Source organism: Paraburkholderia caledonica NBRC 102488 (assembly GCF_000685095.1).
Classification (GTDB): Bacteria; Pseudomonadota; Gammaproteobacteria; order Burkholderiales; family Burkholderiaceae; genus Paraburkholderia; species Paraburkholderia caledonica.
In genome coordinates this window covers 1-230,686 of record NZ_BAYE01000005.1, presented here as the reverse complement: position 1 = coordinate 230,686, position 230,686 = coordinate 1, and the positions used below count along the sequence as shown (strand labels likewise).

General features: G+C 62.9%; 197 protein-coding genes and 3 pseudogenes (1 of these 200 cut by a window edge). 117 read left to right on the top strand and 83 right to left on the bottom strand.

Features of this window, described 5'->3' with window-relative positions:
* The 7 genes from BCA01S_RS12825 to BCA01S_RS12795 all read left to right on the top strand — a co-directional run.
* A protein-coding gene (locus BCA01S_RS12825; protein WP_027777230.1) for a GntR family transcriptional regulator crosses the window boundary here: on the top strand, positions 1-24 show its final stretch. 780 nt of this gene lie to the left of the window's left edge; only the last 24 of its 804 coding nucleotides appear in the window; its start codon lies off the left edge, out of view; the stop codon is at positions 22-24.
* 355 nt (positions 25-379) lie between these two features.
* Positions 380-1,861 carry an NCS1 family nucleobase:cation symporter-1 gene (locus BCA01S_RS12820; RefSeq protein WP_027777229.1) on the top strand — a complete coding sequence of 494 codons (1,482 nt, stop codon included), beginning with the start codon at positions 380-382 and terminating at the stop codon, positions 1,859-1,861.
* A 91-nt stretch (positions 1,862-1,952) separates the two neighbouring features.
* Positions 1,953-2,780 (top strand): aspartate/glutamate racemase family protein, encoded by an 828-nt coding sequence (locus BCA01S_RS12815; protein ID WP_027777228.1) that lies wholly within the window; start codon positions 1,953-1,955, stop codon positions 2,778-2,780.
* Positions 2,781-2,971: 191 nt separating this feature from the next.
* Positions 2,972-3,922 (top strand): allantoinase PuuE, encoded by a 951-nt coding sequence (gene puuE, locus BCA01S_RS12810; RefSeq protein WP_027777227.1) that lies wholly within the window; start codon positions 2,972-2,974, stop codon positions 3,920-3,922.
* Positions 3,919-4,440: a 2-oxo-4-hydroxy-4-carboxy-5-ureidoimidazoline decarboxylase gene (uraD, locus tag BCA01S_RS12805; RefSeq protein WP_027777226.1), complete on the top strand. Its 522-nt coding sequence runs from the start codon at positions 3,919-3,921 to the stop codon at positions 4,438-4,440. The genes puuE and uraD overlap by 4 nt, the downstream gene beginning before the upstream one ends.
* A 130-nt stretch (positions 4,441-4,570) precedes the next feature.
* Positions 4,571-5,584, top strand: coding sequence for an allantoicase (alc, locus tag BCA01S_RS12800; RefSeq protein WP_027777225.1), 1,014 nt, complete (start codon positions 4,571-4,573; stop codon positions 5,582-5,584).
* Complete coding sequence (locus BCA01S_RS12795) at positions 5,581-6,093, top strand: ureidoglycolate lyase (protein ID WP_027777224.1); 513 nt, start codon at positions 5,581-5,583, stop codon at positions 6,091-6,093. The genes alc and BCA01S_RS12795 overlap by 4 nt, the downstream gene beginning before the upstream one ends.
* A gap of 289 nt (positions 6,094-6,382) precedes the next feature.
* Here BCA01S_RS12795 and BCA01S_RS12790 read toward each other — a convergent pair whose 3' ends face one another.
* Positions 6,383-7,576, bottom strand: coding sequence for a urate hydroxylase PuuD (locus tag BCA01S_RS12790; RefSeq protein ID WP_027777223.1), 1,194 nt, complete (start codon positions 7,574-7,576; stop codon positions 6,383-6,385).
* A 184-nt stretch (positions 7,577-7,760) separates the two neighbouring features.
* Positions 7,761-8,114 (bottom strand): hydroxyisourate hydrolase, encoded by a 354-nt coding sequence (gene uraH / locus BCA01S_RS12785; protein WP_020070174.1) that lies wholly within the window; start codon positions 8,112-8,114, stop codon positions 7,761-7,763.
* A gap of 537 nt (positions 8,115-8,651) precedes the next feature.
* On the opposite strand from uraH, the gene BCA01S_RS12775 reads away from it, so the two are divergent.
* Positions 8,652-10,049 (top strand): 8-oxoguanine deaminase, encoded by a 1,398-nt coding sequence (locus BCA01S_RS12775; protein WP_027777222.1) that lies wholly within the window; start codon positions 8,652-8,654, stop codon positions 10,047-10,049.
* A 69-nt stretch (positions 10,050-10,118) separates the two neighbouring features.
* Here the strand turns inward: BCA01S_RS12775 and BCA01S_RS12770 are convergent, their stop codons facing one another.
* Positions 10,119-11,051, bottom strand: a complete 933-nt coding sequence (locus BCA01S_RS12770) for a LysR substrate-binding domain-containing protein (RefSeq protein ID WP_012433318.1) — start codon at positions 11,049-11,051, stop codon at positions 10,119-10,121.
* Positions 11,052-11,300: 249 nt separating this feature from the next.
* On the opposite strand from BCA01S_RS12770, the gene BCA01S_RS12765 reads away from it, so the two are divergent.
* The 4 genes from BCA01S_RS12765 to BCA01S_RS12750 all read left to right on the top strand — a co-directional run bounded on the left by BCA01S_RS12765 (position 11,301) and on the right by BCA01S_RS12750 (position 16,213).
* On the top strand, positions 11,301-12,902 hold the full coding sequence (locus tag BCA01S_RS12765; protein ID WP_027777221.1) for an ABC transporter ATP-binding protein: 1,602 nt from the start codon (positions 11,301-11,303) through the stop codon (positions 12,900-12,902).
* A gap of 81 nt (positions 12,903-12,983) precedes the next feature.
* A complete protein-coding gene (locus BCA01S_RS12760) occupies positions 12,984-14,090 on the top strand; it encodes an ABC transporter permease (protein WP_027777220.1) in 1,107 nt (368 codons plus the stop codon).
* Between the two features lie 28 nt (positions 14,091-14,118).
* Positions 14,119-15,048, top strand: coding sequence for an ABC transporter permease (locus tag BCA01S_RS12755; protein ID WP_027777219.1), 930 nt, complete (start codon positions 14,119-14,121; stop codon positions 15,046-15,048).
* 70 nt (positions 15,049-15,118) lie between these two features.
* A complete protein-coding gene (locus tag BCA01S_RS12750; RefSeq protein ID WP_027777218.1) occupies positions 15,119-16,213 on the top strand; it encodes a BMP family ABC transporter substrate-binding protein in 1,095 nt (364 codons plus the stop codon).
* 126 nt (positions 16,214-16,339) lie between these two features.
* On the opposite strand, the gene BCA01S_RS12745 is transcribed toward BCA01S_RS12750, so the two are convergent.
* Positions 16,340-16,549: a dodecin gene (locus tag BCA01S_RS12745; RefSeq protein WP_027777217.1), complete on the bottom strand. Its 210-nt coding sequence runs from the start codon at positions 16,547-16,549 to the stop codon at positions 16,340-16,342.
* Positions 16,550-16,675: 126 nt separating this feature from the next.
* Here BCA01S_RS12745 and BCA01S_RS37980 point away from each other — a divergent pair, with 126 nt between their 5' ends.
* Both BCA01S_RS37980 and BCA01S_RS12735 read left to right on the top strand, forming a co-directional pair.
* Positions 16,676-16,837, top strand: a complete 162-nt coding sequence (locus tag BCA01S_RS37980) for a hypothetical protein (RefSeq protein ID WP_156955051.1) — start codon at positions 16,676-16,678, stop codon at positions 16,835-16,837.
* A gap of 51 nt (positions 16,838-16,888) precedes the next feature.
* Positions 16,889-18,481 (top strand): ABC-F family ATPase, encoded by a 1,593-nt coding sequence (locus tag BCA01S_RS12735; RefSeq protein ID WP_027777216.1) that lies wholly within the window; start codon positions 16,889-16,891, stop codon positions 18,479-18,481.
* 111 nt (positions 18,482-18,592) lie between these two features.
* Here the strand turns inward: BCA01S_RS12735 and BCA01S_RS12730 are convergent, their stop codons facing one another.
* Positions 18,593-19,087 carry a hypothetical protein gene (locus tag BCA01S_RS12730; protein ID WP_027777215.1) on the bottom strand — a complete coding sequence of 165 codons (495 nt, stop codon included), beginning with the start codon at positions 19,085-19,087 and terminating at the stop codon, positions 18,593-18,595.
* Between the two features lie 169 nt (positions 19,088-19,256).
* Here BCA01S_RS12730 and BCA01S_RS12725 point away from each other — a divergent pair, with 169 nt between their 5' ends.
* The 3 genes from BCA01S_RS12725 to BCA01S_RS12715 all read left to right on the top strand — a co-directional run bounded on the left by BCA01S_RS12725 (position 19,257) and on the right by BCA01S_RS12715 (position 22,724).
* Positions 19,257-20,681: an aldehyde dehydrogenase family protein gene (locus BCA01S_RS12725; RefSeq protein ID WP_027777214.1), complete on the top strand. Its 1,425-nt coding sequence runs from the start codon at positions 19,257-19,259 to the stop codon at positions 20,679-20,681.
* A gap of 129 nt (positions 20,682-20,810) precedes the next feature.
* A complete protein-coding gene (locus BCA01S_RS12720) occupies positions 20,811-22,001 on the top strand; it encodes an NAD(P)H-dependent flavin oxidoreductase (protein WP_027777213.1) in 1,191 nt (396 codons plus the stop codon).
* A 69-nt stretch (positions 22,002-22,070) separates the two neighbouring features.
* The gene (locus BCA01S_RS12715; RefSeq protein WP_042318531.1) at positions 22,071-22,724 is read left to right on the top strand and encodes an OmpW/AlkL family protein; all 654 of its coding nucleotides are present in this window, start codon (positions 22,071-22,073) and stop codon (positions 22,722-22,724) included.
* A 119-nt stretch (positions 22,725-22,843) separates the two neighbouring features.
* Here BCA01S_RS12715 and BCA01S_RS12710 read toward each other — a convergent pair whose 3' ends face one another.
* From BCA01S_RS12710 to BCA01S_RS12695, 4 genes are all read right to left on the bottom strand, one after another.
* Complete coding sequence (locus tag BCA01S_RS12710; RefSeq protein ID WP_020070188.1) at positions 22,844-23,047, bottom strand: DUF1289 domain-containing protein; 204 nt, start codon at positions 23,045-23,047, stop codon at positions 22,844-22,846.
* 37 nt (positions 23,048-23,084) lie between these two features.
* Positions 23,085-23,213 carry a hypothetical protein gene (locus BCA01S_RS39045; RefSeq protein ID WP_255218472.1) on the bottom strand — a complete coding sequence of 43 codons (129 nt, stop codon included), beginning with the start codon at positions 23,211-23,213 and terminating at the stop codon, positions 23,085-23,087.
* Positions 23,210-24,547, bottom strand: coding sequence for a phospholipase A (locus BCA01S_RS12700; RefSeq protein WP_027777211.1), 1,338 nt, complete (start codon positions 24,545-24,547; stop codon positions 23,210-23,212). Before BCA01S_RS12700 ends, BCA01S_RS39045 begins: the two co-directional genes overlap by 4 nt.
* 289 nt (positions 24,548-24,836) lie before the next feature.
* Positions 24,837-26,132 carry an Nramp family divalent metal transporter gene (locus BCA01S_RS12695; protein WP_027777210.1) on the bottom strand — a complete coding sequence of 432 codons (1,296 nt, stop codon included), beginning with the start codon at positions 26,130-26,132 and terminating at the stop codon, positions 24,837-24,839.
* 557 nt (positions 26,133-26,689) lie between these two features.
* Between BCA01S_RS12695 and BCA01S_RS12690 the strand changes: the two genes are divergently transcribed.
* From BCA01S_RS12690 to BCA01S_RS12675, 4 genes are all read left to right on the top strand, one after another.
* Positions 26,690-27,790: a polyamine ABC transporter substrate-binding protein gene (locus BCA01S_RS12690; RefSeq protein WP_027777209.1), complete on the top strand. Its 1,101-nt coding sequence runs from the start codon at positions 26,690-26,692 to the stop codon at positions 27,788-27,790.
* A gap of 155 nt (positions 27,791-27,945) precedes the next feature.
* Positions 27,946-29,046: an ABC transporter ATP-binding protein gene (locus BCA01S_RS12685; protein WP_110405260.1), complete on the top strand. Its 1,101-nt coding sequence runs from the start codon at positions 27,946-27,948 to the stop codon at positions 29,044-29,046.
* Entirely contained in the window at positions 29,043-29,972 is a 930-nt protein-coding gene (locus tag BCA01S_RS12680) for an ABC transporter permease subunit (protein WP_020070194.1), read from the top strand. Before BCA01S_RS12685 ends, BCA01S_RS12680 begins: the two co-directional genes overlap by 4 nt.
* Positions 29,972-30,790, top strand: a complete 819-nt coding sequence (locus tag BCA01S_RS12675; RefSeq protein WP_027777207.1) for an ABC transporter permease subunit — start codon at positions 29,972-29,974, stop codon at positions 30,788-30,790. Before BCA01S_RS12680 ends, BCA01S_RS12675 begins: the two co-directional genes overlap by 1 nt.
* A gap of 91 nt (positions 30,791-30,881) precedes the next feature.
* On the opposite strand, the gene BCA01S_RS12670 is transcribed toward BCA01S_RS12675, so the two are convergent.
* Positions 30,882-32,285, bottom strand: coding sequence for a methyl-accepting chemotaxis protein (locus BCA01S_RS12670; RefSeq protein WP_027777206.1), 1,404 nt, complete (start codon positions 32,283-32,285; stop codon positions 30,882-30,884).
* Between the two features lie 1,011 nt (positions 32,286-33,296).
* Between BCA01S_RS12670 and BCA01S_RS34820 the strand changes: the two genes are divergently transcribed.
* The 3 genes from BCA01S_RS34820 to BCA01S_RS12655 all read left to right on the top strand — a co-directional run bounded on the left by BCA01S_RS34820 (position 33,297) and on the right by BCA01S_RS12655 (position 36,309).
* The gene (locus BCA01S_RS34820; RefSeq protein ID WP_161553657.1) at positions 33,297-34,004 is read left to right on the top strand and encodes a DUF3313 domain-containing protein; all 708 of its coding nucleotides are present in this window, start codon (positions 33,297-33,299) and stop codon (positions 34,002-34,004) included.
* Positions 34,005-34,585: 581 nt separating this feature from the next.
* On the top strand, positions 34,586-35,461 hold the full coding sequence (locus BCA01S_RS12660; RefSeq protein ID WP_341807713.1) for a transporter: 876 nt from the start codon (positions 34,586-34,588) through the stop codon (positions 35,459-35,461).
* Between the two features lie 86 nt (positions 35,462-35,547).
* Positions 35,548-36,309, top strand: coding sequence for a bestrophin-like domain (locus BCA01S_RS12655; RefSeq protein WP_027777204.1), 762 nt, complete (start codon positions 35,548-35,550; stop codon positions 36,307-36,309).
* A 430-nt stretch (positions 36,310-36,739) separates the two neighbouring features.
* Here the strand turns inward: BCA01S_RS12655 and BCA01S_RS12650 are convergent, their stop codons facing one another.
* Both BCA01S_RS12650 and BCA01S_RS12645 read right to left on the bottom strand, forming a co-directional pair.
* The gene (locus BCA01S_RS12650) at positions 36,740-37,789 is read right to left on the bottom strand and encodes an alpha/beta fold hydrolase (protein WP_027777203.1); all 1,050 of its coding nucleotides are present in this window, start codon (positions 37,787-37,789) and stop codon (positions 36,740-36,742) included.
* A 71-nt stretch (positions 37,790-37,860) separates the two neighbouring features.
* Positions 37,861-39,360: a flavin-containing monooxygenase gene (locus BCA01S_RS12645; protein ID WP_027777202.1), complete on the bottom strand. Its 1,500-nt coding sequence runs from the start codon at positions 39,358-39,360 to the stop codon at positions 37,861-37,863.
* A 184-nt stretch (positions 39,361-39,544) separates the two neighbouring features.
* Here BCA01S_RS12645 and BCA01S_RS12640 point away from each other — a divergent pair, with 184 nt between their 5' ends.
* On the top strand, positions 39,545-40,267 hold the full coding sequence (locus tag BCA01S_RS12640) for a TetR family transcriptional regulator (RefSeq protein WP_027777201.1): 723 nt from the start codon (positions 39,545-39,547) through the stop codon (positions 40,265-40,267).
* Positions 40,268-40,374: 107 nt separating this feature from the next.
* Here the strand turns inward: BCA01S_RS12640 and BCA01S_RS12635 are convergent, their stop codons facing one another.
* The 3 genes from BCA01S_RS12635 to BCA01S_RS12625 form a co-directional block, all read right to left on the bottom strand.
* Positions 40,375-41,592: a tetratricopeptide repeat protein gene (locus tag BCA01S_RS12635; RefSeq protein ID WP_027777200.1), complete on the bottom strand. Its 1,218-nt coding sequence runs from the start codon at positions 41,590-41,592 to the stop codon at positions 40,375-40,377.
* Between the two features lie 103 nt (positions 41,593-41,695).
* Positions 41,696-42,376 (bottom strand): PspA/IM30 family protein, encoded by a 681-nt coding sequence (locus BCA01S_RS12630; RefSeq protein ID WP_020070205.1) that lies wholly within the window; start codon positions 42,374-42,376, stop codon positions 41,696-41,698.
* Between the two features lie 463 nt (positions 42,377-42,839).
* A complete protein-coding gene (locus BCA01S_RS12625) occupies positions 42,840-43,472 on the bottom strand; it encodes a hypothetical protein (RefSeq protein ID WP_027777199.1) in 633 nt (210 codons plus the stop codon).
* Positions 43,473-43,947: 475 nt separating this feature from the next.
* On the opposite strand from BCA01S_RS12625, the gene BCA01S_RS12620 reads away from it, so the two are divergent.
* A complete protein-coding gene (locus BCA01S_RS12620) occupies positions 43,948-46,449 on the top strand; it encodes a penicillin-binding protein 1A (RefSeq protein ID WP_027777198.1) in 2,502 nt (833 codons plus the stop codon).
* Between the two features lie 354 nt (positions 46,450-46,803).
* Complete coding sequence (locus BCA01S_RS12615) at positions 46,804-47,682, top strand: lipid A biosynthesis lauroyl acyltransferase (protein WP_027777197.1); 879 nt, start codon at positions 46,804-46,806, stop codon at positions 47,680-47,682.
* A 338-nt stretch (positions 47,683-48,020) separates the two neighbouring features.
* Here the strand turns inward: BCA01S_RS12615 and BCA01S_RS12610 are convergent, their stop codons facing one another.
* The 3 genes from BCA01S_RS12610 to BCA01S_RS12600 are packed head-to-tail and all read right to left on the bottom strand — an operon-like array spanning position 48,021 to position 53,901.
* Entirely contained in the window at positions 48,021-49,610 is a 1,590-nt protein-coding gene (locus BCA01S_RS12610) for an efflux transporter outer membrane subunit (RefSeq protein WP_027777196.1), read from the bottom strand.
* Between the two features lie 2 nt (positions 49,611-49,612).
* Entirely contained in the window at positions 49,613-52,741 is a 3,129-nt protein-coding gene (locus BCA01S_RS12605) for an efflux RND transporter permease subunit (RefSeq protein WP_027777195.1), read from the bottom strand.
* Complete coding sequence (locus tag BCA01S_RS12600; RefSeq protein WP_027777194.1) at positions 52,738-53,901, bottom strand: efflux RND transporter periplasmic adaptor subunit; 1,164 nt, start codon at positions 53,899-53,901, stop codon at positions 52,738-52,740. Before BCA01S_RS12600 ends, BCA01S_RS12605 begins: the two co-directional genes overlap by 4 nt.
* A 218-nt stretch (positions 53,902-54,119) precedes the next feature.
* Here BCA01S_RS12600 and BCA01S_RS12595 point away from each other — a divergent pair, with 218 nt between their 5' ends.
* Positions 54,120-54,737: a TetR/AcrR family transcriptional regulator gene (locus BCA01S_RS12595; protein ID WP_020070212.1), complete on the top strand. Its 618-nt coding sequence runs from the start codon at positions 54,120-54,122 to the stop codon at positions 54,735-54,737.
* A gap of 48 nt (positions 54,738-54,785) precedes the next feature.
* Here the strand turns inward: BCA01S_RS12595 and BCA01S_RS39040 are convergent, their stop codons facing one another.
* Positions 54,786-54,998, bottom strand: a complete 213-nt coding sequence (locus BCA01S_RS39040) for a hypothetical protein (RefSeq protein ID WP_020070213.1) — start codon at positions 54,996-54,998, stop codon at positions 54,786-54,788.
* A 272-nt stretch (positions 54,999-55,270) separates the two neighbouring features.
* Here BCA01S_RS39040 and BCA01S_RS12585 point away from each other — a divergent pair, with 272 nt between their 5' ends.
* Positions 55,271-56,281, top strand: a complete 1,011-nt coding sequence (locus BCA01S_RS12585) for a LysR family transcriptional regulator (protein WP_027777193.1) — start codon at positions 55,271-55,273, stop codon at positions 56,279-56,281.
* Between the two features lie 13 nt (positions 56,282-56,294).
* Here BCA01S_RS12585 and BCA01S_RS12580 read toward each other — a convergent pair whose 3' ends face one another.
* The 8 genes from BCA01S_RS12580 to BCA01S_RS12545 all read right to left on the bottom strand — a co-directional run bounded on the left by BCA01S_RS12580 (position 56,295) and on the right by BCA01S_RS12545 (position 64,122).
* On the bottom strand, positions 56,295-56,684 hold the full coding sequence (locus BCA01S_RS12580) for a cupin domain-containing protein (protein WP_027777192.1): 390 nt from the start codon (positions 56,682-56,684) through the stop codon (positions 56,295-56,297).
* A gap of 118 nt (positions 56,685-56,802) precedes the next feature.
* Positions 56,803-57,720, bottom strand: a complete 918-nt coding sequence (locus BCA01S_RS12575) for an AraC family transcriptional regulator (protein ID WP_027777191.1) — start codon at positions 57,718-57,720, stop codon at positions 56,803-56,805.
* Positions 57,717-57,947 carry a DUF2795 domain-containing protein gene (locus BCA01S_RS12570; protein WP_027777190.1) on the bottom strand — a complete coding sequence of 77 codons (231 nt, stop codon included), beginning with the start codon at positions 57,945-57,947 and terminating at the stop codon, positions 57,717-57,719. The genes BCA01S_RS12575 and BCA01S_RS12570 overlap by 4 nt, the downstream gene beginning before the upstream one ends.
* 346 nt (positions 57,948-58,293) lie before the next feature.
* A complete protein-coding gene (locus tag BCA01S_RS12565; protein ID WP_027777189.1) occupies positions 58,294-58,548 on the bottom strand; it encodes a hypothetical protein in 255 nt (84 codons plus the stop codon).
* 248 nt (positions 58,549-58,796) lie between these two features.
* Complete coding sequence (locus BCA01S_RS12560) at positions 58,797-60,134, bottom strand: C45 family autoproteolytic acyltransferase/hydrolase (RefSeq protein ID WP_027777188.1); 1,338 nt, start codon at positions 60,132-60,134, stop codon at positions 58,797-58,799.
* Positions 60,135-60,293: 159 nt separating this feature from the next.
* The gene (locus BCA01S_RS12555; RefSeq protein WP_027777187.1) at positions 60,294-62,027 is read right to left on the bottom strand and encodes a ClcB-like voltage-gated chloride channel protein; all 1,734 of its coding nucleotides are present in this window, start codon (positions 62,025-62,027) and stop codon (positions 60,294-60,296) included.
* A gap of 112 nt (positions 62,028-62,139) precedes the next feature.
* The gene (locus tag BCA01S_RS12550; protein ID WP_027777186.1) at positions 62,140-62,877 is read right to left on the bottom strand and encodes a glutathione S-transferase; all 738 of its coding nucleotides are present in this window, start codon (positions 62,875-62,877) and stop codon (positions 62,140-62,142) included.
* Between the two features lie 159 nt (positions 62,878-63,036).
* Positions 63,037-64,122 (bottom strand): YeiH family protein, encoded by a 1,086-nt coding sequence (locus BCA01S_RS12545; RefSeq protein WP_027777185.1) that lies wholly within the window; start codon positions 64,120-64,122, stop codon positions 63,037-63,039.
* Between the two features lie 116 nt (positions 64,123-64,238).
* Here BCA01S_RS12545 and BCA01S_RS12540 point away from each other — a divergent pair, with 116 nt between their 5' ends.
* The 8 genes from BCA01S_RS12540 (at position 64,239) to BCA01S_RS12500 (ending at position 72,176) form a co-directional block, all read left to right on the top strand.
* Positions 64,239-65,129: a LysR family transcriptional regulator gene (locus BCA01S_RS12540; RefSeq protein WP_027777184.1), complete on the top strand. Its 891-nt coding sequence runs from the start codon at positions 64,239-64,241 to the stop codon at positions 65,127-65,129.
* A 185-nt stretch (positions 65,130-65,314) separates the two neighbouring features.
* Positions 65,315-66,088 carry a TIM barrel protein gene (locus BCA01S_RS12530; RefSeq protein ID WP_027777183.1) on the top strand — a complete coding sequence of 258 codons (774 nt, stop codon included), beginning with the start codon at positions 65,315-65,317 and terminating at the stop codon, positions 66,086-66,088.
* 88 nt (positions 66,089-66,176) lie between these two features.
* Positions 66,177-67,163, top strand: coding sequence for a sugar kinase (locus BCA01S_RS12525; RefSeq protein ID WP_027777182.1), 987 nt, complete (start codon positions 66,177-66,179; stop codon positions 67,161-67,163).
* 182 nt (positions 67,164-67,345) lie between these two features.
* A complete protein-coding gene (locus tag BCA01S_RS12520; protein WP_027777181.1) occupies positions 67,346-68,635 on the top strand; it encodes an MFS transporter in 1,290 nt (429 codons plus the stop codon).
* A 4-nt stretch (positions 68,636-68,639) separates the two neighbouring features.
* Complete coding sequence (locus tag BCA01S_RS12515) at positions 68,640-69,602, top strand: 2-hydroxyacid dehydrogenase (RefSeq protein WP_027777180.1); 963 nt, start codon at positions 68,640-68,642, stop codon at positions 69,600-69,602.
* A 67-nt stretch (positions 69,603-69,669) separates the two neighbouring features.
* Entirely contained in the window at positions 69,670-70,752 is a 1,083-nt protein-coding gene (locus BCA01S_RS12510) for a LacI family DNA-binding transcriptional regulator (RefSeq protein ID WP_027777179.1), read from the top strand.
* Between the two features lie 119 nt (positions 70,753-70,871).
* Positions 70,872-71,714, top strand: coding sequence for a YhfC family intramembrane metalloprotease (locus BCA01S_RS12505; protein ID WP_027777178.1), 843 nt, complete (start codon positions 70,872-70,874; stop codon positions 71,712-71,714).
* A 96-nt stretch (positions 71,715-71,810) separates the two neighbouring features.
* The gene (locus BCA01S_RS12500; RefSeq protein ID WP_027777177.1) at positions 71,811-72,176 is read left to right on the top strand and encodes a DUF3022 domain-containing protein; all 366 of its coding nucleotides are present in this window, start codon (positions 71,811-71,813) and stop codon (positions 72,174-72,176) included.
* Between the two features lie 5 nt (positions 72,177-72,181).
* Here the strand turns inward: BCA01S_RS12500 and BCA01S_RS12495 are convergent, their stop codons facing one another.
* Complete coding sequence (locus tag BCA01S_RS12495; protein WP_027777176.1) at positions 72,182-72,619, bottom strand: PGDYG domain-containing protein; 438 nt, start codon at positions 72,617-72,619, stop codon at positions 72,182-72,184.
* A gap of 188 nt (positions 72,620-72,807) precedes the next feature.
* Positions 72,808-73,326 carry a Spy/CpxP family protein refolding chaperone gene (locus BCA01S_RS12490; protein WP_027777175.1) on the bottom strand — a complete coding sequence of 173 codons (519 nt, stop codon included), beginning with the start codon at positions 73,324-73,326 and terminating at the stop codon, positions 72,808-72,810.
* Positions 73,327-73,525: 199 nt separating this feature from the next.
* Between BCA01S_RS12490 and BCA01S_RS12485 the strand changes: the two genes are divergently transcribed.
* The 3 genes from BCA01S_RS12485 (at position 73,526) to BCA01S_RS12475 (ending at position 76,400) form a co-directional block, all read left to right on the top strand.
* Positions 73,526-74,410: a LysR family transcriptional regulator gene (locus tag BCA01S_RS12485; RefSeq protein WP_027777174.1), complete on the top strand. Its 885-nt coding sequence runs from the start codon at positions 73,526-73,528 to the stop codon at positions 74,408-74,410.
* 66 nt (positions 74,411-74,476) lie between these two features.
* The gene (locus BCA01S_RS12480; RefSeq protein ID WP_020070238.1) at positions 74,477-74,935 is read left to right on the top strand and encodes an Lrp/AsnC family transcriptional regulator; all 459 of its coding nucleotides are present in this window, start codon (positions 74,477-74,479) and stop codon (positions 74,933-74,935) included.
* A gap of 358 nt (positions 74,936-75,293) precedes the next feature.
* Entirely contained in the window at positions 75,294-76,400 is a 1,107-nt protein-coding gene (locus BCA01S_RS12475) for a saccharopine dehydrogenase family protein (protein WP_027777173.1), read from the top strand.
* Between the two features lie 99 nt (positions 76,401-76,499).
* Here BCA01S_RS12475 and BCA01S_RS12470 read toward each other — a convergent pair whose 3' ends face one another.
* Together BCA01S_RS12470 and BCA01S_RS37970 are read right to left on the bottom strand one after the other, a co-directional pair.
* Positions 76,500-77,120 (bottom strand): P-loop nucleotide/nucleoside kinase family protein, encoded by a 621-nt coding sequence (locus BCA01S_RS12470; RefSeq protein WP_027777172.1) that lies wholly within the window; start codon positions 77,118-77,120, stop codon positions 76,500-76,502.
* Positions 77,117-77,257, bottom strand: coding sequence for a cytochrome bd-I oxidase subunit CydX (locus tag BCA01S_RS37970; RefSeq protein ID WP_114197950.1), 141 nt, complete (start codon positions 77,255-77,257; stop codon positions 77,117-77,119). Before BCA01S_RS37970 ends, BCA01S_RS12470 begins: the two co-directional genes overlap by 4 nt.
* A 226-nt stretch (positions 77,258-77,483) precedes the next feature.
* On the opposite strand from BCA01S_RS37970, the gene corA reads away from it, so the two are divergent.
* The 11 genes from corA to BCA01S_RS12410 all read left to right on the top strand — a co-directional run bounded on the left by corA (position 77,484) and on the right by BCA01S_RS12410 (position 94,570).
* A complete protein-coding gene (corA, locus tag BCA01S_RS12460; RefSeq protein ID WP_027777171.1) occupies positions 77,484-78,461 on the top strand; it encodes a magnesium/cobalt transporter CorA in 978 nt (325 codons plus the stop codon).
* Between the two features lie 352 nt (positions 78,462-78,813).
* Positions 78,814-79,776, top strand: coding sequence for a sugar ABC transporter substrate-binding protein (locus BCA01S_RS12455; RefSeq protein WP_027777170.1), 963 nt, complete (start codon positions 78,814-78,816; stop codon positions 79,774-79,776).
* Between the two features lie 469 nt (positions 79,777-80,245).
* Complete coding sequence (locus BCA01S_RS12450) at positions 80,246-81,841, top strand: sugar ABC transporter ATP-binding protein (RefSeq protein ID WP_027777169.1); 1,596 nt, start codon at positions 80,246-80,248, stop codon at positions 81,839-81,841.
* On the top strand, positions 81,838-82,914 hold the full coding sequence (locus tag BCA01S_RS12445; RefSeq protein ID WP_027777168.1) for an ABC transporter permease: 1,077 nt from the start codon (positions 81,838-81,840) through the stop codon (positions 82,912-82,914). The genes BCA01S_RS12450 and BCA01S_RS12445 overlap by 4 nt, the downstream gene beginning before the upstream one ends.
* A gap of 150 nt (positions 82,915-83,064) precedes the next feature.
* Positions 83,065-84,105 carry a LacI family DNA-binding transcriptional regulator gene (locus BCA01S_RS12440; protein ID WP_027777167.1) on the top strand — a complete coding sequence of 347 codons (1,041 nt, stop codon included), beginning with the start codon at positions 83,065-83,067 and terminating at the stop codon, positions 84,103-84,105.
* 80 nt (positions 84,106-84,185) lie between these two features.
* Positions 84,186-85,109 (top strand): ribokinase, encoded by a 924-nt coding sequence (gene rbsK, locus BCA01S_RS12435; protein ID WP_027777166.1) that lies wholly within the window; start codon positions 84,186-84,188, stop codon positions 85,107-85,109.
* A gap of 547 nt (positions 85,110-85,656) precedes the next feature.
* Complete coding sequence (locus BCA01S_RS12430; protein WP_027777165.1) at positions 85,657-87,471, top strand: methyl-accepting chemotaxis protein; 1,815 nt, start codon at positions 85,657-85,659, stop codon at positions 87,469-87,471.
* Between the two features lie 438 nt (positions 87,472-87,909).
* Positions 87,910-88,671 (top strand): 2-keto-4-pentenoate hydratase, encoded by a 762-nt coding sequence (locus BCA01S_RS12425; RefSeq protein ID WP_027777164.1) that lies wholly within the window; start codon positions 87,910-87,912, stop codon positions 88,669-88,671.
* An 869-nt stretch (positions 88,672-89,540) separates the two neighbouring features.
* Positions 89,541-91,463, top strand: coding sequence for a PrkA family serine protein kinase (locus tag BCA01S_RS12420; RefSeq protein WP_013339422.1), 1,923 nt, complete (start codon positions 89,541-89,543; stop codon positions 91,461-91,463).
* A 123-nt stretch (positions 91,464-91,586) separates the two neighbouring features.
* Positions 91,587-92,858, top strand: a complete 1,272-nt coding sequence (locus BCA01S_RS12415; protein WP_027777163.1) for a YeaH/YhbH family protein — start codon at positions 91,587-91,589, stop codon at positions 92,856-92,858.
* Positions 92,855-94,570: a SpoVR family protein gene (locus BCA01S_RS12410; RefSeq protein WP_027777162.1), complete on the top strand. Its 1,716-nt coding sequence runs from the start codon at positions 92,855-92,857 to the stop codon at positions 94,568-94,570. The genes BCA01S_RS12415 and BCA01S_RS12410 overlap by 4 nt, the downstream gene beginning before the upstream one ends.
* 56 nt (positions 94,571-94,626) lie before the next feature.
* On the opposite strand, the gene BCA01S_RS12405 is transcribed toward BCA01S_RS12410, so the two are convergent.
* Positions 94,627-95,664 (bottom strand): GSU2403 family nucleotidyltransferase fold protein, encoded by a 1,038-nt coding sequence (locus tag BCA01S_RS12405; RefSeq protein ID WP_027777161.1) that lies wholly within the window; start codon positions 95,662-95,664, stop codon positions 94,627-94,629.
* Positions 95,665-95,938: 274 nt separating this feature from the next.
* Between BCA01S_RS12405 and BCA01S_RS12400 the strand changes: the two genes are divergently transcribed.
* Positions 95,939-97,243, top strand: coding sequence for an MFS family transporter (locus BCA01S_RS12400; RefSeq protein ID WP_027777160.1), 1,305 nt, complete (start codon positions 95,939-95,941; stop codon positions 97,241-97,243).
* Between the two features lie 48 nt (positions 97,244-97,291).
* Here BCA01S_RS12400 and BCA01S_RS12395 read toward each other — a convergent pair whose 3' ends face one another.
* The 5 genes from BCA01S_RS12395 to mdtD all read right to left on the bottom strand — a co-directional run bounded on the left by BCA01S_RS12395 (position 97,292) and on the right by mdtD (position 101,675).
* Positions 97,292-97,513 carry a hypothetical protein gene (locus tag BCA01S_RS12395; RefSeq protein WP_027777159.1) on the bottom strand — a complete coding sequence of 74 codons (222 nt, stop codon included), beginning with the start codon at positions 97,511-97,513 and terminating at the stop codon, positions 97,292-97,294.
* A 143-nt stretch (positions 97,514-97,656) separates the two neighbouring features.
* Complete coding sequence (locus BCA01S_RS12390; RefSeq protein WP_027777158.1) at positions 97,657-98,757, bottom strand: glycosyltransferase family 2 protein; 1,101 nt, start codon at positions 98,755-98,757, stop codon at positions 97,657-97,659.
* Between the two features lie 212 nt (positions 98,758-98,969).
* Complete coding sequence (locus BCA01S_RS12385; RefSeq protein WP_027777157.1) at positions 98,970-99,149, bottom strand: hypothetical protein; 180 nt, start codon at positions 99,147-99,149, stop codon at positions 98,970-98,972.
* Between the two features lie 55 nt (positions 99,150-99,204).
* The gene (locus tag BCA01S_RS12380; RefSeq protein ID WP_027777156.1) at positions 99,205-100,125 is read right to left on the bottom strand and encodes a LysR family transcriptional regulator; all 921 of its coding nucleotides are present in this window, start codon (positions 100,123-100,125) and stop codon (positions 99,205-99,207) included.
* A 158-nt stretch (positions 100,126-100,283) separates the two neighbouring features.
* Positions 100,284-101,675, bottom strand: a complete 1,392-nt coding sequence (gene mdtD / locus BCA01S_RS12375) for a multidrug transporter subunit MdtD (protein WP_027777155.1) — start codon at positions 101,673-101,675, stop codon at positions 100,284-100,286.
* Positions 101,676-101,924: 249 nt separating this feature from the next.
* Between mdtD and BCA01S_RS34810 the strand changes: the two are divergent.
* Together BCA01S_RS34810 and BCA01S_RS37965 are read left to right on the top strand one after the other, a co-directional pair.
* A pseudogene (locus BCA01S_RS34810) lies at positions 101,925-102,545 on the top strand (Tar ligand binding domain-containing protein); the annotation flags it as partial.
* A gap of 82 nt (positions 102,546-102,627) precedes the next feature.
* Positions 102,628-102,786, top strand: coding sequence for a hypothetical protein (locus BCA01S_RS37965; protein ID WP_146221212.1), 159 nt, complete (start codon positions 102,628-102,630; stop codon positions 102,784-102,786).
* Between the two features lie 167 nt (positions 102,787-102,953).
* Here the strand turns inward: BCA01S_RS37965 and BCA01S_RS37075 are convergent, their stop codons facing one another.
* Positions 102,954-103,391: a carboxymuconolactone decarboxylase family protein gene (locus tag BCA01S_RS37075; RefSeq protein ID WP_042318522.1), complete on the bottom strand. Its 438-nt coding sequence runs from the start codon at positions 103,389-103,391 to the stop codon at positions 102,954-102,956.
* Between the two features lie 360 nt (positions 103,392-103,751).
* On the opposite strand from BCA01S_RS37075, the gene BCA01S_RS12365 reads away from it, so the two are divergent.
* Positions 103,752-104,768 carry an NAD(P)/FAD-dependent oxidoreductase gene (locus BCA01S_RS12365; protein WP_042318521.1) on the top strand — a complete coding sequence of 339 codons (1,017 nt, stop codon included), beginning with the start codon at positions 103,752-103,754 and terminating at the stop codon, positions 104,766-104,768.
* Between the two features lie 67 nt (positions 104,769-104,835).
* Here BCA01S_RS12365 and BCA01S_RS12360 read toward each other — a convergent pair whose 3' ends face one another.
* A complete protein-coding gene (locus BCA01S_RS12360; protein ID WP_027777153.1) occupies positions 104,836-105,081 on the bottom strand; it encodes a hypothetical protein in 246 nt (81 codons plus the stop codon).
* 374 nt (positions 105,082-105,455) lie between these two features.
* On the opposite strand from BCA01S_RS12360, the gene BCA01S_RS12355 reads away from it, so the two are divergent.
* A complete protein-coding gene (locus tag BCA01S_RS12355) occupies positions 105,456-105,950 on the top strand; it encodes a DUF421 domain-containing protein (RefSeq protein WP_027777152.1) in 495 nt (164 codons plus the stop codon).
* Between the two features lie 23 nt (positions 105,951-105,973).
* Here BCA01S_RS12355 and BCA01S_RS12350 read toward each other — a convergent pair whose 3' ends face one another.
* Positions 105,974-107,371, bottom strand: a complete 1,398-nt coding sequence (locus BCA01S_RS12350) for an MFS transporter (protein ID WP_027777151.1) — start codon at positions 107,369-107,371, stop codon at positions 105,974-105,976.
* Positions 107,372-107,603: 232 nt separating this feature from the next.
* Between BCA01S_RS12350 and BCA01S_RS38485 the strand changes: the two genes are divergently transcribed.
* The 9 genes from BCA01S_RS38485 (at position 107,604) to BCA01S_RS12295 (ending at position 120,491) form a co-directional block, all read left to right on the top strand.
* Positions 107,604-107,756 carry a hypothetical protein gene (locus BCA01S_RS38485; protein WP_164853511.1) on the top strand — a complete coding sequence of 51 codons (153 nt, stop codon included), beginning with the start codon at positions 107,604-107,606 and terminating at the stop codon, positions 107,754-107,756.
* Between the two features lie 854 nt (positions 107,757-108,610).
* Positions 108,611-111,163, top strand: coding sequence for a bifunctional lysylphosphatidylglycerol flippase/synthetase MprF (gene mprF / locus BCA01S_RS12335; RefSeq protein WP_244145946.1), 2,553 nt, complete (start codon positions 108,611-108,613; stop codon positions 111,161-111,163).
* Entirely contained in the window at positions 111,160-112,437 is a 1,278-nt protein-coding gene (locus tag BCA01S_RS12330) for a virulence factor family protein (RefSeq protein ID WP_027777149.1), read from the top strand. Before mprF ends, BCA01S_RS12330 begins: the two co-directional genes overlap by 4 nt.
* A 564-nt stretch (positions 112,438-113,001) precedes the next feature.
* Positions 113,002-114,675 carry an amino acid adenylation domain-containing protein gene (locus BCA01S_RS12320; RefSeq protein WP_027777147.1) on the top strand — a complete coding sequence of 558 codons (1,674 nt, stop codon included), beginning with the start codon at positions 113,002-113,004 and terminating at the stop codon, positions 114,673-114,675.
* Positions 114,676-114,936, top strand: coding sequence for an acyl carrier protein (locus BCA01S_RS12315; RefSeq protein WP_027777146.1), 261 nt, complete (start codon positions 114,676-114,678; stop codon positions 114,934-114,936).
* 40 nt (positions 114,937-114,976) lie between these two features.
* A complete protein-coding gene (locus tag BCA01S_RS12310) occupies positions 114,977-116,836 on the top strand; it encodes an alpha/beta hydrolase family protein (protein WP_027777145.1) in 1,860 nt (619 codons plus the stop codon).
* 242 nt (positions 116,837-117,078) lie between these two features.
* Positions 117,079-118,650, top strand: coding sequence for a threonine ammonia-lyase, biosynthetic (gene ilvA, locus BCA01S_RS12305; RefSeq protein ID WP_042318520.1), 1,572 nt, complete (start codon positions 117,079-117,081; stop codon positions 118,648-118,650).
* Between the two features lie 254 nt (positions 118,651-118,904).
* Positions 118,905-120,083 (top strand): 4-hydroxybenzoate 3-monooxygenase, encoded by a 1,179-nt coding sequence (locus tag BCA01S_RS12300; RefSeq protein ID WP_027777143.1) that lies wholly within the window; start codon positions 118,905-118,907, stop codon positions 120,081-120,083.
* 156 nt (positions 120,084-120,239) lie between these two features.
* The gene (locus BCA01S_RS12295; protein ID WP_027777142.1) at positions 120,240-120,491 is read left to right on the top strand and encodes a hypothetical protein; all 252 of its coding nucleotides are present in this window, start codon (positions 120,240-120,242) and stop codon (positions 120,489-120,491) included.
* A gap of 120 nt (positions 120,492-120,611) precedes the next feature.
* Here BCA01S_RS12295 and BCA01S_RS12290 read toward each other — a convergent pair whose 3' ends face one another.
* From BCA01S_RS12290 to BCA01S_RS39035, 3 genes are all read right to left on the bottom strand, one after another.
* A complete protein-coding gene (locus BCA01S_RS12290; protein ID WP_027777141.1) occupies positions 120,612-120,881 on the bottom strand; it encodes a hypothetical protein in 270 nt (89 codons plus the stop codon).
* Between the two features lie 83 nt (positions 120,882-120,964).
* On the bottom strand, positions 120,965-121,333 hold the full coding sequence (locus BCA01S_RS12280; RefSeq protein WP_027777140.1) for a hypothetical protein: 369 nt from the start codon (positions 121,331-121,333) through the stop codon (positions 120,965-120,967).
* Between the two features lie 53 nt (positions 121,334-121,386).
* Positions 121,387-121,509, bottom strand: coding sequence for a hypothetical protein (locus BCA01S_RS39035; RefSeq protein WP_020066184.1), 123 nt, complete (start codon positions 121,507-121,509; stop codon positions 121,387-121,389).
* Positions 121,510-121,986: 477 nt separating this feature from the next.
* Here BCA01S_RS39035 and BCA01S_RS12270 point away from each other — a divergent pair, with 477 nt between their 5' ends.
* Entirely contained in the window at positions 121,987-122,541 is a 555-nt protein-coding gene (locus BCA01S_RS12270; RefSeq protein ID WP_027777139.1) for a cytochrome b, read from the top strand.
* A gap of 255 nt (positions 122,542-122,796) precedes the next feature.
* On the opposite strand, the gene kdgR is transcribed toward BCA01S_RS12270, so the two are convergent.
* From kdgR to kduI, 3 genes and pseudogenes are all read right to left on the bottom strand, one after another.
* A complete protein-coding gene (gene kdgR, locus BCA01S_RS12265) occupies positions 122,797-123,672 on the bottom strand; it encodes a DNA-binding transcriptional regulator KdgR (RefSeq protein WP_027777138.1) in 876 nt (291 codons plus the stop codon).
* 85 nt (positions 123,673-123,757) lie between these two features.
* A complete protein-coding gene (kduD, locus tag BCA01S_RS12260) occupies positions 123,758-124,558 on the bottom strand; it encodes a 2-dehydro-3-deoxy-D-gluconate 5-dehydrogenase KduD (RefSeq protein WP_042318512.1) in 801 nt (266 codons plus the stop codon).
* A 63-nt stretch (positions 124,559-124,621) separates the two neighbouring features.
* Positions 124,622-125,459 (bottom strand): annotated as a pseudogene (kduI, locus tag BCA01S_RS34790) (5-dehydro-4-deoxy-D-glucuronate isomerase).
* A gap of 312 nt (positions 125,460-125,771) precedes the next feature.
* Here kduI and kdgT point away from each other — a divergent pair.
* On the top strand, positions 125,772-126,788 hold the full coding sequence (gene kdgT, locus BCA01S_RS12250) for a 2-keto-3-deoxygluconate transporter (protein WP_027777136.1): 1,017 nt from the start codon (positions 125,772-125,774) through the stop codon (positions 126,786-126,788).
* 262 nt (positions 126,789-127,050) lie between these two features.
* Here kdgT and BCA01S_RS12240 read toward each other — a convergent pair whose 3' ends face one another.
* Positions 127,051-128,496, bottom strand: a complete 1,446-nt coding sequence (locus BCA01S_RS12240) for an NAD-dependent succinate-semialdehyde dehydrogenase (protein WP_027777135.1) — start codon at positions 128,494-128,496, stop codon at positions 127,051-127,053.
* A gap of 325 nt (positions 128,497-128,821) precedes the next feature.
* Here BCA01S_RS12240 and BCA01S_RS12235 point away from each other — a divergent pair, with 325 nt between their 5' ends.
* The 5 genes from BCA01S_RS12235 to BCA01S_RS12215 all read left to right on the top strand — a co-directional run bounded on the left by BCA01S_RS12235 (position 128,822) and on the right by BCA01S_RS12215 (position 133,582).
* Entirely contained in the window at positions 128,822-129,025 is a 204-nt protein-coding gene (locus BCA01S_RS12235; protein WP_006052818.1) for a cold-shock protein, read from the top strand.
* Between the two features lie 104 nt (positions 129,026-129,129).
* On the top strand, positions 129,130-129,510 hold the full coding sequence (locus tag BCA01S_RS12230) for a hypothetical protein (RefSeq protein WP_027777134.1): 381 nt from the start codon (positions 129,130-129,132) through the stop codon (positions 129,508-129,510).
* A gap of 227 nt (positions 129,511-129,737) precedes the next feature.
* Entirely contained in the window at positions 129,738-131,159 is a 1,422-nt protein-coding gene (gene hpnJ, locus BCA01S_RS12225; protein WP_027777133.1) for a hopanoid biosynthesis associated radical SAM protein HpnJ, read from the top strand.
* Complete coding sequence (gene hpnI, locus BCA01S_RS12220) at positions 131,156-132,322, top strand: bacteriohopanetetrol glucosamine biosynthesis glycosyltransferase HpnI (RefSeq protein WP_027777132.1); 1,167 nt, start codon at positions 131,156-131,158, stop codon at positions 132,320-132,322. The genes hpnJ and hpnI (BCA01S_RS12220) overlap by 4 nt, the downstream gene beginning before the upstream one ends.
* Before the next feature lie 162 nt (positions 132,323-132,484).
* Positions 132,485-133,582, top strand: coding sequence for a lysylphosphatidylglycerol synthase domain-containing protein (locus BCA01S_RS12215; RefSeq protein WP_027777131.1), 1,098 nt, complete (start codon positions 132,485-132,487; stop codon positions 133,580-133,582).
* Here BCA01S_RS12215 and BCA01S_RS12210 read toward each other — a convergent pair.
* On the bottom strand, positions 133,579-135,099 hold the full coding sequence (locus BCA01S_RS12210; protein WP_027777130.1) for an ATP-binding protein: 1,521 nt from the start codon (positions 135,097-135,099) through the stop codon (positions 133,579-133,581). The two genes, BCA01S_RS12215 and BCA01S_RS12210, sit on opposite strands and share 4 nt — an antisense overlap.
* Complete coding sequence (locus tag BCA01S_RS12205; protein ID WP_027777129.1) at positions 135,100-135,759, bottom strand: response regulator; 660 nt, start codon at positions 135,757-135,759, stop codon at positions 135,100-135,102.
* 408 nt (positions 135,760-136,167) lie between these two features.
* Between BCA01S_RS12205 and BCA01S_RS12200 the strand changes: the two genes are divergently transcribed.
* Genes BCA01S_RS12200 through hpnK form a run of 3 tightly spaced genes read left to right on the top strand, consistent with a single transcriptional unit; the run spans position 136,168 to position 138,790 of the window.
* Positions 136,168-136,518, top strand: coding sequence for a hypothetical protein (locus BCA01S_RS12200; protein ID WP_027777128.1), 351 nt, complete (start codon positions 136,168-136,170; stop codon positions 136,516-136,518).
* Positions 136,519-136,530: 12 nt separating this feature from the next.
* Positions 136,531-137,904: a bacteriohopanetetrol glucosamine biosynthesis glycosyltransferase HpnI gene (gene hpnI / locus BCA01S_RS12195; RefSeq protein WP_027777127.1), complete on the top strand. Its 1,374-nt coding sequence runs from the start codon at positions 136,531-136,533 to the stop codon at positions 137,902-137,904.
* Entirely contained in the window at positions 137,894-138,790 is an 897-nt protein-coding gene (hpnK, locus tag BCA01S_RS12190) for a hopanoid biosynthesis-associated protein HpnK (protein WP_027777126.1), read from the top strand. The genes hpnI (BCA01S_RS12195) and hpnK overlap by 11 nt, the downstream gene beginning before the upstream one ends.
* 23 nt (positions 138,791-138,813) lie before the next feature.
* Here hpnK and BCA01S_RS12185 read toward each other — a convergent pair whose 3' ends face one another.
* On the bottom strand, positions 138,814-139,737 hold the full coding sequence (locus tag BCA01S_RS12185) for a LysR family transcriptional regulator (RefSeq protein WP_027777125.1): 924 nt from the start codon (positions 139,735-139,737) through the stop codon (positions 138,814-138,816).
* Between the two features lie 325 nt (positions 139,738-140,062).
* On the opposite strand from BCA01S_RS12185, the gene BCA01S_RS12180 reads away from it, so the two are divergent.
* The 9 genes from BCA01S_RS12180 (at position 140,063) to BCA01S_RS12140 (ending at position 152,288) form a co-directional block, all read left to right on the top strand.
* On the top strand, positions 140,063-141,547 hold the full coding sequence (locus tag BCA01S_RS12180) for a UbiD family decarboxylase (protein ID WP_027777124.1): 1,485 nt from the start codon (positions 140,063-140,065) through the stop codon (positions 141,545-141,547).
* Positions 141,540-142,196 carry a UbiX family flavin prenyltransferase gene (locus BCA01S_RS12175; RefSeq protein WP_042318508.1) on the top strand — a complete coding sequence of 219 codons (657 nt, stop codon included), beginning with the start codon at positions 141,540-141,542 and terminating at the stop codon, positions 142,194-142,196. Before BCA01S_RS12180 ends, BCA01S_RS12175 begins: the two co-directional genes overlap by 8 nt.
* A complete protein-coding gene (locus BCA01S_RS12170) occupies positions 142,193-145,258 on the top strand; it encodes a xanthine dehydrogenase family protein molybdopterin-binding subunit (protein WP_027777122.1) in 3,066 nt (1,021 codons plus the stop codon). The genes BCA01S_RS12175 and BCA01S_RS12170 overlap by 4 nt, the downstream gene beginning before the upstream one ends.
* A complete protein-coding gene (locus BCA01S_RS12165; RefSeq protein ID WP_027777121.1) occupies positions 145,255-146,076 on the top strand; it encodes an FAD binding domain-containing protein in 822 nt (273 codons plus the stop codon). The genes BCA01S_RS12170 and BCA01S_RS12165 overlap by 4 nt, the downstream gene beginning before the upstream one ends.
* Positions 146,077-146,096: 20 nt before the next feature.
* Complete coding sequence (locus BCA01S_RS12160; protein WP_042318504.1) at positions 146,097-146,642, top strand: (2Fe-2S)-binding protein; 546 nt, start codon at positions 146,097-146,099, stop codon at positions 146,640-146,642.
* Positions 146,635-148,215 carry an AMP-binding protein gene (locus BCA01S_RS12155; RefSeq protein ID WP_027777119.1) on the top strand — a complete coding sequence of 527 codons (1,581 nt, stop codon included), beginning with the start codon at positions 146,635-146,637 and terminating at the stop codon, positions 148,213-148,215. The genes BCA01S_RS12160 and BCA01S_RS12155 overlap by 8 nt, the downstream gene beginning before the upstream one ends.
* Positions 148,216-148,220: 5 nt before the next feature.
* Complete coding sequence (locus BCA01S_RS12150) at positions 148,221-149,027, top strand: enoyl-CoA hydratase/isomerase family protein (protein WP_027777118.1); 807 nt, start codon at positions 148,221-148,223, stop codon at positions 149,025-149,027.
* Positions 149,028-149,074: 47 nt separating this feature from the next.
* On the top strand, positions 149,075-150,823 hold the full coding sequence (locus BCA01S_RS12145; RefSeq protein WP_027777117.1) for a GMC family oxidoreductase: 1,749 nt from the start codon (positions 149,075-149,077) through the stop codon (positions 150,821-150,823).
* A gap of 79 nt (positions 150,824-150,902) precedes the next feature.
* A complete protein-coding gene (locus BCA01S_RS12140) occupies positions 150,903-152,288 on the top strand; it encodes an MFS transporter (protein WP_027777116.1) in 1,386 nt (461 codons plus the stop codon).
* Between the two features lie 48 nt (positions 152,289-152,336).
* Here the strand turns inward: BCA01S_RS12140 and BCA01S_RS12135 are convergent, their stop codons facing one another.
* A complete protein-coding gene (locus BCA01S_RS12135) occupies positions 152,337-153,248 on the bottom strand; it encodes a LysR family transcriptional regulator (protein ID WP_027777115.1) in 912 nt (303 codons plus the stop codon).
* Positions 153,249-153,403: 155 nt separating this feature from the next.
* On the opposite strand from BCA01S_RS12135, the gene BCA01S_RS12130 reads away from it, so the two are divergent.
* Positions 153,404-154,288 (top strand): ProQ/FinO family protein, encoded by an 885-nt coding sequence (locus BCA01S_RS12130; RefSeq protein WP_027777114.1) that lies wholly within the window; start codon positions 153,404-153,406, stop codon positions 154,286-154,288.
* Positions 154,289-154,348: 60 nt separating this feature from the next.
* On the opposite strand, the gene BCA01S_RS12125 is transcribed toward BCA01S_RS12130, so the two are convergent.
* Positions 154,349-155,689, bottom strand: a complete 1,341-nt coding sequence (locus BCA01S_RS12125) for a TAXI family TRAP transporter solute-binding subunit (protein ID WP_027777113.1) — start codon at positions 155,687-155,689, stop codon at positions 154,349-154,351.
* A gap of 53 nt (positions 155,690-155,742) precedes the next feature.
* Here BCA01S_RS12125 and BCA01S_RS37955 point away from each other — a divergent pair, with 53 nt between their 5' ends.
* Entirely contained in the window at positions 155,743-156,000 is a 258-nt protein-coding gene (locus tag BCA01S_RS37955; protein WP_146221185.1) for a hypothetical protein, read from the top strand.
* 232 nt (positions 156,001-156,232) lie between these two features.
* Positions 156,233-156,979, top strand: a complete 747-nt coding sequence (locus tag BCA01S_RS12115) for a glucose 1-dehydrogenase (RefSeq protein WP_027777112.1) — start codon at positions 156,233-156,235, stop codon at positions 156,977-156,979.
* Between the two features lie 146 nt (positions 156,980-157,125).
* On the opposite strand, the gene BCA01S_RS12110 is transcribed toward BCA01S_RS12115, so the two are convergent.
* Positions 157,126-158,004: a LysR substrate-binding domain-containing protein gene (locus BCA01S_RS12110; RefSeq protein WP_027777111.1), complete on the bottom strand. Its 879-nt coding sequence runs from the start codon at positions 158,002-158,004 to the stop codon at positions 157,126-157,128.
* A gap of 133 nt (positions 158,005-158,137) precedes the next feature.
* Here BCA01S_RS12110 and BCA01S_RS12105 point away from each other — a divergent pair, with 133 nt between their 5' ends.
* Together BCA01S_RS12105 and phnX are read left to right on the top strand one after the other, a co-directional pair.
* Positions 158,138-159,388: a 2-aminoethylphosphonate--pyruvate transaminase gene (locus tag BCA01S_RS12105; protein WP_027777110.1), complete on the top strand. Its 1,251-nt coding sequence runs from the start codon at positions 158,138-158,140 to the stop codon at positions 159,386-159,388.
* Between the two features lie 63 nt (positions 159,389-159,451).
* Positions 159,452-160,255 carry a phosphonoacetaldehyde hydrolase gene (phnX, locus tag BCA01S_RS12100; RefSeq protein ID WP_027777109.1) on the top strand — a complete coding sequence of 268 codons (804 nt, stop codon included), beginning with the start codon at positions 159,452-159,454 and terminating at the stop codon, positions 160,253-160,255.
* A 6-nt stretch (positions 160,256-160,261) separates the two neighbouring features.
* Here the strand turns inward: phnX and BCA01S_RS12095 are convergent, their stop codons facing one another.
* The 4 genes from BCA01S_RS12095 to BCA01S_RS12080 all read right to left on the bottom strand — a co-directional run bounded on the left by BCA01S_RS12095 (position 160,262) and on the right by BCA01S_RS12080 (position 166,970).
* Positions 160,262-163,246, bottom strand: coding sequence for an Hsp70 family protein (locus BCA01S_RS12095; protein ID WP_027777108.1), 2,985 nt, complete (start codon positions 163,244-163,246; stop codon positions 160,262-160,264).
* Positions 163,243-165,102 carry an Hsp70 family protein gene (locus BCA01S_RS12090; RefSeq protein WP_027777107.1) on the bottom strand — a complete coding sequence of 620 codons (1,860 nt, stop codon included), beginning with the start codon at positions 165,100-165,102 and terminating at the stop codon, positions 163,243-163,245. The genes BCA01S_RS12095 and BCA01S_RS12090 overlap by 4 nt, the downstream gene beginning before the upstream one ends.
* On the bottom strand, positions 165,099-165,662 hold the full coding sequence (locus BCA01S_RS12085; RefSeq protein ID WP_027777106.1) for a DUF2760 domain-containing protein: 564 nt from the start codon (positions 165,660-165,662) through the stop codon (positions 165,099-165,101). Before BCA01S_RS12085 ends, BCA01S_RS12090 begins: the two co-directional genes overlap by 4 nt.
* A gap of 408 nt (positions 165,663-166,070) precedes the next feature.
* On the bottom strand, positions 166,071-166,970 hold the full coding sequence (locus BCA01S_RS12080; protein ID WP_027777105.1) for a LysR family transcriptional regulator: 900 nt from the start codon (positions 166,968-166,970) through the stop codon (positions 166,071-166,073).
* A 135-nt stretch (positions 166,971-167,105) separates the two neighbouring features.
* On the opposite strand from BCA01S_RS12080, the gene BCA01S_RS12075 reads away from it, so the two are divergent.
* A complete protein-coding gene (locus BCA01S_RS12075) occupies positions 167,106-167,765 on the top strand; it encodes an NADPH-dependent F420 reductase (RefSeq protein WP_027777104.1) in 660 nt (219 codons plus the stop codon).
* A gap of 119 nt (positions 167,766-167,884) precedes the next feature.
* On the opposite strand, the gene BCA01S_RS12070 is transcribed toward BCA01S_RS12075, so the two are convergent.
* The 3 genes from BCA01S_RS12070 to BCA01S_RS12060 form a co-directional block, all read right to left on the bottom strand.
* The gene (locus tag BCA01S_RS12070) at positions 167,885-169,060 is read right to left on the bottom strand and encodes a substrate-binding domain-containing protein (RefSeq protein WP_042318500.1); all 1,176 of its coding nucleotides are present in this window, start codon (positions 169,058-169,060) and stop codon (positions 167,885-167,887) included.
* A gap of 119 nt (positions 169,061-169,179) precedes the next feature.
* Positions 169,180-170,181, bottom strand: coding sequence for an ABC transporter permease (locus BCA01S_RS12065; protein ID WP_027777102.1), 1,002 nt, complete (start codon positions 170,179-170,181; stop codon positions 169,180-169,182).
* Complete coding sequence (locus tag BCA01S_RS12060) at positions 170,178-171,809, bottom strand: sugar ABC transporter ATP-binding protein (RefSeq protein ID WP_027777101.1); 1,632 nt, start codon at positions 171,807-171,809, stop codon at positions 170,178-170,180. The genes BCA01S_RS12065 and BCA01S_RS12060 overlap by 4 nt, the downstream gene beginning before the upstream one ends.
* A gap of 249 nt (positions 171,810-172,058) precedes the next feature.
* Between BCA01S_RS12060 and deoC the strand changes: the two genes are divergently transcribed.
* From deoC to BCA01S_RS12015, 7 genes are all read left to right on the top strand, one after another.
* On the top strand, positions 172,059-173,072 hold the full coding sequence (deoC, locus tag BCA01S_RS12055) for a deoxyribose-phosphate aldolase (protein WP_027777100.1): 1,014 nt from the start codon (positions 172,059-172,061) through the stop codon (positions 173,070-173,072).
* Between the two features lie 11 nt (positions 173,073-173,083).
* Entirely contained in the window at positions 173,084-175,471 is a 2,388-nt protein-coding gene (locus tag BCA01S_RS12050; protein ID WP_027777099.1) for an aldehyde dehydrogenase family protein, read from the top strand.
* Between the two features lie 138 nt (positions 175,472-175,609).
* The gene (rbsK, locus tag BCA01S_RS12040; protein WP_027777098.1) at positions 175,610-176,572 is read left to right on the top strand and encodes a ribokinase; all 963 of its coding nucleotides are present in this window, start codon (positions 175,610-175,612) and stop codon (positions 176,570-176,572) included.
* A gap of 34 nt (positions 176,573-176,606) precedes the next feature.
* Positions 176,607-177,680, top strand: a complete 1,074-nt coding sequence (locus tag BCA01S_RS12035) for an ABC transporter permease (RefSeq protein ID WP_027777097.1) — start codon at positions 176,607-176,609, stop codon at positions 177,678-177,680.
* A gap of 102 nt (positions 177,681-177,782) precedes the next feature.
* Complete coding sequence (locus tag BCA01S_RS12025) at positions 177,783-178,787, top strand: autoinducer 2 ABC transporter substrate-binding protein (protein ID WP_027777096.1); 1,005 nt, start codon at positions 177,783-177,785, stop codon at positions 178,785-178,787.
* Between the two features lie 60 nt (positions 178,788-178,847).
* Positions 178,848-180,395 (top strand): sugar ABC transporter ATP-binding protein, encoded by a 1,548-nt coding sequence (locus tag BCA01S_RS12020; protein WP_027777095.1) that lies wholly within the window; start codon positions 178,848-178,850, stop codon positions 180,393-180,395.
* 75 nt (positions 180,396-180,470) lie between these two features.
* Positions 180,471-181,505 carry an ABC transporter permease gene (locus BCA01S_RS12015; protein WP_244145935.1) on the top strand — a complete coding sequence of 345 codons (1,035 nt, stop codon included), beginning with the start codon at positions 180,471-180,473 and terminating at the stop codon, positions 181,503-181,505.
* A 111-nt stretch (positions 181,506-181,616) separates the two neighbouring features.
* Here BCA01S_RS12015 and BCA01S_RS12010 read toward each other — a convergent pair whose 3' ends face one another.
* Positions 181,617-182,342 (bottom strand): DeoR/GlpR family DNA-binding transcription regulator, encoded by a 726-nt coding sequence (locus BCA01S_RS12010; RefSeq protein ID WP_020066130.1) that lies wholly within the window; start codon positions 182,340-182,342, stop codon positions 181,617-181,619.
* A gap of 257 nt (positions 182,343-182,599) precedes the next feature.
* Here BCA01S_RS12010 and BCA01S_RS12005 point away from each other — a divergent pair, with 257 nt between their 5' ends.
* From BCA01S_RS12005 to BCA01S_RS11990, 4 genes are all read left to right on the top strand, one after another.
* A complete protein-coding gene (locus tag BCA01S_RS12005) occupies positions 182,600-182,899 on the top strand; it encodes a DUF2934 domain-containing protein (RefSeq protein ID WP_027777093.1) in 300 nt (99 codons plus the stop codon).
* A gap of 34 nt (positions 182,900-182,933) precedes the next feature.
* Complete coding sequence (locus tag BCA01S_RS12000; RefSeq protein WP_027777092.1) at positions 182,934-183,200, top strand: hypothetical protein; 267 nt, start codon at positions 182,934-182,936, stop codon at positions 183,198-183,200.
* 145 nt (positions 183,201-183,345) lie between these two features.
* Positions 183,346-184,401 carry a glycosyltransferase family 4 protein gene (locus tag BCA01S_RS11995; protein WP_027777091.1) on the top strand — a complete coding sequence of 352 codons (1,056 nt, stop codon included), beginning with the start codon at positions 183,346-183,348 and terminating at the stop codon, positions 184,399-184,401.
* Between the two features lie 38 nt (positions 184,402-184,439).
* Entirely contained in the window at positions 184,440-186,287 is a 1,848-nt protein-coding gene (locus tag BCA01S_RS11990; RefSeq protein WP_027777090.1) for an HAD hydrolase family protein, read from the top strand.
* A gap of 49 nt (positions 186,288-186,336) precedes the next feature.
* On the opposite strand, the gene BCA01S_RS11985 is transcribed toward BCA01S_RS11990, so the two are convergent.
* From BCA01S_RS11985 to BCA01S_RS11965, 4 genes are all read right to left on the bottom strand, one after another.
* Positions 186,337-189,258, bottom strand: a complete 2,922-nt coding sequence (locus BCA01S_RS11985; protein WP_027777089.1) for an ATP-binding protein — start codon at positions 189,256-189,258, stop codon at positions 186,337-186,339.
* A 172-nt stretch (positions 189,259-189,430) separates the two neighbouring features.
* Positions 189,431-190,345, bottom strand: coding sequence for a helix-turn-helix transcriptional regulator (locus tag BCA01S_RS11980; RefSeq protein WP_027777088.1), 915 nt, complete (start codon positions 190,343-190,345; stop codon positions 189,431-189,433).
* Positions 190,346-190,783: 438 nt separating this feature from the next.
* A complete protein-coding gene (locus BCA01S_RS11975; protein ID WP_027777087.1) occupies positions 190,784-191,605 on the bottom strand; it encodes an alpha/beta fold hydrolase in 822 nt (273 codons plus the stop codon).
* 352 nt (positions 191,606-191,957) lie between these two features.
* On the bottom strand, positions 191,958-192,476 hold the full coding sequence (locus tag BCA01S_RS11965; RefSeq protein ID WP_027777085.1) for a Dps family protein: 519 nt from the start codon (positions 192,474-192,476) through the stop codon (positions 191,958-191,960).
* Between the two features lie 365 nt (positions 192,477-192,841).
* Between BCA01S_RS11965 and BCA01S_RS11960 the strand changes: the two genes are divergently transcribed.
* From BCA01S_RS11960 to BCA01S_RS11910, 10 genes are all read left to right on the top strand, one after another.
* Positions 192,842-194,713 carry an amidohydrolase gene (locus BCA01S_RS11960; protein ID WP_027777084.1) on the top strand — a complete coding sequence of 624 codons (1,872 nt, stop codon included), beginning with the start codon at positions 192,842-192,844 and terminating at the stop codon, positions 194,711-194,713.
* Positions 194,714-194,775: 62 nt separating this feature from the next.
* Positions 194,776-196,245, top strand: coding sequence for a mechanosensitive ion channel family protein (locus BCA01S_RS11955; protein ID WP_027777083.1), 1,470 nt, complete (start codon positions 194,776-194,778; stop codon positions 196,243-196,245).
* Positions 196,246-196,570: 325 nt separating this feature from the next.
* A complete protein-coding gene (locus BCA01S_RS11950; protein ID WP_027777082.1) occupies positions 196,571-197,212 on the top strand; it encodes an HD domain-containing protein in 642 nt (213 codons plus the stop codon).
* A gap of 23 nt (positions 197,213-197,235) precedes the next feature.
* Positions 197,236-197,514, top strand: coding sequence for a DUF1427 family protein (locus BCA01S_RS11945; protein ID WP_027777081.1), 279 nt, complete (start codon positions 197,236-197,238; stop codon positions 197,512-197,514).
* A gap of 138 nt (positions 197,515-197,652) precedes the next feature.
* Positions 197,653-198,603, top strand: a complete 951-nt coding sequence (locus BCA01S_RS11935; protein WP_027777080.1) for a VOC family protein — start codon at positions 197,653-197,655, stop codon at positions 198,601-198,603.
* Entirely contained in the window at positions 198,593-200,206 is a 1,614-nt protein-coding gene (locus BCA01S_RS11930; protein ID WP_169740524.1) for an alginate export family protein, read from the top strand. Before BCA01S_RS11935 ends, BCA01S_RS11930 begins: the two co-directional genes overlap by 11 nt.
* Before the next feature lie 83 nt (positions 200,207-200,289).
* Positions 200,290-202,017: an FAD-dependent oxidoreductase gene (locus BCA01S_RS11925; RefSeq protein ID WP_027777078.1), complete on the top strand. Its 1,728-nt coding sequence runs from the start codon at positions 200,290-200,292 to the stop codon at positions 202,015-202,017.
* Positions 202,018-202,028: 11 nt separating this feature from the next.
* Positions 202,029-203,018 (top strand): MBL fold metallo-hydrolase, encoded by a 990-nt coding sequence (locus BCA01S_RS11920; protein ID WP_027777077.1) that lies wholly within the window; start codon positions 202,029-202,031, stop codon positions 203,016-203,018.
* Between the two features lie 72 nt (positions 203,019-203,090).
* Positions 203,091-203,606: a DUF3331 domain-containing protein gene (locus BCA01S_RS11915; protein ID WP_027777076.1), complete on the top strand. Its 516-nt coding sequence runs from the start codon at positions 203,091-203,093 to the stop codon at positions 203,604-203,606.
* A 113-nt stretch (positions 203,607-203,719) separates the two neighbouring features.
* Entirely contained in the window at positions 203,720-206,746 is a 3,027-nt protein-coding gene (locus BCA01S_RS11910; protein ID WP_027777075.1) for an ATP-binding protein, read from the top strand.
* A 48-nt stretch (positions 206,747-206,794) separates the two neighbouring features.
* On the opposite strand, the gene BCA01S_RS11905 is transcribed toward BCA01S_RS11910, so the two are convergent.
* On the bottom strand, positions 206,795-207,727 hold the full coding sequence (locus tag BCA01S_RS11905; protein WP_027777074.1) for a LysR family transcriptional regulator: 933 nt from the start codon (positions 207,725-207,727) through the stop codon (positions 206,795-206,797).
* A 135-nt stretch (positions 207,728-207,862) separates the two neighbouring features.
* Positions 207,863-208,774 (bottom strand): MBL fold metallo-hydrolase, encoded by a 912-nt coding sequence (locus BCA01S_RS11900; protein WP_027777073.1) that lies wholly within the window; start codon positions 208,772-208,774, stop codon positions 207,863-207,865.
* Between the two features lie 201 nt (positions 208,775-208,975).
* On the opposite strand from BCA01S_RS11900, the gene BCA01S_RS11895 reads away from it, so the two are divergent.
* Complete coding sequence (locus tag BCA01S_RS11895; RefSeq protein WP_027777072.1) at positions 208,976-209,767, top strand: phytanoyl-CoA dioxygenase family protein; 792 nt, start codon at positions 208,976-208,978, stop codon at positions 209,765-209,767.
* A gap of 57 nt (positions 209,768-209,824) precedes the next feature.
* On the opposite strand, the gene BCA01S_RS11890 is transcribed toward BCA01S_RS11895, so the two are convergent.
* A complete protein-coding gene (locus BCA01S_RS11890) occupies positions 209,825-210,724 on the bottom strand; it encodes a LysR family transcriptional regulator (RefSeq protein WP_027777071.1) in 900 nt (299 codons plus the stop codon).
* 88 nt (positions 210,725-210,812) lie between these two features.
* Positions 210,813-211,766: a 2-hydroxyacid dehydrogenase gene (locus BCA01S_RS11885; protein ID WP_027777070.1), complete on the bottom strand. Its 954-nt coding sequence runs from the start codon at positions 211,764-211,766 to the stop codon at positions 210,813-210,815.
* Positions 211,767-212,148: 382 nt separating this feature from the next.
* On the opposite strand from BCA01S_RS11885, the gene BCA01S_RS11880 reads away from it, so the two are divergent.
* On the top strand, positions 212,149-213,546 hold the full coding sequence (locus BCA01S_RS11880) for an MFS transporter (protein ID WP_027777069.1): 1,398 nt from the start codon (positions 212,149-212,151) through the stop codon (positions 213,544-213,546).
* A 74-nt stretch (positions 213,547-213,620) separates the two neighbouring features.
* On the opposite strand, the gene BCA01S_RS34785 is transcribed toward BCA01S_RS11880, so the two are convergent.
* Together BCA01S_RS34785 and BCA01S_RS11870 are read right to left on the bottom strand one after the other, a co-directional pair.
* The gene (locus BCA01S_RS34785) at positions 213,621-213,827 is read right to left on the bottom strand and encodes a TFIIB-type zinc ribbon-containing protein (RefSeq protein ID WP_244145934.1); all 207 of its coding nucleotides are present in this window, start codon (positions 213,825-213,827) and stop codon (positions 213,621-213,623) included.
* Positions 213,828-213,837: 10 nt separating this feature from the next.
* Complete coding sequence (locus BCA01S_RS11870; RefSeq protein WP_027777068.1) at positions 213,838-214,590, bottom strand: TerC family protein; 753 nt, start codon at positions 214,588-214,590, stop codon at positions 213,838-213,840.
* Positions 214,591-214,722: 132 nt separating this feature from the next.
* Here BCA01S_RS11870 and BCA01S_RS11865 point away from each other — a divergent pair, with 132 nt between their 5' ends.
* Entirely contained in the window at positions 214,723-215,604 is an 882-nt protein-coding gene (locus tag BCA01S_RS11865) for a LysR family transcriptional regulator (protein ID WP_027777067.1), read from the top strand.
* Here the strand turns inward: BCA01S_RS11865 and BCA01S_RS11860 are convergent.
* The 11 genes from BCA01S_RS11860 to catA form a co-directional block, all read right to left on the bottom strand.
* Positions 215,577-216,038 (bottom strand): tellurite resistance TerB family protein, encoded by a 462-nt coding sequence (locus BCA01S_RS11860; RefSeq protein WP_027777066.1) that lies wholly within the window; start codon positions 216,036-216,038, stop codon positions 215,577-215,579. The two genes, BCA01S_RS11865 and BCA01S_RS11860, sit on opposite strands and share 28 nt — an antisense overlap.
* 171 nt (positions 216,039-216,209) lie before the next feature.
* Positions 216,210-217,646 (bottom strand): aspartate aminotransferase family protein, encoded by a 1,437-nt coding sequence (locus tag BCA01S_RS11855; RefSeq protein ID WP_027777065.1) that lies wholly within the window; start codon positions 217,644-217,646, stop codon positions 216,210-216,212.
* A gap of 58 nt (positions 217,647-217,704) precedes the next feature.
* Entirely contained in the window at positions 217,705-219,039 is a 1,335-nt protein-coding gene (locus BCA01S_RS11850; protein WP_027777064.1) for a glutamine synthetase family protein, read from the bottom strand.
* Positions 219,040-219,097: 58 nt separating this feature from the next.
* Positions 219,098-219,868 (bottom strand): gamma-glutamyl-gamma-aminobutyrate hydrolase family protein, encoded by a 771-nt coding sequence (locus BCA01S_RS11845; protein ID WP_027777063.1) that lies wholly within the window; start codon positions 219,866-219,868, stop codon positions 219,098-219,100.
* Between the two features lie 321 nt (positions 219,869-220,189).
* Entirely contained in the window at positions 220,190-220,411 is a 222-nt protein-coding gene (locus BCA01S_RS39030; protein WP_425175968.1) for a hypothetical protein, read from the bottom strand.
* Positions 220,412-220,974: 563 nt separating this feature from the next.
* On the bottom strand, positions 220,975-221,373 hold the full coding sequence (locus tag BCA01S_RS11835; protein ID WP_027777061.1) for a RidA family protein: 399 nt from the start codon (positions 221,371-221,373) through the stop codon (positions 220,975-220,977).
* Between the two features lie 26 nt (positions 221,374-221,399).
* The gene (benD, locus tag BCA01S_RS11830) at positions 221,400-222,176 is read right to left on the bottom strand and encodes a benzoate diol dehydrogenase BenD (RefSeq protein WP_027777060.1); all 777 of its coding nucleotides are present in this window, start codon (positions 222,174-222,176) and stop codon (positions 221,400-221,402) included.
* On the bottom strand, positions 222,173-223,195 hold the full coding sequence (benC, locus tag BCA01S_RS11825; protein ID WP_027777059.1) for a benzoate 1,2-dioxygenase electron transfer component BenC: 1,023 nt from the start codon (positions 223,193-223,195) through the stop codon (positions 222,173-222,175). Before benC ends, benD begins: the two co-directional genes overlap by 4 nt.
* Before the next feature lie 39 nt (positions 223,196-223,234).
* Entirely contained in the window at positions 223,235-223,723 is a 489-nt protein-coding gene (benB, locus tag BCA01S_RS11820) for a benzoate 1,2-dioxygenase small subunit (RefSeq protein ID WP_027777058.1), read from the bottom strand.
* The gene (locus tag BCA01S_RS11815) at positions 223,720-225,078 is read right to left on the bottom strand and encodes an SRPBCC family protein (RefSeq protein ID WP_027777057.1); all 1,359 of its coding nucleotides are present in this window, start codon (positions 225,076-225,078) and stop codon (positions 223,720-223,722) included. The genes benB and BCA01S_RS11815 overlap by 4 nt, the downstream gene beginning before the upstream one ends.
* 106 nt (positions 225,079-225,184) lie before the next feature.
* Positions 225,185-226,120 carry a catechol 1,2-dioxygenase gene (gene catA, locus BCA01S_RS11810; protein ID WP_027777056.1) on the bottom strand — a complete coding sequence of 312 codons (936 nt, stop codon included), beginning with the start codon at positions 226,118-226,120 and terminating at the stop codon, positions 225,185-225,187.
* Between the two features lie 176 nt (positions 226,121-226,296).
* Here catA and BCA01S_RS11805 point away from each other — a divergent pair, with 176 nt between their 5' ends.
* The 3 genes from BCA01S_RS11805 to catC all read left to right on the top strand — a co-directional run bounded on the left by BCA01S_RS11805 (position 226,297) and on the right by catC (position 228,807).
* On the top strand, positions 226,297-227,220 hold the full coding sequence (locus BCA01S_RS11805; protein ID WP_027777055.1) for a LysR family transcriptional regulator: 924 nt from the start codon (positions 226,297-226,299) through the stop codon (positions 227,218-227,220).
* Positions 227,221-227,324: 104 nt separating this feature from the next.
* A complete protein-coding gene (locus BCA01S_RS11800; protein WP_027777054.1) occupies positions 227,325-228,452 on the top strand; it encodes a muconate/chloromuconate family cycloisomerase in 1,128 nt (375 codons plus the stop codon).
* A gap of 76 nt (positions 228,453-228,528) precedes the next feature.
* Positions 228,529-228,807, top strand: coding sequence for a muconolactone Delta-isomerase (gene catC, locus BCA01S_RS11795; protein WP_027777053.1), 279 nt, complete (start codon positions 228,529-228,531; stop codon positions 228,805-228,807).
* Positions 228,808-228,873: 66 nt separating this feature from the next.
* On the opposite strand, the pseudogene BCA01S_RS34780 reads toward catC, so the two are convergent.
* Positions 228,874-230,505, bottom strand: a pseudogene (locus BCA01S_RS34780) (methyl-accepting chemotaxis protein); the annotation flags it as partial.
* Positions 230,506-230,686 lie beyond the last annotated feature (181 nt).

Sequence of the window (230,686 nt, the reverse complement as noted above, 5' to 3'; positions counted from 1 at the left end):
AAAGCCAGGTCCGCGCCAAGCTGAGGCAAGCGGCCGGCGTGCGCCCGTTGCTGGTGCGCGCCGCACTGAACTGAACCGGATTGATCGAGCGTTGCAAGGCGGCCCTGCACGGGCGCTGCCCGCTTGCGCGCGCACGTCCGTCGCCTGCGCGATGGGCCTCGAATGCAGTAACGCATTGCCGGACATCCGCGGAAGGGCGGCAATGCGATAACCACAAGTACTTCAGTACGGAGACAACCGCGGCGTGGCCATGGCGGCGGCTCGAGCCTCGTTCTTCCAGAACGACGCGAAGCGCGAGCGAGACGCCAGAGCCGCAACTGGCATGGCCAATGCAATGCCCTTCGATTCGCAATCGACGGTCCCATCACAAGGAGGAATCATGGCTCAGTTCAGCGCAGCGCCCGGCAGTTCCGCAATCCCCCCTTATGCAGACGGCGACGCAACCGGCGATCTGTCCATGCCGGCCGGATACAGCGAGCGGTTATACAACAAGGACCTGGCGCCGCTGCGTCACCAGACCTGGGGCGCCTACAACATCTTTGCGTTCTGGATGTCGGACGTGCACAGCGTCGGCGGTTACGTGTTCGCCGGCAGTCTCTTCGCCCTCGGGTTGACGAGCTGGCAAGTGCTGATTGCACTGCTGGTGGGCATTGGAATCGTCAACCTGCTGTGCAACATGATTGCGAAGCCGAGCCAGGCCAACGGCGTGCCGTATCCGGTTGCGTGCCGTGCGACCTTCGGCGTGCTCGGCGCCAATGTTCCCGCGGTGATTCGCGGTCTGATCGCGGTCGCGTGGTACGGCATTCAGACGTACCTGGCCTCGAGCGCGCTGGTGATCGTCGTGCTGAAGTTCGTCCCGCAGTTGCTGCCGTATGCGGACGTCCATCGACACGGCTTCATGGGCCTGTCGGCGCTCGGCTGGTCCGGCTTCATGTTGCTATGGGTGCTGCAGGCACTGGTCTTCTGGCACGGAATGGAGACGATCAAGAAGTTCATCGATTTCGCGGGCCCGGCCGTTTATGTCGTGATGTTCATTCTGGCCGGCTACATGGTGTATCGGGCCGGCTGGCGCAACATCGGCATCAATCTCGGCGGCGTCAAGTATCACGGCATGCAGGTATTGCCGGTGATGATCACGGCGACCTCGCTGGTCGTGTCGTACTTCTCCGGGCCGATGCTTAATTTCGGCGACTTTTCGCGCTACGGCAAGAGCTTTCGCAGCGTACAGCGCGGCAATTTCTGGGGGCTGCCGGTCAACTTCCTGGCGTTTTCGCTCGTGACGGTGATCACGACCGCAGCGACGCTGCCGGTGTTCGGTCAACTGATTACGGACCCGGTGGAGACGGTGGGCCGCATCGACTATCCGACGGCGGTGATTCTCGGCGCGCTGACTTTCACGATCGCGACGATCGGCATCAATATCGTCGCGAATTTTGTGTCGCCGGCTTTCGACTTCTCGAACGTGGCGCCGAAGCTCATCAGCTGGCGTGCGGGCGGCATGCTCGCGGCGGTCGCTTCGATCTTCATTACGCCGTGGAATCTGTTCAACAATCCGGCAGTGATTCATTACACACTCGACGTGCTCGGCAGCTTCATCGGACCTTTGTACGGAATCCTGATCGTCGATTACTACCTGGTGAAGCGCCAGAAAATCGTCCTCGACGATCTGTACACCGTGGCACCGACGGGAACTTACTGGTATCGCAACGGCGTCAACTATCGGGCGGTTGCCGCGCTGCTGCCGGCCGCGGTTATCGCGGTGCTTTGCGTGATGGTGCCGTCGCTCGACGGTATGGCGAATTTTTCGTGGTTCATTGGCGCGGGCCTTGGCGCACTGTTCTATCGCGTCCTCGCTCGCTGAGCATCGAGGCGCGGGCCATGCTGTGACAGCAGTGACAGGCGGTGGCCGACGGTGACAGCGCCGCCGTTATTGCAGTCGAAAAGGAGACAAGATGCGCATCAAACTGATCAACCCGAACACGACCCAACGCATGACCGACGCAATGGGCCGTTGCGCGCGAGAAGTGGCCGCGCCGGGCACCGAGGTGATTGCGGTCAGTCCGACGATGGGGCCGCCGTCCATTGAAGGCTATTACGACGAAGCGCTTGCCACGCCCGGTCTGCTCGCCGAAGTGATGGCGGGCGAGCGCGAGCACTGCGACGGCTATGTGATCGCCTGTTTCGGCGATCCCGGCCTGTACGCCGCACGCGAGCTCGCACGCGGGCCGGTGATCGGCATCGCGGAGGCGGCCATGCACGCGGCGAGCGTGCTGGCGCCCGGTTTCTCGGTGGTGACGACGCTCGCGCGCACTTGCGGGATGGCGTGGCATCTCGCTGAACGCTACGGCATGCGGCGTTTCTGCCGCAACGTGCGGGCGACCGACGTCGCGGTGCTCGACCTCGACAAGCCCGGCTCGGCGGCGCGCCGCATCATCCTCGACGAGTGCCGGCGCGCGCTTGCCGAGGATGGCTCCGACGCGATCGTGCTCGGTTGCGCGGGCATGGCCGAGCTGTGCGCGGAGATCGAGGACGCGCTCGGCGCGCCGGTGATCGAAGGCGTGACGGCGGCCGTCAAATGGACCGAGGCGCTGATCTCGCTACGGCTTTCGACGGCCAAGCGCGGCGACTACGCGCGGCCCTTGCCCAAGCGCTATGACGGCGCGCTCGAATCGTTCAGTCCTGGCGCACCGGATCCGAATCCCGCGCCGCCGCGTGTCGTCAATGCAGATTCGCTGCGGGTAAACACCAGCGAATCCGAGCCGCACATACATTCAGTCTGACACGCACTATCTGCCCGGGTGTATGGGCGCACCCGCGCGTTTTCGCTAAACTGGTCCAACTCGGCGCGGGCTGCCCGACGTGCTTTCCGACGCTGCCCCGGCTATTGCCGCTGTAACACGAGGCACGCCTCCGGCAGCTTTCCAACGCACCTTGCCAGCACAACGTATCGTCACCACGCATTCGTCAAATCATGGCACTCGACTCCAACTATCCACGCGATCTGATCGGCTACGGCCGCCACCCGGTGCAAGCGAACTGGCCAGGGCGAGCGCGCGTCGCAGTGCAATTCGTCCTTAATTACGAGGAGGGCGGTGAGAACTGCGTGCTGCACGGCGATCCTGGCTCGGAGCAGTTCCTGTCGGAGATCGTCGGCGCAGCGGCGTATCCGGCGCGTCACATGAGCATGGAGTCGATCTACGAATATGGCTCGCGTGCAGGCGTATGGCGCATTCTTCGTGAATTCGAAAAGCGCGAGCTGCCGCTTACGGTTTTCGGCGTCGGCATGGCGATTGAACGGCATCCCGAACTCGCGCGCGCGTTCGTCGAACTCGGTCATGAGATCGCGTGTCACGGCTATCGCTGGATTCACTATCAGGACGTATCGCCGGAAAAGGAAGCCGAGCATATGCGGCTCGGCATGCAAGCCATTGAACGTGTCACGGGTGAGCGGCCGCTTGGCTGGTACACCGGCCGCGACAGTCCCAACACGCATCGGCTGGTCGCCGAATATGGCGGCTTTCTGTACGACTCCGACTACTACGGCGACGACTTGCCGTTCTGGATGGATGTGCAAGTGACAGGCGGCACGACTGTGCCTCAACTGATCGTGCCGTACACGCTCGACACCAACGACATGCGCTTCGCGAGCCCGCAGGGCTTCAACACGGCAGACCATTTTTTCACGTATTTGCGCGACGCGTTCGACGTGCTTTACGAAGAAGGCGACGAAGCGCCGAAAATGCTGTCCATCGGCATGCACTGCCGGCTGCTCGGACGGCCCGGGCGTTTTCGCGCGCTGCAGCGCTTTCTCGACCATATCGAGCAGCACGATCGCGTGTGGGTGACACGGCGCGTCGATATCGCGCGGCACTGGCGCGAACATCATCCCTATCAGCAACATAACCGCGGGGCTGCGGCATGAAGGCGATGCAATACACACTGGACCAACTCAACACCATTTCGACCGACGCGTTCGTCGCGGCTCTGTCGGGCATCTTCGAACACTCGCCCTGGGTCGCGGAAATCGCGGCGCATGAGCGGCCGTTTGCGAGCATCGACGAATTGCATCGCAACATGTCGAAGATCGTCGAGACGGCGGGCGAAGAGAAGCAGCTTGCGCTGATCAACGCGCACCCGGAGCTGGCGGGCAAGGCAGCGGTCCGCGGCGAACTCACGGCGGAATCGACGCGTGAGCAGAGCGGCGCCGGTCTCGCGCAATGCACGCAGGAAGAGTTCGACAAGCTGCTCGCGCTGAATGCCGCGTATCGCGAGAAGTTTGGCTTTCCGTTCATTCTCGCGGTGCGCGGCTACGACCGTCACGGCATCATCGCGAACTTCGAGGCGCGCGTGAACAATAGCCGTGCCGACGAGCTACGCGCGAGCCTCGATCAGATCTACCGTATCGCGCGTTTCCGGCTGGAAGACCTGATTGGCGCGTGACGAACGCGCAATGAACGCGCGATGAACTGACGAACGCCGCCGCGCTTCGAGCTTCGGCATTACGTTGCAGCTTTGCGCTGCGGCTTCGCCGGAAAATTTCTGGCACTAACAAACATCAAGGAAGACACAGATGGCACTCCCGATTCTCGACCCCAACGCACCCGAATTCACGCGCCGCTACGTGAACCTGGCGGATCCGCGCCTGGGCGCGCAGGCGCTCGAGGCCAGCGACGACTTCTTCGCCCCGAAGGAGCGCATGCTGAACCCGGAGCCGGCCGTCTTCATTCCGGGCAAGTACGACGAACACGGCAAGTGGATGGACGGCTGGGAAACGCGCCGCAAACGTGTGAGTGGCTACGACTGGTGCATCGTCAAGCTGGCGCGCCCCGGCGTGATCAAGGGGCTCGACCTCGATACAAGCCATTTCACGGGTAACTTTCCGCCGGCGGCGTCGGTGGAAGCGGCGCGCGTGGTGGATGGCGTGCCCAACCAGTCGACGCAATGGACCGAGATCGTTTCGTCCACTACGTTGCAGGGCAACAGCCACCATTACCTCGACGTTAGCGACGCTAACGCGTATACGCACTTGCGCGTGAACATCTACCCGGACGGCGGCATCGCGCGTCTGCGCGTGTACGGTCAGCCGCAAGTCGACTGGGCCGGCGCGAGCCGCACGGAACAGTTCGACCTCGCCGCGATGGAAAACGGCGCGTACCTGGTCGCGGCGAATAATCAGCACTTCGGCGCTGCTTCGACCATTCTGATGCCAGGTCGCGGCGTCAACATGGGCGACGGCTGGGAAACGCGGCGCCGCCGCGAACCCGGCAACGACTGGGCGATCGTCGCGCTTGCACAACCGGGCGTCATTTCGAAGATCGAAGTCGACACCGCGCACTTCAAGGGCAATTATCCTGACCGCTGCTCGATTCAGGCCGCATATGTGACCGGCGGCACCGACAGTTCGCTGATCACGCAAGCAATGTTCTGGCCTGTGCTGCTCGGTGAGCAGAAGCTGCAAATGGACAAGCAGCATTATTTCGAAAGCGAGATCGCCGCGCTCGGGCCGGTCACGCACGTGCGCTTCAACATCATTCCGGACGGCGGCGTGTCGCGTTTGCGCCTGTGGGGCGCGCTCGCATCATGAAGACGCTTGCAATCGAACCGCTGACGAAAGAATCGTTCGCCGCCTTCGGCGATGTGATCGAACTCGAAGGCGCGAAGCAGATTCCGATCAACCTCGGCACGACGATCCGTTATCACGACCTGGCCAAAGTGGACGTGAGCGACGAGAACGGCCGCGCGCTCGTGAACCTGTTTCGTGGGCAGCCGCGCGCGCTCCCGTTCGAGGTGAAGATGCTCGAACGCCATCCGCTCGGCAGCCAGGCGTTCGTCCCGCTGAACGACAAGTCGTATCTGGTGGTGGTCGCGCCGGCCGGCGATCTCGACGAATCGAAAATCCGCGCCTTCGTGACGAGTGGTTGGCAAGGCGTCAACTACGCGAAGGGTGTGTGGCACCATCCGCTGATTGCGTTGGGCGACGTGAGCGACTTCATTGTCGTGGATCGTGGCGGGGAGGGCCTTAATCTGAACGAGCAGGATCTGACGGAGTCGCTCTGGCTGACTGAAGATGCGTTGAGCGCGGTGACGGTTTAAGGTTCGTGCTTCGGCGTGACGACCCGCCGATGTTCAGAAAGCCCACGGCAGCAATGCCGTGGGCTTTTTGCATTTTGCAAGGCCGAAACAAACGATATTCTCCTGCCGCAGTGTCCGATGCACACCTCAGCGGTGCAGGCGAGCCCGCTATCCATGCGCACGTAGTCCCGGCAACCGGCAACCGGCAAAGAGATAAAAACCAGCCAATAAAAAGCGGGCTTCCCGCTTCCGCGAAAAGCCCGCTTCGTGACGCTCGGCTACACCTGGCCCAGCAGAGGCCAGAGTTCGACTATTTCGCCGCGCCGCCCTGGAACCAGGCAGCGATCTTCATCCGTTCGTCGTCGGTCATGTGGGTCACGTTGCCAAGCGGCATCGCCTTCAGCGTCACTGCCTGCTGATAGATCCGCTGTGCGTTCTGCGAGATTTCATCCGGCGTATCGAGCAGCACGCCGGCCGGGGCGCTGCCCATCATCGTGGGGTGCGCAGAATGACATGCCACGCAGCGCTGTTGCAGCACTGGCGCAATGTCGGCCACTTTCAGCGTCGGCGCGTTGGCCGCCTGGGCTTGCGGCACCATCGGCTTCGGCATGGTCCAGAAGAGCGCGCCGAACATCAGCGCAATGCCGGCGAGCGGCAGATACCACAGCACCTGGCCGCGATGACGCATGACGAAGAACTGACGGATCAGCGCACCGGCCAGCATGATGACGAGCAGCACCGCCCAGTTGTACGGATGCGTGTAGGTCATCGCGTAGTGGTTCGACAGCATCGCGAACACCACCGGCAACGTGAAATACGTGTTGTGCACCGAGCGCTGTTTGCCGCGCTTGCCATAGATCGGGTCGGGCGTGTCGCCCTTGAGCATCGCGTCGACCATCTTGCGCTGGCCGGGGATGATCACGAAGAACACGTTGGCCGACATGATGGTCGCGAGCATCGCGCCCATGATCAGATACGCCGCGCGCCCCGCGAAGATGTGGCACGCGAGCCAGGCCGCGATCAGCACGTACACGCCGACGCAGATGCCGAGTACCTTGTCCTTGTTGCCGAGAATGCGGCACAACGAGTCGTACACGATCCAGCCGGCAGCCAGAAAGCCGAGCGCCGACGCGACGGCAACCACCGGTCCCATATCGAGCACATTCTTGTCGATCAGATACGTGGACGGAGAAAACAGATACAGCACGGTGAAGAGACCGAAGCCGGACAGCCACGTGGTGTATGACGGCCACTTCGACCAGTGCAGATCGTCGGGCATTTCCGGCGGCGCGACGGTGTACTTCTGCATGTTGTAGAAGCCGCCACCGTGTACGTGCCACAGTTCGCCGAACACGCCGCGCTTGCGCTGGTTCGGGTCGTGCGGCGGCTTCAGGCTGTTGTCCAGTGCGACGAAATAGAACGACTCGCCGATCCATGCAATCGCGGCGACGACGTGGAACCAGCGAATCGCAAGATTCAACCAGTCGGTGATAAAGCCTTCCATGAAACTCCTCCACTTCTGATTCGTTGTACACGCGGCGACGTTCGACGCCTTTTGCACCCGGCCGATAGATCGGGGCGGGTAGAGCGTCACCTCGCGGACTGCGGGGTGAAAGACGCGGTGCGCTCAGTTCGCACGACGTCGTTGTTGTTAGGGGCTAAGGAGCGGCGCCGTTCGGCGATACCTTTCAACTGCCGCGATACGTGCTGTAAGACCACGGCGACACGAGCAACGGCACGTGATAGTGCGCAGCGGCGTCGGCGACGCCGAAGCGCAACACGACGCGATCCACGAAACGCGGCTCGGGTACCTTGGTACCGATCGAGGCGAAGTAGTCGCCGGCGGCGAACACCAGTTCGTACTCGCCTGCAACGAGCGCGTCGCCTTGCAGCAACGGTTCGTCGCAGCGGCCGTCGTCGTTGGTGATGGTGGTTTTCAGCGCGCGGCGCGTGTCGCCCGTGAGCGCGAAGAGTTCGACCTTGATGCCCGCGCCGGGACGACCGTTCGCGGTGTCGAGCACATGGGTAGTGAGCTTTCCCATTCGCAATTTTCCTTGTGTGTTTGCGAGGTTTCGGCGGCAGCCCGATCCAGATACGTTTGCGGCGGATCGAGGCTCCACGTCAGTGGCTACATACCCGTCGGCGAATTGAAGCGAGCGCCGTTGCAGCCATTGTAGAAAGTTGTTCCGTCCAGCGCGGGCGCGATAAGAAAGATAATAGCTGGCGCATGACGGACAGTCGGCCGAAAGGCGCAGCGAGCAATCTCGCGCAGCCGTTGCAGCGCAAAGCAGTTCCGTTCGATCGTACCGGCGTCAAAAATGCCCCACTATATCGGCAGCCTGAAGATGGTTATCGCAACGGCGCGTGTTGTCAGCATTATTTTGACGGCCGAAGGTTACGCCTGTGCGCCGCAGCAACGGCAAGCCCGATGGGCTCTGAGCGCGGCACACGTCCCGAAGACGGCGCAATACGCTGGGTAACCGGGCCAACGGCGTTCAACGGGACGCGGCGGCGCGGCTTACGCGCCGTCACATCGCGTTCGGACGACTTTGCACGGAAGCAATCAGGCGGAGAAACGGATGACGATGGAACACGCAGCACAACACACGAGCAAGCCGAACAGAACAATGCTGGTCAAGCACGCAGACGTGCTCGTCACGATGGACGGCGCACGGCGCGAACTGCGCGACGGCGGTCTCTATATCGAGGACAACCGCATCGTCGCCGTAGGGCCGACAGCGGATTTGCCGGAAACCGCCGACGACGTGCTGGACATGCGCGGGCATCTGGTGATTCCCGGTCTCGTGAACACGCATCACCACATGTATCAAAGCCTGACGCGCGCGATTCCGGCCGCGCAGAACGCCGAGTTGTTCGGCTGGCTTACGAGCCTCTACAAAGTGTGGGCGAATCTCACACCGGAGATGATCGAAGTCTCTACGTTGACGGCAATGGCCGAGTTGTTGCTATCCGGTTGCACGACGTCGAGCGACCATCTGTATATCTATCCGAACGGCAGCCGGCTCGACGACAGCATCGCCGCGGCGCGCCGCATAGGCATGCGTTTTCATGCGGCGCGCGGCAGCATGAGCGTGGGGCAGAAAGACGGCGGCTTGCCGCCCGATTCGGTGGTCGAGCGTGAAGCGGACATCTTGAAGGACACGCAACGCCTCATCGAGACGTATCACGACGAAGGGCGTTACGCGATGCTGCGCGTCGTCGTCGCGCCATGCTCGCCGTTTTCAGTGAGCCGCGATCTGATGCGCGAGTCGGCGGCGATGGCGCGGCAATACGGCGTGTCTCTGCATACACACCTTGCCGAAAACACGAACGACGTCGCGTATAGCCAGGAGAAGTTCGGCATGACGCCCGCACAGTATGCCGAAGACCTCGGCTGGGTCGGACGCGATGTGTGGCATGCGCACTGCGTGCAACTCGACGACGCAGGCATCGAACTGTTTGCGCGTACCGGCACGGGTGTCGCGCATTGTCCGTGCTCGAACATGCGGCTCGCGTCGGGTATCGCGCCCATCAGGCGGATGCGGCATGCGGGCGTGCCGGTGGGTTTGGGTGTGGACGGCTCCGCGTCGAACGATGGTGCGCAGATGGTCGCCGAAGTGCGCCAGGCTTTGCTGTTGCAGCGAGTCGGTTTTGGCCCGGACGCGATGACGGCCCGCGAAGCACTGGAGATCGCCACGCTCGGCGGCGCGAAGGTGCTGAACCGCGACGACATCGGCGCGCTCGCGCCAGGCATGGCGGCGGACTTCGTGTCGTTCGACCTGCGTCAGCCGCTCTTTGCCGGCGCGTTGCACGACCCGGTCGCGGCGCTGGTGTTCTGCGCGCCGTCGCAGGTAAGCCATAGCGTGATTGGAGGCAACGTCGTCGTGAGGGACGGGCAATTGGCGACGCTCGAACTTGGTCCTGTGATCGAGCGGCATAACCGGCTGGCAAAGACACTTTACGAAGCGGCGGCATGACATGAAGCGGAGCAGCGCCTGCGCACAGTCACACACGCAAGCGCCGCCAGTGGTCAAACGTCTAACGTCTCAAGGCTTGTCGATCAGTGTTTTGGTCGCTTCGGCGACGAGGCTGCGCAGCCAGCGCACTTCATCGGAGTAATGCACGCGCTCGTGCCACAGCTGGTAGTACTGCATCGGCGGAAAGTCGAGCGGCGCGGGCACCACGGTCAGCGGCAGGAACTTGGCGTAGTAATCGGCGAACAGGCGTGTCGTCGTAAAGATCAGGTCGGACTTGATCAGCACATACGGCGCGAGATTGAAGTACGGCAGCGTGACGACCACGTGGCGTTTGAGCCGCTCGCGCGCGAGGTGCACGTCGATCGCGCCGCGCTGACCCACCGAGTACGGAGTCGGCGCGAGATGCGGGGCGTTCAGGTATTGGTCGAGCGTGAGCCCGCCGCGTTTGGCGAACGGATGCGCGTTGCTCATCAGGCAGACGATCTGATCGACGAACAGGTTCGACAGATGCAACTGCTCAGGCGGCTCGGGCCAGTTGCCCACGACGATGTCGAGCTTGCCGTCTTCGAGCGCAAGTTCGTAGTCGAACGCGGGGCCGAGCGAGTGAAACTCGAGCGTCGCGTTCGGCGCCGCCTGGCGAAACCGCTCGACCACCGTCGGCACGAACAGCACGTTCAGGTAGTCCGGGCAGCCGATGCGGTAGCAGCGAATGGAAGTGGCCGGGTCGAAATTGTGTTGCTGGAACTTGATGCGTTCGATCTCGCGCAGCGCGTTCTGCACCGGCTCGAGTAGGCGCAGGCCGTATTCGGTGGGCACCATGCCGGATTTGCCGCGCACGAGCAGCGGGTCGCCGGTAATGTCGCGCAACCGGCGCAGCGCGGCGCTGATAGCGGGTTGCGACTGGTTCAGTTTGACGGCCGCGCGCGTGACGCTGCGTTCCATCAACAAGGTGTGCAAGACGCGCAGAAGGTAGGTATCGATCGCCTCGCGTTGCTGACTCATGACTTCTCCGAAATATATGTTCTGGCTGATCGAGTGGGGGCGTGGGTATATGCGTTTTAATATGAACGAAAAACGGCGTCAAGAGAGACATTCCCGCAGAGCGTGCTGTGGCGCGGGTTTGCGGGAATTTTGGCGGCTCGACTGAGCGGGTCTAATTAGGTATTGTCATCCGGTTGTGGTGACGGATCGCCCGCCGGCACGGTGGACGACCGCGCAGCAACGGCAGTTACCGACGCACTACGGAATCACATGAGCGACTCTTTTTATAGCGACGGCGCCGCCGCGCAGCCGGCAACGAGGCCGGAACAGGCGGCGCCCCGGTTGATGCTCAAAGGCATCACCAAACAATATCCCGCCGTGCGGGCCAACGACGACGTCACGCTGATCGTCGCGCCGGGCGAGATCCACGCCGTGCTCGGCGAAAACGGCGCGGGCAAGAGCACGCTGATGAAGGTGATCTACGGCGCCGTGCGGCCCGATGCCGGAGAGATTCAATGGGAAGGCGAAGCGGTCGACATCGCGAGCCCGGCGGCGGCGCGCAAGCTCGGCATCGGCATGGTCTTTCAGCACTTTTCGCTGTTCGAAACGCTCACGGTCGGCGAAAACATCGCGCTTGCACTCGACGAACCGTTCGATCTCAAAGCGCTTTCCAAACGCATCCGCGAAGTCTCCGCCGACTACGGCCTCGACATCGACCCGCAGCGTCACGTGCATAGCCTGACCGTAGGCGAGCGGCAGCGCGTCGAAATCGTGCGTTGCCTGCTGCAGAACCCGCGTTTGCTGATCATGGACGAACCCACGTCCGTGCTCACGCCGCAAGCGGTGCGCAAACTCTTCGCGACGTTGCGGCGGCTCGCGGCTGAAGGCTGCAGCATTCTCTACATCAGCCACAAGCTCGATGAAATTCAGGAACTGTGCGATACGGCGACGGTGATGCGCGGCGGCCGTGTCACCGGCCACGTGAAGCCGAAAGAGGAAACGCATGCGTCGCTCGCGCAGTTGATGGTCGGCCATTCGCTGCCCGACTACACGCGTCGCGAGCATAATCCGGGCGCGGTGCTGCTCGATGTAAAGGCGTTGTCGGTGACGAGCGACGACCCGTTCGGCACGTCGCTCGAGAACGTGTCGTTCGCCGTGCACGCGGGCGAGATCTTCGGCATTGCGGGCGTCTCGGGCAACGGTCAGGCGGAATTGCTGTCGGCGCTCTCAGGAGAGAAGCGCGGCCTGCGAGCGGACGCGGTCACCATTTGCGGCAAACCCGCGGGGCGGCTTGGCGCAGGCGGCCGGCGTGCGCTCGGCTTCGGCTTCGTGCCGGAAGAGCGGCTGGGCCGGGGGGCCGTGCCCGCAATGACGCTGTCCGAAAACGCGCTGCTCACAGCGCATCGTCAGAAGATGGTCAACTCCGGTTGGATCAACTCAGGCGCGATGCGTGCATTTGCGCGGCGCTGCATTGAAGCCTTCGATGTGCGATGCGGCGGCTCAGAGGCACTCGCGCAAAGCCTGTCGGGTGGCAATCTGCAGAAGTACATCATGGGCCGCGAGATTCTGCAGGCGCCGAAGGTGCTGGTGGTCGCGCAACCCACATGGGGCGTCGACGTGGGCGCGGCGGCCTTCATTCGCCAGCAGTTGCTCGATCTGTCGGCAAGCGGTGTGGCGATCCTCGTGATTTCCGAGGAACTCGAAGAACTGTTCGACATCTGCGACCGCATTGCGGTGCTTGCGGGCGGCAGGCTCTCGCCGGTACGCGCCACCGGCGCGACCAACGCCGAGGAAATCGGCCGCTGGATGGCGGGCCTTTTCGGTGGCCGCGAGGGCACGGCGCCTTCAGCGGAACAGCCGGCGCATGTTTGAGCCGCGTCTCGCGGCATCTCGCGGCATGGCGCGGTATCTATCTACGCGTCCGTTATCGGAACCAAAAAACACACACTACCCATGATTCTTCCGTATCGACTCGAAGCGCGCACGACGCCCTCGCGGACCATGCAACTCGCCGTGCCGCTGATCGCGGCATTGCTCACACTCGCCATCGGCTTCGTGATTTTCGGCCTCGTCGGCCGCGATCCGCTCCAAGCGATGCACGCGTTCTTCATCGAACCGCTGTCGAGCGTGAACGGCTGGTCGGAGCTTCTGCTCAAGGCATCTCCGTTGTGCCTGATCGGTCTCGGGCTTGCGATCGGATATCGCGCGAATGTATGGAACATCGGCGCGGAAGGGCAGATGCTGCTCGGCGGCATTGCCGCGAGCGGCGTCGCGATCTTTTTCGATCAGGCGACCGGCTGGTGGATCCTGCCGCTGATGATGATCGCCGGCGTGATCGGCGGCATGCTGTGGGCGGCGATTCCCGCGTTGCTGAAAAGCCGTTTCAACACCAACGAGATTCTCGTGAGCCTCATGCTCACGTACGTGGCCACGCAACTGCTGATCTATCTGGTGAGCGGCCCTTGGCGCGATCCGCAGGGCATGAATTTTCCGCTGTCGGAAATGTTCAGCGGCGACGCCCTCTATCCGACGTTTTACGGCGACTGGCACTGGAAATGGCTGCGCGGCACGCGTCTGAATGCGTCGGTATTCGTCACGCTGATTGCGATCCCGCTCGTATGGCTCTTCATGCGCAAAAGCTTCGCCGGTTACCGGATGAACGTCGGCGGTCTTGCGCCGCTTGCCGCCCGTTACGCAGGCTTCTCGGATAAGAAAACTATCTGGATGTCGCTTCTGATCAGCGGCGGACTCGCGGGCCTCGCAGGCATGGGCGAGATCGCCGGGCCTATCGGCCAGTTGCAGGCGACGTGGTCGCCGGGTTACGGCTTCACGGCAATCATCGTCGTGTTCGTCGGACGGCTGCATCCGGTCGGCATCGTGCTCGCAAGCCTGCTGATGGCGTTGCTGTATCTCGGCGGCGAAGCGGTGCAGACCTCGATGCAGTTGCCGCAGGCGCTCTCAGGCGTGTTCCAGGGACTGCTGCTGTTCTGCCTGCTCGGCGCCGATCTGTTCGTGAATTACCGTGTACGCCGGCGCTCCGTTGCCGCGCAAGCCCACTGACCCGTCTAACGCTTCGTTGCCGCAATCCATGGATATTCAACAAGCCAGCGCGCTCACTTCGAGCGCCGTCACCGCCGCGATTCCGCTGATGTTCGCGGGCGCGGGTGAACTCGTCACCGAAAAGTCGGGCGTTCTCAATCTCGGCGTGGAGGGCATGATGCTGATGGGCGCCGTGACCGGCTACGCAGTCACCGCGATCACCGGCAGCCCCTGGCTCGGCGTGCTCGCCGCGATCGGCGCGGGCCTCGCGATGTCGCTGCTGTTCGCGTTTCTCACGCTGACCATGCTCGCCAACCAGGTCGCCACGGGCCTGTCACTGACCATCTTCGGCATCGGCCTGTCCGCGTATGTCGGCAAGCCGTACACGTCGGCGGCCGTACGCGCGACCATCGACACGTGGACCATTCCGGGCCTCTCGAAGATTCCGGTGCTCGGTCCCGCGCTCTTCAGTCTCACGCCGCTCGATTACCTCGCGTTCGTGATGTTCGCGGTAATCGGCTGGTTTCTGTATCGCACGCGCGCGGGGCTCGTGCTGCGCTCGGTCGGCGAGTCGCCGCAGGTCGCGCATTCGGTAGGCTTCCCGGTGGTGGGCGTGCGCTATGGCGCGGTCGCATTCGGCGGCGGCATGGCGGGACTGGCCGGCGGCTATTATTCGATCGTCAATCTGCACCTCTGGCAGGAGCAACTCACGTCGGGCCGAGGCTGGATCGCGCTTGCGCTCGTCGTATTCGCGACGTGGCGCCCAGGGCGCCTCCTGATCGGCGCGCTGCTGTTCGGTGCCGTGACCGGCCTGCAGTTCTACGCGCAGGCGATCGGCGTGCCGGTACCGACGCAATTCCTCGCGATGCTGCCATACGTCGCGACGGTCGTCGTGCTGGTGCTGATCTCGCGCAACCCGAACACGATCCGCCTGAACGCGCCCGCATCGCTTGGCAAGCCGTTTTTCTCGGCAGGCTGAGGATCGTCGGCACCGTCTGCAAGTGCTCCCCCAAATCTCAGATCATTCGATAAACACGACAGGAGAAAACATGAAGAGAAGAAATCTGCTGACCGCTTTTGCCTGGGGCGCGGCGTCGCTCGGGCTGGTTGCGTCGCTGCCGCAGGCCGCGCAAGCCGCGGACGCGCCGGGCGTGGCGTTCGTCTATCTCGGCAATCCGGGCGATGCCGGCTGGACGTTCGCGCACGACCAGGGTTCCAAGGAAGCCGAAGCGAAGTTCGGCAACAAGGTCAAGATCACGCGCATTGAGAACGTGCCGGAATCGGCCGACTCGGAGCGCGTATTCCGCGATCTGGCGAACAAGGGCAACAAGATCATCATCGGTTCGAGCTTCGGCTATCAGGACTTCGAACTCAAAGTCGCAAAGGACTTTCCGGACACCGTTTTCCTGCACGCGACCGGGTACAAGAAGGCGCCGAATTTCGGGACTTACGACGTGCGCATGTATCAAGGCGCATACCTTGCCGGCGTGGCCGCCGGCTACGTGACGAAGACGAACACGCTCGGCTTCGTCGCTTCGGTGCCGATTCCGGAAGTGGTCCGCAACATCAATGCGTACACCCTCGGCGCGCGCTCGGTGAATCCGAGAGTGCATACGAAGGTCATCTGGATCAATAGCTGGTTCGATCCGGGCAAGGAGAAGCAGGCCGCCGAAACGCTGATCGGTCAGGGCGCGGACGTGCTGTTGCAAAACACGGATTCGAGCGCGACGCTCGCGACCGCATCCGAGAAACATGTGCACGCGTTCGGGTGGGATTCGGACATGAAGAAGTTCGGCCCGAGCGCGCATCTGGGTTCGGTGGTCGCTCACTGGGGCGTGTATTACAACGCGGCGATCCAGCAGGTGCTCGACGGCAAATGGAAGAACGACCCGGTGTGGTGGGGCATTCCGCAGAAGGCTGTCGATCTTGAAGACCTGAACACGTCGGCGATTCCGGCTGACGCGCAGAAGAAGGTCGCCGCGAAGCGCGACGAACTGGCGGGAGGCAAGTGGGATGTGTTCGCCGGTCCGATCAAGGACCAGTCCGGCACGGTGAAGGTGCCGGCCGGCAAGACGCTGACCGACCCGGAACTGCAGCGTCTGAACTGGTACGTGGAAGGCGTGGACGGTTCGTTGCCGAAATAAGGCGCTACATTGCGGCGGGCCCCCGCCGCATGAAAAGACTGCCGGAGCTGCGCCCGCCACGGACGCGGCTCTTCCGGTTTCAGTCGGGCGCTGTCCGGCGGTTCTACGTCGCCGGCGTTAGCCGCATCAATCGTCGATGCGCAAGCCCACTTTGATTGTCACCTGCCAGAAGGCGACTTTGTCGTTTTCGATCTGGCCCCGGGTTTCCGTCACTTCGAACCAGTGCAGATTGCGCAGCGTTTTCGACGCCTTCGCAATGGCGGTGCTGATGGCGTCGTCGATCGATTTGGTCGATGAGCCGGTCAGTTCGATCTGCTTGTAGACGTGGTCTGACATGAAGTCTCTCCTTTTGATCTTCGTTGGCGTTCAGGAAGTATAGGTAACGCGCACGGGTAAAACGTCAGTCGCGTGACGATCCGTTGTTGCACGGCGCGTGCCCGATCAAAGGGACCGGAAGGGCGGATGGTCGGCCATCTGCTGCGCGCCCGGCGCCCGATGTACGTCATGAACCGCGCGCGGAAAAGCCGGGGCGAGGCCAGGATTTCGGCGTTCATCGACATTTTGCAGACGCCGCGCGCCGTCACCGGCCGGCAACGCATCGTGCGTGGGCTGGATTCGCGATAACCTGCTAAAATATTCGGTTTTTCGCCGATATCACATTCAAAGGGACGCGCCGTGCTGTCTACTGCCAACATCACCATGCAATTCGGGCCAAAGCCCCTGTTCGAGAACATCTCGGTCAAATTCGGGGGAGGGAACCGCTATGGCCTGATCGGTGCTAACGGCTGCGGCAAGTCCACCTTCATGAAAATCCTGGGTGGCGATCTGGAGCCGAGCTCGGGCAACGTGATGCTCGAGCCGAACGTGCGCCTCGGTAAATTGCGCCAGGACCAGTTCGCGTATGAAGACGTGCGCGTGCTCGACGTCGTGATGATGGGCCACGCAGAAATGTGGGCCGCCATGACCGAGCGCGACGCGATCTATGCGAACCCCGACGCGACCGACGACGACTACATGCACGCGGCCGAACTCGAAGCGAAGTTCGCCGAATACGACGGCTATACCGCCGAGGCGCGCGCGGGCGAATTGCTGCTCGGCATCGGCATCGCTATTGAAGATCACAACGGCCCCATGAGCAACGTCGCGCCTGGCTGGAAGCTGCGCGTGCTGCTCGCGCAGGCGCTGTTCTCGAAGCCGGACGTGCTGCTGCTCGACGAGCCGACCAACAACCTGGACATCAACTCGATCCGCTGGCTGGAAGACGTGCTCAACCAGTACAACTCGACGATGATCATCATCTCGCACGATCGGCACTTCCTGAACCAGGTCTGCACGCACATGGCCGACATGGACTTCGGCACGCTGAAGGTCTATCCGGGCAATTACGACGACTACATGCTGGCCAGCACGCAGGCGCGCGAGCGTCAGCAGAACGCGAATGCGAAGGCTAAGGAGCGTGTCGCCGACCTGCAGGACTTCGTGCGCCGCTTCTCCGCGAACAAGTCGAAGGCGCGCCAGGCAACCAGCCGTCTGAAGATGATCGACAAGATCAAGATCGAGGAATTCAAGCCGTCGTCGCGGCAGAATCCGTTTATTCGCTTCGAGTTCGAAAAGAAGCTGCACAACATTGCGGTGGTCGCGGACAGCATTTCGAAGAAGTACGAGCGCACCATCTTCAACAATTTCAGCATCAGCGTGCAGCCTGGCGAGCGGATCGCAATCATCGGCGAGAACGGCGCTGGCAAGACCACGCTGTTGCGCTCGCTGCTCGGCAATCTGCAACTCGATCACGGCACGGTGAAGTGGGCCGAGAACGCAAACGTCGGCTACATGCCGCAGGACACGTACGAAGAGTTTCCGAACGACGTCACCCTGATGGACTGGATCGACGCGTATCGCAAGGAAGGTGACGACGAGCAGATGGTGCGCGGCACGCTGGGCCGTCTCCTGTTCAATGCCGACGACATCCGCAAGTCGGTCAAGGTGCTGTCGGGTGGCGAGAAGGGCCGCATGATCTGGGGCAAGCTGATGCTGGGGCGCCATAACGTGCTGCTCATGGACGAGCCGACCAACCACATGGACATGGAATCGATCGAGTCGCTGCAAATCGCGCTCGACAAGTTCGAAGGCACACTGATTTTCGTGTCGCACGACCGCGAGTTCGTGAGCGGGCTGGCCAACCGGATCATCGAAGTGAAGACCGACGGCACGCTGAACGACTTCGGCGGGAATTATGAAGACTTCCTGGCGAGCCAGGGCGTGCAGTAAGCGTCTGACAAGCAGGTTGGCGAAGCCATCGACCGTCGGATTTGCCCGTCGGAAACATGGCGCCCGAGAACGGCGGTCCGGCATGCCCTGTGCATGTCGGACGGCCGTTTTTCATTTGGCCGGCGGCTGACCCGATGACAGGATCGTGCTCAGCTTCGTGCCGCCTATCGATTCGCAATCCGCCTGCCTCGGTTCCGTCCATTGCACGGCGACGCCGCGCACTACGGGGCGGACCATCCGCCACGGCCAGAAGCCGAAGCGCTGCGAACCGCTGTACTCGACGATTGCATCGGCTCCGCGCAGTTGGGCATATTCCGCCATTTTCGGAAGGATGTCCGCGACGCCGCCGTAGGTCCCTTTGCCGATCTTCACATTCTTGATGACCTTGTACTTCTGACTCGCCGGCGGCAGCCGTGCAAAGAAGCAGAAGTTGCCAAGGCCGGCGGGAAGATCGGCCACTGGATGCGCGGCCTCTTTCGTGAGGTCCAGCTCGGCTTCAGATGCCGCGTCCGGCGCGGATTCCGCCGCGCGCGCGGTGCCTGCTGTCACGGCGATAGCCATCATCGCGGCGATCAGAGAAAGGTTCGGGTGTCGTGTGGGGTTCATGTTGGTCTCGACGTCTATGCGCCACGGGGCGGGCGCTTTCTTTTGAAGTCGGATAGTAAGCGAGCGCGGCGCTATTGGCTACCCGGTTTACAGATCAGGGCGGCGGCGCGTTCGTCCCGACGCTGATTACAATAGGACCATCAATGTCCGCAGACAGAGGCCGACCATCATGAAGACCTACGACAAACTCTATATCGACGGAAAATGGATTGCGCCCTGTGGCACCGGCACGATCGACGTGGTGGATTCGGGCACCGAGGAAGTCATGGGGCGCATCCCGGAGGGCGTCGAAGCCGATGCCGAAAGCGCGATTGCCGCCGCGCGCGTGGCCTTCGACGGCTGGGCCGCGACGCCCGCCGCCCAGCGCGGCGAGTATCTACGGCGCATTGCCGAAAACCTGAAAGCACGCACCGATGAACTGGCTGCGCTGATCGCGGGCGAAGTAGGTATGCCGCTGAAGCTCTCGCGGGCCATTCAGGTGGGCAGCCCCGTGTACAACTGGAACGCGTATGCGAAGCTTGCCAGCGAGTTCGAATTCGAAACGCGCGTCGGCAATTCGCTCGTCGTGCGCGAACCGGTCGGCGTGGTCGCCGCCATCACGCCATGGAATTACCCGCTCAATCAGATCACGCTGAAGGTAGCGGCGGCGCTCGCCGCCGGTTGCACGGTCGTGCTCAAGCCCTCCGAAATCGCGCCTTTGAATGCCTTTGTGCTCGCCGAGGCGATTCACGAAGCAGGGCTGCCTGCCGGCGTGTTCAATCTCGTCAGCGGTTACGGGCCGGTTGTCGGCGAGATTCTCGCGAGTCATCCGTCGGTCGATATGGTGTCGTTCACCGGTTCCACGCGCGCGGGCAAGCGTGTGTCGGAACTGGCGTCGGCGACGATCAAGCGCGTCGCGCTCGAACTGGGCGGCAAGTCGGCCTCGGTGATTCTCGACGACGCCGATTTCGCCGCCGCGGTGAAAGGCACCCTCAGCGCGTGCTTCCTGAACTCAGGGCAAACCTGCTCCGCGCACACCCGCATGCTGGTCCCCGAGGCTCGCTACGACGAAGCGCGAGCGCTTACGAAACAGGTGGCCGAGACATATGCAGCCGGCGATCCGCGCGACGAGAAAACGCGCCTCGGACCATTGGCGTCGGCGGCGCAGCAGGCGCGTGTGCAGCAATACATTGCGAAGGGAATCGAGGAGGGCGCAGAGCTCGTAACCGGCGGCGCGGGGCTGCCCGACGGCGTGTCGAAAGGCTTCTTCGTCAAGCCTACCGTGTTCGGCCGGGTGCATCCCAAAGCGACGATCGCTCAAGAGGAAATCTTCGGGCCGGTCCTGTCCATTCTGACCTACAAGGACGAAGAAGAGGCGATTCGGATTGCCAACGATTCGCCGTATGGACTGGGCGGCGCGGTGTGGGCGGGCAGCGACGAGCGCGCGCAACTTGTTGCGCGCCGCATCCGCACGGGCCAGATCGACATCAACGGCGGTGCATGGAACATGGCCGCGCCGTTCGGCGGCTTCAAGCAATCCGGCTTTGGACGCGAAAACGGGGTCTACGGGCTCGAGGAATATTTCGAACTCAAATCGATGCAGTTCAAAGTTTGATCCGGATGACCGGCGTCAAGCACCCGGCGCGCGCGCGAACGTCATTCGCGCGCTGCTTGACCTGACGCAACCCGGGCTGCGCGCGACGGACGATGATCGGCGGTTCGCTAATCGTCCGTCGGATCAGTCATGCTCCACTCTCACTCCTTTTCACCGCTAGTTATCCGCGGCCGCTCGTTACTGCCGATCGTGCAGGGCGGCATGGGCGTCGGTATCTCAGCGCACCGGCTCGCAGGCAGCGTCGCACGCGAGGGCGCGCTGGGAACCATTGCCAGCATCGATCTGCGCCATCACCATCCGGACCTCGTCGAGCGCTGCAGCCGGTCGGCCGATCACGCCACGCTGGAACAGGCCAACCTCGCGGCGCTCGCACGCGAAATCCATGCGGCGAAGGCGCTCAGCGAAGGCCGCGGCATGATCGCCGTCAACGTGATGAAGGCGGTCAGCGCGCAGGCCGATTACGTCCGCGTGGCTTGCGAATGCGCCGCCGATGCGATCGTTATGGGCGCGGGTCTGCCGCTCGACCTGCCGGAGATGACCCAAGGCCACGATATCGCGCTGATTCCGATCCTGTCGGACAGCCGCGGCGTTGCGCTCGTGCTGAAAAAGTGGATGAAAAAAGGCCGCTTGCCCGACGCTGTCGTGATAGAACATCCGGCGCACGCGGGCGGGCATCTGGGCGTCGCGAATATCGCCGATATGAACGATCAGCGCTTCGACTTCATGCGGATTCTGCAAGAGCTCGACGCCGTATTCGTCTCTCTCGGGCTCGATCGCAAGCAGGTGCCTTTGATTCTCGCGGGCGGCATCAATAGCCATGAGGCTGTGCGCGCGCTGCTCAACGCTGGTGCGAACGGTGTGCAACTCGGCACGCCGTTCGCCGTGACCGAGGAAGGCGACGCGCATCCGAACTTCAAGCGCGTGCTCGCTGACGCGACGCCGGAAGATATCGTCGAATTCGTCAGCGTGACGGGCTTGCCCGCGCGCGCGGTGAAAACGCCATGGCTCACGCGCTATTTGCGGCATGAAAGCAGGATTCGCGACAAGGTCGGCGCGCTCAAACACGCGTGCCCGACTGCGCTGGAGTGTCTAAGCGTGTGTGGCTGGCGCGACGGCGTGGAGAAGTTCGGCCATTTCTGTATCGACACCCGGCTCGCCGCGGCCTTGCGCGGTGACGTAGCGAACGGTCTCTTTTTCCGCGGTAAAGAAGCGCTGCCGTTCGGCCAGGCGATTCGCAGCGTGCACGATCTACTGGAACTGCTGCTGACCGGCGTGACGCGACCCGCTGTCGCAGGGCGTTGTGCTTTCTCGCCCGGTTGACGGGAGTCAACTTGCCGCGCGACGAGAGCTTCGACAATCCCCGCACATTACCAACAATCGGGGAAGTAGATGGAACTCTCGCTCAACAGGATCAGGACCGCCGCCATTGCATCGAGCCTGCTATGCGCGGCCGCGGTAGCGCCGCAGGCACATGCTGCCGGCGACGACACACTGAGCGGCATTCACGCCGGCGACGTGCTCGTGCGTCTACGCGCCATCAGCATCGTGCCGAACGTGGACACGACCGGCATGTTGTCGGCGCTGAACGTCGGCGTCAACAACGCGACCGTGCCCGAACTGGATCTGACCTACATGATTCGCGACTATCTCGGCGTCGAATTGATTCTCGGCACGTCGCGTCATCAACTCACGTCGAGCGTCGGCGGTCTGGGCGGCGTGAACGTATTGCCGCCGACATTGCTGCTGCAATATCACTTCAATCACGCGGGGCGCGTGCGTCCGTATGTCGGCGCGGGTCTGAACTACACGCTGTTCTACAACAACGGTCTGCATGTCGGCGATCAGCCGGTGTCGATCAGCAATCACAGTTTCGGTCCGGCGTTGCAGGCGGGCGTCGACGTCCAAGTGACGAAGTCGCTGTTCGTGAACGCGGACATCAAGAAAATCTGGATGCACACGGACGCGTCGCTCAACGGTCAGCCGCTTGGCCGCGTAAGCATCGATCCGGTGGTGGTGGGGCTAGGCGTGGGTATGCGCTTCTAGTCGCTGCGGGTCGCTTCTAGTCGCATCCTGCTGGCTCGAGCGAGGCTCTACCTGCGCGCTCTCGTCGAGCCATGAGCAGCTTCGCCGGAACATTCTGCGTGACTATTCCGGCGAAGCTCTCAAAGCTTGTCGTTCTGAAAGCGCATGGCTGTGCCTTCCTGCTCGATGCGTACCCACACGGCCCGCTTTTCTTCGTCGCTGAGAAAAACCCAGTTCGACACTTCGCCGGCAGTGCGGCCGCAGCCTTTGCAGATGTCGTCGAACAGCGTGGAACACACGCCGATGCACGGGCTGTCGGGAAGAGCGTGGAGATTGGAAGCCATCGGAAACCTTGCAGCAGGGAAGCGGAGTTCCGCTATGTTAACCGATACGAAGCGTGAGACCCGCCGAGCTGGGCAGCGCATCGAAAAGTGCAGCCAGTTGCACGTCGACAAGCGTATCGACGAGCACAGCGGCCCACACGCGCCGCTGCCCGGTCCACAGTGTCACCGCGCAATGCTGTAACCGATTCGCGCCATCCAGTGCTGACGGTTGTTGTAATCGAGCAGGTCTTCGCCGTAGCCGTTGAAGTAGCCGATCCACAAGTAGCCGCCCCACGCGCTACCCAGCAGCTTTGCGAGCGGATAGGTGAATTGCGTATCCACGCTGCCGTACCAGTGCTTGGTGCCTTTGCGCAGCGTGGTCGCAAGCTGCCAGCCGTCGGGGCTGCCGTATTTGATGAGCAGATCGACATAGCCCCGATAGTCCGCGATGTCAGGGTTACTTTCCTTGCCGAAGTAATAGTAGATTTTCGGCGACACCGTCAGATGGTTGGCCGTCAGATCGCCGAATTCCCACGTCGGCCGGATGAACGGCATGTTGATGCTGCGCGAATCGGCTCCTCCCTTGCCGTTCGATTCGTGCGCGACGCCTGCGGCGAAGCCCATCCGCGTAAAGAGCGGACTGCGCCAGCCCGTGTCCGGCACGTAGTAGAACAGTTGCGGCGAGTAGGTGGTGTCACGGAACGGCCGGGATTCGGCGGACAGATCCCATATCGACGTCTGCGTGTACGCGAAGTACAGGTTGTCGATGAACGCCTTCGAGCGTAGGTCGTCGGGAATGCGCAATCGATACTTGAAGCTCAGTTGCAGCCGAGCGTTGGTGTCGCCGTTGTGGCCGACGGCGAAGTACATCGGCTCGTAGTAGGAGACGTGCGCAAACACGCCGCGTCCAGTGGTCGACAGAGAGTCGCCGGGTGGCGAGATGGCGTCGCCCGTTGGGCCGTCGAGCGACGCCGCCGTCGCCGCGGCCTGCGCGGGCGTGCTGGCCTGGGTCTCGCTGCGCTCGGCCTGCGCAATCGCGTCCTGCTGCGGGCCGCGGTTGATCACGACGAGCGCTGGCGATGCATCGAAGCCGACCGGGTCGATACGCATCTCGCCGCGCGCCGATTCCGGCCACGGCGCTGAAAAGCGCACTTTGCGAAACTGCCCCGGCCGCAGACGCAGCGTGTCGGGCACGCCCGCTTCCCGCGCGAGTTCGAGCGGCTGCGGCGACTGTTCTCCGCCGGTCAGATTCACGCGCAAGGTTTGCGGCACGGTGACGGTTAACGGGTGGCCGTCGTCGGCGGAATAGAGCAGCGTGAGCTGCAACGGCTCACGGGCCGCCGCGATGCGCGCCGGTTGCAGCATCGCGACCGTGGCGGCAGCCTCGCCCGGCAACGCGCCTGACAATGCGAAGACGGCGAAAGCCAGTGTGAGTCTGTTGCGGCGTGAAGAGAGATGAGCGCGGCGAATCGTCACGAAGATACGGCGAGCAAAGCGGTCGAATGAAGCAACAAGGTGCATGGGCTGTCGTCCAGGAGCGAGGCCGCGAGCGAAACGGCGCGGCGCGTCTCGAGTGAGATCATGCGGCGCCTGCTTTCACCGCCGCGTCGATGCGAGAGGCGAGGAAGTGGCAAAAGAATGTCTGCCGGGCGGCTACGACAACCGCAGGCAGCCACCCGAATTCATCAGCACGGCGCGGCGCCACGGCAATCGGCGGCGTCGCACGGGTTGAAATACTAAAAGATTATTTACAAGTTGACTGCAACCGCCGGCGAATTTGCATCACTAGCGAGCCCAAGCCGAGACGCCCTCAATTGCCGAACGCGACCTGCCAGAGCAGCGCTCCATTGAGCATGATGATGAAGGTGGCCGACAGCCAAGCCAGCACCAGCGCCACGCCGTGCACTCGCCAGCCGCGCATCAGACGCGCATCCGATGCGTAACGGATCAACGGTACGACCGCCAGCGGCAATTGCAGGCTCAGCACGACCTGGCTTGCGACCAGCAACTGGTTGGAGCCCTCCTGGCCGTACATCGTCACGGCCACCAGCGCGGGACCGATCGCCATCGCACGCGTGAGCAGCGCGCGTTTCCAGCGCGGCAGGCGCAGTTGCAGGAAGCCCTCCATGACCGCCTGGCCCGCCAGCGTGCCGGTCACGGTCGCGCTCAGGCCGCACGCCAGCAGCGCCGCCGCAAACAGAATCCCCGCCCAGCGGGTGCCCAGCAGCGGCGCAATCAGGCGGTGAGCGTCTGCGAGATCGGTGACGTCGCGATGGCCGCTCGCATGAAACACGGCCGCCGCGACGATCAGCAGCGCTGCATTGATCACGAAGGCAAAGAGGAGCGAGCCGATCGTGTCGATATTGACGACATGCAACGCGGCCTTGATCTGCGCGTCGCTGCAGTCGGGCGCGTGATGCTTGACGAGCGACGAGTGCAAATAGAGGTTGTGCGGCATCACCGTGGCGCCGACGATCCCCGCCGCGAGCCACACCATCCCCGCGTTGCGCAATAGCTCAAGGCTCGGTGCCGTGCCCGCCAGCGCCGCATGCCAGTCGGGTCGCGCGAGCGCCAGTTCGATCACAAAGCACAAGCCGACGAAACCGATCAGCGCCGCGATCACCGCTTCCAGCTTGCGGCCGCCTTTCTGCTGAAGAGCGAGCAGCGCGAATGTGCAGACAGCCGACATCAGCACGCCGACAGTCAGCGACACTCCCAGTAGCAATTGCAGCGCGACGGCGCTGCCAACCACCTCGGCGACGTCGCAGGCGATGATCGCGACCTCGCTCGTCAGCCACAGAAAGATCGTGCGGCGCCGTCCCGAATGTTCGCGGCAAACCTGCGCGAGGTCGCGCCCGGTTACGACGCCCAGGCGCGACGACAGCCATTGCAGCAGCATTGCCATCATGCTCGCGAGCACGACCATGCCCAGCAACTGATAGCCATAGCCGGCGCCCGCGCCGAGCGCCGTGGCCCAATTGCCAGGATCGATATAGCCGACCGCGATTAACGCCCCGGCGCCGACGAACGAGAACCAGTGCGCGGGTCCTTTTTCGGGTAGACGTCGACGGCGGTTAGGGCGCAGCGCGAACGGATTGGTGTTCATGGATGCCTGAGGTCAAAGACTGCCTGATTCCGCAAGGGCCGTGCCCGCGGGGCCGATGTAAGCCCCGACCTGTAACGCGGCGAGCCTCACGGACAAAGCCGTGCGGGGCGCTGCCCAGTCTCGCGCGCGGCCGCACGCACGCTACCGGGAGTCAGCCGTCACGATCTGCGCCTGTCAGCCATTGTGCTCCGTCGCACGGCATTGCGTCGTCGGGCGATGCCGGCGTAAAGGCGGCTGCATAGCGGCGTCCGGACGGCGACGCAAAGCGCGCGGGCTGGCCCGCCTGCAGGCTTACTCTGGCGGCAACTTCGCAGCGTGCCGCGAGCCGGGGTTTTTTTCGGGTAGACATGCGCTCATAACCCGCTAAAATTGCGCCCATTTTCCGGCGGCGCGGCTTACGCTGTGCCGTTTGCGCGACAATGCGGCGTTTTTTTTGGACCGCGCAATAATTGGTGGTAGTTTTCGGGTTTTTCAGGGGAGCCGTGGCGCTGCGTTCGCACCGCGTCGCGGCATGCGTGAGGACGGCCGGTTCGGACCGGTCAGGATCGGAGAACGGGATGAAAAGACGGGTAGTGGGGCAAGTGGCTGCGCTGGTCTTGTGCGCGGCGCCGTGGCTGACGGCGGCAGCGAAGGATACGCAGCTCAACGTGTATAACTGGTCCGATTACATCGCCAAGGACACCATTCCGAACTTCACCAAGCAGACCGGCGTCCAGGTCAAATACGACAACTACGACAGCGACGACACGCTGCAAGCCAAGCTTCTGACCGGCAATTCCGGTTACGACATCGTCGTGCCGACGAGCAATTACGCGGGCAAGCAGATCGCAGCCGGCATCTTCTCGCCGCTCGACAAATCGAAACTGCCGAATCTGAAGTACCTCGACCCTTCGCTGATGTCGCTCGTCGCGGGTGCCGATCCGGACAACAGGTTCACGGTGCCCTGGGCTTACGGCACGACCGGACTGGGCTACAACGTCACGAAGGCACAACAGATCCTCGGCAAGAATGTGCCGCTCGATAACTGGGACATTCTGTTCAAGCCGGAAAACATCTCGAAGCTGAAGGCGTGCGGCGTGTCCGTGCTCGACGCGCCGGATCAGATGTTCGCCGCGGCGTTGCACTACATCGGCAAGGATCCGATGAGCACGAACCCGGCCGACTACCGCGCCGCGCTCGCCATGCTCAAGAAGATCCGTCCGTACATCACGCAGTTCAACTCGTCGGGTTATATCAACGACCTGGTCGGCGGCGACGTGTGCTTCGCATATGGCTGGTCGGGCGACGTCGTGATCGCCAAGCACCGCGCGATCGAGGCGAAGAAGGCGTACAAGATCGAGTACTACATTCCGAAGGGCGGCGCGCCCGTATGGTTCGACGTGATGGCGATTCCGAAAGACGCGAAGAACAAGGAAGCCGCGCTGGAGTGGATCAACTACATCGAAACGCCGCAGGTCCACGCCGCGATCACCAACGCCGTCTACTATCCGAGCGCGAATCTCGAAGCGCGCAAGTACGTGGACAAGGACGTCGCGAACGATCCGGCTGTGTACCCGCCGCCCGACGTCATCAAGACGTTGTTCCTGCTCAAGCCGCTGCCGCCTGAAGTCCAGCGGCTGCAGACGCGGCTCTGGACCGAGTTCAAGTCAGGCCGCTAACCCGGCCAGGTGAATGGGTAAGCATCATCAAGAAGCCCTCGGTGTCCACCGGGGGCTTTGTTCGTCAAACGCCGGAGTAAAGCATTGTGATGAGTAGTGAGCAGCCGGGCGCGCTGGACCGGGTGGCCGCGCCGTCCGCTGGCGGCAACGCCGCGATGAACGACGCAGCCGACAACTTCGTGCAGATTGTCGACGTCGTGAAAAAATTCGGCGAGACCGTGGCCGTCAAGCAGGTCAATCTGTCGGTGAAAAAGGGCGAATTGTTCGCGCTGCTCGGCAGTTCCGGCTGCGGCAAGTCCACGTTGCTGCGTATGCTGGCCGGACTCGAGACCGTGACCTCCGGCAAGATCCTGATCGACGGCGAGGACCTTGCGCAATTGCCGCCGTATCGCCGGCCGGTCAACATGATGTTTCAGTCGTATGCGCTTTTTCCGCATATGACGGTCGAATCGAACGTCGCGTTTGGTCTGAAGCAGGAAGGCGTGCCCAAGGCGGAATTGAAGGACCGCGTGCAGACCGCGCTCGAACTCGTGCAGATGGGCCGCTTCGCGAACCGTAAGCCGCATCAGCTTTCGGGCGGACAGCAGCAACGTGTCGCGCTGGCGCGCTCTCTCGTGAAGCGGCCCAAGCTGTTGCTGCTCGACGAGCCGATGTCCGCGCTCGACAAGCAGATCCGCCAACGCACGCAGATTGAACTCGTCAACATTCTCGACACGGTCGGCGTGACCTGCATCATGGTGACGCACGATCAGGAAGAAGCCATGACGATGGCGGGACGTCTCGCCGTGATGAGCGAAGGGGAGATCGTCCAGCTCGGCACGCCGCACGAGGTGTACGAGTATCCGAATAGCCGCTTTTCGGCCGAGTTCATCGGCTCGACGAATCTGTTCGAAGGGCATACGGTCGAAGACGAGCCCGATCACGTCTTTATCGAAACGCCCGATCTCACTTGCCGCCTGTATGTGAATCACGGCATTACCGGTCCGCTCGGCATGCCGGTGACGATTTCCGTGCGGCCCGAGCGCATTGCGCTGACGCGTAAGCCGCCTGAGGGCGCGTACAACTGGGGCAAGGGCGTCGTCACCAATATTGCTTACATGGGCGGCTATTCGCTGTACCACGTGAAGCTCGACAGCGGCAAAACGGTGATCGCCAATGTAACGAGCCTCGCGCTCACCGAGATCGATCCGCCGACCTGGGGCGACGAGGTCTATGTGCGCTGGAGCGCGTCGGCCGGTGTGGTGCTCACGTCATGAAGCGCCAGTTCAATTCGTTGGTCAACTGGCCGGTGCGGCGCTTCAACCTGACTGGGCGCACCGCGGTCGTGGCCGGTCCGTTCGTCTGGCTGCTGCTGTTCTTTCTTGTGCCGTTTCTGCTGGTCGTCAAGATCAGCTTTGCCGATCTGCAGCTTGGCATTCCGCCGTACACCGAACTGACGAGCTTCGTAGACGGCGCGATCAACCTCAAGCTCGACCTGTCGCATTACGCGTTTCTCGTCACGGACAGCCTGTACTTTGCGACGTACGTGAATTCGGTGGTGGTTGCCGCGATCTCGACGCTGCTGTGTCTGCTGATCGGCTATCCGATGGCGTATTACATTGCGCGTTCGGATCCGGCGCGCCGCAATCTCCTGATGATGGCCGTGATGCTGCCGTTCTGGACGTCGTTCCTCATTCGCGTTTATGCGTGGATCGGCATTCTGAAGAACAACGGCTTGCTGAATAATTTCCTGATGTCGATCGGTCTGATTCATTCGCCAATCGAGCTGTATCACACGAATACCGCCGTCTATATCGGCATGGTGTATTCGTATCTGCCGTTTCTCGTGATGCCTCTGTATGCGCACCTGGTGAAGATGGACATGACTTTGCTGGAGGCCGCGTATGACCTCGGCGCGAAGCCCTGGAAAGCGTTCTGGCAAATTACGTTGCCGCTCTCGAAAAACGGCATCATCGCCGGTTGCCTTCTCGTGTTTATTCCGGCGGTGGGCGAGTACGTGATTCCGGAATTGTTGGGCGGCGCGAATACGCTGATGATCGGCCGCGTGATGTGGAATGAGTTCTTCGACAATGCGGACTGGCCGATGGCTTCCGCTGTGACGTGTGCGATGGTGCTGCTGCTGTTGGTGCCAATGGCGTTCTTCCAGTATGCGCAGGCGAAGGCAATGGAGGAAAGGCGCTGATGAAGCCGAACCGGATTTTGCAGTTCACCGCGTTGGCGTTGGGCTTTCTGTTTCTGTATGTGCCCATTGCCAGTCTGATCGTCTATTCGTTCAACGAATCGCAACTGGTCACCGTATGGACGCGCTTTTCGACGCGCTGGTACGCGGCGTTATTGCATGACGACGAGTTGATCGCTGCGGCGTGGCTCTCGTTGAGGGTGGCGGTGCTGACGGCGTTTGCGTCGGTGATTATCGGCACATGGGCGGGCTTCGTGCTCGCGCGCATGGGGCGTTTTCACGGCTTCACGCTCTATACCGGCATGATCAATGCGCCGCTGGTGATTCCCGAGGTGATTCAGGGCATTTCGTTGCTGTTGCTGTTTATCGAAATGGCGAAGTGGCTCGGGTGGCCGGCCGGGCGCGGCATATTCACGATCTGGATCGGACACGTGATGCTGTGCATTTCCTACGTGGCGATCATTGTGCAGTCGCGCGTGAAGGAGTTGCATCCTTCGCTGGAGGAAGCGGCGCTCGATCTTGGGGCGACGCCGCTTCGCGTGTTTTTCTCGATCACGTTGCCGTTGATTTCGCAGGCGCTGGTGTCGGGGTGGCTGTTGTCGTTCACGTTGTCGATCGACGATCTGGTCCTCTCGGCGTTTTTGTCGGGGCCTGGATCAACGACGTTGCCGCTCGTGGTTTTCTCGCGGGTGAGGTTGGGATTGAATCCCGAGATGAATGCGTTGGCGACCCTGTTTATCGCCGTCGTGACCGTTGGCGTGGTGGCGGTTAATTATTTCATGCAAAGAGCGGAGAGGAGGAGGGTGCAAGTGGCGGTGTAGCGTTTGCCGCTGCCTGATTTTTGTTGGCCTTTCCTTGAAGACAAGGAAAGGCCCGGAACAACGGTAAGCACAAAGCGAAAGCGCCTGAATCCTAAACCCTATACCCAATCCTAACCCCACCCCAATGCCGCCCCTGCACAAAAACCGGCGCCGACGCATCCTTCATCAAAACAAACTCCCCACCGCCCATATCGCGCCGATACGTCTGCAGCAAAAACTTCTTCGTATGCGACCCGGCAGCCAGTCCCGTCCGGTCGTTGAAAATGCGCCGGTTCCGGCAATTGGCCATATTCCACACGACGTCGTCACGCTGCGGCAAAGAGAACTTCAGGTTGTGCGTCGGCAGATAACCGCGCACGTCGATCGCGGCTGAGAACGCGACCCGCGGATCGAGATCGAGTAGCGGCTCCTGAATCGCCGGCAGAACGCGATCGGTAAAAGCCGTGAACCGCGTCATGAACTGCTGCGGATTGCTGCCAGGCACGGACACGTAGTGTTGATCGAAAAGATCGTCGAGAGAAATCTCGCCGCGCGCGACAGCCGCCTCGAATACCTTGCTTACCTTGGCCGCTGCCTCCTGCACGGCTTCGATAAAGCGTGTGTCAGCGGTTTCGACGCCCGCCGCCGCTGTCAACTCGATCAACGTCTCCGACACGCCCAGCAAGTTGCCGAGACGATTCTTCGCCTGCACGAAGTTCTCGCTCGAATCTTCGACGCCGGTCGCCATTTCGAGCACTTGCGCCTCGAGTCCGTCGCACTGCGTTTCGATCTCGCCGGTCAATGCCGCGATCTGCTCGGCCTCGTTGTTCAGATGCGCGATGGCGTCGCCTGTCGCATGCACGACGTCGCCGATCTTGCGCGTGCCCTCACGCACCCGGTGCGCCCGCTCCGTGTTCACTGAGCCTTCGTTGATCAACTGCTCGGTCTGCTGCGTAAGTTGCGCGAGCGTCGTCTCGATCTGACCGGTTGCCTGCGCGGTCTTTGCCGACAGGTTCTTCACCTCGGCCGCCACGACGGCGAAACTGCGGCCGGACTCGCCGGCGCGCGCCGCTTCGATCGCGGCGTTCAGCGCGAGCAGATGCGTCTGCCGCGCGATCAAGGAGATTTCCTCGGAGACGCGGCTCACGTGTGCAAGCGCGCTGCGTAGCGCGCCGATCTGGCTTTCGATCACCGTTACGCCTTCCACCAGACCGTGGATGTCGGCGAGCGATGCCTCCAGCGTCTCCTGCGATTCCTGCACGCCGGTTGCCGCATGCGCCGAGACTTCGCGCATGCCTCGCGCAGCAGTCGCGATCCGATGATTGCCCGCGAGCGTCTGCGCGGCGGACTCGCGCAACGCCTTGCAGACTTGGGCCTGATGCTGCACGCGCGCGGCGACCTCATCGACGTGGCCGGACACATCGCAAATTTCGATACCCAGTTTGCCCGCCTGCGAGGCAATATCACCGACCACCGCCTCGGAGCGGGCCGGCCGGCGAAAGCTGAAACGCGACATGGACGTCTCCTTTGACGCTAACGGCGCTGGCGGTTGGCGCACAGCGTCTTCTCAATGCGTTTACGGCTGGCTTTCGGCGGACTTGATACGGGGTATCCCGCAGTCGCTATCATGTGCGGTTTGGCGTCGCGACAGCCGCAATCAGGCGTGCGGCTGCGGCCATCCCTTTTTTCGACGGTAACGATGTACGACTCCTTAGCGCGCGTTTCGGGCTGGCAACAGCTCTATCATTTGTGGGAGCTAATCGTCATGCTCTGCAAGTTTCTTTGGAGCTTGTTGCGCTTTCTTGGGGGTGGGGGGTAGGGGTGGTTTGTGGGGGAGCGGAGTTTGTGAGAGTGGGGCCAGGGTCGTGAGAGTGGAAAGACTGGATTGGTGACTGCTGGCATTGTCCTTTCGGCGAGTCGACGGCGGGGCGCTGGGGCTGATATTAAAGGACGCCTGGTTGCTGGTACATGACCAGCAGGGCAGGGACGTGCTCGCGGATGCAGGTCTTGCGGTGGCGGAACGGCTCAAACCGACCCTTTGCGGTCGGTTGGGCCGGCGTGACCCGACAGGCCGCTTCCGAGTTACAACGGCCGTTTGCACCACAAGCTTTCACATGGATCTGCCAATAATTACAAATAGCAATCGACAGCCCACCTAGTCGAAAACCGTCAACCTTGGATAAACGAGACGGTTCATGTGACGACGGTACGTCCGACCGAGCCACCATGCACGACAAGCGATGCGCTCACGTGCTCATATCGGACCAAGGTCCGATATGAGCATATGCGTCTGTGACCTATGGTCCCTAAAGGTAGCCGATGCATCCGGGCGCCAAGCCTTGCCTCCAGCAGTTGATACTGACCGTAGGGGACGGCGGTTCACGCTTCGGGAGCATCGACAAGATTGAGTCTATCGATGGGTCTTACTTCAGCTATGCGCGTACTTTGCATGACTTTACCGCTATTCGGACGGTGCGGTAACAACATGCGATTCAACCCGAAGTTGAACGACATTGAGGAGGTCAGAATGAAGAACTCGGTTTCAGGCAAGATAGGCGTTGTTTTGGTCGCCGTAATCTTGGGAGCATGTGCGGGCGGGTTGGGGTCTGGGTCCGGGTCTGAAGCAAACGTCGCGGAGAATTCCGGTTTCCTGAGGGATTACTCCCGTCTGACGGAGACCAAGGACAACGAGGGTAGGACCATTCGGGCCTGGGTGAGCCCCAAGCTCACGCCCGCCAACTACAACGCGATATTGCTCGATCCGCTCATCTTCTATCCGGAGCCGAGGCCAAACGACCGCGTGAGCGCTGAGACGCTGCAACAAATTCTCGCTTACTCCAATGACACGCTTAAGCGGTCACTCAGTCAGCGATTCAGGATGGTCGATCGGCCGGGGCCGGGCGTGCTGCACCTTCGCGCCGGGTTCACGAGCGTCGCCTCGCAAGGGGAAGGCCTCAAGCCCTACCAGTACGTACCGATGGCCTTTGTGGCCACGATGGCCATAAGGACCGCGACGGGTGGTACGCCTCAACGCGCCTTCATCGTGATCGAAGTCGAGGGAACGGACAGCGTCACGGGTGAGTTGCTGGGGGAGAGGGTGCGGATTGGGACAGGCGAGCGCCTCGCTCAGGTTGCAAGTACGCAGGTCATGACGTTGGACACGTTGAAGCCGTTACTGGACGATCTGGCGGCATCTGCCTTTCCGGAACTGGCGCGGTACGTCAAGCCCAGATGAGACGGATCGCATTTGGCCGCGCAGATAAAGACTTCACCGCCCCTGCGACGAGACCCGAGGGGGCATCACGCGAGCAACAGATAAATGCGTTGGTGCTGCCTGCAGGAGGGAACCTGGAAGTGATTTGGCTCGGCGTACGACCTGCGATTGGTCAGGTCGGTGTGGCATGACGACAGTGATCGGCTTGAGGCGCTGAAACCTGACGTCGAACCGGGCGCTCTCGACGGTCCGGCAGGCTCTGCATATCTGCTTCGACGGGCAGATCGCGTTCGCTGTGTTTGTTGCTCGCTCTTGTTGGCGAGATGAGGTCAGCGCGACAATGGGACGACTACGGGGGCCAGAGAAGTACATCGCATCGAGGTCCGGCGTGGAAGTGCCGGCGGTGCACGCATCCACAATCCGCATTGCGCCGTGTAACGCCCTTTCGCATTGACCACCGGAACCGTTTCAGTCATGTGGTGAGAATCATGACCCCGCCGGCGGTATCGATCATGTCCGATCGCGCAGACGCGTCTGGAGGTCGAGCGGCTATCGGCCTGGCGACGCAAACTGCGAGATGCCTGCGGCACGCAACGGCCGGAGTGGCCCTGCTCTGGCCTACGCTGACCTCCGCGCAAGAGATGGAGCCGCGCGCCTATTCGGCGACTCCTGTGGGTACGAATTTCGTGGTGGCAAGCTATGCGCGATCGACCGGTGGCGTGTCGCTCGATCCCACGCTGCCGATTACCGACGTGAGCGCGAGAATCAACACGTACCTGCTCGGCTACTCCCACACCTTCGGAATCGCGGGACATGCCGCCAGCTTTGCGCTGGCGGTACCGTATAGCAACGCCGACCTGAGCGGTAATGTCCAAGGTGTGCCCGGGACCGCGTGGCGATCGGGGCTGGGCGACGCGACCTTCAGGGTCGTGATGAACCTGCTGGGCGGTCCTGCACTTACGCCGGAAGAATTTGCGCGGCACCGGCCAACCACCACGCTGGGCGTCAGTCTGCTCGTCATCGCGCCGACAGGCCAGTACGTGCCATCCCGCGCGATCAACGTGGGATCGAACCGTTGGGCGTTCAAGCCGGAGCTGGGACTGTCTCAACCCTTGGGAGACTGGTTCGTGGAGGGTGCGGCCGGCGTATGGCTGTTCACCGACAACGATGACTTTTTTGGAGGCCATCAGCGCAGCCAGGCGCCAATGCCCGTTTTTCAGTGGCACGGCGGCTATACATGGCGTCCTGGATTGTGGCTCGCTGCGGACATGACGTACTTTGCGGGCGGTCGGACAAGCATAAACGGTGTCGAGGACCACGACCTCCAAAGCACTGTGCGGTACGGCGTGACGTTGTCAGTTCCGCTTGCTGCGCAATGGTCGGCGAAGGTGGCATGGTCGCGCGGCCTGATAACACGCGTTGGGGGCAATTTCCAGACAGTCTCTCTTTCATTGCAATACCGCTGGTTCAATCATTGAAGGGTAGCCACAGGCGGTCTAACGAAGTCCGCCGGCAAGATATCGCTTAGTGCTACCGGCGGGCGACGAGACAGAACGGAGGTAACATGAGCGACCTTTTAATATTCTTCATTGTCTTTGCGTGCGCGTCTGCCAGTGTTGGCGTTGGCTCGTATCTGCGTAACGTGCTGCCGAAACAGCACCTTAACGATGAATCGGCAGCTGTAGTAAGACTCGCAACCGGTCTGATCGCGACCATGGCCGCGTTAATACTTGGGCTGCTGATCTCGTCAGCGAAGGCCTCTTTCGATACTGTAAGCACCGAGCTCATCGACGCAACCGCCCATGTCGTCCGTCTTGACCGCGTACTGGCGAAATACGGACCGGAAACGCAACCGATCCGTGAAGCGCTCAGGCGAAGCTACGCGGCGACGATCGATACACTTGCTTCCGATGATCCTTCCCGACTGGCGAAAATCGACAATCCAGAAACTGCCCACCGGGTCGAAGACATACAGCGGATGGTAGAGGGGCTTTCGCCACAGAACGCTATGCAACGCGAGCTCAAGACGCGTGCACTCCTGCTTGTTGATGAAGTGTTCGCTACGCGCTGGCTGGCGATACTGAAGGAAAAAGTTCCTCTTCCCATGCCGCTTCTCGTAGCCTTGGTGTTTTGGTTGGTCGCCATTTTTGGGACGTTTGGTTTGTACGCCCCCCGCAACGGCACGACTATCGCTGTGTTGCTCGTGTGTGCCTTGTCGACATCCGGGGCGATATTTCTGATCCTGGAACTGAACTCGCCGCTTAATGGCGTCGTTCGCGTTTCGCTGACTCCAATGCGCGAAGCGCTCGCCGTTCTCGGAAAATGACAATGCCCAATCGAAACGATCGGTAAACCCCGCCCGTTCGCTGTCTAGACGCTGTGAAAAAAGCGTCGGCGACGGCGCTACGTGGCAGCGAACATCGTTGGGGCGGAAATGCCACCCTTATCAATGACAACTCTGGCCGACGACTTGAAGTGCAAGATCGGAGTGCAAATGTCCTTTACCAAAGGTGGAGCCGACGTTCGAACGTCCGCGTGAAAGCGTGAGCCAACGTCCGTAGGTGGCCGCACTCAGCCGTTCACCAACGGGCGCAACCCGAGCGCACACACTGGCAAACCCAACCAATTCGCGTCACAAATCCGCCGAGTCCGGTTTATTGCGTTCCGCGTCACAGACGCGTGACCGAATTCGTTACTAAGACCTTCATCCTGCGTTTAGCCCTGGTCCAACCCACAGCGCGCCGTCCCGCTGCCCCCTACACCGACGCGCGTCGCGAGCCTTCTTCCCGGAGCGGCAACTCTTCACTGTTGCTCGCATTACCGCTGAGAAAAGCCCGCAAATCGGCAAGCACCCGCTCGGGCGCTTCTTCCATTGGAATGTGTCCAAGACCCGGATACATGACCGACTTCGCGCCCGGAATGCGCCGGGCGAATTCGGCGGCGTGCGCGGTGGGAATCCAGCGGTCCTTCGCGCCCCACAAGATGAGCGTGGGAACCACGAGCGTAGTCAGCACGTTTGTATCGAGTTCTTCGAAATCGAGCGTCGGCACCATCTTGCCGATCGCGGCGCGCGTGCCTTCGCCGCGAAAAAAGTCGACGTAGCGCCGCAGCGTGACGGCGTCGAGTTTGCGCGCATCGCCATACACGTTGCGCACGGCGCTTCTGATGATGATTTCCGGCAACCATCGCGGCGAACTCGCGCGGACCAGCGCGTGATTGAAAAGATCGATGTAGATGGGCAGCTTCATCGGGAAGCCGGCCGAGTCGATCAATACCAGTCGCTCGACCGCGTCGCGATGACGCACCGCGTAGTCCCACGCAATAAGCCCGCCAAGCGAATTGCCGATGAATACCGCACGTGAGACGCCGAGCGCCTGCAGGAACGTGTCGATGAAACGCCGGTAGGTCGGCAGGTTCATCGTTTCAATGACGCCGGTACTGGAGCGCAGCGGTCCCGTCACGCCAAACGGCGGCAGGTCGAGACGAATCACGCGGTGCGCGTGCTTGAGTTCATCGGCGACACGGTTCCAGGTGTGCAGCGAAGACGCGAAACCATGAATCATCACGATGATGTCGCCACTGCCTTCGTCGACGTAATGGACATCCGCGCCCATGATCCGGACGAATCTGGAGCCGCTTTGCGTGTAGCGTCGGCGCAATTCGTCGCGCGGCACACTCGTGATGCCGAGCCGAGCGGCGAGCGAGCGCGGCGGCAGCGCGGCGGCGTTCGATGGTCTCGTAGATGACGAGCCCGATGCCGAGCCGGATACCGACGAGGCCGACGACCGAGGTTCTATGCTTGCCATGTTTTGCGTCTCTCTTTTTGTTCGAATCGAAACTGCAAACGGACATCGAGCCGACCCCAGCCGCCACTGAATCAGGGCAAGAAGCGATAATCCCGCGGCCGCACGCGCCGCGTCCGTTTGCGAAAGCTGAACGTGAAGCCCGGCCACAGCGCGGTCACCTTGCCGCTTCCTGTCTGATACCAGCTATGGCAGCCGCTCGACCACACGGAGCGCTGCATATTCTTCTGCAGGCGCGCGTTGTAGTCGCGTTGCACGTCGGGGCGCAGGTCCATCGCGCGTACGTTGCGCTCGCGTAGCACGCGCAGGCAATCGCCGATGTACTGCACTTGCGACTCGATCATGTAGATCATCGAGTTGTGGCCGAGAAAGGTGTTCGGACCAGCGATCATGAAGAAGTTGGGAAAGTCGGCGATGCTCGTGCCGAGATACGCTTCCGGACCGTCGCGCAGCCATAGCGCACGGAGATCCGCGCCGCCGATGCCCGTCACCTCGAACGGCGCGCCGAAGCCGTTGAACTGAAAGCCTGTGCCGCAAATGATCGCGTCCGCCGCGTGATGTGCGCCGTCTTGTGTCACGATGCCGTCCGCGACCACTTCACGAATGTCCGCTGTAATCACGTTCACGTTGGGTTCGACGAGCGCGCGATAGTAGTCGCTCGACAGCAGAACCCGCTTGCAGCCGAGGCGGTAGTTCGGCGTGAGCTTCGCGCGCAGTTCCGGGTCTTTCACGCGCCGTTCGAGGTAGCTGAGACACAGCTTCATCGGGCGCTTCATCAGTTGCGGATGCCTCACGAAAGCGATGGCCTGCGATTCGAGCTTCCAGTAGATCGCACTGCGTACGACTCGCTGCGTGAACGGCACATGCTCGAAGAGCCAGCGCGCGCGTTCGCTAATGCGCTTGTTGGGCTTGGGCATGATCCATGGCGCGGTGCGTTGGAACAGATCGAGTTGCGCGACGCGCTGCTGGATTTCCGGCACGAACTGGATCGCGCTCGCGCCGGTGCCGATAACCGCGACGCGTTTTCCTTCGAGCGGATACGCGTGATCCCAGCGCGCGGAATGAAACAGCTTGCCTTTGAAACTCTCGAGCCCCGCAATTTGCGGCATGGAGGGGCGGGATAGTCCACCGCTCGCTCCGATCAGCACATCCGCCTCGACGTTCTCGCGCATGCCGTCGACATCCAGTTCGATGTGCCACACGTGACGCGCTTCATCGAACCGCGCGGCCACGACGCGTGCATTGCAACGCACGTAACGATCCACGCCGTACTTGCGCGCGCAGTGCCTGAGGTAGGCGAGAATTTCCGCCTGGCCGCTGAACTCGCGCGACCACGCAGGGTTCGGTTCGAAAGAAAACGAATACAGATGCGAAGGCACATCGCACCCGGCGCCCGGATAGGTGTTGTCGCGCCAGGTGCCGCCAATGTCGGCGGCGGCCTCGTAAAGCGTGAACGACGTAATGCCCATTTTTTGCAGACGCACGGCCATGCCGATGCCGGCGAAGCCGCTGCCCACGATTGCAATGCGCGGCGCGACGGCTCGTGTGGATGCGGCGGATGAAGCGGGCGTCACAGCAATCTCCGGCAAGGATGTTCGGGCCGTGTCGTCGTTCAGGAAACGCGGCGTGGCCGCGAACAGGCGGCCGCTCGAACGTTACGCGCAGGGTAGACAACTGTGCACCTCGCGTCAAGATCGTTTAGAGTACGTCTATTAAACGCGCGTGCTGCGCGGTGATTCAAAACCCATCACCAAGGCCATGAAATCCGTAACTGAAGCCGTGCCGAATGCCGGCGACACTGCGGCCACTCAGGAATTGCCGGCCGGCAAACGCAAGCTGATTGAAGCGGCGTTGCGGTTGACCGCGGGCGGGCGCGGCTTCGCAAGCCTCGGTCTGCGCGAACTCGCGCGAGAGGCGGGGCTGAACCCGAACACGTTCTATCGTCATTTCGACACGCTCGACGATCTTGCGCGCGAAGCCGTCGATTCGGTAAGCCGTCGGTTGCGGCCGATGCTGCGCCGCGAGCGCTGGCTTGCCGCGCACGACGAACCGCACAGCGTGCCACGGCGCGCATGCGTGGCGTTCTTCGCATTCGCGTTGGAAAACCGCGAGGCGTTTCTGAGCGCTTTAGCTGAGTATCACGGCACGTCGCCTGCATTGCGCGAAGCCGTGCGCGCGACGCTTCATGCGGTGTCGGCGGAAATGGCGGACGACGTCGTGCAATTGCAACTGATGCCGGCACTTCCGCGCGATGTCGTCGATGAAGTGTGCACGCAGATCGTGCTGCAACTGTTTCATCTGTCAGCGGAGTTTATCGGCGCAGATGCGGACGCAAGCGAAGAGGACAACGCCAACGCCGACGTCGCCCGCCGCGATGCGCTCGTGAGTTATGCCGAGCGCTTTGTCGTGCGGCTATTTGCGGGCTCGATGGTGCTCGCGCGGCACGAGGAAGCGCAGGCGGCCGTGTCGAGCCGTGCGTGATTCGTCGAGTGTGCAAAAAAACAGGCTCCATGAAGGGAGCCTGTTTTGCATCGTATCGTCAGGTGCACCACGGTGCGCCGCGCTTTGAGCGGCGCAGCGGGCGAGGGCTAGGTGTTGTCGCTCCAGCCGCCGGAATCGTCGCTGCTGCCCATGTCGATGCCGCCGCCGCTGTTATCGTTCCAGTCGTTCGAGCCTTGGCCGAAGTCGAGGCCGCCGCCGTTGTCGACATCGTTGCCGCGCCGGCGCGTTTCATCGTCGACGATCACGTCACGCTCAACCACGCGTTCACGTCCGGAGTTCAGCGCTTCTCCAAGCAGAACGCCGGTGAGCAGCCCACCCATGCCGCCACCGAAACCGCCGCCTTGCTGCACGATAACCGGCGGTTGCTGCTGTTGATAGGGACCTTGCTGTTGATAGGGCGGCTGCGACGGATACGGCCCTTGCTGCGGATTGCCAAAGCGCTCGGCTTCGCGTGCATACGGCGATTGCGCGCTGTCAGCCGCGGCGCTTGCATTCGGATCGGGCCGGCCATCGGCTCGGGCGCGCAAGCTGCCGATGCGCTGCTCCAGTTCGTCGAGTTGATACGGCGGCACCGGATTCTTGCTGTTCGATAGCGCTTCAACGAGCGTTCGCAACTGGTCCTCCGTTGCTTCGACTTCTTTCTCCAATGCTTCGTGCCCGGGCGCCGTGGAAAGCTTCACGTCGAGCTTGAGCGAGCGCACTGAGTTGAGCAGCTCGGTCGCACGCTTGAGTTGCACGCGACGGTCGTCGTCCGCGCGCGTATCGTCCTGCGAGCGCGCGCGGCGCAAAGTCCAACGCAGCACCAGCGCGATTACGCCAACGAGAATCAGAATGCCGACCCACATGCCGATGCCCGGACCATGGCGCTCAGGCGCTTGCTGTACGGCTGGCGCGTTCTGCTGGCCGAACGGATTGGTCGTGCGGTTCGTCAAGGCGCCAATCCCGCTTTCACCGCCGTTACCGCTCGTGCTGGCAGTGCGTTCGGCGTCGCGGCGAATGCGTGCCTCGACTTGCGCGAAGCGCGTCGGGTCGGTGAAACGGATCTGCGGATCGAGCGTCTTGGCCTGCTGGACTTGCGCGAGCGCGTCACCATAACGACCTTCACGGTCGAGCACCTGGCTGTACAGGTAATGCGCGTGTGCGTTGTTCGGATGCGCCTTCAGTACTTCGGACAGGCCGGCATCGGCCTGCTGCCAGTTGCCTTGCGACATTGCCGATTCGATCTGCTGAACCGTGGGCACGGCAAACGCTGCCGTGGATACGAGCATCAGCGAGACGAACGCACTTGCAATAACTTTTTTCATTTGCAGACCGGGCGCCACGCGCCCGTCTCCTTCAGTCGATTGCGGGGGCCGGCTAACCGGAGGCCGGCTGACCGGAGCCACCTTACCGCGCACTGCTACGCAATTACTGAGCCGGCGAGTTGATCTGCTTTTTCAGTGCTTCCAGACGGTCTTCCACCGACGGGCCGCGGTTCAGGTCTGCCAGCTTGTCGTCGAGCGCCTTGCCGCTTTTGACATCGGCGGAATTCAGACGTGCGTCCGAACGGGCATTCGACAACGCGACCTTGTCTTCGAGCTTCTGAAAATCCTCGGACAGGTTTTTCCCGCCGATGCCGCCCAACGCCGTTGCAGCGACGTCTTTCGCTTCGGCGATCTGTTGCTTGGCTTGCAGGATGTTCGAGCGCGCATTCAGATCGTTGCGACGGCTGCGCATGTCCTCGATCTGGCTTTTGAGTTGCGCGACCGACGGCTCCAGCGTAGAGAGTTCCTTGGTCAGCGCATCGCGTTCTGCCTCGGCCGTGGCTTGCGCGCCGAGCGCTTCGCGAGCCAGCGCTTCATCGCCGGATTGCAGCGCGCGCTTTGCGCCGTCTTCGTACTTCTTCGCCTTGTCGGCGGCAACATCGCGCTTGCTTTGCTGTGTGGCCACTTGCGCCTGGATCTCGATCAGCGAGTTCTCGGCGCGGCCGATGCTCTCGTCGAGTTCGCGTACGATCTGGCGCGAATCGCGCGACGGGTCTTGCACCGAGTCCGCCGCGTCGTTCAGGAGACCTTTTAGCGTGCGCGAAATGCTGTCAAAAAGCGACATGAAAACCTCCAGAGAATGGTGTCGGCGCTGAATATTCCTGCGCACTCAACTGCTTGTCACTACTACTTTACGCCGCCGCGCGAGAAGCTGCGCAGCGTTCGGACCGGAGGTCGGGGCTTGCTCGCCGATTGCAATAGCGCAACAGCAAATTGTCGGTTTCACCTGTGCACTTATCGCATCACAAAGCGAAAGGTTTTCGGCGACGAGCACGCCAACCCGTCCCTCTGTAGCTCGCGGATATTACACCACGGGCTCTCTTAAAATGGGCTTAAAGGGCGCGATGAGCGAGCCGCTCAGTGTGCCTGCGGCGAGTGTCGCCAACGTGAAAGGCGCACGCGTCGCCAGGGAGGAGGCGAGTGACATGCGCAGTCGACCGCTTACAAGCCGGTGCAAGCCGGTGCAAGCCGCTGCAAGCCGGTTGCATCGACGTTGCGCGTTCCATTGCTGCGCACTATCGCGATGGTTACGCGAAGCGGCCGCCTTCGGGGCCAAGATCGCTGTGCGGATCGTCTTCATCGCGCATGGGGTCGAGACGAGGGCGTTTTAGCACGCTTTTCACATGAGTTTGCACCGTCACGGCGGCGGGCAGCGGTTCGTCAATCGCGGCAGCGCGTGCCGCCGCCATTCTCGCGACAGCCTCGGCGGTTGCCACGGCGTCTTCGTCGACTTCGGCGGTAAGCGCCGCCAGCACATCAGCAGGCAGCAGCGGGGCAGGTGCAGGCGCGGGTGGCACATTTTCAACGGGAGTTGCAGCGGCGGACGCTGTCGAACCGGCCGCGACACTTGCCCCATTGGTATCCGAACCGGCCCGAAGGTCCACGCGCGTTTGCAACGCGGCCGGCAGCGCGTCGCGCGCAACTCTCGCCTCGTGCGCGACGCGCTGCAGCGCCGCGTCGAGCGCATCAGGCGCGCGTGGCACATTGAGCCGATCGACGATACTCGCTGCTTTCACCTGCTCGCTGGTCGCGCTGAAACTCAGCACTGCGCGCCGCATGAGCTCGCTCACGCTGATGCGGAGTTCGTCCGCAGTGGCGGCGATCGCGCGTTTCTGCGCGGGTGTGACGAATACGACGATGCGTTCGCTGGGCTTTGTCATGATCGGCTCGCATACTTGTTGGCATGGCGCCTGACGGCGCGCATTGGCGCACATCGGCATGCGCGGAGTCCATCATATGACGAGTTGCGCCGATCGCAAACGGGCGCTTCATGAAAATGCCGTGACATCAACGAGTTGTCGCGCTTTTTGTGGTCTTGTCCACAGGCCTTTCAACAAAAACTGGGGATAACTTCGCAAATGTGCGCAAGCGCCTCGCAAGCCTGCCGAATCTACCCACGGCCTGCCGCCGGGCGTGGAAGCGAAGGGAATTCTTACAAAAAAACTCCGTTGAGCGCCGCTTGATTTCTTTAAAATGCGCTGTTACGTTGCGCCGGACAATGTCCCGGGTGCGCCGTGGCGACTCGCCGGGGCACAGAGTCGCACGGCGGTCTGCGCCCAGACTACGCCGCTCACGATTCATGCGCGCCTGACGCGCGAGAACAAGGCGTTGAGTTACGCGCCCACTATTCCAGTCATGCCAATCATCAAACGACCGCATTCCTCGCAATCTCCGGCCGGTCAAGACCGGGACTCCTACCACCGCACGCAGGGACGCAACGCCGCTTCGCGCGACGCCGGAGAGGGCGGACGCTCGATCGGCGCGACGGTCGCGATCTGGTTCGCGAGCCTCGTCGCGATCGTCGCCGTGGTCGGCGCGCTGATCGTCGGCTACGCACTTGTCGTGATGGGGCCGCAACTGCCTTCGCTCGACGCGCTGACCGACTACCGTCCGAAAGTGCCGCTGCGTGTCTATACGGCGGACCATGTGCTGATCGGCGAATTCGGCGAGGAGCGGCGCAGTCTCGTGCGCTTCCAGGACATTCCCGACCAGATGAAGAAAGCGGTGCTCGCAATTGAAGACTATCGCTTCTACGAGCACGGCGGCGTCGACTTCCTCGGCATTCTGCGCGCCGGCTTTGCCGACCTCGCGCACGGCGGCGCGTCGCAGGGCGCGAGCACGATCACGATGCAGGTTGCGCGCAACTTCTTTCTGTCGAGCGAGAAAACCTATACGCGCAAGATCTACGAAATGCTGCTCGCCTACAAGATCGAGCGCGCGTTGACGAAGGACCAGATTCTCGAGCTGTACATGAACCAGATCTATCTGGGCGAGCGCGCTTATGGCTTTGCTGCGGCAGCGCGCGTGTACTTCGGCAAGGATCTGAAAGACATCACGCTTGCGCAGGCCGCGATGCTCGCGGGTCTGCCGAAAGCGCCGTCCGCGTATAACCCGGTCGTGAATCCGAAGCGAGCAAAAATCCGTCAGGAATACATTCTCAGGCGCATGCTGGAGTTGCGCTACATCAGCCAGGAGCAGTACGCCCAGGCGGTGAAGGAAGAGATTCACACGCGGAACCCCGGCAACGAATACAGCGTGCACGCCGAGTACATTGCCGAAATGGTTCGCCAGATGATGTACGCGCAGTACAAGGACGAAACTTATACGCGCGGCCTGAATGTCACGACCACCATCGATTCCGCCGACCAGGACGCCGCGTATCGCGCGGTGCGCAAGGGCGTGATGGATTACGAGCGGCGCCACGGTTATCGCGGGCCGGAAGGCTTCGTGCAATTGCCAGCGCCTGGCGACGACCGCGATCAGACTATCGACGACGCGCTCAACGATCATCCCGATAACGGCGAGATCATCGCCGCTGTCGTCACGGAGGCGAGCCCGAAGCAGGTGAAGGCGCAACTGGTCGACGGCACGCAGGTGACTATCGGCGGTGATGGCTTGCGCTTTGTCGCCAGTGCGTTGAGCGCACGCGGCGCGGCCGCAACGAAGATCAGGCCGGGATCGATCGTGCGCGTGATGAGCGACGCCAAAGGCAACTGGCAGATCACGCAGCTCCCGCAGGTGGAGGGCGCACTGGTGTCGCTCACGCCGCAGGACGGTGCGATTCGCGCGCTCGTCGGCGGGTTCGACTTCAACAAGAACAAGTTCAATCACATCACGCAAGCCTGGCGTCAGCCGGGTTCGAGCTTCAAGCCCTTCATTTATTCGGCGGCGCTCGACAAGGGGCTCGGACCGGCCACGATCATCAACGACGCGCCGCTGTACTTCCCGTCGAGCACGCCGGGCGGCGACGCGTGGGAGCCGAAAGACGATGACCAGCCCGACGGGCCGATGCCGATGCGCCTCGCGTTGCAGAAGTCGAAGAACCTGGTATCGATCCGGATTCTGTCGTATATCGGCACGAAGTACGCGCAAGACTTCGTTACGCAACGCTTCGGTTTCGACGCCGACAAGACTCCGCCCTACCTGCCGATGGCGCTCGGCGCGGGGCTCGTGACGCCGTTGCAGTCGGCGGGTGCGTATTCGGTCTTCGCGAACGGCGGTTATCGCATCAACCCGTATCTGATCAACGAAGTAACGGACGCACGCGGCGAGCCGCTGTCGAAAGCGCAGCCGCTTACCGCGGGTCGCGACGCGCCGCGCACGCTTGAGCCGCGTAACGCGTACATCATGAACAGCCTGCTGCATTCGGTCGCAACCGCGGGCACTGGCGCCGGCACCAACGTGCTGCATCGGTCGGACCTGCAGGGCAAGACCGGAACGACCAACGACGCAAAGGACGGCTGGTTCGCCGGCTATCAGCAATCGCTCGTCGCGGTCGCATGGATGGGTTACGACCAGCCGAAGACGCTCGGCAGCCGCGAATTCGGCGCACAGCTCGCGCTGCCGATCTGGGTCGAGTACATGCAGCGCGCGTTGCGCGGCGTGCCGCAGAGCGAGCCGGCGCAGCCCGAAGGGGTGACTTCCGTCGACGGCGAATTGTTCTACTCGGACATGACGCCGGGGAACGGTTTTGTCGCGAGCATCGGCCTCGATTCGGCGAATCCGACGGCGGGTGTGAACGACGCGGTTGGAGGCGTGGGGCCCGCGGGCTTGACGCCGCCGGCAGTGCCGCCGCCGAGCGTGTCGTCCAATGAGAAGAAGCAGATCATGGATCTGTTCGAGTCGAACAAGCCTTAACAATGTGCGCGCTAGCCGATCGGCGCGCGCAACGTGGTGCCCGTAGCCGTAACACCGTGCGGGCTTCACGCTTTCCGGCTGCGCTGCGGCGGTAGCTAGTCTGCCGATTCTGTTGGCGGGACGCACGCTGTGTTTTAATCATGCCTGCGATGCTCGATCGGGGTCCATTAGCAGGCTGGATTCGTTAGCTGTTTCTATCTCGAGCATGGCTGCGTCTTGCGGCGAGCAAGGCGTCACCATCCCTCAAGCGCGCCCGGACCCGGCCGGATACGCGCACATGCCACGTTGAGCGCTGGGGGCACACAGCCGCAGCCGCCGACGTGTTTGCCTTCCAGCATCCACCGGGTTCCCGCATTGAAAAGTCGAATTCTCATCTGTCTGATGACGGGGCTGCTGCGCGCCTTCGCTATATTGCCGTATGGGCTCGTCGCGCGGTTTGGCAACGGCGTCGGCGCTCTGCTGTACCGGATTCCGAGCACGCGCCGGCGGGTGGTGCATACCAACCTGAAATTGTGTTTCCCCGACATGAGCGACGCAGCGCGCGAACGTCTGGCGCGCGCGCATTTCTGCCATGTGATTCGCAGTTATGTCGAGCGCGGGCCGCAATGGTTCGGCAATGCGCAGGCGCTGGCCCGACTCGTCGAAGTGGAAAGCGCAATCGATCTCTCGGAGGTTCGGTCTCAACCGACGATCTTCGTCGGCTTCCACTTTGTCGGCATCGAGGCCGGCTGCATGATGTATTCGACGCGGCATCCAGTGGCGTCGCTTTACACGCCGATGTCGAACCTGTTGCTCGACGCGATGGCGAGGCGCCAGCGCGGGCGTTTCGGCACCGAGATGATTCCGCGCAGCGACAGTGTGCGGCGTGCGTTGCGGGCCTTGCGCGACGGCACGCCGGTGATGCTCGCGGCGGACATGGACTTCGGTTTGCGCGATTCGGTGTTCGTGCCGTTTTTTGGCGTCCAGGCCTGCACGCTCACGTCTGTCTCGCGGATGGCGCGCGCGGCGAACGCCCGGGTCGTGCCGTTCGTGACGGAGGTGCTGCCGGGCTATCGCGGCTACAAGCTGAGTATCTTCGAGCCGCTAGCCGGTTTTCCGTCGAACGACGTAACGGTGGACGCACGACGGATCACCGAGTTTCTCGAGACGCAGGTGCGACGGATTCCTGATCAATATTATTGGGTGCACAAGCGCTTCAAGAACCGTCCGGAAGGGGAGGCGGGCGTTTATTGACGCAGCGGGCGGCCGTATGTGCGTGCTTTCGTTGCGCGGGCAGTGGCGGCAAACGCGTCACAAGGGCAAACGCTTGTGCGTTCAAGCACTTGGCTGCTGTGTCCTATGGTTATCCACAAAGCTGTGAACAAAGTCTGTGGATAGATTGGTTCCGCGACGCATAGGGGCTACAACCATATGGGCTACCAACATCTGATCCGACGGACGCTTCCCATCCTATCGACCTATGCTTCATTCCACGCCGTCACCCATAACACCAGCCGGCTCAACGAGTTAGCCCGTTTGTCAGAAAGTTTTCAACAGCCTATTCAACATCAACTGGGGATAAGTGCGCGGCGTCAATTCGGATTAGCTGGTTCGGCCCCGGACGCCCGCGCAGTTTCCTTCGTTTCCTTTAATGTTGACTGTGCAGTCACACCTGGACTTGCTCCCGAACCCGCCGCCTCGACGGGCGGATTGCCCATCGCCTGAAATAGCGCCGCCGTGTCCGTCAGACGCGCGCTCGTATAGCGAATCTCGTCGAGTTGCGCGTTGCGAAATTGCTGCTCGCTCGTACGCGTGGACGATACAGGTACGGCGCCGAGCCGATAGCGGCCGGAGGTTTCATCGAAAATTCCCTGAGCGGAACGTGTCGCTGTATTCGCGGCGTCCAGCGCCTGCGCGTCGTGTTCGAGCGCGGCCAGCGTGTCGGCGACATTCTGGAACGCGGCAAGCACCGTCTGCTTGTATTGCGACACCGTGGCCTCATAGGTGTTCATGGCCGCGCGGCGCTGTGCCACCAGCGCGCCGCCGTGAAATAACGGCTGCGATAAAGAGGCGCCGATGCTCCAGATGGCGCCCGCGCCGGACAGCGCGACGGGCCAGCTGAAGCCGCCTTGTCCCATCGATGCGCTTAACGACAGGCTCGGGTACATCTGCGCGGTCGCTACGCCCACATCGGCGGCCGCAGCTTTTAGCGCGGCGTCGGCAGCCTGAATGTCGGGCCGTGCCTGTAACAGTTCGCTCGGCACGACCACCGGCACCTGCTCGGGCAGATGCAAGCCCGCGAGTTCCAGATCGGCTGGCGCGGCGTCCGGGCTACGACCGAGCAGCACGGCCAACGCATGACGTGTGGTTTGCCATTGCTGCCGCAACCCCGGCAGGCTCGCGGACAAGCTCGCCGCACTCTGTTGCGCGCTCAACTGATCGGCGTGCGACACGGCCCCGAGCGCATAACGTCGTTGTGTGTCGCGTGCCTGATCGTCGGCAAGCGTCACGAGCCTTTCGGTGGTGTCGATCTGCGCGCGCAACGCGGCGCTCGTAATCGCGGCGCTCACGATGTTCGCGGCGAGCGCGCGACGGGCAGCGTCCAACTGATACGCCTGGACGTTCACGCGTGCAGCTAGCGCGGCGTCGGCGAGGCGCGAGGCGCCGAACAGGTCGATCGTGTAATGCGCCTGTAACTGGCCTACGAAGATGTTGTACAGGAACGTGTTAGGGCCAATCTCCGGAATTGCGAGCGCGCGATTGCGCGTCGCCTGGCCGCCTGCGTCGATGGTGGGCAGCATCGAACTGCCAATCTGGCCGCGCAGTTGTTCGCGCGCGGCGGCGAGACTCTGCTCGGTCGCCGCGAGGGTCGGGCTGTTGCGCAGCCCTTCTTCGACGAGCGCATTCAGCGTGTCCGATCGATACAGCTTCCACCATTCGGGTACCGGCTTCGCGCCGACCACGAACTGCTGCGCGACGCCTTGCGCCGGGACCGTCTGCGCCGGCTGCGCTTCGCTGCCGTAGTGGACCGGCTGCGGCATCGCCGGCGGCTCGCCGTTAGGCCCGAACGAACAGGCCGCCAATACAAAAGCGGAGCCCGCTAGCGCAACGCACGACGGCAGGTGTGCCGCCTTCAAACCGCCGAAGCATCGAACGACGCAGGAACGTGCGAAGTGGATCATGCTCAGTTCCCCGTATGCGCCGCGCCGGACGCGGACGGCGTTTGCGGCTCACGCTCGTCGTTGCGTACTCTGAACGACATGGCGTAAAGAGCCGGCAGATAGAACAAGGTGAGGACGGTCGCGCTCGTGATGCCGCCCATGAGCGCGGTCGCCATCGGACCAAAGAAGTTGGAGCGCAAGAGCGGAATCAGCGCGAGGACGGCGGCCGCGGCGGTCAGTGTGATCGGCCGGAAACGCCGCACCGTGGCGCCGACGATTGCATCGAAACGCTTGTGCCCTGAAGCAATGTCCTGCTCGATCTGGTCGACCAGAATGACCGAATTACGCATGATGATCCCGAACATCGCGATCACACCGAGCATTGCGACGAAGCCGAACGGCTGGCCGAACAGCAGCAGCGTGAAGACGACGCCGATCAGGCCGAGCGGCGCGGTGAGCACCACCATCAGCACGCGCGCGAAGCTCTGCAACTGGACCATCAGCAGCGTCAGCACGGCGATGATCATGATCGGCATCTGCGCATTGATCGACGTCTGGCCCTTGCCGCTTTCCTCGACCGAGCCGCCTATCTCGATGCGGTAACCAACGGGCAAGCTCGCCCGAATCGGACCCAGCGCCTTGTCGACAGCATGCGTGACGTCGATGCCTTGAGCGCCCGGCGCCACGTCTGACTGCACGGTGATAGTGGGCTGCCGGTCGCGTTCCCAGATCACGCCATACTCCAGATCGTTGCGCAGATGCCCGAGCGTACCGAGCGGCACCGCGCCGTTCGGCGTCGGCATGGCGAGCGTAAGCAGCTTCGCCGGATCCACGCGCTCAGCCTTCGGCGCACGCAGATCGACGCTGATCAGCTTGTCGCGCTCGCGATATTGGGTGACGGTATAGCCCGACAGTGTCATCGCGAGGAAGCTCGAGATGTCGTCGGAGCTCACGCCGAGTTCCCGGGCCTTCTTCTGATCGACTTCGAAACGTACCGAGCGCTCGGCGGGCTCGTCCCAATCGAACTGCACGTTGCGCGTGCCGTGGTCGGCGCGCAGCGTCGCGGCAACGCGTTCCGCGATCGAGCGGACCGTCGCGATGTCGTCGCCGCTCACACGGAACTGCACCGGATAGCCGACGGGCGGCCCGTTTTCGAGGCGCGACAGGCGCGTGCGGATGGCAGGGAAGTTGTTGCGCAATTCGGGTTCGAGCCATTGCGCGAGCTTCTCGCGGTCCTTCACGGATTTCGCCGTAATCACGAACTGCGCGAAATTGGGCTGGGTCAACTGCTGGTCGAGCGGCAGATAAAAACGCGGCGCACCGGTGCCGACGAAATCCACCGTGTGATCGATTTCGGGCCGGCCCACCAGCACTTTTTCGAGCCGCTGCGCCTCGCGCAACGTGGCATTGAACGAGGCGCCCTCGGGCAGCCGCACGTCAACCAGCAGTTCGGGCCGATCGGAGCTCGGGAAGAACTGTTGCGGCACGAGCGTGAAACCCGCCATCGCGAGCACGAACAATACGACGGTAATCGCGAGCACGACAAAACGTCGTTCGATACACCAGCCGATCCAGCCACGCAGACGTGAGTAGAAACGCGTGTCGTAAATGTCGTGCTCGTGGTCGTCGGCTTCGTGCGCCGCGCGCTTGCGCTCGGGCAACAGGTGATAGCCGAGCAGCGGAATCAACACGACGGCTGCGAGCCACGACGCAATCAGCGCGATGGCGGAGACTTCGAAAATCGAGCGCGTGTACTCGCCCGTGCTCGACTTGGCCAATGCAATCGGCAGGAAACCGGACACGGTGACGAGCGTGCCGGTCAGCATCGGAAACGCGGTACTGGTATAGGCGAACGCCGCGGCACGCGTGCGGCTCCAGCCTTGTTCCAGTTTCACCGCCATCATTTCCACAGCGATGATCGCGTCGTCGACGAGCAAGCCGAGCGCGAGCACGAGCGTGCCGAGCGACACCTTGTGCAGCCCGATGTCGAACAGGTACATGCACAGCGCGGTGACGGCGAGCACGACCGGAATCGAGATCACCACCACCATGCCGGTGCGCACGCCGAGCGACACGAGACTCACCACGAGCACGATGGCGACGGCTTCGGCCACGGCTTCCAGAAAGTCGTCGACGGAATGCGCGACCGCGTGCGGCATGCTCGACACTTCGGTCAGTTGCAAGCCGACGGGCAGAGCCTTTCGCAGGCGGACCATTTCCGCGTCGAGCGCCTTGCCGAGACGAATCACGTCGCCGCCCGGCTGCATCGTCACGCCGATGCCGAGCACCGCCTTGCCGCCCGCACGCATCTGGGTGACTACCGGATCGTCGTAGCCGCGCTTGATTGTCGCGATGTCGCCGAGACGGAACGAACGGCCGTTGATGCGAATCAGCGTGTCGGCGAGCGCGGCCACGTCCTTGAACTGGCCGCTCGGGCGCACGAACACACGGTCGTCGGTCGTGGTCAGCGTGCCCGCTTGCGCTACGGCGTTCTGCGAGTTGATCGCCTGGCCGAGTTGCTGGGGCGAAATGCCGAGACGCGTCAACTGCGTATTCGTCATTTCGATGTAGATGTGCTGATCCGGATCGCCGAAATAATCGACCTTGGCGACGCCGGGCACGCGCAGCAGAACAGTGCGCAACTGATCCGCGTAATCGTGCAGTTGCGCGGGAGAAAAGCCGTCGCCTTCGAGCGTGTAGATGTTGGTGTAGACGTCGCCGAACTCGTCGTTGAAAAACGGCCCCTGGATGCCTTGCGGCAACGTCGCCGCAATATCGCCGACTTTCTTGCGCACCTGATACCACGTTTCGGGCACGTCCTTCACCGGCGCCGAGTCTTTCATCGTGAAGAACATCAGCGACTCGCCGGGGCGCGAGTAACTGCGCACGAAGTCGATCGCGGGCGTTTCCTGCAACTTGCGGCCGATGCGGTCCGTGACCTGTTCCTGCACCTGCCGCGCGGTCGCGCCGGGCCAGAACGTGCGGATCACCATGACGCGAAACGTGAAGGGTGGATCTTCGGATTGCGCGAGCCGCGTGTAGGCGAGGATGCCGAATGCGGTAGCAAGCGCGATCAGGAAGACGACCAGAGCCTGATGACGCAGCGCCCACGCGGACAGGTTGAAGCGTCCCTCTTCATGCGTCGTGCTCATGAAGCGAAGTCCTCGGGATGCAGCGGTGCGATTGCGCGGACTTTCTCGCCGGCGCTCACGGTGTGCACGCCTTGCAGCACGACACGCTCGCCGTCTTTGAGGCCCTGGCTGATGACGATTGTGCGTTCGTTATAGCGCGCGACGGTGACGCGGCGCAGCTCCAGCATGCTGTCCGCGGCACGCACGACCCACACGGCCGGCTGCGTACCGTCATGGAAGAGCGCAGTGGCCGGCAACACGATGAAGCCGTGCTGACTTTGCGCGCCGCTCGCCGACGACGGCGCAGGCGCGGACAACGCGATGTCCGCGGTCATGCCGAGGCGTACGTCGGGGCCCGGATTGTCGAGTGTGAGTTTCGCGCGATAGGTGCGGCTTTGCGGATCGGCGGCGGGCGAGAGCTCGCGCACGCGCGCCGTGAATTTGCGCCCCGGCAGCGCACCGAGCGTGACGTTTGCCGTCTGTCCGACCGCAAGTCCGGCCAGCGCGCTTTCCGGCACGTCGCAGACTACGTCGACTTCGCCGCTCCACGCGAGGTTGTAGACCGCCTGGCCTGCCGACACATTCTGACCCGTGTCGGCCTGCTCCGCGGTGATTACGCCGGCGTGATCGGCGACGAGGGTGGTGTATTGCAACTGGTCTTTCGATAGGGCCGCCTGCTGCGCCGCCTGATCGCGCTGCGCGGCAGCCGATGCATACGCATTCGTGGTCTGCTCGAGCTGCGCGGGTGCGATCAGATTTTCTTTTGCCTGCGCCTGATCGCGGTCCAGTTGCTGCTTCGCGTATTTATAGCTGTGCTCGGCGGCGGCGAGTTGGGCCTGCGCGCTGGCTGCGTTCTTCTGCGCATCCGACGGGTCGAGCCGCGCGACGATCTGGCCGTTCCTGACCACGTCGCCAAGACGCACGCGCCGCTCGACGATCTTGCCACCGACCCGAAAGGACAGCGGCGTCGAATAGCGCGCCTGCACTTCGCCGGGCAGTGACGTAACGGGTGCCGTATTGCCGTCCGCATGAACCGCGACGGCTACCACCGGACGCGGCTCGGGCGCGGCTGCTTCTTTCTTCGAACATGCGTTCAGCGCGACTACGCCTGCAAGAGCGAGCGCGAACGCGGCGCGGCGCAGAAGCCCTGGCCGCGCGAGACGATGGGACTGCTCGCGCATCGCCGACGATGCGGGAAAACCGGGACGCTTCACAATTACCCCAACAGGAGACAGCGAACGAACACGGCAAGCCGCGGCGGCTCGCCAGCGAAGAGCGCATGCCGATTCATGCAACTGGCATACGTGTCTGACTTCCAATGATGTATCGCATTCTAATACACACCTGTATTTGAATGGGGAGGCGAATTGGAATTCTTTTAGGTGCTAGACTCTTGCCCATGAAACGGCAACGATTGACACGCGAGCAAAGCAAAGACCAGACACGTCAGCGTCTGCTCGACGCTGCGCAAGCAATTTTCATGAAGAAGGGTTTTGTCGCGGCGAGTGTCGAAGACATTGCCGGAGCGGCAGGCTATACGCGCGGCGCGTTTTATTCGAATTTCCGCAGCAAGAATGAGTTGTTTCTCGAACTACTGCGGCGCGACCACGAAACCATGCAGGCGGGTTTGCGGGCCATTTTCGAGAACGCGGCCACGCGGGAAGTGATGGAAGAGCGCGTGATGCGCTACTACAGCAACCTGCATCGCGAGAACAAATGCTTTTTGCTGTGGGTGGAGGCGAAGCTTCTTGCGGCGCGAGACGGGCGCTTCAGGCTGCGTTTCAACGCCTTCCTGCACGAGAAGCTCGAACAACTGGCCGCCTATGTCCGCGAATTTTCGGCGCGGGTCGGCACGCCGCTGCTATTGCCGCCAGAGATGCTGGCCATGGGCCTGATGGGCTTGTGCGACGGTGTGCAGTTCTTCTATACCGTCGATCCGCAGAATGTGCCGAGTGAAATGGCAGAAGCGGTGCTGGCAGGATTCTTTTCGCGCGTGGTGTTCGGCCGCAGCGCATAACGCCAAGAGGCGGCCGGTCCGGCCGCCTCCCGCGCGACGATGGCTCAATCAGTTGGTCGCGAGTTGCGTGCAGCTATCCGCAACCGGGCTCGCGCAGACGAACGAATATTCCCCGCTGGTGCGCAAAACTTCCTCGCCCGCATGAAGGACGACCTGGATATCGGGGCAGCGCTCATAAGCGATGAAAGCCGAGCAGGCCGCGGCGGACCAGCAGACCAGAGAAAACGCAATTTTTTCGAAAAGTTGGAAACGATGTGGCATGGCAGTTGGCGAACGAATAGCGGTGAATTTTTTCCGGTCGTCATCTTACCAGTGGCTAAGGGTTTATACCTAGCCAAAAACCGCAATAATGCTTGAAACAGTGGTGCGTGCGCATCGGTAAAGCTGACGTGATTGTCATGTACAGGTCAGGATTGGGACAGGTCGGGTCGATACAATCGATTCGTTGGGCAAATCCGCGCGAGCCTTGCCGCGCGGGGTGATACAGGCGGCAGCGCTGCGCCGGCCCGGCATCTCGAGGCAGGAGTCGTCCCATGAATCAATTGCAGTCGATGCGCGTGTTCGTCAAGGTGGCGGACCTCGGCAGTTTCGTTCGCGCGGCGGGCGCGCTGGATCTTTCCACCGCCGTTGTCACCCGCCATGTGGCGGATCTTGAGGCGCGTCTCGGCACCCGCCTGCTGAATCGCACCACTCGTCGTCTTTCGCTGACGGAATCGGGCACGACTTACCTGGAGCGCGTGCGCCACATTCTCGACGACCTCGACGGCGTCGAGCAGATGGTGGTGGCGCGTCATCACGAGCCGGTCGGCACGCTGCGCATCGTGGCGCCGGTCGTCTTCGGGCTGCAGAGCCTCGCGCCGGCCGTCCAGTCGTACACCGCGCGCTATCCCGAGGTGATGCCCGACGTGACGCTTGCCGACCGTCACGCCGATCTCGTCGAAGAAGGCTTCGACGTGGGTATTCTGGCCGGACGCCCGGCGCGCAGCGCGAGTATCGTCACGCGGCGGCTGACTACGTGTCAGCTGACGGTCTGCGCGACGCCTGCCTACCTGACCCGGCACGGCACGCCTACGCGGCCGGAAGATCTGCTGGGTCATCCGTGCCTGAGCCGGCCGCCCGAGCAGGGCGGCGAGGAGCGTGTGTTCAGCGGGCTGGAAGGGCTCGTCCGCGTGAGGCCCGCGAACGCGATTGCCGCGAACAATAGCGAAATGCTGCGGCAATTCGCGCTGCTCGGCATGGGCGTGGCTATTCTGCCGAGCTACCTGATCGCGCGCGACCTTGCGTTCGGACGGCTCGTCGAACTGCTCGGCGATTACCGTCTGCCGGAGATCGAGATCACGATTGCTTATCCAAGCCGCCTGCACCTGCCCGCGAAGGTCCGCACGTTCGTCGATCACCTCGTCGAGCATTTCCAGTCGGACGCGACGGCGCCCGCGCGCGATTCTCGACGCGCGAAGCACGCGCGCCCAACCGCCGGTGCGGTCTGTCAGCCGTGGCCGCGCCCGCCTGCGAATGCGCCGCTGTCGGCGCCGTTGCCTGCATAGCGGCCAGCCGCGCTCAAATCCACAGGTCGTTGGCGGCTGTGCGTTCGTTGGTTTCGTCGCCGGTATTTTTGACGCCGCGCGGCTCGATCAGCAGCAGCTTGACCTCGCGTTCGGCGAATGGCTTGTGCTCGGTGCCTTTGGGCACGACGAACATTTCGCCCGCCGACAGCATCACAAAGCCGTCGCGCATGTCGATGCGCAACTGGCCGTCCAGCACGATGAATGTTTCGTCCGTGTCCGCATGCTGGTGCCACACGAAATCGCCCTCGATGCGCACGACCTTGAACTGGTAGTCGTTCATCTCCGCGACGACCCGCGCTTGCCATTGATCGCTGAACAGCGCGAGCTTGTCAGCGAAATTGATCGCGCGGTAGGTTTGCTGGGTTGCCTGACTATTCGACATGCTGTGCTCCTTCTCCAAAGATGATTGACGTCTCTGAAACGAGCGTACTGCGCGAAGTGCCGGCGAGTCTTGAACGTTTGTGGGCGGGAGCCGCGCGCGACACGCGGCATTTTCGCGCCTAGCGGGCGGCTGGCGATGTAGCCCCGACCATGTTGAGCCACTGTGCGGGCGCCACGCCCCATGAGCGCTTGAAGTGCCGCGTCATGTGACTCTGGTCGGAGAAGCCGCTCGCGGCGGAGGCGTCGGCGAGTGGCATGCCGGCCAGCGCGAGTTGGCGCACGAGGTCGAGACGCCGCATCGTGAGGTAACGGTGCGGGCTCGTGCCGAACAGCGCGCGGAAATCGTGCGACAGGCTCCATCGGTCGCGTCCTGCGGCCGCCGCGAGTTCGCCGAGCGTCACCGTGTGTTCGAGCGACGCCAGCAGATACTCGCGGGCACGGCGAGCAGCGGCGTAATCCACCGGGCGGCGCACGGGCCGTGTGCCCGCTGCCGCGTCGAGCGCCGTGGCCAGTTCGTAGAGCCCGTCGTCCTGTTCCAACGGGTCCATCGCGCGATCCATGCTGCGCAGCAGGTTTTCCGTCGCAGCGAAAAGACGCGGGTCGTTCGACAAGCCGCCGTGCACGAAGGGCAGGGGCTTGCCGCCGAGCGCCTGCTGAAAGAGAGCCGGGTCGACATAAACCATGCGGTAACGGAACCCTTCGCCGGTGCCGGCCTGGCCGTCGTGCGGTTCGTCCGGATGCAGCACCATGGTGCCGCCGGGCAAACTGTGGCGCAGGCTGCCGCGATAGCGGAAGCTTTGCACGCCGGCCAGCGTGCGGCCGATCGCGTAGGTATCGTGGCGGTGCATCGCATAGCCGGCGCCGTGGAAAAACGCCTCGATCCTTTCGATACCGCCTGCGCCATGTATGTCGCCGCGTCCCGAGCCGCCGGGCGGGCCGCCCGTGCTGCCGGATTGCGGCGAGCGATAGATCCAGTCCGCGCCGCGCCGTTCCAGCGGTGCGGCGAGGCGCCGGGGCGCCTTTGCGTGTTCGCTCACGCGCTCAGACCTGGTCCGTAATTGCCGCCGATCAGTTTCGTGACCGACGCGACGTCGGCGTAATCCTGCTCGGGCAGGCCGTCGAGCATCGACAGGACCTCGTTGCTCGCGCCGGCTTCGCGGGCGGCATCGACCAGAGCGTCCTTGTTAGCCGGGAAGTGGACGTCGTTGAGCACGTCGGAGATCTGCAAGTCGATGGATTCCCCGGGGATGGACGATGTCGTCATGCAAGCTCCTGTTGGTACGGTTGGGGTGGATTGGTGGCGGTCGGTTGTCGTCTGGTTGGCGTTCGATCGGCGTCTGAGGATGCGTATTGTCGCCAGATTGGCGGGTAACTGCCGCTGCTTGCCACTCGAGAGCCCGAAATTTTCGCGTCGTCTCGAGTCCGCTCCAACTCTTCTGGACGCTCGGAGGCTGTCAGAGCCGGTCGAGCAGGACTGGCCGTGTCGCTAGTCGAGCTTAGCGCGCTTCCTCCCGCTAGGTACCGCTCGGTGCCGCTTGCCGGCGCCCAGCCACGATTCCTCGCGCTTCCTTACGACCAACTAGAAAGGCGCCACAGCTCAAACGCCGCGCTCAGGTCTGCAGCCGCTCGCTGTGCGCCGCGAAGCCTCGTTCGGGATGTCGCGACTTCGGCAACACGATATGCTGCCATTCCTGGGGACGATTCTCGTCCGTGATCGCCACCTCCGGCGCCGGCGGGGCGACTGGTGCGGCGTTGGCGGTTTCGGCAAGGGCGTTCGCGGGCATGCCGTCCGGCGCCGTATGAACCGGCGCGGCAAAACACGAAGCGGACAACGTCACCATGGTCAACAGTGTCGAGGTTTTCATGCCCGACCTCCTAAGCTCATGCGGCGCTAACGGTTGAGCAAGTGCTGTGCCGTCCACGCACCAAAGAATGGCGCAAGCCGCGCATGGCCCGGGCGTGCAGGCCGCGCGCTTTCGTCATGCCCGACGCGCAAATCCTGCAACGCGCGCTTCGCGACCACTCATTGTAAATCGCCGATAATGGCGCGGGAATGGCAGCCCGATTGCGGATTCGTCCCAAGCGCCACTCCGAGCCGCAACTAGCGCCCCAGCTAGCGCAAAATCTCAAACCGGGTCCACGGCCACGACGGCCGGTCCCGCATATAGCCGTTCAGCCAGTTCCACTGCGGATGCCGTTTCATGAACGCCTGGGCGTCGAACGGCCGCCCGCACGGGTGACCCCAGCGCGCGGCGAACGCCATTTCTCGCGCCATCTCGCTGTCGACCACCTTGCCGTCGTTCGCGCCCCAAGGGTTGAAAGGCCCGTGATCCGAGCCGCCAAAGCGCGCGTCATCCAGTTCGAGATGCCCGCAGATCGTGCGCGAGCAGGGGTTGTCGCTGCGATCCAGATAGACGTCGTGATGATCGGCGATCATCGCCTTGGCGAGTTCCGCGTCGATTTTGCCGCGGTGCATCTCCTCCAGTTGCATGAAGCGCAAACGTCGCGCGCCATTCTTGCGCACGTCCGTATAGTCTTCGCCTTCGCCGATGCATTCCTGATTGCGGATCTTCAGATCGGTCGCCGTGTTGTAGCCGCTGTAAAAACCGTTCTTCGTACTTTCAAAGCCGGAATAGTGCAGCCCCAGTTCGTAGCGCGCTATTTCGCCGGTCTTCGTGTCGCCCAGCAGCCAGCTGTTCGCGTAGCCGCCGTTGTTAGCAATAGAGAACATCTCGCACCATTCGCCGATGCTGTTCGCGTACTGCGACGCCCGGCGCGAGCGGTAGAACTCGGGCGCGCCTGCCGCGTTGTAGCCCACGAAGTTCGATATGGTGGTTTCGGTCACCATCAATCCGGCTTCCGTCACCCAGAAATCGGTGAGGCTTGAAATGCAGCCTGGCACCCCCTGCATCAGAATCCGGTTGCCCCGATCCGGCACGATGTCGAACACGACATTGAACGCGTCGCCGGCGGCATAGCGGTCCCAGGAATTGTGCGCCATGACGATGCGGCCGTCGCGGGTCGCATTGCCCGTTGCGATGAACGCGCTGCAATGATGTCCGCGCCGACCGCGCCACGGTTTGAGCCCGAGGCTCGGTTTCTGCTCGGCCGCGTGCGCGGGCCACCAGCTTTGGAGTAGATCCATGTAGCCGTTCCAGGCGAGCACTTCGGCGAACGGCAGCTTTGCGCCGTCGGCAATGCCCTGGATTTCATCGGCGAATTCGGTGTCGAGCTTGCTGGCGAACTGGGAGACGGCGGCTTCGACGAACGTGTCGAAATCTTCCCCTGTGTCCCACTTCGCGAGGTAGCGGGCGGTTCGGATAGCGTTGTGAATTTCCGCGGAAAGCAACTGGCCGTGCTGTTCGCCGCGATCGTACGGCTCGCCTTCGATATGCAGGAAAATCCAGCCCGCCTGGTCGCGGCGTACAGCGTCGAGGGACGGTTCGCTCATCTTCGCTCCGATCGAATGGCGGGCGTCCCGGCGCGCCCGTCTTCGCGTAACCGCGCTGCGGCGCGTGACCGCAGCGTCTACTCATTGTAGAGAATTTGTCGTGCTTTGCATGGCGCGGCCCGCGCGCCGCGCCCGCGCCTGGTCCCGCGCCGACTGGCGTCAGCGCGTCGGATTCATGCGGAAATACGCGTCGAGCAGCGACGTCTTATAGACCACACCCGCGAGGCGCGGATGCGCGGCGCTTTCGACAACCGGCAGCCGCTCGCCCTGGAAAGCCATGAAGTGCTGCAGCGCGACGCCGAGCGGCATGTCCGGTGTGAGCACGTCGAAATGCGGCTGAAGATAGTCGGCGGCCGTGCGTGTCGAGGTGTCGCGCTTGTCGAGCAGGTCGGAGGTGATGTCCTTCAATGCGACGACGCCGAGAAACGCGCCCGATTCGTTCGCCACATACAGATACTTCACCGGATATTCGAGAAATACCCGCGTCATGTCGTGCACGGTCGCATTGGGCGGCACGACGGTTTGCGCGGGACGGATCAGCTCGCGCATCTGCGTGGCGCGCAGGCGGGTGCGCTCCAATTCTTCCTGATTCCGGCGCAGCGTGATTTCGTACATCGAGGTCTTGCCGATCGCGCGCGACACGAAATACGCAACCACGCACGACAGCATCAGCGGCAGCACGACCTGGTAGCTGAGCGTCATCTCGAAGATCATCAGGATCGCCATGAGCGGCGCTTGTGTGGCGCCGGCGAGGAATGCGCCCATGCCGACCATTGCATAGGCGAACGGCGCCGAGGTGCCGTGCGGCCACAGCGCATGCATGGCGAGGCCGAATAGCGAGCCGACCACCGCGCCGACGAAAAGCGTCGGCGTGAACACACCGCCTACGGCCCCGGAGCCCGCGGTGGCCGCCGTTGCCACCAGCTTGAACACCAGCACGACGACGAGGGCAGTCCACGTCCACGGCGAGTGCAGCACCGAGTTGACGACGCTGTAGCCATTGCCCCAGACCTCCGGCGTCCAGACCGACAGAATGCCGACGACGAGCCCGCCAAGCGCGAGGCGCGCGGGCAGCGGCAACGGCAGCTTGCGGAACAATCTTTTGGAGCCGTCGAGCAGCCGCAAGAACTGCGGCGCCGCCGCGCCGCACAGCAGACCGAGCGCGACGAACAGCAGCACTTCGATGCCCGCCACCGGCGGAAACACCGGCATTTCGTAGGGCGGCTTGTAACCAGCGAACTCGCGCATCGTGATATTGGCGACGACGGCGGCGACCACAACCGGCCCGAAGCTCTCCATTGCGATCGAGCCGAGCACGATTTCAGTGACGAAGAACGCGCCCGCGATCGGCGCGTTATACGCCGATGTAATGCCCGCCGCCGCGCCGCACGCGACCAGCAGACGCAGCCGCGGCGGATCGAAGTGAACCCAGCGTCCGATCAGCGAGGCGGCAAGCGCGGCAAGCTGAACCATCGGACCTTCGCGGCCGATCGAACCGCCGCTCGAGATCGTGAACAGCGACGAGAGGCTGCGCCACAGGCTCAGCTTCACGGGCACCACGCCGTCGCCGATCGCCACCGCCTCCATGTAGTCGATGTGATTGCATTTGTCCGCGTGACGCTGCGCGATCAGCAGCAGGAAACCGGCTACGAGCCCGCCGGCCGCCGGCAGCCAGATTCGCACTGTCCACGGCAGGCTGCGCGCCATTTCCACGAAGCTGCCGGACTTGCCGGCCACCAGCAGTTGCAGCAACTCGATGCCCTGACGGAACGCGATCGTCGCAAAGGCGCCCGCGACGCCGACGACCACGGACCAGACCAGCATCGTATGGGCGTCCGAGAGACGGAAAAGGTCATGAGCGCGGGTGCGCAGCTTCAGCAGGAATGAGAGCACGTCGGCGGTACGGGCGTGATGAAAAGTTAGAAAAGCGCACACGACAACAGCAGCGCGCCCGCTGGACGAAGCGGGCGCGCTGCCGGGCATGAACGGGGAATGGCGGCGCGGGTCAAGCCGCCGCCTTGTCGAGCTCGGGATAGTGCCTGAAGATGCACGCTTCGTTATGCGCGAGGCGGCGCTCCGATTGCAGGTACGCGGCGATGTTCGGCCGCTCCTTCACGGCCGCGTGCAATGCGGCGAGCCGCGGGTAGTGCTCGCCGAAGCGCTTCAACGCGCGCGGGAATGCATACAGCAGTCCGTCAATCAGCTGGAACATCGACAGATCGACGTAGGTCAGCGAGTCGCCCACCATGAATGTATCGCCGGCGGGATTCTGCTTCAGCACGCGCTCGAAATACTTCATGAACTTCGGAATCCGGTTGTCGATAAAGTCGTGCGCACGCACTTTCGCCGCGTCTTTCTGATCTTCGTAATAGAGGTTGCTTGCGAGCGGATGATGCGTGTCGTGCGCTTCCGTGACCACGTCGGCGATCGTCAATTGCAAGCCGTTTGCCACGTAACGCAGGCTCTCCACGGAGGGCGCGAGGTTCAGGCGCGGGCCGAGATAGAACAGGATGTTCGCGGTCTGCGAGATCACCAGGTCGCCGTCTTTCAGGAACGGCGGCGCGAACGGCGGGTACGGTTCGTCCTTGCTTTTCATCACCGCCATCATCGCGCCGGTGCCGAGACCTTCGGACGCGTTGCCTCGCGCTACTTCGACATAGTCCGCGCCGGCTTCTTCCAGCGCCAGCCGCACAAATTCGCCACGGCCTTGCAGGCCGTCCCAGTAGTAAAGTTCCAGGCTCATCGATCGGTCCTCATTCCGGTTGCATGAACGCTCGTTCAACGCAGCGCGCACGGCTTGTGCGCCGCTCGGGCAGCCAGTATGCCGCGCGAGCGCGCCGGGTGCTCGCGCATAACGCACAAAACCCCGCGCGCGGCGGGGTTGGCTTCTGAGACGAGGGGCTCAGCCGAGGAAATGCTGGACAGTCCATGTGATTCCGAGTCCGCCCCCAATCAGCCACACGTAAAGGATGAAGCCGGTGGTCAGCGCGCGCGGGCCCGCTTGACGAATCTGCGAGAGCCGCGTCTCGATGCCGAGCGCGGTCATGGCCATGGTCAGCGCGAAGGTATCCAGCGTGTTCAGCGTCGTAGTGGCGGCTTGCGGCAGCACATGCAGCGAGTTGATCACGACGAAAGCGAGGAAGCCGAGCGCGAACCAGGGAATCGCAAGCTTGCCCTGATGAACGGCGCCTTGCTGCGTACCTGCAACTGACGCGTCGCGCCGCGCCGCGCGATTCACCCACAGGCCTACCAGAAGCAACACCGGCACGAGCAGCATCACGCGAGTCATCTTGACGATGGTGGCGATATGCGTGGCTTCCGGGCTCACGTTGCTCGCCGCGCCGACCACCTGCGCGACTTCGTGAATCGTGCCGCCGAAGAAGAGGCCCGCGCCGACCGTGTCGAGGTGCAGCCAGCCTGCCTTGAACAGAACCGGGTAAAGGAACATGGAAAGCGTTCCGAACAGAACCACGCTGCCGACGGCCATCGCGCTCTTGTGCGGCTTGGATTGCAGCGTGGACTCGAAGGCGAGCACGGCCGCCGCGCCGCAAATCGCGCTGCCGGCAGCCGTAAGGAGCGCCGTGTCGCGGTCCAGCTTCATGATTTTCATGCCGGCCCACGTGCCGATCAGCAGCGTGCTGACAACGATCAGTACTGATTCCGCAAGACCGGGCAGGCCGACCTGGGCGATCTCCTGAAGGCTCACTCGCAGTCCGAAGAACGCGACCGCAATGCGCAGCAGCTTGCGCGCCGAGAAATTGACGCCGGCGGCCCAGCTCGCCGGCATGCCGTCGCGCAGCGCGTTGCCGTAGATTGCTCCCGCGACGATGCCGACGATCAGCGGGCTCAGGCCCAGCCCCGCAACGGCCGGGATTTCGGCAATGCGCGTGACGGCTGCGGCGAACAGCGCGACGAACAGGATGCCGTTGAGTTGCCCGCGGGTTGACGACTGTTCGGAGGTAGCGGCGGTGAGTCGAGCGGTGGTCATGGTTGCAGCCTCTGGGACTGACTGGATTGGATAGGTCTAATCCTAATTTAGATATATGGATATGAAAAATCGTCATTTAGAATGACAAGTATCAGCAAATCCGATATTTCCATGCGATGACCCCCGATCAGCTTATAACGTTTGCCGCAGTCGCCGAGCATCTGAACATCAGCCGCGCGGCGGTGGCTTTGCATCTGTCGCAGCCCGCCGTATCCGGGCAGTTGCGTCAGCTTCAGGATGAGTTTGGCGAGCCGCTCTATCAGCGCGAAGGGCGCGGCGTGCGCCTGACCCCGGCCGGCGAGCAGCTGGCGAGCTACGCCGCGCGGCTGCGCGACACGTGGCGCCAGGCTCATGCATACAGAGACGCATTGCGCGGCCTCGAACAGGGCACGTTGCGGATCGGCGCAACCACGACGCCTGCGAGCTACCTGTTGCCGTACCTGATCGCTGATTTCCACCGGCGATATCCGGAGGTGGCGCTGCATACAGCCGACGGCAATACGACCGAGATCGTCGGCGCGCTGGGATCGGTGGATATCGCGTTGATCGAAGGTCCGGTCGGCGCGGATCTGCCGCCGGACACCGCAGTCCACGCGTGGCGCGAAGATGAGATCGTCGCGATCATGCCGCGCGCGCATTCGCTTGCAGCGGCGGCGTCGGGGCCTGGCGTCGATCTCGCGGCGCTCGGTGCCGAGCCGCTGATCGTGCGCGAGGCGGGCTCGGGCGTGCGCCAGGTCGTCGAGCGCGCGTTCGCCCGCGCAGGCGTGCCAATGCGCGTGGCGCTGGAAATAGCGGGTGTTGAAGGCGTGAAGGAGGCAGTGCGGGCCGGTATGGGCATCGGCTTCGTCTCGGCAATGTCCATGCGGCACGAAGACGGCGCATTACGTGTGTTTTCGCTCAGTCCCGAGCCGTTGACGCGACGGCTGTCTATTGTCGTGCCGCACGCGAGCGCGCCGTCGCGCGTGGTCCAGCAGTTTCTTGCGCTTTGTCTCGCGGATGGCGCCTGAGTGATCGAGCCGGTGCGCAAGCTCCGCCTGACGGCGGACGCCGCCGCCTGGGGATTTCCACTATGGTGTGCGGCGCGAGCCTCGGCGCAATATTCGGGCATCGCAAGCGCTTCGGCGCTTTTTTGAAAACTGCTTTTGGAACCGGTTCCAAGACGCAGAAGCAGCGCAAATAACGGTAGCCACAGATGACAGATGCAGTGGAAATAGCGATTGTCGCGAGCGCCTTCGGCGCCGATGCAGTGCGCACGGCGGGTCATCGCAAGTGGGCGCAGGCGAGCAGGCGCGCCGGCGCGGCCGGTTTCGAAGTGCGCCGGGAGTTGTTCGGTTACGAGGCCGACGCCTCGCTGTCGCGCCTTCGGGAACTGGGCAAGCAGATTGCGGAACTCGGCTTGTGGTCCGTGTATTCGACGCCGGCTTCGCTGTACGTGGAAGGCGGCCGGCTCGACGCCGCCGCGTTGCGCCTCGCGCTGGACGAAGCGCTCGCGCTCGGCGCGCGCCTCGTCAAACTGCAACTCGGCGGTTTTGCTCGCGAGGCGCACGGCGATGCAATCGCCGCGCAGTTGCAAGGCGCGGACGTGCGGCTCGTCGTCGAAAACGGGCAACTGACGCAGGGCGGCTCGCTGTCGCAATTTGTCGGCCTGTTCGAGGCACTCGAGCGTGAAGGCTGCGCAGATGTCCTCGGCATGACTTTCGACGTCGGCAACTGGGCGTGGTGCGGCGTGTCGTCGCTGGACGCAGCCGTGGCGCTGGCGCCTTGCGTCGAGTACGTGCACTGCAAGGTCGCGGCGGGCGAGGGCGCACGGCGGTTTGCGGCGGCGCCCGCCGTCGACGACGCCTGCTTTGCCGACGTGCTGCACCGACTGCCACGCCACGTGCCGCGCGGAATCGAGTTTCCATTCGACGCCGCCTGTATCGACGAAGACGCGGCGCGCCGCGTCGCGTGGCTGGCTGCCGCATGAGCGCTGAGTAGAACCTGAGAGAAGTCGCAACGAGCGCGGGAAGAAACCGGCAGCAGCAACAAGCCCGACGCACACGCAGGAGCGAAGCATGAGCAACACAAGCGCAGCACTGGACATCATCACCTACGGCGAAGCAATGGCCATGTTCGTGGCGACCGAGACCGGCCCGCTCGCGAGCGTCGGCCATTTCACGAAGCGCATTGCGGGCGCCGACCTGAATGTCGCGATCGGTCTCGCGCGGCTCGGCTTCAAGGTGGGCTGGATGAGCCGCGTGGGCAACGATTCATTCGGCCAGTATGTGCGCGACACGCTGACCGGAGAAGGCATTGACCAGCGCTGCGTGAGTACCGACGAGCGCTACCCGACCGGTTTCCAGTTGAAATCGAAGAACGACGACGGCAGCGATCCCGCTGTCGAATACTTTCGCCGAGGCTCGGCGGCGAGCCATCTTTCGGTCGCCGACTACGTGGCCGACTACGTATTGCCCGCGCGTCATCTCCATCTGACGGGAGTCGCGCCCGCGATCTCGGCGAGTTCGCGTGAACTCGCTTTTCATCTGGCACGTGAAATGCGGGCAGCCGGCAAAACCATTTCGTTCGATCCGAACTTGCGCCCGACGCTGTGGCCGTCGCGCGCTGCGATGGTGGAAGGTCTGAACGCGCTCGCCGCGCTCGCCGACTGGGTGCTGCCCGGCATCGGCGAGGGTGAGATTCTGACCGGCTATACGAAGCCCGACGACATCGCGAAGTTTTATCTGGAGCAGGGCGCGCGTGGCGTGATCGTCAAGCTCGGCGCCGAGGGCGCGTACTTTCGCACCGCCGATGACGCCGGCGTGATTGCCGGCCAGCCGGTCGCGAAGGTCGTCGATACGGTCGGCGCGGGCGATGGTTTCGCGGTCGGCGTGATCAGCGCGCTGCTCGAAGGCAGGACGTTGCCGCAGGCAGTCGCGCGCGGCAACCGCATCGGCGCGCTGGCGATTCAGGTGATCGGCGATTCCGAAGGGCTGCCGGGCCGCGCCGAACTCGATGCGCTCGAACGCGCCGATCCGTCGAACGCGAGCCTCCACGCAGCCTAAGGCACGCAGCTTAAGGCACGTGCATTTGTAAGACCCGCCGCAAAAGGCATTACGTAGCCCGGCAGCATCGCGATTCTGAACGCAGCCGCAAGCCGGGCTGCATCGATAACAGCAAGAGCGCTTGGCAAGCGCCGCACAAGCTCAGCTCATCATTGTTTCGGGAAGCCGTAAAGGAGACACCCATGACTTCATCTCTCGCCATTCGCCGTTGGTGGACGATCATGCCGATCGTATTCATCACCTACAGCCTCGCTTACCTCGATCGCGCAAACTACGGTTTCGCGGCGGCGGCCGGCATCAACCAGGACCTCGGCATCAGCAAGGGACTTTCTTCGCTGATCGGCGCGCTGTTCTTCCTCGGCTATTTCTTCTTCCAGATTCCGGGCGCGATCTACGCCGAACGCCGCAGCGTCAAGAAGCTCGTGTTCTGGAGCCTCGTGCTGTGGGGCGGTTGCGCGGCGCTTACCGGCATGGTCAGCAATATTCCGTCGCTAATGGTGATCCGCTTCGTGCTCGGCGTGGTCGAAGCCGCGGTGATGCCGGCCATGCTGATCTTCATCAGCAACTGGTTCACGAAGAGCGAGCGCTCGCGCGCCAACACGTTTCTGATTCTCGGAAATCCGGTCACGGTGCTGTGGATGTCGGTGGTATCCGGCTATCTCGTGCATTCGTTCGGCTGGCGCAATATGTTTATCGCCGAAGGCATTCCCGCAATCCTGTGGGCGGTGTGCTGGTGGTTCATCGTGCAGGACAAACCGCAGCAGGTGTCCTGGCTCACGCAGCAGCAGAAGGACGACCTTGCGCAAACGTTGCGCGCCGAACAGGCCGCGATCAAGCCGGTGCGCAATTACAGCGAGGCGTTCCGCTCGTCGGCTGTGATCAAGCTGTGCGCGCAGTACTTCTGCTGGAGCATCGGCGTCTATGGTTTCGTGCTGTGGCTGCCGTCGATCCTGAAGAACGGCTCCACGCTCGGCATGGTCGAAACCGGCTGGCTGTCGGCGCTGCCGTATCTCGCCGCGACCATCGCGATGCTTGCGGCGTCGTGGGCATCGGATAAACTCAACCGCCGTAAGGTTTTCGTCTGGCCTTTCCTGCTGATCGGCGCGATTGCGTTCGCGGCGTCGTATGCGCTCGGCTCCACGCATTTCTGGCTTTCGTATGCGTCGCTCGTGATTGCAGGCGCCGCGATGTACGCGCCATACGGTCCGTTCTTCGCGATCGTGCCGGAGCTGCTGCCGAAGAACGTCGCGGGCGGCGCGATGGCGTTGATCAATAGCATGGGCGCGCTCGGTTCGTTCGTCGGCTCGTATGTGGTCGGCTATCTGAACGGCGCGACAGGGACGCCCGCGGCATCGTACGCATTCATGAGCGTGGCGCTGATCGCCGCGGTGATCCTCACCCTGATCGTCAAGCCGCAACAGCAGGCGGTAGAGGCGCCGCACAAGCTCGCAACACCGTTGCAAGGAAAATAAGCCGATGAAGAAGATCGTCGCCTGGAAGTCACTGCCTGAAGATGTGCTCGCGTATCTGCAACAGCACGTGGAAGTCGTGCAGGTGGATCCCATCCAGCATGACGCGCTCGTCGCCGCGTTGCGCGACGCGGACGGCGGCATCGGCGCGAGCGTGAAAATCACGCCGGCGATGCTGGAAGGCGCGACGCGGTTGAAGGCGCTGTCGACGATCTCCGTCGGCTTCGATCAGTTCGACGTCGCCGATCTCACGCAGCGCGGCATCGTGCTCGCGCATACGCCGGACGTGTTGACGGAATCGACCGCCGACACGGTGTTTTCGCTGATTCTCGCGTCAGCGCGCCGCGTGGTCGAACTTGCCGCATGGGTCAAGGCAGGGCAGTGGCAGCAGAGCATTGGGCCCGCGCAATTCGGCGTGGACGTGCAGGGCAAGACGCTCGGCATCGTCGGACTCGGGCGCATTGGCGGCGCGGTCGCGCGGCGCGCGGCGCTCGGCTTCAACATGAAGGTGCTCTACACGAACCGCAGCGCGAACCGCGAGGCGGAAGAGGCTTACGGCGCGCGGCACGTCGAGTTGCCGGAACTGCTCGCCAACGCCGACTTCGTCTGTCTGCAGGTGCCGCTCACGCCGCAAACGCGGCACATGATCGGCGCGAAGGAACTCAGCTCGATGAAGAAAAGCGCGATTCTTGTCAATGCGTCGCGCGGTGCGACCGTCGACGAAATCGCACTGGTCGAGGCGCTGCAAAACGGCACGATTCACGGCGCGGGTCTCGACGTGTTCGAGACCGAGCCGCTGCCGGCAGATTCGCCGCTCCTCAAGCTGGCAAACGTGGTGGCGCTGCCGCATATCGGTTCGGCGACGCACGAGACGCGGCATGCGATGGCGCGCAACGCTGCAGAAAATCTCGTTGCCGCGCTGAACGGCACGCTCACGACCAACATCGTCAATCGCGAAGTGCTGCAATAGTGAAGAGCGCCGTGAACAAGCGTTTGCCTGCCGGCGCGTGCGTCTCGCGCCGGACTGCGTGGCTCCGATGAGCACTGCGCCGACACGCCAGGCCGCACCGCGTCGCGCAACGATCACCGATGTCGCGCGCGAAGCGGGCACCGGCAAAACCAGCATCTCGCGATATCTGAACGGCGAGATGAGTGTGTTGTCGCCGGAGCTGCGCGCGCGTATCGAGGCCGCTATCGAACGGCTCGACTATCAGCCCAACCAGATGGCGCGGGGGCTGAAGCGTGGTCGCAACCGGCTGATCGGCATGCTGCTCGCCGACCTCACCAATCCCTATACCGTCGAGGTGCTGCAAGGCGTCGAAGCCGCGTGCCACGCGCTCGGCCTGATGCCGCTCATCTGCCATGCGGCCAACGAAGTGGAAATGGAGCGGCGCTATCTGCAATTGCTGACCACGTACCGCGTCGAAGGCGTGATCGTGAATGCGCTCGGCGTGCGCGAGGAAACGCTGCGCCCCGTGGGCGGCGGAGGAATTCCGGCGGTGCTGGTGGACCGTTCTGTCGAAGGACTCGTCGCCGATATCGTCGGGCTCGACAACCGGGCGGCTGCGGAACTCGGCACACGTCATCTGCTCGACGGCGGCTTTCGCGACATCTGGTTCGTCGTGCAGCCGTTCGAGCAGGTCAGCTCGCGGCGGCTGCGCGAGGCGGCGTTCCGTGAAGCCATGGCCGCTCATGAAGCGACGGGCGCGCACGCTGCGCACGGCCATACGCTCGTGCTCGATCTCGCGGACGCACAGCAGGCCGAGCAAAGCCTCGCACTGCTGGACCGCGCGATCGACGCGTCGAGCGAGCACGCAGGCGCCGCCGGCAGCGCTGAGCGCGTCGCGGTATTCGCGGCGAATGCGCCCGTCGCGTTGCGGCTTGCGCTGCATCTGAAGGCGCGTTACGGCGCCGGCTGGCAGGCACGCGTCGCGCTGCTGTCCATCGACGACCCGGACTGGGCGGAATTGACGGGCGTCACGACCATCCGCCAGCCGACCTACGACATCGGCTACCGGGCGGTCGAGTTTCTGCATGAGCGCATCGAAGGCGTGCAGACCGGCGCGCGCGACTGCCTGTTGCCGGGCGAACTGATCGTCCGCGCGTCCACGTCGGGTTGACGTGAACGCCAACGCCTGAGCCGACGTCCGCGCGAGCTTACAGGCCGACTTTCCGCCGATCTGCGATGATTCGGGCTGCGGCGCGCAGCGGTTGCGCGCCTGTCATCGCAAGGAAACTCATGGTTGTTGCACCGCTTACCCTGTCGAGCCTCGTCCTCGCGACGCTGCTGGTCGCCGCTTTGCCCTTTGTCCTTTATCGTCGCCTGCGCCGGCCGCTCGCGCTGAAGCCGCGCGACGCGATCGCCGGCATCGCCGTGTTCGCGTTGTTCGCCATGGTGATCGAGCGTGCGTTGAACGACTACATGCTGCATCGGAACGAGGCGACGGCCACGTTCCTGTCGAATCCGCTCGCGTTCGTCGTGTACGGCGCGCTCGCGGCAGGCATCTGCGAGGAAGTGGGGCGCTTTATCGGCATGCGCCTGCTGATGAAACGTGCGGCTAGTGCGTCAGCGGCGGCTTCAACGCCGCAGGCTACGCGCACCGATGACGGCACTGCGCTCACCTACGGCCTCGGTCATGGCGGCGCGGAAGCGTGGCTCGTCGGCGTGCTGGTGCAGATTCAATGGATTCTGTTTGCGGTGCTGGAAAATCGGGGTGAACTCGACGGTTATCTGAGCAACCTGCCGACCGAATCGTTGATGCGCATCCATCTGATTCTCGCCAGCCTGACGCCGCAAACAGCCGGTATTTTTGCGCTCGAACGCGTCGCCGCGCTGATTTTTCAGATCGGCTTGTCGGTGCTGATGTGGCGCGGCCTGCGGGCGGGCTGGCGCGGGATTCTGCCGCTCGCGATCGTGTTGCATGCGCTCGTGGACGTTCCCGCCGCACTGTTCCAGGCGCAACTCGTGCCGCTCGCCGCAGTCGATACCGTCTATGCATTCGGAGCGCTCGTCGTAGCAGGGCTGCTATTCCGGACGTTCAGACGGCCGGGCGCCGAGCGCATGACGGAACTGCCTCGCTAGCGCTGCCGTGCTTCATAGCCGGTGCTCGCGGTCGCTGCTTTACAATCGGCCGCCTGCTACGGCTGCTACGGCTGATCACTCTCTTTCGGCACATCCATGGAAGCTTACCAATACGACTGCGCGAATCCCGAGTTCGAGGAACTGGCGCGCGTAATCAGCGATCTCTTTCCAGAGCAGACGCAATTTGTCCAGCGGCCGGCCGAAGACGGCACGCCGACGCTCGCGATTCACTGGGTGGCCATGCGCTTCGGCGCGGCCGCACGGCGCATCGTGATGACGGTGGAAATCGCGCCGGCGGCGCTCGCGCGTTATCGCGCGTTGCCCGCGCGCTTGCGAGGCCGCAGCTTCGCGGTGTTGCGCGCGTATGTGGAGGCGAGCATCGGCTCGCTCGAGGAGCAGTATGCGAACGGCGAAGCAGTGCCGCGCGAAGTCACGGTGGATCTCGGCGACGAGTTCGCGTGACGGTTTCAGTCTGCGAAACGGTAGACCTTCGCGAAGCGCGCGGCCTGCACGACGCCGTAATCGCCCGGCGCGTATTGCATGATCCAGTCGCCAGCCGCGCCACGCAACACGTCGCCGCCGGTTGCTGAGCGGGCTAGCGAGAACGCATCGTTCATCTGTTTTGCGAGCACGACAGCGGGGCGGTTGCGATACGCGCCGGCCTCGCCATGCATATGCGCTGCGTCGGCCGGAACGTATTTGGCGTCGAAGCGCTCGCGCGAAACGACCCAGCGGTCACCGGTCGATCCGGTGATCAAGGCGTCGCCGGGCAGGTAGCGATTGGGGCCTTCCAGGCTCATCAGTTCGCCGTGAGTGGTGGCGAACTCGACGTTGACCGTTTCGTCTTTGACGACACGCCGGGCCGCGGGATCATCACGCAGGTCGAGGTTTTTCAGATCGTTCATGATGCAGGCAGAGGGTTGTTGACGGCGACGTCGCGACTTCACGTCTGCTATCGCGGACCTGCATCATGCCAGACGCATCCAGTTGCCGGCCTTTTTTGGCACGTTGGGCACGGTGCGGCAAGAACCGCAACGCGCCCTGTGCCGGAGTTGCGCCACGCGTGTCCCAGATGAGTCGCGCGGCCGCTTGGTTATGGCTTGACCGTGGCGTCGCTCGCCGCAGCCGGCGCCGACTTGTCGCCCTTACCCTTGCCATGATGACGCGGCCGGCCGTCTGCGCCGTGTTGACGGAACGTTACATCGGCGAGCTTCTTCTGTTCGGGCGAGAAGCTGTTGTAAAGCGGATCGAATGCGTCCACCAGCTTTTTCATGCCGTCTGCGTGCGCCTGTGCGATGGTCGCGTACTGCTTCATGTCGTCGAGTGCAGACACGCTCGTGGCGGCGCGGCGCTGCTTGAACAGCTCGCCCATCGTCTCGCCGTTGCCGCGCATGACGTCGGCGAACGCCTTCCACTGCGTTTCCTGCTCCGGCGTGATTTTCAGTTGCGAATGCAGATAGGCGATGCGGTCTTCGACATTGCGCTCATGACCGCCTTTCGCGACGGCTGCGGAAGCCGCTGCGCCCGAAGATGCCGCAACGGGCGCGGAAACTTGTGCGAATGCGCCGCTCATTGCGACTGCGGAGGCCAGCATGACCAGTGCTTTTTTCATCGAAACTCCTGATGTCTGTTCGAATTGGAGGTGGGACAAGGCGTGCGGCGAGCGGTCCCGGCAATGCGCCACATTGCGCGCGACAGCACTACGTGCGGGTCGCTCAACCTAGCCGTGGGCGCTATTAGTAACACGTTATCCCTACAATGCGGCTCTTATGCGACAAACGCTTACAACCGAAACGAACAGGAAATAGCGGGTGGATAAATTCGTCAGCATGGAGATTTTCGTGGCCGTGGTCGAGGCGGGCAGCCTGACTGCGGCGGCAGAGCGCTTCGAGATTTCGTCGGCAATGGTCGGCAAACACATCCGCTCGCTCGAAGCCCGGCTCGGCACGCGCTTGCTCACGCGTACGACGCGCCGTCAAAGTCTCACGGAAATCGGGCGGCAATACTACGAGCAATGCAGGCGGATTCTCGCCGACGTAAAGGACGCAGAGTCGCTTGCGGAGTCCATGGCCGCCGCGCCGCGCGGCGTGCTCAAGGTGACAGTGCCGCTCACCTATGGCGTCGAGATATTTTCTCCCGCAATGACAGACTATCTGAGCGAGTGGCCCGAGGTCACGCTCGAACTCGACCTGTCGAACCGCATGACCGACCTGGTGGAAGAGGGCTTCGACGCCGCCGTGCGCATCGGTCATCTGCAGGATTCGAGCTTCGTCGCGCGGCCGTTGAAACCCTATCGCATGCGCGCCTGTGCGTCGCCTGCGTATCTCGCGCGAGCGGGCATTCCACATACACCCGCTGATCTCGCGCATCACGAATGCCTCGGTTTCCTCCATTGGGGCCGGGAGGGCGCGTGGCGCCTGGGCGGTGAAAGCGCCGCCGAAAACTCGTTGCGCGCGGGGCGCTTTCGCGCAAACAACGGTCAGGCGCTGAAGGTGGCCGCCTTGCGCGGCTTTGGCCTCGTGTTGCAGCCGGAGGCGCTGCTCGCACGCGAGATTGCGAGCGGTGAACTGGTGTCGGTGCTGGAAGAGCATTTGCCTGAAGGCGCGCCGGTGCATCTCGTCTATCCGCGCGACCGGCGGGCCACGCCGAAGCTCACCAGTTTCATCGACTTCGTAATAGAGCGTTTCGGCGCATGATGCTTGCCGCCTGACACTAAAGACGCGCGATAATCCGCAGCACTGCGACCACTTTCTTCTCCCTCGATGAGACCTCCGCGCCTCGACCAACTCGACGATCTCGACCGCAACCTGGTAGCGCTGCTTCAGGCGAACGCGCGCGAGAGCGTCGCCAATCTCGCGCGCCAACTCGACGTGGCGCGCACCACCGTGATCGCGAGAATTGCGCGGCTCGAGCGCAGCAACGTAATTGCGGGCTATAGCGTGCGGCTCGGCCAGGACGTGCTCGATTCGAGCATCTATGCGTACGTGGGCATCATCATTGCACCGAAGCATGGGCCGGCCGTGCAGAAGCGCCTCGGCAAGATGCCCGAGGTGCAACTGTTATGCGCGGTGAGCGGCGAGTTCGATTACGTGGCCTGGCTGCGCGCGGATTCGCCGGATCGTCTGAACGATCTGCTCGATCAGATCGGCGGGCTGGAAGGCGTGGAGCGGACTACGACGTCGATCATTCTCGCGCGCAAGATCGACCGCGGGATGGTGTGAAGTGCTCCATGTTTTTACGCCGTTTTGATGCGTTTTCGACGTTTCGTCGGCGTGGTTCGTCAAAACGTCGAAGTTGGTAGTCATTGCGCAGCATTTTGCGTGTATGAACTGTTTTTGCTTCTCCCTAAACTGTCGCTCAAGGGTTCAGCCCGCCGCGCGCCGCGCCTTCATGGGCGGTGCATTCTGAAACTGGAGACAGCGCACAGAAAAGGCCGGACAGGCGCGGAAGCGCTGGCTCGGGTCGACAGCTGTGCATGGGATCAGAGTAAGTGCTTTGCATGGGACTGGAGTAACGCGCTAAAGCGCGAACTCCAGTCGACAGCTAAAGCACTAACTCTGATCGACAATGGAGAAGAATATGAAAGTTGCCATCGTTGGTGCAGGTCTGATCGGTCACACCATCGCCCATATGCTGCGCGAAACCGGCGACTATGACGTCGTCGCGTTCGACCGCGATCAGCATGCGCTCGACAAACTTGCAGCACAGGGAATTTCAACCCGCCGCGTGGATTCCGCCGATGCAGCCCCGCTGCGTGCCGCGGTTCATGGCTTCGACGCGCTCATCAACGCGCTGCCGTATTACCTCGCGGTGAACGTGGCCGCTGCCGCGAAGGGCGCAGGCGTCCATTACTTCGACCTGACCGAGGACGTGCGCGCCACTCACGCAATCCGCGCAATCGCCGACGACGCCGATCACGCGTTCATGCCGCAGTGCGGTCTCGCGCCGGGTTTCATCGGCATTGCCGCGCACGAACTGGCAAACCGCTTCACCGAAATTCGCGACGTCAAGATGCGCGTCGGCGCGCTGCCGCAGTTTCCGACCAATGCGCTGAAGTACAACCTGACGTGGAGCGTGGACGGCCTCATCAACGAATACTGCCAGCCGTGCGAAGCGATCCGCGACAGCCGCACGCAGTGGGTGCAGCCGCTCGAAGGTCTCGAACATTTTTCGCTCGACGGCACCGAGTACGAAGCGTTCAACACGTCGGGCGGTCTCGGCACGCTGTGCGAGACGTTGTCGGGCCGCGTCGAGTCGCTCGATTACAAGTCGGTACGCTATCCGGGCCACCGCAACCTGATGCAATTTCTGCTTGAGGACCTGCGTCTTTCGAGCGACCGCGACACGCTGAAAACGATCATGCGCCGGTCGGTGCCGTCGACCGCACAGGACGTGGTGCTCGTGTTCATCACGGTGAGCGGCATGCGCGACGGTCAGCTCGTGCAGGAAGTGTTCACGCGCAAGATCTTCGCAAAGACGATTTGCGGCGTGCCGATGAGCGCGATTCAGATCACCACGGCGGGCGCGATGTGCGCAGTGCTGGATCTGTTCCGCGAGAAGAAGCTGCCGCAGCGCGGTTTCGTGCGTCAGGAGCAGGTCTCGCTGCGCGAGTTCCTTGGTAACCGCTTCGGCCAGTTGTATGAAGGACAGGCGTTGGAGTCGCTGCAAAGCGCAGCGGCCGTTTGACAAGCAGTGTCGACGGAAACGAACGCCCCGCATGCGGGGCGTTTTTTTCGTTTGCTTCGTCACGCTGCGCTTGCTTGACGTTGCGCCGCGGCGCGGCGATCAGACCGGCAGCGGAGGCACCGTTGCCGAGGCCACTTGCGGTTCGCCGAGAATGCGCGCGAGCAGTGCGTCGTGATCCGCAGCGCTCGGCGCGGTGTTGTCGAACATCAGCAGATCGCGGCACATTTCGCCGGACGGCACGAAGCGCCGCTGCCGGTACTCGTCCCAATGCGCGAGCTTATATGCGTCGTTCGGATTGGCGCGTGCCATGATCCGCTGATGCGCCATCTCCTCCGGCACCTGCACCCACACGACTCGAACGCTGACTTCTTCGCCCACACCGAGCCAGGCGCGATCGAAAAGCCGCCGCTCGCGGACTTCACGCGAGAGCGGCGCGACTACCAGCGCGCTCACGCCGAGTTCCAGATTGTCCCGTGCGGTTTCGACGAGACCCCGATACTCTGGCTCACGCAGATGCTCGAGGAAAAGCGGGCTGTCCCGATCGTTCGCGTTGCCGGTCAGCATGTGCATTGCGGCTGCGCTATAACTGCCGTACAACGTGTCCTTGTCCAGCAGACAGAACGGCGAACCCGTTGCTTTCATCAGCGGGCCGATCAGTTTCCTTGCGAGCGTCGTCTTGCCCGTGCCTGCGTGACCGCAAATAAAGATCAGACGGCTCACGAAAATTGACCCTGCGCTTCGATCGCCGTGCGCTGCGACTCGCGCGCAAACTTGCTATTAGCTTGCAGCCAGATTGCAGCGGCGACGCCAATGCCCAACGCCGGATCCTTGCCGGCAATCCAGGTGATGTAGCACATTGCGGTCTCCTTGGTTTCGCTGTTCGCAACGATCATGAAGAAGAACGCGGCGGCACGCAAGGTCGGATGCGCGCGCCAATGCACGGCATTTGCACCGCTTAACAATTCGATACATGAGCGCCGCCGAGAGCCCTTAACATGGCGGCTATCGCACTCCATTCATGCAGACCGGGCTGCGCACGCAACGCGTTGCAAGGCCGCTCTGTTCGCTTTCAGGGTAATCAAAATGCTGATCAATTGTGCCGCCTATCAGGACGGCCGGAAGCTGGCAGACATCGACATCGATAGCATCAGCGACTATGTGGCCCGCCCCGAATGCTTCGTCTGGGTCGCGCTGAAAGACCCGGGCCCCGGCGAACTCGCGGTGATGAAGCACGAATTCGGCCTGCACGACCTCGCCATTGAAGACGCGCAGAACGGTCATCAGCGTCCGAAGATCGAAGAGTACGGCGAGTCGCTGTTCGCCGTGATGCATACCTTGGAGATGGACGAGGATTGCGAACTGCTGATCGGTGAAGTAGACGTATTCGTCGGAGCTAACTACGTGCTGTCGGTGCGACGCGGCACCCGCGCGGGCTTTCAGAATGTGCGCGCGCGCTGCGAGCGCGAGCCGCAGTTGCTCAAGGCGGGCGCGGCGTTCGTGCTGTATGCGCTCGCCGACGACATTGTCGACCGCTATTTTCCGATCGTCGAGGCGATGAACACCGAAATCGAAGCGATTGAAGACCGCATCTTCGAGCGTAACGACTCGGCGGGCTCGCGCGCGATCATCCAGGATCTGTATTCGTTGAAACGGCGCCTCGTGATTCTTCAGCATCACATCGCGCCGTTGCAGGAGGCGATCAGCAAGCTGACGGGCGGACGCATTCCGAGCGTTTGCGAAGGCATGCAAGCTTACTTTCGCGATGTTTACGATCACCTTGACCGGATCGTGCGCATCATCGATGGACGGCGTGAAATGGTCGTGACCGCGGTGCAGGTGAACCTCGGCATGATCTCGCTCGCGGAGAACGAAGTGACTAAACGGCTCGGTTCGTTCGCCGCGCTGTTTGCGGTGCCGACCATGATCGCCGGTATCTACGGCATGAACTTCCAGAACATCCCCGAACTGCATTTCCGCTACGGCTATCCGCTGTGCCTCGCGATCATGCTGACCGTCGACGTCATCCTTTACTTGCGTTTCCGTAAGGCCGGTTGGCTCTGATCTGACGCACGCCAATGTGTGGTCCCCGCTTGCATGCGGCGCAATAAAAGTCCAGCATAGGCGGCCCGCCGACTGCCGAAATTGCAGCCGGCGGCAAAACCGTCACGAGCGGACCGAGCGAGGACCTATTGCTACCCACCATCAGCACAGACGCACGGCTCACGTTTCGGCACGAGGCCAGGGGCCGTCTGCACCAGGCTGGCAGCACACTGCAGTTTGTGCGTGCCGGTGCACTGCAACACCACGATTCGTTGACAATCCGGTCGCAGTGCGCTGAGAATGAGTCCCGCAAACGTTTGCGCGTAACTAAAAATACGGTTCGACGTTGAACCGACAAACCCAGGAGATATGCATGAGCAACCGCATTCGCCGCCGCATCGTGGCGGCCGCAATCCTCGCCACCGCTACTAGCGCCTTGCCGTTTTCCGCCGCCTACGCGCAGAACGCACCCGCGCATAAGCCGAAAGTCGCGCTGGTGATGAAGTCGCTCGCCAACGAGTTCTTCCTAACCATGGAAACCGGCGCGAAGGACTACCAGAAGCACAACTCGTCGCAGTTCGACCTGATCACGAACGGCATCAAGGACGAGACCGATACGGCGAACCAGATTCGCATCGTCGAACAGATGATCGTCTCGAAGGTGGACGCGATCGTGCTGGCTCCGGCCGATTCGAAGGCGCTCGTGCCGGTCGTCAAGAAGGCCGTGGACGCGGGGATCATCGTCGTGAATATCGACAACCGGCTGGACCCCGACGTGTTGAAGTCGAAGGACCTGAACGTGCCGTTCGTCGGACCTGATAACCGCAAGGGCGCGCAAAAGGTCGGCGACTACCTCGCGAAGAAGCTGAAGGCTGGCGACGAGGTCGGCATCATCGAGGGCGTTTCGACCACGACCAATGCGCAGCAGCGCACCGCGGGCTTCAAGGACGCGATGCAGACCGTCGGCGCGAAGGTCGTCTCGGTGCAGTCGGGCGAATGGGAAATCGACAAGGGCAATGCAGTTGCGTCGGCCATGCTCAACGAGTACCCGAACCTGAAGGCGCTGCTCGCGGGTAACGACAACATGGCGATCGGCGCGGTCTCCGCGGTGCGCGCGGCAGGTAAGCAAGGCAAGGTGCTGGTGGTCGGTTACGACAACATCAACGCGATCAAGCCCATGCTGAAAGACGGCCGAGTGCTCGCCACCGCCGACCAGTACGCAGCGAAGCAGGCCGTGTTCGGTATCGATACCGCGCTGAAGGCCCTGAGCGAGCACAAGAAGCAATCGCAGTTGTCGGGCGTGGTGGAAACGCCGTGCGATCTGGTAACGAAGTAAGCGTCGCCGAGCCCGACACTGATCGATTCGCAGGGCGTGCGGAGTCGCGCGGACTAGGCGACGCGAACGCGGCTGGAATTTCGCCGTGAACGGGGCCTGGTAGTGGCTGTAGTGGTGGCTGCGAGTGACGACTGTCAACCGCGCGGCGGGTCTACCGGATCGACGGTGGACGCCGCGGCCGAAGCAAGGCCGAAGCAAAGACCGCAGCCGCGCCACGCCACAAGCGCCGCCCAAAAACCAGCGACTCCGCGCTTACTTTTCAATGGACGCTCAATAGCCGCTCAAGAAACTTGCCGGGCCGCCGTTAATTCAGAGGTAAGCGTCATGACGGCGGCTGCGCAGCGGAGGGAGTGCAGCCTTAGCGCCTGCGCATTCCGCGCACTGGGCCGGCATTGACCACACGGCGCCGGACGCGCCCTCGTCGAGCCAATCGTACGAGGCGCGCCTGACGCGGTGAAACAGGATCGCGATGGATTCAACCGACCACGACGCCTTGCCTGCCATTCTGTCCGTTAGCGGCATTGGCAAGACTTACGCCGAACCCGTGCTCGCCGACGTGTCATTGTCGTTGCGCGCCGGCGAGGTATTGGCGCTCACCGGCGAGAACGGCGCCGGCAAGAGCACGCTGTCCAAGATTATCGGCGGCCTTGTCGAACCGACCGCCGGCACCATGCGTCTCGCCGGCCAGCCTTACGCGCCGGCCAGCCGTACCGAAGCCGAAGCGCTCGGCGTGCGTATGGTGATGCAGGAGTTGAACCTGCTGCCGACGTTGTCGGTGGCGGAAAACCTGTTTTTGAACCGCTTGCCGCGCGCGGGCGCGTTCAGTTTCGGGTGGATCGACCGGCGCAAGCTGCGTGAAGACGCGCAGCACGCAATGGCGCAGGTCGGGCTCGACGCGATCCATCCGGATACGCTCGTCGGCGAGCTGGGTATCGGCCATCAGCAGATGGTGGAGATCGCCCGCAATCTGATCGACGATTGCCGTGTGCTGATCCTCGACGAGCCAACGGCGATGCTGACTGCGCGCGAAGTCGATCTGCTGTTCGAGCAGATCGACAGGCTCAAGGCACGCGGCGTCGCGCTCGTCTACATCTCGCACCGGCTCGAAGAGCTGGCGCGAGTCGCCGAGCAGATCGCGGTGCTGCGCGACGGGCGCCTCGTGCACGTCGACGCGATGGCCAATCTGACGAGCGACGAAATCGTCACGTGGATGGTCGGCCGCGAACTGGGCGAGCAGATCGATCTCGGCGTGCGCAACATCGGCGCGCCGCTGCTGAAAGTGGATCGGCTCACGCGCGGCAAGGTCGTGCGCGACGTGTCGTTCGAAGTCCGCGCAGGCGAGATTTTCGGCGTCAGCGGTCTGATCGGCGCGGGCCGCACGGAGTTGATGCGGCTGATTTATGGCGCCGATCAGAAAGACGGCGGCACGGTGGCGCTGGCCGCCACGCCGGGCGCGCCGCCCACGCCGGTGCGGATCGACTCGCCGTCGGACGCGGTGCGCGCGGGCATTGCGCTCATCACCGAAGACCGCAAGGGCGAGGGCCTGCTGCTGCCGCAGCCGATTGCGGCCAACGTGTCGCTCGGCAATATCGGCAGCGTGGCGCGGCACGGCATCGTCGATGCAAAGCGCGAAAACGCGCTGGCGAAAAAGCAGATCGACGCAATGCGGATTCGCAGCTCCGGACCGGGGCAGATTGTCGGCGAACTGTCGGGCGGCAACCAGCAGAAGGTCGTGATCGGCCGCTGGCTCGCGCGCGATTGCCGCGTGCTGTTATTCGACGAACCTACGCGCGGCATCGACGTCGGCGCGAAGTTCGATATTTATGGCTTGATGGGCGCGCTGGCTCGTGAAGGACGCGCGCTCGTCGTGGTGTCGAGCGACCTGCGTGAGCTGATGCTGATCTGCGACCGGATCGGCGTGATGTCCGCAGGAAGCCTGACGGGTGTGTTCGAACGCGATACATGGTCGCAGGACGCGTTGCTGGCGGCCGCTTTTGCCGGCTACCGCAGCCGCGAAGCGCTGTTGCACACACTCGATACCAATGAAGCAGGGAGTTTGTCATGACCGATCAATCGTTGCGCGAAACGTCGGGCGCGAAGCAGGGCGGAGCGGCTGCAAACGGCGACACCAATGCAAACGGGAATGTGAACGCGGTCCCGGCCGATCCATCCGCGCCCCTTGCGAGCGGCAAGCCGGCCGGCACGCGGCTGGGATTTTCGAATTACCTCGGTCTTGCCGGCGCACTGCTCGGCATGATCGTGTTGTTCTCGCTGCTCAGTTCGCACTTTCTGACGTACGACACGTTCAGCACGATCGCCAATCAGATTCCGGATCTGGTCGTGATGTCGGTCGGCATGACCTTTGTGCTGATCATCGCGGGCATCGATCTGTCGGTCGGTTCCGTGCTCGCACTCGGCGCGTCGGTGGTGAGCGTGGCGGCGCTGAAGTGGGGCTGGGGCCCGTTGCCGTCAGCGCTGCTCGGCGTCGCTGCCGCGGCGCTGACCGGCACGATTACCGGCGCGGTCACGGTCGGCTGGCGGATTCCGTCGTTCATCGTGTCGCTCGGCGTGCTGGAAGCCGCGCGCGGCCTTGCCTATCAGATGACGAATTCGCGCACCGCGTACATCGGTGACGCGTTCGACTTCCTGTCGAACCCGATCGCGGTCGGCATCTCGCCGGCGTTCCTGATCGCGGTGGCGGTGATGGTGATCGCGCAACTCGTGCTGACGCGCACGGTGTTTGGCCGCTATCTGGTCGGTATCGGCACCAACGAAGAGGCCGTGCGGCTCGCGGGCGTCAATCCGCGGCCTTACAAGGTGATCGTGTTCGCCCTGATGGGCGCGCTCGCCGGCCTCGCGTCGCTGTTTCAGATTTCGCGTCTGGAGGCAGCCGATCCGAACGCGGGCGTCGGGGTGGAACTCCAGGTGATCGCGGCGGTCGTGATTGGCGGAACGAGTCTGATGGGCGGGCGCGGTTCGGTTATCAGTACATTTTTTGGCGTGTTGATCATTTCGGTGCTGGCGGCCGGGCTCGCGCAGATCGGCGCGAACGAGCCGACCAAACGCATGATTACAGGCGCGGTGATCGTGGTGGCAGTGGTGCTGGATACGTACCGCAGCCGCCGCAAGCGTGCCTGACGCCGGAAGATTAGCGCGTGTCGGGCGGTTGCAGGGCTGTTTGCGGTAAAGCGTAAGAATTGACGAGTGTGACGTGCCTTCGATAAGGATGTCTTGCAGGTCGGCAGTCAGCATGACCGGCGGGAAAAACAGGCGGGAGAGCAACAGGTTATGGCGACGATCAAGGATGTAGCGGCCGTGGCGGGCGTGTCATTCACCACGGTGTCCCACGTGGTGAACAACTCGCGTCCCGTGTCGGCAGACGTGCGCGCGAAGGTCGAGCACGCGATTCGCCAGCTTCACTATGTGCCGTCGGCGGTGGCCCGTTCGCTGAAGGCGCGCGCCACCGCGACCATCGGACTCGTCGTGCCGAACAGTACGAACCCGTATTTTGCGGAGCTCGCGCGCGGCATCGAGGACGGTTGCGCCCGCAACGGCTACTGCGTGTTCTTCTGCAATTCCGACGACGACCCAGCGAAGCAGCGCAATTATTTGCGCGTGCTGCAGGAAAAGCGGATCGACGGACTGATCGTCGCGTCTGCCGGCGACGACGCGGTACTCGCGCAGACTCTCGCCGACGCGCGCGAGCCGCTCGTGATCGTCGACCGCAATATTGAAGGCGTGAACGCCGATCTCGTGCAGATCGACCATGAAAAGGGTGCGTATCTGGCTACCCGTCATCTGCTCGAACTAGGACATGTGCAGATCGGCTGCATTAGCGGGCCGGTCGAGACGGCGGTGAGCGCCATGCGGGTCCACGGCTTTATCCGCGCAATGACCGAGCGCGGCATCGAGATTCCGCCCAACGCGATCGTCGAAAGCGATTTTTCGGGAACCGGCGGGCATCGCGCGGCCGCGCAACTGTTCGACACGCTCAAGCCGTCGGCCATTTTTGCGTGCAACGACATGATGGGCATCGGCGCGTTGCGCGCCGCGGCGGAGCGCAATATCAGCGTGCCGCGCGACTGTTCGATCATCGGTTTCGACGACATCGAACTCGGACGCTTCACGTATCCGGCGCTGTCGACAGTCGGGCAATCGGTGCGCGCGCTCGGCGACATGGCAGCCCAGACGCTGATCGAACGCATCGCGGGCAAGTCGTCGGCGAGCGCGCGGCCAGCGGGTCGACGACGTGTGGTCTCGCCGCGGCTCATCGTGCGCGAATCGACGTCGACATGGGCCGGCGCGGGAAAACGCGATCTCGCGGCTTGAGCGCGGGTTTCCCGCTCGGACGTGTGTCGAACCGCCATGCACATCGGCAGGTTTAGAAAGCTGGATTTCGGGAGAAGCGAGTGTCAAGTAACGAAACGCGTGCACGCGTGGCACTAGTCGGCAGTCTGAACATGGATCTGGTCGCGCGCGCGCCGCGTTTGCCGCATCCCGGCGAAACGCTGGCCGGCCGCACGTTCGCGCAGGTCGCGGGCGGCAAGGGCGGCAACCAGGCGGTGGCCGCGGCCAGACTCGGCGCGCAGGTGTCGATGCTCGGCTGTGTCGGCGCGGACGCGAACGGCGCCCAGTTGCGTGCGGGGCTCGAAGCGGAAGGCATCGACTGCGCGGCGGTCGAGACCGGCCGTGAGGCGACGGGCGTCGCGCTGATCGTCGTCGACGATGCGAGTCAGAACGCGATTGTGATCGTTGCGGGCAGCAATGGCGAAGTGACGCCCGACACTATTGCGCGTCATGAAGCGGTTCTGGCCGCCGCTGACGTGGTGATCTGCCAGCTCGAAACGCCACTCGACACAGTGCAAGCGGCGCTGACCACGGCCCGGCGGCTCGGCAAGACGGTCATTCTGAATCCGGCGCCGGCCACGGGTCCGCTTCCCGCCGAGTGGCTGCCTCTTATCGACTATCTGATACCGAACGAACTGGAAGCGGCGACGTTGACCGGCTTGCCCGTCGGCTCGCCCGAAGAAGCGGCCACGGCGGCTGCCGTGTTGCGCGCGGCCGGCACGCGCAACGTGCTGGTCACGCTCGGCCCGCGCGGTGTGCAGGCGGCGCTCGAGGGCGCGGCGCCGGCCTTGTACGACGCGCCGAAGGTCAAAGCCGTCGATACGACGGCGGCCGGCGACACCTTCATCGGCGGTTTCGCCGCGCAACTCGCGCAGGGTGCGAGCGTGGATGCGGCGATCCGCTTCGCGCAGCGCGCGGCGGCGCTGTCGGTCACGCGCGCGGGCGCGCAACCGTCGATTCCCACGCGGGCTGAAGTGGAAGGCTGAGTGTTGGGATCAGGGAGGCGTCGGGCGGCTGGCGTCGATCCTTGCATGCCGTGCTGCGATGTTCGGGGCGTGTGCGGTGGTTGTTCAGTATGTCGTGCACCCGTCGTGCTTGATACGCTCCACGCCACCTCGCTTCTTGCTCGCGCCGATCTGCTGACCTGCTAATCCGCCGACCCGCCGACCCGCCGACCCGCCGACCCGCCGACCCGCCGACCCGCCGACCCGCCGACCCGCCGACCCGCCGACCCGCGGAGCGCCAACCGCCAACCGCGGTCGGCCGCTTAGCCAGTTCCCCACTTCACCATCCCCAGTTCGCCGCTGCCCAAGGCTACCAAACCCCACCCTCCGTCACCCCGGCTGCACGCACCACATCCCATCTCCGGCACCACGCCCCCGCCCGATCTTCCTTGCATTTCTTGCTAACTTCGGCCAAACGACTTTCTTCAGACGATAAACGCTTCAAGTATCCCGCTTACGTGCCGTAAACGAGGCTAATAGAGCAAGGCGTCTAAACGCGCGCTCTCATCCGTCTACTACAGGAACAAGCATGTTGAACAAAGGTATTTCGATCAAGGCGCGGATCGGCCTTACGATGGCTTTTCTCGCGGCGCTACTCGTGGGCATCGGCGCGTTCGGTCTATTCGGCATGGGCCGTTCTAACGACGCGTACAAGGATACGTTCACCAACTCGATGCCGAGCGCGGTCAACATCGGCAACGCCGAGTTGTTCGCGGCGCGCGAGCGTCTCGCGCTCGACCGCGCAGCGTTCATGCTCGGTACGCCGGAAGTCACGCCGACGCTGGAACGCGCGCGCGGCATGCGTGCCACCTCCGACATGTGGTGGAAGAAATACATGGACCTGCCGCGTGAGCCTGAAGAAGAACGCCTCACGCAAGTCGTGGTCGGCAAGCGCGATGCACTGCATCAACAAGCCGACGCGTTTTCAGCAATCGTTGTTGCTGGCGACCAGAGCAAGTTGATCGACGGCGCGAAACGCCTGCAGAGCGCTTACAACGAACTTGCCACCTCCGACGACGCGCTCAGCAAATATCAGTTCGATCAGGCCCGGCAGGGTTTCGAGGCCGCTCAGTCGAGCTTCGAGATGTTTCGCATGGTCAGTCTCGGCGCGCTCTTCGCCGGTGTCCTCGCGGCGCTGCTGTCGTATGTGGCGCTCAGCCGGGCAATCGCCCGCCCGCTCGCCGAGGCGCTGGGTCATTTCGACGCGATCGCCGCAGGCGATCTGCGCCGTCAGGTCGTCATCAAATCGCGTGACGAAATGGGGCAGGTGCTCGAAGGTATCGGGAAGATGCAGCGCAGTCTCACCGAAACGGTGCGCGCGGTGCGCGGTGGGAGCGAGTCGATTGCTACCGCGACGCGTGAGATCGCGGCAGGCAACATTGACCTGTCGTCGCGCACGGAAGAGCAGGCGTCCGCGTTGCAACAAACGGCGTCGAGCATGGAAGAATTGACCGGCACCGTGAAGCAGAACGCCGAGAACGCCCGCCAGGCGAGCTCGCTCGCCGCCAATGCATCGGAAATCGCCAACAAGGGCAGCGCGGTGGTCGGCCAGGTGGTCGGCACGATGGGTGAGATCAACCAGAGTTCCGCGAAGATCGCCGACATCATTTCGATCATCGAAGGAATCGCGTTTCAGACCAACATCCTCGCGCTGAATGCGGCCGTGGAAGCCGCGCGTGCCGGCGAAGACGGGCGCGGTTTCGCGGTCGTCGCGGGCGAAGTGCGCAGCCTTGCACAACGCTCGTCGGCGGCGGCCAAGGAAATCAAGGAGCTGATCGATACGTCGGTGGACCGCGTGCAGTCGGGCTCGGCGCTCGTCGACGAAGCGGGTCGCACGATGACCGAGATCATCGGCGCGGTGCAGCGCGTGACCGACATCATGGGCGAAATCGCCGCGGCGTCTGAAGAGCAGAGCAGCGGTATCGACCAGGTGGCGCGCGCCGTCACCCAGATGGACGAAGTGACGCAGCAAAATGCCGCTCTCGTCGAGGAAGCGGCCGCAGCGGCGTCTTCTCTGGAAGACCAGGCCGGCAAGCTGCGCAGCGCGGTCGCCGTGTTCCAACTGGAAGACGGTGGCGCGCAGATGTCGGGCGGCTCGCTGTCCCGACATCTGCCGACGCCTGCGCGGGTCGCCCCGGCTGTGCCGCGGGCGGCGCCTCGTGCAGCCCCGCGCGCAAGCGCCACAGCGCCGGTTCAGCATGTAAGCGCTGCTCCCGCTCCTTCGGCAGCAGCCGCGCCGGCACCCGCGCCCGTCGCACCGAAAGCCGCTCCGGCGCCGCGTGCGCCCGCCAAGGCTGCGGCCGTCGCCAGCGCCGGCAGCGATCAGGACTGGGAAACGTTCTGACCGGACGTCCAAGGTAGTGGCCTGTACGCCGCTCGGGCCGTGGGAACGTTCGCTGCAATGATCGTTCCCGACGCGTCGGCTGCGGAAGCCGTGGCGACTGAGTCGCCTGCAAAAAAAGACCGCGCTTGCTTATGTAAGCGCGGTTTTTTTATGGCGTGTGCATTAAGTCGCGTTTGTCGAGCGGCCGACGCCCTGGCGGGCTTCACGATCCGGTACATTGACGGGCGCGGCTACGGTAATTCGTGACCGGATCGCGGCTGTCGGCTGTCGGCGACGCTGAGGCTGTCCGGTCCCGAGGGGCGCTGCCGCGCAAACCGCCGCGCGGCTGAGTGTCGCTCAGCACGTCTCGTCGCCGCTTTACCACTCTTGACCATCGCGAACCATCGCTAACCACTGCGCTGCAGTAGCCGTTAAATGCGCCAGCCATAAAGGACCGACATGACGCCACACGACCTCGCGCATCGCCTCGTCGAAGCACGGCGGCAGCATCGCCCGATCGACGGGCTCGTGCCCGAACAGATGCCGCCGGACGCCGCCACCGCTTACGCGATCCAGCAGGCGGTCATCGCGGGTCTCGGCGACTCCACCGGTGCGTGGAAGATCGGCGCGAAGGTGCCCGGCGGAGCCGCCTCTGGCGCGCCGATCCCCGCTTCGCTCGTGCTGCCTTCGCCCGCGCGAGTGGCTCACGCGAGCTTCTTTCGCGTGCTGCTCGAACTCGAGATCGCGTTCCGCTTCTCCGAGGCGATCGAGCCCCGCGGCCGTGCCTACGCGCGCGACGAGGTTCTCGCGCTGGTCGGCGAAGTGCTGCCAGCCATCGAGATCGTCGATAGCCGCTTTGCGGAATGGCCCAACATCGCGCCTCTTGCCCAACTCGCGGATGCCCAGAATAACGGAGCACTGATCACCGGCCACCCGGTGCCGTACGCGGGACTCGCGCGCGGCTTCGATTTCGTTTCGCCCGAACTGGAACTGAGCTTCGACGGCGAATCGCTCGTGCCGGACGCCACTGGAAATCCCGCGGGCGATCCGCGCGAACTGCTAGTGTGGTTCGTCAACCATTGCGCCGCCATGGGCATAACAATCGAGCCGGAGTGGACGTTGACCACGGGCTCTTATGTCGGTGCGCACAATGTGGGCAAACCCGGCGTTGTGCGCGGCCATATCGACGGACTTGGAGAGGTCGAGATCGAACTGACCTGAAGCCGTGACACTGTGTGATGTGACACGGTGCCCGGTTTCTATCCCGTGTCGTTCTTGTAACGGCGCATTACAAACACCGCGTTTAACGGCTGCCGATGGGCGGCCGTTTTACATTTGATGCGTCTGCGCTTACTGCTTAGCCGTATACCCTATTGAACCGTTTGAATGCCGCGCCGTTATCCAGTTAACAGAGAGCGAAGAGAGAGCGAACAGAGCGGGCGCGAGCGGTAGGAAGCATACATGCCGACACCGGTGGCGCACATTCTGCAAGAGGTCTGAGTGAGTGCGAGCGATGCAGGCAACCACGTCGCCGACGCGGTTATGCCACAGCGACGAAGCAGGTAAATCGTCGGCTCGATAGCGAAGCTCGGGAGCGGCACGACGATCTCTGAGTCGATGTGAATAGCGATGGAACAAAACATCGCGTACATGGACGAACAGCATGGAAGTACGCCGGCGAACCGCACATGCAACGGTGGTCGACCGACATGTAACAGATGCGAAGACATGTAGACCAAACGCATGTCCATGCGTTAGGAAGGAAAGTGCGATAGCAGAAAGAGCGGGGACGTAGCGCGAATTTTGCAAGGCGCTGGCTTCAAGGTACGCGGTGTGCGTGTGCAGCCATCGCGTGAATGTAAGTGTCGGAATGGCTTGGTGAGCGAGCTGTTCGATCGTTCGACGCGCAAGATTGTAGGTCGTCGAAACACGCTTTCCAAGTGATGAATGTTGGGAGACGAATGCGGCGCGATTTTCGCAACGTAGTTCGTGAAAAAAAATTTAAAAGGGTTTAGGATGAATTCGAGCGATGTCGTTTCCGAATAGCGCGCCGCGCACGACATCGGTCTAGACTTCGGCGAGGAGGTAGCATGGATATCTACAGCAGTTTCGCGACCCGCTTCGAGAAAACACGAGAGGACGAACTCTCGCTCGAGGAGTATCTCGCGCTCTGCAAAGACAATCCCGCCGCGTACGCCACGGCTGGCGAACGCATGTTGACGGCAATCGGAGAACCCGAACAGATCGATACTCGCAACGATCCGCGTCTGTCGCGTATCTTCGCGAACAAGGTCATCAAGGTATACCCCGCATTCCGTGAGTTTTACGGAATGGAAGAGGTGATCGAGCAGGTGGTCGCCTACTTCCGGCACTCGGCCCAGGGGCTCGAAGAGAAGAAGCAGATTCTGTATCTGTTAGGCCCGGTCGGCGGCGGCAAATCGTCGATCGCGGAACGCCTGAAGCAGCTCATGGAGCGCGTGCCGTTCTACGCGATCAAGGGCTCGCCCGTGAACGAATCGCCACTCGGTTTGTTCGACTACGACGAGGACGGTCCGATCCTCGAAGAGCAATACGGCATACCACGCCGCTACCTGAAAAGCATTCTGAGCCCGTGGGCGGTCAAGCGCCTGCACGAGTACAACGGCGACATCCGTAAATTCCGCGTGGTGCGGCGCTATCCGTCCATCCTGCGGCAGATCGGTATCGCCAAAACGGAGCCTGGCGACGAGAACAACCAGGACATTTCGTCGCTCGTCGGTAAGGTGGACATCCGCAAGCTCGAACAGTATGCGCAAGACGATGCCGACGCTTACAGCTACTCGGGTGGCTTGTGTCTCGCGAATCAGGGCCTGCTCGAATTCGTCGAAATGTTCAAGGCGCCGATCAAGGTTTTACACCCGCTGCTGACGGCGACCCAGGAAGGCAACTTCAAGGGCACGGAAGGCTTCGGCGCGATTCCTTTTGACGGCGTGATTCTCGCGCACTCGAACGAGTCGGAGTGGAAGGCATTCCGCAACAACCGCAACAACGAAGCATTGCTCGACCGGATCTTCGTCGTGAAGGTGCCGTACTGCCTGCGCTACTCGGAAGAGATCAAAATCTACGAGAAGCTGTTGCGTAATTCGTCGCTCGCCAATGCGGTATGCGCTCCTGGCACGTTGAAAATGATGGCGCAGATGTCGGTGCTCACGCGCTTGCAGGAGCCTGAAAATTCGAGCCTCTTCTCGAAGATGCAGGTCTACGACGGCGAGAATCTGAAGGACACCGATCCGAAGGCGAAGTCGTACCAGGAATACCGTGATTTCGCGGGCGTGGATGAAGGGATGACCGGCGTGTCGACCCGCTTCGCGTTCAAGATTTTGTCGCGCGTGTTCAACTTCGATTCGACCGAAGTCGCGGCCAATCCGGTGCACCTGATGTACGTGCTCGAACAGCAGATCGAGCGCGAGCAGTTCCCACCGGAAACCGAACAGAAGTATCTGTCTTTCATCAAAGACGTGCTTGCCTCGCGCTACGCGGAATTCATCGGTAAGGAGATTCAGACCGCTTATCTGGAGTCGTACTCCGAATATGGGCAGAACATTTTCGATCGCTATGTGACGTATGCCGACTTCTGGATTCAGGATCAGGAGTTCCGCGATCACGACACTGGCGAGAGCTTCGACCGCGCGGCATTGAACGCCGAACTGGAGAAGATCGAGAAGCCCGCCGGCATCAGCAACCCGAAGGACTTCCGCAACGAGATCGTGAACTTCGTGTTGCGCGCGAGAGCTGCAAATGCAGGGAAGAATCCTGCGTGGATCAGCTACGAGAAGCTGCGCGTGGTGATCGAAAAGAAGATGTTTTCGAACACGGAGGAATTGCTGCCTGTCATCTCGTTCAACGCCAAAGGCTCGGCGGAAGAACAACGCAAGCACGAAGACTTCGTCAACCGGATGGTGGCGAAGGGCTATACGCCGAAGCAGGTGCGCTTGCTCTGTGACTGGTATCTGCGCGTGCGCAAGTCGTCATGATCCGCATTGCGTGCCGCCCGCGCGGTCCGGCCGCGCGGGCACCCTGCGAGACGCAAGCTGCATGGACATAGCACCGGACCATGCAGCGTACGTCTCGCGACGAGTCGACAAGGGAGACGAGGCGTGCTTCATCAAATCATCGACCGCAGGTTAGCAGGCAAGAACAAAAGCATTGCAAATCGCGAGCGTTTTTTGCGTCGCGTTAAGAACTATATTCGTCGCGCCGTTTCGGAAGCGGTGCGCGACCGCAGCATCAAAGACATACAGAACACGCAGAGCATCACGATTCCGCGCAAGGACATCGCAGAGCCGTCGTTCCGGCACGGGCCGGGCGGCCGGCGCGAAATGGTGCATCCAGGCAACTCCGACTACATCCGCGGCGACAAGATTCAGCGACCGCAAGGCGGTGGCGGCGGAGGCGGGGGCGGCCAGGCCAGTAACGAAGGCGAAGGGCAGGACGACTTCGTGTTCGAACTGAGCCGCGAAGAGTTCATGCAGTATTTCTTCGACGACCTCGAATTGCCGCGGCTCGTCAAAACTCACCTGATGGCCGTGCCCACGTGGAAGAGCATTCGCGCCGGCTGGGCTGCCGAAGGCACGCCGAACAATATCGACGTGGTCCGTTCGTTGCGCAGCGCCCTTGGCCGCCGTATCGCACTCGGCGCACCGCTCGTCAATCAGTTGCACGAGATGGAGCGGCAACTCGAGGTCATGAAAGCCGACCCCGACGATCGTCGCGAAGACATCAAGCTGCTCGAAGAGGAAATCCACCACCTACGCGGGCGCATCTGGCGCATTCCGTTTATCGATCCGTTCGACCTGCGCTACGTGAACCGCGTGAAGCAGCCCACGCCGTCCAGTCAGGCCGTGATGTTCTGTCTGATGGATGTGTCGGGTTCGATGGACGAGCAGCGCAAGGATCTGGCGAAGCGCTTTTTCATCCTGCTGTACCTGTTTCTCAAGCGCAACTACGAAAAGATCGAGGTGGTGTTCATCCGCCACCACACGCGCGCGGAAGAGGTCGACGAAGACACCTTCTTCCATTCGACGGAAAGCGGCGGCACTGTCGTGTCGAGCGCGCTCGAACTGATGCAGAAGGTCATGGACGAGCGCTATTCGCCGACTGAATGGAACATTTACGGCGCGCAGGCGTCGGACGGCGACAACTGGACCGACGACTCGCCGAAGTGCCGCAAGATACTGGCGGATGACATCCTGGAGAAGGTGCGCTATTTTGCGTATATTCAGGTGACGCCCGAAGAGCAGAATCTGTGGCTCGAGTATGCGCAACTGGCGTTGAGCCAGCCGCATATGGCGATGAAGAAAGTCGAAACCGCGGCTGACATCTATCCGGTGTTTCGCGAGTTGTTCGAAAAGCAGGTGGCGTCGTCATGACGGACAAGCACTTGCACAACGAAGCGCGCGGCTATCAGCCGGAGCGTGGGAAAGGCGTGCCGCAGCGTCAGTCGGGGCATGCCGAGGCAGCGGCGGACGAGGTTCGACCCGTCGCAGCCGGAGCAGTCGACAACGCTGAAGCACGGGGACACACCGGAACGCCCACTGAGGGGCAAAGGGAAGTCCGTATGAACGTAGCCGATAGACGGCCTCTGCCGTGCCCGTCCGACTGGACCTTCGAGTTGATCGAGGAGTACGACTCGCATATTGCCCGTGTTGCGGAGCAATATGAGCTCGATGTGTATCCGATCCAGCTGGAACTCATCAGCGCTGAACAGATGATGGACGCTTATGCGTCCGTCGGCATGCCGGTGAATTACCGGCACTGGTCGTTCGGCAAGCACTTTCTCTCTACCGAAAAAAGCTACCGTCGCGGGCAGATGGGGCTCGCGTACGAGATAGTCATCAATTCGAACCCCTGCATCGCGTATCTCATGGAAGAGAACACGATGACGATGCAGGCGCTCGTCATCGCGCATGCGGCGTATGGGCATAACTCGTTCTTCAAGGGCAACTATCTGTTTCGGCTGTGGACGGATGCGCATGCCATCATCGACTACCTCGTCTACGCGAAGAATTACATTGCCGAGTGCGAGGAGCGCTTCGGGTTGGACCGTGTCGAAGAACTGCTCGATTCGTGTCATGCGCTAATGAACTACGGAGTCGACCGCTATAAGCGTCCGCAGAAGCTGTCGCTCGAAAAGGAGTTCGCGGCTCGCCGCGAACGCGAGGCGTACCTGCAGTCGCAGGTCAACGAATTGTGGCGCACGCTGCCCACGCGCCATACGCCGTTGCCCGAGGAAATCGAGGAGCGTTACCCGCCGGAGCCGCAAGAAAATCTGCTGTATTTCGCGGAGAAAAACGCGCCGCTGCTCGAGCCCTGGGAGCGCGAGGTGATCCGCATCGTGCGGAAGGTGGGACAGTATTTTTACCCGCAGCGGCAGACGCAGGTCATGAACGAAGGCTGGGCCACGTTCTGGCATTACACGCTGCTCAATACGATGTACAACCAGGGCAAGCTCGAAGACGGCTTCATGATGGAGTTTCTCCACTCGCATAGCAATGTGGTGTATCAGCCGCCCGTCACGAAGCCTTACTACAGCGGTATCAATCCGTACGCGCTAGGTTTTTCGATGATGAGCGATATTCGCCGCATCTGCGAAAACCCTACCGACGAAGACCGCAAGTGGTTCCCGGAACTGGCCGGCAGTCCGTGGCTTCCCGCCATGCACTACGCGATGCGCAATTTCAAGGACGAGAGTTTTGTCGCGCAGTATCTGTCGCCGCATCTGATCCGCGAAATGCGTCTGTTCTCGGTGCTCGACGACGACATGCGCGATGCGCTCGAAGTCTCCGCGATTCACGACGACAGCGGCTATCAATATGTGCGCCAGGCGTTGTCGCGGCAGTACGACATGCATCATCGCGAGCCGAATATCCAGGTGTGGTCGGTGAATACGCGTGGCGACCGCAGTCTGACGCTGCGACACTTCATGAGTGACAACCGGCATCTTTCGTCCGACAGCGACGAAGTGCTCAAGCACATGGCGCGTTTGTGGCAGTTCGACGTGTATCTCGAAAGCGTCGATGAAAACGGCACGGTCAGGAAGCGTTACGAGTGCCGCTACGTGCCGCCGGCCGTGAGGGCGTAACGGTCTGTTAGGCGCGCCCGCTGCTGTTGTGGCCGGCGCGCGGATCGGGTTATGTGTTAGGCGTGTGTGCCCAGATCAGCCAGAAAATCCCGGGCGCGCTCCGACAAGCCCGGGGCGAGGTTCAATGCCTGAGTGGCCGCCGCTGCGACCCGGGTGCGCGCGTTCTCCTCCAGTTCGTCGGCGGCCGTCGTCAACCAGTCTGGAAACTTTTCCGCGAGCGCGTCGATCAACACGGCGGCTTGCCGCCGGTCCTTGTCTGCCTTGAGCGCACGCGACGGGTCGCGGAGCGTGCTGACAATAAGCTTGTGAAGCGCGAATCTGGCGGGGTCGGGCAGCATCACCGGTACCACGTGTTCCTTGCCGAGGATAAAGCCGCGAGTAGGGCTCGATACCAGATACCTGAAGTAGGGAAGCCCGGTCGCGTGGGCGCGCAAGTGCGGCAAGGCCTTCGTCTCGTACGCCTCGGTACCGGGGACGAGTAGGTCCACCTTGAGGGGCTGTCCACGCGCCTTGAACGAGGTGGACGGCTTTCGCGAGTCCAGTTCCGGCACCTCGAGAAACGGAATACCGCTATCACGAAGGATGTCGAGAAAGCTGCGCTCTTCGGGAATAGCCACCGAAATGCTGCCGGTGCTGCCAATGTCGATGTCTTCCGTCCTGTAATTCGCAGGCAGCCGGACGCCGAGACTGTTCAGAAGCGCGCCAAACGCGTGGGAGCCGACCAGCACTCCACCGTGGCTGAAAATGCCCGCGTTAAAGAGTGTTGCCAGCGTGAGCGCCGAAGAGTTGTCCGCGGCGGCGAAGTTCGCCTTGCGCAGTATCTGGACCTCGGCGGCAAGCACGCGCATCTCCGCGCTCTCGAGTAGTTTCGCCTCGAGCGCAGCTTCGGTAGCGGGCTCGCCTGCGCGGCCGAGCGAGGTTTCCTTATGCTTTCCCGATGCCAGATAGACGCGCCAGTAGGTGTACGTTTTCCCGTCGACGGTCTTCTGGGCCGCCGATCCGGGAGAGTGCAGGGGAATATGACCTTGTGCGCTGGCGCGCTCGGTGACGGACGAATACAGCGTTTGCAGTGCGTCGTTGTGGAAGCTGGCCATGGCTGGCGACTCCTTATACCCTGTTATTACACATTAAGGTATAAAACGATCGGCGTCAAATTTATACCTCACGATCCGACCACGAGGGATAAACCGCGCAATTAGCTCAAAGCTGGCCGGTACCGGTCTGCGATGGTGCCTGCTGTAAAGCTTGCTTGCCAACAAACCCCCAACTTCCACTTGCGATTCTGTAAAATTCGCGCACGCTGAAAACCGCGTGCTGAAGGCGGCGCCATGACCGCCGCCTCCGTTCAAGAGACAAGGAAGACACAACATGACCGACCTCACAGACCACAGCGTGGCCTCCGCCCACGACACACGGCGCCGCATCTTCGCGATTGTCGGCGCGTCATCGGGCAATCTCGTCGAATGGTTCGACTTCTACGTCTATTCGTTCTGCGCGCTTTATTTCGCACCGGCATTTTTTCCGAGCGGCAACACTACGACACAATTGCTCAACACGGCCGGCGTGTTCGCGGCGGGCTTTCTGATGCGCCCGATCGGCGGCTGGTTTTTCGGCCGTCTCGCCGACAAACATGGCCGCCGCATGGCAATGATGGTGTCGGTGTTCATGATGTGCGGCGGCTCGCTTGTGATAGCCGTGTTGCCCACGTACGCGCAGATCGGCGCGCTCGCGCCTGCGCTGCTGCTGGTCGCGCGCCTGTTCCAGGGTCTGTCGGTGGGCGGCGAATACGGCACCAGTGCGACCTATATGAGTGAAGTCGCGCTCAAGGGACGGCGCGGCTTCTTCGCGTCGTTCCAGTACGTGACGCTGATCGGCGGCCAGCTGTGCGCGCTGCTCGTGCTGGTCGCGCTGCAACAAACGCTCTCCACCGCGGAGCTCAAGGCATGGGGCTGGCGAGTGCCGTTCGTGATCGGCGCGGTGGCCGCGTTGATCGCGTTGTATCTGCGTAAATCGCTCGATGAAACCACCACCGCCGCGACGCGTCAGCGCAAGGAAGCGGGCACGCTGCGCGGCTTGTGGAAGCACCGCGTCGCGTTTATGACGGTGCTCGGTTTCACCGCGGGCGGCTCGCTGATTTTCTATACGTTCACCACGTACATGCAGAAGTATCTGGTGAACACGGCGGGCATGAGTGCCAAGACGGCAAGCAATGTGATGACCGCGGCGCTCTTCGTCTACATGGTGCTCCAGCCGGCCTTCGGCGCGTTGTCGGACCGCATTGGCCGGCGCAATTCGATGCTGTGCTTCGGCCTTTTCGCGACCATCGGCACGGTGCCGCTTCTGCACGCGCTCAAAGACGTGACGAGCCCCTATGCGGCGTTCGCGCTCGTCGTGCTGGCGCTCGCGATCGTGAGCTTCTATACGTCGATCAGCGGCCTGATCAAGGCAGAGATGTTCCCGCCGGAAGTGCGCGCGCTCGGCGTCGGTCTCTCGTATGCGGTGGCCAATGCGATTTTCGGCGGCTCAGCGGAATACGTGGCGCTGTGGCTCAAGTCGGTCGGCAGCGAGTCGATGTTCTACTGGTATGTCACGTTGCTGTGCGCCATTGCCGGGCTCGTCGCGCTGCGCATGCGCGATCCGTCGAAAGAAGGCTACCTGCGTCACGAACCGTAAGTCTCCCGACCCACGTGCGCGCTTTCCACAAGCGCGCCGCGCACCTGCTCAGGACACCACGATCTCGGTGCCGAGCACGTGCAGCAGATCGCGCAGCGCTTCGGCCTGCGCCATTTTCGCGTCGCTGCGCAAATGAATCCGCACGGCTCGCCCCGTAATTCCGTCAACGGGTTGGGCGAGCCACAACTCCACCGCGAGCCCTAAACCTTCCGGCTGATTGACGGCAACCGGCTCGATCACGCGCGGCTTGAAACAGGCACTGTCGGACATGGCGAATCACCTCGAAGCTGATGACGTGTCCGGCTCATCGTAATCAGCGGCGGGCGCGAGTCCAAGCAACAAATACGTGTTTGCTAAGCAGAGGATGCTTAGCAGAAAAAACGCTGACTGCGCTGCCGGCGAGACGCGGACGATCAGCCGGGCTCGGTCGTATCGGCGGCCAATTCGGCGACGAAATCGCTCACTACCGCGCCGGTTTCGCCGCCCAAGGCCGCCGACGCGACGGGAGCGACCGGACTGACAGGCGCCGCAGCGGCGGCGATCGCCACGGCCCGTTCGCGGGCGCTCATCGCGGCTCGCGAGAGCATCAGCAAATGGTAGTAAAGCCGCGCGCTCAAGCCATAGTGGTACGCAAACAGGTGGGCGAGCGCGATCTTGAAGCCGAGCCGCGCCTGGCGGTTCCTCGCATGTACCGACACCACGATGGGCGCGAGCCGCCGCAGCGCGAGTTTGCGTGAAGGTTCCAGTTGCGGCGGCAGCCTCAGCATCTTGACGAACGCGTAAGCACTGAGCGTGGCCGCCGCCGACGTGCCGCGCGTGCTCTGCGAAATGGACGCCGCGGTCTTGCGATACACCGACACGTAGTCGTGCAGATAAAACACCTCGCGCGCCGCGAGGCAAAGTTCGGTGCCGAATACGAAATCGCAGCACACGCCGTACTGTTCCTTGTAGCCGATGCGTTTCACGAGCCGCGCGTCGGCCATCCAGCCGTTGTTCGGGAACATCTGAATGAGGCCGGTCCTGCCGGGCAGCGGTTGCAACCCTTCGGCGTCCTTTGTACGGCGGAACGCCGCATTGAGCCGCGTGCTCGCCTCGACGTCGATCGCGCCGGAATGATCGGCCTCATACTGCGCGCCGAACGCGGCGTCGAGCCGTGGATGCAGGTCCCAGAGCGACACCAGTTTCTCGACGCCGTCGGTGGCAAGCAGGTCGTCGTCGTGAATCAGCATAATCCTGTCGCCGCGCGCGCGCTGGAAGAGGCTCGCAACATTGCGCGCCTGGCCGAGCGGCGGCTCGTTTCTAGAATAGCGGATGCGCCGCTCGTTCCTGTAACGCGTCGCGATCAGTTGTTCGGTGCGCGGGTCGCTGGAGTCGTCGCCGATCACGATTTCCACATTGCCGTAGGTCTGCGCAAGACACGAGTCGATGCATTCGACGACCAGTTCCGGCCGGTTGCACGTCGGCAGGCAGATCGACACTTTGGCGGACTGGAAAGAGGGCGAGGGAATGAACATGGGCGTCGCCTTTGTTATCTGTTGAAGGGGCGGCAGCCGGTCTGCCTGGTCGCATACGTCGCTGCAAGCAGAAAAATAGTTCATCACGCCGAAAAAATATTCGGTAAAAAAATGGAAAAAATGTCTGGCGTATGAAAGGCGGTGGAAGGGAAAAATTTATGCAGCTTTGCCGCGCAAATGCAGCAAAGCCGCTTGTAGACCCACGTTTAATTTCAACCCACTGACGGTTCGCCTTCGCCCGGCTTCTGGCCGGGGCGATCTGCCGGCGACTGATCGCGTCCTTCGTCGCCGCGCTCCGGCAGCTTGCTTTTCTCGTTGTCGCTATGCACTGCCGGCTGCGGATGGACGATGTCGTCCGGCTTATCGCCGGTTTGCTGCTTGGTGTCGGCCATGGCTTTCTCCTTGTGAAGACTCACCATGTGGAGCAAAGCCCGGGCCTGCGCTCGTTCAATCGGCCTGTCCGGCGCCGGTCAGCGAAACGATGAAGTCGAGGAATGCCCGCACCTTGGCCGGCGGATGGTGTCGTGACGGGTACAGCGCATATAGCGGATAAACCTCATCACCCCACTCGGGAAAGAGTTCGATGAGCTTACCGCTCGTCAGAAGCGACTCGGCGCCGAGCGAGAGAATCTGTGCGACCCCCTGGCCTGCGGTGCATACGCTGTGCAGCGTGCCGACGTCGTTCACCGTCAGCCGGCCTTGAGGCGTGACGACCATTTTCCTGCGGCCGCGATGAAACTCCCACGTGAACGGATAACCGGTGAGCGGATCGCGAAACTTGATGCACGCATGCGCGCCGCTCTCGAGTTCCGCGGGGTTGGCCGGATGTCCGTGTTTCTTCAGATACGAAGGCGCGGCCACTGTGAGAATGCGCGTGTCGAGCACCTTGCGCGCGATCAGCGACGACACCGGCGGCTCGCCGAAGCGGATCGCGACGTCGAAACCGTCGCTAACCATATCGCCCAACTGGTCGCGCGTGATCAGTTCGAGCTGCAGATCCGGGTGTTTGTCGACGAAACCGCCCAGTCTGGGTCCAAGCACCAGCCGCGAAAAGAACGGGTCCATGTTCACGCGCAGGCGGCCGCGCACCGCTGTCGCGCCTTGCGCGGCCGAGGCTGCCGCTTCTTCGAGACCGCTTAGCAGCGGCACGATCTGTTCGTAGAAGCGCCGGCCTTCGTCGGTGAGCGTAACCGAGCGGGTGGTGCGGTCGAACAGCCGGATTCCCAGGCGCGCCTCGAGCCGCGCGACCGAACGGCTTACACCCGACTGCGACATGTCGAGCGCCACGCCTGCCGCTGCGAAACTTCCGCAATCGACGATCGCTGTCAGCACGCCCATGCCGTTCAGCATGCGCTCGTCAAATGGCATCTGTAAGTCCTTTCTTATTCGTGAACGGCGTCCATGCTAACGCGAAACGCCGTCCTGAAAACCAGGCGAGAACAGAGCGGAATCCGCTTATGCGTATCGCATCAACAAGCGACGACGAAGTCACCAGGCAACACGGCGAGCACGCAGTGAAGCTCACTTCAACGCCCGACGCCCTGGCTGGCCGGCGCGCGCACGCGGGGCGCGGTCTCGAGATGACGGAAGACCCACGCCGACATCAGCGTGATCGCGCCGACACACACGAAGCTCAGGCGGAAGCCGAGCGCGGCCGAGCCCCATTGCGCGGAAAAGAGTTTCACGAGGCCGCCGCCAATGGATACGCCGAGGCCGATCGCCAGCATCTGCACCATTGAAAACAGGCTGTTGCCGCTGCCGGCGTCTTCATGCGAGAGGTCCTTGAGCGTGACGCTGTTCATCGCGGCGAACTGCATCGAGTTGGCCGCACCGAACACCGCCAGAATCACTATTTCGACGAAAAGCGGCGTGCCGCGCGTGATCAATGCAAAGGTGACGATGGATGAACCCACGACCAGCGTATTGACCAGCAGAAATAGGTCGTAGCCAAAGCGTCGCACGAGCGACGCGATCCAGCGTTTCACGATAGTGCCCGCGAGGGCCGCGGGCAGCATCATCAGACCGGAATGCAGCGGCGTATAGCCCAGTTCCAGTTGCAACAGCAGCGGCACGAGGAACGGCACGGCGCTCGAGCCGATGCGGCATACGAGATTGCCGATCAGACCCACGCTGAAGTTCGGTTCGCCGAAGAGCGAGAGCTTGAAGAGCGAGTTGCGCCGCCGTCTTGCGTGCGGGATATAAGCGAGCGCGCTCACTACCGCGAGAGCGAACAATGCCGCCGACCACGCAGCCTGGTGGGTCGGCGCGGGGGCGTCGACGGCCAGCGAAAAGGCGATCATGCATAGCGACAGCAATCCGCAGCCGATGAAATCGAACGGCGGCGCCTGCCTCTCACCGTGCGATGGAAGAAAGCGCTGCACGGCGTAGAGACCCGCGGCGCCGATCGGCACGTTGATCAGAAAGATCCAGTGCCATGTGATCGCCTCGACGAGCCAGCCGCCGAGCGTCGGCCCGGCGATCGGGCCCAGTTGTCCCGCGACCGAAATGAACGCGAGCGCGGAGACGTATTGTTCGCCGGAGACGCTGCGCAGCACGGCAAGGCGTCCGATCGGCAGCAGCATTGAGCCGCCCACGCCTTGCAGCACGCGCGCGATCACGAGTTGGCCGAGGGAATGCGCGCTCGCGCAGCAGACCGAGCCGATCACGAAAATGAGGATCGCGGCGAAATAGACGCGCCGCGTGCCGAAGCGGTCGGCAAGCCAGCCGGATGCGGGCGTGAGCATCGCCATTGTCAACGTGTAGGCGACCACGATCGGTTGCATCGCAAGCGGCGCGACGTGCAGGCTGCGCGCGATCGAGGGCAGCGCCGTATTGACGATCGTGGTGTCGAGCGACTGCATGAAGAAGCCGGCGGCGACGATCCACAGTAGCGCGGTATGCGACGAATCCCTGGTCATGTGATGGCGAATGGTCGGCGCACGGCGCCCTTGTCTGAAGTTTTGTCAGCAAACGCTTCAATGATATGGGCATCGCGACGGCGCGGGAAGTCCGGCGAATGGAACAAACACCGCTTGAGGAAAAATAACGATCACCGGGGAAGAGACACACCGTCATGACCGGAAAGCTCACCATCAATCTACGCATCGCAATCACGATTACATTCCGGCGCGCTGCTCGTTGTCATTGGCGCGCTTGGCATTTCCGGCATGGCCGAAAGCAACCAGGCGCAGCCCGAGGCGTACGACGTACATTTCGCGTCGGTGGTGGCGCTTGGCAAGTCGGGCACGGCTATGTCGCGGGCGCGCTTCGGGCTCGACTGGGCAATGAGCAATCCGCATTCGCCGCAACTAAACGCGCAACTGGAACGCGCGCGCATGTTGCTCGGCGAATCGGATACCTGGTGGCGCAGTTTCCGCGATCTGCCGAAGACGCGCGAACTGCAACGCCTCACCGACGACCTCGACGCAAAGCGTACCGCCGTGCGGCGCCACGGCATCGACCAGCTGATCGACGCAATCCGCACCGGCGACGCGAGCTGGATGGACGAGACGCGCGCGAATCGGCTAATCGCTTTGTACGCCGCGATGAACGCGAGCCAGGGCGCATTGGAGGCCTATCTGAACCAGCAGGCCGCCGACGCCAACGAGCGCTCCGCCGCGCTCTTTCATGGTTTGTTGAGTGCGAGCATCGGCAGCGTGCTGATCGGTCTCACAGTCGCATTTTTCAGTTGGCGCACGTTGCGCCGCGCGATCATGGACCCGCTGCACGCCGCGCTTCGCCAGTTCGATGCGATTGCCGCAGGCGAACTGACGACGCGCGTCGCGATTCGTTCGAACGACGAAATGGCGACATTGCTGCGCGGACTCGCGTCGATGCAGGACAAGCTGTGCGCGACGGTGACGAACGTGCGTGCCGGATCAGGTGAGTCTCGCCGTCACGCAAATGGACGAGGTGACCCAGCAGAACGCGGCGCTCGTGGAGGAAAGCGCGGCGACCGCGAACTCGCTCGCGGATCAGGCGCGGCAGTTGAGCGAACTGACTGGGGCGTTCAAAGTTGCGCTCGCTTGAATCGCCTTGCTACGGCGCGAAGCGAGCGCATTGCGAGCCGCTTGATGCCACTTGATGCCGCAGGCTGCCCGCCCACGCTTCGCGTTGCGATTCACTGCTTGATTCACTGCTTTACTCAGCCAGATGAAAACGCGAAGCGCGGTGCAATGCATTCGCGCAACCGGCGCTCATGCAGGCATCTTGCGGAACGAAATGGCGAAGCGGTTCCACGCGTTGATCGCCGAAATAAGCAGCGTCAGGTCGACCAGTTCCTCGTCGCCGAAATGCGGGCGCACCGCTTCCCATACGGCGTCGGGCACATGGTCGTGCGAGACCAGCGTGAGGGCTTCCGTCCATTTCAGCGCGGCGCGTTCGCGATCGGTGAAGAACGGTGTTTCGCGCCAGGTGACGACTGTGGCGAGGCGCCGGTCTGTTTCGCCGGCTTTGCGGGCGTCGGCAGTGTGCATGTCGACGCAGAAAGCACAGCCGTTGATCTGCGACGCGCGCAGGCGAACGAGGTCCGCGAGCGACTTTTCAATAGACGATTTTCCGATGCGTTCTTCAAGACCCAGCATGGCCTTGATGGCGGCGGGACCGGCTTTGTAGAAATCGAGACGTTGTTGCATGATTCACTCCTTGGCGTTTGGTGGAACGCATCAGGTGATGCGATGAGTGAATGCTAGTCCCGGCACTGGCTTTGCAAAATGGCCATTTTTCGCAATTTTGAGGTAGCCACTTTTGCGTTGTGAAAACCGCTAGGCGGCTCGCCGAGCGTCCTTGCTCACTGTAATGGCATCGTTGCCGCGCCTACGGCGATTCGGTATGGTGGGTCACCGGTCCCATTGAAGAGATACTGAATGACATCCGCCGCCGAGCCTCCTCCATTGAAGGGCTCAGAATCAGCTTTGCAGCCTGCTTTGCAGTCAGTTTCACACACTGCCTCCGAGCCGATCTCGGAGCCGCCCTCTGAATCGATCCGTTCCGATGTGCTAATCGTCGGAGCGGGCCCCGTTGGCCTCTTTGCCGCTTTCGAAGCCGGGGTGATCGGGCTGTCCTGCCAGATAGTCGATGCGCTCGGCAAGATTGGCGGCCAATGCACCGAGCTGTATCCGGACAAGCCGATCTACGATATTCCCGCGATTCCGTCTTGCACCGCGCGCGAACTGGTGGACCGGCTGCTCGCGCAATGCAAGCCGTTCGATGTTCCCATTCATCTCGAACAGCGGGTCGAATCGCTCGAACAACGCAGCGACGGCCGTTGGACCGTGCGGACCGATCGCGGCCTCGTGTTCGACGTCGCCGCAATTCTGCTTGCGGCCGGCAACGGCGCCTTCGTGCCGCAGAAGCTGCTGCTTGCGGAAGCCGCGCCACTCGAATCGCGCTATGTGCATTACAGCGTGCAGCGTCTCGCCGATTTCGCCGACAAGACCGTTGTCGTGGCAGGCGGAGGTGATTCCGCGCTCGACTGGGCGCTTGCGTTGCGCAAGGTCGCTCGGCGCGTCACGCTCGTGCATCGGCGAAATGGCTTTAGCGCGGCAGATTCCAGCGTCGAGTTGATGCGGCGCGCAGTGGAAGCAGGGGAGATGGATTTTATCGTCGGCGCTATTTCGGGGCTTACCGTTGCAAGCGATGCGGAAGTCGATGCGCTTAAATCCATCACATTGCGACATATCGAGGGTGAAACCGAACTGCAAGCCGAACAGCTTGTCGTGCTGTACGGACTGGTCGCCGATCTCGGCCCGATCGGGCAGTGGGGCTTGAGCATTCACGGCGGCCGCGTGGACGTGGATACATCCAACTACGAAAGCTCGCGGCCAGGCATTTTTGCGGTCGGCGACATTGCCAATTATCCGAACAAGCAGAAGCTCATTTTGTCGGGCTTTCACGAGGCTTCGCTCGCGTTGAGAAAGGCATATTCATACGCGTATCCGGACAAGAAACGCGTGCATGTCCATTCGAGTTACGACGCAAAACTTGCGGAGAAAGTCAGCGCGGCGGGATAACGTCGCACACACGCTCGCAAAAAAAGACCCGGTTGCGATCGCCGGATCGCACCGGGTCTTTTTTACATCACGACGCGCTTTTTCCCGCAGGCTGACTTGCGGCAGCCGCAGCGCTTGCGGCCTTGTCCTTCTTCTTCGCTTCATGATGGCCTATTGCACAGCCTGCTGCTGCGCCGGCCACGCCGTGACCGCCCGCAACATGGCCTCCGACGCCGCCGACAACCGCGCCCTTGGTGCAGCCTTCGGCGTGCGCTGCAGTGTGCATGAAAGCGAGTGACGCCACGAGAGCCGTGGCAAGAGATGCGCGTTTCAATGAAAGCTCCTTGTGTTGTTGATCCGATCGTAAGTGGTCCAAGCAATTGCGGGACCTGACCAGTGACAGCGGTCCGAAAGCTTCGGACAACGATCGGTGAACATCACGGCAGAGGCTCAAGGCGTCGCACGGTGTCGATGCGACACGTCACTTCGACAAATTGCGGCGCTGCGAACGGCATGCGGTTTGCTGAACGCAGACATGCGCGGAAAACTTGCCGATGCCGCCTGGCTTTACTCGTGCATTCAACTGCCTGATCGACCCGTTTGACGCAGCAGGTAACGTACGCTCGACCCTCTCATGCGGTGCCGTCAGTCGTTTCACAGAACACCCCATAAAACAGGCGGCGCGAGACCGCTACAAGGAGGACAAAAATGATGGACGCGATCTATCTGCTATTCGGGCAAGGCAGGGATCTCGACCCGCTGCAGATGAGCTTGCGCGCCTTCGTGGTGTTTCTCGTCACGCTTGTGCTGATCAGGATTTCAGGCCGGCGTTCGTTCGGCAAACGCTCGCCGTTCGATTCAGTCGTGGTGATTCTGCTCGGCGCGACGTTGGGCCGCGCGATCGTCGGCGCATCGCCGTTCGTCGCGACGGTTCTCGCGTCGTTGATGATCGTGGTGTGTCACCGCGTCCTTGCATGGGCGTGCGTTCGCTCTTCCGCGATCGAGCGGCTCATCGGCGGCGTCGAGCGTGAGGTGTACCACAACGGTGCGTTCAACGAACGGGAGATGAAAGCTGCGCTGATGACACGGAACGATGTATGCGAAAGCGTGCGCCAGAAAACCGGCTCGCGGTCGTTAGACAAGGTGGCGGCCGCCATTCTCGAGCGCAATGGCGACGTGAGCGTGATCCATAAGGACCAGTGAGCAGGCGGGCCGATGCTCAGGTGTCAGCCGCGGCCGCCGCGTGAGATTTCCTCGCCGGCGCGAGGCGGCAGGCGCAGCGTAACCGGAATGGACGCGAAGGAGCACAGTCCGACCACGAGAAACGCGGGCCAGAAATCCGACCACATGATGGCTTCATGTCCGTGCAGCAAACGCGAAATCTGCAACACAATGCCGCCGACCGTCACGCCGAGGCCGAGGGACATCTGCTGCACGACGCTGCCCAGGCTCGTTGCGCGTCCGACGTCGCGGCTCGCGATTTCGGCGTAGGTCAGCGAATTAAGGCTCGTGAACTGCAGCGCGGGAAAGAAGCCGCCAAGCAGCACGACCACCCAGATGATCCACGTTGGCGTGCCCGGAAAAAACAGTCCGCAGGCCGCGATCGAAACGCCTGACAGCGCGGCATTGACCACGAGCACGGAACGAAAGCCATAGCGATGCAGCACGCGCGACGCAACCGTGCGCATGAACATCCCGCCGAATGCGGACGCGCAGGTGATCAGCCCCGACTGAAACGCGCTCATGCCGTGACCTTCCTGCAGCATCAGCGGCAACAGGAACGGCAGTGCGCCGAGGCCGATGCGGAACAACGACCCGCCGAGCACGCTTGCCTGAAACGTCGGCACCTTGAAGAAGCGCAAGTCGAGCAGGGGCAGCCGTGCGCGCTGCGCATACGCGACATACAGGGCAAGCAGGACAGCGCCCACCGCGCACATGCCAAACGCGTCGAGGTTCGAAATCAGTTCGCCGCCAATCAGCGACAATCCCAGCAGAAGCAGCACCGCGCCTGCCGCCGACAGAAAAAAGCCAATCCAGTCGAGCGGCCCGGGGTGCGGCTCGCGCGTGTTCGCAATATGTTTGTTCGTCAGATAGATGCCGAGAATCCCGATCGGCACGTTGATGAAAAAGATCAGACGCCAGTGCAGATAGGTCGTGATAAAGCCGCCGAGCAGCGGGCCGGCCGCGGGGCCGAGCATGGCGGGCACGCTCAGATAATTCATCGCGCGGATGAAATCGGTTTTCTGCACGACCCGGAAAATGATGATTCGCCCGACCGGCACCATCATCGCGCCGCCGACGCCTTGCACGAAACGCGCGAGGGTAAAGGTGGCCAGCGAGTTGGAGGCCGCGCACAGCAGCGACCCCCCAACGAAGATGCCAATGGCGGTGCGAAATACCGTGCGTGCGCCGAAGCGGTCGGCGAGCCAGCCGCACACCGGAATGAATACGCCGAGGCCGAGCACGTAGCTGGTGACCGCGATTTTGAGCGTGACGGGGTCGCGCCCGAAGTCGCGCGCCATGGCGGGCAGGGCCGTGACGATCACGTTCGCGTCGACGCTTTCCATGAACATCGCGCATGCGACGATCAGAGGCGCAATAAGGGCTTTCTCGGCGACGGTCATGGAGGAGGCCGCGGCGGGCTGTCGCGGGCAAAAGGGTCATTATTGCACCTGTACGGTGCGGTTTGTTAATACTGGCCGCCGCCATTGCGCCCTTTTTCTCCTGGGTCGCCTGTGCAAGACAGCTCGGCGGCCGTGACTCTTGCGCAACATGTTTGTTTTTTGTTGCGCTGCGCAATAAGAAGACTATAATCGGGTTATTCCCTAGGTAGAAACCCTATACAGGAGCCCGACCATGAACACTGCCTCTAACACTGCATCCGCTCGCAACACCGTCGCCACCAACGGTAACTGGCTTGCAAAGCTGCGCGCACTCGCGTTGCATGCGCTGAATCTCCATCTGCAAAACTGCGCTGTGATCGCTGAAGCGCATCGTCGTCCGCAGTAAGGCTCGCACGCTGGTGCCCGCGCCTCGAAAGGCCGGGTGCAAGCTTGCTGCGCCGCGCTCACGCTTTCCGCCGACACGGCGCGGTAAAGCGAAAGACTTCGCAGGCCGTCAGAGAGAAACAAGCAGGATCAAGCAGAAACAAGCGGCGCATTTGCGCCGCTTGTGCTTTGTGCGTCTACTAATTCGTAGTTGTGTCCCGCTTATTCACCCGAGCGACGCGGTACTCTCGCAAGTGTTTGACGCACTTTCGTTGCTCGCGCTGACAAAGCGCTTATCACGAGCGCGGTCGACACCAGACCGACCAGATACAAGCCCGCCACCATCCAATCCTGTTCTGCCATCATCGTTCTCCAGTCAAGTGCCTCGTTCCTGCGGCTAATACGTCGCATCTCGTGAGGCTGATGCTTGCGATTACGGCACATGCGGCGAAAAGCTTAACCGGCGCTATCCGTGCCCACGAAGTTTTCGCACTCAGGTCCACCCGCGCGGATAGGCACGCTTAACCCACGCTGGTGCGCGCGCAATGCCGCTACAGCGGCGTTGCGATCCGGCAATTTGCGAATCTTCGTTCGCGGCGCCGAATAAGCGTTTAAACTTCAGCCCCCTGGATTCAACACCCGCCGACCGAGCGCCAGAACGCTCCGCGAAGCCCGCCCGTTGCGCACAATCGGCCCAGGTTAAACCCCGGCGCCAAGGCCTGCACTGTCAACCTTTTAACCTGTCTGCCGTTATCCAGTTGTAATCGCCGAACTGGCGACCTTGCGGCAGACGGCCCGTCGCCGCGACAGCTCCACGCAAGGCCCGCATTGACCATGTTCCATCGATATAAGAATAATTTCGGCCGCATAGGCGCGATGTTCGTTCGTGCATCGAAGACCTCTCGCATCAGGGGATTACTCTCGCCCGTTTTCGCGCTTGCAATCTGCGCGCTGCTGCTCGTCGTGCTCCAGCATCTGTCGCAGGCCGTCGATTACCGCTCGGTCATGCACGAGCTGCGCCGGCTGACGGCCGGCGAGTGGACCGCCGCGCTCGCCGCCACCGCGCTTAGTTATGTGGCGCTGGTCGGTCGCGATGCAGTCGGCCTGCGCTATCTGGGCGCGGCCGTGCCTCGCGCAGCCCTCTGGATTGGCGCCACGGCGGGCTCGGCGCTCGGCAATGCCACCGGCTTCGGTGCATTGACGGGCGGCGCGGTGCGCGCCCGCGTGTACGGTGTGTCGAATATCACGCCCGCACAGATCGGCCGCATGACCGTATTCACGAGCGTTTCGCTCGCGCTCGCGCTTGTGCTGATGACGGCGCTCGGCATGGTGTGCGTGGGCGGCAGGCTTGCCCCGATGCTGCATCTGTCGCCCGCCACCGTCCGCTGGGTGGGTGCATTGCTGCTCGTTGCGCTCGGCCTGCTGTGCGCCGCATGCCGCGTCGAAACACGCGCGATCCGCACCCGCTGGCAGTGGCTGTCGTTCGACATTCCCGCTCGCCGCGATCTGCTCGAACAGGTGGGACTTGCGGTCGTCGATGTAGTCGCCGCCGGCCTCGCGCTGTGGGCGCTGCTGCCGCACGCCGACGTGAGCTTCGTCACGTTCATCACCGTCTATGCCGCGGCCATGCTGCTCGGCATGATCGGCCATACACCCGGCGGCGTCGGCGTATTTGAAGCGGCAATGGTGTTCACGCTGAACGGCAGTGTGGCCACGCAGCAGATGGTCGCCGCGTTGCTCGCCTATCGTGCGATCTATTTTGGCGTGCCGCTTGTCGTTTCGGCTGCGTTGCTCGCCGGTTTCGAAGGCCGCGCGTTAAAAGGCCGCCTGCCGTTGCGGCACGCCGCGGGCGCGTCGAGACTTGCGCCGCTCTTCCTGAGCCTCGTCACGTTCGTGGTCGGCGGCATGCTGGTGATCTCCAGCGCAACGCCCGCGTTCTGGCAGCGTCTTCATATTCTGCGCGACGTGCTGCCGCTGTGGGTTCTGGAAAGCTCGCAGATGCTGTGCAGCGTGCTCGGCGTGCTGTTGCTGTTCGTCGCGCGCGGTCTGCTAAGGCGTCTCGACGCCGCGTGGTGGATGACCCTGGCTCTCGCCGTGCTGAGTCTTGCGCTGTCCTTGACCAAGGGTCTCGCATTCGTCGAAGCAGGTGTGCTGTGCACGCTGATCGTGCTGCTGCTTGCAACGCGCCGGCGGTTCAATCGTCATTCGTCGCTGTTTGCGGAGCGCTTCACGGCCGGCTGGCTCGTGTCGGTCGCGATGGTGCTGATGCTCGCCACGTGGGTCATGCTGTTCGCTTTTCGCGACGTTCCCTATACGGGCGACTTGTGGTGGCAATTCGCTTTCGACGAACGCGCGCCCCGTGCGCTGCGCGCGACGCTGGCGGCGAGTCTGTTTGCGGCGACGTTCTCGTTCTGGCAGTTGCTGCGCCCCGCGCCGGGCCACTTCGTGAAGCCGGCGCCCGAAGATCTGCACGACGCGGCGCGCATTGTGCGTGCGCAGGAGCGCAGCGACGCCGGTCTCGCGCTGATGGGCGACAAGAGTTTTCTGTTCTCGGAATCGCGTGAAGCTTTCCTGATGTACGCCAAATATGGGCGCACGTGGGCCGCGCTGCACGATCCGGTCGGGCCGCGCGAAGAGTGGGCAGGCCTCATCAGCAAGTTCGTTGCGCTCGCGCATGCGCATGGCGGACGCGCGGCGTTCTATCAGGTGCGCGCCAACGCTTTGCCGTTGTACCTCGACGCGGGCCTTTCGCTGATGAAGCTCGGCGAGGAAGCCCATGTCGTGCTGGACGATTTCGATCTGAAGGGTTCACACCGCGCGCATCTGCGCTACGCGCTCAAGCGCGGCGAGCGCGACGGTTTCACCGTCGAAGTGATCGATCAGGCGAATGTGCCGGCGTCGCTCGAAACGTTGCGCGGCATTTCCAACGGCTGGCTCAACAGCCGCGACGCGCGTGAGAAGAGCTTTTCGGTCGCAGCCTTCACCGACGAATACCTCGCCGCGCAGTCGGTCATGCTGGTGCGCCAGAACGGCGAGCCGGTTGCCTTTGTCACATTCATGACGACCGACCTGAACACCGAGGCGACAGTCGGCGTCATGCGTCACGTGGAAAGCGCGTCGCCGTATGCAATGGAATATCTGTTCACGCAGCTGGCGTTGCATCTGAAACAGGCCGGATTCCGCTCGCTGAGTCTCGGCATCGCGCCGCTCTCGGGTATGCAGCCGACGCCGCTCGCGTCGCGCTGGCATCGGGTTGCGGGCATCGTGTGGCGCTTCGGCGGCCGCTTCTATAACTTCCGCGGACTGCGCGCTTTCAAGAGCAAGTTCCAGCCGCATTGGGAGCCGCGCTATCTCGCGGCGTCGGGTTCGGTAGGCGTGGTCTTCACGCTCGCCGACCTGTCATTGCTGGCAGGAGGCCGGCGTTCATGACCTCGCATTCGTTTTTCAGGCTTGCTGTCGTAGCAGGCCTCGTCAGTTGCAGCACGCTCGCCAATGCGGCGACGACCACCATTCCCGGCGGCCGTTACGGCAACGTCAGCGTCACGCAGCCCGTGGGTCCATTGCGTGGCTTCGTGGTGCTTTACTCGCAGGCAAGCGGCTGGAGCGCGGCCGATCAGCAAAGCGCCGAGGCGCTCGCCAAGGCCGGCGCATTGACCGTGGGCGTGGATACGGCACGGTATGCGGCGAACCTCGCGACGGATCTGGCGCAGAAGAAGGAAACCTGCAATCAGCTCGTGGGCGACGCCGAAGCGTTGAGCCATCAACTCGAACGGCAATCGCAGTCGAGCCATTATTTCGCGCCGATCGTCGCGGGCACCGGGCAGGGCGCGACGCTCGCCATGCAGGTGCTCGAACAGGCGCCTTCGAACACGATTGCAGGCGCTGTTTCCGTGGATGCCGAGCCCACGCTCGATCGGCGTTTCCGGCCTTGCCCGCCTGATGCAACCATCATTCGCGACAAGATTCCCGGCTTCGTCGAAAAAGCGTCGACGGGCAACGCCGATCGCGCGCGGCTCGTCACGTTGATTGCGCCGCACCTTCAAACCCTATCGGCCCACGACGACGACGTCTCCGACCTGCCGTTGATCGAGTTGCCAGCGGCGCATCCGAACGGCTTGATGGCGATCGTGATATCCGGCGACGGCGGCTGGCGCGATCTCGACAAGACCATCGCGCAGGCCCTGCAGAAAGACGGCGTGTCGGTGATCGGCTGGGACAGCCTGCGCTATTTCTGGAGCGAGAAGCCGCCCGCGCAAACGAGCCGCGACCTCGCACGCGTGATGCAAACGTACGGCGCGCGCTGGCACGCGCAGCACATCGCGCTTATCGGCTATTCGTTCGGGGCGGACGTAATGCCCTTCGCGTACAACCGCTTGCCCGACGCGTTGCGCGCAAGGGTGTCGCTGATTTCTCTGCTCGGCTTCGCGCCGGACGCCGACTTCCAGATCCGCGTAGGCGGCTGGCTCGGCATGCCCGCAAGCGATAAGGCATTGAAGGTGCGCCCCGAGTTGACCCGCGTCCCGCCCGCGATCGTGCAGTGCATCTACGGCGCAGACGAAGAAGACACGCTGTGCCCCGCGCTGACGAAGACGGGCATCGAGGTGATCCGTACGTCGGGCGATCATCACTTCGGCGGCGATTACAACGCGCTCGAACGACGCATTCTCGCCGCGTTCAAGAAGCAGAGCGGCGTGCAAGACTGATTGTTCAAACGGCGCGTCATGCGCCGTTGTTGCATGGTTGTCTCATCGACGCTGCATTGACGTTGCAGCGACGTTTCATCGGCGTTGCGCTGCCTCGTCGTTCGAGCGTCCCGTTCTGGGCGTCGGCCTCACGTATTTCCGCAGCCATCGCTGCGGGCTCCTCGAAAACGCGCGCGCGGTTCATCAGCGCGTTTTTCTCCTCAGCGCTCGAACGCGACGCGCACCCGATCAATGCCGCGTCCGCGTCCGCAGCCAGTGCGACGCGCGTTCTCGCGCACTCTCGATCGCGGTGTGAGAGCGTTATCGTACATATACCGGCGCGGCCGGATTCTATGATCTTTCCAAATCCTTCAGCGGCCGGCGGCACGAGTATTTGCTCGCGCAACCGACGTTGCAAGGCGCCGTTTTCGTTCATTCTGGTTACGACATTCTGCTGCGATAACTCAGTGCGCCACCGCGCACTGCTGCTGCGCGGCAGTGCGTTTCCGACATGACGGAGAATCGCTTTTGCACGGTTGCCGACCGTGCGCAGCGGGGCCGTGCATGTGCAACGCGAGGCCGTGAATGCTGGATTCCTTTTTCTTCGACACTGCCGCGAGCGAGCCCGAGCGGCCCGCGCTCTGGGTCGACGAACACCTGTATTGCTATGGCGAACTCGCTTCGCGTGCGAGCCGTATCGCGGCGGGACTGACATCCGCGATGCCCGCCGACGGCGCTCGCCGTTGTCTGCTTTTCGCACACCGCAGCGTCGCCGCCTACGCGGGCTTGCTCGGCATCATGAAGGCGGGCTTCGCTTACGTGCCGCTCAATCCGACGCTGCCCGCCGCCCGTATTGCGGCGGCCGTCGAGCAGTCGGAGGCGCCCGTGCTGCTGGTTGATCGCCGCTGCACGGCTTTGCTCGATGCAGTGCTCATGCTGTTAGACGAGTGCCCCCAGATCTTTTTCATCGACGATGAGGAAGATCCCCGCGGCATGGACGACTCTCCGGCGAATCGCCGCGTGGCGGATCTGCCTCGCTTACCGGATTCATTGTGCGTCGAGCCGTGTCGCGCCGTTCAACGCGAGCTGCACGATCACGCATATGTTCTCTTCACGTCGGGCTCCACCGGCGCGCCGAAAGGCGTGGCGATCTCGCACGCGAACGCCTGCGCCTACGTCGCCGCGCAACTTCAATTGCTCGGCCGGCTACCCGATGCACGTTATGCGCAATTTTGCGAACTGTCCTTCGATCCTTCGGTGCACGACATGTTCGTGTGCTGGGCGAACGGTGCCTGCCTGTACGTGCCGAAAACTGTCGAGCCGATCTACAACGCGGCTTTCATCCGCGAACATGCGATCACGCATTGGAACAGCGTGCCCTCGGTGGCTGGCTTCATGCGGCAGTTGCGCAAGCTCGCGCCCAACCAGTTCGCGAGCCTGCGCGTGACGTGCTTCGGCGGCGAACCGCTGCCCGTTTCACTCGTGCAGGCATGGCAACAGGCGGCGCCGAAGAGCCGCATTTTCAACCTCTATGGACCGACGGAAACGACCGTCGCGTGCTCCGCGTTCGAAGCCACGCCGCAATTTCTCGCCGATGCAACGAACGCCGTCATGCCGCTTGGCCAGGCCTTGCCCGGCATCGAACTGCTGATCGTCGACGCAACCCTGCAGCCGGTCGCACAAGGCGAGAGCGGTGAATTGCTGATCGGCGGCCCACAGGTCGCGACAGGCTACCTGCGCGCGGACGAACCCAACAATTGCCGGTTCGTCACAAGGCGCTATGCGGGCTTGCGCTCATCGCACTGGTACAGGAGCGGCGACGCGGCACGCGAGGTGCCGCAACAGGGCATCGTCTTTCAAGGGCGTCTTGATACGCAAGTGAAGATTCGCGGCAACCGCATCGAGATCGAGGAAGTCGAGCAGTTGGTTCAGACGAGTAGCCGCGCCGCGCTTTGCGCGGTGATCGCGTGGCCCCTCGATGAAGCAGGCCGCGCGCACGGCTTGCTTGCGTTCGTGACGCACACGCCGGTCGACGTCGCGCAGATTCTGCATGCGTGCCGTCAGCGCCTGCCTTCCTACGCGGTGCCGCAGCGAGTCATCGCGCTCGATGCAATGCCGCTGAACGCAAACGGCAAGATCGATAAAAGGGCGCTCGCGGCTCATTGCGCGAGCGGCGATGCGGTCACCTTACGGACACACAGCATCCGCGACGGCGACGTTCGAGTGCCGCGCGAGAAATTCACGCAATCGGGGAAATAAATGAAACATCATGTGCGCCGCATTCTTGAGGAGACCGCCTGCCTCGATGTCGAAGTCGACACGCTAGGCGATAACGACGATCTGTACGCCGCGGGTCTGTCGTCGCTGGGCACCGTGCGAGTGATGCTGGCCGTTGAGGAAGCGTTCGCGGTCGAGATTCCGGGCGCGCTGATCACCCACGACATGTTCGCGAGCATCGCCGCGCTGGCCGGCGTGATCGCGCAACTCGTGCCGGAGGAGCCGATTGCAACGCGAAGCTGAGGCTGTGCTCCGGCAATCTCTCGCAACGGTCACGAGCACGATGAGACCCGTTGCATTCAACGGCTGTTCGGGATGGCTGCATGGGCCTGCCGCTTTGCGACCCGAAATGGGCGTGGTGCTGTGCAATCCGATCGGCTATGAGGCGCTTTCCGTGTATCGCGGCTGGCGCGAACTCGCGGACGTGCTGGCCGCACGCGGTGCGGTCGTATTGCGCTTCGACTATCCCGGCACGGGCGACTCGGGCGGCAACGAGGAAGACCCGCTGCGCTGGCGCGCATGGATCGACAGCATCAAGGCCGCGGTTGGGCTTTTGCGTGCGGAAACTGGCGTGGAGCGCGTCACGCTGTGCGGTCTGCGCGTAGGCGCCACACTCGCCGCACTCGCCGCGCAAGAACTGGGCGGCGTCGACAACCTCATACTGTTGATGCCCGTGATTTCCGGCAAGGCATACATACGCGAACTGGAGCTTCACCAGCATACGTGGCTCGCCGCCCAGACCGCGCTTGGATTGCATCTCGACGAAGAGTTGCCGCACACCGTCGGCGCGCACGGCTTCAGGCTCTATCCGGACACGCTCGAACTGCTTGCAAAAGTCGATCTCGAACGGACTGCAGAGTGCGGCGCTCCGTGCGGCAGCGCGGCTGGCGCCGAGCCTCCCGCGCGCCGTGTGCTGTTGCACGACCTGGCCGGCAGCGCCCGCTTGAAGCGGCTCGCCGCTCGTTACGAGGCGCTCGGCGCGCAAGCGGACGTGCAGTTCTTCGGCGAATACAGTAAGTTTCTGGCCAATCCGAGCCACAGCGAGCCGCCTCGCCGTGCGTTCGACAGCGTGCTGCAATGGCTCGGCGCCGGCACTGCGCCGGCGCCGCGTCCGAAGGTGGAAGTGCTGGACGCCGCGGCATCGGCGAGTATCGCTTTTGCGCACGGGCGCGAGACGCCGGTCGTGTTCGGCGGCTACGTCGGTGTGCTGTGCGAACCGCAGCGCGCGCTCGACGCAGCGCCCGCTGTTCTCTTCGTCAACACGGGCGGTGTGCACCGGATCGGCGACAGCCGCTTCACCGTGCTGATGGCTCGGCGGCTCGCGGCGCAGGGCATCGCATCGCTACGCATGGATCTGAGCGGTCTCGGCGACAGCCTGCGCCGCGACGCAACGCTTACGCTCGACGCGCTCTATTCGACCTACTCGATCGACGATGCCTGCGCGGGCGTCGACTGGTTGAGCGCCGCTGGTTATTCAAAGGTCGTCATGGCCGGCGTCTGCAGTGGTGCTTACGTGAGCCTGCATACTGCGCTCGCGCATTCCGCCGTGGTCGGTTGCGCGTGCATCAATCTGCCGTTTTTCAAATGGGGTGGTGCTCGCGTGCGGCCGGGTGCGCAGTACGTCGCGCCGAGTGAGGTGTATCGGCGGGCGATGCGCAATCCGCGCAAATGGCTGCGCTTGCTGAGCGGCCAGGCCAATACTCGCGCGATCACCGCCGAGCTCGCGCGCAGATTGTCGGCGCGCCTCGCCGCACGCGTGGGTGCCATGCTTGAGAGGCTCGTCGGCGAGCGCGTGCCCGGCAGCGCCATCCGCAGGCTCGTGCTCGATCTGGAGCGAAAGGGCGTGCAAACCGCGCTGCTATACGGAACGCTCGACGAAGGCCTCGACGAACTCGACATTCACTTTGGCCCTGACGGAAACCGGTTGCGCAAGCTGAAGAATCTCTCGGTGCAGAAGATCAGCAAGGTCGATCACGCGCTCTTTTCACGCTGCGCGCGCGAAGCGATGATGGCGCAGCTGGATGTGTTTTTGCGCGAGCGCATACTCGGCGCGCGCGCCGGATCAACGGCTTTTGCAGGCGGATTACGCGTTCCTCAGCGACGAGCAAAATCGCAACGGAATCTGAAACCGCAACGTCCGTGAGAGATCGCGGCCTACGGCACCGGCATTGACAAACCCCCACAAGTCAACGATGATCGGCCACATGAACTGCCTCGACATCCGTATTGCGCTGATTATTAGCATCATTCATCGAATGGTGGGTTAGCGCGCGTCTGATAGCAGTCACACATAACCCGCCCCACGAGGCGGGTTTTTTTATGTCCGCCTGCTCCCGCCTCCTGGTCGCTTTTCGATGCTACGCGCTTGCCGCACAGGAGCTTGCCTTGCCGTCACACCAACTCGAACAGGTCGCCGAAACGGCTGACAGCGTCGCGCTTCGACACGACTATCTGAAGAAAACCCTCACCGCACGCGTCTACGACGTGGCGCGCGAGACCGAACTCGAACGCGCGCCGCAACTGTCGGCGCGCCTGCGCAATCCGGTCTATCTGAAGCGCGAGGACAACCAGCCGGTGTTCTCGTTCAAGGTGCGCGGCGCGTACAACAAGATGGCGCATATTCCCGCCGAGGCGCTCATGCGCGGCGTGATCACCGCGTCGGCGGGCAATCATGCGCAGGGCGTCGCGCTGTCTGCCGCGCGCATGGGCGTGAAGGCGATCATCGTCGTGCCGGTCACCACGCCGCAGGTCAAGGTCGACGCGGTGCGCGCGCATGGCGGCCCGACCGTCGAGGTCGTGCAGTTCGGCGAGTCGTATAGCGATGCCTACGGCCACGCGGTGCAACTGCAGGAAGAGCGCGGGCTGACCTTCGTGCATCCGTTCGACGATCCGTATGTGATCGCCGGGCAAGGCACGGTTGCAATGGAAATCCTGAGTCAGCATCAGGGCCCGATTCACGCGATCTTCGTGCCGATCGGCGGCGGCGGACTCGCGGCGGGTGTTGCGGCGTATGTGAAATCGGTGCGTCCCGAGATCAAGGTGATCGGCGTGCAGACCGACGACTCGTGCGCGATGGCCGCATCGCTGAAAGCCGGCGAGCGCGTCACGCTAAACGAAGTCGGCCTGTTCTCCGACGGCACCGCGGTGAAGCTCGTCGGCGAAGAAACCTTCCGCCTGTGCAGCGAATATCTGGACGACGTGCTGCTCGTGAACACCGACGCGCTGTGCGCCGCGATCAAGGACGTCTTTCAGGACACCCGCAGCGTGCTTGAACCGGCGGGCTCGCTCGCGGTCGCGGGCGCGAAGCAATATGCGGAGCGCGAAGGCATCGAGAACCAGACGCTGATCGCGATCACGTCGGGCGCGAACATGAACTTCGACCGCATGCGTTTCGTGGCCGAGCGCGCGGAAGTGGGCGAAGCGCGCGAAGCGGTGTTCGCGGTGACCATTCCCGAAGAGCGCGGCAGCTTCAGGCGCTTTTGCGAACTGGTCGGCACGCGCAGCGTCACCGAATTCAATTACCGGATCGCGCAGGCCGAGTCCGCGCACATTTTCGTGGGCGTGCAGATCCGGAACCGCAGCGAATCGGCGCAGATTGCGGGCGCGTTCGAGGCGCACAACTTTGCCACCGTCGATCTGACGTTCGATGAACTCTCGAAGCAGCACATCCGTTACATGGTCGGCGGCCGCTCGCCGCTCGCACACGACGAACGCCTCTTCCGCTTCGAGTTTCCCGAGCGGCCGGGTGCGCTGATGAAGTTTCTTTCGTCGATGGCACCTGACTGGAATATCAGCCTTTTCCATTATCGTAATCAGGGCGCGGACTATAGCTCGATTCTCGTCGGCATTCAGGTGCCGCAGTCGGACAACGCGGAGTTCGAGCGCTTTCTCGCCACCCTCGGTTATCCGCATTGGGAAGAGACGCACAATCCGGTGTATCGGCTGTTTCTTGCGTGAACGCTGCGACTGATATCGCGCTCGGGGTTTACCTTGAGTGCCTGTTCAGTGCGGGCTCGGACCGCATGGCGAACGGCCGCGCCGCGAGCGCCGTCAGTAGGGCGTCGCGCGGTATTGGCGCAATTCAGCAGCGCTTGAACTCAGAGTGCCTTATCGCAAAACTGGATAGAGCGTATCTCGAATATCGCGTTGCGCGATAGCAGGGCCGATCGTCAAACTGGGCGCAAATCAAACTTGCACTCAGGAGACACATCATGCGCACCCAGGTTGGCATCATCGGCGCCGGGCCCGCGGGCCTGCTTCTTTCGCATCTTCTTCATTTGCGCGGTATCGAATCGGTCGTGCTCGAGACGCGCACGCGTGAGCAAATCGAATCGACGATCCGTGCCGGCGTGCTTGAGCAGGGCACGATGGATCTTCTCAGCCAAGCTGGCGTCGGCGAGCGCATGAAGGCGGAAGGCGCGCTGCACCATGGGTTCGAGTTGGCGTTCGAAGGCAAGCGCCGGCGGATCGATCTCACCGGACTGACCGGCCATTCGATCACCGTCTACGCTCAGCACGAGGTGATCAAGGATCTCGTCGCGGCGCGCGTCGCCGCGGGCGGGGCGTTGCGCTTCGGCGTAACGGACACGTCGCTGCACGGCATCGATACCGATAAGCCGTCGATCCGCTATCGTCACGAAGGCGAAGCGTGCGAGTTGCAATGTGACTTCGTGATCGGTTGCGACGGCTCGCAAGGCGTGTCGCGGGCGGCAATTCCGCAGGCATTGCGACGAGACTTCGAACGCGTGTACCCGTTTGGATGGTTCGGTATCCTGTGTGAAGGACCGCCGTCGTCGGACGAACTCATTTACGCGCGCCACGACCGCGGCTTCGCATTGATCAGCACGCGCTCGGCCAACGTTCAGCGTATGTATTTTCAATGCGACCCGAAAGACTCCGTCGACAACTGGTCGGACGATCGCATCTGGACGGAACTGCACGCCCGGGTGGATTCGCACGACGGCCAGCACGTGGTGGACGGCAAGATCTTCCAGAAGAACATTGTCGGCATGCGCAGCTTCGTGTCGGCAACGATGCAGCATGGCCGGCTTTTTCTCGCGGGCGACGCCGCGCATATCGTGCCGCCAACCGGAGCGAAAGGGATGAACCTTGCCGTCGCCGATGTGCGTCTGCTCGCGAAAGCATTGAACGCGTTCTATGTCGAGAACCGCGCCGACCTGCTCGACGGCTATAGCGAAACGGCGCTCAAGCGCATCTGGCGTGCGGAGCATTTCTCGTACTGGATGACGAGCATGATGCACCGTATCGAAGGCGCGTCGCCGTTCGAGCGGCAGCTTCAGGTGGCGGAACTCGAATACGTGACGACTTCTCGCTCGGCGGCTACCGTCATGGCAGAGAATTACGTCGGCGTGGCCGTGCCGCAGGACTGAGCGCGGCTCGACCGCTTCCGATTGTCGGCGCAACCGCAACACTGAATTCAGGATTAACGGATTTATCCTGTGTCGCCGCGCGCCTACACTGCCTTCATCGCTGCGAGCAAATCCCGTTTGCAGCATACGCAGAAGACATGACCGGAGGTGGTCAAAATGAAATCGCTCATTCAGGCTGTTGCAATTGCTGCGGTGCTTGGCGCACCGATCGCTTCGTTCGCGCAGCCGTCTGCGCAAGCTGCGACGCAGGAACCGCAGGCTGTGCAAACCGAGGCCGCTGGTCAGCAGGGCTTCGCGCGAGCCGATAACAGCGGCTATGGTTCGGGCGGCCACGGCACCTCGCAAGCGGGCCGCGGCGGTGACGTTACGTTCAGTTCGTACTCGCCGCCGGTGTACAACGCGCGGTAAGTGGCTGGAAAGCGGTTGCGGAAAAGGTTTTGAAACGAGGTCCGCAACGCAGGTGTTAGAAGCGGAACCGGTGAAACGCCGGTCGAGAAGCGCGCAACGCATCGAGCGTCGCGCGCTTTTTTACTTCTGCGACGCATTTCCTTGCGGTGTGCGCAACAAGGTCATCTCGTTGCGTAACAACGCGAGCAGATCGTCGTCGGTGGGACGCGTGCCCCAATGCCGCGCCCCCGCCACCGACGCAATCGCGGTCCACGAGTGCGGCGGGAACCATTCGCGAACGAGTGTGCCGTCCTGGCGCAAACACAATTGGCCGGTCTGTTCGCTGTATTCCGCGCAGACGAGCGTGCCGTCTACCTGCGCGGCGACTCGCCGTAGATCAGTGCGTAGCAAACTGTCGCTCCTGCAAAGTGCTGACGCGCAAACCAATGCCGCGCGGCGCGATGTTCATCGACAATAACGCCGCGCAGCAAGCGTCAATGATCGCCGCCGTGGCCGTGCCATTCACCATGTCCGTTGCCGTGGCCACGCCAGTCGCCGTGCGGACCGCGCGCGTCACGCCATTCACGTTCGCGATGACGTTCTTCCCACTCGCGTCGCTCCCAGTAGCGGTGGCCGTCGTAGTAACGCTCGCCATACCAGCCTGGGCTCACGACCACGACCGGTGGCGGCGGCGCATATACGGGCGGCGGAGGCGGTGCATAGACAGGCTCGGGCGCATACGCGATGCCGGGCACGCCGATGTTCACGCCGACGTCGACGTGAGCAAGCGCGGCGGTAGACGCGCCGATACCAAGACCCGCGACGATTGCAATGGACAGCAAACGGTTTTGTGTTCGATTCATGTGGGGGTTCCCGCGTTTTTATGATTGAGCGTGGACGGTCGTGTGTACCGCGATCAGTAACGATCGTGGTAACGATAATGGTCGTGATAGCCGCCGCCGTCGGGGACCACGATGCAACCGCTCAGTGCAGTGCCGAGCGTTACCGCCAGAATGGCCAGCGCGAAAATTCGTTTCATGAGGTTTGCTCCTTTTCCTGTTGATCCGAACTCTACTGAGAGGCGGAATTACCGTTGTGTTCGTGTGTAACAGGACGTGTCGATAGCATTGCGCGAAAGCAATGCGCGGCATGTGGGCAAGCGAGGGTAAGCAAGGGCGGTGAAGTGAGCTGCGACGTGGTGCGCGCGACAGGCAAGCCGTTGAGCGTGCTGCGAAAACGCCGGGTGATTGCGGACTCAACTACTTGCGCCGCGCTGAAGCTTCGCTGCTGCCGATACCGGCAAGCCGCGACAATGACGAGGAACCGCGCGCATGCCTCGCGGATACATTCGGTTGCAGACTGGCGCTTCGTGTCGAGCCCTGGCGTCATTCACGCGTGAGCGGAAGTGGCGCGCGGCGCGACATCAGCTTTTCTTAAGATTCGCGCCGTAGCATACTGGCTCCCATGCGGCCGCGACACGCGGCTCCCCACGACGCTTTGATAACGGCCCCCTCTCATGAGCATGCAATCTATCGATACCCGCTCGCACCTTTACGCGACCGGCTATGATGGCGTCGCCAAGTTCCTTCACTGGCTCGTGGTCGCGCTGATCGCGGCGCAATTCATAATCGGCTGGACCATGCCTGACATTCACAAGGGCACCCGGCCCGAAGGGCTAATCGCGTGGCATCTGGGAGTGGGCGCGGCCCTGGTTGCGGCCGTGGTTCTGAGAATCGTCTGGCGACTCACGCATCGGCCTGGGCCCGCACCTGTGTCGCCATTGCTTCGCACCGTTTCGCATGTCACGCATGGTTTGCTGTACCTTGCGCTCGTCATCGTGCCTTTGCTGGGATGGGCGAATGCGTCGTCGCGCGGCTGGTCGGTAAAGCTCGCCGGTCTGCTGCCTTATCCGTCGCTTTCGTCTGTCGGCTCGAGCGTCGGCCATGAAATGGGCGACATACACGGTTATCTTGCGTGGGCGTTGCTGGTGCTGATCGGCTTGCATGTCGCCGGCGCGCTTTATCATCGTTTCGTTCTCAAGGATCTGGTTTTGCAGCGAATGCTGCCTTGAGCGAAACGTGCGCCTGCGTATCGGCGCAGCCTCAGCGCTGCTGATGTGTCGCGCTGTGCCGATATGCCAACCATTTTCGGAGACCGCGACCGCGCGTGGCGATTGCCGCCTCGTGCGTGATAAGCACATGAGAAGCAGGTTTCCGCGGATCAATCATTAGCAGACTTACCGCGGCATGCAAGGTCTGGCCCGCGTCGTTGCGCAACGTGCCCCATCTCATCTGCGAGTGCAGCCGCGCGCTGCACTCGCATCCGCTTAGCCGGGCTGGACGGCCGCGTGCTCGGGCGCGGCCTCCTCGCGATAGCCGAGCCGCGCCGAAATCGCCTGGCCGGATTGCTTCAACAGCGCGACGTAGTGCGACTTGGTATCGGCGCCGCAGCGCATTGTCGGAAACGAAACCGACAGTCCCGCGATCACTCGGCCGAAACGGTCGAAGACAGGCACCGCGAGACACTGCAAGCCTTCCTCCTGTTCTTCGTTGTCCTCGCCGTAACCTTGCTCGCGAACGCGCGGCAGAATGCTCAACACGGCCTCGGCCGACGACAGCGTCTTTTGCGTCGACTTACGGAATTCGACGTGAGAGAGCACCTCACGCGCGTCGGCGGGGTCCATCCATGCGAGCAGCACTTTGCCGATTGCCGTGCTATGCAACGGATTGCGCCGGCCGATGCGCGACTGCATGCGCAGTCCGTAGTCGGCGTCGATCTTGTGAATGTAGATGATCGCGTCTTCGTCGAATGCGCCCAGGTGCACCGCCTCGCGAGTCACCGCGCCGATGCGGCGCATTTCCACATCGGCTTCGCGCACCAGATCGACGCTTTCCAGCGCCTTCGCACCCAGTTCGAATAGCCGGATGGTCAGGCGATAGCGCTCGGTCTCGACTTCCTGCGTGACGTAGCCGAGTGCCTTCAGCGTCTGAACCACGCGGTGCACGGTGGTCTTCGACATGCCGAGACGTTGCGACAACTCGCTGATGCCGATCTGTCCGCTGTCGCCGATCGCGGCGAGAAGAGCGAACACGCGGCCAATGGACGAAGCCGATTCGCCTTTGTCGTTGCCGCACTCACCGCTCTCCACGTCGTGCACGAGGGCTGCGGGGTCGCCCTTGCGCTGTTTGCCGGTTGCTGCCATTTCCGTGATTCCCTGATCGAACTCTTTTCTGTACCGCGTGTTGACGAACGCCCGGAGCATACCGTCTCGCGCGCTTTTTGCGGAGTCAGCGCGCGAGCCATCCGCCGTCTACTGCCAATGTATGCCCGTGCACGTAGTCCGACGCCGACGATGCGAGGAACACCACCGGACCGGCGAGATCGTCCGGCGCGCCCCAGCGCCCGGCCGGGATGCGGCTCAGGATTTCATCGTTGCGCTGCGCGTCTTCGCGCAAGGCCGCCGTGTTCGCCGTCGCCATATAGCCCGGCGCGATTGCGTTCACGTTGATGCGCTGCGCGGCCCATTCGTTCGCGAGAAGCCGCGTAAGGCCGAGCACGCCGCTTTTGGACGCCGTGTAGGACGCGACGCGTATGCCGCCCTGGAACGATAGCATCGACGCGATGTTGATGATCTTGCCGCCGCTTTGCTGTTTGACGAACTGCCGGGCGGCGGCCTGGGCGAGAAAGAAGAGGCTTTTCAGGTTGAGGTCCATGACCGCGTCCCAATCGTCCTCGGTGAAATCGAGCGCGTCCTGGCGGCGGATCACGCCCGCGTTGTTGACGAGCACGTCGATGCGTCCAAACGCTTCGACGGCAGCGCGCACGATGTTCTCGACCGGCGCGGTGGACGAAAGATCGGCACGCACGTCCGCGAATCTTCGGCCGGTGGCTTCGACACGCGCCGGCGTATCGCCCGCATCGGCCCGACATACGCCGACGATATCGCAGCCTGCCTGGGCAAGCGCGAGCGCCATGCCGGCGCCAAGGCCGGTGTTGCTGCCGGTGACGATGGCCACCTTGCCGCCGAGGTCGAACGGATTTGCCGCAGAGCGGCTGATTGCCGGGATATTCACAATGTCAGAGCCCATGTCGTGTGTTGCATATGCGAAGGTTTCGATCGCGGATGTGGCCGATACACGCGAAGCACATGCTCAACGCAGATCGCGCACTGCGATGTGGTCCATGTCGCTGAATACCTGATTTTCGCCCACCATGCCCCAGATGAACGTGTAAGCCTGCGTGCCGACGCCCGAGTGGATTGACCAGCTCGGCGAGATCACCGCCTGTTCGTTATGCACGACGATGTGCCGCGTCTCGTTCGGCTCGCCCATCATGTGGAAGACGGCGGCGTCGTCGGCGACATTGAAATAGAAATACACCTCCATGCGCCGCTCGTGCGTATGGCAGGGCATCGTATTCCACAAACTGCCCGGTTCGAGCTTGGTCATGCCCATCGAAAGCTGACAGGTGGGCAGCACCTCCGGCACGATGAACTTGTAGATCGTGCGGCGGTTGCTCGTGGCTGCGTCGCCTAGCGTTTGCGGCGACGCCTCGCCGAGCGAGATCGTGCGGGTCGGATGCGATTCGTGGGCGGGCGCGCAGTTCAGGTAGAACTTCGCCGGCCGCGACGCGTCGCATGCTGCCGAATGCAACCGACTGCGCGCCGCGCCCGACGTAGATCGCTTCCTCATTGCGCACGGTGAAGCGCCTGCCGTCCACGTCGACCCAGCCATCGCCGCCGATGTTGATCGCGCCGAGCTCGCGCCGCTCCAGCAGATAGTTGACGCCGATCGACTTGCCGAGCGAACCGGGCACTTCGACCGCTCGCGCGACCGGCCACGCGCCGCCCACGATGATCCGGTCGATGTGGCTGTACGTGAGCCGCAGCGCGTCGCGTTCGAACACCTGGTCCACCAGGAACTCCTTGCGCAATCCGGCGGTATCCAGCGTCTTTGCGTATTCGTTGTTTATGGCCTGCCTCACTTGCATGCTCGCTTCCACGATCTGTCTCCGATGATTGGTTCGACTTCGCGCGTTGCTGCGCGGGCGAAGTGTGTGGGATCGACTGTAGCGCGTTATTCGCAATTTCGGAACGGTGGTCCACAAATTTTCAGTGGCAGGCTAACTGGTCCGCTGGGCAGGCCGGCTTGAAGCCGGGTAAACGATTACCTCCGCTATGAAAATAATCGGAACGACGTTCCTTTCGCGATGCTATATTGCGCCGAAAGGGAGCAGTCGGCGCAAGACCGATTCTTATCCTGATTCACCCGAAAACTGGACGCGAAGTCCACGGAGGAGACAATGAAGCTCAAGAAGGCCATCGACCGTATTCCTGGCGGGCTGATGCTGGTGCCGTTGCTGCTCGGCGCCTGCGTTCATACATTTGCGCCGGGCGCGGGCAAATATTTCGGGTCGTTCACCAATGGACTGATCGCCGGCACCGTGCCGATTCTCGCCGTGTGGTTCTTCTGCATGGGTGCGACGATCGATTTGCGGGCCACCGGCACCGTGCTGCGCAAGTCGGGCACGCTGCTCGTCACGAAGATGGTGGTCGCGTGGATCGCGACGCTCGTGGCGTCGCATTTCATTCCTATCGACGGAATCAAAGGAGGGCTCTTTGCCGGGCTCTCCGTGCTGGCCATCACCACGTCGATGGACATGACCAACGGCGGCCTCTACGCGGCCGTGATGCAGCAGTACGGCACGAAAGAGGAAGCGGGCGCGTTCGTGCTGATGTCGGTCGAGTCGGGGCCGCTCGTGAGCATGATCATTCTCGGCGCGACGGGTGTCGCTTTCTTCGAGCCGCGGCTTTTCGTCGGCGCCGTGCTGCCGTTTCTGATCGGCTTTGCGCTTGGCAATATCGACAGCGACCTGCGCGAGTTCTTCGGCCGCTGCGTGCATCCGCTGATTCCGTTCTTCGGCTTTGCGCTCGGCAACGGCATCGACCTCAACGTGATCGCGAAGAGCGGCATGGCAGGCGTGTTGCTGGGTCTCGCGGTGATCGTCGTAACGGGCATTCCACTGATTCTCGCGGACCGCTGGATCGCGGGCGGCAATGGCGCGGCGGGACTCGCGGCGTCGTCGACGGCGGGCGCGGCAGTGGCGAATCCGGCGATCATCGGCGAGATGATTCCGAGCTTCAAGCCGCTCGTGCCGGCCGCGACCGCAATGGTTGCGACTGCGTGCCTCGTCACCGCGATTCTCGTGCCGATGCTGACCGCGCTATGGGTGCGCAGGCATCACGCGCGCGACACGCTGCGCGAGGAGTTGCTGGCGCCGACGGCGCCGCCGCTGAAGGAAAGCGACATGCATGTGTGAGGCTCGCTGCCGGGCACGATGTAAAGCACGGTGCACGCGTGCGCTTTACATCGCTTCGAATGCCTGGCGCAGCAGCAGACATTTCGCCTCTGTATTGGCCGCCGAGCGTCGAGCCGATGCGGCTGCCGCTGCATCGATCAGCGTGGGTTGCATGTACTCACGAAACGCCCTTGTGGATGGGAATAAAAAAAGTCCGCGAGCGTGAACTCGCGGACCCTGTACGGCTAGCAACGATCGGGCGCAGCTTGCCCGACCGGATGCCTTAAGACGACATCACCGTCACGGACTTCGTGACCAGATACGCTTCCATTGCTTCCGGTCCGCCTTCTGAGCCGTAGCCCGAATCCTTCACGCCGCCAAACGGCATTTCCGGCGTGGGCGTGGCGGGCTGGTTGATCCACAGCATGCCGACTTCGAGTTGCTGCGACAGCAGATGCACGTTGCTGAACGACTTCGTGAACGCGTAACCGGCGAGGCCGAACGGCAGACGGTTGGCTTCCGCGATCGCTTCTTCGAGTTTGTCGAACCCGCGGATGGCCGCGATCGGGCCGAAAGGCTCGTTATTGAACACGTCGGCTTCGAGCGACACGTTGGTCAGGACGGTCGGCGCGAAGAAGTTGCCCTCCGAGCCGACGCGCTCGCCACCTGTCTCGATCTTCGCACCCGTCTTGCGCGCGTCGTCGAGCACCTTGCTCATGGCCGTCAGACGGCGCGCGTTGGCGAGCGGCCCAAGCGTCGTGCCTTCCGCGAGACCGTCGCCGAGCTTGAGGCTTTCGGCGTGCTTGACGAGCGCCGCGGCGAACTCTTCGCGAATGCTGTTGTGCACGAGAAAACGCGTGGGCGAGATGCAGACCTGGCCCGCATTGCGGAACTTCGCGCCGCCCGCTGCCTTGACGGCGAGCGCCACATCGGCGTCTTCAGCGACGATCACCGGCGCGTGACCGCCCAGTTCCATCGTGGCGCGTTTCATGTGCGCGCCGGCCAGCGAGGCCAGTTGCTTGCCGACCGGCGTGGAGCCGGTGAACGTGACTTTGCGGATGACCGGATGCGGAATCAGGTAGCTCGAGATTTCGGCCGGATCGCCGAACACGAGACCCACCGTGCCTGCCGGCACGCCTGCTTCGACGAAAGCCTGCAGCAGGCCCGCCGGCGACGCAGGGGTTTCCTCCGGCGCCTTCACGAGGAACGAACAGCCGCTCGCGAGCGCCGCGCTCAGCTTGCGCACGATCTGGTTGACCGGGAAGTTCCACGGCGTGAAGGCGGCGACCGGACCGATCGGCTCCTTCAATACGAGTTGCTGTGCCGCGAGATTGCGGGAGGGCACGACGCGGCCATAGAGGCGGCGGCCTTCGTCGGCGAACCACTCGATGATGTCCGCCGCGGCCAGCACTTCGATTTTCGCTTCGGCGAACGGCTTGCCCTGTTCCTGCGTCATTAAACGGCCAATGTCCGACGCACGCTCGCGCACGAGGGCGGCTGCCTTACGCATAACCGCGGCGCGCTCATGAGCCGGCACCTTGCGCCATGCTTCGAAGCCGCGTTGCGCCGCTTCCAGCGCGCGATCGAGGTCGGCGATGCCTGCATGCGCCACCTTGCCGATCACCTGGCCGGTGGCGGGGTTGACGACGTCGATAGTCTTGCCGCCGGCGGCATCGCACCATTCGCCGTTGATCAGAAGTCGGGTATCGGTATAGCTCGAAATTGCCATGCTGGTTCCTGTAAATGGGAAAACGACAGGCTGCGCGGCGTTCGGAGAATGAGCCGAACCCGCGCTGCCGAGAATGGACTGCCGATAACGAACATCTTATCTGATTGTTTCGAAACGCACCGGCGGCGGGCGCGTTCGCGCGGGCGAGGCACGCGTCTTGCTCAAGATGTTTGGGGGACCGTTGACCTTCTCCGCCCGACAAGGCGCGAAGGTTCGTGGAGCAAGCGCAGTCGCTGCGACACCGCGCAAACAGGCGTACAGTCGAGCGGCAGTCCCCGCCCGAGAATTGCCAGTTTAGTCAACCAGATGCACATGAGGAATCGACATGCCTACCGGTACAGTGAAGTGGTTCAACGACGCGAAGGGCTTCGGCTTCATCACACCCGACGACGGAGGTGAAGACCTGTTTGCCCATTTCTCCGAGATTCGCTCGGAGGGCTTCAAGTCGTTGCAGGAAAACCAGAAGGTCAGCTTCGAAGTGAAGCAGGGGCCCAAGGGCAAGCAGGCAGCGGATATCAAGCCCATTTAGAGTCAAGCCCAGCGCGCGAGACGATCGCGAAGCGGCGGCGGCCGGCTTGCGCGCCCGGCGCATGGCCGGCACGTCGACTGGCGCCGCGTGCAGGCGAGGTCCGTGTGGACAGACAATCCGCTTATCAGGAAATCGACGCCAACGGCGGCGAAGCGTATGCGAAGTTCTTCGCTGCGCAAAATCCGGAGGCACCGCTCACGCCGTTCTGTCATCGCTATCTGTTTGAAAAGGGACAGGCGCGGGCCGACGACGAGCGCGGCTTCGCCTTGAAGTCGCTTGCGCAGATGGAGTCCTCGTCCCATGTGGCGCAGGTGGCGGCCAGCGCGTCGCGCGATGCCGCCAATGCCGCGCATACATCCGCAACGGCCGCGCGGCGCTCCGCATTCTGGACGATGATTGCGGCCATCGCGTCGGCCCTCGGCGTCGCCGTGAACGCCGCCCTCAATCTTGGCTGGCTCGATTGGGCACGACATCTTGCGCGTTGATCCGGCTTTCGTTTCCGGTAGTTCAGCAGGTCATTAGTCAGCATACCGAAACCTCGTGTTCAGGCGAGCGGGACAACCCCCGCTCGCGTCATTCTGCTTAAGGTTTCCTTCAGCTTTGCTCCGTAGCATCTGCGCGAATGCATGTCCTTGCTCGCCCGCGGTGAGCGCCCTCCGACAGTTGTTCGACAGAAAACAGAAAGCGCCTGTTCAAGGTTGCTGGAGCATCCATGAAAACTCTGTTCTTGCAGGCGCCGTCATATGACGGCTTCGATGGTGGCGCCGGTTCGCGTTATCAGGCTAAGCGTGAAGTCCGCTCGTTCTGGTATCCGACGTGGCTTGCGCAACCCGCCGCACTGATTGCCGGCAGCCGCGTGCTCGACGCACCCGCCGATGGGTTGTCGGTCGAAGCCACGCTTCACATTGCGCAGCAATACGATCTGGTGATCATTCACACCAGCACGCCGTCTTTCCCCACCGACGCGCTTTTCGCAGAAGACCTGAAAAAGCGCAAGCCGTCGCTGCTGGTCGGCATGGTGGGCGCAAAGGTCGCCGTCGACCCGCACAACTCGCTCACGGCGAGCGAGGCGATCGACTTCGTCTGCCGCGAGGAATTCGACTTCACCTGCGCGGAGATTGCGGCGGGCAAGCCGTTCGCGCAGATCCTCGGCCTCAGCTATCGCGCGCGGGACGGCTCGATCGAGCACAATGCAGCGCGCCCGATTCTCGAGAACATGGACGAGTTGCCGTTCGTCGCACCCGTGTACAAACGCGATCTGAAGATCGACAACTACTTCATCGGCTATCTGAAGCATCCGTACGTGTCGATCTACACGGGACGCGGCTGCCGCTCGAAGTGCACGTTCTGCCTATGGCCGCAGACAGTGGGCGGTCATCGCTATCGCACGCGCTCGGTCGAGAACGTGCTGGAAGAAGTGAAGTGGATTCGCGACAACATGCCCGAAGTAAAGGAGATCATGTTCGACGACGACACCTTCACCGACTTCAAGCCGCGCGTCGAGGACATCGCCCGTGGTCTCGGCAAGCTCGGCGTGACATGGTCGTGCAACGCGAAAGCGAACGTGCCGTACTCCACGCTCAAGATCATGAAGGAAAACGGCCTGCGGCTGCTGCTCGTCGGCTACGAATCCGGTGACGATCAGATTCTGCTGAACATCAAGAAGGGGTTGCGCACCGACATCGCGCGGCGCTTCAGCGAAGACTGCCGCAAGCTCGGCATCAAGATTCACGGCACGTTCATTCTGGGTTTGCCCGGCGAGACCCAGGAGACCATCCAGAAGACGATCGAATACGCGAAGCAGATCAATCCGCACACCATCCAGGTGTCGCTTGCCGCGCCGTATCCAGGCACTCGCCTTTATGAGCAGGCGGTTGAAAACGGCTGGCTCGAACAGAACAAGATGATCAACCTCGTAAGCAAAGAAGGTGTTCAGCTCGCCGCTATCGGCTATCCGCATCTGTCGCGCGAAGAGATTTATCACCAGCTCGAAAACTTCTACAAGCGCTTCTATTTTCGTCCGTCGAAAATCTGGGAAATCGTGCGCGAAATGCTGACCAGTTGGGACATGATGAAACGGCGCTTGCGCGAAGGCGTCGAGTTCTTCCGATTCCTGCGCGCTCACGAGGCGTGAACGCCGCGCATTGGTTCGCCGCGGCGATTGCTTACGCATGCGCCGCGTGCGCGGTTTCCGGCGTTGGCTACACGCTCGTGGCGAGCGTGCTGATCGGGCGGTTCTTTGCGCGTGCGGTGGCCGAACCGGGCAGCTTTCCGGATATAACGGTCGTGAAGCCGCTGCACGGCAGCGAAGGCTCGCTGCTGCGCAATCTGTCGAGTTTCTGCGAGCAGAACTACGCCGGCGCCGTGCAGTTCGTATTCGGCGTACACGATCCGGCAGACCCGGCACTGCAGGCCGTCCACGAATTGCAACGCCTGTATCCACAGGCCGACATCACGGTGATTTCCGACACCCGCCTGTACGGCCCAAATCGCAAGATCAGCAACATCGTCAATATGCTGCCGCACGCGCGGCACGGCGTACTTGTGTTTGCCGATAGCGATGTCGGCGTCGGCCCGGACTATCTGCGCCACATCGTCGGCGAACTGGAGAAGCCCGGCGTTGGACTTGTGACGTGCGCATATCGCGGCGAGCCCGAGCCCGGTTTCTGGCCGCGCCTGTCGGCAGCCGCGACTCACTATCAGTTTTTGCCGGGGGTCGTCACCGGTATCGCGCTCGGTCTTGCGCGACCCTGCTTTGGTCAGACGATTGCGATGCGGCGCACTACGCTCGACAAGATCGGCGGCATGATGCCGTTCGCACGTCATCTCGCGGAAGACCACGCGATAGGCGAAGCGGTCCGCGCAATCGGCGAAAAAGTGGCGATTCCGCCGTTCACCATCTCGCACGCTTGCGTGGAGGCGAGCGCGGCGCAACTCGTCTCGCACGAGCTGCGCTGGAGCCGGACGATCCGCTGCGTCGATCCGCTCGGCCATCTCGGCTCCGCGTTCATGCATCCGCTCGCATTCGCATTGCTCGCGGTGGTGTTCTCGGGCAGCGCGTCATGGAGCTGGGGGATTGCGGCGCTCGCGCTGTTTGCGCGCGTCGCATTGAAGCTTTGCGCCGATCGCGCATTGCAGCAGGCGCATGGCAGGCTGTGGCTGCTGCCGATATGGGATATCGTGTTGTTTGCGATTTTCGTCGCGAGCTTCGGCTCTTCGCGCGTGATCTGGCGGGGCTTCAGCTTCGAGGTGGACGGTGACGGCCTGCTGTCGCCCGCGCGGGACGAGTCGCGCTGAATTGCGCTGAATCACAATGAGCCGCGAACAGATGGCGGAAGTAGAGGAGGTTAGGGCAGCAATGACGCGCAGGTCTTCTGAATCGAACGATGAGCGGCGAGTCCCTTGCACGACGCGCACGACGCGCACGACCCGCACGACCCGCACGCGCGAGGTCTTCGCATGATGAAGCATTTAGGCCGCGTCGCCGCGTTCGCGGGCCTCATCGCGTCGCTGTGGCTCGTCTGGCAGGACAACCCGGGGGCGGTGCTCGGCGCATTGCGCGCGGCTGGCGCGGGTCTCGTGCTCGCGGCGCTCGCGCACGTACTGCCGATGCTCGCCAATGCCTGCGACTGGCGCTCGCTGATTCGCGGCGCGAACCGGCCGCACGTTGCGAACATGCTGCACCTCGTGTGGGTGCGCGAATCCGTCAATAGCATGCTGCCGGTCGCGCGCATCGGCGGAGAAGTGGTGTCTTTTCGCATGCTCAGGCGTTGGGGCGTGCGGCCGTCGATGGCGGTGGGGAGCATCATCGTCGACATGCAGCTGACCGTGATCAGCCAGTTGCTCTTCACGATGGTCGGCATCGGCTTTCTGTTCGCGCATGCCCATTCCGACACGCTGCGGCTCGCAGGACAACTCGCATGGGGTGTGGTCGTGCTGACACCACTGCTCGTGTTGTTCGCGCTCGTGCAGCACGCCAGTCCGTTCGAGCGCATGACACGCGCGCTCAATCACATGACGAGCGGCAAGCTCGCCGCACTCGTGGGGCAGTCGGCGCAGATCGATCGGGCAATCAAGCTGATCTGGCGACGCCGCGGCGTAGTGCTGCGTTATCTGTTTTTCTGGCAGCCGCTGCAGTGCTTTTTGACGTCGCTCGAAATCTGGCTTGCGCTGTATTTTCTCGGCGCGCAAGTGACGCTTGTCGAAGCCGTGGTAATCGAGTCGTTGATCCAGGCAATCAGCAGCGCAGCGTTCTTCGTGCCTGGCGGTCTCGGCGTGCAGGAGGGCGGTTTCATACTGATCGGCGGCGCACTGGGCCTCGATCCGTCGACCTGTCTGGCGCTTGCGGGCGCACGCCGGATTCGCGATCTGCTGATCTTCGTGCCGGGGCTGATCGCCTGGCAGTTCGCGGAGACGTCAAAACGCGATCGCGCCGACACTTCCACGCTGCGGGCGAACCGGGCAGAGCATCGTCGCGAGCGCGGCGGCGCCGTTCGCAGCCCGCAACAGGCACCCCTCGCCGAAGGCAGCGTCGCGGGCGAAACGAACCGCCGCTAGGCGGCTGGCTTCAAAGGTCCGGCAGACGCCGCCGTATATGCGGGGAACGATACGTCGACGGCAAGCCCGCGGCCGTCGAGGCCGGTGCCGAATCGCACGGTGGCACCGAAATGTTGCGCGATGCGCGCGACAATCGACAGGCCTAGGCCGCTGCCGGTCGCCTGGTTGCCGGTTGCGCGAAAGAAGCGGTTCGTGAGACGGGCCAGATCTGCTGGCGCAACGCCCGGGCCGTCGTCGCGCACGCTCACCAGAATGCGCTCGGATAATGGCTCTTTCGCCGGTTCTTGCAGCGGCTCTTGCAGCGGTTCTTGCAGTGGCTCCTTCAGCGGCTCCTTCGACGGCGGCAGAACCTGCTCTTTTTCACGCCGCACCGCGATCTCGATCGTGCCGCCCTCGCTCCCGTATTTGATCGCGTTATCCAGCAGATTGTCGAAGAGAATGCCGATCAGCACCGGCTCCGCATTGATCTCCGCGCGCATGTCGCAGTTCAGCGTCACGCAAATGTTTTTCTGCTGTGCATTGCCCGCGTTCGCCAGCAATGCGCTCTTCGCGACGGCGCCAGGCGCGAGCGGTGCCGTCGACATTTTCTCCTGCATGTCCAGACGCGCGAGCAACAGCAATTGCTCGGCGAGCCGCGCGCTTCGATCCACGCCCTGCACGACGCGCTCCATGGCGAGCCGCTGACGTGCGGGGTCGGGTTCGGCCAGCGCGACTTGTGCCTGGACCTTGATCGCGGCAAGCGGCGTTTTGAGTTCATGCGCGGCGTCGGCAGTGAACGCGCGTTCCCGTTCCAGCGAATGCAACAGGCGCGAGAGCAGCAGATTGATCGCGTCGACGAGCGGCCGCACCTCGATCGGCACATGGCCGATATCGACCGGCTCGAGGCGATTGATGTCCCGCGAGCGGATCGCATCGGAGAGCATGCGCAGCGGCGCGAGACTCCAGCCGATGCTCCACCACACGAGCAGTGCCAGCACCGGCAACGCGATCAAGGCAGGGCGCGCAATGCGGCTCGCGACGCCACTCACCAGATCGCTGCGTGTGTTGGCCTGTTCGAATACGCGGACCGTGTGCCCGAGCGGCGTGTCCCGAAGCGTGAACGAGTGATACGTCTGGCCACCGAGCACTACGTCCTGCACGCCGGTGACGGGCGGTACCGGCAAATCCCACGCGTTGAGCGCACGCAAGGGCGGGCTGCCCGCAATCACGTCGCCATCGCGCGTGCGCACCTGGAACAGTGCGTCGCGCGGCAGTGAGTCATCGTCGTCGGTGTCGTTCGCACTTGTTTCTCCGCCTCGTTCTTCCTCGCGCACGTCGATGTGCGCATTGGCGAGCGTGGCGAGATTGGACTGGTCGAGCAACGCGAGCATCTGTGCGAGTTCCGCGAGCCGGGCTTCCTCCCACTGCGCCACTTCGCGCGTGGCCTGGCGATAGCTGGACGCAAGAGCGATCGCCCACACGAGCCCGATGCTGGCGAGCACGAGCAGCATGAGCCGCCGGCGAATGGATGCGCTCATCTACTGTTTCTCCATCACGTAGCCAATATTGCGCACGGTTCGTATGAGGTTTGCGCCGAGCTTCTTGCGCAGATTCGACACGTGTACCTCGATCGCATTGCTTTCAATCTCCTCCTGCCAACCATACAAGCTTTCTTCGAGACGCGAGCGCGATTGCGGAATGCCCTGATTCGTCAGCAACTGGATCAGGATCGCCCATTCGCGCGACGTAAGCGGCACGCGTTTGCCGGCCACCTCCACAGTTTGCGACGCGGGGTTCACCGTGAGTTCCCGATAGCGGATCAGCTCGACACTGCGGCCCTGCGCGCGTCGCAGCAACGCACGGCAACGAGCGATGAGTTCGGTGAGGTCGAAGGGCTTGCCGAGATAATCGTCCGCGCCTGCTTCGAGACCGCCCACGCGGTCCACCACCGTGCCGCGCGCGGTCAGCACGAGCACCGGTACGTCATTGCCGGCGTCACGCAGCCGTTTGAGCAGGTCCATGCCAGAGACGCGCGGCAGGCCGAGATCGAGCACGACGAGCGCATAGCTCGTGGTGTCGAGCGCGAGACTGGCCTTGTGGCCGTCTCGCGCCCAGTCGACAGTGAAACCTGCTTGACGCAAACCTGCTTCGATCCCGCAGCCGATCAGATCGTCGTCTTCAACGAGAAGTACACGCATAGGGCAGAAATTCCGTAGATGTTTTTATCGTGGGGCGGTACGCATGGAATGAACCCAGCGAATGAACCCAGCGGCTGCAGCTTCCAGCGTCAGTTATGCGGTCCGCTAGCAGCGTTATACCGCGTTTTGCTTAAGGTTTCCTTCAGCTTGAATCGATACCATCGCTCATCAACGGCTTACTGTCGTATTGGCAACATCAATTCGCCAAATGAACATGTGACATGCGCACACGGCATTGCCCTCTGTTGTCGGTCTACCGAAACGAAATCGTAAGTACATCGACGGAATTCACGGCAGGCGCCCCGCCATGGTGACCGTTTTTCTTCTTGCTGACGTTGCGTCGAAGAGCGGGCGCTGGTTGCTTGCGAGAAGCCGCACGATGCGTTCATCAGGCCACGAAACGAAGCCATGAAGCCAGCCACCGTCGATATGCTGCGAGCCCATCTCATGGTCGCCTCGCTCACGGCTCTCGCAGCCGACGTGCTCGCCTGTGTGACGGTCGCGGCGCTGCCGGGCGCGCAGCATCTGTTTGTCTCCGCGGCTTTCCGGCTCGCCGCGCTCGCCATGGTGGCGGGCGGCGTGATCGTCGCCCGCAAGGTTGCCCAAGCCGCATTCCACCTTGCTGTTGAAGATCGCTACGCGAACGTTGCGGGCTTGTACGCGAGGCCAGTCGCCGTCGCTTCGGATTGTCCGCGGCTTTGGCTCGTCATCTTGCATCTTCGCCTTACTGGAACACCGTTCGTCTTGCGCGGACACTGACGGAATCCGCCAATGGTTGCGCACGCATTCACTGTAGGCGAATGGATTCTGCTCGCCGTTTGCATTGCTGCGTCGCTGTATGCGCTGGTTGCGGCGGTCGCAATGCCGTTCTCTACCGTTCGTGGCCGCGCCGCGTTGGACCACGACCATCTTTCGCCGGCCGCTTCCGCAGTCGATCCGGCAAGCCTCGTGCACGGTGCGAAGTTCGGTGCGCCCGCCTCGTGCCGAATTGATCCGTTGCTCCATGCGGGCGTGAGTGTGCTCAAGCCGCTGTGCGGGGCCGAGCCGCGTCTCTACGAGAACCTGCGGACGTTTTGCGAGCAGCGTTACGCGAATTTCCAGCTCGTTCTTGGCGTGTGTTCTCCTGACGATCCCGCGATTGCCGTCGCGCGTCGTTTGCAGGCTGCGTATCCGTCGCTCGACATCGAACTTGCGATCGACACGCGCATGCATGGCACCAACCTGAAGGTCAGCAATCTGATGAATATGATCGAGCACGCGCGTCACGACGTGATCGTGATTGCCGATAGCGACATCGCCGTGCGGGCCGATTATCTGGAGAGCGTGGCAGCGCCCCTCGCTGACCCACGCATTGGCGTTCTTACCTGTCTTTATGCCGCGCACGGTGTAGGTGGCTTCTGGCCGCGCGTGGGCGCGCTGTTCGTCAACGAATGGTTTGCGCCCTCGGTACGCGTCGCGCACATGGCGGGCTCACGCCGCTTCGGTTTCGGCGCCACGCTCGCGTTGCGGCGCGCGACGCTCGAACGCATCGGCGGTTTCGAGGCCCTTAAGAACTGTCTTGCCGACGACTACTGGCTAGCCGAACACGTGCGCGCGCTCGGTTTGCAAACGGTGCTCTCGCGCGTGATGGTGGCCACCGATGTGACCGAACCCACCTTTGCAGAATTGTGGCAACGCGAGACGCGCTGGTTGCGTACGATACGTTCGGTGAATCGGCTCGGATTCGCTTTTCTGTTCATCACGTTTCCGACTCCCTGGCTCGTTGCCGGCGCATGTCTGAGCGCTGTGTTCGCCACCGGCGCGAACGGTGGCGCGCCTGGCTGGGGCGCGCTCGTCGGCGCGGCCGGCACGATGGCGGGACTGGCCGCGCGCTTGCTGCTGCATCTGCGTGCCGCGCGCCATGAAGTCGCATTGCGGTGCGCATTTCCCGGTGAAACAGCGGACTCGCTCGCGCGTGCGTTCTGGCGAGATCTTCCGCTTCTGCCGTTGCGCGATACGTTGCTGCTGTTTCAATGGCTCGCTGCTGCTTTCGGTTCACATGTCACGTGGCGTGGCACGCGCGTTCGGGTCGGCAGCTCGCATTCGGCTGCGCGCACGAGGCCGCTGCGCTCGATGGACGTGATGGAGGCATCCGATGGACGCTAAGGTGGATGTACCACAGCCGCAAGCATTAAAGCCGCCTGCATCCGCGCCGCAAGCATTCGAGCCGTGCACCGCTAGGCCCCGAGCGTTGATCATCACCGCCGACGACTTCGGCTTGCATTCTCGTGTGAATCTGGCCGTCGAACAGGCGCATCGACACGGCGTGCTCACCGCCGCCAGCCTGATGATCGGTGCGCCCGCCGCAAACGACGCAGTCGAGCGCGCGCACGCAATGCCGCACTTGCGCGTGGGTCTCCATCTCGTCCTCGCCGACGGCGACGCTGTATTGCCGCGCACCTGCATTGGGGCGTTGCTGGATAAGCATGGCCGCTTCGGCGAAAACATGGTTCGCGACGGCGTGCGGTTCTTCTTTCTGCCGCATGTACGGGAGCAGTTGGCGCGCGAAATTCGCGCGCAGTTCCAGGCTTTCGCCAGGACCGGACTCGCGCTCGATCACGTGAACACGCACAAGCATTTTCATTTGCATCCGACGGTGCTCGGCTTGATCCTCGATATTGGCCGGGAATTCGGCATGAAGGCGATGCGTTTGCCGTGCGAATCGAATGCGCCGCTGTGGCTCAGGCCGTGGATCGCGCTCGTCAAGGCGCGGCTCGACCGTGCAGGCATCTTTCACAACGACTATGTCGTCGGCATCGCCGGCAGCGGCCGCATGGACGAGGCCGCGTGGCTCGCGGCGCTCGCTTCGTTAAAAGGCGGGGTCGCAGAAATATACTGTCATCCCGCCATTGCGGGCGAGCGCGCATTGACCGACGGCATGGGCGATTACCGCCACGCCGACGAACTGCAGGCACTGCTTTCGCCGGACGTCGCTCGCGCCATTCGAGCCCTCGGCGCAAGGCTCGGCGGCTTCGCCGATGTGTGCAAGTAATTGAAGGTTCGCGCCTCGCGTTGTTATTCGATCGAGGCCTCTATCTCCGACGCGCTCGACACCTTGCGCAACTCATCGGCGATTACCGACACGAGCGCATCCGCTGCCGCGTTCAAGGGCCGCCGCGGATGCGTTACGCACACAATGTGCCGCACGATGCGCGGCGCGAGAATCGGATACGCGCGCAGGCTGCCCTGACGCACCGCGCGCTGCACCGCGATGCGCGGCAGAATCGTCGCGAAGCGCGTGCTTTCCACGAGCTTCACGATCGTGCTCAATACGTCGATTTCGAAGCGCGGTGCGAGCAGCACGTCCTCGTGCTGGGCGGCCGTATCTAGCACGCCGCGCAGGCCGTGGCGCTTTGTGGGCAGCACGAGTTCCAGTTCGGGAAGCTGTGCGAGTTCGATCGCGTGAGGCAACTCGGGGCCGTTCGCGGCGCTTGTCACGAGCACCATTTCCTCATCGAGCAACGGCTGTGCGTCGAGCGAGAGACGCGCGCGCGGTTTGTTGATGAGCGCCGCGTCGAGCTGACCGCCCGCCACCCAGTCGATGAACGTGGCGCTGTAGCCGTCTGCCACTGTCACTTCGACATGCGGATAGCGCTCGTGAAAGCGCGACAACGCATCGGCGAGCACGCTTTCGGTCACCGACGCAATCAGCCCGATCGACACATGCCCGGTCACCACTTCGTCGCGCTGTACGAGTTGCTGACGTGCGTGCGCGAGGTCCCGCATGATCGGCAGAAAGAGGCGATACATCAGCCGCCCGGCCGCGGTCGGCGCCATGCCATGCGCGTTGCGCTCGAACAGTTGCTGATGCAGTTCCTCTTCGAGTTTGCCGATCTGCATGCTGAGCGCGGGCTGCACGATATTCAGCCGTTTAGCGGCTCGGGTGACGGAGCCGTCCTCGAACAGCGCGATGAAGTACTGGATTTGCCGGAGGTCCATGTTGGTATGAGTAAAACATCAGCAAACGTAATGACCGGGGCGCGGCTTATCAGAACACACGCTGCGGACCGGAGGGCACATCGCTAGCAGGGATGAACAGCCTCGCGCATGTGCCGCTGTATGCGGATGGTTGATTGATAACCTGCCTACAAACGGCTGTCATTGGTGCTAACACCCATATCATCGGGAATGATTCGAAGCATCAATATTCCATATTAGAAGTTATACGCGGATCTCGTTACGCTTTCATCATCAACTGGCGCTCCCTTCCGACATGAAGCGGAACTCAAGCGGGGCATCAAGCCAGTCATCGATGGAGACGCAGATGAATACACGCGATGCCGCACCGCACGACACCTCACACCCGAGCTGGGCCCGCAAAGGCGGAGCCCTTGCTTTGCGCGACTGGCTCGCGCATCTCGCGCGCAGCGGACGCCTCGCGACGATCGACCAACCCGTCGCGCTGGAACATGAGCTGGCGGCGATTGCCAAGCGCCTCGACGGCACGCAGGCGGCTTTTTTCACGCGACCGGGCGGTCACCGCGTGCCGGTGGTGAGCGGCTTCATGTCGCGGCGCGCATGGATCGCGGAAGCGCTCGGGGTGGACGAGACTCAATTGCTCGCGCGCTTCAGCGATGCTGCGGAGCATCCGCTCGCATCACGACGCGTGCCGCGCGACGAAGCGCCGTGCCAACAGGTCGTGCATACGAAGAACATCGACCTTCACGCGCTATTGCCGATTCCTACACATAGCGAACATGACAACGGCCCGTACATTACCGCCGGCCTCGTGATTGCGCGCAATCCGCGTACCGGCGTGCAGAACGTGTCGATCAACCGGATTCAGGTGCACGCTGCGGACCGCATGGCGATCCTGCTGTTGCCGCGTCATCTTCACGCATTCCAGAAAGCGGCGGAAGCGGCTGGCGACGCGCTCGACGTGGCCGTCGCGATAGGCGTCGATCCGCTCACGATGCTCGCATCGCAAGCTATTTCTCCAATCGACTGCGACGAACTGGAGATCGCTGGCGCGTTGCATGGCGCACCGCTGCCGGTCGCAAATTGCGTGAGCAACGGGGTACATGTACCGGCTTTCGCTGAAATCGTGATCGAAGGCCGCATCTTGCCGAACGTGCGCGAGATGGAAGGACCGTTCGGCGAGTTCCCGAAGTACTACAGCGCACAGGAAGCGCGCGAGGTGATCGAGGTCACCGCCGTCACACATCGCAACGACCCGATCTTTCATACGATCGTGCCCGCCGAAATGGAGCATTTGCTGCTCGGCGCAATTCCCCGCGAGGCGACGCTGCTCGCGCATCTGCAACGCAGCCATCCGAACGTGAAGGACGTGCACCTGTCGGTGGGCGGAGTGTGCCGTTATCACCTGTGGGTGCAGTTCGAGAAGATGCGTGAGGGCGAGGCGAAGAACGTGATCCTGTGCGCATTCGGCGCGCATTACGACATCAAGCAGGTGGTCGTGGTCGATACCGACGTGGACGTGCACGATCCCGCCGAAATCGAATGGGCAATTGCCACGCGCTTCCAGGCGGATCGCGATCTCGTCGTGATCGAAGGTGCGCAAGGCTCGCCACTCGATCCGTCGACTACCGTCGGCCAGCCCGAGGACGCACCACCGTATCTGCAGGGCATCAGCGCGAAGATGGGACTCGACGCGACGCGTCCGGTTGCCTATGCATCGCACGTGTTCACCCGCGTGCGGATTCCCGGTGAGGACACAGTGGATCTGAACACACTCATCGCGGCGGATAACGCCGCGTTCGACGCTTATCTCGGTGACGGTCATGTCTGAATCGACGCTCGACACTACCCGGCGCGATGTGCGCGCGGCTCGGACGCAGCGAATCGTCGTCGGCATTTCAGGCGCTAGCGGCGCGCTGATCGGCGCGCGCCTGCTCGCTGCATTGCGCCGTCTCGGCACACACGAGACGCACCTGATCGTCTCGGCATCGGGCGCGGTCACGGCTGCACAAGAACTCGGCATGACCCGTGGCGACCTCGATAGCCTGGCCGACGTGGTCTACAACGTGCGCGATATCGGCGCGGCGGTGGCGAGCGGTTCGTTCATCACGGCGGGCATGGTGATCGCACCGTGCTCGATGAAAACGCTCGCCGCCGTGGCGAACGGTTTCGCCGACAACCTGCTGACGCGCGCCGCCGACGTCATGCTCAAGGAGCGTCGCCGCCTCGTCATGGTCGCGCGCGAAACGCCGTTGAATCTCGCGCATTTGCGCAATATGACGCACGCGACCGAGATGGGCGCGATCGTGATGCCGCCGGTGCCCGCGTTTTACGCGCATCCAAAAACAATCGAAGACGTAGTCGATCACACCGTCGGGCGCATTCTCGATCTGTTCGGTATCGAGCACGGGGAGATCGCCCAACGCTGGAGCGGCCTCGCCGACGAATTCGCGCAACGGCAAGCCGGAGGCGAGCAATGAACCAGCGCGATCTGGTGAATACAGCCGATGCGGCCACACGCGAACGCGAAGCCGACGCCGCGCAAGGCGCACAGCGTCATGTGGGGCGCCCGATGCAGCGTCTCGAAGATCCGGCGATTCTCACGGGCCGCGGCCGCTATGGCGACGACATCGGCGTGCGTCCCGGCACGCTCCACGCGGCGGTCTTGCGCTCGCCGCATGCGCATGCGGAACTGCTTGCAATCGATACGCAAGCCGCGTCGCAACTGCGAGGCGTGCGCGCGATTCTCACGCGTGACGATCTGCGCGCATGGTCGCGCCCGTTCGTGGTCGGTATCAAATCGCCGATGGAGCAGTGGGCGCTCGCGATGGACCGTGTGCGGTATGTCGGCGAACCGGTGGCGGTCGTACTCGCCGAATCGCGCGCTCTCGCTGAAGACGCACTGGATCTCATCAAGGTCGAATACGCGACGCTGGAACCTGTAACGTCGATCGAGGAAGCTGTCGGAGATGACTCTGCGGTGCTGCACGAGAAGGTGGGCAGCAACGTGATCAGCGACCGGCATTTCCGGTACGGCGAGCCGGAGGCGGCGTTCGAAAAAGCGCCGCATCGCGTGAAACTGGTCGCGCATTATCCGCGCAATACGTGTGCGCCGATCGAATGCGGCGTGGTGATTGCCGAGTATCTGCCCGGCGACGAAGGTTATGACGTCACGTCGAATTTCATGGGACCGTTCTCGCTGCACGCGGTCATGGCGATGGCCTTGAACGTGCCGGCGAATCGTCTGCGTCACAAGGCGCCGCGCGATTCGGGCGGAAGCTTCGGCGTGAAGCAGGCGGTGTTTCCGTATGTGGTGCTGATGTGCCTCGCGTCGCGCAAAGCCGGCGCACCGGTCAAGTGGGTCGAGGATCGGCTCGAGCATTTGAGTGCGGCGACGTCCGCCACGGCGCGCCTTTCCACCATCGAAGCGGCGGTCGAAAACGATGGGCGCATCACCGCGCTGTCCTACGACCAGCTCGAAGACTGCGGCGCATATGTGCGCGCGCCGGAGCCCGCAACCTTCTATCGCATGCATGGGTGTCTCACGGGCGCCTACGCGATCGACAATCTGCTCGTGCGCAACCGCGTCGTGATCACCAGCAAGACGCCCACTGGACTCGTGCGAGGGTTTGGCGGACCGCAGGTGTATTTCGCGCTCGAACGGCTCATGCAGCGTATCGCGGTCGAACTCGGGCTCGACGTGCTCGACGTGTATCGCCGCAACTTCGTGCGCGCCGATGCGTTCCCGTATCGCGCTGCGGCAGGCGCGCTGCTCGATTCCGGCAACTATCAGGAAGCGTTGCGCCGTGCACTCGGCGAAGGCGGCTATGACGAACTGCGTGCACGCCGTGAGGCCGCGCGTAACGAAGGGCGCCTGTACGGCATTGGCTTCTCGGCGATCGTCGAGCCGTCAATCTCGAACATGGGTTACATCACGACCGTGATGCCCGCTGAAGCGCGTCGAAAGGCCGGTCCGAAAAGCGGCGCGATTGCCAGCGCGACGGTCAGCGTGGATCTGCTCGGCGGCGTGGTCGTGACGATTGCATCGACGCCTGCGGGCCAGGGCCACATGACGGTATGCGCGCAGGTGGTGGCCGATGTGCTCGGCATTGCGCCGCACGAGGTGGCCGTCAACGTCGAATTCGATACGCACAAGGACGCATGGTCGGTCGCTGCGGGCAATTATTCGAGCCGCTTTGCGGGCGCGGTCGCGGGCACCGTGCATCTCGCGGCCATGCGCGTGCGCGACAAGATCGCGCGCATCGTGTCGAAGCAACTGAACTGTGCGCCGCAAGACGTCCGCTTCGAGGGCGGCCGCATCTTTGCACAAGGCGCGGAAGATCGCGCGCAACCGTTTGGCCGGGTCGCCGCGAATGCGCCGCATTGGGCGCCCGCGTTGCTGCCCGAGGGCGAGGAGCCCGGCTTGCGCGAGACGGTGTTCTGGAATCCGCCGAACATGGCGGCGCCCGATGAAAACGACCGCGTCAATACGTCGGCGGCCTATGGTTTTGTGTTCGACATGTGCGGTGTCGAAGTGGATCGCGCAACGGGCCGCGTGCGCATCGACCGTTATGTGACCGCGCACGACGCCGGCACGTTGCTCAATCCCGCGCTCGCCGACGGCCAGATTCGCGGCGCGTTCGCACAAGGACTCGGCGCGGCGCTGATGGAGGAGTTCCGTTATGGCGCGGACGGCAGCTTCCAGTCGGGCACGCTTGCCGACTATCTGATGCCGACTGCGTGCGAGGTGCCCGATCCTGTGATCGTGCATCTGGAAACACCGTCGCCGTTCACGCCGCTCGGAGCGAAGGGGCTCGGCGAGGGTAACAACATGAGCACGCCGCCATGCATCGCGAATGCGGTGGCCGATGCGCTCGGCGTCGACGACATCCGTTTGCCGCTTACGCCTTCGAAAGTCATGGGGCTGATCGGCATCGACGACCCCGAGCCCTCGCGCCCCGAGTTGCGCGAAGCGCCCGCGCCGAAGAACCCCGCGATGTCCGGCGGCGGCAAGGCACTCACCGCGCAAGGCAGTGTAGATCTGCCCGCAACGCCCGAAGCCGTGTTTGCCGTGCTGCTCGATCCGAAGGCGCTCGCGAAGGTGATTCCCGGCTGCCATGCGCTCGAACCCGAAGGTCCGAATCAGTATCGTGCGGACGTGACGGTGGGTGTCGGCATGATCAAGGCGCGGTTCGAAGCAAAGATCGGTTTGTCGGAGATCGACGCACCGCACCGTTTGCGCCTCGCGGGCGCGGGCATATCGTCGCTTGGCAGCGCGCGCGGCAGCGGCCTTGTCGAACTGACGCCTATCGCGAACGGTACGCGTCTTTCTTACGACTACGAGGCGCAGGTCTCGGGCAAGGTCGCGGCGGTCGGCGCGCGCATGCTGGAAGGCGCGGCAAAAGTCGTGTTGCGTCAACTGTTCGAATCGCTGGGACGCCAGGCCGCGGGCGAGCCGCTCGCCGCGTCTGCCCACAGTTCAGGTAAGGGCGGCGGTTCGTGGCTGTCGCGCTTGTTGGCCCGCTTCAGGAGACAACGATGAAACCCGCGCCGTTCGATTACCTGCGCGCAATGAACGCGCAGCATGCGCTCGACGCACTGGCGCAACACGGCGAAGACGCACGCGTGCTCGCGGGCGGCCAATCGCTGATGGCCGTGCTGAATATGCGGCTCGCGCAACCGCGCATGCTGATCGACATTTCGCGCACCGGCGAACTGGACTCGGTGCGCGTCGACCGCAAGGCCGGTTCATTGACGGTGGGCGCGGCGGCGACACAAGGCAGCGTCGAATGGCGCGCGTCGCTGCGCGACGAAGTGCCGTTGCTCGCAATGGCCTTTCCGCACATCTCGCACTTTCAGATTCGCAATCGCGGCACCGTGTGCGGCTCGATCGCGCATGCGGACCCGAGCGCCGAACTGCCGCTCGTGCTGAGCGCGCTAGGCGGCGACGTGATGCTGCGCTCGAAAAAGAAGCCACGCGTGCTGTCGGCTGACGCGTTTTTCCAGGGCATGTTGATGACCGCACGCGAGCCCGACGAACTCGTCGAAGCGGTGCGTTTCCCGTTAAAGCGCGAAGGCGAGCGTTATGGCTTCGCGGAATTCTCCGCACGTCATGGCGATTTCGCGATTGTCGCGTGCGCCGCAGTGGTCACCGACGATGCCATCCGTCTCGCCGTGGGCGGCGTGGCGGACCGGCCGGTGGTCGAGCAATGGCCGCGTCTGTCCGGCGACGATTTGCGCGGGGCGTTGAACGATTTGAGCTGGAAGCTGGGCGCGCAGGACAACGCGCATATCAGTGCGAGATATCGCCGGCATCTGGTCCGGCAACTCGGATGGCGCGTGATAGAGGAGGCAAAGTGAGCAACACATCCAACGGAAAAATGGCAGACGGCCTGCCGCAAATCGTGCGGCGAGACGAACGGCAGTGCGTGACGCTGACGTTCAACGGCCGGGAACGCAGCGCGTATTGCGAGCCGCGCGACCTGCTGTCCGACTTCATCCGTCACGAACTGGGGGCGACCGGCACGCACGTAGGCTGCGAGCACGGCGTCTGCGGTGCGTGCACTGTTCAGGTAGGCGGCGTTGCCGCGCGGTCCTGTCTGATGCTGGCCGTGCAGGCGCAAGGGCAGCGCATCGACACTGTCGAAGGTCTTGCGCCAGACATGGTGCTCGGGGATCTGCAGGAAGCGTTTCAACGCCATCACGCATTGCAATGCGGGTTCTGCACGGCGGGCATCCTGATGTCGTGCGCCGACTATCTGCAACGCGTGCCCGATCCGAGCGAAGCGCAGGTGCGTGACATGCTGTCCGGCCACTTGTGCCGCTGTACCGGCTATACGCCGATCGTCGCGGCCGTGCTCGATGTGGCCGCGCGCCGCCGGCATCGCAACGTGACGGGCGACGCGCTGGAGGCGAGCCATGCTTGACCTCGGGCGTACATTTTTGCAAAGCGTCGAGCGCAGTCCGAACGCGTTGGCACTCGTGGACGGCGAGCTTGCGCTCACGTATGCGCAGTGGCACGACATCATCGTCGATGTGGCCGACGGTCTGCGCGGGCTCGGCCTCGCGCACGGCGACCGCTTGCTTGCAGTGCTGCAAAACCGCTGGGAAATGGCGACCCTGCACTGGGCGTGTCAGTTTGCAGGCATTGTGCTCGTGCCGTTGAACTGGCGGGCAAAACCCGAAGAGCTGGATTACTGCGTGAGCGACGCGGGCGCGAAGGCAATCGTCTACGAGCCGGTGTCGGCCGAAGCGGTGATGCAAAGTCCTGCAGCGCAACAGCTGCCGCGTATCGGACTCGACGTTGCGCCCGGGCGCAGCGCGGGCTTCGACAGCCTGCTCACAGAGCTTGCCGGCCGCGCGAACTCCGACGCGGATGCACATGCCGGCGCGGACGACTATTCGCTGATTCTCTATACGTCGGGTACGACGGGCAAGGCGAAGGGCGTGCCGCGGCGTCACCGGCAGGAACGCGCGGCAGCGCTCGCGCATGTGGCGCAAAACCTCTACCGTCATGGCGAATGCACGCTCGGCGTGATGCCGCTTTATCACACGATGGGCGTGCGCTCGCTTCTCGCCATGGCACTGGTGGACGGCACGTTCGTTTGCGCGCGCCGCTGGAATGCGCGTTTCGCGCTTGAGGCTATCGCGCGTCACAAGGTCACGTGCCTCTATCTCGTGCCGACGCTTTATCACGATCTGCTAGGCGATCCTGCGTTCGCGTCGACGGATACGTCCACGGTGACCAAGCTCGGCTTCGCCGGTGCGCCGATGAACGATGGCTTGCTCAAACGCCTCTCGGCGGCATTCGAACCGGAGCTGTTCGTCAATCACTACGGCTCGTCCGAGGTCTACACATTCAGTATCGACCAGGACGCGACGAAAAAACCGGGCAGCGCGGGGCGCGCGGGCATCAACACACGTTTGCGGGTCGTGAAGCTCGACGCCGGCACGCCCGACGATTTCGCGGACGTCGGCGAAGAAGGCCAGATCATCGTCGACCTGCTGGGCGACGAAGCGTTCGAAGGCTACTGGAACCGGCCGGACGCGAACGCGAAGTCGTTGCGCGACGGCTGGTACTTCACGGGCGACACCGGCTATATCGACAGCGATGGCGATCTGTACGTGTCCGGCCGCGTCGACGACATGATCATCAGCGGCGGCGAGAACATTTCGCCGGTCGATATCGAGTCGGTGCTCTCGCTGCATCCGGCCGTGGACGACGTCGCGGTGGCCGGCGTGAAGGACGAACGCTGGGGCCAGCGCGTGGTGGCCTTCATCAAACGGCGTGAATACGTCGACGCCGAAACGCTCGATGCGTACTGCCGCACGTCGGGTCTCGTCAACTTCAAGCGACCGCGTGAATACGTGTTCGTGGACGATATACCGAAGTCGCCGGTCGGCAAGATTTTGCGCCGCAAGCTGTCCGCCGGCGAATACCTGAGAGACGAGCGCGGCAACGAAACCATTCAGAAGCAAACCGAAATCAACAAGGAGTGATTCTCATGACCGAGCTGACCCACCGCGGCCAGAGCCTGCTGCAAGACCTCGACGGCTTTTCGATCGAGTTCGACGCCGAACGCGAGCGCGCCGACATCGTTCTGCACCGGCCGCCGTTCAACGTGATTTCGATGCATGCGCGGGATCAGTTGCGCGCAGCCTTCGAGGCACTCGACGAAGACGAGCGCGTGCGCGTGATCGTGGTGCGCGCGAAGGGCGAGCATTTTTCGAGCGGCGGCGATATCAAGGGCTTTCTGGAAGCGTCGCCGGAACACGTGTCGAAGCTCGCTTGGAATATCGCGGCGCCGGCGCGCTGCTCGAAGCCGGTGATTGCCGCCAATCGCGGCTTCTGCTTCGGCGTGGGCTTCGAATTGTCGCTCGCCTGCGACTTCCGGATTGCGACCGACACCACCTTCTATGCGCTGCCTGAACAGAAGCTCGGACAGATTCCCGGCTCGGGCGGATCGGCGCGCTTGCAGCAAATGGTCGGCATAGGCCGCACCAAGGACATTGTGATGCGTTCGCGGCGCATTCCGGGCAAACAGGCATATGAGTGGGGCATCGCGGTCGAGTGCGTAGCCGACGCGCAACTCGAAGCGGCCACCGATGCGCTCGTCGACGAACTTCGTGCGTTCTCGCCGCTCGCGCAGCGAACCGCGAAGAAGCTGCTCAACGATACCGAGGACGCGCCGCTGTCGATCGCAATCGAACTCGAAGGACATTGTTATAGCCGCTTGCGCACGTCCGACGATTTCCGCGAAGGCGTCGAGGCGTTCCATGGCAAGCGCAAGCCGGTGTTTCGCGGCAGTTGAACAGTCCGCGGTGCCGTAGCACATAAAACGATTCAGGAGACACGCAGATGGAATACTTCGATTACGTGATCGTCGGTGGCGGATCGGCGGGGTGCGTGCTCGCGCAGCGCCTCTCCGCGGTGCCGTCGCTGCGCGTCGCGCTGATCGAAGCCGGCGCGGACACGCCGCCGGGCCGCGTCCCCCCGGAGATTCTCGACAGTTATCCACTGCCGGTGTTTTGCGGCAACACGTATATCTGGCCTGAACTGACGGCGCGCGCCACGCGCGCTTCGGCGCCGCGAGTCTATGAACAGGGTCGCGTGATGGGCGGCGGCTCCAGCATCAATGTGCAGTCGGCCAATCGCGGTTTGCCGCGCGACTACGACGCGTGGGCGGCGAACGGCGCGAGCGGCTGGGGCTGGAAAGACGTGCTGCCGTATTTTCGCAAGCTCGAACGCGACGTCGATTTTCCCGACGGCGAATTGCACGGCAAAGAAGGACCCGTGCCGATCAGGCGCATCATGCCCGCCGATTGGCCGCCTTTTTGCAACGCGTTCGCCACCGGCTTGCGCAAGAACGGGATCGCGCCACTGCACGACCAGAATGCCGAATTCGGCGACGGCTTTTTTCCCGCCGCATTCTCGAATCTCGACGACCACCGGGTGTCCACGGCAATCGCGTATCTCGACGAGTCCACGCGCAAGCGCACCAATCTGCATATCCATGCCGATCTGCGAGTGGAGCGCATCGTGATGGAAGGGCGCGTGGCGCGCGGCGTGGTCGCGCTCGCACGCAACGGCGAGCGCGTTCGATTCAACGCGAACGAAGTCGTGTTGTGCGCGGGTGCGCTGCAGTCGCCCGCGATGCTGATGCGCGCGGGCATCGGCCCCAGGGAGGAGCTGGACGCGCTCGGCATCGACTGTGTCATCGATCTGCCGGGCGTGGGACGTAATCTGCAGGATCATCCGTCGCTCACGTTCTGCCATTTTCTCGCGCCGCAATTGCGCATGCCATTGTCGCGGCGACGCGCGAGCATGATGGCCGCGCGCCTGAGTTCGGGCATCGCGGGCGGCGAAGCGTCGGACCTGTATCTGTCGAGTGCGACCCGCGCCGCCTGGCACGAACTCGGCAACCGCCTGGGGCTCTTTTTTCTCTGGTGCAACCGTCCTTATTCGCGTGGCCGCGTGCAGCTCGTTAGCGCCGATCCCGCCGCGCCGCCGCGCGTCGATCTGAATCTGCTCGACGACCCGCGCGATATCGCGCGGCTTGCCTGTGGCGTGCGGATGCTCGCGCAAATCGTCGCGGCCTCGGGGCTCGGCGAGAACTCCCGCGATTTCTTTTCCGCTGCGTTTTCCGCGCGGGTAAAAGCGCTGAGCCGCGTCAGCACGAGCAATGCGCTGCTGACGTCGCTGCTCGGCCGTTTGCTCGACGGCCCCGCGCCGCTGCGGCGCATGTTGATCGAACGCTTCTTCACGCGTGGTCAGCGGCTCGGCGACCTGCTCGCCGATCAGGCCGCGCTCGAGGATTTCATTCGCGCGAACGTGTTCGGCGTCTGGCATGCGAGCGGCACCTGCCGCATGGGCGACGCCAACGATCCGGCGGCCGTCACCGATACGGCGGGCAGCGTGCGCGGCACACAGGGTTTGCGCGTCGTGGACGCGTCGTTGATGCCGCGGCTGCCGTCCGCGAATACGAACATCCCGACCATCATGATGGCCGAGAAGATCGCCGACGCAATACTCGCGCGGCGCCTTCCCGGGCATGCGGACATTGCGTGCCGCGCCGATTATCGCCAAGCATTCCTCAAGGTTTCTTAACACCAGCAAAGCACGCGAAAGAACGTGCGCCAAATCGCGGACGATCGAGAGACGCCCGCAGACAGTCAAGGAGATGACGATGTCCGTAGCAGCGCAAAATAGCGCCGCCTTGCCCGCGATCGATCAGCGGCAAGTGATGGGTGCAGTATTCGCCTCGTGCCTGGGTTGGGCACTGGATCTGTTCGACCTGTTCGTGTTGCTGTTCGTCGCGCCAGTGGTCGGGCGGCTGTTCTTTCCGTCCGATCACGCGATGCTGTCGCTAGCGGCGGTATACGCGTCGTTTGCAGTGACGCTGCTGATGCGCCCGCTCGGTTCCGCCTGGTTCGGCTCATATGCGGACCGCCATGGACGCAAGGGCGCGATGATCATCGCCGTGGTCGGCGTAGGCCTTTCCACTGCCGCATTCGGCGCACTGCCGACGGTCGCGCAGGTCGGCCTTGCCGCGCCGATCATCTTTCTCGTGCTGCGTCTCGTGCAGGGCGTGTTCGTGGGCGGCGTGGTGGCGTCGACTCATACGATCGGCACCGAATCCGTCGCGCCGAAATATCGCGGCGCGGTGTCGGGTCTGATCGGCGGCGGCGGGGCAGGGCTCGGCGCGTTGCTCGCGTCGCTCACGTATCTCGCGATGTCCACGCTGTTCCCCGGCCAGCTCTTCGAAGTCTGGGGCTGGCGTTGCATGTTCTTTACCGGCATCGTCAGTTCGGTGCTCGGGTTGTTCGTATTCAGCAGCCTCGAAGAATCGCCGCTGTGGAAAAAACTCGCGGCCGAAAAAGCCGCCAAGGCCGCGGCTGCCTCCACGTCGGCGGTGAAGGCGCCGGTCGAAGTGGTGCGCTCGCCGGTGCGCACGCTGTTTTCGCGCGACTACCGCTCGATCCTCTTCGTCAATTTGCTGCTGACGGTAGGCGGCGGCAGCGGTTACTACCTTACGTCGGGTTATCTGCCGACTTTCCTGAAAGTGGTGAGCCACGCGCCGAACGGCGCGGCCGCGGCGATCCTGATGTTGTGCAGCGTGGCGGTGGTGATTGCATCGGTCGCCGCTGGACATCTAAGCACCTTCATCGGCCGCAAGACGGCGTTCGTGTGGCTCGGGCTGATTCGTCTCTTCGCGTTGCCCGCGCTGTTCCTGCTGTTGGCGGGCGCATCCAGCATCACGATGGTCGGCGTCTATGCGGTGATTCTCAGCGCGCTCGGCAGCGCCGGCTACGCGCCGCTTCTGATCTTCCTGAACGAGCGCTTTCCCACCGCGATTCGCGCGACCGGCACGGGATTGTCGTGGAATATCGGCTTCGCTATCGGCGGGATGATGCCGACGGCGGTCTCGCTCGTCGCAAAAGATGCGAGCCAGTTGCCATTGACGCTTGCGGTCTTTGTCGGCGCGATCAGCGTGATCTTCCTGACCGGCGCGTTCATCGTGCCGGAAACGCTCGGCAAGCTCGATCAGGGTGCGGTTCGCGAACCGGTATGAAGCACCGGCAGCGCGTCAGCGTTTCGTTTGCTGCGAAGACCACGGCGCTCAGGCGAGCGCCGTGCCGGTCGTCACCCGGCGGATCTCTTCGGTGATGATGTCGATGAGCGCCAGCGCGGCCGGGCCGAGCGGGCGCTTCGGATGACTCACGAGGATAATGTGCCGCACGATGGGCGGCGACGCGATTGCACGCACGCACAGCACGCCTTGATCGACCTTGCGCTGCACGACGACGCGCGGCAGGATCGTCGCCACGCTGCTTTGTTCGACGAACTGCACGATCGTGTTCAGCAGGTCGATCTCGAACTTCGGCTTGATCACCACATTGGCCGCGAGGAGCGCGGCGTCGAGCACGCCGCGCAGGCCGTTGCGCCGTGTGGGCAGCACCAGTTCCACGTCGGCGAGCGCGGCAAGCTCGAGTGTCGGCGGCAGCTGCGGGCCGAGCGCGGCGCTCGTCACGAGCACCATCTCTTCGTCGAGCAGCGGCACGACGTCGAGTGTCAGGCGTCCACGCGGCTTGTTGATGACGGCTGCGTCGAGCCGACCCGCTTCGACCGCGTCGATCAGTTGCGCGCTGAAGCCGTCCGCGACCGATACCTCGACTTGCGGGAACATCGCGTTGAATCTTGCGAGGGATTCCGGCAGCACGCTTTCCGCCTCCGACGACACCATGCCGAGCGCGACGCGGCCAGTGACGATCGCATCGCGCCGGCTCAACTGCTCACGCGCGCGCTCGATGTCGCGCATGATCGGCGTGTAGAGGCGATACATCTGGCGCGCGGCGTCGGTCGGCGTCATGCCATGCGGCCCGCGTTCAAACAGCTTCTGATGCAGCTCGGCTTCCAGCTTCGAAATCTGCATGCTGAGCGCCGGCTGCACGATATTGAGCCGCTTGGCTGCCCGCGTGACCGAGCCGTCCTCGAAAAGTGCGATGAAGTACTGGATTTGCCTGAGGTCCATGAAGCGCGAGTGCCAGCTGGAAATGCCTGAAATGCCGAGTGTAATCGCAAGCCGGCGCAAAGCTCGCGGCGGCGGCGCGGACGGCGTTGCAACGCCGTCACGAAGGTCTTACCGAGCGCTGCTACAATCTCGTCTTTCTCGATTGGTTGTGCGCTATGGGTTTCGAACAACTTGCTGAACTGAAGAAGCAACTGGCCGCGGCACGCGCCCAGTCTGCGCCTGCCGCGAAGGCCGAGGCCCGGTCCGGCGCCAAGGCCGAGGGCAGGTCGGACGCACGGCGCGATGCCAGGAATGACGGCAAGCCTGGTGCGAAGCCCGCAAAGCCTTCGAATGCGGCGCACTCCGCGAACTCCGGCACAGCGCCGGGCGTGAAGGCGGACCGGCGGCCTGCCGGCAAGCCGTCGCATCAGCGCCGTGGCGGTGGTCCTGGTGCTGCTGCCGGCGCGGCAAGGCCCGCAGCGGCGCCCGCGGCAGACGCCAAACCGGTCGATCCAGTGGTGAAGTCCATCGGGCGTCTGCAAAAGCGTTTCCCCAATGCGTTCCCGAAGAACCCGGCGCCGAAGCTGCCGCTGAAGGTCGGCATCTTCGAAGACCTCGTGGTGCACGCGAAGGACCTGTCGCTGAGCGAAGCCGAACTGCGCGACGCGATCAAGACCTGGTGCCGCGGCAGCCGCTACTGGAAGTCGCTCGTCGAAGGCGCGGCCCGCGTGGATCTAACGGGCGCGGAGGCCGGCAAGGTCACGGCGCAGGAAGCAGCGGGCGCGCAACGTTTGCAGGCCCATCGCGCTGCGAAGAGCGCGAAGGCGGCGGCTGCGTCGGCCGATTCACAGAAAGAAACGCCCGCCGCAGGTTCCGTGGATGCTGCGGCGCCGGTTCAAGAAGCCGCTCAGGAGGCTCCGAAGGACGCTTCCCTCGAAGCTTCACAGTCAGGCGACCAGAAGAATCCGCAAGCCGGTTCTCCGGATGCGTCGCCTGACGACAAAGTTGCTGCGCAATCCGCCAACGTGTCGCAGACCACTCCGGCCGACCCTGAAGCCTGAATGATGCAGAAGCCGGCCACCTGGAACCCACGGTGGCCGCTTATCACGGTGGCCGCTCATTCAGTGCGCCGCAGCCGCAAGTCTCGCGCGCACAAATCCGACGTGTTCGCGCAATACATAGAATGCGTCCGCATACGCTAACGGCATGCGCAGCCGATTCAGCGATTCCTCGATCTGATCAAGTTCCGCGAAGAGCCGCTTGCGCTCGTCGTCGGTCGTCTGCGCGAGCGCGCCGCGCTCGATCGCAATCAGCGAACCGTAATAGCGGTAGATGCGCGAACGCACTCGCCACGCATACAGCGCCGGGATCAGCCGCATCGCGGGAAAGAGCAATACGGCCACCGGCAACAGCAACACGAGCGTGCGGTCGCCGATGCTCGCGAGCCAGAACGGCAGCGTCCGGTACAGAAAGCTCTTGCCCGTGCGGTAGTACCGTTGCGCGTCTTCGCTGATCTGATACTCGTGCGCGGTCGGGCTGGGGAATTGGCCCGCGCGCTGTAACAGGCCCGGCATGCCGTGCACTTCCTGCGCCGCTTCGATCAGCAGATCGGAGATTGCCGGATGCAGATCGGTTCGCGCCACCAGTTCGACCGTCGGGCTGATCAGATGCACGGTCTCAGCCGGGATTTTGTGCCGCAGATCGAGCACGCCTGGCGGCAGATCGATCTGATCCAGATACGGAAAGAGCCGCGTGTAGGCGCTGGCTTCGTCGAAATTCAGCACCGAAATGCCCGGCACGCGAAGCAGGCGCAGCATCAGCCCGCGCGTGGCGGAATCGCCGCTCAGGATCGCCGCGTCCACCTCGCCCTTGACGAGTTGCGTGGCCGCTTGCAGACCGTCGCTCGGCATGAGCGTTGTGTCGCCGCCCGGTCCGATGCCGTTTGCATCGAGCAGCTTGAGCGCAAGCAACCGCGTGCCGCTGCCTTCGCGGCCCACCGCGATTCGCTTGCCTTCGAGTTGGGACAGCTGCGTCACGCCCGTGCCGCGGTAAAACACCACCACGGGGACATAGAAGACGCTGCCAAGCGACATCAGCGACGACGTGTCGAGCCCGTCCGCCACGCCGCCCTGGACGAGCGCGAGGTCGACGTGCTGCTTAGGGTCGAGCAGGCGCTTCAGGTTCTGCACGGAGCCGTCGGACTCGAGCACCTTCAGCGTCACGCCGTTTTGCGCGAGGATCTTTTTATATTGATCGGCGGCGATGACAAACGAACTGTCGTGCGGGCCGGCGCTCAGCGTGATCGTCTTCGGCGGAGCGGGGTCCACGATCCACACGATCAGCGAGACCATGAGCAGGATCACCGCCGCCACGACGATATAAGGCAGCGTGTGATCGCGCCACTCGGCGCGCGGAGAATCGCGAGGAAACTGCGGAGGACGATGCGGACGCTGCGCTTTCATAGGCGTTCCGTGCGATTGCCGGGATAGGGCATTGTCCACCGCCGCAGGTAGAGTTGTCGTCGGCAGTTTGCTCTATTGACGACGAGGCGCGACCCGATGCGAAGCGCAGGCGGCCGGGCCGCCGAGTCGAGCCTGAACAGTTGCCGGAGTTCCGCGAAAGTCATTTAATCGGTCAGGTTGCCAATCGTTCCTCAAGCATTGACTACGCTAGCAAGGAGACGATCGTGTTGTCTGCGGCATTGGATACTCTGGGTGCGTTGGCGGTGCTGTTGAGCATCGCCGTGCATATCGCGCTCGCGCGCAAACGCTGAAGCCGCGCCACCGGGCCGGCAATCCCATCTCCTTACAGTCCGCTTGCCGATTGTTCGGCGATTGTTCGGCTGTCCCGACGTATCTTTTCGCCGCGAGCCGCTTTATCCACATGGTCGCCGTGCTTACATTGTGTCCAGTGCCAGCGCCGCAGCAGTTCTGCTGAAACAGCGTGAATGCCGCGAATCGTCGCGGCAGCACTCAGGCGCTAACCCAACTCAAGGACATACGATCATGAGCAAGCTCGCAGGCAAGGTTGCAGTTGTAACGGGTGCATCGAAAGGTATTGGCGCGGCGATCGCGAAGAGCCTGGCCGCGCAAGGCGCGTCGGTGGTGGTGAACTACGCGTCGAGCAAGGCCGGCGCCGACGACGTGGTCGCCGCCATCACCGCCGCTGGCGGCAAAGCGGTAGCGGTGGCTGGCGACGTGTCGAAAGCCGCGGATGCAAAAGGCATCGTCGACGCGGCGGTGGAGACGTATGGCCGCCTCGATATTCTTGTCAACAACTCCGGCGTGTACGGGTTCTCGCCGATCGAAGAGATCACCGAAGAGCATTTCCATAAGCACTTCAATGTGAACGTTCTGGGTCTGCTGCTGGTCACGCAGGCAGCGGTCAAGCATCTTGGCGAAGGCGGCAGCATCGTCAACGTGAGTTCGGTTGTGAGCCGCATCACGCCGCCGGGCAGCGCGGTCTATACGGCGACGAAGGGCGCGGTGGACGGCATCACGGGCGTGCTTGCGAAAGAACTCGGGCCGCGCAAGATTCGCGTGAACTCGGTGAATCCGGGCATGGTTGCGACCGAAGGCACGCATAGCGCGGGCTTTATCGGCTCAGACCTGGAAACGTGGGCGGTGAGCACGACGCCGCTCGGCCGCATCGGTCAACCGGACGACATCGCCGAGGTCGTCACGTTCCTCGCCTCCGACGAAGCACGCTGGCTCACCGGCGAAAGCCTGATCGCAAGCGGCGGAGCACGTTAAGAGCACAGCGCGCGCCTTAACCGGGCGCGCGCCGTTGATTCGGACGCCGATTCGAATGCGTCGCACAGATTGAAGAGAAGCAGCACGAAGGCAAGCGGCGCAGAAGGTAGCGGAAAAACGCCGCTGAAAAACGCCGCTTTCCGCTGTCACACAGTCGTTGCCTCGATGCCTGGCAACTGCACAGCAAACAACGCGTCGAGCAGGTTCGACCCCGGCCGCTCAGCGAGCCGCGTGAGCGATTCGATCATCCGCACCTGACAATCGTCGAGCGGGATCATCCGGATACGCCGCGACTGGTTGAATTCCGCTCGGGCAATCACACCGACGCCCATGCCCTGGGCCACCGCTTCTTCGAGCGCCTCGCGGCCGTCCACGTACATGACCGGCTCCACTTGCAGCGACTCGCGCACCAGTTCGATCTCCAGCAGTTGCTGCGTGACCGATTGCGGCTCGCGAAAAATCATCGGCTGCTGCACGAGTTCGCGATAGCTCAGCTTGCGTTTCTTCGCGACCGGATAGCGCACCGGCACCATGGCTACCAGCGGATCGCGCCGCAACACGCGCGATTCGAGCCGGCTGTGCACCTGCGGCGCGGCGGTAATGGCCGCGTCCACCGCGCTCGACAGCACCCGCTGCATGCAGTCCGCCGCGTTGGCGATGGACAGCGTCACCACAATGCCCGGATGCAGCTTGCGAAACGCGCTGATTAGCGCGACCGCGAGATCCGGTGCGTCTGCCGCAAGCGACAGCGAGCCTGACTCCAGTCCGCCCGCAGATTCGAGCAATTGCCGCGCGTCGCGCTCGCAGCTGAGCATATGCCGCGTCACGCTGAAGAGGCGCAGCCCGAGTTCGGTGGTTTCGACACCGCGCGGTCCGCGCTCGAACAGTTTCACGCCGTAATCCTGCTCCAGTCTGCGCACGTGATCCGACACCGCCGGTTGCGAAAGCGACAGCGCCTGTGCCGCCCGCGAAAATCCGCCGTGTTCGGCCACCGCATGAAACGCCCGCAATTGCGCGTATTGCACGTAAGCCTCCGTGGCATTGGAATGGGCTAGGTATAAGTATTTGCGATATGGACATCGATTATATCGATTTTACCGATGCATGGCGTTTCGGTACTGTAGGCGCTATCCAAACCAGCACGACTGGAGTTCCGGCATGGAAAGCGCAACTGGCAGTTCCCCGGCGAAAGCGCAAACAGGCGCCACACGCGCGCCGTCACGGGGCAACCCCGCGATGGACCAACCGTCACAAGGCGAACCGTATCTGCTGACGCCAGGCCCGTTGACCACCGCTTTGTCGACGAAACAGGCAATGCTGCGCGACTGGGGCTCGTGGGACGGCGATTTCCGCGCAATGACTGCTCACCTGCGCGGCCGGCTGCTCGACATCGCCGGCGACGAAGCCGGCGAATACGATTGCGTACCGTTGCAAGGCAGCGGCAGTTATTGCGTCGAAGCCATGCTGGGCAGCCTGGTCCCGCGCGACGGCCACGCGCTCGTGCTGGCCAACGGCGCGTACGGCAAGCGCATTGCGACCACGCTGCGTTACCTCGGCCGCGCGCACACGGTGCTCGACAAGGGCGATTATTTGCCGCCGCGCGCCGCGGAAGTCGAACGCATGCTCGACGCGGACGCGAGCATTACGCATGTCGTCGCTGTGCACTGCGAAACGAGCTCGGGGATTCTCAACCCAATCGAGGAAATCGCCGCGGTAACGGCGGCCAAAGGCCGCAAGCTGCTGATCGACTCGATGAGCGCATTCGGCGCCGTGCCGCTCGACGTGCGCAACATCGCCTGCGAGGCGTTTGTGTCGTCGGCGAACAAGTGTATCGAGGGCGTGCCGGGCTTCGGTTTCGTGATCGCGCGCAAGAGCGCGCTAGAGGATGCGCGCGGACGCAGTCATTCGCTCGCGCTCGACGTGCACGATCAATGGGACGTGATGAACCGCACCGGCCAGTGGCGCTTCACACCGCCGACTCATACGGTGGCCGCGTTTATCGAGGCGCTGCGTCTACACGAACTCGAAGGCGGGCAGCCGGCGCGTCTCGCGCGCTATGCGAACAATCGCGACGTGCTGGTCGCGGGCATGCACGAACTCGGCTTCGAGCCGCTTCTGAACGCGCGCTGGCGCTCGCCGATCATCGTGACGTTTTTCTCGCCGGCGCATCCGTCGTTCAGCTTCGAGCGGTTCTATGAATTGATGAAGCAACAGGGTTTCATCATCTATCCGGGCAAGCTGACGGTGGTGGAAAGCTTTCGGATCGGCTGTATCGGGCAGGTCGACGAGCATGTGATGCGCCGCGTCGTAAAAGCGTGCGCAGGCTCGCTGCGAACGATGGGCGTCAATCACGCCGCGCCGCCCGCGGCCGCGATCGAAGAGCGCAAGGTGCTCGCCGAGGCCGCTTAAATAACCTGCCGCAACCTGGCCGCAACATAGTCCCAACAACGCGGCAATACGAAACGGAAGTCAATGAAACACGTTAAAGCAGTGATCTTCGACTGGGCCGGCACGGTGGTCGACTATGGTTCGCTTGCGCCGATGGGCGCGTTCGTTGAAACGTTCGAGCAGTTCGGCGTATCCATCACGATCGACGAAGCGCGCGGACCGATGGGCATGGCCAAGCGGCCGCACATCGCGGCGCTGATGGCGCTGCCACGCGTCTCGCGGGCATGGGCGGAGAAGTATGGGCATGCGCCTCGCGAAGAGGACATCGACGCGGTCTACAACGTGTTCGTGCCGAAAAACATTGCGGTGGCCGCGAGCTATAGCTCGGTGATTCCAGGCGTCGCCGAAGTGGCGAGCGCATTGCGCCGCGACGACATCCGCATCGGCACGACGACTGGCTACACGCGCGAGATCATGGCGGAGATCGTGCCGGGCGCGGCGGCGCAGGGCTTTTCGCCGGACAGCATCGTCTGCACGGGCGACACGCCGGAAGGGCGGCCGTCACCCTACATGATCTATAAGACGCTGCCGGAACTCGGCGTGTGGCGCGCGAAAGAGGCGATCAAGGTCGACGATACCGAGGTCGGCATCGAGGAAGGAATCAACGGCGGCACGTGGGCCGTTGGCGTGGCCGTGAGCGGCAACGCGTTCGGGATGGCCGAAGACGATGTGAAGGCGCTCGCGCCCGCTGACTTTGCGCGGCGCCGGGACGCGGCGATCGAAAAATTGCGGGCTGCGGGCGCGCATTACGTGATTGACAGCGTCGCGGATCTGATGCCCGTCGTTCACGATATCGATGCGCGGCTCGCGCGAGGCGAGCGGCCCTGAGCGCCGTTAGTCCGAGATCAGTTTTAGCCCCGCCGGCAACGACTCGCCGAACACGCGGCCTTCGTCGGCGTTATCCAGTTCGACGTTTTCACCGACCATCGTGATCCACGCGCGCGGCGCGCTCGCCGCTTCGAGTCTGCGCAGCACGGCGTGGCGAATCTCATCGGGCAGATCGCGCGAACGGTCGCCCGTCATGCGCGCAATCTGGACCGCGGCAAAAGCGGCCGGGTCCACCTTTTTCCAGTCGAGCGCGAGAATCGCATCGAGCCACTGACTCGCGACGTCGGCTGGCACGACGCTGTGCGCGCTGCCATAGAACGGCCGGCGCGCGCCGATGCGCCCGACCGCCCACCAGCCTTGATGATTCTCCGAAGGTTTCTGCAAACGCGCGAGCACCGATTCGCCGAGTTCGATCTTGCGCGCAACGGGAATGCGTTCGAGCGACGCGCTCAGGCGAACCATATCGGCGGTGCCTGTTTTCGACACGTCGAACGGCAGCTTGTGACGCGATTGCGCGGCCGTCTGCAGATAGTGCATCGCGTCGAGCACGCGCAGTTGCGCGCCTTCGTCGAGGCCGCCCGCGGCTCGGCGCCAGAGCGTCCACCATTCGGACCACACCTGGCTTTCCTGGACGTACTGAATACCGTCGTCGAATAACGACCACAGTTGCTCGACGCGCCATTCGTCGAGTGGATAGCCAAAGCCCGGGCGTACGCAATAGCCGGCCAGATTGAGCCACAGTCGCTCGTGATCCGCCGAGCGGCGGCGCCTGCGCGCGCGTTCCCAAAGGGCGCCGAACAGTTCGCGCAGCAGCGCGCTGTTCCAGCTTTCCCGCGAGCCCAGCAACTGTTCGAGTTGCGAGCGCAAGCGTTTCACTTCCTTCTTGTCGACGTTTTGCGAGCGCGAGCCGAAGCAGCGGTCGATCTGCTCGATGGCTTCGTCAAGCCGTGGATGCCGCACCTGCGCGGGATCGTCGGAGAGATTCACCTGCGCGTCTTCGCGGCGCAGCTGGAATTCGAGCAGCCAGCGCTCGGCTGGATTGTCGCGGTCGATGCAGTGAACTTCGAGCGTGCCGACCTCGGTGAGCGACGTGGCGATCCGCACGGCGGTCTCGCGCGCGCTGCCGGCGCCGCGCGGCTGCACGATGCTTGCGATGGGCGGCAAGCGGACGAAGTCGGAGCCTGAGAGATCGGCCAGCTCGCCGGGCGCATAGACAGTGTCCGCACTCGACGACACGAGGTGAAAGCGCACCGGATGCCCGAGGCGCAGCGCGAACGTTCGCTCGGCAATCAGGATTTCGTGGCCTTCTTCGGTGCCGCGCGGCAGCAGACAGATACCGCGTTGCGCGGGCTGTGAATCGGGCTTGCCGCCGGCGGGTTCGTCGACTACGAGGAAGTAGCTGCGCGGCGAGCCTCCGCCGATTTTCGGCGCGCCGCCCGCCCGCGCAAGGCTATAGGCGACCGCGCCGCGCGCGACGGCGACATCGGGATTGTCGTTATGCAGCACGTTAAGCGGCTCGCCGCGCCACGCGCCCAGCGTGGTCGCGAGGCGCTGCGTCAATGCGTGCGCACGGAACACGCCGCCGTTCAGCAGCAGGGTGTCGGGCACGGCGAGTGGCGGCGGCCCGTCGGCGTTCGACGCAGCCTCGACGCCGGAAACACCGTGGGGCTCGGCAGCGGGCTTGGTGTCCGCGTCGGGGCCAGCAGCAGCATCGCTCTGAACCCACCCCAATGCCTTGCGCGACTGAGCCTCGAAGCGGCTCAGAAAAGCGGCGATATGGCGCGTGACGGCCGCATCGGTCGCATAGGGCAAACCGAACTCGACGATCGCGCCGCGTGGCCGACCCGGCCGCTCGTGCGACCCAACCACCGGAAAGAATCCGTCGACGATCACGCGCTCCACTTCATCGCGCGAGATCTGAGCCGTGCGCGCGCCGCCGACGAGCTTCGAGCCCGCGCCGAGCAGCGTGATCGACGCCGAGTCGGGCGCCTGCGGTCCCAGTAGTAGCTCTTTCGCGCCGCGGCAACGCTCGACGAGTTGCGAAAGACTCGCCGCCGACAAACGCGTACGCTCGCCGCCGCCGGCGAGGCGCGCTTCGACCAGATGCGCGAGCGCGAGGTCCATGTTGTCGCCGCCGAGCATCAGATGGTTGCCCACGCCAATTCGCGTGAGCTGCGGTTCGCCGTCCGCCATGCCGACTTCGATCAGCGTGAGATCGGTGGTGCCGCCGCCCACGTCGCAGATCAACACGAGCCGCGTATGCGCGAGTTCCGCCCCGAGCCGTTCACGATGATGGAACAGCCAGTCGTAAAACGCCGCTTGCGGTTCTTCGAGCAGCCGCAGCGAGGGCAGGCCCGCCATGCGCGCCGCCTCTACGGTCAGCGCGCGGGCGCCTTCGTCGAACGAGGCCGGCACCGTTAGCACCAAATCCTGGCGTTCGAGCGGCGCGTCGGGAAAGCGTTGATTCCACGCCGCGCGCACATGCGCCAGATAGCTCGCGCTGGCTTCGACCGGCGAGACCTTGTGGACGTCGTCGGCGGCGCCCCACGGCAGAATCGGCGCAACGCGGTCGACCGATGCATGCGAGAGCCAGCTTTTCGCGCTCGTGACGAGCCGCCCCGGAACCTGAGCGCCGAGCAGCCGCGCGAGCCGGCCGATTACAACGGGCTGCGCGTAGCCGACATCGCTCGCCAGCATGCCGGTGTTGTTCGCGCGTTGACTTGCGGTTCGACCCGCGCGCCGATCCGCATCTCGCGACGAAGCCGATTCTCCGTCGCTCCACGGCAATTGCAGATCGCCCGCGCTCAACTCGCCTTGCGCGGGGTGATACCGAACCGACGGCAGCAGCGCACGCGCGGCGACCTCGCCGGGACTCACAAGCTGCTCGATCTCGAACACGCGAATCTCGTCGGAGCCGGCCTCTGCATAAGCCAGCACCGTGTTGCTCGTGCCGAGGTCGATGCCGACGCTGTACCGCTTCATCTCACTCATGCATTCGCGTTGCCGCGCACGTCGAACTCGACTTTCCAGCGCTCGTCGGTGCCGCGCGGCACGGCTTCGAGTTCGAGCGTGCCGGCTTCCGTCACACGCGCATGCAGCTTGACCGGCACCACTTCACCGGCTGTGCGGCCCGCGGCGGGCAGCGTGGCCTGAATCTCCTCGAGTTCCTGCAATTCATCAGGACCCCAGAAGTCGAGCAGCGTTCCAACCTGATCCTGACGACGCACCGACGACCCGAAGAAGCGGAAGTGCACCGGCTCGCCGACGACGAGGCCGAACTCCTGCGCGGGCAGTTCGGCGTCGGTCCCTTCCTCCATGCCGAAGGGGGCGACGCACAGCGCCTGGATCGGCGGCTCCAGTCCTGGCACGGCGGGCATCGCCGACTCGATTGCAATGTAGTAAGCCCGGGCCGTGCCGCCGCGAATCCGCACGCCCTGACCGCGACGCACGTAGCCGTAGTAGGCCGCGCCCCGCGCGACGGCCAGATCGAGATCGGCGCCTTCGAGCAGGCGCGCCGGCGCAGCGCCCTCAGCCGCGAGCCAGCCATTGAGCGTGCCCATGATGCGTTCGACGAGCAGCGCCGACTTGAACACGCCGCCGTTGAACAGCACCGCCGTGGGATGCAGGAAGCTCGCGCTTTGCGCGGCGTCGTGCGATGCCGTCTCGCTCAGGCCTCCGAGTTCCGCGAGCGCTCCGACCTGTCGGGCGAGGAACGCCGCCAGGTGCCGCGTGATGCCCGCGTCCTGCGCATACGGCAAACCGAGTTGCGTGAGACCGGCACGGGCGCGGCTCACCGGACGTGCGCCGCTGTCCACCTGCGGGAAGAAGCCGTCGAGAATGGTCTGCGTCAACTCCGCGCGCGTGAGCTCGGTGCGGATCGATCCGCCGATCAGCTTCGAGCCGCGGCTCGGCACGACGAGCGGTACGGTGTCCGTGGCCGGGTCGCTCAGCAGCGTTTCCTTGGCCGCGCGGCATGCATAGGTGAGGGCGCGCAACTGCCACGCGTCGGCCTGAGTGCCTTCGGCCGCGAGTTTGCGGGCGACCACGTGCGCAAGCGCGAGGTCCATGTTGTCGCCGCCCAGCAGAATGTGTTCGCCGACCGCCACGCGATGCAGTTCGAGATTGCCGTCGCGCTCGATGACGGCGATCAGCGAAAGGTCGGTGGTGCCGCCGCCCACATCGACCACCAGAATAATGTCGCCGACCTTGACCTGCTTGCGCCACTGGCCGCCGCTTTTCTGAATCCAGCTATACAGCGCGGCCTGCGGTTCCTCGAGCAGCGTCATGCGGCCGTAGCCGGCGGCTTCGGCGGCTTCGGCGGTCAATTCGCGCGCGGCCGGGTCGAACGATGCGGGAATCGTGACCGTGATGTCCTGCTCGCGGAACGGCGCGTCGGGGTGCAGATGGTCCCAGGCTTCGCGCAAATGCGTCAGATACCGCACCGAGCTTTCGAGCGGCGACACGCGTGCGACTTCGGGCGGCGCATCGTTGGGCAGAATCGCCGCGCGGCGATCGACGCCTGGGTGGCACAGCCAGCTTTTCGCGCTCGACACGAGCCGGATCGGCGTGGCCGCGCCGCGGCTGCGCGCGAATTCGCCGACGGCGAACTCGCGCTCGCCGGTCCACGGCAGGTGCAGGTCGCCGGGAGCCAGTTCATCCGGGTGCGGCAGATACAGAAACGAGGGCAACAGATCGAGGTCGGCAATTGCGCCGGGCCCGGTCAGCTGGGCAATGGGCAGCACCGTCAACGCGGTCTTCTCGCCGTCGCTTGCACTCGTGTCCACATACGAGAGTGCGCAGTGCGTCGTGCCCAGGTCGATGCCGATGGAGTAGCGCGCGCCGCTCATAACTCCACCTCCGCCGGCGCAATGACTTTCGCGTTGTGGCTTTCCGCGAGCTTCGGCAGACGCACTTCTTCGACGCGCCAGCCGCGATGGCTGATGTTGCCGCTAAACGGCGCCTTGCCGACGACGTTGCCGGTCAGGCGGATCGCGCTTGCGTCGAAACCTTCCTGAAGCGTGACGCGGCTGCCTTCGGCTTCGTCCCGCACCGGCCGGATCGTAAAGTGCTCGCGCAGCGTCGCGCGGCAACCTTCGTGAACGAGGCGTGCGGCGGCGCCGATATCGGCGTCGCTGAAACGCTTGATGTCTTCTTCGACGAAGTCGATGAAACGCGCGTCGCGTTGCAGCAGGCCGAGCAGTTGCAGCGCAGCGTCGGGGTTGGCTTCCTTCAGCGACGGCGCCGGCTGCGCAGCGGGCGCGCTCGCCTGTGACCGCGTCGGGGCAGCCGTGTCGCCGTCACGCACGCGCAGCACGCCGGCGGCAAATTCGCCGTCGCCGAGAATGCGGAAAAACGCGCTGACGGCCAGTGAAATCCTGCCGAGGAAGGACGGGTTCGAATCGGTCATAAATGCTCCTGAGATGCTCTGTTAAAGGACGAGCTGTCCCGAGTGCGCTACACGCGACGAGCCGGCATGGCCGCCGTCGCGCGATGTCTGGAAGGCGCGCCGCGTGGCGGCGGCCGGTGCGCAATGCCTTCCCGGTCTCGCCGCGCTTTGGGCGCGCAAAACCCGTATTTTGCCTTGTGCGGCGCCCAACGCGGGCAAAGCCAGGCATTCTCGCGGGCAATGCAGCGAGATTGGCGGCTTTCCGGGGCGCGTTGGAGCGCCGCCTGGCGGCTGCACTGAAGGCCCGTTTAGCGGGTATTTGCAAGGCTTCATACAGACACGCATTCCCGGGATTCGATCCGAGGCCGGGTGAGAGGCCACCGTTTGAGCGCACTGCGCCCCGGTGGGTTCTTCGCACGCTTTACGTTCTCAAGCGCCGGATGGGCCGAATTCTGCAACCACCTGGTCGATGAACGTGCGCAGCTTCGGCGTCACGCGGCTCGCCGGAAACACAACGTGCATGGGCCGCGGGGGCGCTTCATAGCCGTTCAGAAGGCGCACCAGACGGCCCGCCGCAAGGTCGTCCCGCACGGCAACTTCGGGCGCGAGCATGATCCCCGCGCCGTTGAGCGCGGCCGCGACCAGCGCTTTCACGTCGTTGGCCTCGAAGCGGCCTGCAACCGGCACGACGTGCTCACGCCCGGCATCGTCGATAAAACGCCATTCAGTTGCGGCCGGCATGCTCGTGAAGGCGAATGCGAGACACTCGTGCGCGGCGAGCGCCTCGGGCGTCGCGGGCTCACCACGCTTCGCGAGATAAGCCGGCGATGCGCACGCGACCAGCCGGTACGGCATCAACGGCCGCGCAATCAGCGTCGAATCGGACAGCGTGCCGAGCCGGATCGCGGCCTCATACGCCTCGTCGATCAGATCGACGAAGCGGTCGGTCAGCGTCAACTCCACCCGCACGTCGGGATGCGCTTCCAGGTAACGGGTGATCATCGGGGCGAGGCAGCAGGCGCCGAACGTGACAGGCGCGGTGATCCGCAGGCGCCCGCGCGGCGAGGCCGACAATTCCTGCGCGACCGACTCCGCCGCTTGCGCATCCGCGAGCAGCGCCTTGCAGCGTTCGTAAAAAATCTGGCCGATCTCGGTGAGACTCTGACGGCGTGTCGTGCGATTCAGCAGTCGCGCGCCGACGCGCTCTTCGAGCATGCCGACATGTTTGCCGGCCATCTGCGACGAGATGCCGAACGCGAGCGCGGCTGCCGCGAACGAGCCGCTCTCGGCGGTTTTGACGAACACAGCCATGCTGGTGAGCCGATCCATGCACATTCCCCACTGTTGCTTTCGACACTCGTCGAACTTTGCGCATTTATCACGCTTGAGTTTTGAATCATAGTGCCTGTCACCGATGAGCGGGGTGTTCACCGGAGCGATTCTCAGACATGCATGGAGTGGAACATGAAGATAGGCATTCTCGGCGCGGGCTTTCTCGGTCGCGCGCTGGCGACCGTCGCACAGCGTCACGGCCACGAAGTGATGATCGCCAACTCGCGCGATCCGAACACTCTGATCAGCACGGCGGCGGCGCTCGGCTGCGCGACGGGCACCGCACAGGAGGCGGCGACGTTCGGCGATGTCGTCGTGGTGTCGGTGCCGTTCGGCCAGATCAGTCACTTGCCGGTTGCGGCACTCCACGGCAAGATCGTGATCGACACCTGCAATCACTATCCGGACCGCGACGGTCCGATCGAAGCACTGCAAAACGGTGTGACGACGACGAGCCAGATGCTCGCCGCCGCGTTGCCCGGCGCGAGAGTCGTGAAGGCGTTCAATGCGATTCTCGCGAAAGATCTCGAAACCGCCGGCACGGCGCCCGGCACACCGAACCGCCGCGCGTTGCCGCTAGCCGCCGACGATCAGCAAGCGCGACACGTGGTGAGTGCACTGGTCGATCGGTTCGGCTTCGATCCCGTCGATGCAGGCCCGCTCGCGGCGAGCTGGCGCTTCGAGCGCGCGAAACCGGTGTACTGCATCCCTCACGACCGGGCGGGCATGGTCGCGGGCCTCGCGGCCGCCCGGCGCGATTTGGAATTGCCGCATGGGTCGTGGCGGCATTGATGTGGCGTGGATGAATCAGCCAGGCCATGTCTGCAGCGGTAAAGGCACGACCCGATCTGCATGCTGCGTCACATGATCGCCCAACCTCGCGGACGATCACGTGACGCGCTGACCGCAGTTCATCCGCAAGCCGGCTTGGCCTTCTTGCACGCGTCCGCGAGTTGCGGCGGCGGGTCTTTCTTGAACACCGTCTTGTACGCTTCGAGCACCGTCGATTGAACCACCGGCAAAGACTGCACGCCGATCCATGCGGGCGGCGTCTGTCCGATCAGCGCTTTCATCATCGCCATGGCTTCGGCCACGCCCTGATCGTAGGGACGCTGCGAGCCGGTCGCCTTCAGCGGTCCGCCCTTGGCGATCTCGATTGCCGACTGAAGACCCAGATCGACGGTGGTGACGGGAATGTTCACGCCTTGCGCGCGCATCGAAGTCAGCGTGTCGAGCGCCGGTTGATCCCACACGGCGAAGAGTCCCTTGACGTCCGGGTTACCCGTCAGGAAGTCGCCCGCAATCTGGCCGACCTTCGACGGGTCCGTGAAGTCGACCTGCTTGATCTTGATGTCCGGACGGTTCTTCTTCATCCACTCGTTGACTGCCTTCGTGCGCTCCTTCGTGCTGAAGTAGTCGACGCCGAAATTGACGAGCCCGATCGTCGCGCCCTGCGGCACGCACGACGCGAGCACTTTGGCCGCGATCTGGCCGTTGCCCTCGCTGTCGGCGGAAATCATCGACGCGTATTGCTCAGGATGCTTGAGCCCCGTCGGCACGTTGTCCATGAACACGAGCTTGATGCCGGCGGCGGAGACCTTCTTGTACGTCGCAGCGGTCGCGGTGCCGTCGACCGGAATCGAGATGATGCCGTCGGGATGACGCTGGATCGTGTTCTCGATATCCGCGATCTGCTTGTCGACCTGATACTCGGCCGACGCAGTGCCGATCACGTCGACGTCGTACTTCTTCAGCGTGTCGGTAATGCCTTGCACCTGCAGTTGCGACCAGTCGAGGTTCATCGTCTGCATCGAAATGCCGACCTTGAATTTGCCCGCTTTCACTTTGGCCGCCTCGGCGGCGGTGAGCTGGACGGCGTCGACCGAAGCGGCTTTCTCGCCGTTCGGTCCCTGGCCGACAATCGACTTCGGTCCGATCGATCCCGCTTGCAGACTGCTCACGCATTGCGCGCCGGCGCCGGGGCAAGCCAGTGCGGCGGCCAGTGCGGCGCTCACAGTCAAGACGGCCGCCACTGACGATCTCGCGCCACGTGCCGCCCGGCTTGTCGAGCCATGACAATGTTTCATGTTCTCCTCCGTTGGTCTTTACGTCTGTATTGAGTCGGGGTTAAGTCTCCTGCCGGTCAGGCAACCTCACGCGCGGTTCGCGCCAGGGTCCGCGTTTCACGAGTGATCGGCGTGCCTCGTCACTTCTTCGTAAATGCGACTGCTGCAACGATGATGATTCCCTTGATGACAAGCTGTAGCGACGAACTCACGCCGAGCAGCACGAGTCCGTTGTTCAGCGTACCGATGATGAGACTGCCGAGAAGCGTGCCGAGCACGAAACCGCGTCCGCCGAACAGGCTGCATCCGCCGAGCGTGACGGAGGCGATCACATCGAGTTCGAGTCCTTGCACGACGTCGGGCCGCGCCGCATGCGAGCGCGCGGACAGCACCAGCGCCGCAAGTCCGGCCAGCACGCCGGTGAGAATGAACGTGAGGGTGGTCACGCGGCGGATGTCGATGCCCGAGTAGCGCGCGGCCGTCGGGTTGCCGCCTGCCGCATAAACCTGGCGGCCGAACACGCTGTAGTGCAGCAGCAGAATGCCTGCGATGACCGCGAGGACCGTCCAGATGATGGGCACCGGCACGCCCGCAATGTCGCCTTCGCCGAAGATCGCGATGAACGAGTCGTTGGTGATGATGACCGGCTTCGTGGTCGTGACGAGCAGTGCAAGTCCGCGCGCGGCGCTCAACGAACCCAGCGTCACGAGAAAGGACGGAATGTTCAGGCGCGTGGTCACGAGTCCGTTGATCGCGCCGACCAGCGCGCCCGTGCCGATGCCGGCCACCGCACCGATCAACCAGTGATCGCCGATGTACGCCATCGCAAGCGCGGCGGACATGCCGGATAACGCAAGCGACGAGCCGACCGACAAGTCGATCTGCCGCGCGATGATCACGAACGTCATGCCGATGGCAATGATGGAAACCAGCGCGGTCTGCCGGCCGATGTTCAGGAAGTTGTCGATCGAGAGAAACCACGGCGACGCGAAACTGAAGACCACCAGCAGCACAGCGAATGCGATATAGAGCGCATACGGCCGGTCGCCTTGCAGCAGCAGTTGCGCGATGCGTCGCACGCGGCTGCGCGGCGCCGAAGCGGCCTGTCGTTCAGCCGTCAGCGGCGAAGCGGAGTCGTTCATGTTGCGTGAGCCCCGTGGGGAGTCCCTTCGCGAGACTCGGTGGATGAGCGGGAAAGTTGCAGCAGGTGATGCAGCGCCTCGGCGTTCGCGAGCGAAGCGCGCGCCACGGTCTTGACGATGCGGCCGTCTGCGACGATCGAAATGCGGTCGCACAAGCGCAGCAGTTCATCCAGATCCGAGGACACGACGAGCACGCCTGTGCCGTCGCGCGCCGCCTGTTGAATCACGCCGTAAATTTCCTCTCTCGCGCCGACGTCGACACCGACCGTCGGTTCGTCCAGCAGAAGGAGCCTCGGCCGCGGATGGTTCCATTTGGCGAATACGACTTTCTGCTGATTGCCGCCCGACAGAAGCCTGACCGGCGTCGAAGCGCCGGGCGCCTTGACGGAGAAGGCCTGCATCGCGATTTTTGCCTGCGATACCGCAGCCTGGCTGCGCAACCAACCCCAGCGCGAAAACTGCGGCAGGCGCGGCAACGTGAGATTGCGTTCGATCGAATGATCGAGAACCAGGCCTTCCAGATGACGGTCCTCGGGCACGAGAGCGACGCCGAGCTTGATCGCCTCGGCGGGCTTCAGCTGGGAACGCGCCTTGCCCTCGATCGCGATGGTGCCGCTTTCGATCCCGCGAAGCCCGAAGATCGTTTCCAGGATCTCGGTGCGTCCGCTGCCGATCAGCCCCGCAAGGCCGTGTATCTCACCTTGTTCGACGTTCAGATCGACGTCTTGCAGACGGCCATTACAGACGCAGGACATGTTCAGCGCCGGTGTAGTCGAAGCACTGGCCGCCGCTGAAGTTGATGGAGACGTTGCCGTGTCGACCGGCCCACCGGTGCCTTCAACGGCGTTTGCTTTTGCCTGCAAAGCGGCATGCTTCGGCCCGACGATTGCCGCGACGAGGCGTTTCATGTCGGTTTCCGCGACCGGGAACATGCCGGCATTTGCGCCGTCGCGAAACACCGTGACACGCTGCGCGATACGGAACACTTCATTCAGCCGATGTGTGACGTAGATCACGCCGACGCCGCGCGCCGTGACCGTGCGAATCGCGTCGAAGAGAATCTGTTCCTCACCGCCGCTCAGCGCCGAAGTCGGTTCATCAAGGATCAGCACGCGCACGTCGCCCATCAGGGCTTTGCAGATTTCGGTCATCTGCCGGTACGCAAAGGGCAGGGCGCCGACCGGTGTGCGCGGATCGAGCGGAATGCCGTGTGACGTGAGAAACGCGCTGACCGTGGCCATCAACTGGCGATTTTTGACGAAGCCCAGGCGGGTGCGGGGCTCGCGCCCGAGCATGAGATTTGCGCCGACCGACAGCGATTCGACGAGGCTCAGGTCCTGATAGACGACTGCTACTCCGGCCTCACGCGATTGCGCGGGCGAGTCGAACACGACCCGCTCGCCGGAAATTTCAATGACACCTTCGTCGTACGCATGGACGCCGCTGAGTATCTTGATCAACGTGGATTTGCCCGCTCCGTTTTCGCCCAGCAGTGCGTGGACTTCTCCGGGCAGGACTTCGAGATCGACGCGGCGCAGTGCCTGTACGCCGCCAAACCGCTTGGTGACGCCGGCCACGCGGATCAATGGCGTGCGGGGCGATGAAGCGAGCGCGACCGGTTCACTCATCTGGCTTGTCTCCTTCGTCGGCGCAACGAAATTCTATTTGTGTCTGCCGCGATGCGCCCTAGGTGTGTTGTGATCTTCGCATCATGGATTTGGTGCGTCAATAACATTTAAGGCGCCACACCCCGTCAGAGCGTCAAAATGTGATGATCGGCGCGTAACGCTTGTGATAATCCTGTCATGCGAGGTAGCATAGACACGAGTCATTCGCCGGCGCCCCGTTGTGCCGCGCACCAAAATTCCGGACGCCTCATGCCTGATCCTTCTTTCTCGTCGTCGTCTTCGGTCGTCGCATTGCGCGGCGGGCCGCTCGTTCATCCGGTACGCAACCCGGGCATGCCGTTCGACGCGTCGTGGCTCGACGGTCTGCGCATCAACCAGTCGGCGGTCGAGCGCCGCACGGCGACGCTCGCCACGCGCCGCACCGTCAAGAAAGAGGCGCAGGCCGCCTGGCTGCTCAAGGCCGTCACCTGCATCGATCTCACGACACTCAGCGGCGACGACACCGAAGGCCGTGTGCGGCGCCTATGTGCGAAGGCGCGTCAGCCCGTTCGCGCCGACCTTCTCGAAGCGCTCGGCATGACGCCGCAGCGCATCACGACGGGCGCTGTGTGCGTCTATCACCGCTTTGTCGGCGCGGCCGTGGATGCGCTCAAGGGCAGCGGCATTCCGGTCGCGGCGGTCTCGACCGGCTTTCCGGCCGGATTGATTCCGCATCCGCTGAAGCTGAAGGAGATCGAGGCCTCGGTTGCGGACGGCGCGGCGGAGATCGACATCGTCGTCACGCGTGAACATGTTCTCACCGGCAACTGGCAGGCGCTTTACGACGAAGTTCGCGAATTTCGCGCGGCCTGCGGTCCCGCGCACCTGAAGGCCATTCTCGCGACCGGCGACATTCGCACGCTGTCGAACATCGCGCGCGCGTCGATGGTCTGCATGATGGCCGGCGCCGACTTCATCAAGACATCCACTGGCAAAGAAGGCGTGAACGCGACGCTCGACGTGTCGCTCGTCATGGTGCGCATGATCCGCGAATATCACGAGCGCACCGGCGTGCCGATCGGTTTCAAGCCGGCAGGCGGCGTGTCGAGCGCGAAGTCGGTGCTGTCCTATCAGATTCTGATGAAGGAAGAACTCGGCCGCGCGTGGCTCGAACCGGAGCTCTTCCGCATCGGCGCGTCGAGCCTGCTTGCCGACATCGAGCGGCAGCTCGAACATCACGTGAGCGGCCGTTATTCCGCTTTCAACCGTCACCCCGTAGCCTGAAGCAGACCACCATGAGCGTAGCGGAGTATTTTTCTTCGATGGATTACGGTCCCGCACCCGAGGACGATCAGCCCGCGCGCCAATGGCTCGCGCAACATGAAGCGCGTTTCGGGCATTTCATCGGCGGCGCGTGGCATGCGCCGGCGAGCGGCGCGCAGTTCGTCTCGCATGCGCCCGCGAGCGGCGAGCGACTCGCCGATATTGCGCAAGGCGACGCGGCCGATATCGACGCCGCGGTAGCCGCCGCTCGCGCGGCGCAGCCGGGCTGGCTAGCGCTCGGCGGCAAGGGGCGCGCGCGGCATCTGTATGCGCTCGCTCGCATGGTGCAGCGGCATAGCCGGCTCTTTGCGGTGCTCGAAGCGCTCGATAACGGCAAGCCGATACGCGAGACGCGTGACCTCGACGTGCCGCTCGTCGCGCGTCACTTCCTGCATCACGCGGGCTGGGCGCAGTTGCAGGACAGCGAGTTCGCGGATCATGCGCCGCTTGGCGTGATCGGCCAGATCGTGCCGTGGAATTTTCCGCTGCTGATGCTCGCATGGAAGATCGCACCCGCTATCGCAACGGGCAATTGCGTCGTGTTGAAGCCGGCCGAATACACGCCGCTGACCGCATTGCTGTTCGCCGAACTCGCGCATCAGGCGGGTCTGCCCGCAGGCGTGCTGAACGTCGTCACTGGCGACGGCTCGACGGGCGCAGCGTTGGTCGAGCATCCGCAAGTCGACAAGATTGCGTTCACCGGTTCGACGGAGGTTGGCAAGCTGATCCGCTCGGTCACGGCGGGCTCGGGCAAATCGCTGACGCTCGAACTCGGCGGCAAATCGCCATTCATCGTATTCGACGACGCCGACCTCGACGGTGCGGTCGAAGGCGTGGTCGACGCCATCTGGTTCAACCAGGGGCAAGTCTGCTGCGCGGGCTCGCGCCTGCTCGTGCAGGAAGGCATCGAGGCGCGCTTCGTCGCAAAGCTCAAGCGCCGCATGGAGACGCTGCGTGTGGGTCCGTCGCTCGACAAGAGCATCGACATGGGGGCAATCGTCGATCCGGTGCAACTGGAGCGGATTCACTCGCTCGTCGAAACCGGGCGGCGCGAAGGTTGCGCGATCTGGCAGGCGGCGGATACCGCGTTGCCCGCCAACGGCTGCTTTTATCCGCCAACGCTCGTCACTAACGTTGCGCCCGCATCGACTCTTGCACAGGAAGAGATCTTCGGTCCCGTGCTCGTCACGATGAGCTTTCGCACGCCCGACGAAGCCATCGCGCTCGCGAACAATTCACGCTATGGACTCGCCGCCAGCGTGTGGAGCGAAACGATCGGCCGCGCGCTCGATGTCGCGCCGCGGCTCGCGGCGGGCGTCGTCTGGGTCAACGCGACGAACCTGTTCGACGCGGCCGTCGGTTTTGGCGGGTATCGCGAATCGGGCTATGGACGCGAGGGCGGACGTGAGGGCATTCACGAATATCTGAAACCGCGTGCGTGGCTCAATCTTCCGAAGCGCCAGCCGGTTAGCGCGGCGACGAATGCGAGCGACGATCGTCAGGTTTCGAACCTTGCGTTGATCGACCGCACGGCCAAGCTCTTTATTGGCGGCAAGCAGGTGCGTCCGGACAGCGGCTATTCGTTGCCGGTTCATGCGCCCGATGGAACGCGGGTCGGCGAAGTGGGCGAGGGCAACCGCAAGGACATTCGCAACGCGGTGCAAGCGGCGCGTGCGGCGCAGAAGTGGTCGCAGGCGAGCACGCATAACCGCGCGCAGGTGCTGTTCTATCTTGCGGAGAATCTGGCGGTGCGTGCGGACGAATTCGCGCATCAACTGACGGTGCGAAACGGCGCGACGGATGCCGCGGCGCACGCGGAGGTGGAAGCCTCGGTCACGCGTCTGTTCACCTACGCGGCGTGGGCTGACAAGTTCGATGGCGCAGTGCATACGCCGCCGCTGCGAGGTGTCGCGTTGGCCATGCACGAGCCGCTCGGCGTGATCGGCATCGCATGTCCGGACGAGTCGCCGTTGCTTGCTTTCGTTTCGCTCGCGGCGCCGGCGCTGGCAATGGGCAATCGCGTCGTGGTGCTGCCGGGCGAGGCGTGTCCGCTCGCGGTGACGGACTTTTATCAGGTCGTCGAGACGTCCGACGTGCCCGGCGGCGTAGTGAACATCGTCACGGGCAAACGGGAAGCGCTGCTGCCGGCGCTTGCCCGGCACGACGACGTGGACGCGGTGTGGTCCTTCGGCAGCGCGGCGGATGCGACGCTGATCGAGCGTGAGTCGGTCGGCAACCTGAAGCGCACCTTCACCGACTACGGCCGCCAGTTCGACTGGTTCGACCGTGCAAGCGAGGGCCTGCCGTTTCTGCGTCAGGCCGTGCAGGTGAAGAACATCTGGATACCGTACGGAGACTGACCGCGCAGCGTATGCACGCCAACCAGAAAATGGAGGAGACAACGTGCTGAACACTCTTTACCTGCTGTTGAAGAACGACATGGTGCGGCACGCGCCGCATCGCGCTGCGATGACCACCTCGCGAGGAGGGCTGCGTTCATGAGCTCGCAGCCACAACAGAGCGGACGTGTCGTCATTCTCGGCATCTACGTGACCGATCTGACGTTTCGTGCGGCGCGCATGCCGCTCGTCGGCGAGACGATTGCGGGCTCCGCATTTGCGATGGGGCCCGGCGGAAAAGGCTCGAACCAGGCAGTCGCCGCGGCACGCGCGGGCGCTGAGGTCGTGTTCTGCACGCGCATCGGCAACGACGCATTCGGCTCCATTGCACAAGCAACGTGGGCGCGAGAGGGCATCACGGCGCGCGCCTCGGTGGTCGAAGGCGTCTCCACGGGCGCCGCGCATATTTTCGTCGACGACACCACCGGCATGAACGCCATTATCGTTGCCGCGGGCGCGGCGGGGACGCTGAGCGCGGCCGACGTCGATGCCATCGAAGCCGATATAGCGGGCTCGCGCGTCTTCGTCACGCAACTCGAACAGCCGCTGGCGGCCGCGCGGCGCGGCCTGGAAGTGGCACGCAAGCATGGCGTCACGACCGTCTTCAATCCTGCGCCTGCATTGCCGCTCGACGACGACATCTTCCCGTTGTGCGACTACATCACGCCGAACGAAACCGAAGCCGCCGCGCTGACGGGCGTGCCGATCGCGAACGTCGACGATGCGCGGCGTGCAGCCGACGTGTTGCTCGCGAAAGGCGTCGGCACTGTGATCGTGACGCTCGGCGAGGGCGGCGCATTGCTGCATGACGCAACCCGATCGATATGGTTGCCTGCGTTCCGGTGCGGTGCGGTGGTCGAAACCGCCGGCGCGGGCGACGGCTTCACAGGCGGCTTTGCGGCCGCTCTCGCGCGCGGCGACGACGCGATTTCCGCCATGCGTTTCGGCTGCGCGCTCGCGGGCATATCCGTCACGCGCGCGGGCACGGCGCCTTCAATGCCGACGCTCGCCGAAGTGAACCGTGTACTGAGCGAGTCGGCTCAACCAGCGCAGGCTTCGTAATCATTCGTGCAGTGTCAGGGAGATCGTCAGCGCCATGAAGTCTTCGTTTGCTGCGGGAAAACTGTTTGCCGACCGGCAACTGAATTTTCTGCTGATCGTCAACGTGCTCGTCGTGCTGGTCGCGACGTGGCTCTCGCGCGGCCAGTTTGTAGACATCGACAACCTTCAGTCGATGGGCGGCCAATTGCCGGAACTCGGCTTGCTCGCCCTCGGCATCATGCTGTCGATGGTGTCGGGCAACGGCGGCATCGACCTGTCCGGTGTCGGGCTCGCGAACCTGTCGGGCATGGTCGCAGCGATGCTCGTGCCGCGCCTCGTCAACGGTGACGATTCGCCGGTGCTGTACACGTCGCTCTTCTGCGCGATCGTGCTGATCATGGGGTTGCTGGGCGGCCTGCTCAACGGCGTGGTGATCGCGCGCCTCAGACTGACACCGATTCTTTGCACGCTCGGCACGCAATTGCTGTTTACCGGCTTCGCGGTTGTGATCAGCAACGGCGCGTCGGTGCATGTCGATTATGTCGAGCCCTTGTCGGATATCGGCAACGGCACGGTGCTGCAAGTGCCGATTGCGTTCTGCATCTTTCTTGCCGCGGTGATCGTTCTCGGGTGGCTGCTCAAGCGCAGCCCATTCGGCCTGCGACTCTATCTGATGGGCACGAATCCGAAGGCCGCGTTCTACGCGGGCATTCCGCGCGCGCGCATGCTGATCACCACTTACGCGATGTGCGGCGTGCTGGCTTCGCTCGCCGGCCTGATCAGCGCGACGCATACCTCTAGCGCGAAGTGGGATTACGGCAACTCGTATCTGCTGATCGCCATCCTGATCGCGGTGATGGGCGGCGTGAATCCGGCCGGCGGCCATGGTCGCATTATCTGCGTGTTCTTCGCTGCGACGGTACTGCAGTTTCTGTCGAGCCTCTTCAATCTGCTGGGCGTGTCGCAGTTTTTCGGCGACTGCGCGTGGGGCTTTTTGCTGCTGCTGTCGCTGGCGTTCGCGGGCGGTGAACGCGTGCGGGCGATCTTCGGTCTGGGCGGTGGAGGAGGGTCCAATCAGCCCGCGAAGCCCCCGGCTTCCGGCAGTGCGGGCGCGACGCAGAGGCGTTAGCGCAATAGCGGGTTTTCGGTAAAGGCGGACAGGTTGCCCTGCCTGTTCGCGACGGCTGACACGGCCAGCACGGGCGACATCGAACGATAAAGGAGACTTTGCATGAAATTGACTCGACTGGGCGCCGCGCTCGCAGCAGCCGCTCTTACGGTGGGCGTGATCGCCGCGGCGCAGGCCGCGACCAACGAGACGATTGTCACGGTCGTCAAGGTGACGGGTATCAACTGGTTCAACCGGATGGACGAAGGCGTCAAGGAGTTCGCGAAGGACAACCCCGGCGTGACCGCGTATCAGACGGGCCCAGGGCGGGCGGACGCGGCGCAGCAACTGAAGATCATCGAAGACCTGATCGCGAAGAAAGTGAACGCGATCGCCGTCGTCCCCTACGATCCGCCGACGCTCGAACCGGCGCTGAAGAAGGCGATGGATCGCGGCATCAAGGTGGTCACGCATGAAGCGGACAACGCGAAGAACACGATGGTCGACATCGAGGCCTTCGACAACACCGCTTATGGCGCCGGTCTGAATGAACGCCTCGCTTCCTGCATGCACAACGAGGGCAAGTGGGCGGTGCTGGTCGGCTCGCTCGGTAGCCGCTCGCAGGTCCAATGGGCCGACGGCGGCATTGGCAACGCGAAGGCCAAATACCCGAAGATGAATCTGGTCGAGCCGAAACTCGAAACCAACAACGATGGCGAGCGCGCCTATGAAGTCGCAAAAGAAGTACTGCGCAAGCATCCGGACCTGAAGGGCTTCCAGGGTTCGTCGTCGCTGGATGTGATCGGCATTGGCCGTGCGGTCGAAGAAGCGGGCATGCAGGGCAAGATCTGCGTGTACGGTACGGGTCTGCCGACCGAGGCCGGCAAGTTCCTCGAAAGCGGCGCGATCAACGGCATTGCGTTCTGGGATCCCAAGCTTGCCGGCATTGCGATGAACAAGGTCGCGAAGATGCTGGTGGACGGCAAGACAGTGGAGAACGGCGCGGATCTCGGCATTCCGGGCTACACGAAGGTGACGGTCGCGAAGGGCCCGGGCAAGGGCATCATCGTGCGCGGCCAGGGCTGGGTGAATGTCGACAAGTCGAACTACAAGCAGTATCCGTTCTGATTCCGTTGTTCACTTCGGGGCGCGTCCGGTGGGCGCGCCCCGGCACCGCGACCGATCATCATGAATCAACAAGAAGTATCTTCCGCGCCTTTGTCGCAACCTTTTCTGGAAGTGGTCGGCGTGCATAAGCGCTTTACCGGCGTACATGCATTGCGTGGCGTAAGCCTCTCCTTCCAGCGCGGGCAGATCTATCACCTGCTCGGTGAAAACGGCTGCGGCAAGAGCACGCTGATCAAGATCATTTCCGGCGCGCAACCGCCGGACGAGGGCCAACTGGTTATCGAAGGCGTGCCGCACGCGCGGCTGTCCGCGCTCGAGGCGCTCGCCGCAGGCATCGAAACCGTATATCAGGATCTCTCGCTGCTGCCCAACATGAGCGTCGCCGAGAACGTCGCGCTCACGTCGGAGCTTGCGACACACGAAGGACGGCTCGCGCGCACCTTCGATCGCCGCGTACTCGCCGCCACCGCCGCGCGCGCGCTCGAAGCCGTGGGCCTGCCCGGCAACAGCGAGTTTCAATCGACGCTGATCGAGCAATTGCCGCTTGCGACGCGCCAGCTCGTCGCCATTGCCCGCGCGATTGCGAGCGAGGCGAAGTTCGTCATCATGGACGAGCCCACTACGTCGCTCACGCAAAAAGAAGTCGACAATCTGATCGCAGTGCTCGCAAACCTTCGCGCGCAAGGCGTGACGGTGCTGTTCGTGAGTCACAAGCTCGACGAGTGCTACGCGATCGGCGGCGAAGTGATCGTGTTGCGCGACGGACAGAAAATGGCGCAAGGGCCCATTGCTGAGTTCACCAAGGCGCAAATTAGCGAACTGATGACGGGCCGCCATCTGTCGAACGAACGTTACCGCGAGAGCGCGCATGCGCAGGACATCGTGCTCGACGTGCGCGGCTTCACGCGCGCGGGACAGTTCAGCGACGTCTCGTTCAAGCTGCACGGCGGCGAGATTCTCGGCGTGACCGGGCTGCTCGATTCCGGGCGCAACGAGCTTGCGCGTGCGCTGGCGGGCGTCGCACCGGCGCAGTCGGGCGACGTGCTGCTCGACGGGCAGCAGATCGCACTGCGCACGCCTTCCGACGCGAAGCGCCATCGCATCGGCTATGTGCCCGAAGACCGCTTGAACGAGGGCCTTTTTCTCGACAAACCGATTCGCGACAACGTGATCACCGCGATGATTTCGAGCCTGCGCGACCGCTTCGGTCAGATCGACCGCACGCGCGCTCAAGCGCTCGCCGAACAGACCGTGAAGGAGTTGCAGATCGCAACGCCTGGCGTCGACAAACCGGTACAGTCACTATCGGGCGGCAACCAGCAACGCGTGTTGATCGGCCGCTGGCTCGCCATCGACCCGCGCGTGCTGATTCTGCATGGACCGACTGTGGGCGTGGACGTGGGCTCCAAGGACATCATTTACCGGATCATGCAGCGACTGTCGCAACGCGGTATAGGCATCATTCTGATCAGCGACGACTTGCCCGAACTTCTTCAGAACTGCGACCGCATTCTGATGATGAAGAAGGGCCGTGTGGCCGCAGAATATCGCGCCGACGAACTGAGCGAAGCCGATCTGTATCACGCGCTGCTTTCCGAAGCGGCATAGAGGACGTCAACCGCCATGAACTCGCGCATCCCGTCGCGCACCGACTCGTCCAGCGCATCGCCCAGCGAATCGGCCATGAAGCAGACCATGACCACTCCCACCGTCGTCGAAATCGCGCCGAGCGTCGAAGCGCCAGGGTTGCGCACGCGGCTCGCGCGCAACCCCGAGTGGTTCACCGTAGCGCTGATCGCGGTGACCTGCCTGATCGTCGGCGCAATCAATCCACGATTTTTCCAGCTCGCAACGCTGTTCGACCTGCTGCATTCGGCGACCACGATGTCGCTGTTCGCGCTCGGCACGCTCGTCGTGCTCGCATCGGGCGGCATCGACGTGTCGTTCACCGCGATCGCCGCGCTGACCATGTACGGCATCACGAAAGCCGTGTTCGCCTGGTGGCCGGACGCGCCGTTCGCGTTGATCCTCGTCACCGGTGCGCTCGGCGGCGTCGTGCTCGGCATGGTGAACGGGCTGCTCGTGCATCGGCTGAAAGCGCCTTCGCTGATCGTCACGATCGGCACGCAATATCTGTATCGCGGGCTTTTGCTGACGTTCATCGGCACGACGTTCTTCATGAACATTCCGCACAGCATGGATCGATTCGGACGCATTCCGCTGTTTTTCTATCACACCGCGGACGGCTTGCGCGCGGTGCTGCCCGTGTCGGTCCTCGCGCTGGTCGCGGCCGCGGTCGTCACATGGTGGCTGCTGAATCGCACGATGATGGGCCGCGCCGTCTACGCGATGGGCGGCTCGCTGGCGATTGCCGAGCGGCTCGGCTACAACCTGCGCGCGATCCATCTGTTCGTGTTCGGCTATACAGGCATGCTCGCGGGCATCGCGGGCATTCTGCACGTGTCGAACAACCGCCTCGCGAATCCGTTCGATCTGGTGGGTTCCGAACTCGACGTGATCGCCGCAGTAATTCTCGGCGGCGCCCGCATTACGGGCGGCACGGGTACGGTAGTGGGAACGCTGCTAGGCGTGGTGCTGGTCACGCTCATCAAGAGCGTGCTGATTCTCGTCGGCGTACCGAGCACCTGGCAAAAGGTGATTATCGGCGCGTTTATTCTGCTTGCCGGGACGCTCTTCGCGCTGCAACGCAAACGCTGAGCATTTTTGGCCGGGCACGCGCTGCGCTTAGCACGTATCGAAGCGCAGCGCTGCAAGCGAGAACGCAAGCAAAAACGGACGCGGACGCCGTGAAGAGACGGAACGTGTGCGCTATCTGCGCTTGCGGTGCTCCTGGCCGCGCTCGGTGATGATCGAATCGAAGTCGTCGACCTGCGAGAACCGCACGGCCTTGACGACGCCGAACTTGCTCATGTCCACCACGAGGTGCCGTTCGACGGCGCTCGCCATTGCCGCCTGCTTCAACGCGACTTCGTGAAAATTCCAGCACGTCACGCCGCGCGCAGGGTCCACGCCGCCCGCTGAAATAAACGCCTTGTTGATGCCCATGCGGCGCAGCATCTCCAGGCTTTCCTCGCCCGCAAACGAATCCGACGAAGGCACGTACACGCCGCCAAGCAGGATCATCCGCACATTCGGCTTGCGCCGCAAAATCTCGGCCACGTTCAACGAATAGCACACCACCGTGACATGCCGCTCGGGCGGAATGAGCCGCGCGAGCGTGGTGAGCGTCGTGCCGCAGTCGATAAAAAGCGTTTCGTTGTTGCCGATAAGCCCCGCGGCGATTGACGACGCCTCCGCCTTGGCCTGGGCGAAGTGGTCCTTTTCCTGTTCGAGCGAATAGCCGGCATTGTTCGGCACGTCGGTCGCGCTGACGATGTAGCCGCCGAGATACGTGAAGCGATCCGAGTTGGCCGCGATGTCGCGGCGCACCGTCATTTCGGACACGCCCAGCAAAGCCGCGGCGTCGCGCAGACGCATCACGTTTTGCCTCGTCAAGGCATCGGCGAGAGCGCGAAGACGATCGGGTTTCGGCATGGGAATCCTGGCGCGTGGGCAGCGTGAGCGGCGTTATATTTGAATCAGAACTGCTGAAAGAATTATAACAACTGGCCGGTGCTACGGCGAGCGCGCAAGCGCGCGAGTCTGTGTGAATCCTGGCAAGTGTTTGCGAGCATCTGTGACTCGCGGCGTCGTGCCTCACCGTTAACCGATGGGAACGTGCTTTGCTGCGTCACGGGCGCGGCCGCCGCGTGGCGCGCGGGCGTCGACTCACAACCCGTATGGAGATTGCAATGGCAGGCTTACCGGTCGAACCGACAGTAGAGGACCGAATTCGCAAGCGCGCGTATGAGCTGTGGGAGAGCGACGGCTCGCCCGAAGGGCGGCCCGACGATTACTGGCTGCGCGCGCAGGCACAGATCGAAGCGGAAGGCGACGCGGGCGACGCCGAGCCGCCGATTGCTGCGGAACAGTCGGGCAAGGGCCGACGCGCGGCGGAAGTAATCGACGACGAGAGCGCGGAAACATTGGACACCGCGCAGCCCCGCACCGCCGCGAAGACGCGCGGCAACGGCAGCGCGAAACGCAGCTAGCGCGGCATAACCACTACACGCGGGAGAAGACATCATGGACTTCGAATATGGAGGCTGCATCGTTCATGTCACGGCAGGCGTCGACGACGGCGCGATCGTCGCGCACGTGAGGATCGAGGTGACGCAAGGCGCCGTGAGTTCGAGCGACGATACGCACGATATGGAGTTTCATCGCGATTTCGTCGACGAGCATGAGGCGATCGAGTTCGCGCGCGAACGAGCGACCGACTGGATCGACGAGCATGTCGAGCGAGTGGAGCCCGCATCGCCCGCCGACGGCTACAGCGGGCCGATCGCCTAGCAGCCCGTCACCCTCCACAACGTTTAAATTTCATCGCCGACCTGTACATTTTTCCATCGACGAGAAGCGCGGCGGCTCACACGTGACATTGCCGGGCATGCACGATGCGGCGCGCTACGCATCGGTTCGTCGAGCGGAGTAACGCATGCGCATCGCCCAGGTGTCACCGTTGTACGAGCGAGTGCCGCCCGTCGCTTATGGCGGCGTCGAAAGGGTGGTGGCATGGCTGGTGGACGGCCTCGTCTCGCTGGGCCACGACGTCACGCTCTTTGCAACCGGCGATTCCCGGACGCGAGCACGACTCGTCTCGGGCAGCGATTGTGCGATTCGCCCGATTGAAGATACGGCCGACGCGCAGGCGTTTCACTTCGCGATGCTCGAGGAAGTGGTACGGCGCGCGGATGACTTCGACCTCGTCCATTTTCACACCGACTACACGAGCTTTCCGTTCGCGCGGCGATTGGTATGCGCGTCGCTGACCACCTTGCATTGGCGACTCGACATACCTGGCTTAAGCGCGTTGTACCACCAGTTTGCCGATATGCCGGTGGTGTCGATTTCCGACGCGCAGCGCGCGCCGCTTCCGTGGCTCGACTGGCGGGCGACCGTCCATCATGGCTTGCCTGCCGATCTGCTGCGTTTTCATGAAGAGCCGGGCGACTATGTGGCGTTTCTCGGTCGCATCTCGCCGGCCAAGCGGCCCGACCGCGCAATAGAAATCGCGCGGCGCGCGGGCCTGCCGTTACGCATCGCCGCCAAAATCGCCCACGATGACCGCGAGTATTTCGAGCAGGAAATTGCGAGCCTCTTTGAGTTGCCGCACGTCGAGTATTGCGGGGAACTCGACGACGCGCGCAAAAACGATTTTCTCGGGCAGGCTCGCGCGTTACTGTTCCCCATCGACTGGCCCGAGCCTTTTGGGCTCGTGATGATCGAAGCGCTCGCCTGCGGCACGCCCGTGATCGCGTTCGACAACGGCGCCGCGCCGGAAATAGTCGAACACGGCGTGACCGGTTTCCTCGTCGATTCCGTCGACGAAGCAGTGGCCGCGCTCGCGGAAATCGACACAATCGACCGCGCTGCTTGCCGGGCGGCATTCGAGCGCCGTTTCACCGTCGAGCGGATGGTCGATCAGTACTCGCGTATTTACGAAGCGATGCTGCGCGGCTCTTGCGACGCGCAATCTGGGCAGAACGATTGAAGCAAGCCGAAACGAAACAGCACTACGGAGCGTCTTTCATGCGATTTCTTGCGATTGCGACCGACTACGACAACACCCTCGCATCCGACGGACGCGTCGCCGACGCAACGTGGGATGCGCTCGACCGCCTGCGCGCCTCGGGCCGCCAGGCGATCCTCGTGAGCGGCAGGGAGATGGACGACCTGCTCGCCGTCTGCCCGCGGCTCGACATGTTCTCGCGGGTGGTCGCGGAAAACGGCGGTGTGTTGTACACGCCGGCGACGGGCACACGGAGGCTCCTGGCGCCGCCACCGCCGCCCGTTTTCGTCGACGAACTGAGGCGCCGTGGCCTGCATCATTTCAGCGTCAGCGAAACGCTCATTGCGACGATGAAACCCGCCGAGCAGATCGCGCTTGCCGCGATTCGGGATTTGGGGCTCGGCTTGCAGATTATCTTCAACGGCGAGGCGGTCATGATCGTGTCGCCGGGCATATCGAAAGCAAGCGGCTTGCAGGAGGCGTTAAGCGAACTGGCGTTGTCGGCCTTCAATGTCGCGGGAGTAGGCGACGCCGAGAACGATCATGCGCTGCTCGACGCGTGCGGTTTTTCGGTGGCGGTTGCGAATGCTCTGCCGGCCCTGAAGGAGCGCGCCGATATGATCACGAGCCAGGCGGCGGGCGCGGGTGTCGCCGAACTGGTCGACGCGCTGGTGAAGGACGACTTGCGCGAACGGGCGAGCATGACGCCGCGCAGTCGCGTCCTTGTTGGACATGCGCGCGATGGCGGCGAGCCGGCCGACCAGTATTGCGCGGCGCATGGCACGGTGGCGCTGCTTGCCGGTGAATCGGGCTGCGGAAAGTCGACGGCCTGCGCGGGTCTTCTTGAACGGTTGGCGGGTATGCACCAGCAGTTGTGCATCATCGATCCGGAAGGCGACTACCAGAACGACGAGGATACGATCGTGGTCGGCGACGCGCACACCGCCCCGCTGATCGAGGAAGTCGTGCAGTTGCTGCTGCGCCCTCCGCGCGCTGCGGTAGCCGTCAATCTGCTGCGCGTGCCGCTGCCCGAGCGGCCCGCGTTCTGCGCGTCGTTGCTACTGGAAGTGCAGCAGTTGCGCGTGCGAACCGGGCGGCCGCATTGGCTCGTGTTCGACGAGGCACATCATCTGTTTCCCGCTGGATGGGCAGGGGCCAGCCAGACCATTCCGCAGACGCTTGCGACCGCGCTTGCGATCACGGTGTCTCCGCAGCAACTCGACGGCGCGTTCCTGAGTCAGGTGAATCTGATGCTCGCGATGGGTCCGAGCGCGAGCAAGGCCGTGCAAGAACTCGCGAAGGCGACGGATCGCACTGTGCCGAACGTCGACGATATGCTCGGGCAAGCGCAACTGCGACCCGGCGAGGCGCTGTTATGGCGTCTTGGCGAGCCGGCGCCCGAACGTGTGATCCGGCTGGAACCGGGCACGAAGCATCGGCTCAGACATCGGCGAAAATACGCGGAGGGGCTGCTGATTCCCGAGCGCAGTTTCTATTTCCGCGGGCCCGAAGGTGCATTGAATCTGCGCGCTCACAACCTGGTGCTGTTCGTGGAGATCGCGGAGGGCGTCGACGCCGCCACCTGGCAGTATCACCGCGAGCACGGCGACTATTCACGGTGGTTCGAAAAGGAAATCGGCGACCCGGATCTCGCGGCGCAGGCGCGGCAGGTCGAGCAGGACAGTTCGCTCGATGCAGCCGGGAGCCTCGCACGAATCAAGGCTGCAGTGCAGGAACGCTATACGCAGCCGGAGAATCCGTCGATGCCGGCCGTGCTGACCACGAAGCGTGACGCTCCGGCGGCCGACGCTTCGGCGCCCGACGATTTGAAGCCCGAAATCTCGGCTCAAAAGGATGGCGCGGCGTAGTGTCGGATGTTACGGATACCGTAATAAATCGGCATCTGCCACGCATCAGCTAGTCGACGCGTGCAAGGCTCGCGCCCGTCTTGCGCGCGCCTCGCCTGGGCGAATCGGTTCGCGCAGAATTCACCGCGACCGCTGGCGCAGCGCTCTTGTGTTTCGCTGCGCGCAACGTTGCGAGCGTATCGAACAGTCGCTGCACGTCGGTCGCGTTCGACGGCGCATCGAAATACAGCGCCATGCGTTCGAGCATTTGCAGTGCTTCATTAGCGCGACCGCCTTCCTGCCGCAAACCGGCCAGTGCCAGCGACGCGCGCAGTTCCCACATTCTCGCGCCCTGTGAACGCGCCATCTCGATTGCCTTGACGAAGCAGGACTCGGCGTCGGTGAGCTTGCGCTGCGCGTGCGCGGCGACTCCGAGCACGCGCCACAGTTCGGGCGCGAACACCATCTCGCCGTTGGCCCCGCAAAACTGCAGCGTATCGGTGAGCTGGCGCGACGCTTCGTCGATCCGTCCGGCGGCCACGAGGGCCTCGGCATAGGCGCCGATGAAGAGCGTGATGAGGCGCCGGAAACCACGCTCGATCAGCGCGTTGAGCGAAGTTTCCAGCAGCGCGACACCGCGCTGCTGGTCGCCGCCGAGAATGTCGCGATACGCGCACAGACAGTTGCAGTAGTCGCGCCAGACGTCGAGGCCATGCAGCGCCGCCTGCGAGCGCATGATCTCCAGATACACCGCGCCGCGCTTGAGGTCGCCGCACATCAGCGCGAGCGGCGCGGCCGAGGCGCCGAGCGTGTGCGTGAGCAACGGTTCCATGATATCGGGCCGCACGAGGCCGACGAGCGTATCGACGAGCTTCATCGCCTCGCCACAATGTCCTTCGAGCCACGCAATGCGCGCGAGCGTGCCGTTGCAGTAGACAAGCGGATGGACGGCGATCGAGTTGTCGCGCTGCCCGCTGTATTCGAGTTCTGCAAAGCGGTCGCGCGTGCGCAGCAGTTCTGCTTTCGCCTCGGCATGTCGGCCGAGGCAATGCAGCGAAATCGCGACAATCTGATCGGCTAGCGTTTCCTGCCACGGGTTGGCGCGAGCGCGTGCGAGCTGCCGCAAGCGCTTCGCGAACTGCATCGACTCGTGGATGTTGCCGCTCGAAATCATGGTGGTCCACAAGCCCCAGAGCGAGCGTGCCTGAAATGCTGCGTCACCGTGTTCGGTCGCGAGCGAGAGGACATTGCGCCACAACCGCTCAGACGTCGAGACATAGCCGCGCACGTGCGGCAGCGCGGAAGCCAATGCCGCGCGTACGCGCATCTCGCCGAGCGCATCGACGCTGCCCGGGGGCAGCCTGTCCAATGCATCGACCGCGCGGCTTGCGCGCTCACAGCATTCCGCGATCATTCCACTGTCGAGCAGCGCGCCCGTGAGATTCGATGCGAGCTCGATGCCCAGGTGCACATCGCCGTCGGCGGAAAACGCCCAGTCGTCTGCGTTGCGTGCGTCGTCGAATGTGTGCCTGAGGGCCGCGGCGCTATCCGCGTTGCCACCCACCGTTTGCGCCGTGTGTGCCATGAAACATTGCGACAGATAGCGCGCGTGGCGCAAGGCCATGTCCTGCCGCTCGCCTTCGGCCTGCAGCTTTTCGAGCGCATACGCACGCGTCGATTCCAGCAGACGGTAGCGCGCCACGGGGCCGTCGAACTCCACGTTCACGAGCGACTTGGCAAGCAGTTCGCTGATCGCGCTGATCGCGTCGGCCACCGTCAGCGACGTGTCGCATGCGACCGCGCACATCGCTTCAAAGCTGAAGACGCCGCCGAACACCGCGCTTCGTCTGAAGAGCGCCTGCGAATCCGAGTCGAGCAGCGCGAAGCTCCAGTCGAACGTCGCGCGCAAGGTCTGGTGGCGCGGCAACGCAGTACGGTAGCCGCCCGCGAGTATCGCCATGCGGTCGTCGAGCCGTTGATGCACACCGACCACGCCGAGCGTCACCACGCGCGCCGCCGCCAGTTCGAGCGCAAGCGGAATGCCGTCCAGACGCCGGCATATTTCGCCGACGAGCCGCAGTTCCGCGCTATCCGCGGCGACTTCGCGCTGCAACGAGTTGGCGCGCAGCAAAAACAGACTGACGGCCGATTGCTGCAGAATCTGCGCGTCGGGGCAGCCAGGCTGCGGCACGTCGAGCGGCTCGACGCGCAGAATCGCTTCGGCCATGATGCGCAGCGGCTCGCGACTCGTTACAAGCACCCGCAAATTGGCGTTGGCCGCGACCAGTGCCTCGACCATTTCCGCGACGTGCGCGACCACGTGTTCGGCGTTATCGAGCACGAGCAGACGGCGCTGGTCTGCAAGCACCAAGGCGATTTGCGCGAGGCCCGGCGTCCCGTGTTCGACCGGCAACCCGCAGCCTTGCGCGGTGGCGGCCAGCACTTCGTCGCGCGTGCCGAGCGTGGCCAGTTCAACGAACCACACAGGCTCCGCGAAATCTGCGGCGGCATGACGGGCGGCTTCAATAGCGAGGCTCGTCTTGCCGATGCCGCCTGCGCCGGCTAGCGTCAGCACGCGCGTGTGTTCGAGCATCGAGCGGATTTGAGCGATGGCCGTGTCGCGCCCCACGAGTGGCGTGCGCGGAGGCGGAAGAGGGCGCCCGGCGGGCGCAGGCATCGGCGGCGTGGCTGCTCTCGCGGCTCGATGCCGCTGCACGAGTTGATAGCCGCGGCCAGGCACGGTCAGAATCAGATCGCGATCCGCGCCGAGAATCTTGCGCAGTGCAGACAAATGCACCTGGATATTATTTTCTTCGACGATGGTATCCGGCCATACGGCGTCCATCAACTCGTCTTTCGTGACGAGGCGTCCGCCGGCCTTGACGACCATTGCGAGAATTTCGAAGGCGCGCGAGCCGAGCGGCACACGTTCGCCGTCACACCATAAGGTGCGCAGTTCCAGATCGATTTGAAAGCGGCCTAGTTCAATCATGTCGTTTTCAACTTCCGGGACAACGTGCTTGGTGAGAAGAACCTGCAGGACGACAAGACGGAAGTTACCGCATCAAATCGTTCGCGTCTTGTCGGTTAGTGCGATGCTTTGTACGAAAGTCCATTTGCATGGGCTGCGCACCAAAAATGGTGCTGTCGGAATCGATCATTATTTATCGGCGCGCCTCACGACGCCAATGTCCTGGCGGCATGCCGACGAGTTGCGAGAACGTGCGCGTGAAATGGCTTTGATCGGAAAATCCGCAAGCCATGCCGATCTCCGAGAGCGAATGGTTCGAGTGCTTCAGAAGCTCACGAGCCTGGTCGATACGCCGCTCCAGCAACCATTGATGCGGCGTGCGCTGCGTGGTCTCGCGAAAGGCTTGAATGAAGTAACTGCGCGACAGGTTGCACGCACTGGCGATCTCTTCAATGGACACATTGCCCTGAGATCTGGCGAGCAGCATCTCTTTTGCGCGGGCTTCCAGCAACGCGGACAGGCCCCGGTTGTTGCGGTTCGACCGACGCGAGGCCTCGCCGTAGCGATCAAGCAGATGCGTGCCGATGGTCACGCCGAGTTGTTCGAGGAAGAGCGGACTCGCCCCGCTTTGCGCATTGAGCGTGAGCGCGAGCACCTGCGCGAGATGACCCAGCACCGGGTCTTTGCGGCCCGCGACCGTTGCGATGCGCGCGAGGCCGCTGCCGCCGCGCTCATGGCAGGCGTCGCTGACAAAATTGCGCGACAGTTCGATCAGCACGAAGTCGAAGCCGCCTAGCAGTTCAGCGCGATAGTCGTCGGCGAAATCGCGGACGTAGACGCAGTCGCGCTCGAACTCGTGCGTGACCCAGCGATGTTGCGAATAGATGCGCCGGCGGTGTCCTGTTTGCAGCGATACGCCAATCAGAAAACCGCGGCCCGAGCCGTCCATTGCGACGGGACTCGTGTCGCTGCCCAACGTGCACTTGCGGTAAAACTTGAACTCGCCGGTGTCGAGTTCGAGGTCCTGGCGCAGTCGACTCGTCAGACACCCGAGGGAGTCTTTAGGACGTGCGGCCGTGGCGGCGGATGCATGAATATCGTTGAACATGTTCGTCACCTCGGGTCGTCGCAGCGCCTCAACTGCCGTTAATCGTTACTCGAAATTATCGTTTGTAAGTTATTTGTCATTATGCCGGGTTTTCCCGAGGTTGGGAAACGTCGATAAAATAATACGCGCTCAAATAATAAGCACCAAACATCATAAGAATTACGCGAGTCCCGGCCTTCAGAGCTTTGCCGCTTATCACAAATGATCCACGCTCAAAAAACAACGTGGTTTATTTTTTATTCGACAGATTGCCGTAACGGATTTTGGTTCGGAGGATTCGCGTCGCGGCATTCATGTATTTGTGACGCTTCTATTAAGCCTCGCAATTCGGAGCCGATTATCGGCGCTCGGCGCGGCGGCAATCTGCGTCAAAAGAATGTAGACGCGAAGGGAAAAGCAGGGGCGGCGCCGCTGAAACGCGGCGCGCGCCCCTCAAGTTTAGCTCTGCAGGAATTCGAGCAGGTCGGCGTTGACCTTGTCGGCTTGCGTCGTGCACATGCCGTGCGGTGCGCCGGCATAGACCTTCAGCGTCGCGTTCTTCACGAGCTTGGCCGACAGGCGCGCCGAGTCGTCGATCGGCACGATCTGGTCGTCGTCGCCGTGAAGGATCAGCGTGGGCACGTCGATCTTCTTCAGGTCCGCGGTGTAGTCGACCTCGGAGAACTGCTTGATGCACTCATACTGGCCTTTGATCGAGCCGAGCATGCCTTCGCGCCAGAATTCGTCGATCGTGCCTTGCGAAATTTTCGCGTTCGGCCGATTGAAGCCGTAGAAGGGCACCGCCAGGTCCTTGTAGAACTGTGAGCGGTTCGCCGCCACGTTCGCGCGAATGCCGTCGAACACGGACATCGGCAAGCCGTTCGGATTGGCTTCTGTCTTGACCATGATCGGCGGCACGGCGCCGATCAGCACGGCCTTGGCAACGCGCGACGTGCCGTGGCGGCCAATGTAGTGAGCGACCTCGCCACCGCCCGTCGAATGGCCGACGAGCGTGGCTTCCTTCAGGTCGAGCGCCTCGATCACGGCGGCCAGATCGTCCGCGTAGGTGTCCATGTCATTGCCGTGCGACGGCTGGTCCGAGCGGCCATGGCCACGACGGTCATGAGCGATCACACGGTAGCCTTTCTGCACGAGGAACAGCATCTGTGCGTCCCATGCGTCCGCATCGAGCGGCCAGCCGTGCGAAAAGACGACCGGCTTACCCGAACCCCAGTCCTTGAAGAAAATGCGCGTGCCGTCCTTGGTCGTGACCGTGTTCATGGTGTGTCGCTCTCCGTGCTTTGAGTGAGAAGAATTGCCCGCATGGCTGCTGCCGCCGGCCGTTGCCGCTAGCGCGACGCCCGGCGCTGCGATAGCGGCTACGGCCGCGCCTGCGCCTGCTGCGAGCAACTGGCGGCGGTTCGCCGATGGAATTGCGGATGAGTTGGCCAAATTTTTTCTCCGTGCGTGTGACGTTGTGATGTGCGTGCCGGCGCAACGCGACGCGGCATCGCAGAGTTGCGAATGCTACGGGCGCGAATATTTCCCGTACTTTCAGATTGCTTAATTGTTGTTAAGGCGGGTGACTGAACCTGTGCCGCCAGTGGCGTGTGCGAGAGAGGCCAGTGCGCTATCAGTCGTGGCGTCCCGACTCGAACAGGAACCACACGCGCTGCTCCGCTTCGTCGATCCAGTTTTCGAGCAGGCTCGCAGTCGCGACATCGCCGTATTCATCGCACAACGAATGCGTTTCGCGCATATAGCCGGCGAGCGCCAGGTTGTCCTCGCGCAGTTCCGCGAGCATGTCGCCGGGCGTCACGAAATCGGCGTCGTTATCGGCGATACGTTGCAGCTTCGTGATGTGGCCGGCCGAGCGCAGCGTTTTGCCGCCGATCTTGCGGGCGCGCTCCGCGATCGGATCGGTCGTCGCGTAGATCTGGTTCGCCTGGTCGTCGAGCAGCAGGTGATAGTCGCGGAAGTACGGCCCGGACATATGCCAGTGAAAGTTCTTTGTCTTCAGATACAGCGCGAATACATCGGCGAGCAGGGTGGTCAATGCGGCGGCGATGTCACGAGTCGCGTCTTCGGTAAGGCGGGTCGGCGTCCTGAGCGATGCCGCGCGATGCGCCGCTGCCTGCTTTGGGTCTTTCATGGCGAGTCCTTGATCGAGGGTGGTGGGTGGCGCTGCGAGCGTGCCCATTCATATGCCCATTGAGCGCCCAGCCAGTGTAGGAAGAGCGCGTGCATAAAGTCCTGCAAAAATAATGAAAACTTCTGAGGCGCGTGCGCCACTCGCCGCGATTGTTTTCGCGGACGCGACAGGAACCCGTTTTGAGAACCAGCCTCAGGAACCAGCCTCAGAAACCAGCATTAAGAACTGTCATTAAGAACTATTAAGGGCTTCGACAAGGACCTGGCAAAGCGCCGCCGATAGACTGCCTCCCAGTTCGACTCGCCATCCAGGCGAGCGCGGCACGTCTCATCAGCCTGCCTGTCCTTTCTCTCACGGAGCCCGCCATGTCCAAAGACCTGTCACCCGGATTCACCCCGGCCGAGGTCGTCTTCTTCAACGGCAAGATCGCGACGCAGGACGAGAAGCGCTCGTTCGCCGATTCGCTCGCCGTCGCGAATGGCCGCGTTATCGCCGCTGGCTCGCGCGATGCCGTGATGCGTCACGTGAATGACGCCACTCGCCATGTCGACCTGAAAGGCCGCACGGTCATTCCGGGTCTGAACGACTCGCACCTGCACATTATTCGCGGCGGTCTGAACTTCAACATGGAGTTGCGCTGGGACGGCGTGCCGTCGCTCGCGGACGCGCTCGACATGTTGCGCAAGCAGGTGGCCCGTACGCCTGCGCCGCAGTGGGTTCGCGTGGTGGGCGGATGGAACGAATTCCAGTTCGCCGAGCGGCGCGGCCCGACGCTCGAAGAGATCAACGCGATCGCGCCGGATACACCGGTCTTCATCCTGCATCTGTACGACAGCGCGCTTCTGAATGCGGCGGCGCTGCGAGCGGTGGGCTATACGAAAGACACGCCCAATCCGCCGGGCGGCGAGATCCAGCGCGACAAGCGCGGCAATCCGACCGGCATGCTGATCGCGCGGCCCAACGCCGGCCTGCTTTACGCGACGCTCGCCAAAGGCCCGAAGCTCGCGCTGGAAGACCAGCGCAATTCCACACGTCACTTCATGCGCGAGTTGAACCGGCTCGGCGTGACGAGCGCAATCGACGCGGGCGGCGGCTATCAGGCTTATCCGGATGACTACGCGGTCATCATGGAAATGGCGAAGCACAATGAGTTGACCGTGCGTATCGCCTATAACCTTTTCACGCAGAACGCAAAGAAGGAAATCGAAGACTTCGCGAAGTGGGTGAAGATGACGAAGCCCGGCGAAGGCGACGACTTCCTGCGCGTGAACGGCGCGGGTGAGATGCTGGTCTTTTCCGCCGCGGACTTCGAAGACTTCCTGGAACCGCGACCCGATCTGCCCGACACGCTCGAAGTCGAACTCGAGGCGGTGGTGCGGTTGCTCGTTGCGAACCGCTGGCCGTTCCGTCTGCATGCCACTTACAACGAGTCGATCGAGCGCTTTCTCAATGTGTTCGAGCGCGTGAACGCGGACATTCCGTTCGACGGTCTGCGCTGGTTCTTCGACCATTGCGAGACCATCACGCAGAAGAACATCGAGCGGGTGCGCGCGCTCGGCGGCGGCATCGCGATCCAGCACCGGATGGCTTATCAGGGCGAGTACTTCATCCAGCAATACGGCGAAGAGGCAGTCAAGCACACGCCGCCGATCCGCCAGATGCTCGACGCGGGTCTGCCGGTCGGCGCGGGCACGGACGCCACGCGCGTCGCCAGTTTCAATCCGTTCGTGTCGCTGTACTGGATGGTGTCGGGCAAGACGGTTGGCGGCACGGCAATGTATGCGAGCGCGAACAAGCTCGATCGCATGGAAGCGTTGCGCCGCTATACGGTCGGCAGCGCCTGGTTCTCGAACGAGGACGACCGCAAGGGCGCGCTCATGCCGGGCCACTTCGCCGACTTCGCTGTGCTGAGCGACGACTACTTCAGCGTCGAGGAAACCAGCATCAAATACCTCGAATCGGTAATGACGGTGGTGGGCGGCAAGGTCGTCTATGCGGCCGACGAGTTCGCGCCGCTCGCGCCGCCCGATCTGCCAGTGAGCCCGTCCTGGTCGCCGGTGGCGGAGTTCGGCGGCTACAGCCGCTATAAGCCGACCGCCGTCGCCTGCGTGGACGGCTGCGTGAATCTGTGCGGCGTGCATGCGCATGCGCATGGCTGGGCATGGCGCAAGAACGTGCCCGTCAGCGATTCGAACGGCTTCTGGGGTGCGCTCGGCTGCAGCTGCTTCGCGTTCTGACGCGCTGCGCGCTGCTCTACTTGCCTGATCTTCATCGTGCCTTGCTGTAAGCGGGAATCACTATGCCGACTCTGACCGATGGCGTGCTCTATGGGCTCGGCATTCTGGTTCTCGACTTCCTCGCATGGCGCTTCATGGGCCGCCGCAACGCGAACGCGCGGCTCGCGTTGCGCGTGATCATGTTTGGCCTGTCGAGCTATGTGCTCTTCACGCACGGCATGAATCCGCTGCGCGAGGCGCCGTGGGGCGCGGAGCCCGTGCGCCATCTGCTCGCGCAGATTCTCGAAGTGATCTGGTGGCTGCAGGGAGCGCGGCTCGTGACCGTCGTGCTCGATCGAATGGTGCTGCCCGTGACCTGGCACAAGGAGCGTCTCTTTCAAGACGTGCTCGGTGCTCTCGTGTTTCTGGCCGCTGCGGTCGGCGCGATCGCGTTCGTGTTGCAGTTGCCGGTGCGCGGGCTGCTTGCCACTTCCGGAGCGGTTGCGGTGGTGCTGGGCCTCGCGATCCAGAGTACGCTGAACGACGTGTTTTCCGGCGTGGTGCTGAACGCGACGCAGCCGTTCCGCATAGGCGACTGGATCACCATCGGCGAAGTGGAAGGCAAGGTGGTGGAAAGCAACTGGCGCGCGACAAGCCTGCTGAACGGGCAGGGCAACATCGTCGTGATCCCGAACAGCGTGGCGGCACGCACGAACATCGTCAACGCGAACCAGCCGATGCATACGCATGGCGTGAGCGTGTTGCTGCCGGTGAAACCGTCGATTCGTCCGGCGACCGTCCTGCAGGCGTTGATGCACGCCGCCGCCAGTTCTCCGGAGGTGCTCGCCGAGCCGAAGCCGCTCGTGAGCGTGAAGCGCGCCACCAACGACGCGATCGAGTACGAGATCGTGTGCTACGTCGACGCATGGAACAAGAAGATCGGCGTGCGCAACGATCTGTATGACCTCGCGCACCGGCATCTGCTGTCGCGCGGCGTGGTGTTGCGGCCATTGTCCGTAGCCGAGCCCACGGGCGAGCCCACGGACGAAAAGCAGCGGCTGTTGCGCAACGTCCTGATCTTCCAGACGCTCGACGACGCGGAGATCGCCGAGCTCGCCGGCCAACTGACGCTGCACGAGTTCGATGTCGACGACACGATCTATACCGCCGCCGACGAAGGCGGGCATGAGTTGCACATTCTCGCGCGCGGGGTTGCCAAGGCCGTCGTGCAGAAAGACGGCGGCGAGGCTGAATTGCGCAGGCTCGCGCCAGGCGACTCGGTGGGCCAGTCGGGAATACTCGCCGGCGTGAGAACCGGGGTAGTCGTGCGCGCGCTCACGCGCGCCACGGTGTTCCGGCTCGACAAAAGCGCGCTTACTCCGATCCTCGCGCGGCGCCCGGAAGTCGCGCGCGAAATGTGCCGGTTGCTCTCGGTCCATCACGAAAGCGAAAAGATGCTGCTTGCGACATCTGCCACCGCGGACGAAGGCAGCGGCGGCCTGTTGCAATGGATCCGCGATGGCGTGCGGCGCTTTCACGAGCTTGCACTGTGAGGGGCGGGCCATTCGAATTCAGCTTTCGCTTAAGGCTTTTTAAGGTCGCGCCAAGGCATTTATCGACGGCAATCGGTACGCTGGATGGGATCGAACGGCGGCCCGTTCAGAGCCACCATGGGCTCTGGATAGCAGGCGCGAATAACAAGCAACATCACGCAACAACATGAAAAAAGGAGTTTCACGTGAGTATCTTCGCGACTTTGCACCGCACGCAGCTTGACCTGCTGGAATTCGCGCGTTCGTAGGCATCGTGCGCAAACGAGGGCCCGCTGGTGACGAGGCCCGCGCAGATCGCCGGCGATCGGCATATGGAGGAGGTGACATGAAGAAAACCATTGCGGGCATCGACATGCCCGACAGTGCGATGGCCCGTGGGGCAACCGAACGGATTCGCGCGACCGAGTCTGCGTTGATGTTCCATCACGCGCAGCGGGCGTTTCTGTTCGGTGCGCTGACTGGCTATCGCGAGAACATGGTTTTCGACATGGAACTGCTTTATGTGGGCGCGATGTTTCATAACGTGGGCCTGAATAGCGCGCATCGGCGTTCGTCGTGCCGCTACGAAGTGGATAGCGCGAACGCCGCGCGCGATTTCATGCGCGAGCATCGGGCGGCGGCAAGCGCGATCGACGAAGTATGGATGGCGATTGCATTGCACACGACGCCGGGCATTCCCGAGCATCTCACGCCGCTCGTCGCGTTGCTCGCCGCGGGCGTGCAGATGGACGTGCGCGGCGCGCGCTACGACGAATACGCCGTCGACGAGCGTGACGAAATCGTGCAGGCGTGTCCGCGCGAAGTGGGTTTCAAGAAGCGGATTCTCGAGGAATACGCGCGCGGCATGGAACATCGTCCGCAAACGACGTTCGGCACGGTCAACGCCGACGTGCTCGACCGATGGGATCCGAATTACCGGCGTCTGAATTTTTGCGGGCTGGTGCTTGGTTCGGAATGGCCGAACTGACCCGGCCTCGATAGGAGATTGGCATGGGCTACATCATTTCACTGGGAGTCGGCTTCGGCGTCGGACTCCTCTACTGGCTGCTCAAGGTGCAGTCGCCGGCGCCGCCGCTGATCGCGCTCGCCGGCCTGCTCGGCATGGTGCTCGGCGAACACGCGATACCTGTGGTGAAGGCACAGCTCTTCTCACAGAGCGCGGCGGTGGAGGCGGCATCGCCCTCGTCGACATTGCCGGTTGCCGCGCCGATGCCTGACAGTTCCGCGCAAAAGCCGGGCGCGCCCGGCGCCACGAAACAGGGCGGTTGATTGCAGATCGAGGCGCAGGTCCTGATCTGAAGCCATGACTCAGAGCCTCGGCTCAACCGCTTGCCCGGTCCCTGGTGCAACCGTATCCAGCGGATCCGGATTGCACTCGAATTCTTCCAACATCATCAGGTAGATCACATGTTCCATTTGCTTCAGCGTTTCCGTCCTCTCGCGGCAGTATCCGCCGCGTTGCTGATCGGCCTCGCGCCGCTCACCTCCGCTCGCGCCGATGCCGGCCCGCCCGAAGTCGCAACCGCAAATACCGCGCTTGCCGCGCGCCAGCCGGATGTGTCGGTCGGTCCGCAATACGACACGACGCACGTGTATGTTGCGTCGGCGGATCTGGACGCGTTCGTCAACAGCTTTATCGCGACGTTCGGCGGCAAGGCGTCGCCTCGCGCGGTATTCACTGTCACGCCGACGCCCAGCAAGACCGCGTCGCAATATGTGCAGACGCCGGTCGGCATGCTGTCGGTATTCGGCTTCGAAACGCCGGTTCCGTATCCGTTCGGCAATGAGCGCACCGGTTATCTGGTCACGAACATCGATCAGGCGGTGAAGGCCGCACGCGCGGCGGGCGCGGATGTGCTCGTGGACAGCTTCGACGACCCCATCGGCAAGGACGCGATCATCCAGTGGCCGGGCGGTCTGACGATGCAGCTCTACTGGCACACGAAGGCGCCGAACTATGCGCCGCTGCAGAGCGTGCCGGATAATCGCGTATATGTGTCGCGCTACGAGGCGAACAACTTCGTGCGCCGCTGGCTGCACTTTTCGCACGGCAAGATCGTCTCGGACAATCCGCGCGCCGACGCCGGCGTGATCGGCCGCCCGGGCGAAACGATCCGCGAGATTCGCATCGCTTCGGGCTTTGGCCGCATGGTGGTGTTCGTCACCGACGGCAAGCTGCCGTTCCCGTTCGGCCGCGAAACGACCGGCTATGGGGTCGACGACCTTGCACAGACGCTGCAGCGTGCGCAGGCGGCCGGCGCCAAGGTGGTTTATGCGCCGTATAACAGTGCATCGGGCAAGACGGCAGTGCTCGAATTCCCGGGCGGATATATCGCCGAAGTGCACGATGGCCGGTAAAGCGCGCGCAATCAGAGCGCTGCTGACAGTGGGGCCGCGTCGGCCGCGTCCGTCAGGGCGAGCCGCGCGAGCGCGGTCTGGGCGGGGCGCCGCGCTGGGTGCGTGGCTGCTCGGCAAGCGACCCGCAGCGAGCGTCAAGGCCAGGCTGAGCGCACGGCTCACGGCTGCGGGGCTCACGGTGGGGCTTACCGCGGGGCTCACGGCATCACTGCCGGCGATGGCAGCCGACACCGCGCTTGGCGGCGCCGACGACACCGCAGCCATAAGCGCTCCGGCAGCAGGCACCTCGTGCGCGCGCCCGACGGTGATGTTCAACCGCTGGCAGGAAAACTGGTCGGCGCTTGCGAACCCTTGCGTGCCCAAGCGCCCGTTCGACTCGCTCAAGTACATTCCGCTGTTCGGCAATCCCGACGCGTACGTGTCGCTCGGCGTCGTGCTGCGCGAGCGGCTCGAAATGAACGACGCGCCGCTCTTCGGTCTCGGCGCGGGGCACGACGATGCGTATCTGCTGCAACGCCTCGAAGTGCATGCGGACGTACACCTCGGTCCGCACGTGCAGATCTTCACCCAGTTCGAGGACGCTCATCCGTACGGCAAGGACAATGTCACCCCGGTCGACAAGAATCCGCTCGACTTGCGCCAGGCTTTTGTCGCTATCGTCGAGCCGCTCGGCCCTGGCGTCGTGAAGTTCCGGCTCGGTCGTCAGGAGATGGCGTTCGACTTGCAGCGCTTCATCTCCGTGCGCGACGGCCCGAATGTGCGCCAGGCCTTCGACGCGATCTGGGCCGACTACGAGACAGGTCTGTGGCGCTGGATCGCGTATGCGACGCAGCCGGTGCAATACCGCAACAACAGCGATTTCGACGACGTGTCGAACCGGCATCTGACGTTCAGCGGCGTGCGCGTCGAGCGCAAAGCGGTCGGCCCGGGCGACGTATCCGCGTACTACTCGCGCTACAACCGCAGCAACGCGCGTTTTCTCGACGCGACCGGCGACGAGCACCGCGATGTGTTCGATGCACGCTATTCGGGCACGCTCAACCACGTCGACTGGGACATCGAGACGATGTATCAGTCGGGGCATGTAGGCACGAAGACGATCGGCGCGTGGGCGGTCGGCTCGCTCGCGGGCTATACGTTCGCGTCGACGCCGTGGACACCGCGCGTCGGTATTCAGGTGGATGCGGCTTCGGGCGACACCCATCCTGGCGATGGTCGCGTCGGCACCTTCAATCCGCTCTTTCCGAACGGCTACTACTTCGCGCTTGCGGGCTACACCGGCTATACGAACCTGATTCACGTGAAGCCGTCGCTGATCATCAAGCCGACGAGCAAGCTCTCGCTGCTCGCAGGCGTTGGCCTGCAATGGCGCGAGACCACCGCCGACGCCGTCTACCAGCAAGGCTCGGCGGTCGTGCCTGGCACGGCGGGACACGGCTCGCGCTGGACAGGTTTCTATACCCAGTTGCGCGCCGACTGGGCAGTCACCGCGAATCTCGCGGCGGCGCTCGAAGCCGTGCATTTTCAGGTGGGACCGTCGCTGCGCGAACTCGGCGCGCGCAACGCCGACTACGTCGGTGCGGAACTGAAGTTCGGGTGGTAGCGGGTAGGTCGCGGGTGGGCAGCGGGTAGGTAGCGGCCGAGATCAAATCGATTGAGGCCGTCACGAAAACAAAGGTCATCGTTATGAGCACTTCCGGTCTATCGCCCGATGTGGCGCAACCGTCCGAGCTGGAGTTCCCGTATTCGTCGCTCGAATACCGGCAACATCAGATGTTCCCACGTCTGTCGCCTGCGGAGATTCAAAGCTTGCGCCGCTTCGCGCGGCCGATGAACTTCAAGGCAGGCGAACTGATCTTCGAGACCGGGCAGGTCGCGCTGGGGCTTTTCGTGTTGCTGCATGGCCGCGTGCGGATCTTTTCGCGCGACAGCTTCGGCCGCTCGACGCTCGTGACCGAGCACGACGACGGCCATTTCATGGCGGAGATGGCGCAGCTTTCCGGCAAGCCCGCGCTGATCGACGGCCTCGCTCTGACCGATGCCGAGACGCTCGTGATCGAGCCGGAGCGTCTGCGAGCGCTGATCGTCGCCGATGCGCAACTCGGCGAGCACATCATGCGCGCGCTGATTCTGCGTCGGCTCGGACTGATCGAGCAGGGGCTCGGGCCGATCATCGTCGGTAACGGAGACGACGCACGCCTCGTCGGCCTGCAAGGCTTCCTGCGGCGCAATGCGTATCCGGCGACCGTGATCGACGCGCGTTCCGATCCCGAAGCCGTGACCCTGCTCGGCGGCATGACGACCGGCCCCGGCGACTTTCCGCTCGTGTTCTGCCCGAACGGGCATGTGCTGCGTGCGCCGGACGAGGCGCAACTCGCGTCGTGCCTCGGACTCGTGCCGACCTTCGAGCAGTCGCACAGATACGACGTCGCGATCGTCGGCGCGGGTCCGGCCGGACTGGCGGCGTCGGTCTATGCGGCCACCGAGGGACTCTCGGTGGCCGTGTTCGATCAGCGCGCACCCGGCGGCCAGGCCGGCGCGAGCTCTCGCATTGAAAACTATCTCGGCTTTCCCACCGGCATCTCCGGGCAGGCGCTCGCCGCGCGCGCGTTCCAGCAGGCGCTGAAGTTCGGCGCGCACCTCGCGATTCCCGGCAAGGTCACCGAAGTAACGCGGCAAGACGGGATGTTCGTGCTGACGCTCGTCGACGGCCAGCGCATCAGCGCGCGCACGGTCGTGGTGGCGAGCGGCGCCGCATACCGCAAGCCGACAGTGCCGGGCTTCGAACGTTTCGAGGGACGCGGCACGTATTACTGGGCGTCGACCATCGAAGCGAAGCTCGTCAAAGGCCAGGACATCGTGCTGATGGGAGGCGGCAACTCGGCGGGCCAGGCCGTGGTGTTTCTCGCGAACTTCGCGCGCAGCATCCGCATGCTGATTCGCGGCCAGGACCTCAACGCGAGCATGTCGAAGTATCTGATCGACCGCATCGGCTCGCTGCCAAATGTGTCGTTGTGCACCGGCTGCACGCTGCGCGCGCTCGAAGGCGACGAAGCAGGTCTCACGCATCTTCGCGTGCGTCACGAAGCGAGCGGCGAAGAGGAAGTCCTGGCTTCGCGGCATCTCTTTCTCTTTATCGGCGCGGAGCCGAAAACGGATTGGCTCGCCGCAAGCGGCGTCGAACTCGACAATCGCGGCTTTCTCTTGACCGGCATGGCGAGAAGCGGGCAGGGCGCGTCGGCGGCCAGTGCGCACTATCCGCTTGAAACCAGTGTGCCGGGCATGTTCGCGGTCGGCGACGTGCGCTCGGACTCCGCGAAACGTGTCGCCGCCGCGGTCGGCGACGGCGCGGCCGTCGTCGCCCAGATTCATGCGTACCTGAGCCAGTCGACGAAGCTCGCGGCCAACCCCTGACGGAGCAGACGATGAAGTCGATTCAACGTAGCGCAACTCTCCATGCGGCGGCCTGCTGCGTGCTGCTATTGAGCGTCGTCACGAGCCTGTGGAGCGGCGTGGCGTTTGGCGCCGCGCCTCAGGTCAGGACTCAAGGCCCGGGCTTTTACCGGATCATGCTCGGCGGCTTCGAAGTGACCGCGCTGCTTGACGGCACGCATCCGTTTCCGATCGACACCGTGATCGAAGATGTGCCGAAGGCGGAGATTGCGCGCGACCTGGATCGCGATTTCCTGCAGGCGCCGGTGCAAGGCTCGATCAACGCGTTCCTGATCAACACCGGCTCGAAGCTGATTCTCGTCGACTCCGGCGCGGGCGTGTTGTATGGCGATTGTTGCGGCAAGCTGCTCGCCAATCTGAGCGCGGCCGGTTATCGGCCGGAACAGATCGACGAGGTGCTGCTGACGCATCTGCACAAGGACCATGTGGGCGGCATCGCGACGAGCGGCGCAATGGCCTTTCCTCATGCCGTCGTGCGCGTGAGCCAAACCGAAGCCGACTACTGGTTGAACCCCGCCAACAAGTCCAAAGCGCCGGCCTTTCTCAGCACTTTCTTCGACGCTGCCAGTGCGAGCGTCGCCCCCTATATCGCGGCGGGCCGCTTCAAGCCTTTTCAAGGCGATGTCGAGCTCGACCCAGGCATTCGCGCCGTCGCGCTCGATGGACATACGCCCGGCCACACCGGCTATCTGGTGCAGAGCGGCGCGAATCGTCTGCTCGTGTGGGGCGACATTGTGCATGTGGCGGCGATCCAGTTGCAGAACCCGACGGCATCGGTCGAATACGACACCGATGCCGCCGCGGCCCAACGTTCGCGACGCAGCGCGCTCGAACTCGCTGCGAGCGAGCGCTATCTGATCGGCGCCGCGCATATCGCCTTTCCGGGCCTCGGGCACATCAGACAGAACGGCAACACGTACGACTGGGTGCCGGTCAATTACGAAGCGGCGCCGGCTCAGTGAGGCAGCGTGGCCGGGCGACGCTCCCAGCCACTTCTGTTATGGGCGCTGCGCCAACTTTTGAGGAGAATCACGATGCACATCGAATCCCCCGCCAAGCAATGCACGAATGCAGCGAGGCACGAAGCGGGCGTGCATCATGACGCTTGCCGCATAGCGCGCGACGATCACGCGGCCACGCACGACGAGAGCCTTGCGCCGGTATGGAGTCACGTGATCAAGCGGCTCCTTGCCGGCTATCGCGGCGAAGCGGAAGGCGAAGCCTATCTTGCGCCGCCGCTTGCGCGCGAGGCTGCCAATGGACCGTCGCGGCACCGGCAGGTCGAGGTGATCGAGCGCCTGTCCGAGACGTCAATCGCCGTCCTCTGGCAGGACGCCACGCTGTGCCGTTACGCGGACCAGGTGTGGATCAGTTGCCGCGCCAGACTGAAGGGACGCTGCGCGGTGAGCGGGGCGACGATCCGCCGTAACGATCTGATCTACAAACCGAGGGTGCGCAGCGCAGTCCCGGTCAACGCGGCCGCGATGATCCTGGCGTCGGTCGTCGACCTGCAGCACCCGCTGGTTCAATACAAAAATTTTGAACGATAGCTTCAGTTTTTTCCGCGCATGCGAAGTTGCGGTTAGTCTAGACTTCGGGGACTCATCGCCGGGCTGCTATTGCCCGGCAGCTTCTCCACCGGTTGCGTCCTGGACACCGCCTCATGATTCGCATCGGACCTCTTCAAGTGGACCTTGCCAGTCGGGAACTGCTTCTCGACGGACAACCCGTGCGCATCGGCAGCCGCGCATTCGACATGCTGGCCGTGCTGATCGCCGCGAAGGGCGAGCTCGTGTCGAAGAACGACATGTTGAAAGAGGTGTGGCCCGACACGATCGTTGAAGAGAACAATCTTCAGGTTCATATGTCCGCGCTGCGCAAGGTGCTCGGCGAAAGCCGCGGACTCATCCAGACCGTATCGGGCAGGGGCTACAGGCTCGTCGCAAGGCAGTCGCCGCTGGCTCCCGCCAACGACGTCAGTCAACCCGATTCCCGCGTGGCCGATGACCGGCAGGTACGTTCCGCCGGTCAGGTGCCACACAATCTGCCCGCGAGTTTTTCGCTGCTGATCGGCCGCGACGGGGCGCTGCGCGACGTCGCGCGCACGCTCGCGTCGGCGCGGCATGTCACGCTTCTCGGCGCGGGCGGCATCGGCAAGACACGCCTCGCAGTCGAAGTCGCGCGAGCTCTGCTCGACCATTATCCGGACGGCGTCTATCTGGTCTCGCTGGCATCCACGTCGGACGCAAACAGCGTACTCGCGATGTTCGCTGCGAGCGTGGGCGTGAGCAAGGCGAGCGGTCCGCTCACGCTTACGCGGGTCAGCCGGGAGTGGGGCGAACGGCGCGTGCTGTGCGTGCTCGACAACTGCGAGCATGTGCTCGGCCCGGCTGCGGAACTCGCCGAGGCGCTGCTCAATGCGGGCCCTGGCGTGCGTGTTCTCGCAACGAGCCGTGAGCCGCTGCGCGTCACCGAAGAGCATTTGTATTGGGTCGCCTCGCTCGATGTTCCCGCGCACGACGATCAAGGTCAACACGTGCTTCAATGCAGCGCCGTGCAGCTGTTCATGTCACGTGCCCGCGCGATGGACGCGCGCTTATCGTCCGACGAGCGAAGCATCCAGCTGACCGGCACGGTGTGCCGCCGGCTGGACGGCATCCCGCTCGCAATCGAACTGGCGGCGGCCCGCGCGGCGATACTCGGCATAGAAACGCTCGCGGATCATCTCGACGACCGCTTCAATATGCTCACGGGCGGCAATCGTACGGCGCTGCCCCGGCATCAGACGTTGAAGGCCACGCTCGACTGGAGCCACGGGCTGCTCGACGACGCGGAGCGCGCAACACTGCGCAGGCTCGGCATTTTCGTCAACAGCTTTTCGATGGACGCGGCCATCAGCGTCGTGACGGACATCGGCTTGCGCGAACAGGAGGTGATCGCCGCGCTGTCGGGCCTCGTCGAAAAATCGCTGGTCGTCGCCAACGTGGAGCGCGGCCGGGCGAGCTACCGGCTGCTCGAAACCACCCGCGCCTACGCACTGCAAAAGCTCGACGACAACGGCGAGCGGCGTGCGGTCACGCTCAATCACGCGCGCTATTTCACGGGCTTGCTGGAGCGCTACATGTCGGCCGAAGCACGCTCCGAGGAGGCCGACGCCGACCGTTGGCATTCGCGTATGCGCGAATGGCTCGACGATCTGCGCGCGGCGCTCGGCTGGGCGCTTTCGTCGAAGGGCGACGACGCGCTCGCAGAGAAGCTCGCGGTCAAAGTGGTCGCGCTGCTGTACGAACTGTCACTCGTCGACGAATGCTGCGCGTGGGCGCGGCGCGCGCTCGACAGCGTTGCGCAAACGCATGGCGGCTCGGGCTCCACGCGGCATCTGCGAGTTCGCATGCAACTGCTCGCCGCGCTCGGTGCGGCGCTCGTCTATGTGAACGGACCGAACCGTGAAACGCTCGCGATCTGGGCCGAGGTGCTCGCACTGGCAATCGCGCTCGGTGACCATGCATTCGAAGCGCGCGCGTTGTGGGGTATGTGGAACGCGAGCCAGTCTTCAGGCGCGGCGCGAAATGCGCTTGCGTTCGCGCATCGTTTCGCGTCGCTCGCGGCGCAGACGGGCGACGCAAGCAACGACATTCTTGCTTCGCGCCTTCTCGGCATCGCGTCGCACTACGCGGGCGACCAGCAACAGGCGCGCGCGTCACTCGAACGGTTTCTTCAGCAAACCGACACGCTGCAGCACGGCTTGCCGCTCGGACAGTCGATCGATCAGGGCGTGGTGGGGCGCGCCACGCTTGCGCGTCTGCTGTGGTTCCAGGGCTCGCGTGACGAGGCGCTCGATCTGGCCGAAGCCTGTGTCGCGAGCGCGTGTGCGCAAGACCAGGCCATCGTCACCTGCTACGTGCTGGTCGAAGCGGAGATCCCGCTTGCGCTGCTGTCGGGCAAACGCGAGCGCGCGGCTGAGGCCATTGCGTTGCTACGCGATGTGTCGGCTCGTACGGGTCTCGGTGTATCGCAGGCATGCGGCCGCGCTTTCGACGAGTATCTGCGCTCGCTCGACGACGTGAGCCCCGTGCGGCTGAACGCGTTTCGCGCTGCTCTCGACGAGCTCGACGCGCTGGAGTACGGTGCTCAACGCGCGATGCTCGTCGCGCGGTACGGTCTTGCATTGGGGCGCGCCGGGCGACGCGACGAGGCAATCGCGGCGGTGACGCGAGCCCTGGCGCAGTGCGACGAAAGCGGCGATCACTGGTATGTGGTCGAACTGCGGCGCGCGCACGGCGAGCTGCTTTTGCTCGGCGCTGCGGGCTCGCCGCCCGGTGGCGAGCTCGTCACGGATGCCGAGGCGTGCCTGACCGCCGCGATGGAGGAATCGCTCGCGCAAGGTTGCCGGTCGTTGCAATTGCGCGCCGCGACGAGTCTCGGCCAGTTGTGGTGGGCGCAAGGGCGCGCTGCCGATGCGGTGCGTCTCGTCGAATCCGCGTGCGCGAGGCTCAGCCAGGGGCGCGATCTCGAGGACTTCGCGGCCGCGCAACACCTGCTCGATGCCGCGAGAGTTGCGTCCCGGGTCGTGCCGCCATGCGTGGAGAGGCAGGGCGATGTGGATCTGCGTTTGAATCCGCATCTGAACCCGCATCTGAGCCCGCGTCTGCCGAAGCGTACGCGGCAGAAAGTCAGCGAAGGCCGCTAGCCTGCACCGAGCGGTTGGATCGCACTGCGTGGCATGGCTTTCGCCATGTCACGCGTTGACTTGCGTCTGCTGCATCTGCTGTTGCACGGCTTTGTCGATCAGATCCGGCTGGTCCAGCCGCTCGACCCACCAGCGCAGTGCCTTACCCGTCTCGTCGTCGCGCCAAGCCAGATAAAAGTGCGTAACGTCACGCATGCCGAGCACTTCTTTCTGGACGAGTTCACCGCGCCTGAGCGCGTCGATGGCGAGGCACTCCGGAATCGTGCCCGCAGCAAGCCCGCGCAATTGCGCGGCGAGCTTCGTTTCGAGCGTGGGCACGGTCAGCACTTCCTGATCAGTCGCAAGCGCAATGGTGCGCGGTGCGAGATCGCGCGACGTATCGCCGATCGCAACCGCGCGATGCCGTGCGACTACATCGAGCGTAAGCGGCCCGGGCAACGAAGCAAGCGGGTGCTGCGGCGCCACCACGAACACGTGCCGCAGCGAGCCAATAGGCTTCGCGACGAGATTCGGAATTGGCGGCGGATCGCCCGCGGCGCCGACAATCAGATCGGCACGGCGTGTAAGCAGCGCATCCCACGAACCGCCCAGCACTTCTTTGGACAGATGCAGGCGCGTGTCGAGCTTCAGCCCGTAAAACTCGTCGACGTGATCCCACAGCAGCGCGAACGGAATGATTTCGTCGACGGCGACGTACACGTCGGACTCCCAGCCTTGCTCGATGCGCTTTGCCTTGGATTCCAGGTCTTCCGCCGCGGCCAGAAGACGGCGGCCTTCCTCGACGACCACGCGTCCCGCATGCGTGAGGGTGGCGCGCCGGCCACTGCGGTCGAACAGCTTGACGCCAAGATCCAGCTCGAGCTTCTGCACGAGATAGGTTAGCGACGAAGGCACCTTATGCAGCGTTTCGGCGGCGCTTGCAAAGGTGCCGGTTCGATCGACGGCGTCGAGTACCTGGAGAACTTCAAAGGAAAGGTTCATGGCGAAGAGTGAAATCCATCTGGGCCGGATAGCTGAAGCGCCCAGCATACTGGATTTCATCGCGCTCGCGGTGGTCGCGCCGTTGCGCTTATCTTTGCGCTTATCTTTCCGCTTACCGTCCCGCTTCTCGTCCCGTCATGCAATGCGACCGTTTGACGACAGCGAAGCTTGCATGGCGGCGGGCACGTGTCCCGGCCTCTGCGCAGGCTCATTTGCAGCGCGCTTCGCGAGCCGTTCGAACTCGGTTACGTCGTGACTGCAGAATACGGTCACAGCGGACTCGCGTAGCGCGAGTTCACGTAAGCGCCGCTGATTGTCGAAACGCGCAGTGCGGTCCTTCTCCAGCATCCACTGATACATGCGAAGCCCCGGCGTGCAATGCGGCTTTGCGTGCATCTCCGCGTGATAGAAGTAGGCGTCGGCAGCGTTGAAAAGCCATTGCTCGCCGGTCGTGTTCACGGCAATTCCCGCATGTCCGAACGTATGTCCGCGCAACGGCACGACGAGCAGTTCAGGCGGCAGTCCGTCGAGCTGCTGCACTCGCGAGAAGCCGTTCCACGCTTCGCCTGCACTTGCCTGATATACGCGCCAGTTCCCGGAAGTGGACCATTGTTGTGGACGAAAACGTTGGCGGTCCATCCACGTCTTTTGCTCGAACGCGTAATCGCGCTCCACCTGCAACATATGCACGGTCGCATGCGGAAAATCGTCGAGACCGCCGGCGTGATCGAAGTCCAGATGACTCAGCACGATATGCGTGACGTCGCGTGGATCGAAGCCGAGACGCTGAATCTGGCGGATTGCAGTCATCTCCTCGCGGAAATCGGGACTCACGAGCCCGAGAAAGAAACGGCTGATGCGCGAGCGCGGATCGGCGACGTCGCGCAGCCCGAAGCCGGTGTCGACCAGCACGAGTCCCGCGGAGGTCTCGACAAGCAGGCAGTGGCAGGTAAGCAGCCCACGCTCGGCGAGCGATCGGGTGCGCCCGTCCATCAGGCGGCCGCCCAAAGGACAGGTGGAAATGCAGTTCAGATGGTGCACGATCATCGCTTTTCTACCAGAGCGGGAAGGTTCCGCAATCTGGCGCAAGCCATATACCCGGCCGCGCCCGTTATGCCGTTATGTCGACATGTGCTGCGCGGCGCTGCAAAAACGGTGCGCAAACGCGTGCGACTTTTTCAACGCTCAAGACAGCGCGTCCACGACGCGGTACATTTGAAGTCCGCACAAGAAATCACGGAGACAAATGTGGGACGCTATTCAGAGGACCAGCTTGACGAGTTCGCCGCGGCCTTCGAACGCGACGGAATGGTCGTATTGAGAAACCATTTTCCGGCCGAAAAGCTTCGCGCATGGGCCGAGGCTTTCAAACCGTTGCTCGACGAGCGGCTTGCGTCGAAAGCGACGGCTGTACGCGGTGAAAACCGGCACTACATCACGCTGCCGTTTACCGGCGTGTTTGCCGACGAAACCATCTTTTGCGATGCGGACTTGCTCGCGATAGTCGAGCGCGTGGCGGGCGAAGATCCTGTCATGTGCCAACTCGCCACCGACACGCCGCTCAACGGCTCCGCCTATCAGGACGTGCACCGCGACACGCCGGCGCTGTTCGACGGGGAGCCCGAAACGCCTTCGTTCCAGCTGGCAGTGAACTTCCCGTTATGCGATGTCACGCTGAAAAACGGTCCGTTCGAGACCACGCTCGGCACGCATCGTATGCGCTCGGAGGAAGCGTTGCAGGCGTGGCGCGAAGGGCGCGTCCCATTGCAGGCGATTCCAATGAAGCTGGGCGATGTGATGATCCGCGACGTGCGGGCGCTGCATCGCGGCACGCCGAACAAAACCGACATGCCGCGTCCGATGGTGGTGATCGGTTACAGCAGAAGCTGGTACTTTCGGCCCGAAGTGCATATCGACGTACCTGCGGCTGTCTACGACCAGTTGAGCGCGCGGGGCAAACGGTTGTTGCGATATATGCCGCGGGTCGAAGAACTGGATACCGCACCGGGCGCCGAGCACTATCGGAAGTTTGCTTATTGACCGGCGTTTTTTAGTTTCGTTTGATGCGTTGGGAGGCGCGGATGCCGGACCGAAAAATCAGCCCCGCGCCTTCCGCGCGAAGTACTCCGCAGCCATTAACCGGAAAGCAATAACGGCCGGATTGTCCTGATCCGCTCGCCAGGCCATGCTCATCTCAGCCTGGATGGAATGCTGTGCAATGAACCGGAATTCCACGTTGTCGTAATGGAACCGCTGCGCCGACGCGGGCAAAATCGCAACGCCCAGCCCCGCGCGCACGAGCGACAGAATGGTGGGCGTCTGATCGATGTACTGCGCGATGTTCAGGTTCACGCCTTCCGTCGCGAGCATGCCCATGATGCGGTCGTGAAAGTACTTCCCTTGCGTGGGCGAATGCATGATGAACGGCTGCTCGTCGAGTTGCTTCAATGCGATCTGCTCGAATTGACACAACATGTGCCGCTTCGGCAGCGCGACGATCAACGGCTCTTCGTCGACGAGAAGGAACTCGAGCTTTTGCCTGGATGGCAACGGCCGGAGAAAGCCGAGATCGATCGTGTTCGCGGCGAACGCCTCGATCTGCGCGGCCGAGACCAGTTCGAGCAATACCACGTCGATCTCGGGCAGCACGTCAGCTGCCGCCACCAGCAATTCGGGAATCAGTTCATAGCCTGCCGCGCCGGTGAAGCCAAGACGCACGCGCCCGGTTTTGCCCTTGCTCGCGCGCCGTACCGTGCTTTCGGCCTGCTCGGCGAGGTTGAGCAGACGCGTGGCGTCCGCGAGAAAAACACGGCCTTCCGTTGTCAGCTTGACCGTGCGGCCAATGCGTTCGAAGAGCATCACGCCCAGGTTGTCTTCGAGTAACTGGATCTGTCTGCTGAGCGGCGGCTGCGTCATGTTCAGCAGCGCAGCCGCGCGCCTGAAGTTCAGTTCTGTCGCCGCCGCAACGAAGCAACGCACTTGTCCGAGATCGAGCATTCTTGTATCGACATGGATGGGGGAGTCGACGGTCATTATAGGTGCGCGCGCTCTCGCTCGATCCAGCCATGACAGGAAACCCGCAGCGTCAGGTCGTGAGGCTGCCTTCCGGACGTTGCCCAGCCAGTGCCTGCGCGAGACTTGCGAGCACCATTTCACCCATCGCCGTGCGCGATTCGACCGTGGCGCTTGCGCGATGCGCCTGAAGCACGACACGGTCCATCTCGAAGAGCGCGGACGGCACATTCGGTTCGTCGACGAACACGTCGAGACCCGCGCCCGCGATCACGCCGCCACGCAACGCGTCCACCAGATCGCTTTCGACCACCAGCTTGCCGCGCGCCACGTTGATCAGGTAACCGTGCTTGCCCAACGCGTCGAGCACCGCGGCATTCACGATGCCTTGCGCCTTGTCTGCGGCGGCCGCCAGCACCAGAAAATCGCAGCCGCGCGCGAGCGACAGCAGGTCGGCAACGAACGGATACGCGACATCGTCCATGCGTCGCAAGTCGGTGTACGTGATCGGACAATTGAATGCAGTAGCGCGTTGTGCAATTGCGCGACCGACTTTACCCATCCCGACGATGCCCACCCGCTTTCCGCTCAGACGGTGCGACAACGGCAATGCGCCCGGATGCGGATTCTTCTGCCAGTTGCCCGACTTGACGAACTCGTTGCCCGTGCATATTTCGCGGCACACCGCGAGCATCAAACCGATGGCGAGGTCGGCGACATCTTCGGTCAAGGCGCCGAACGTTGCCGTGACTGGAATGCCGCGCGAACGCGCGAATTCGAGGTCCACCGCATCGGTGCCCACGCCGTTCACCGCAATCACCTCGAGCGCGGGCAAGCGTTGAATCATGTCGTTTGCGATGCCGGTATGCCCGCCGGTGATCACGCCTCTGATCGACTGCCCGTGCTCGCGGATATACGCGTCTTTATCGCTCTGTTCGAACAGGCGATGCACGGTATAGAGCGAGGCGAGCGTGTCGTTGATTGCGGGAATCAGAATCGGGTTCAATTGCAGAATGTTCGGTTTCACTCCGTGTGCTCCTTTGTTGTAGTCGGCGGTCGTCGCGGCGCCGTAACCGGCGACGCATCCAGTCGCAATGTCGGCGGATGATGGGCTTTTTCATGCGCCGCGTCCAATCCCAAAACGCTATCAGTTGATCCACGGATCGACGCGTGAAGGCCGAGCGCTATCGATTCAATTCCGGCATCAATCAATAGCGAGAAAAGATTGGACGGCGTATGGCACGGCGGCCAGAATCAAAACCGTCAGAAGGAGCGTTCCTTCGCCCACTTCCCAGCAGGGAAGGGAAATAAGTTTCAAGCACATTGGAGACAAACGTGAAAACGTGCCGCCGTATCGCGCCCATTGCTTTTACGCCCCTAGCCCGATGCAACACCGCGAGGGGACCGGTATGAACAATGCGGAGGGTGTCGTCGCGGGCGCGAAAGCGCAGCCGGTCGCGGAGAAGCGTACCGGCCACCGTTGGATCGTTATGGGGCTGATCTTTTGCATCTGGGCCATTGCCTGCGCCGATCGCGCCAATTTCGGCATTGCATTGCCGTACCTGAAAAAGGAATACGGCATTACGAACACGCAGGCCGGACTGATCGTGAGTCTATTTTCTTTTGCGTACGGATTCGTGCAGATACCGGTCGGCCTGCTTTATAAACGGCTCAGCGAAAAGACCACCGGCTTTCTGTTTTCGATCTTCATGATTCTCACGTCGGTGTTTACCGGTCTCATGGGTACCACGTCGTCGGTGTTCCTGTTGCAGGCATACCGCGTGGGTCTGGGTCTATCGGAAGGCCCGCTGGGTATCGGCTGCACGAACGTGATCAACCGCTGGTTTCCCGCAAAAGAGAAGGGCACGGCGACGGGACTCTGGATTGCGGCGTCGAAGCTCGGTCCTCTGATCGTACCGTCGGTATGCATCGTCGTGATCCAGTTGTGGGGATGGCGAGAAATCTTCTATGTATTCGCTGTGCCAGGCATTCTGCTCGCCATAGTCTGGATGTTCACGGTGACCAACTCGCCGAGCGAGAACCGCTTCTGTTCCGAGGCCGAGCAACGCTATATCGCCGATGATACGCCGCGCCAGGCCCACGGCGGGAACGCATCGCGGCGCAACGAGGTCGCGCATATTCCGTATCTGGATGCGTTCAATCGTACAAGGCGTGTTGCTCAACTCGAGACGATCCGGCAGGTGTTCGGTTCATGGAATATCCTGGGCGTCGCGATCGGCTACGGTTGCATGATCGGGATCAGCAATATCTTTATGTCGTGGATGCCGACGTATCTCGTGACCGTCAAAGGTTTTGCTTCTGTCAAGATGGGCTTCCTCGCATCGGCGCCATTCATTGGTGCGGTGGCCGGCAACATGCTGGGCGGCGTGATCTCCGACCGTTTGCTGGGTGGCCGCCGCAAGCCGATGATGATGCTCGGCGCGCTCGGCACCATGCTGATGATGCTTCTGCTGATCGACGCGCCCGACAGCGTCGCGTATCTCGGGGTCGCGCTGATACTGGCGGGCCTGATGCTCGGCATCGGCTTCGCAGGCTATTCCGCCTATCCGATGGGACTCGCAACGAAGTCCACCTATCCGGCGGCCTTCGGTATCGTGAACTGCGTGGGCCAGATTGGCGGCGCATGCGCGCCGCTGGTCGTCGGCATTCTGCTCGACAAGTACAGCTGGACGAGCGTGTTTCTTTATATGGTCGGCACCGCGCTGTTGTGCCTGCTGCTGCTCTTCAGCGTGATCGAACCGATTGCCGCGGGCCGTGGGGATGGCGCCGACGGGAAGTCGAAATAGGAGCGTGGGTAGTGGCCGCAGGCGACCTGCGCGACCACTACGTCGGAGCTATGCTCGAAAAATGTGGTGAGCGCTTAGTCGAAATCGAACACGTCGAAAATCGAACGCTTCTTCTTTTGCGTTCGATAGCCCGAGCGATGATCTTCGTACCGGCGGTCACCGCCGTAAGCTCGGTCATGCTCCTGGCGGTCATGGCGGCTTGCGCTCGCCGCACCGCGCAAGCTGGTCTCCGCGGTGTCTTGCGCGATCAGCTTGTCGAGCTCGCCACGGTCCAGCCACACGCTGCGGCAGTTATTCGCCGATACCGATTGCGCGTCTGGTTTTCGCGCGGCGCACCAGCATGTTCACCGCCTCGACGAACGCGGAGAACGCCATCGCCACATAGATGTAGGCCTTCGGCACATGCGTTCCAAAGCCCTCCGCAATCAGCGTCATGCCGATCACGAGTAGAAAGCTCAATGCGAGCGTCACAATGGTCGGGTTGCGCTCGATAAACTGCGACAGCGGACGAGCGGCGAAAAGCATCGCCATAACAGCGCTAATGACCGCGAGAAACATGATCGGCATATGGTCGGTCATGCCGACAGCCGTGATGATGCTGTCTACCGAAAACACGATATCGAGCACCAGAATCTGGCCGATTGCGCCGGCGACGGTCAATTGCACAGTGCTGCCTGCGTTGCTGCGTTGCTCTTCCGCGTGAACCACGTGGTGATGCATTTCACGCGTTGCCTTCCACACGAGGAAAAGACCTCCGCCGAGCAGAATCAGATCGCGCCACGAGAACGCGTGGCCGAGCAGGGTAATGGCGGGCGCGGTCAACTGCGCGATCCAGGCAACCGTACCGAGTAGCCCGAGTCGAAGCCCTAGCGCGAGCATGATGCCAAGACGCTGCGTGCGAGCGCGCTGCGCCTCAGGCAGCTTGTTGCTGAGGATCGAGATAAAGATTAGGTTGTCGATGCCGAGCACGATCTCCATCACGACCAGCGTGAGGAGCGCAACCCACGCGGCAGGGTCGGCAGCGAGTGTGAGCAGGGTGTCCATGGTGTACGTCTGCTTATAAATGGATGACGGTGGAATAACGATCATGATCGCCGCACTCGATGATCGGATAAACCAGTGTTAATCTGAGCGATAGATCGGTTTTTCCGAAGTTCATCGTCGCGGACCACCTACATGCTCAACTACCGTCACTTGTACTATTTCTGGGTCGTCGTGAAGGAGGGCGGCTTTGCGCGCGCGGCAGAGCGGCTCGATATGGCCGTTCAGACCATCAGCGCGCAGGTGCGTGAACTCGAGAAGTCCATCGGGCGTCAGTTGCTCAAGCCCGCCGGTCGAGGCGTCGCGATGACAGAAGCCGGCGAGAGCGCGTTTAGTCGCGCCGAGCAGATCTTTCAGCTCGGTGAGGCGCTGCTCGATGACATGCGCGAGGCGGGCGGCGAGGGCGTCGCCCGCTTGGCGGTCGGTCTGTCCGACGGTATTTCGAAGCTGGCGGCGCATGCGCTGCTCGCGCCGGTGCTAGGCACGCCGTCGCTCCGGCTCTTGTGTCATGAAGGGGAGCACGCGCAGTTGTTATCCGAACTCGCACTGCACCGGCTCGATCTCGTGCTCGCATGTCAACCGGCGCCGCATAATTCCGACTTGCGCGTGGTGAGCCAGCGGCTCGCCGGTTCGCCGGTGGACTGGTACGGTCCGGCTGAAATCGCGCGCAAATCGGCGCGCGCGGGGTTTCCGCAGTGCCTCGCCGACTTGCCAGTGCTACTGCCGACGCGCCACGGCGCGTTGCGTGGGCGGCTCGACCGCTGGTTCGACTCGCAGGGCATCCGGCCGCGCGTCGTCGGCGAATTCGAGGACAGCGCGCTGATGGCTGTGTTCGCCGCGCGCGGTCTGGGCGTATTTCCGCTCGCTGAACTGGGTGCGGAAGATTTGTCGCTACTGCGCGGCCTGCGCTGGCTCGGCCGCGCGGACGGAGTGATCGATGAGATCCACGCCATCCGCTCGCGCCGCGGCCAGCATCATGCGCTGGCTTCTCAGGTGGTGGCCACTGCACGACCATGAGCGCGCGACGCAGGCCACTTAAGCCCCGCGCGGCCCGCGGCCGGTTTCAGGTCGTGTCCCCATGCGTTGAAGACCGCAGCGAGCAGCGCAATTTCGCCGTCGGCCAGATAGTCGTCGGCGACCGTTACCGCAACACATAAACGAATGATCTTGCGGCGCAAGACGGGATCGTCGATTTCATCGATGAGTGTCGTGAGCATGGCGGCGTCCAGACGGCCCATTGGAGGCGAGGACGACATCTGCGCAATCGAGCGATCCTCGCAGAGCGTCTGCACGATGTCGGCGAATTGGGCCGGCGCGAGACCGAGTTCGCCCGCGATGTCCAGCTTTTCCAGCACGCGTTCTTCCGAACTGCATACGTGGCCGTCCGAAGTGAGGGCCAGCGCGACGATACGTGCTGCTGCCTGGGGGCTGTTACGCGGATAGGTTCGCATGATCGGGTCCTTTGGTAGGCGATGTCCGTGTTGAAGTGAACCCAGTCTGCGGCAATACCCAAGTCGGATAAACCTGTTAATAGCGAACTTGTGGTTCGGAAAAACCGATGCTTCATGTTGCTGTTAATCGCGGCACCGGTCGCCTCCAGTTGCATGCAGGTAAGGCTTGCGTCATGAAATGCCGAGTTGCGTTGCAGTCGCGTCGATCGCGTTCTTCGCCTTCGAAACAAGCTCGTCGATTTCCTGTTTGCTGATGACGAGAGGCGGCGACAGCAGCATACGGTCGCCGCTCGCGCGCATGATCAGATTGCCATTGAAGCAGAAGTCCCGGCAAACGCCGCCCACATCACCACCATTGACAAAGCGTTTGCGCGATGCGGGTTCTGCCGCAAGCTGCAATCCCGCCACCAGTCCGGCACCGGCAATCTCACCGACAATCGGATGGTGCGCGAAGGTGTCGCGCAGTTTCTTCTGGAAGTAGGGTCCCGTATCGGTCTTGACGCGCTCGACAATCTTTTCGTCGCGCAGCAGTTTGAGATTTGCTACCGCAACGGCGGCGCCCACCGGATGGCCCGAATATGTCAGACCATGATTGAACTCGCCGTTTTCAATAATCGCTGTGGCGATGCGGTCGTTCAGGCCGACGGCGCCCATCGGTACATAACCGCTCGTCAGCCCTTTCGCCATTGTGATCAGATCGGGCTGGAAGCCGAAAAGTTGATGAGCGAACCATTCCCCGGTGCGGCCAAAACCTCCAATCACTTCGTCCGCGACTAGCAGGACGTCGTACTTGCGGCAGATGTGCTCAATTTCCGGCCAGTATGTGGACGCCGGAAAGATGACGCCGCCCGCACCCTGGAAAGGCTCACCGATAAACGCAGCCACGTTTTGTGCGCCAACTTCCAGGATCTTCATTTCGAGCTGTTGCGCCCGGGCAAGCGCGAAATCTTCCGGTGTCTGACTGCTATTTGCTTCGCCGAAAAAATAAGGTTGATCAATATGCACGATGTTCTCGACTTTCGACGGCATCTGCTCGTGCATATAGCCCATGCCGCCAAGCGTACCGCCTGCGATCGTCGAGCCGTGGTAGCCGTTCTTGCGCGAAATCACGACCTTCTTCGAGTGTTTGCCTAGAGTCGCCCAATATCGATGGACGATACGCAGCACCGTATCGTTGGCTTCCGACCCACTATTGCAGTAGAAGAATTGATTGAACGGCTCCGGCGCGAGTTCCGCGAGCAAAGCCGACAACTCGATTACCGGCGGGTGAGTGGTTTTGAAGAACGTGTTGTAGTAAGGCAGTTCTTCCATTTGCCTGTACGCCGCATTGGCCAGTTCCTTGCGGCCATAACCGACATTAACGCACCACAAGCCCGCCATGCCATCGATGATCTTGTTACCTTCCGAATCCCACAAGTACACGCCGTGGGCTTTCACGATCACGCGGCTGCCGCTGCGATTGAGCGCGCCCATGTCGGAGAACGGATGAATGTGGTGAGCGGCATCCAGCGCGCGGTATTCCGCGGTGGTGCGTTGCTGCGCGGTGCGTGCGCCTGCCGCAGGTTCGGCAGGTTGCACGTAGGCGATCTCTTCGGTTCTGTAGCTCATAATGCCTCCGGTTTTTCTCACGTCTGCGTTCGCGTTCGGGTTCGGGTTAGCGTTTGATTCAGACGTGCAATAACAGATGCCGGCGTTCCCATGAACTGATCACGCGAAAGAACGCTTCGTATTCGGTCTCTTTTAGCGCAAGGTACGCTCGCACGAACTTGTCGCCGAGTACCTCTGCAATGGGCTCGCAGGCGCCCATTAATGTCAGCCCCTCTTCGAGATTGCGCGGTAGCTGGTACGGCAACTCATATCCGTCGCTCAGCAGCGGCTCGGTAGCGTCGAGCTTTTGCGTCATGCCGAGATAGCCGGCCGCAAGCGTTGCCGCTATCGCGAGATACGGATTGCAGTCCACGCCGGGAATCCGGTTTTCAATGCGGCGCGCAGCCGGCCCCGAATGCGGAATGCGGAAGCCCACCGTGCGATTGTCGTAGCCCCAGGCGACGTTTATCGGTGCGGCCATGAAGCGCGAGAGACGCCGATATGAATTGATATATGGGGCAAAAATCGGCATCAACGCGGGCGTGTATTTTTGCAAGCCCGCTATGTAGCTGGTGAAAAGCGACGTGGGCTTGCCGTCGGTGCCGGTAAATAGATTGTGGCCGGTTTCCCCGTCGACGAGGCTTTGATGCATGTGCATGGCCGAGCCCGGCTCGCCTTCCATCGGCTTGGCCATGAACGTGGCGTACATTTTGTGACGCAATGCCGCTTCGCGCACCGTGCGCTTGAAGAGGAACACACTGTCCGCGAGTTTGAGCGGATCGCCATGCATGAAGTTGATCTCCATCTGCGCGGCGCCCACCTCATGAATCAGCGTGTCGACTTCCAGTTCCTGAACGTCGCAATACTCGTAGATGTCTTCGAAGAGCGGGTCGAATTCGTTGACGGCTTCTATCGAGTAGGCCTGGCGTCCGGTCTCGGCGCGCCCAGTGCGGCCAATGGGCGGCTGCAACGGCAGGTCGGGGTCCTTGTTCATATCGACCAGATAGAACTCGAGTTCGGGTGCAATGACCGGCTTCCAGCCCTTCGCCTTGTACAGTTCGAGCACACGGCGCAGCACGCGGCGGGGTGAGATGGCGACAGGCGTGCCGTCAAAGTGAACGCAATCGTGAATCACCTGAGCAGTCGGATCGACGGCCCACGGAATCATTCGTATCGTGCTGGAGTCGGGTACGCACACCATGTCGGGGTCGGTGACGCCCGTGAGCGTGCCGCCGTCCGGATAGTCTCCGGTGACGGTCTGGATCATCACGGCCTGCGGCAAGCGCATGGACTCGCCCGACTCGAACTTGCTGCGGGGAATGATCTTGCCGCGAGCAATGCCCGCCATATCGGGGATGATCGCTTCGATTTCAGTAACGTGATTTTTCTTAAGAAATTCGTCGATGTCATGCATGATTTTCTCTCTGTTTGTTGCGCTATTGCGCGGCCTGGCTGCGTCGGCAAGCGGAGTGTCATAGCCAGTTCTCGCGTTTGGCATGCATGCGTTCGCGGCACGCATTGCCGAACGCACGAAAGATCGCAGTGGAGAAAAGGTCGCTCGCGTGCTTCCACTCCGGGTGCCACTGCACGCCCAGCGCGAAAGCGCGCGCACCGTTCACGCTCACCGCTTCGATCAGTCCGTCCGGCGCAGTGGCTTCGACCACGAGACCCATGCCCAGCTGCTCGATACCCTGGTCATGCAACGAGTTCACGCGCACTTCGTTCGCACCGCCCGCGAGACGCTGCAACAAACCGCCATGCGTCAGCAAGACCGTGTGAGACGGTGCGTATTGCAGATCGAGGCGATCCTCCTTGTTCTCGCGATGGTCGCTGAAGCCCGCGACCGCATGAACGCCTTGATGCAACGTCCCGCCAAACACCACGTTCATTTCCTGCAAGCCACGGCATACGGCGAGCACCGGCACGCCCGCCGCAATCGCGGCGCGCATCAACGGGAGCGTCGTCGCATCGCGGGCCGCGTCGTGCACCGTGCCAGGCGCACAAGGCTTGCCACCGTAAAGGTGCGGATCGAGATTCGAATAACTGCCGGTGAAAAACAGACCGTCGACAGTGGCCAGTACATCGTCCGTGGACTGACGCTCGCCCAGCGCAGGCAGCAGCAATGCGAGCGCCTGCGACCCGTCGACGATTGCAGCGATGTATTTCTCACCAACCACGTGCGAAGGATGATGTCCTGTTGTCGTTCTATCGGTGGTAATGCCAATCAATGGTTTATTTCGCATAACGAATTGACGTGTGTATTCAACCGCGCGACGCAGCGGATGCGAGACGTAGCATGCGCACCGCGAATGTCAGCGCGACACCAGTCCACAGCCGGACGCCATGCGTCAAGCCGCCGGAGTAGGGCAAGCGGTCGTCGTCAACGAAACGCGCCGCGCGTGACGATCAGATTGGCTGTTCGATTAGGGCCGGTGCGCTGCACAGTCGGGTCGACACGTGCGAAACACATGGACGGCATTAAGCACCGCACATGCGCAAACGCGCGGCTCGAGCGAACGCGCTCGCGCAGACGGACGAATCCAACGGCGAAAAAAAGGGAGGCGCTAGGGCAACAGCGAGGCGACTTCGTCCGTACGCACGGCAATGAAGGCGCGGGCGGAGATCGAGTTGTGACGTCGAACCGAACGACGCGAAAGGATTGTGAAGACGGACACGAAGCGGCGGAACGTAAGGCTGCCGCTGCTGCCGTCGGCGATGGCGCCGTCAGCGCGAGGACAACTCGCATGACTGCGGTTCCATTTCACCAAAGGGCCACGGACTCTCACGATTACACTCGACTGGCAACGTTGAAAGTATTGAACGGCCTGCTCATTCGCACGGGGCGTTTAAAGAAACAGGACGTTGGGATGATCGCCTTGAACCGCGAACGGCGAACGGCGACCGCCCATAGGTCAGGATATACGAGTCAATAACGCCGTCAAACCATTTCTGACAAAAACCGGCTCGGTGCTTTCCCGAGGCGGTCCGCAAATTCGTCGCTGAAATAAAGGAATGTTGCGCAATGGGTATTTCGGATGATTCAAGGTGCAACGCCGCTAAGTGAAATTGAAAAAGCGTTGGGGCGGTGTGGTCGGGAACTACATTAAACAACGTTTGCTGACCAATCAGGATTTGCGGCTACAGCATAGAAGACCATGTCACAAGTTATGCTCTCTTCGTCTCCGATCGCTGTCGACATCAAATACAGATGTTTTGCTCAAACACAGTCCCCAATCCTGCCGCGTCGTCTGCTCGACCAACCAGTATTGCGGCAGCATGGCGCGTTGCTTGCAGGCCACTTTCGCCGGACACGGCCCCTCGGTCTCCTCTGAGATTGGTCGCTTCACGGTTAATCGGGCAGGACGGCGACGGCCTTGATTTCGACGATATACCCGGCCGTGCCCCCGAGCATGTGCGCGCCGATGGCCGTCCATGCCGGCATGGGATGCGTCGTGAGGTAGCGGTCGCGTATCTCTATGAATGAAGGCAAGTCGCGCATATCGGTGTGGAACGTCGTGAGGTCCACCACGTCGCTCAGCGAAGCGCCTGCAGCCTCGAGTACTTTCTTCAGGTTCTCGAACGCTTGAACTGTCTGCGCTTCGCGACCTTCGACGAGTTGCATCTTCGCATCTCGACCCACCTGGCCAGACACATATATGGTGTTCCCGACCTTGACTGCGGGGGCGTAGCGAATTCTTTCGTACACCGCCTCCATTCCGGCGGGCACAACGGCTTTGCGTTCCTTCATTACTGCGTCTCCAGACTGATTGGGCTCTATCCGTTGTCGCCGCCGGCAACCGGCAACACGGCGCCCGTGATGTAGCTAGCTTCGTCGGATGCAAGAAAGAGAATCGGCGCGACCTGCTCTTCAAGCGTTCCATAGCGCTTGAAGAAGGTGGACTCGACCACCTGCTTGACGGCTTCGCTCATCCAGGTCCTCTCCGCTTCGTTGTCTCCTGCCTCATTGCGAGGCACGCGTCGCGGAGGCGCCTCTGTCCCACCAGGGGCGGCAGCGACCACGCGGATGTTGCATTCGCCGTATTCCATCGCTAGCGACTGGGTGAGAGCATTGACGCCGCCCTTGGCAGCCGAGTAGGGCACGCGGCGAATACCTCGCGTGGCATTCGATGAGAGGTTGACAATCGTTCCACGGCCTTGCGACAGCATCTGAGGCAGAACAGCGTGGCACGCATATAGGGTCGGCATCAGGGAACGGCGGATTTCAGCATCAATCTGGGCCGGCTCGAACTCCGCGAAAGGCCGCATGCGAATCGCGCCGCCGACGCCATTTACGAGGATGTCAATCCGACCAAACTTTTGCGTCGCGAAAGCCATTGCCGAAGCCGCACCTTCATACGTCTCGAGGTCGGCGACGAAGCCGGCTGTCCCGGCGCCGATCGCCTCGGCGGCGACATCGTGGACAAACTCAGCGCGGTCCACAAACAGTACTTGCGCACCCTCCGATGCTGCACGCAGAGCAACGCCGCGCCCGATTCCCTGCGCCGCTCCGGTGACGACCATTACCTTGCCTTCGAACCGTTGCGCGTTCATGCGTCCACCAGCGCAGCGTTGGGGGTAAATTTTTCGTAGTGAAAGCTGGCTGGCTCTACGCCGTTTTCGTCGAAATGTTTGCGTACAGCGTCAACCATCGGTGGCGGGCCGCACAGGTACACGTCGACATCTCCGTCGTTCAAACATTCTGCAGGCATGTGCTGTGTCACCCAGCCCTTGCGCGGGTGCGCGGATTCGGTTGCGGCCACAACGGTGCTGAACGTGAAATTTGGAAGTCTCAACGTGTATGACTGAATGTCTTCGACCAGAACCAGGTCGAGGTCTCGCGTCACACCGTAGATAAGGTGCACCTTCTGCTGGGAGTTCGCACGGGTCAACACTTCCAGCATCGACAGGAACGGGGCTAGCCCAGTACCTCCCGCGAGGAACAGCAAGGGTCGTTCAACTGCACGCAAATAGAAGACACCCATCGGCCCGGTCAACTGAACCTTGTTGCCGGGCTGGGCCGACTCGAGCCATGTGCTCATGACGCCGCCGGAAATCTTCTTGATCAAAAAGCAGATTTTCGATTCGCCGGGCAACGAGGAGAACGAGTAGGAGCGATGTTGACCGCTGCCGGGTACATCGATGTTGACGTACTGGCCGGCAAGGAACACGGGCGGAGCGCCGTCAACATTCATCTCTAGCACGACAGCAGCATCGTTGTGTTTTTCGACCTTTGTGACCGTCGCCGCGAACTTGCTCTGCTCAGTCTTGCAGGCCGTCGACGATGCGGGGACGGCAATGACACAATCGCTCTCGGGAACCATCTGACATGTGAGGACGAGACCGCTCTGCTTCTCGTCGTCGCTAAGCGCGTCTTCTATGTAGTCGTCGCCCAGATCGTAGCGGCCACTCTCCGCCCGGCATTTGCAGGTACCGCATACGCCGTCGGAACAATCCATTGGCAAGTTGATCCTGGCGCGAAAGGCGGCATCGAGAACCTTCTCGCCGGCCTTGCATTCGACGAAGCGGGTAACTCCGTCTTCGAAGTTCAGTGCAATGTTGTAGCTGGACATGTTGTCTCCTACTTCCTTGTCTCGATTCGACCGGTCGCATCAAACGTGATAAACGTCGAGCACCTGTCGTATATAGTCGTTCTTCAGTGCAATCTTCTTGCTGGAAATCAGCAGACGGTCGTCGACCTTGCGCAAGGTTACGTACATCGTGCCGAAGAACTGGTCGGTAATCCTGTAGCGATGAATGAGCGTGTTGAAGTTGTACCGAAGGTCCACCTCGTCATCACGTTCAGCCAGCACTTCCACATTGGTCACGTTGTGGCTCGTGCGCGGTTCGGGCATCGAAGCGCCGCTTCGTTCGGTCTTGATGCGGAACACGCGGTCTTCGAGGCCGCCGCGATCCGGGTAGTACATCAACGAAATCTGCGTCTGCGGGTCTTCTGTCAGCCTGTCATCGTCGTCCCACGCAGGCATCCAGTAAGTGACGTCCTCGGTATAGCAGGCAAGCCACTCGTCCCATTGACGGTCATCCAGAAAACGGGCTTCCTGATAAAGCGCACGACATAGTTTTTGATAGTCGAAGCTCATACCGTCGCCTCCGCCTGTTCTTTTCGCAACGCTTCGCGCATGACCCGCAGCCAGTACTCGTGCTGAACGACAAAGAGGCCCTCGTCTTCGCTCCGCTCTCCGGAGATGAGCGGATTCAAGCCCATGCTTTTGGCGTTTTCGTCGGGTCCGTGAATCCACAGCGGAGCACCGCGCGAGAGGTCGTTCCACATCGTCGTTGAACCGGCGTATCCGGACTGGCACGCGCGAAATTCTTCGAGGTCGTCACTGGTCCCCATGCCCGATACGTTGAAGAAATCTTCGTATTGGCGAATGCGGATCGCGCGATCTTCCGCACTTTCGTCCTTGGGGGCGAAACAGAAGATGCTGACTTCGGTCCGGTCTACGCTAATCGGACGAACCACTCGAATCTGAGTGCTGAACTGATCCATTAGAAAGACATTGGGATAAAGGCACAGATTGCGGGTCTGGTTGATGACGAATTTGCCCTTGTCTTCGCCCACACGCGCCGTGATTTCGTCGCGGTGCCGATAAACCGGCCTCACTTCCGGGTTCATGGTATTGGTCCACAGCAGGATATGACCATGCTCGAATCCGTACACGCCGGCAACCGACTTGCTCCAGCTGTTCGCATCCACTGCCTTGGTGCCTTCTTCCTTGCGCCGGCCCATCGTCGCGGCATAGTTCCAGTGGACGGTGCTGACGTGATAACCGTCGCAACCGTTTTCCATCTGCATCTTCCAGTTGCCGTCGTAGATATACGAGGAGTTTCCGCGCAATACCTCCAGGCCGTCGGGTGCTTGCGCAACGATCTGATCGATGATGACCTTCGTCTCGCCGAGGTAATCCTCAAGCGGCATCACGTCGGCATTGAGACTGCCAAACAGAAAGCCGCGATAGCTCTCGAAGCGCGCAACCTTCTTCAGGTCGTGAGAACCTTGCTTGTTGAATTGCACCGGATATTCGGTGGTCTTCTCATCCTTCACTTTCAGGAGCTTCCCGGCATTCGAGAACGTCCAGCCGTGAAAAGGGCAGGTGAAGCTGCTCTTGTTGCCGTGCTTGCGGCGACACAGCATTGCACCTTTGTGCGCACATGCATTGATGACCGCGTGCAATTCGCCGGTCTTGTCACGGGTAATGACGATAGGCTGACGACCAATCGACGTGGTGTAGTAGTCGTTGTTGTCAGGAATCTGGCTTTCGTGCGCGAGATAAACCCAGTTGCTCTCGAAGATGTGCTTCATCTCGAGTTCGTACAAATCGGCGTTGGTGAAGATGTCACGACGGCAGCGGAAAACACCGTTTTCTTTGTCGTCTTGCACTGCGTTACTCAGCAGGTCTTCCAGCTTCAACGCCTTGTCGATAATTGCAGACATGTTTGCTCTCCCTATGCGGGCTCCACGGCGGAGCCCTTGCATCGGTACAGTGATTTATGCGGAGAATCAGGCAGCGAGTCGGTCAGAAAGCCGCCGTGTCGAGCGGTTAGACCGCAGCTGACGCCCTCGGGCGATTGACCAACTGAGTGTCCTTACCCTCGATCAATGGGCTCAGCGCAATGTCGAACTGAATTTCTTTGTACGCATCCGCCTTCAGACCCAAGGCAATGCCGCCGGTCCTCTCGACCACGTGAGGTACGAGTTCTTCGCGGGTCGCATAGGCGAAGTCGTCCCAGATCAGCGGGTCGCCTTCGATGTTGATTTGCGTCGTCAGCTTGCGTGTTTTATCGCTGGTGACGAAGAAGTGCACATGCGCTGGACGATTACCGTGTCGAGCAAGCATGTTCAGCAGTTGCTGGGTCGCACCGTGCGGCGGGCAGCCGTAGCCAACCGGCATGAGTGTGCGGAATTCGTATTTACCGTCGGCACCGGTTCGCACTGCACCGCGAAGGTTGAACTCGCTTTGTGCACCGGTCGGGTCGAAGTGCGAGTAGAAACCCTTCGAGTTGGCATGCCAGCACTCGACCACCGCGCCCGCCACGGGCTTGCGATCGGGTCCGGTCACGGTGCCATGAATGATGAGCGGGCCAGCGTCTTCGTCGGGATTGACATCGATTTTCGACACACCGTCGCCCACCGGCGCGCCAGCGACGTACAACGGTCCTTCAATGGTTCTCGGCGTGCCGCCATGGATGTCTGCTTCGAGATCCTGCGCATCCATGCGGATGTCGAGGTACTTTTCCAGGCCAAGGCCTGCAGCCAAAAGCGCCGCTTCGCCGTCTTGCCCGAGCTTATTGAAGTAGGTCACGCCCGCCCATATTTCATCTGGGGTTATGTCGAGGTCGTCGATGGCCTTGAACAGGTCGCTCAGCAAGCGATGGGTGATCTCCTTGGCGCGGGCGTTGCCGTCCTCGCGACCAAGGTTGGCGGCGGCCGCGAGAAGGTTCTGCACTTCGTTCGTTTCAAACACTTTGGCGTTCATTGTCTGCTCCTGACTCTCTCTATTTTTCGATGGGGTTAACCCTTGTTTCTGCGCAGTTTAAGTATGCTCAGAAGGTATAATCGGGTTGTGAATCTCGGTATGAATGCAGGATAGTTGAGGCCAAACCAACCGGTCCAACACCGATTTAGTATCGGGCTATATCTGAGAGGTATTAAATGGAGCTGCGACACCTCCGGTACTTCGTGGCGGTTGCCGAGGAGCGGAACTTCACGCGGGCCGCGCAGCGGCTTCACATAGCCCAGCCACCGCTCAGTCGGCAGATACAGCAACTGGAAGAGACCTTGGGCGTGCAACTCTTCGAAAGAAACTCGCGCCCGCTGAAACTGACCGAGACGGGCAAGTTCTTTTACGGCCACGCGGTGCAATTGCTGGCACAGACTTCAGAACTCGAGTCGATGACACGCCGAGTCGGCAACATCGAGCGCAGCATGTCCGTCGGCTTTGTCGCATCGACCCTATACGGGTTGCTGCCAAAAATAATTCGCCGCTTTCGCGACGAGAACCCGACGGTCGAACTCAGCCTTCACGAAATGTCGACTACCGACCAGATCAGGGCGCTCAAGGACGGACGGATCGACATCGGGTTTGGCCGCATCCGGCTAGAAGATGCGAACATCCGGCGAGTGGTTCTGCGAGAAGAGAAGATGATTGTCGCGTTCCCTCTCGGCCACCCGCTTTCGATTTCCAGGCCTGTCTCGGCTTTACGCGACCTCATAAACGAAACGCTCATCATCTACCCGAAAACGCCTCGTCCGAGCTACGCGGACCAGGTCCTCGCTGCTTTTCAGGATCGCGGATTGAAGCCGCGAAAAATCTATGAAGTCCGCGAAATACAAATTGCGCTGGGGCTAGTCGCCGCAGGGGAGGGGATTTCCATTGTCCCGAGCAGCGTCTATGGTTTGAAGCGCGACGACGTGAGTTATAAGGAACTGGACGACCCGACTCTGGTGTCGCCAATCATCATGAGTGTGCGTGCGATGGACGAGTCGCGCGACATCAGCGAGATGCTCGATCTGATTTATCGACTGTACGAGGAAGAGCAGGTGGCTTCCGTCGCCCGTACGGACGGGGGTCGGTAAGCCTATCATACCTCGGGGGTATGGCACTAGACGTCGATGGTCTTGGACAGGGGAAGATTGCACGCGCAATACTTCTGCAACCCATCCATCTCGTCATCTCAGGTATGAATCCCCAAATCACCTCTGTCGAAGCGATTCTGGTTGACCTTCCAACCATTCGCGCGCATCAGCTCTCCATGGCGACGATGCAGCATCAAACCATGGTCATCATCCGCCTTCGCGCGAGCGACGACATCGAGGGCATTGGGGAGGCGACGACTATCGGTGGTCTCTCTTACGGCGAAGAAAGTCCCGAAGGCATCAAACTAACCATCGACACATACCTGGCGCCAGTGTTGGTGGGACAAGACGCGACCAACATCAACGACGTCATGCTCAAGCTGAACAAGGCGGCCCGCGGCAACCGCTTCGCCAAGTCCGGCATTGAAACGGCGCTGCTGGACGCACAGGGCAAACGTCTTGGTGTGCCGCTGTCGGCACTGCTAGGCGGATCTGTTCGCAAGACGCTTCCGGTCCTCTGGACGCTCGCGAGCGGCGACACCCATCGCGACATCGAAGAAGCCGAAACGCTTCTTGCTGAACGTCGGCACGATACGTTCAAGCTGAAAATTGGACGGCGTACCGTTCGGGACGACGTAGCGCACGTGTCAAAAATCAAGGCCGCCCTCGGCGACCGCGCAAGGATCACCGTGGACGTGAATCAGGCATGGAACGAAATCGATGCCGCGCTGGGAATCGCCGCGCTGGAAGCGGCCGGCATCGACCTTATCGAGCAGCCCACGCCGCGCGAGCAACGCGGCGCGCTTGCCCGTCTCGCTGCTCGCTTCATTGTGCCGATCATGGCGGACGAGGGCGTCACGGGTCCCGAAGACGCTCTCGATCTTGTACGTGGCTCATGCGCTGACGTTTTCGCACTGAAGATTGCGAAGTCCGGCGGTATCTACGCCATGATGCGGACCGCTGCCGTCGCCGACGCCGCCGGCGTCGCGCTATACGGCGGCACCATGCTCGAAGGCAGCATCGGTTCGATTGCTTCCGCGCACGGATTCAGCGCACTTCCGCAATTGTCATGGGGTACTGAGCTTTTTGGCCCACTCCTGCTTAAGGATGACGTGGTGACGGCTCGCCCCCAGTATCGCGATTTCGACTTGCATATTCCTGAAGGGCCGGGGCTCGGACTTCAGATCGATGAAGAAAAGCTCGCTTTCTACCGCCGTGATAAACAGGCCTGAACACACCGGGCCGTTCGACGTTCGTTATGACGCAATCGCCAGCAACTGGAGAAGGGCATCTCGCAAGGAGAAGAACATGTTGTATCTCGCAAGAATGGATGTACACCTGCCGCAAGATATGCCGGTTGTTCAGGCCAACGAAATCAAGGCCCGTGAAAAGGAATATTCGCAAGAGTTACAGCGACGGGGGAAATGGCAGCAATTGCACCGGATCGTTGGGCAATATGCGAACTACAGTATCTTCGACGTCGACTCGCACGACGAGTTACACGAGATCCTTGCGGGTCTTCCATTATTTCCATATATGTCGATCGAGGTGACAGCGCTTGCACGTCACCCTTCGTCGATACGATAGAAGCAGCGCTGGAGGATTGCGTCAGCGCGCAATGTTGTTCGCAGGTACGCGGCACTGCCGCCAGCCCTACAGCTTGAAAAAGCGGACGGTGGAATTGAGTGCGTGGCCCTGCGACTTGAGCGAATCCGAAGCTGCGGCTATTTCCTCGACAAGCGCGGCATTCTGCTGGGTCGATTGGTCCATCAAGGCAACCGCCTGATTCACTTCATCTATCGCGCGGCTCTGTTCGCGGGCCGACGTGGCAATCTCGCCCGTGATCGTCGCGACATGCGAAATGGCGGTGGACAACTCGGCAATCGTCTTTCCGGCGAGGTTGACCTGTTCGGCACCCGCCTCGACATTCACGACAGATGACTTCAGCAAACCCTTGATCTCTTTGGCTGCGGTCGTTGAGCGTTGGGCAAGGTTGCGAACTTCGGCGGCGACGACGGCAAAGCCGCGTCCGCTTTCGCCCGCACGTGCAGACTCAACCGCTGCGTTCAAAGCGAGGATGTTCGTCTGGAATGCGATGCCTTCTATCATGCCGACGATCCCTACAATCTTGCTGGATTGCTCGACCGCAGCGTTCATCGTGTTCGCGGCCTTCAAGACCGCTTCATTCCCTCGATGCGCTGTTTCTACTGCGCCGCTCGCCACGCTATTGGCGCTCTTCGCCTGTTCGGCCGTGCCGCGTACCGTTCCGGCAAGCTACTCCATACTCGCAGCCGTCTGCTGCAGCGAAGCAGCCTGTTGCTCAGTTAGCGACGAGAGGTCCAGACTGCCTGACGATACTTCGCCCACCGCGAGCTCGAGGTGGCCGCTGCTGCTCACGACCTTCTGCATCACGCCGTGGAGCTTCGCGACAAATGCATTGAACTGCCGCGCGAGAAGTCCAACTTCATCTTCGCTATCGAGCGGCAGCCGACGGGTGAGGTCACCGTCGCCGGCAGCGATCTCATGCATCGAACTGGCGAGGCTGCGGATCGGACCGGTCATCTTCCGCCCGAGCAGGATCGTCATACCAAGTCCCGCGACCAGCACGAGAAGACCCGTCGCGATCAGCGTCAAAGTCAGCTTGTTGGCGGCCGCCATCATTTCCGGCCTTGGCACCAGGGCGAAGTATTTCCAGCCATTCTTTGGCGACGTATAGACGAAGGATTCGTATGAAACGCCGTCCATCTGCACAGTGGTCAGCCGATCGGACGACGCGGCCAGTTGCGCATAGCCTCCGCCAAGACTTTTCAGATCCTTGAACTCGTGCTCCTTGGCCTTGGGGTCGATCAGGATCTTTCCGTTGTTGTCAGCAACGAGCAGGTAACCCGTCTCGCCGAACTTGATACCGCTGGTCAGGCGAGCGAAGTCAGCAAGCGAGATGTCGCCCCCGAGCACGCCGAGGATTTCTCCCTTGCTGTCTTTCACGACACTAGCAAACGAAATGATCTACCACGGCCTCACGCGAGGATCGTAGTGGTCGCCATTCATGCTCTCGATCGGCCACTGGACGTAGCCGCCCCAGCGCGTGCCGATATCGAGGTATCGCATGTTCGGGTGACTGTCGCCGAACTGCTTGAGCAGGGCGAAAATGGTTTTTTCCGTTTCGCCGTTAGCATCCGGCGTCATCTGCCCGCCGTGAGTCAGATAATCGGTGATGCTCTGGTCAGCCGCTCCTAGTTGCGCTGTCTGTACCAGGTAGCTGATGTTTTGCTCGACCTCGCGGAGAGCGACGTTGGTGCCGAACTTCGAAAAATTTCTGCGGCATGCGCGAGTGTCGTGTTGGCGCTGAGGCGTCGTTTGCGTTGAGGGAGGCTGGGTTGGTGGCTGACCGTGGGGGGTTCTGGAGGTGACCGTCGAAGTCTGGAGGCGAGTCGCGTTCTATCTGTGATTTGACATAAGATAAATT

Bases quoted from the DNA above. Each gene is read 5' to 3' on its own strand.
- BCA01S_RS12820 (WP_027777229.1), top strand. From the start codon at position 380: ATGGCTCAGTTCAGCGCAGCGCCCGGCAGTTCCGCAATCCCCCCTTAT.
- BCA01S_RS12815 (WP_027777228.1), top strand. From the start codon at position 1,953: ATGCGCATCAAACTGATCAACCCGAACACGACCCAACGCATGACCGAC.
- puuE (WP_027777227.1), top strand. From the start codon at position 2,972: ATGGCACTCGACTCCAACTATCCACGCGATCTGATCGGCTACGGCCGC.
- uraD (WP_027777226.1), top strand. From the start codon at position 3,919: ATGAAGGCGATGCAATACACACTGGACCAACTCAACACCATTTCGACC.
- alc (WP_027777225.1), top strand. From the start codon at position 4,571: ATGGCACTCCCGATTCTCGACCCCAACGCACCCGAATTCACGCGCCGC.
- BCA01S_RS12795 (WP_027777224.1), top strand. From the start codon at position 5,581: ATGAAGACGCTTGCAATCGAACCGCTGACGAAAGAATCGTTCGCCGCC.
- BCA01S_RS12790 (WP_027777223.1), bottom strand. From the start codon at position 7,576: ATGGAAGGCTTTATCACCGACTGGTTGAATCTTGCGATTCGCTGGTTC.
- uraH (WP_020070174.1), bottom strand. From the start codon at position 8,114: ATGGGAAAGCTCACTACCCATGTGCTCGACACCGCGAACGGTCGTCCC.
- BCA01S_RS12775 (WP_027777222.1), top strand. From the start codon at position 8,652: ATGACGATGGAACACGCAGCACAACACACGAGCAAGCCGAACAGAACA.
- BCA01S_RS12770 (WP_012433318.1), bottom strand. From the start codon at position 11,051: ATGAGTCAGCAACGCGAGGCGATCGATACCTACCTTCTGCGCGTCTTG.
- BCA01S_RS12765 (WP_027777221.1), top strand. From the start codon at position 11,301: ATGAGCGACTCTTTTTATAGCGACGGCGCCGCCGCGCAGCCGGCAACG.
- BCA01S_RS12760 (WP_027777220.1), top strand. From the start codon at position 12,984: ATGATTCTTCCGTATCGACTCGAAGCGCGCACGACGCCCTCGCGGACC.
- BCA01S_RS12755 (WP_027777219.1), top strand. From the start codon at position 14,119: ATGGATATTCAACAAGCCAGCGCGCTCACTTCGAGCGCCGTCACCGCC.
- BCA01S_RS12750 (WP_027777218.1), top strand. From the start codon at position 15,119: ATGAAGAGAAGAAATCTGCTGACCGCTTTTGCCTGGGGCGCGGCGTCG.
- BCA01S_RS12745 (WP_027777217.1), bottom strand. From the start codon at position 16,549: ATGTCAGACCACGTCTACAAGCAGATCGAACTGACCGGCTCATCGACC.
- BCA01S_RS37980 (WP_156955051.1), top strand. From the start codon at position 16,676: ATGGTCGGCCATCTGCTGCGCGCCCGGCGCCCGATGTACGTCATGAAC.
- BCA01S_RS12730 (WP_027777215.1), bottom strand. From the start codon at position 19,087: ATGAACCCCACACGACACCCGAACCTTTCTCTGATCGCCGCGATGATG.
- BCA01S_RS12725 (WP_027777214.1), top strand. From the start codon at position 19,257: ATGAAGACCTACGACAAACTCTATATCGACGGAAAATGGATTGCGCCC.
- BCA01S_RS12720 (WP_027777213.1), top strand. From the start codon at position 20,811: ATGCTCCACTCTCACTCCTTTTCACCGCTAGTTATCCGCGGCCGCTCG.
- BCA01S_RS12715 (WP_042318531.1), top strand. From the start codon at position 22,071: ATGGAACTCTCGCTCAACAGGATCAGGACCGCCGCCATTGCATCGAGC.
- BCA01S_RS12710 (WP_020070188.1), bottom strand. From the start codon at position 23,047: ATGGCTTCCAATCTCCACGCTCTTCCCGACAGCCCGTGCATCGGCGTG.
- BCA01S_RS12700 (WP_027777211.1), bottom strand. From the start codon at position 24,547: ATGCACCTTGTTGCTTCATTCGACCGCTTTGCTCGCCGTATCTTCGTG.
- BCA01S_RS12695 (WP_027777210.1), bottom strand. From the start codon at position 26,132: ATGAACACCAATCCGTTCGCGCTGCGCCCTAACCGCCGTCGACGTCTA.
- BCA01S_RS12690 (WP_027777209.1), top strand. From the start codon at position 26,690: ATGAAAAGACGGGTAGTGGGGCAAGTGGCTGCGCTGGTCTTGTGCGCG.
- BCA01S_RS12685 (WP_110405260.1), top strand. From the start codon at position 27,946: ATGAACGACGCAGCCGACAACTTCGTGCAGATTGTCGACGTCGTGAAA.
- BCA01S_RS12680 (WP_020070194.1), top strand. From the start codon at position 29,043: ATGAAGCGCCAGTTCAATTCGTTGGTCAACTGGCCGGTGCGGCGCTTC.
- BCA01S_RS12675 (WP_027777207.1), top strand. From the start codon at position 29,972: ATGAAGCCGAACCGGATTTTGCAGTTCACCGCGTTGGCGTTGGGCTTT.
- BCA01S_RS12670 (WP_027777206.1), bottom strand. From the start codon at position 32,285: ATGTCGCGTTTCAGCTTTCGCCGGCCGGCCCGCTCCGAGGCGGTGGTC.
- BCA01S_RS34820 (WP_161553657.1), top strand. From the start codon at position 33,297: ATGAAGAACTCGGTTTCAGGCAAGATAGGCGTTGTTTTGGTCGCCGTA.
- BCA01S_RS12655 (WP_027777204.1), top strand. From the start codon at position 35,548: ATGAGCGACCTTTTAATATTCTTCATTGTCTTTGCGTGCGCGTCTGCC.
- BCA01S_RS12650 (WP_027777203.1), bottom strand. From the start codon at position 37,789: ATGGCAAGCATAGAACCTCGGTCGTCGGCCTCGTCGGTATCCGGCTCG.
- BCA01S_RS12640 (WP_027777201.1), top strand. From the start codon at position 39,545: ATGAAATCCGTAACTGAAGCCGTGCCGAATGCCGGCGACACTGCGGCC.
- BCA01S_RS12635 (WP_027777200.1), bottom strand. From the start codon at position 41,592: ATGAAAAAAGTTATTGCAAGTGCGTTCGTCTCGCTGATGCTCGTATCC.
- BCA01S_RS12630 (WP_020070205.1), bottom strand. From the start codon at position 42,376: ATGTCGCTTTTTGACAGCATTTCGCGCACGCTAAAAGGTCTCCTGAAC.
- BCA01S_RS12625 (WP_027777199.1), bottom strand. From the start codon at position 43,472: ATGACAAAGCCCAGCGAACGCATCGTCGTATTCGTCACACCCGCGCAG.
- BCA01S_RS12620 (WP_027777198.1), top strand. From the start codon at position 43,948: ATGCCAATCATCAAACGACCGCATTCCTCGCAATCTCCGGCCGGTCAA.
- BCA01S_RS12610 (WP_027777196.1), bottom strand. From the start codon at position 49,610: ATGATCCACTTCGCACGTTCCTGCGTCGTTCGATGCTTCGGCGGTTTG.
- BCA01S_RS12605 (WP_027777195.1), bottom strand. From the start codon at position 52,741: ATGAGCACGACGCATGAAGAGGGACGCTTCAACCTGTCCGCGTGGGCG.
- BCA01S_RS12600 (WP_027777194.1), bottom strand. From the start codon at position 53,901: ATGCGCGAGCAGTCCCATCGTCTCGCGCGGCCAGGGCTTCTGCGCCGC.
- BCA01S_RS12595 (WP_020070212.1), top strand. From the start codon at position 54,120: ATGAAACGGCAACGATTGACACGCGAGCAAAGCAAAGACCAGACACGT.
- BCA01S_RS39040 (WP_020070213.1), bottom strand. From the start codon at position 54,998: ATGCCACATCGTTTCCAACTTTTCGAAAAAATTGCGTTTTCTCTGGTC.
- BCA01S_RS12585 (WP_027777193.1), top strand. From the start codon at position 55,271: ATGAATCAATTGCAGTCGATGCGCGTGTTCGTCAAGGTGGCGGACCTC.
- BCA01S_RS12580 (WP_027777192.1), bottom strand. From the start codon at position 56,684: ATGTCGAATAGTCAGGCAACCCAGCAAACCTACCGCGCGATCAATTTC.
- BCA01S_RS12570 (WP_027777190.1), bottom strand. From the start codon at position 57,947: ATGACGACATCGTCCATCCCCGGGGAATCCATCGACTTGCAGATCTCC.
- BCA01S_RS12565 (WP_027777189.1), bottom strand. From the start codon at position 58,548: ATGAAAACCTCGACACTGTTGACCATGGTGACGTTGTCCGCTTCGTGT.
- BCA01S_RS12560 (WP_027777188.1), bottom strand. From the start codon at position 60,134: ATGAGCGAACCGTCCCTCGACGCTGTACGCCGCGACCAGGCGGGCTGG.
- BCA01S_RS12550 (WP_027777186.1), bottom strand. From the start codon at position 62,877: ATGAGCCTGGAACTTTACTACTGGGACGGCCTGCAAGGCCGTGGCGAA.
- BCA01S_RS12545 (WP_027777185.1), bottom strand. From the start codon at position 64,122: ATGACCACCGCTCGACTCACCGCCGCTACCTCCGAACAGTCGTCAACC.
- BCA01S_RS12540 (WP_027777184.1), top strand. From the start codon at position 64,239: ATGACCCCCGATCAGCTTATAACGTTTGCCGCAGTCGCCGAGCATCTG.
- BCA01S_RS12530 (WP_027777183.1), top strand. From the start codon at position 65,315: ATGACAGATGCAGTGGAAATAGCGATTGTCGCGAGCGCCTTCGGCGCC.
- BCA01S_RS12525 (WP_027777182.1), top strand. From the start codon at position 66,177: ATGAGCAACACAAGCGCAGCACTGGACATCATCACCTACGGCGAAGCA.
- BCA01S_RS12520 (WP_027777181.1), top strand. From the start codon at position 67,346: ATGACTTCATCTCTCGCCATTCGCCGTTGGTGGACGATCATGCCGATC.
- BCA01S_RS12515 (WP_027777180.1), top strand. From the start codon at position 68,640: ATGAAGAAGATCGTCGCCTGGAAGTCACTGCCTGAAGATGTGCTCGCG.
- BCA01S_RS12510 (WP_027777179.1), top strand. From the start codon at position 69,670: ATGAGCACTGCGCCGACACGCCAGGCCGCACCGCGTCGCGCAACGATC.
- BCA01S_RS12505 (WP_027777178.1), top strand. From the start codon at position 70,872: ATGGTTGTTGCACCGCTTACCCTGTCGAGCCTCGTCCTCGCGACGCTG.
- BCA01S_RS12500 (WP_027777177.1), top strand. From the start codon at position 71,811: ATGGAAGCTTACCAATACGACTGCGCGAATCCCGAGTTCGAGGAACTG.
- BCA01S_RS12495 (WP_027777176.1), bottom strand. From the start codon at position 72,619: ATGAACGATCTGAAAAACCTCGACCTGCGTGATGATCCCGCGGCCCGG.
- BCA01S_RS12490 (WP_027777175.1), bottom strand. From the start codon at position 73,326: ATGAAAAAAGCACTGGTCATGCTGGCCTCCGCAGTCGCAATGAGCGGC.
- BCA01S_RS12480 (WP_020070238.1), top strand. From the start codon at position 74,477: ATGAGACCTCCGCGCCTCGACCAACTCGACGATCTCGACCGCAACCTG.
- BCA01S_RS12475 (WP_027777173.1), top strand. From the start codon at position 75,294: ATGAAAGTTGCCATCGTTGGTGCAGGTCTGATCGGTCACACCATCGCC.
- BCA01S_RS37970 (WP_114197950.1), bottom strand. From the start codon at position 77,257: ATGTGCTACATCACCTGGATTGCCGGCAAGGATCCGGCGTTGGGCATT.
- corA (WP_027777171.1), top strand. From the start codon at position 77,484: ATGCTGATCAATTGTGCCGCCTATCAGGACGGCCGGAAGCTGGCAGAC.
- BCA01S_RS12455 (WP_027777170.1), top strand. From the start codon at position 78,814: ATGAGCAACCGCATTCGCCGCCGCATCGTGGCGGCCGCAATCCTCGCC.
- BCA01S_RS12450 (WP_027777169.1), top strand. From the start codon at position 80,246: ATGGATTCAACCGACCACGACGCCTTGCCTGCCATTCTGTCCGTTAGC.
- BCA01S_RS12445 (WP_027777168.1), top strand. From the start codon at position 81,838: ATGACCGATCAATCGTTGCGCGAAACGTCGGGCGCGAAGCAGGGCGGA.
- BCA01S_RS12440 (WP_027777167.1), top strand. From the start codon at position 83,065: ATGGCGACGATCAAGGATGTAGCGGCCGTGGCGGGCGTGTCATTCACC.
- BCA01S_RS12430 (WP_027777165.1), top strand. From the start codon at position 85,657: ATGTTGAACAAAGGTATTTCGATCAAGGCGCGGATCGGCCTTACGATG.
- BCA01S_RS12425 (WP_027777164.1), top strand. From the start codon at position 87,910: ATGACGCCACACGACCTCGCGCATCGCCTCGTCGAAGCACGGCGGCAG.
- BCA01S_RS12420 (WP_013339422.1), top strand. From the start codon at position 89,541: ATGGATATCTACAGCAGTTTCGCGACCCGCTTCGAGAAAACACGAGAG.
- BCA01S_RS12410 (WP_027777162.1), top strand. From the start codon at position 92,855: ATGACGGACAAGCACTTGCACAACGAAGCGCGCGGCTATCAGCCGGAG.
- BCA01S_RS12405 (WP_027777161.1), bottom strand. From the start codon at position 95,664: ATGGCCAGCTTCCACAACGACGCACTGCAAACGCTGTATTCGTCCGTC.
- BCA01S_RS12400 (WP_027777160.1), top strand. From the start codon at position 95,939: ATGACCGACCTCACAGACCACAGCGTGGCCTCCGCCCACGACACACGG.
- BCA01S_RS12395 (WP_027777159.1), bottom strand. From the start codon at position 97,513: ATGTCCGACAGTGCCTGTTTCAAGCCGCGCGTGATCGAGCCGGTTGCC.
- BCA01S_RS12390 (WP_027777158.1), bottom strand. From the start codon at position 98,757: ATGTTCATTCCCTCGCCCTCTTTCCAGTCCGCCAAAGTGTCGATCTGC.
- BCA01S_RS12385 (WP_027777157.1), bottom strand. From the start codon at position 99,149: ATGGCCGACACCAAGCAGCAAACCGGCGATAAGCCGGACGACATCGTC.
- BCA01S_RS12380 (WP_027777156.1), bottom strand. From the start codon at position 100,125: ATGCCATTTGACGAGCGCATGCTGAACGGCATGGGCGTGCTGACAGCG.
- mdtD (WP_027777155.1), bottom strand. From the start codon at position 101,675: ATGACCAGGGATTCGTCGCATACCGCGCTACTGTGGATCGTCGCCGCC.
- BCA01S_RS37075 (WP_042318522.1), bottom strand. From the start codon at position 103,391: ATGCAACAACGTCTCGATTTCTACAAAGCCGGTCCCGCCGCCATCAAG.
- BCA01S_RS12355 (WP_027777152.1), top strand. From the start codon at position 105,456: ATGATGGACGCGATCTATCTGCTATTCGGGCAAGGCAGGGATCTCGAC.
- BCA01S_RS12350 (WP_027777151.1), bottom strand. From the start codon at position 107,371: ATGACCGTCGCCGAGAAAGCCCTTATTGCGCCTCTGATCGTCGCATGC.
- BCA01S_RS38485 (WP_164853511.1), top strand. From the start codon at position 107,604: ATGAACACTGCCTCTAACACTGCATCCGCTCGCAACACCGTCGCCACC.
- mprF (WP_244145946.1), top strand. From the start codon at position 108,611: ATGTTCGTTCGTGCATCGAAGACCTCTCGCATCAGGGGATTACTCTCG.
- BCA01S_RS12330 (WP_027777149.1), top strand. From the start codon at position 111,160: ATGACCTCGCATTCGTTTTTCAGGCTTGCTGTCGTAGCAGGCCTCGTC.
- BCA01S_RS12320 (WP_027777147.1), top strand. From the start codon at position 113,002: ATGCTGGATTCCTTTTTCTTCGACACTGCCGCGAGCGAGCCCGAGCGG.
- BCA01S_RS12315 (WP_027777146.1), top strand. From the start codon at position 114,676: ATGAAACATCATGTGCGCCGCATTCTTGAGGAGACCGCCTGCCTCGAT.
- BCA01S_RS12310 (WP_027777145.1), top strand. From the start codon at position 114,977: ATGAGACCCGTTGCATTCAACGGCTGTTCGGGATGGCTGCATGGGCCT.
- BCA01S_RS12300 (WP_027777143.1), top strand. From the start codon at position 118,905: ATGCGCACCCAGGTTGGCATCATCGGCGCCGGGCCCGCGGGCCTGCTT.
- BCA01S_RS12295 (WP_027777142.1), top strand. From the start codon at position 120,240: ATGAAATCGCTCATTCAGGCTGTTGCAATTGCTGCGGTGCTTGGCGCA.
- BCA01S_RS12280 (WP_027777140.1), bottom strand. From the start codon at position 121,333: ATGAATCGAACACAAAACCGTTTGCTGTCCATTGCAATCGTCGCGGGT.
- BCA01S_RS39035 (WP_020066184.1), bottom strand. From the start codon at position 121,509: ATGAAACGAATTTTCGCGCTGGCCATTCTGGCGGTAACGCTCGGCACT.
- BCA01S_RS12270 (WP_027777139.1), top strand. From the start codon at position 121,987: ATGAGCATGCAATCTATCGATACCCGCTCGCACCTTTACGCGACCGGC.
- kdgR (WP_027777138.1), bottom strand. From the start codon at position 123,672: ATGGCAGCAACCGGCAAACAGCGCAAGGGCGACCCCGCAGCCCTCGTG.
- kduD (WP_042318512.1), bottom strand. From the start codon at position 124,558: ATGGGCTCTGACATTGTGAATATCCCGGCAATCAGCCGCTCTGCGGCA.
- kdgT (WP_027777136.1), top strand. From the start codon at position 125,772: ATGAAGCTCAAGAAGGCCATCGACCGTATTCCTGGCGGGCTGATGCTG.
- BCA01S_RS12240 (WP_027777135.1), bottom strand. From the start codon at position 128,496: ATGGCAATTTCGAGCTATACCGATACCCGACTTCTGATCAACGGCGAA.
- BCA01S_RS12235 (WP_006052818.1), top strand. From the start codon at position 128,822: ATGCCTACCGGTACAGTGAAGTGGTTCAACGACGCGAAGGGCTTCGGC.
- hpnJ (WP_027777133.1), top strand. From the start codon at position 129,738: ATGAAAACTCTGTTCTTGCAGGCGCCGTCATATGACGGCTTCGATGGT.
- BCA01S_RS12215 (WP_027777131.1), top strand. From the start codon at position 132,485: ATGATGAAGCATTTAGGCCGCGTCGCCGCGTTCGCGGGCCTCATCGCG.
- BCA01S_RS12210 (WP_027777130.1), bottom strand. From the start codon at position 135,099: ATGAGCGCATCCATTCGCCGGCGGCTCATGCTGCTCGTGCTCGCCAGC.
- BCA01S_RS12205 (WP_027777129.1), bottom strand. From the start codon at position 135,759: ATGCGTGTACTTCTCGTTGAAGACGACGATCTGATCGGCTGCGGGATC.
- BCA01S_RS12200 (WP_027777128.1), top strand. From the start codon at position 136,168: ATGAAGCCAGCCACCGTCGATATGCTGCGAGCCCATCTCATGGTCGCC.
- hpnI (WP_027777127.1), top strand. From the start codon at position 136,531: ATGGTTGCGCACGCATTCACTGTAGGCGAATGGATTCTGCTCGCCGTT.
- hpnK (WP_027777126.1), top strand. From the start codon at position 137,894: ATGGACGCTAAGGTGGATGTACCACAGCCGCAAGCATTAAAGCCGCCT.
- BCA01S_RS12185 (WP_027777125.1), bottom strand. From the start codon at position 139,737: ATGGACCTCCGGCAAATCCAGTACTTCATCGCGCTGTTCGAGGACGGC.
- BCA01S_RS12180 (WP_027777124.1), top strand. From the start codon at position 140,063: ATGAATACACGCGATGCCGCACCGCACGACACCTCACACCCGAGCTGG.
- BCA01S_RS12175 (WP_042318508.1), top strand. From the start codon at position 141,540: ATGTCTGAATCGACGCTCGACACTACCCGGCGCGATGTGCGCGCGGCT.
- BCA01S_RS12170 (WP_027777122.1), top strand. From the start codon at position 142,193: ATGAACCAGCGCGATCTGGTGAATACAGCCGATGCGGCCACACGCGAA.
- BCA01S_RS12165 (WP_027777121.1), top strand. From the start codon at position 145,255: ATGAAACCCGCGCCGTTCGATTACCTGCGCGCAATGAACGCGCAGCAT.
- BCA01S_RS12160 (WP_042318504.1), top strand. From the start codon at position 146,097: ATGGCAGACGGCCTGCCGCAAATCGTGCGGCGAGACGAACGGCAGTGC.
- BCA01S_RS12155 (WP_027777119.1), top strand. From the start codon at position 146,635: ATGCTTGACCTCGGGCGTACATTTTTGCAAAGCGTCGAGCGCAGTCCG.
- BCA01S_RS12150 (WP_027777118.1), top strand. From the start codon at position 148,221: ATGACCGAGCTGACCCACCGCGGCCAGAGCCTGCTGCAAGACCTCGAC.
- BCA01S_RS12145 (WP_027777117.1), top strand. From the start codon at position 149,075: ATGGAATACTTCGATTACGTGATCGTCGGTGGCGGATCGGCGGGGTGC.
- BCA01S_RS12140 (WP_027777116.1), top strand. From the start codon at position 150,903: ATGTCCGTAGCAGCGCAAAATAGCGCCGCCTTGCCCGCGATCGATCAG.
- BCA01S_RS12135 (WP_027777115.1), bottom strand. From the start codon at position 153,248: ATGGACCTCAGGCAAATCCAGTACTTCATCGCACTTTTCGAGGACGGC.
- BCA01S_RS12130 (WP_027777114.1), top strand. From the start codon at position 153,404: ATGGGTTTCGAACAACTTGCTGAACTGAAGAAGCAACTGGCCGCGGCA.
- BCA01S_RS12125 (WP_027777113.1), bottom strand. From the start codon at position 155,689: ATGAAAGCGCAGCGTCCGCATCGTCCTCCGCAGTTTCCTCGCGATTCT.
- BCA01S_RS12115 (WP_027777112.1), top strand. From the start codon at position 156,233: ATGAGCAAGCTCGCAGGCAAGGTTGCAGTTGTAACGGGTGCATCGAAA.
- BCA01S_RS12105 (WP_027777110.1), top strand. From the start codon at position 158,138: ATGGAAAGCGCAACTGGCAGTTCCCCGGCGAAAGCGCAAACAGGCGCC.
- phnX (WP_027777109.1), top strand. From the start codon at position 159,452: ATGAAACACGTTAAAGCAGTGATCTTCGACTGGGCCGGCACGGTGGTC.
- BCA01S_RS12095 (WP_027777108.1), bottom strand. From the start codon at position 163,246: ATGAGTGAGATGAAGCGGTACAGCGTCGGCATCGACCTCGGCACGAGC.
- BCA01S_RS12090 (WP_027777107.1), bottom strand. From the start codon at position 165,102: ATGAGCGGCGCGCGCTACTCCATCGGCATCGACCTGGGCACGACGCAC.
- BCA01S_RS12085 (WP_027777106.1), bottom strand. From the start codon at position 165,662: ATGACCGATTCGAACCCGTCCTTCCTCGGCAGGATTTCACTGGCCGTC.
- BCA01S_RS12080 (WP_027777105.1), bottom strand. From the start codon at position 166,970: ATGGATCGGCTCACCAGCATGGCTGTGTTCGTCAAAACCGCCGAGAGC.
- BCA01S_RS12075 (WP_027777104.1), top strand. From the start codon at position 167,106: ATGAAGATAGGCATTCTCGGCGCGGGCTTTCTCGGTCGCGCGCTGGCG.
- BCA01S_RS12070 (WP_042318500.1), bottom strand. From the start codon at position 169,060: ATGAAACATTGTCATGGCTCGACAAGCCGGGCGGCACGTGGCGCGAGA.
- BCA01S_RS12065 (WP_027777102.1), bottom strand. From the start codon at position 170,181: ATGAACGACTCCGCTTCGCCGCTGACGGCTGAACGACAGGCCGCTTCG.
- BCA01S_RS12060 (WP_027777101.1), bottom strand. From the start codon at position 171,809: ATGAGTGAACCGGTCGCGCTCGCTTCATCGCCCCGCACGCCATTGATC.
- deoC (WP_027777100.1), top strand. From the start codon at position 172,059: ATGCCTGATCCTTCTTTCTCGTCGTCGTCTTCGGTCGTCGCATTGCGC.
- BCA01S_RS12050 (WP_027777099.1), top strand. From the start codon at position 173,084: ATGAGCGTAGCGGAGTATTTTTCTTCGATGGATTACGGTCCCGCACCC.
- rbsK (WP_027777098.1), top strand. From the start codon at position 175,610: ATGAGCTCGCAGCCACAACAGAGCGGACGTGTCGTCATTCTCGGCATC.
- BCA01S_RS12035 (WP_027777097.1), top strand. From the start codon at position 176,607: ATGAAGTCTTCGTTTGCTGCGGGAAAACTGTTTGCCGACCGGCAACTG.
- BCA01S_RS12025 (WP_027777096.1), top strand. From the start codon at position 177,783: ATGAAATTGACTCGACTGGGCGCCGCGCTCGCAGCAGCCGCTCTTACG.
- BCA01S_RS12020 (WP_027777095.1), top strand. From the start codon at position 178,848: ATGAATCAACAAGAAGTATCTTCCGCGCCTTTGTCGCAACCTTTTCTG.
- BCA01S_RS12015 (WP_244145935.1), top strand. From the start codon at position 180,471: ATGAAGCAGACCATGACCACTCCCACCGTCGTCGAAATCGCGCCGAGC.
- BCA01S_RS12010 (WP_020066130.1), bottom strand. From the start codon at position 182,342: ATGCCGAAACCCGATCGTCTTCGCGCTCTCGCCGATGCCTTGACGAGG.
- BCA01S_RS12005 (WP_027777093.1), top strand. From the start codon at position 182,600: ATGGCAGGCTTACCGGTCGAACCGACAGTAGAGGACCGAATTCGCAAG.
- BCA01S_RS12000 (WP_027777092.1), top strand. From the start codon at position 182,934: ATGGACTTCGAATATGGAGGCTGCATCGTTCATGTCACGGCAGGCGTC.
- BCA01S_RS11995 (WP_027777091.1), top strand. From the start codon at position 183,346: ATGCGCATCGCCCAGGTGTCACCGTTGTACGAGCGAGTGCCGCCCGTC.
- BCA01S_RS11990 (WP_027777090.1), top strand. From the start codon at position 184,440: ATGCGATTTCTTGCGATTGCGACCGACTACGACAACACCCTCGCATCC.
- BCA01S_RS11985 (WP_027777089.1), bottom strand. From the start codon at position 189,258: ATGATTGAACTAGGCCGCTTTCAAATCGATCTGGAACTGCGCACCTTA.
- BCA01S_RS11980 (WP_027777088.1), bottom strand. From the start codon at position 190,345: ATGTTCAACGATATTCATGCATCCGCCGCCACGGCCGCACGTCCTAAA.
- BCA01S_RS11975 (WP_027777087.1), bottom strand. From the start codon at position 191,605: ATGAACACGGTCACGACCAAGGACGGCACGCGCATTTTCTTCAAGGAC.
- BCA01S_RS11965 (WP_027777085.1), bottom strand. From the start codon at position 192,476: ATGAAAGACCCAAAGCAGGCAGCGGCGCATCGCGCGGCATCGCTCAGG.
- BCA01S_RS11960 (WP_027777084.1), top strand. From the start codon at position 192,842: ATGTCCAAAGACCTGTCACCCGGATTCACCCCGGCCGAGGTCGTCTTC.
- BCA01S_RS11955 (WP_027777083.1), top strand. From the start codon at position 194,776: ATGCCGACTCTGACCGATGGCGTGCTCTATGGGCTCGGCATTCTGGTT.
- BCA01S_RS11950 (WP_027777082.1), top strand. From the start codon at position 196,571: ATGAAGAAAACCATTGCGGGCATCGACATGCCCGACAGTGCGATGGCC.
- BCA01S_RS11945 (WP_027777081.1), top strand. From the start codon at position 197,236: ATGGGCTACATCATTTCACTGGGAGTCGGCTTCGGCGTCGGACTCCTC.
- BCA01S_RS11935 (WP_027777080.1), top strand. From the start codon at position 197,653: ATGTTCCATTTGCTTCAGCGTTTCCGTCCTCTCGCGGCAGTATCCGCC.
- BCA01S_RS11930 (WP_169740524.1), top strand. From the start codon at position 198,593: ATGGCCGGTAAAGCGCGCGCAATCAGAGCGCTGCTGACAGTGGGGCCG.
- BCA01S_RS11925 (WP_027777078.1), top strand. From the start codon at position 200,290: ATGAGCACTTCCGGTCTATCGCCCGATGTGGCGCAACCGTCCGAGCTG.
- BCA01S_RS11920 (WP_027777077.1), top strand. From the start codon at position 202,029: ATGAAGTCGATTCAACGTAGCGCAACTCTCCATGCGGCGGCCTGCTGC.
- BCA01S_RS11915 (WP_027777076.1), top strand. From the start codon at position 203,091: ATGCACATCGAATCCCCCGCCAAGCAATGCACGAATGCAGCGAGGCAC.
- BCA01S_RS11910 (WP_027777075.1), top strand. From the start codon at position 203,720: ATGATTCGCATCGGACCTCTTCAAGTGGACCTTGCCAGTCGGGAACTG.
- BCA01S_RS11905 (WP_027777074.1), bottom strand. From the start codon at position 207,727: ATGAACCTTTCCTTTGAAGTTCTCCAGGTACTCGACGCCGTCGATCGA.
- BCA01S_RS11900 (WP_027777073.1), bottom strand. From the start codon at position 208,774: ATGATCGTGCACCATCTGAACTGCATTTCCACCTGTCCTTTGGGCGGC.
- BCA01S_RS11890 (WP_027777071.1), bottom strand. From the start codon at position 210,724: ATGCTCGATCTCGGACAAGTGCGTTGCTTCGTTGCGGCGGCGACAGAA.
- BCA01S_RS11880 (WP_027777069.1), top strand. From the start codon at position 212,149: ATGAACAATGCGGAGGGTGTCGTCGCGGGCGCGAAAGCGCAGCCGGTC.
- BCA01S_RS11870 (WP_027777068.1), bottom strand. From the start codon at position 214,590: ATGGACACCCTGCTCACACTCGCTGCCGACCCTGCCGCGTGGGTTGCG.
- BCA01S_RS11865 (WP_027777067.1), top strand. From the start codon at position 214,723: ATGCTCAACTACCGTCACTTGTACTATTTCTGGGTCGTCGTGAAGGAG.
- BCA01S_RS11860 (WP_027777066.1), bottom strand. From the start codon at position 216,038: ATGCGAACCTATCCGCGTAACAGCCCCCAGGCAGCAGCACGTATCGTC.
- BCA01S_RS11855 (WP_027777065.1), bottom strand. From the start codon at position 217,646: ATGAGCTACAGAACCGAAGAGATCGCCTACGTGCAACCTGCCGAACCT.
- BCA01S_RS11850 (WP_027777064.1), bottom strand. From the start codon at position 219,039: ATGCATGACATCGACGAATTTCTTAAGAAAAATCACGTTACTGAAATC.
- BCA01S_RS11845 (WP_027777063.1), bottom strand. From the start codon at position 219,868: ATGCGAAATAAACCATTGATTGGCATTACCACCGATAGAACGACAACA.
- BCA01S_RS11835 (WP_027777061.1), bottom strand. From the start codon at position 221,373: ATGAAGGAACGCAAAGCCGTTGTGCCCGCCGGAATGGAGGCGGTGTAC.
- benD (WP_027777060.1), bottom strand. From the start codon at position 222,176: ATGAACGCGCAACGGTTCGAAGGCAAGGTAATGGTCGTCACCGGAGCG.
- benC (WP_027777059.1), bottom strand. From the start codon at position 223,195: ATGTCCAGCTACAACATTGCACTGAACTTCGAAGACGGAGTTACCCGC.
- benB (WP_027777058.1), bottom strand. From the start codon at position 223,723: ATGAGCTTCGACTATCAAAAACTATGTCGTGCGCTTTATCAGGAAGCC.
- BCA01S_RS11815 (WP_027777057.1), bottom strand. From the start codon at position 225,078: ATGTCTGCAATTATCGACAAGGCGTTGAAGCTGGAAGACCTGCTGAGT.
- catA (WP_027777056.1), bottom strand. From the start codon at position 226,120: ATGAACGCCAAAGTGTTTGAAACGAACGAAGTGCAGAACCTTCTCGCG.
- BCA01S_RS11805 (WP_027777055.1), top strand. From the start codon at position 226,297: ATGGAGCTGCGACACCTCCGGTACTTCGTGGCGGTTGCCGAGGAGCGG.
- BCA01S_RS11800 (WP_027777054.1), top strand. From the start codon at position 227,325: ATGAATCCCCAAATCACCTCTGTCGAAGCGATTCTGGTTGACCTTCCA.
- catC (WP_027777053.1), top strand. From the start codon at position 228,529: ATGTTGTATCTCGCAAGAATGGATGTACACCTGCCGCAAGATATGCCG.